Origin of the sequence: Arthrobacter subterraneus (assembly GCF_900099735.1) — a bacterium.
Lineage (GTDB): Bacteria > Actinomycetota > Actinomycetes > Actinomycetales > Micrococcaceae > Arthrobacter_D > Arthrobacter_D subterraneus.
On sequence record NZ_FNDT01000006.1, the window covers coordinates 1 to 190,606 of the forward strand.

General features: G+C 64.1%; 173 protein-coding genes, 1 tRNA gene, 1 other RNA gene, 2 pseudogenes and 2 riboswitches. Of the genes and pseudogenes, 79 read left to right on the forward strand and 98 right to left on the reverse strand.

What is annotated here, in order from left to right; all coding sequences use genetic code 11:
- Positions 1-29: 29 nt before the first annotated feature.
- The 3 genes from BLS52_RS08410 to BLS52_RS08420 all read right to left on the reverse strand — a co-directional run bounded on the left by BLS52_RS08410 (position 30) and on the right by BLS52_RS08420 (position 3,588).
- A protein-coding gene (locus BLS52_RS08410; RefSeq protein WP_090585897.1) for an IS3 family transposase occupies positions 30-1,177 on the reverse strand; the annotation gives its coding sequence in 2 pieces (ribosomal slippage) (positions 30-904 and positions 904-1,177; 1,149 coding nt in all).
- Positions 1,178-1,355: 178 nt separating this feature from the next.
- A complete protein-coding gene (locus BLS52_RS08415) occupies positions 1,356-1,739 on the reverse strand; it encodes a hypothetical protein (RefSeq protein ID WP_090585900.1) in 384 nt (127 codons plus the stop codon).
- 1,351 nt (positions 1,740-3,090) lie between these two features.
- Positions 3,091-3,588, reverse strand: a complete 498-nt coding sequence (locus BLS52_RS08420) for a MarR family winged helix-turn-helix transcriptional regulator (RefSeq protein WP_090585903.1) — start codon at positions 3,586-3,588, stop codon at positions 3,091-3,093.
- 311 nt (positions 3,589-3,899) lie between these two features.
- On the opposite strand from BLS52_RS08420, the gene BLS52_RS08425 reads away from it, so the two are divergent.
- Complete coding sequence (locus tag BLS52_RS08425; protein WP_090585906.1) at positions 3,900-4,373, forward strand: GNAT family N-acetyltransferase; 474 nt, start codon at positions 3,900-3,902, stop codon at positions 4,371-4,373.
- Positions 4,374-4,646: 273 nt separating this feature from the next.
- Here BLS52_RS08425 and BLS52_RS08430 read toward each other — a convergent pair whose 3' ends face one another.
- Complete coding sequence (locus BLS52_RS08430; RefSeq protein ID WP_245702763.1) at positions 4,647-5,909, reverse strand: acyl-CoA dehydrogenase family protein; 1,263 nt, start codon at positions 5,907-5,909, stop codon at positions 4,647-4,649.
- Between the two features lie 104 nt (positions 5,910-6,013).
- Between BLS52_RS08430 and BLS52_RS08435 the strand changes: the two genes are divergently transcribed.
- The 7 genes from BLS52_RS08435 (at position 6,014) to BLS52_RS08465 (ending at position 12,470) form a co-directional block, all read left to right on the forward strand.
- Complete coding sequence (locus tag BLS52_RS08435) at positions 6,014-6,586, forward strand: MaoC family dehydratase (RefSeq protein ID WP_245702764.1); 573 nt, start codon at positions 6,014-6,016, stop codon at positions 6,584-6,586.
- On the forward strand, positions 6,583-7,416 hold the full coding sequence (locus tag BLS52_RS08440; protein WP_090585909.1) for an HpcH/HpaI aldolase/citrate lyase family protein: 834 nt from the start codon (positions 6,583-6,585) through the stop codon (positions 7,414-7,416). Before BLS52_RS08435 ends, BLS52_RS08440 begins: the two co-directional genes overlap by 4 nt.
- Positions 7,413-8,582: a CaiB/BaiF CoA transferase family protein gene (locus BLS52_RS08445; RefSeq protein WP_281241696.1), complete on the forward strand. Its 1,170-nt coding sequence runs from the start codon at positions 7,413-7,415 to the stop codon at positions 8,580-8,582. Before BLS52_RS08440 ends, BLS52_RS08445 begins: the two co-directional genes overlap by 4 nt.
- The gene (locus tag BLS52_RS08450) at positions 8,572-9,291 is read left to right on the forward strand and encodes a GntR family transcriptional regulator (protein WP_245702766.1); all 720 of its coding nucleotides are present in this window, start codon (positions 8,572-8,574) and stop codon (positions 9,289-9,291) included. The genes BLS52_RS08445 and BLS52_RS08450 overlap by 11 nt, the downstream gene beginning before the upstream one ends.
- A gap of 211 nt (positions 9,292-9,502) precedes the next feature.
- The gene (locus BLS52_RS08455) at positions 9,503-10,552 is read left to right on the forward strand and encodes a DctP family TRAP transporter solute-binding subunit (protein ID WP_090585912.1); all 1,050 of its coding nucleotides are present in this window, start codon (positions 9,503-9,505) and stop codon (positions 10,550-10,552) included.
- An 83-nt stretch (positions 10,553-10,635) separates the two neighbouring features.
- Positions 10,636-11,187: a TRAP transporter small permease gene (locus BLS52_RS08460; RefSeq protein ID WP_175460121.1), complete on the forward strand. Its 552-nt coding sequence runs from the start codon at positions 10,636-10,638 to the stop codon at positions 11,185-11,187.
- Positions 11,184-12,470: a TRAP transporter large permease gene (locus BLS52_RS08465; protein WP_090585917.1), complete on the forward strand. Its 1,287-nt coding sequence runs from the start codon at positions 11,184-11,186 to the stop codon at positions 12,468-12,470. The genes BLS52_RS08460 and BLS52_RS08465 overlap by 4 nt, the downstream gene beginning before the upstream one ends.
- A 49-nt stretch (positions 12,471-12,519) precedes the next feature.
- On the opposite strand, the gene BLS52_RS08470 is transcribed toward BLS52_RS08465, so the two are convergent.
- Complete coding sequence (locus BLS52_RS08470; protein ID WP_139186244.1) at positions 12,520-13,242, reverse strand: GntR family transcriptional regulator; 723 nt, start codon at positions 13,240-13,242, stop codon at positions 12,520-12,522.
- Positions 13,243-13,332: 90 nt separating this feature from the next.
- On the opposite strand from BLS52_RS08470, the gene BLS52_RS08475 reads away from it, so the two are divergent.
- Genes BLS52_RS08475 through BLS52_RS08485 form a run of 3 tightly spaced genes read left to right on the forward strand, consistent with a single transcriptional unit; the run spans position 13,333 to position 17,585 of the window.
- On the forward strand, positions 13,333-14,520 hold the full coding sequence (locus BLS52_RS08475) for a CaiB/BaiF CoA transferase family protein (protein WP_217636731.1): 1,188 nt from the start codon (positions 13,333-13,335) through the stop codon (positions 14,518-14,520).
- A 1-nt stretch (position 14,521) separates the two neighbouring features.
- The gene (locus BLS52_RS08480; RefSeq protein ID WP_090585924.1) at positions 14,522-16,195 is read left to right on the forward strand and encodes a FumA C-terminus/TtdB family hydratase beta subunit; all 1,674 of its coding nucleotides are present in this window, start codon (positions 14,522-14,524) and stop codon (positions 16,193-16,195) included.
- 10 nt (positions 16,196-16,205) lie between these two features.
- Positions 16,206-17,585: an MmgE/PrpD family protein gene (locus tag BLS52_RS08485; RefSeq protein WP_175460122.1), complete on the forward strand. Its 1,380-nt coding sequence runs from the start codon at positions 16,206-16,208 to the stop codon at positions 17,583-17,585.
- A 504-nt stretch (positions 17,586-18,089) separates the two neighbouring features.
- Here the strand turns inward: BLS52_RS08485 and BLS52_RS08490 are convergent.
- The 9 genes from BLS52_RS08490 to BLS52_RS08525 form a co-directional block, all read right to left on the reverse strand.
- Positions 18,090-18,383, reverse strand: a complete 294-nt coding sequence (locus BLS52_RS08490; protein ID WP_090585927.1) for a type II toxin-antitoxin system RelE family toxin — start codon at positions 18,381-18,383, stop codon at positions 18,090-18,092.
- On the reverse strand, positions 18,380-18,655 hold the full coding sequence (locus BLS52_RS08495) for a type II toxin-antitoxin system Phd/YefM family antitoxin (RefSeq protein ID WP_090585930.1): 276 nt from the start codon (positions 18,653-18,655) through the stop codon (positions 18,380-18,382). Before BLS52_RS08495 ends, BLS52_RS08490 begins: the two co-directional genes overlap by 4 nt.
- A gap of 322 nt (positions 18,656-18,977) precedes the next feature.
- Positions 18,978-19,565: a hypothetical protein gene (locus tag BLS52_RS08500; protein ID WP_139186246.1), complete on the reverse strand. Its 588-nt coding sequence runs from the start codon at positions 19,563-19,565 to the stop codon at positions 18,978-18,980.
- A 678-nt stretch (positions 19,566-20,243) separates the two neighbouring features.
- Complete coding sequence (locus BLS52_RS08505; protein ID WP_342707438.1) at positions 20,244-21,041, reverse strand: PDDEXK nuclease domain-containing protein; 798 nt, start codon at positions 21,039-21,041, stop codon at positions 20,244-20,246.
- Positions 21,011-21,259, reverse strand: a complete 249-nt coding sequence (locus BLS52_RS19050) for a DUF1016 N-terminal domain-containing protein (RefSeq protein WP_342707439.1) — start codon at positions 21,257-21,259, stop codon at positions 21,011-21,013. Before BLS52_RS19050 ends, BLS52_RS08505 begins: the two co-directional genes overlap by 31 nt.
- Before the next feature lie 237 nt (positions 21,260-21,496).
- Positions 21,497-21,889 (reverse strand): hypothetical protein, encoded by a 393-nt coding sequence (locus BLS52_RS08510; protein WP_090585934.1) that lies wholly within the window; start codon positions 21,887-21,889, stop codon positions 21,497-21,499.
- A gap of 451 nt (positions 21,890-22,340) precedes the next feature.
- The gene (locus BLS52_RS08515; RefSeq protein ID WP_090585936.1) at positions 22,341-23,123 is read right to left on the reverse strand and encodes a PDDEXK nuclease domain-containing protein; all 783 of its coding nucleotides are present in this window, start codon (positions 23,121-23,123) and stop codon (positions 22,341-22,343) included.
- A gap of 116 nt (positions 23,124-23,239) precedes the next feature.
- Positions 23,240-23,602 (reverse strand): GntR family transcriptional regulator, encoded by a 363-nt coding sequence (locus tag BLS52_RS08520; protein WP_090585938.1) that lies wholly within the window; start codon positions 23,600-23,602, stop codon positions 23,240-23,242.
- A complete protein-coding gene (locus BLS52_RS08525) occupies positions 23,599-24,285 on the reverse strand; it encodes a hypothetical protein (protein ID WP_139186247.1) in 687 nt (228 codons plus the stop codon). Before BLS52_RS08525 ends, BLS52_RS08520 begins: the two co-directional genes overlap by 4 nt.
- 524 nt (positions 24,286-24,809) lie before the next feature.
- On the opposite strand from BLS52_RS08525, the gene BLS52_RS08530 reads away from it, so the two are divergent.
- Positions 24,810-25,184 carry a VOC family protein gene (locus BLS52_RS08530; RefSeq protein WP_217636732.1) on the forward strand — a complete coding sequence of 125 codons (375 nt, stop codon included), beginning with the start codon at positions 24,810-24,812 and terminating at the stop codon, positions 25,182-25,184.
- A 155-nt stretch (positions 25,185-25,339) separates the two neighbouring features.
- Positions 25,340-26,887: an LTA synthase family protein gene (locus tag BLS52_RS08535; RefSeq protein ID WP_090585942.1), complete on the forward strand. Its 1,548-nt coding sequence runs from the start codon at positions 25,340-25,342 to the stop codon at positions 26,885-26,887.
- A 155-nt stretch (positions 26,888-27,042) separates the two neighbouring features.
- Here BLS52_RS08535 and BLS52_RS08540 read toward each other — a convergent pair whose 3' ends face one another.
- The 4 genes from BLS52_RS08540 to BLS52_RS08555 form a co-directional block, all read right to left on the reverse strand.
- A complete protein-coding gene (locus BLS52_RS08540; RefSeq protein WP_090585943.1) occupies positions 27,043-27,747 on the reverse strand; it encodes a class I SAM-dependent methyltransferase in 705 nt (234 codons plus the stop codon).
- A gap of 46 nt (positions 27,748-27,793) precedes the next feature.
- On the reverse strand, positions 27,794-28,522 hold the full coding sequence (locus BLS52_RS08545) for a DinB family protein (protein WP_090585945.1): 729 nt from the start codon (positions 28,520-28,522) through the stop codon (positions 27,794-27,796).
- A gap of 94 nt (positions 28,523-28,616) precedes the next feature.
- Entirely contained in the window at positions 28,617-31,202 is a 2,586-nt protein-coding gene (locus tag BLS52_RS08550; RefSeq protein WP_175460123.1) for an excinuclease ABC subunit UvrA, read from the reverse strand.
- 54 nt (positions 31,203-31,256) lie between these two features.
- Complete coding sequence (locus tag BLS52_RS08555) at positions 31,257-31,949, reverse strand: LmeA family phospholipid-binding protein (protein WP_090585948.1); 693 nt, start codon at positions 31,947-31,949, stop codon at positions 31,257-31,259.
- A gap of 443 nt (positions 31,950-32,392) precedes the next feature.
- Here BLS52_RS08555 and BLS52_RS08560 point away from each other — a divergent pair, with 443 nt between their 5' ends.
- Together BLS52_RS08560 and BLS52_RS08565 are read left to right on the forward strand one after the other, a co-directional pair.
- Positions 32,393-32,644, forward strand: a complete 252-nt coding sequence (locus tag BLS52_RS08560; protein WP_090585950.1) for a hypothetical protein — start codon at positions 32,393-32,395, stop codon at positions 32,642-32,644.
- A gap of 34 nt (positions 32,645-32,678) precedes the next feature.
- Complete coding sequence (locus BLS52_RS08565; RefSeq protein ID WP_090585951.1) at positions 32,679-33,473, forward strand: tryptophan-rich sensory protein; 795 nt, start codon at positions 32,679-32,681, stop codon at positions 33,471-33,473.
- A gap of 46 nt (positions 33,474-33,519) precedes the next feature.
- Here BLS52_RS08565 and BLS52_RS08570 read toward each other — a convergent pair whose 3' ends face one another.
- On the reverse strand, positions 33,520-34,110 hold the full coding sequence (locus BLS52_RS08570; RefSeq protein WP_090585953.1) for a YdeI/OmpD-associated family protein: 591 nt from the start codon (positions 34,108-34,110) through the stop codon (positions 33,520-33,522).
- Between the two features lie 49 nt (positions 34,111-34,159).
- Here BLS52_RS08570 and BLS52_RS08575 point away from each other — a divergent pair, with 49 nt between their 5' ends.
- From BLS52_RS08575 to thiC, 7 genes are all read left to right on the forward strand, one after another.
- A complete protein-coding gene (locus tag BLS52_RS08575; RefSeq protein ID WP_026545059.1) occupies positions 34,160-34,303 on the forward strand; it encodes a ribbon-helix-helix domain-containing protein in 144 nt (47 codons plus the stop codon).
- Positions 34,303-34,995, forward strand: coding sequence for a hypothetical protein (locus tag BLS52_RS08580; protein ID WP_090585956.1), 693 nt, complete (start codon positions 34,303-34,305; stop codon positions 34,993-34,995). The genes BLS52_RS08575 and BLS52_RS08580 overlap by 1 nt, the downstream gene beginning before the upstream one ends.
- 81 nt (positions 34,996-35,076) lie before the next feature.
- Positions 35,077-35,616, forward strand: a complete 540-nt coding sequence (locus BLS52_RS08585) for an NUDIX hydrolase family protein (RefSeq protein WP_026545058.1) — start codon at positions 35,077-35,079, stop codon at positions 35,614-35,616.
- Between the two features lie 75 nt (positions 35,617-35,691).
- Positions 35,692-36,552 carry a DUF6707 family protein gene (locus tag BLS52_RS08590; RefSeq protein WP_090585957.1) on the forward strand — a complete coding sequence of 287 codons (861 nt, stop codon included), beginning with the start codon at positions 35,692-35,694 and terminating at the stop codon, positions 36,550-36,552.
- 29 nt (positions 36,553-36,581) lie between these two features.
- Positions 36,582-37,364: an SRPBCC family protein gene (locus BLS52_RS08595; RefSeq protein ID WP_245702767.1), complete on the forward strand. Its 783-nt coding sequence runs from the start codon at positions 36,582-36,584 to the stop codon at positions 37,362-37,364.
- A gap of 42 nt (positions 37,365-37,406) precedes the next feature.
- The gene (tgt, locus tag BLS52_RS08600) at positions 37,407-38,657 is read left to right on the forward strand and encodes a tRNA guanosine(34) transglycosylase Tgt (RefSeq protein ID WP_090585959.1); all 1,251 of its coding nucleotides are present in this window, start codon (positions 37,407-37,409) and stop codon (positions 38,655-38,657) included.
- A 324-nt stretch (positions 38,658-38,981) separates the two neighbouring features.
- Positions 38,982-39,091, forward strand: a riboswitch (TPP riboswitch).
- Positions 39,088-40,818, forward strand: coding sequence for a phosphomethylpyrimidine synthase ThiC (gene thiC, locus BLS52_RS08605; RefSeq protein ID WP_090585961.1), 1,731 nt, complete (start codon positions 39,088-39,090; stop codon positions 40,816-40,818). It overlaps the preceding riboswitch by 4 nt.
- 131 nt (positions 40,819-40,949) lie before the next feature.
- Here the strand turns inward: thiC and BLS52_RS18295 are convergent.
- A pseudogene (locus tag BLS52_RS18295) lies at positions 40,950-41,093 on the reverse strand (IS110 family transposase); the annotation flags it as partial.
- Positions 41,094-41,387: 294 nt separating this feature from the next.
- Here BLS52_RS18295 and BLS52_RS08610 point away from each other — a divergent pair.
- Complete coding sequence (locus BLS52_RS08610; RefSeq protein WP_175460124.1) at positions 41,388-45,470, forward strand: S8 family serine peptidase; 4,083 nt, start codon at positions 41,388-41,390, stop codon at positions 45,468-45,470.
- A 103-nt stretch (positions 45,471-45,573) separates the two neighbouring features.
- On the opposite strand, the gene BLS52_RS08615 is transcribed toward BLS52_RS08610, so the two are convergent.
- Together BLS52_RS08615 and BLS52_RS08620 are read right to left on the reverse strand one after the other, a co-directional pair.
- Positions 45,574-46,122 (reverse strand): CGNR zinc finger domain-containing protein, encoded by a 549-nt coding sequence (locus BLS52_RS08615; protein ID WP_090585963.1) that lies wholly within the window; start codon positions 46,120-46,122, stop codon positions 45,574-45,576.
- A 26-nt stretch (positions 46,123-46,148) separates the two neighbouring features.
- The gene (locus tag BLS52_RS08620; RefSeq protein ID WP_026545054.1) at positions 46,149-47,630 is read right to left on the reverse strand and encodes a helix-turn-helix domain-containing protein; all 1,482 of its coding nucleotides are present in this window, start codon (positions 47,628-47,630) and stop codon (positions 46,149-46,151) included.
- A 133-nt stretch (positions 47,631-47,763) separates the two neighbouring features.
- On the opposite strand from BLS52_RS08620, the gene aceA reads away from it, so the two are divergent.
- The 3 genes from aceA to BLS52_RS08635 all read left to right on the forward strand — a co-directional run bounded on the left by aceA (position 47,764) and on the right by BLS52_RS08635 (position 51,694).
- Complete coding sequence (aceA, locus tag BLS52_RS08625) at positions 47,764-49,074, forward strand: isocitrate lyase (RefSeq protein ID WP_090585965.1); 1,311 nt, start codon at positions 47,764-47,766, stop codon at positions 49,072-49,074.
- A gap of 103 nt (positions 49,075-49,177) precedes the next feature.
- Positions 49,178-50,800, forward strand: coding sequence for a malate synthase A (aceB, locus tag BLS52_RS08630; RefSeq protein ID WP_090585967.1), 1,623 nt, complete (start codon positions 49,178-49,180; stop codon positions 50,798-50,800).
- Between the two features lie 198 nt (positions 50,801-50,998).
- Positions 50,999-51,694: a DsbA family oxidoreductase gene (locus tag BLS52_RS08635; RefSeq protein ID WP_026545051.1), complete on the forward strand. Its 696-nt coding sequence runs from the start codon at positions 50,999-51,001 to the stop codon at positions 51,692-51,694.
- A gap of 89 nt (positions 51,695-51,783) precedes the next feature.
- Here BLS52_RS08635 and BLS52_RS08640 read toward each other — a convergent pair whose 3' ends face one another.
- The 3 genes from BLS52_RS08640 to BLS52_RS08650 form a co-directional block, all read right to left on the reverse strand.
- The gene (locus tag BLS52_RS08640) at positions 51,784-52,461 is read right to left on the reverse strand and encodes a LytR C-terminal domain-containing protein (protein ID WP_175460125.1); all 678 of its coding nucleotides are present in this window, start codon (positions 52,459-52,461) and stop codon (positions 51,784-51,786) included.
- The gene (locus BLS52_RS08645) at positions 52,454-52,753 is read right to left on the reverse strand and encodes a type II toxin-antitoxin system VapB family antitoxin (RefSeq protein WP_026545050.1); all 300 of its coding nucleotides are present in this window, start codon (positions 52,751-52,753) and stop codon (positions 52,454-52,456) included. Before BLS52_RS08645 ends, BLS52_RS08640 begins: the two co-directional genes overlap by 8 nt.
- A gap of 170 nt (positions 52,754-52,923) precedes the next feature.
- The gene (locus BLS52_RS08650; protein WP_245702768.1) at positions 52,924-54,000 is read right to left on the reverse strand and encodes a multicopper oxidase domain-containing protein; all 1,077 of its coding nucleotides are present in this window, start codon (positions 53,998-54,000) and stop codon (positions 52,924-52,926) included.
- Positions 54,001-54,073: 73 nt separating this feature from the next.
- Between BLS52_RS08650 and BLS52_RS18490 the strand changes: the two genes are divergently transcribed.
- The gene (locus BLS52_RS18490; protein WP_175460126.1) at positions 54,074-54,388 is read left to right on the forward strand and encodes a hypothetical protein; all 315 of its coding nucleotides are present in this window, start codon (positions 54,074-54,076) and stop codon (positions 54,386-54,388) included.
- A 70-nt stretch (positions 54,389-54,458) separates the two neighbouring features.
- On the opposite strand, the gene BLS52_RS08655 is transcribed toward BLS52_RS18490, so the two are convergent.
- Together BLS52_RS08655 and BLS52_RS08660 are read right to left on the reverse strand one after the other, a co-directional pair.
- Entirely contained in the window at positions 54,459-55,847 is a 1,389-nt protein-coding gene (locus BLS52_RS08655) for a multicopper oxidase domain-containing protein (protein WP_090585972.1), read from the reverse strand.
- The gene (locus BLS52_RS08660; protein ID WP_245702769.1) at positions 55,840-56,460 is read right to left on the reverse strand and encodes a DUF4352 domain-containing protein; all 621 of its coding nucleotides are present in this window, start codon (positions 56,458-56,460) and stop codon (positions 55,840-55,842) included. The genes BLS52_RS08655 and BLS52_RS08660 overlap by 8 nt, the downstream gene beginning before the upstream one ends.
- Positions 56,461-56,579: 119 nt before the next feature.
- Between BLS52_RS08660 and BLS52_RS08665 the strand changes: the two genes are divergently transcribed.
- Positions 56,580-57,461 (forward strand): Cof-type HAD-IIB family hydrolase, encoded by an 882-nt coding sequence (locus BLS52_RS08665; protein WP_090585974.1) that lies wholly within the window; start codon positions 56,580-56,582, stop codon positions 57,459-57,461.
- A gap of 61 nt (positions 57,462-57,522) precedes the next feature.
- Here the strand turns inward: BLS52_RS08665 and BLS52_RS08670 are convergent, their stop codons facing one another.
- Positions 57,523-57,981: a glutathione peroxidase gene (locus BLS52_RS08670; protein ID WP_175460134.1), complete on the reverse strand. Its 459-nt coding sequence runs from the start codon at positions 57,979-57,981 to the stop codon at positions 57,523-57,525.
- 127 nt (positions 57,982-58,108) lie between these two features.
- Between BLS52_RS08670 and BLS52_RS08675 the strand changes: the two genes are divergently transcribed.
- Positions 58,109-59,008 carry an oxygenase MpaB family protein gene (locus tag BLS52_RS08675; RefSeq protein WP_090585977.1) on the forward strand — a complete coding sequence of 300 codons (900 nt, stop codon included), beginning with the start codon at positions 58,109-58,111 and terminating at the stop codon, positions 59,006-59,008.
- Positions 59,009-59,101: 93 nt separating this feature from the next.
- Here BLS52_RS08675 and BLS52_RS08680 read toward each other — a convergent pair whose 3' ends face one another.
- Both BLS52_RS08680 and BLS52_RS08685 read right to left on the reverse strand, forming a co-directional pair.
- Positions 59,102-60,286: a fatty acid desaturase family protein gene (locus BLS52_RS08680; protein ID WP_090585979.1), complete on the reverse strand. Its 1,185-nt coding sequence runs from the start codon at positions 60,284-60,286 to the stop codon at positions 59,102-59,104.
- 24 nt (positions 60,287-60,310) lie between these two features.
- Complete coding sequence (locus tag BLS52_RS08685) at positions 60,311-61,372, reverse strand: ferredoxin reductase (protein ID WP_090585981.1); 1,062 nt, start codon at positions 61,370-61,372, stop codon at positions 60,311-60,313.
- A 199-nt stretch (positions 61,373-61,571) separates the two neighbouring features.
- On the opposite strand from BLS52_RS08685, the gene BLS52_RS08690 reads away from it, so the two are divergent.
- Positions 61,572-62,471: a diacylglycerol/lipid kinase family protein gene (locus BLS52_RS08690; protein WP_090585982.1), complete on the forward strand. Its 900-nt coding sequence runs from the start codon at positions 61,572-61,574 to the stop codon at positions 62,469-62,471.
- A 64-nt stretch (positions 62,472-62,535) separates the two neighbouring features.
- Here BLS52_RS08690 and BLS52_RS08695 read toward each other — a convergent pair.
- Positions 62,536-62,620: transfer RNA gene (locus BLS52_RS08695), tRNA-Ser, on the reverse strand.
- 101 nt (positions 62,621-62,721) lie between these two features.
- On the opposite strand from BLS52_RS08695, the gene ffs reads away from it, so the two are divergent.
- The 4 genes from ffs to recR all read left to right on the forward strand — a co-directional run bounded on the left by ffs (position 62,722) and on the right by recR (position 67,572).
- Positions 62,722-62,818: signal recognition particle sRNA small type (ffs, locus tag BLS52_RS08700), an RNA gene on the forward strand.
- Between the two features lie 28 nt (positions 62,819-62,846).
- Positions 62,847-63,767: a tRNA glutamyl-Q(34) synthetase GluQRS gene (gene gluQRS, locus BLS52_RS08705; protein WP_090585985.1), complete on the forward strand. Its 921-nt coding sequence runs from the start codon at positions 62,847-62,849 to the stop codon at positions 63,765-63,767.
- 9 nt (positions 63,768-63,776) lie between these two features.
- Complete coding sequence (locus tag BLS52_RS08710; RefSeq protein ID WP_090585988.1) at positions 63,777-66,863, forward strand: DNA polymerase III subunit gamma and tau; 3,087 nt, start codon at positions 63,777-63,779, stop codon at positions 66,861-66,863.
- A gap of 112 nt (positions 66,864-66,975) precedes the next feature.
- The gene (gene recR / locus BLS52_RS08715; protein ID WP_026545040.1) at positions 66,976-67,572 is read left to right on the forward strand and encodes a recombination mediator RecR; all 597 of its coding nucleotides are present in this window, start codon (positions 66,976-66,978) and stop codon (positions 67,570-67,572) included.
- A gap of 99 nt (positions 67,573-67,671) precedes the next feature.
- On the opposite strand, the gene BLS52_RS08720 is transcribed toward recR, so the two are convergent.
- Together BLS52_RS08720 and BLS52_RS08725 are read right to left on the reverse strand one after the other, a co-directional pair.
- Entirely contained in the window at positions 67,672-68,793 is a 1,122-nt protein-coding gene (locus tag BLS52_RS08720; RefSeq protein ID WP_090585989.1) for an ABC transporter permease, read from the reverse strand.
- Positions 68,790-69,722: an ABC transporter ATP-binding protein gene (locus BLS52_RS08725; protein ID WP_090585991.1), complete on the reverse strand. Its 933-nt coding sequence runs from the start codon at positions 69,720-69,722 to the stop codon at positions 68,790-68,792. Before BLS52_RS08725 ends, BLS52_RS08720 begins: the two co-directional genes overlap by 4 nt.
- Positions 69,723-69,925: 203 nt before the next feature.
- Between BLS52_RS08725 and BLS52_RS08730 the strand changes: the two genes are divergently transcribed.
- Positions 69,926-71,212, forward strand: a complete 1,287-nt coding sequence (locus BLS52_RS08730; RefSeq protein ID WP_026545038.1) for an aspartate kinase — start codon at positions 69,926-69,928, stop codon at positions 71,210-71,212.
- A gap of 81 nt (positions 71,213-71,293) precedes the next feature.
- Here BLS52_RS08730 and BLS52_RS08735 read toward each other — a convergent pair whose 3' ends face one another.
- Together BLS52_RS08735 and BLS52_RS08740 are read right to left on the reverse strand one after the other, a co-directional pair.
- Entirely contained in the window at positions 71,294-71,572 is a 279-nt protein-coding gene (locus BLS52_RS08735) for a hypothetical protein (RefSeq protein WP_035778914.1), read from the reverse strand.
- Positions 71,573-71,700: 128 nt separating this feature from the next.
- On the reverse strand, positions 71,701-74,760 hold the full coding sequence (locus tag BLS52_RS08740; protein ID WP_090586164.1) for a S8 family peptidase: 3,060 nt from the start codon (positions 74,758-74,760) through the stop codon (positions 71,701-71,703).
- Positions 74,761-75,106: 346 nt separating this feature from the next.
- On the opposite strand from BLS52_RS08740, the gene BLS52_RS08745 reads away from it, so the two are divergent.
- The 6 genes from BLS52_RS08745 to BLS52_RS08770 all read left to right on the forward strand — a co-directional run bounded on the left by BLS52_RS08745 (position 75,107) and on the right by BLS52_RS08770 (position 80,686).
- Positions 75,107-76,027, forward strand: a complete 921-nt coding sequence (locus BLS52_RS08745) for a 3-methyladenine DNA glycosylase (RefSeq protein ID WP_090585992.1) — start codon at positions 75,107-75,109, stop codon at positions 76,025-76,027.
- Between the two features lie 90 nt (positions 76,028-76,117).
- Positions 76,118-76,699: an SSI family serine proteinase inhibitor gene (locus tag BLS52_RS08750; RefSeq protein ID WP_090585994.1), complete on the forward strand. Its 582-nt coding sequence runs from the start codon at positions 76,118-76,120 to the stop codon at positions 76,697-76,699.
- Positions 76,700-76,864: 165 nt separating this feature from the next.
- Positions 76,865-77,122 carry a phosphoribosylformylglycinamidine synthase subunit PurS gene (gene purS / locus BLS52_RS08755; RefSeq protein ID WP_026545382.1) on the forward strand — a complete coding sequence of 86 codons (258 nt, stop codon included), beginning with the start codon at positions 76,865-76,867 and terminating at the stop codon, positions 77,120-77,122.
- On the forward strand, positions 77,119-77,895 hold the full coding sequence (gene purQ / locus BLS52_RS08760; protein WP_090585995.1) for a phosphoribosylformylglycinamidine synthase subunit PurQ: 777 nt from the start codon (positions 77,119-77,121) through the stop codon (positions 77,893-77,895). The genes purS and purQ overlap by 4 nt, the downstream gene beginning before the upstream one ends.
- On the forward strand, positions 77,892-80,189 hold the full coding sequence (purL, locus tag BLS52_RS08765; protein ID WP_090585997.1) for a phosphoribosylformylglycinamidine synthase subunit PurL: 2,298 nt from the start codon (positions 77,892-77,894) through the stop codon (positions 80,187-80,189). Before purQ ends, purL begins: the two co-directional genes overlap by 4 nt.
- A 113-nt stretch (positions 80,190-80,302) precedes the next feature.
- Positions 80,303-80,686, forward strand: coding sequence for a DUF1304 domain-containing protein (locus BLS52_RS08770; protein ID WP_090585999.1), 384 nt, complete (start codon positions 80,303-80,305; stop codon positions 80,684-80,686).
- A gap of 22 nt (positions 80,687-80,708) precedes the next feature.
- Here the strand turns inward: BLS52_RS08770 and BLS52_RS08775 are convergent, their stop codons facing one another.
- Together BLS52_RS08775 and BLS52_RS08780 are read right to left on the reverse strand one after the other, a co-directional pair.
- Positions 80,709-81,242 (reverse strand): DUF1990 domain-containing protein, encoded by a 534-nt coding sequence (locus tag BLS52_RS08775; protein WP_090586001.1) that lies wholly within the window; start codon positions 81,240-81,242, stop codon positions 80,709-80,711.
- Entirely contained in the window at positions 81,235-81,630 is a 396-nt protein-coding gene (locus BLS52_RS08780; RefSeq protein ID WP_026544893.1) for an MmcQ/YjbR family DNA-binding protein, read from the reverse strand. The genes BLS52_RS08775 and BLS52_RS08780 overlap by 8 nt, the downstream gene beginning before the upstream one ends.
- 58 nt (positions 81,631-81,688) lie before the next feature.
- Here BLS52_RS08780 and BLS52_RS08785 point away from each other — a divergent pair, with 58 nt between their 5' ends.
- Positions 81,689-82,513 (forward strand): DUF1206 domain-containing protein, encoded by an 825-nt coding sequence (locus BLS52_RS08785; RefSeq protein WP_090586003.1) that lies wholly within the window; start codon positions 81,689-81,691, stop codon positions 82,511-82,513.
- 167 nt (positions 82,514-82,680) lie between these two features.
- On the opposite strand, the gene BLS52_RS08790 is transcribed toward BLS52_RS08785, so the two are convergent.
- The 3 genes from BLS52_RS08790 to BLS52_RS08800 all read right to left on the reverse strand — a co-directional run bounded on the left by BLS52_RS08790 (position 82,681) and on the right by BLS52_RS08800 (position 86,095).
- The gene (locus BLS52_RS08790) at positions 82,681-83,097 is read right to left on the reverse strand and encodes a CoA-binding protein (protein ID WP_090586005.1); all 417 of its coding nucleotides are present in this window, start codon (positions 83,095-83,097) and stop codon (positions 82,681-82,683) included.
- Between the two features lie 236 nt (positions 83,098-83,333).
- A complete protein-coding gene (locus tag BLS52_RS08795; RefSeq protein ID WP_090586007.1) occupies positions 83,334-84,113 on the reverse strand; it encodes an alpha/beta fold hydrolase in 780 nt (259 codons plus the stop codon).
- A gap of 197 nt (positions 84,114-84,310) precedes the next feature.
- Positions 84,311-86,095: a DUF222 domain-containing protein gene (locus BLS52_RS08800; protein ID WP_245702770.1), complete on the reverse strand. Its 1,785-nt coding sequence runs from the start codon at positions 86,093-86,095 to the stop codon at positions 84,311-84,313.
- A gap of 128 nt (positions 86,096-86,223) precedes the next feature.
- Between BLS52_RS08800 and BLS52_RS08805 the strand changes: the two genes are divergently transcribed.
- On the forward strand, positions 86,224-87,270 hold the full coding sequence (locus tag BLS52_RS08805) for a D-2-hydroxyacid dehydrogenase (protein WP_026544889.1): 1,047 nt from the start codon (positions 86,224-86,226) through the stop codon (positions 87,268-87,270).
- Positions 87,271-87,274: 4 nt separating this feature from the next.
- On the opposite strand, the gene BLS52_RS08810 is transcribed toward BLS52_RS08805, so the two are convergent.
- The 5 genes from BLS52_RS08810 to BLS52_RS08830 form a co-directional block, all read right to left on the reverse strand.
- Positions 87,275-88,291, reverse strand: a complete 1,017-nt coding sequence (locus BLS52_RS08810; RefSeq protein WP_090586010.1) for a magnesium and cobalt transport protein CorA — start codon at positions 88,289-88,291, stop codon at positions 87,275-87,277.
- A gap of 73 nt (positions 88,292-88,364) precedes the next feature.
- Positions 88,365-89,120: an ANTAR domain-containing protein gene (locus BLS52_RS08815; protein WP_139186248.1), complete on the reverse strand. Its 756-nt coding sequence runs from the start codon at positions 89,118-89,120 to the stop codon at positions 88,365-88,367.
- Positions 89,121-89,136: 16 nt separating this feature from the next.
- A complete protein-coding gene (locus BLS52_RS08820; RefSeq protein ID WP_026544886.1) occupies positions 89,137-89,379 on the reverse strand; it encodes a helix-turn-helix domain-containing protein in 243 nt (80 codons plus the stop codon).
- Positions 89,379-89,870, reverse strand: coding sequence for a DUF2975 domain-containing protein (locus tag BLS52_RS08825; RefSeq protein WP_090586012.1), 492 nt, complete (start codon positions 89,868-89,870; stop codon positions 89,379-89,381). Before BLS52_RS08825 ends, BLS52_RS08820 begins: the two co-directional genes overlap by 1 nt.
- A 55-nt stretch (positions 89,871-89,925) precedes the next feature.
- Positions 89,926-90,570 carry a nucleoside/nucleotide kinase family protein gene (locus BLS52_RS08830; RefSeq protein WP_090586014.1) on the reverse strand — a complete coding sequence of 215 codons (645 nt, stop codon included), beginning with the start codon at positions 90,568-90,570 and terminating at the stop codon, positions 89,926-89,928.
- Positions 90,571-90,746: 176 nt separating this feature from the next.
- Positions 90,747-90,844: riboswitch (SAM riboswitch) on the forward strand.
- Positions 90,845-90,849: 5 nt separating this feature from the next.
- Between BLS52_RS08830 and BLS52_RS08835 the strand changes: the two genes are divergently transcribed.
- The 6 genes from BLS52_RS08835 to BLS52_RS08860 all read left to right on the forward strand — a co-directional run bounded on the left by BLS52_RS08835 (position 90,850) and on the right by BLS52_RS08860 (position 97,519).
- Positions 90,850-91,686 (forward strand): ABC transporter ATP-binding protein, encoded by an 837-nt coding sequence (locus BLS52_RS08835; RefSeq protein ID WP_026544883.1) that lies wholly within the window; start codon positions 90,850-90,852, stop codon positions 91,684-91,686.
- Positions 91,687-91,755: 69 nt separating this feature from the next.
- Positions 91,756-92,799 carry an aliphatic sulfonate ABC transporter substrate-binding protein gene (locus tag BLS52_RS08840; protein WP_090586016.1) on the forward strand — a complete coding sequence of 348 codons (1,044 nt, stop codon included), beginning with the start codon at positions 91,756-91,758 and terminating at the stop codon, positions 92,797-92,799.
- Positions 92,796-93,671, forward strand: a complete 876-nt coding sequence (locus tag BLS52_RS08845; RefSeq protein WP_090586020.1) for an ABC transporter permease — start codon at positions 92,796-92,798, stop codon at positions 93,669-93,671. The genes BLS52_RS08840 and BLS52_RS08845 overlap by 4 nt, the downstream gene beginning before the upstream one ends.
- Positions 93,662-95,692: an acetate--CoA ligase gene (acs, locus tag BLS52_RS08850; protein WP_090586168.1), complete on the forward strand. Its 2,031-nt coding sequence runs from the start codon at positions 93,662-93,664 to the stop codon at positions 95,690-95,692. Before BLS52_RS08845 ends, acs begins: the two co-directional genes overlap by 10 nt.
- Positions 95,685-97,028, forward strand: a complete 1,344-nt coding sequence (locus tag BLS52_RS08855; protein ID WP_090586021.1) for an O-acetylhomoserine aminocarboxypropyltransferase/cysteine synthase family protein — start codon at positions 95,685-95,687, stop codon at positions 97,026-97,028. The genes acs and BLS52_RS08855 overlap by 8 nt, the downstream gene beginning before the upstream one ends.
- Positions 97,025-97,519, forward strand: a complete 495-nt coding sequence (locus BLS52_RS08860; RefSeq protein ID WP_090586024.1) for a CoA-binding protein — start codon at positions 97,025-97,027, stop codon at positions 97,517-97,519. Before BLS52_RS08855 ends, BLS52_RS08860 begins: the two co-directional genes overlap by 4 nt.
- Positions 97,520-97,610: 91 nt before the next feature.
- Here the strand turns inward: BLS52_RS08860 and BLS52_RS08865 are convergent, their stop codons facing one another.
- From BLS52_RS08865 to BLS52_RS18675, 3 genes are all read right to left on the reverse strand, one after another.
- A complete protein-coding gene (locus tag BLS52_RS08865; protein WP_090586026.1) occupies positions 97,611-98,357 on the reverse strand; it encodes a hypothetical protein in 747 nt (248 codons plus the stop codon).
- Complete coding sequence (locus BLS52_RS08870) at positions 98,347-98,907, reverse strand: RNA polymerase sigma factor (protein ID WP_090586027.1); 561 nt, start codon at positions 98,905-98,907, stop codon at positions 98,347-98,349. Before BLS52_RS08870 ends, BLS52_RS08865 begins: the two co-directional genes overlap by 11 nt.
- A gap of 75 nt (positions 98,908-98,982) precedes the next feature.
- Positions 98,983-99,528, reverse strand: a complete 546-nt coding sequence (locus BLS52_RS18675) for a hypothetical protein (RefSeq protein WP_090586029.1) — start codon at positions 99,526-99,528, stop codon at positions 98,983-98,985.
- Between the two features lie 281 nt (positions 99,529-99,809).
- Here BLS52_RS18675 and BLS52_RS08880 point away from each other — a divergent pair, with 281 nt between their 5' ends.
- Complete coding sequence (locus BLS52_RS08880) at positions 99,810-100,535, forward strand: ATP-binding cassette domain-containing protein (protein WP_090586031.1); 726 nt, start codon at positions 99,810-99,812, stop codon at positions 100,533-100,535.
- 583 nt (positions 100,536-101,118) lie between these two features.
- Complete coding sequence (locus BLS52_RS08885) at positions 101,119-101,427, forward strand: hypothetical protein (protein WP_090586033.1); 309 nt, start codon at positions 101,119-101,121, stop codon at positions 101,425-101,427.
- On the opposite strand, the gene BLS52_RS08890 is transcribed toward BLS52_RS08885, so the two are convergent.
- From BLS52_RS08890 to BLS52_RS08920, 7 genes are all read right to left on the reverse strand, one after another.
- Positions 101,414-102,673: an FAD-binding protein gene (locus tag BLS52_RS08890; RefSeq protein WP_090586035.1), complete on the reverse strand. Its 1,260-nt coding sequence runs from the start codon at positions 102,671-102,673 to the stop codon at positions 101,414-101,416. The two genes, BLS52_RS08885 and BLS52_RS08890, sit on opposite strands and share 14 nt — an antisense overlap.
- An 84-nt stretch (positions 102,674-102,757) precedes the next feature.
- Positions 102,758-103,996: an IS110 family RNA-guided transposase gene (locus BLS52_RS08895; protein WP_090586169.1), complete on the reverse strand. Its 1,239-nt coding sequence runs from the start codon at positions 103,994-103,996 to the stop codon at positions 102,758-102,760.
- Between the two features lie 316 nt (positions 103,997-104,312).
- On the reverse strand, positions 104,313-105,548 hold the full coding sequence (mmsB, locus tag BLS52_RS08900; protein WP_090586037.1) for a multiple monosaccharide ABC transporter permease: 1,236 nt from the start codon (positions 105,546-105,548) through the stop codon (positions 104,313-104,315).
- A 4-nt stretch (positions 105,549-105,552) separates the two neighbouring features.
- On the reverse strand, positions 105,553-107,082 hold the full coding sequence (mmsA, locus tag BLS52_RS08905) for a multiple monosaccharide ABC transporter ATP-binding protein (RefSeq protein WP_090586039.1): 1,530 nt from the start codon (positions 107,080-107,082) through the stop codon (positions 105,553-105,555).
- 79 nt (positions 107,083-107,161) lie between these two features.
- Positions 107,162-108,280 carry a multiple monosaccharide ABC transporter substrate-binding protein gene (gene chvE / locus BLS52_RS08910; protein WP_090586041.1) on the reverse strand — a complete coding sequence of 373 codons (1,119 nt, stop codon included), beginning with the start codon at positions 108,278-108,280 and terminating at the stop codon, positions 107,162-107,164.
- 157 nt (positions 108,281-108,437) lie between these two features.
- On the reverse strand, positions 108,438-109,952 hold the full coding sequence (gene araA / locus BLS52_RS08915; protein WP_090586043.1) for an L-arabinose isomerase: 1,515 nt from the start codon (positions 109,950-109,952) through the stop codon (positions 108,438-108,440).
- The gene (locus BLS52_RS08920; protein ID WP_026544870.1) at positions 109,949-110,680 is read right to left on the reverse strand and encodes an L-ribulose-5-phosphate 4-epimerase; all 732 of its coding nucleotides are present in this window, start codon (positions 110,678-110,680) and stop codon (positions 109,949-109,951) included. Before BLS52_RS08920 ends, araA begins: the two co-directional genes overlap by 4 nt.
- A gap of 248 nt (positions 110,681-110,928) precedes the next feature.
- Between BLS52_RS08920 and BLS52_RS08925 the strand changes: the two genes are divergently transcribed.
- Positions 110,929-112,554 carry a xylulokinase gene (locus BLS52_RS08925; RefSeq protein WP_090586171.1) on the forward strand — a complete coding sequence of 542 codons (1,626 nt, stop codon included), beginning with the start codon at positions 110,929-110,931 and terminating at the stop codon, positions 112,552-112,554.
- Between the two features lie 38 nt (positions 112,555-112,592).
- On the opposite strand, the gene BLS52_RS08930 is transcribed toward BLS52_RS08925, so the two are convergent.
- Together BLS52_RS08930 and BLS52_RS08935 are read right to left on the reverse strand one after the other, a co-directional pair.
- Entirely contained in the window at positions 112,593-113,642 is a 1,050-nt protein-coding gene (locus tag BLS52_RS08930; protein WP_281241699.1) for a LacI family DNA-binding transcriptional regulator, read from the reverse strand.
- 45 nt (positions 113,643-113,687) lie between these two features.
- Complete coding sequence (locus BLS52_RS08935) at positions 113,688-114,347, reverse strand: cyclodeaminase/cyclohydrolase family protein (RefSeq protein ID WP_090586045.1); 660 nt, start codon at positions 114,345-114,347, stop codon at positions 113,688-113,690.
- 97 nt (positions 114,348-114,444) lie between these two features.
- Here BLS52_RS08935 and BLS52_RS08940 point away from each other — a divergent pair, with 97 nt between their 5' ends.
- The 3 genes from BLS52_RS08940 (at position 114,445) to BLS52_RS08950 (ending at position 118,081) form a co-directional block, all read left to right on the forward strand.
- Positions 114,445-115,926, forward strand: coding sequence for a sensor histidine kinase (locus BLS52_RS08940; protein WP_175460128.1), 1,482 nt, complete (start codon positions 114,445-114,447; stop codon positions 115,924-115,926).
- A complete protein-coding gene (locus tag BLS52_RS08945) occupies positions 115,923-116,597 on the forward strand; it encodes a response regulator (RefSeq protein WP_090586050.1) in 675 nt (224 codons plus the stop codon). Before BLS52_RS08940 ends, BLS52_RS08945 begins: the two co-directional genes overlap by 4 nt.
- Positions 116,598-116,722: 125 nt before the next feature.
- On the forward strand, positions 116,723-118,081 hold the full coding sequence (locus tag BLS52_RS08950) for a TrkH family potassium uptake protein (RefSeq protein WP_245702771.1): 1,359 nt from the start codon (positions 116,723-116,725) through the stop codon (positions 118,079-118,081).
- Between the two features lie 11 nt (positions 118,082-118,092).
- Here the strand turns inward: BLS52_RS08950 and BLS52_RS08955 are convergent, their stop codons facing one another.
- From BLS52_RS08955 to BLS52_RS08995, 9 genes are all read right to left on the reverse strand, one after another.
- Positions 118,093-119,052 carry an AEC family transporter gene (locus BLS52_RS08955; protein WP_090586053.1) on the reverse strand — a complete coding sequence of 320 codons (960 nt, stop codon included), beginning with the start codon at positions 119,050-119,052 and terminating at the stop codon, positions 118,093-118,095.
- A 41-nt stretch (positions 119,053-119,093) separates the two neighbouring features.
- A complete protein-coding gene (locus BLS52_RS08960) occupies positions 119,094-120,422 on the reverse strand; it encodes an enolase C-terminal domain-like protein (RefSeq protein WP_090586054.1) in 1,329 nt (442 codons plus the stop codon).
- The gene (locus tag BLS52_RS08965) at positions 120,419-122,026 is read right to left on the reverse strand and encodes an aldehyde dehydrogenase (NADP(+)) (RefSeq protein WP_090586056.1); all 1,608 of its coding nucleotides are present in this window, start codon (positions 122,024-122,026) and stop codon (positions 120,419-120,421) included. The genes BLS52_RS08960 and BLS52_RS08965 overlap by 4 nt, the downstream gene beginning before the upstream one ends.
- Before the next feature lie 46 nt (positions 122,027-122,072).
- Entirely contained in the window at positions 122,073-123,023 is a 951-nt protein-coding gene (gene kdgD / locus BLS52_RS08970; protein ID WP_026544861.1) for a 5-dehydro-4-deoxyglucarate dehydratase, read from the reverse strand.
- Positions 123,024-123,163: 140 nt separating this feature from the next.
- A complete protein-coding gene (locus BLS52_RS08975; protein ID WP_026544860.1) occupies positions 123,164-124,048 on the reverse strand; it encodes a LysR family transcriptional regulator in 885 nt (294 codons plus the stop codon).
- 100 nt (positions 124,049-124,148) lie between these two features.
- Positions 124,149-124,415 (reverse strand): glutaredoxin domain-containing protein, encoded by a 267-nt coding sequence (locus tag BLS52_RS08980; RefSeq protein WP_090586058.1) that lies wholly within the window; start codon positions 124,413-124,415, stop codon positions 124,149-124,151.
- A 9-nt stretch (positions 124,416-124,424) separates the two neighbouring features.
- Positions 124,425-125,123 (reverse strand): FadR/GntR family transcriptional regulator, encoded by a 699-nt coding sequence (locus BLS52_RS08985; RefSeq protein ID WP_090586176.1) that lies wholly within the window; start codon positions 125,121-125,123, stop codon positions 124,425-124,427.
- Between the two features lie 28 nt (positions 125,124-125,151).
- Positions 125,152-126,285, reverse strand: coding sequence for an L-talarate/galactarate dehydratase (locus BLS52_RS08990; RefSeq protein ID WP_090586059.1), 1,134 nt, complete (start codon positions 126,283-126,285; stop codon positions 125,152-125,154).
- Between the two features lie 65 nt (positions 126,286-126,350).
- Complete coding sequence (locus BLS52_RS08995; protein WP_090586061.1) at positions 126,351-127,157, reverse strand: carbon-nitrogen hydrolase family protein; 807 nt, start codon at positions 127,155-127,157, stop codon at positions 126,351-126,353.
- Positions 127,158-127,219: 62 nt separating this feature from the next.
- Here BLS52_RS08995 and BLS52_RS09000 point away from each other — a divergent pair, with 62 nt between their 5' ends.
- Complete coding sequence (locus BLS52_RS09000) at positions 127,220-127,723, forward strand: DUF427 domain-containing protein (protein ID WP_090586064.1); 504 nt, start codon at positions 127,220-127,222, stop codon at positions 127,721-127,723.
- A 5-nt stretch (positions 127,724-127,728) separates the two neighbouring features.
- Here BLS52_RS09000 and BLS52_RS09005 read toward each other — a convergent pair whose 3' ends face one another.
- A complete protein-coding gene (locus BLS52_RS09005; protein WP_175460129.1) occupies positions 127,729-128,841 on the reverse strand; it encodes an alanine racemase in 1,113 nt (370 codons plus the stop codon).
- A gap of 101 nt (positions 128,842-128,942) precedes the next feature.
- Here BLS52_RS09005 and BLS52_RS09010 point away from each other — a divergent pair, with 101 nt between their 5' ends.
- Positions 128,943-129,680, forward strand: coding sequence for a SurA N-terminal domain-containing protein (locus tag BLS52_RS09010; protein ID WP_090586068.1), 738 nt, complete (start codon positions 128,943-128,945; stop codon positions 129,678-129,680).
- A 95-nt stretch (positions 129,681-129,775) separates the two neighbouring features.
- Here the strand turns inward: BLS52_RS09010 and BLS52_RS09015 are convergent, their stop codons facing one another.
- Together BLS52_RS09015 and BLS52_RS09020 are read right to left on the reverse strand one after the other, a co-directional pair.
- Positions 129,776-131,065 (reverse strand): adenylosuccinate synthase, encoded by a 1,290-nt coding sequence (locus BLS52_RS09015; protein WP_090586070.1) that lies wholly within the window; start codon positions 131,063-131,065, stop codon positions 129,776-129,778.
- 202 nt (positions 131,066-131,267) lie between these two features.
- Positions 131,268-131,837 (reverse strand): hypothetical protein, encoded by a 570-nt coding sequence (locus tag BLS52_RS09020; RefSeq protein WP_090586073.1) that lies wholly within the window; start codon positions 131,835-131,837, stop codon positions 131,268-131,270.
- Positions 131,838-132,042: 205 nt separating this feature from the next.
- On the opposite strand from BLS52_RS09020, the gene BLS52_RS09025 reads away from it, so the two are divergent.
- Positions 132,043-132,909 carry a DUF72 domain-containing protein gene (locus tag BLS52_RS09025; RefSeq protein ID WP_090586074.1) on the forward strand — a complete coding sequence of 289 codons (867 nt, stop codon included), beginning with the start codon at positions 132,043-132,045 and terminating at the stop codon, positions 132,907-132,909.
- A gap of 7 nt (positions 132,910-132,916) precedes the next feature.
- A pseudogene (locus tag BLS52_RS09030) lies at positions 132,917-133,794 on the forward strand (rhodanese-like domain-containing protein); the annotation flags it as partial.
- A gap of 152 nt (positions 133,795-133,946) precedes the next feature.
- Here BLS52_RS09030 and BLS52_RS09040 read toward each other — a convergent pair.
- Entirely contained in the window at positions 133,947-135,029 is a 1,083-nt protein-coding gene (locus BLS52_RS09040; protein WP_090586178.1) for a TerC family protein, read from the reverse strand.
- Between the two features lie 363 nt (positions 135,030-135,392).
- Here BLS52_RS09040 and BLS52_RS09045 point away from each other — a divergent pair, with 363 nt between their 5' ends.
- From BLS52_RS09045 to BLS52_RS09055, 3 genes are all read left to right on the forward strand, one after another.
- Positions 135,393-136,844, forward strand: coding sequence for an MGDG synthase family glycosyltransferase (locus BLS52_RS09045; protein WP_090586076.1), 1,452 nt, complete (start codon positions 135,393-135,395; stop codon positions 136,842-136,844).
- 113 nt (positions 136,845-136,957) lie between these two features.
- Positions 136,958-137,680 (forward strand): VIT1/CCC1 transporter family protein, encoded by a 723-nt coding sequence (locus BLS52_RS09050; protein WP_090586078.1) that lies wholly within the window; start codon positions 136,958-136,960, stop codon positions 137,678-137,680.
- Positions 137,681-137,878: 198 nt separating this feature from the next.
- Positions 137,879-138,535, forward strand: coding sequence for a response regulator (locus BLS52_RS09055; protein ID WP_090586081.1), 657 nt, complete (start codon positions 137,879-137,881; stop codon positions 138,533-138,535).
- Here the strand turns inward: BLS52_RS09055 and BLS52_RS09060 are convergent.
- The 3 genes from BLS52_RS09060 to BLS52_RS09070 all read right to left on the reverse strand — a co-directional run bounded on the left by BLS52_RS09060 (position 138,532) and on the right by BLS52_RS09070 (position 142,258).
- Positions 138,532-140,166 (reverse strand): GAF domain-containing sensor histidine kinase, encoded by a 1,635-nt coding sequence (locus BLS52_RS09060; protein WP_090586083.1) that lies wholly within the window; start codon positions 140,164-140,166, stop codon positions 138,532-138,534. The two genes, BLS52_RS09055 and BLS52_RS09060, sit on opposite strands and share 4 nt — an antisense overlap.
- Before the next feature lie 122 nt (positions 140,167-140,288).
- On the reverse strand, positions 140,289-141,179 hold the full coding sequence (locus tag BLS52_RS09065) for a universal stress protein (RefSeq protein ID WP_090586084.1): 891 nt from the start codon (positions 141,177-141,179) through the stop codon (positions 140,289-140,291).
- On the reverse strand, positions 141,176-142,258 hold the full coding sequence (locus BLS52_RS09070) for an NAD(P)-dependent alcohol dehydrogenase (RefSeq protein ID WP_090586086.1): 1,083 nt from the start codon (positions 142,256-142,258) through the stop codon (positions 141,176-141,178). The genes BLS52_RS09065 and BLS52_RS09070 overlap by 4 nt, the downstream gene beginning before the upstream one ends.
- A 290-nt stretch (positions 142,259-142,548) precedes the next feature.
- Between BLS52_RS09070 and BLS52_RS09075 the strand changes: the two genes are divergently transcribed.
- Entirely contained in the window at positions 142,549-142,806 is a 258-nt protein-coding gene (locus BLS52_RS09075) for an SHOCT domain-containing protein (RefSeq protein ID WP_026544839.1), read from the forward strand.
- 27 nt (positions 142,807-142,833) lie between these two features.
- Here the strand turns inward: BLS52_RS09075 and BLS52_RS09080 are convergent, their stop codons facing one another.
- A complete protein-coding gene (locus BLS52_RS09080; RefSeq protein ID WP_175460130.1) occupies positions 142,834-143,787 on the reverse strand; it encodes a 1-phosphofructokinase family hexose kinase in 954 nt (317 codons plus the stop codon).
- Positions 143,788-143,962: 175 nt separating this feature from the next.
- Between BLS52_RS09080 and BLS52_RS18505 the strand changes: the two genes are divergently transcribed.
- Together BLS52_RS18505 and BLS52_RS09085 are read left to right on the forward strand one after the other, a co-directional pair.
- Positions 143,963-144,109, forward strand: a complete 147-nt coding sequence (locus BLS52_RS18505) for a hypothetical protein (protein WP_164468357.1) — start codon at positions 143,963-143,965, stop codon at positions 144,107-144,109.
- Positions 144,106-145,266: a N(5)-(carboxyethyl)ornithine synthase gene (locus tag BLS52_RS09085; RefSeq protein ID WP_090586088.1), complete on the forward strand. Its 1,161-nt coding sequence runs from the start codon at positions 144,106-144,108 to the stop codon at positions 145,264-145,266. The genes BLS52_RS18505 and BLS52_RS09085 overlap by 4 nt, the downstream gene beginning before the upstream one ends.
- Before the next feature lie 76 nt (positions 145,267-145,342).
- On the opposite strand, the gene BLS52_RS09090 is transcribed toward BLS52_RS09085, so the two are convergent.
- The 3 genes from BLS52_RS09090 to BLS52_RS09100 are packed head-to-tail and all read right to left on the reverse strand — an operon-like array spanning position 145,343 to position 149,362.
- On the reverse strand, positions 145,343-146,500 hold the full coding sequence (locus BLS52_RS09090) for a mannitol-1-phosphate 5-dehydrogenase (protein WP_090586089.1): 1,158 nt from the start codon (positions 146,498-146,500) through the stop codon (positions 145,343-145,345).
- Complete coding sequence (locus tag BLS52_RS09095) at positions 146,500-148,590, reverse strand: PTS mannitol transporter subunit IICBA (RefSeq protein WP_090586091.1); 2,091 nt, start codon at positions 148,588-148,590, stop codon at positions 146,500-146,502. The genes BLS52_RS09090 and BLS52_RS09095 overlap by 1 nt, the downstream gene beginning before the upstream one ends.
- 58 nt (positions 148,591-148,648) lie before the next feature.
- A complete protein-coding gene (locus tag BLS52_RS09100; RefSeq protein ID WP_090586093.1) occupies positions 148,649-149,362 on the reverse strand; it encodes a TetR/AcrR family transcriptional regulator in 714 nt (237 codons plus the stop codon).
- A 102-nt stretch (positions 149,363-149,464) separates the two neighbouring features.
- On the opposite strand from BLS52_RS09100, the gene ptsP reads away from it, so the two are divergent.
- The 3 genes from ptsP to BLS52_RS09115 all read left to right on the forward strand — a co-directional run bounded on the left by ptsP (position 149,465) and on the right by BLS52_RS09115 (position 152,287).
- Positions 149,465-151,150 carry a phosphoenolpyruvate--protein phosphotransferase gene (gene ptsP / locus BLS52_RS09105; RefSeq protein WP_090586094.1) on the forward strand — a complete coding sequence of 562 codons (1,686 nt, stop codon included), beginning with the start codon at positions 149,465-149,467 and terminating at the stop codon, positions 151,148-151,150.
- A gap of 91 nt (positions 151,151-151,241) precedes the next feature.
- Entirely contained in the window at positions 151,242-151,460 is a 219-nt protein-coding gene (locus tag BLS52_RS09110) for a hypothetical protein (protein WP_217636733.1), read from the forward strand.
- Between the two features lie 35 nt (positions 151,461-151,495).
- Positions 151,496-152,287, forward strand: a complete 792-nt coding sequence (locus tag BLS52_RS09115; protein WP_026544833.1) for an IclR family transcriptional regulator — start codon at positions 151,496-151,498, stop codon at positions 152,285-152,287.
- Positions 152,288-152,299: 12 nt separating this feature from the next.
- Here BLS52_RS09115 and BLS52_RS09120 read toward each other — a convergent pair whose 3' ends face one another.
- The 10 genes from BLS52_RS09120 to BLS52_RS09165 all read right to left on the reverse strand — a co-directional run bounded on the left by BLS52_RS09120 (position 152,300) and on the right by BLS52_RS09165 (position 167,114).
- Positions 152,300-153,217, reverse strand: a complete 918-nt coding sequence (locus BLS52_RS09120; protein WP_090586097.1) for a beta/alpha barrel domain-containing protein — start codon at positions 153,215-153,217, stop codon at positions 152,300-152,302.
- The gene (locus BLS52_RS09125; protein WP_090586098.1) at positions 153,214-154,467 is read right to left on the reverse strand and encodes a CaiB/BaiF CoA transferase family protein; all 1,254 of its coding nucleotides are present in this window, start codon (positions 154,465-154,467) and stop codon (positions 153,214-153,216) included. The genes BLS52_RS09120 and BLS52_RS09125 overlap by 4 nt, the downstream gene beginning before the upstream one ends.
- A 125-nt stretch (positions 154,468-154,592) precedes the next feature.
- Positions 154,593-157,217 carry a multicopper oxidase domain-containing protein gene (locus tag BLS52_RS09130; RefSeq protein ID WP_090586101.1) on the reverse strand — a complete coding sequence of 875 codons (2,625 nt, stop codon included), beginning with the start codon at positions 157,215-157,217 and terminating at the stop codon, positions 154,593-154,595.
- Between the two features lie 21 nt (positions 157,218-157,238).
- A complete protein-coding gene (locus BLS52_RS09135) occupies positions 157,239-158,408 on the reverse strand; it encodes a globin domain-containing protein (protein ID WP_026544829.1) in 1,170 nt (389 codons plus the stop codon).
- A gap of 107 nt (positions 158,409-158,515) precedes the next feature.
- Positions 158,516-158,965 carry an RrF2 family transcriptional regulator gene (locus BLS52_RS09140; RefSeq protein ID WP_026544828.1) on the reverse strand — a complete coding sequence of 150 codons (450 nt, stop codon included), beginning with the start codon at positions 158,963-158,965 and terminating at the stop codon, positions 158,516-158,518.
- A gap of 70 nt (positions 158,966-159,035) precedes the next feature.
- Positions 159,036-160,277, reverse strand: a complete 1,242-nt coding sequence (locus BLS52_RS09145) for an MFS transporter (RefSeq protein WP_090586102.1) — start codon at positions 160,275-160,277, stop codon at positions 159,036-159,038.
- A gap of 24 nt (positions 160,278-160,301) precedes the next feature.
- Positions 160,302-161,054 (reverse strand): respiratory nitrate reductase subunit gamma, encoded by a 753-nt coding sequence (gene narI / locus BLS52_RS09150; RefSeq protein WP_026544827.1) that lies wholly within the window; start codon positions 161,052-161,054, stop codon positions 160,302-160,304.
- A 2-nt stretch (positions 161,055-161,056) separates the two neighbouring features.
- On the reverse strand, positions 161,057-161,731 hold the full coding sequence (narJ, locus tag BLS52_RS09155; RefSeq protein WP_084033561.1) for a nitrate reductase molybdenum cofactor assembly chaperone: 675 nt from the start codon (positions 161,729-161,731) through the stop codon (positions 161,057-161,059).
- Positions 161,728-163,398: a nitrate reductase subunit beta gene (narH, locus tag BLS52_RS09160; RefSeq protein ID WP_090586105.1), complete on the reverse strand. Its 1,671-nt coding sequence runs from the start codon at positions 163,396-163,398 to the stop codon at positions 161,728-161,730. The genes narJ and narH overlap by 4 nt, the downstream gene beginning before the upstream one ends.
- A complete protein-coding gene (locus BLS52_RS09165) occupies positions 163,398-167,114 on the reverse strand; it encodes a nitrate reductase subunit alpha (protein WP_090586107.1) in 3,717 nt (1,238 codons plus the stop codon). Before BLS52_RS09165 ends, narH begins: the two co-directional genes overlap by 1 nt.
- Positions 167,115-167,242: 128 nt before the next feature.
- Here BLS52_RS09165 and BLS52_RS09170 point away from each other — a divergent pair, with 128 nt between their 5' ends.
- Complete coding sequence (locus BLS52_RS09170) at positions 167,243-167,890, forward strand: hypothetical protein (protein ID WP_051470598.1); 648 nt, start codon at positions 167,243-167,245, stop codon at positions 167,888-167,890.
- A 173-nt stretch (positions 167,891-168,063) separates the two neighbouring features.
- Here the strand turns inward: BLS52_RS09170 and BLS52_RS09175 are convergent, their stop codons facing one another.
- From BLS52_RS09175 to BLS52_RS09190, 4 genes are all read right to left on the reverse strand, one after another.
- Positions 168,064-171,168 carry a glycoside hydrolase family 2 TIM barrel-domain containing protein gene (locus tag BLS52_RS09175; RefSeq protein ID WP_090586110.1) on the reverse strand — a complete coding sequence of 1,035 codons (3,105 nt, stop codon included), beginning with the start codon at positions 171,166-171,168 and terminating at the stop codon, positions 168,064-168,066.
- 156 nt (positions 171,169-171,324) lie between these two features.
- Entirely contained in the window at positions 171,325-172,656 is a 1,332-nt protein-coding gene (locus BLS52_RS09180; protein ID WP_090586113.1) for an ABC transporter substrate-binding protein, read from the reverse strand.
- Between the two features lie 66 nt (positions 172,657-172,722).
- Positions 172,723-173,556 carry a carbohydrate ABC transporter permease gene (locus BLS52_RS09185; protein ID WP_090586185.1) on the reverse strand — a complete coding sequence of 278 codons (834 nt, stop codon included), beginning with the start codon at positions 173,554-173,556 and terminating at the stop codon, positions 172,723-172,725.
- A 65-nt stretch (positions 173,557-173,621) separates the two neighbouring features.
- Positions 173,622-174,554, reverse strand: a complete 933-nt coding sequence (locus tag BLS52_RS09190) for a carbohydrate ABC transporter permease (RefSeq protein ID WP_090586114.1) — start codon at positions 174,552-174,554, stop codon at positions 173,622-173,624.
- Between the two features lie 256 nt (positions 174,555-174,810).
- On the opposite strand from BLS52_RS09190, the gene BLS52_RS09195 reads away from it, so the two are divergent.
- Complete coding sequence (locus BLS52_RS09195; RefSeq protein ID WP_090586117.1) at positions 174,811-175,425, forward strand: TetR/AcrR family transcriptional regulator; 615 nt, start codon at positions 174,811-174,813, stop codon at positions 175,423-175,425.
- A gap of 106 nt (positions 175,426-175,531) precedes the next feature.
- Here BLS52_RS09195 and BLS52_RS09200 read toward each other — a convergent pair whose 3' ends face one another.
- From BLS52_RS09200 to sigK, 3 genes are all read right to left on the reverse strand, one after another.
- Complete coding sequence (locus tag BLS52_RS09200) at positions 175,532-175,954, reverse strand: DUF3151 domain-containing protein (RefSeq protein ID WP_026544740.1); 423 nt, start codon at positions 175,952-175,954, stop codon at positions 175,532-175,534.
- Positions 175,954-176,973: a class II fructose-bisphosphate aldolase gene (gene fbaA / locus BLS52_RS09205; protein ID WP_026544741.1), complete on the reverse strand. Its 1,020-nt coding sequence runs from the start codon at positions 176,971-176,973 to the stop codon at positions 175,954-175,956. The genes BLS52_RS09200 and fbaA overlap by 1 nt, the downstream gene beginning before the upstream one ends.
- A gap of 98 nt (positions 176,974-177,071) precedes the next feature.
- On the reverse strand, positions 177,072-177,644 hold the full coding sequence (gene sigK, locus BLS52_RS09210; protein ID WP_217636735.1) for an ECF RNA polymerase sigma factor SigK: 573 nt from the start codon (positions 177,642-177,644) through the stop codon (positions 177,072-177,074).
- Between the two features lie 199 nt (positions 177,645-177,843).
- Here sigK and BLS52_RS09215 point away from each other — a divergent pair, with 199 nt between their 5' ends.
- Complete coding sequence (locus tag BLS52_RS09215) at positions 177,844-178,338, forward strand: MarR family winged helix-turn-helix transcriptional regulator (RefSeq protein WP_090586121.1); 495 nt, start codon at positions 177,844-177,846, stop codon at positions 178,336-178,338.
- A 5-nt stretch (positions 178,339-178,343) separates the two neighbouring features.
- On the opposite strand, the gene BLS52_RS09220 is transcribed toward BLS52_RS09215, so the two are convergent.
- Positions 178,344-178,994 carry a TrmH family RNA methyltransferase gene (locus BLS52_RS09220; protein WP_090586125.1) on the reverse strand — a complete coding sequence of 217 codons (651 nt, stop codon included), beginning with the start codon at positions 178,992-178,994 and terminating at the stop codon, positions 178,344-178,346.
- A gap of 70 nt (positions 178,995-179,064) precedes the next feature.
- On the opposite strand from BLS52_RS09220, the gene BLS52_RS09225 reads away from it, so the two are divergent.
- Positions 179,065-179,844 carry an HAD-IIA family hydrolase gene (locus BLS52_RS09225; protein WP_090586128.1) on the forward strand — a complete coding sequence of 260 codons (780 nt, stop codon included), beginning with the start codon at positions 179,065-179,067 and terminating at the stop codon, positions 179,842-179,844.
- 12 nt (positions 179,845-179,856) lie between these two features.
- Here the strand turns inward: BLS52_RS09225 and BLS52_RS09230 are convergent, their stop codons facing one another.
- The 3 genes from BLS52_RS09230 to BLS52_RS09240 all read right to left on the reverse strand — a co-directional run bounded on the left by BLS52_RS09230 (position 179,857) and on the right by BLS52_RS09240 (position 182,912).
- Complete coding sequence (locus BLS52_RS09230) at positions 179,857-180,852, reverse strand: thioesterase domain-containing protein (RefSeq protein ID WP_090586131.1); 996 nt, start codon at positions 180,850-180,852, stop codon at positions 179,857-179,859.
- A complete protein-coding gene (gene pyrE, locus BLS52_RS09235; protein ID WP_090586133.1) occupies positions 180,852-181,415 on the reverse strand; it encodes an orotate phosphoribosyltransferase in 564 nt (187 codons plus the stop codon). Before pyrE ends, BLS52_RS09230 begins: the two co-directional genes overlap by 1 nt.
- 300 nt (positions 181,416-181,715) lie before the next feature.
- On the reverse strand, positions 181,716-182,912 hold the full coding sequence (locus tag BLS52_RS09240) for an ROK family transcriptional regulator (RefSeq protein WP_090586136.1): 1,197 nt from the start codon (positions 182,910-182,912) through the stop codon (positions 181,716-181,718).
- Positions 182,913-183,116: 204 nt separating this feature from the next.
- Between BLS52_RS09240 and BLS52_RS09245 the strand changes: the two genes are divergently transcribed.
- From BLS52_RS09245 to BLS52_RS09275, 7 genes are all read left to right on the forward strand, one after another.
- Positions 183,117-184,271: a Gfo/Idh/MocA family protein gene (locus BLS52_RS09245; RefSeq protein ID WP_217636736.1), complete on the forward strand. Its 1,155-nt coding sequence runs from the start codon at positions 183,117-183,119 to the stop codon at positions 184,269-184,271.
- A gap of 42 nt (positions 184,272-184,313) precedes the next feature.
- The gene (locus tag BLS52_RS09250) at positions 184,314-185,750 is read left to right on the forward strand and encodes an ABC transporter substrate-binding protein (protein WP_090586139.1); all 1,437 of its coding nucleotides are present in this window, start codon (positions 184,314-184,316) and stop codon (positions 185,748-185,750) included.
- 151 nt (positions 185,751-185,901) lie between these two features.
- Positions 185,902-186,735 carry a carbohydrate ABC transporter permease gene (locus BLS52_RS09255; RefSeq protein ID WP_217636737.1) on the forward strand — a complete coding sequence of 278 codons (834 nt, stop codon included), beginning with the start codon at positions 185,902-185,904 and terminating at the stop codon, positions 186,733-186,735.
- Between the two features lie 2 nt (positions 186,736-186,737).
- A complete protein-coding gene (locus BLS52_RS09260; protein WP_090586142.1) occupies positions 186,738-187,595 on the forward strand; it encodes a carbohydrate ABC transporter permease in 858 nt (285 codons plus the stop codon).
- A 59-nt stretch (positions 187,596-187,654) separates the two neighbouring features.
- Positions 187,655-188,686, forward strand: coding sequence for a zinc-binding dehydrogenase (locus tag BLS52_RS09265; RefSeq protein WP_175460132.1), 1,032 nt, complete (start codon positions 187,655-187,657; stop codon positions 188,684-188,686).
- A 26-nt stretch (positions 188,687-188,712) separates the two neighbouring features.
- The gene (locus tag BLS52_RS09270) at positions 188,713-189,201 is read left to right on the forward strand and encodes a sugar phosphate isomerase/epimerase family protein (RefSeq protein ID WP_175460133.1); all 489 of its coding nucleotides are present in this window, start codon (positions 188,713-188,715) and stop codon (positions 189,199-189,201) included.
- Between the two features lie 59 nt (positions 189,202-189,260).
- Positions 189,261-190,580, forward strand: coding sequence for an ISL3 family transposase (locus BLS52_RS09275; protein WP_231729493.1), 1,320 nt, complete (start codon positions 189,261-189,263; stop codon positions 190,578-190,580).
- The last annotated feature ends 26 nt before the right edge of the window (positions 190,581-190,606 follow it).

Below are 190,606 nucleotides of genomic sequence, written 5' to 3' on the forward strand. Positions count from 1 at the left end.
TGATTGGGTCCCGGTTAGCAGTCCAGTGGCTATGCGATAGCTAGTTGATTTTTCTGCGTCCAGATGTCCCAGTACTGTTTCGGCGTCATGCCGTCGAGGGACCCGTGGGGCCGTTCATGATTGTAGATGTTCTTCCATTCCTCGGCCAAGTACTTCGCTTCGGCCATGGTGTCGATGATTTCCCCAGTGAGTTGTTCCCTTCTGAATTGGGCGTTGAATGACTCGGCGAACCCGTTCTGCCAAGGCGATCCCGGGTCAATGAACGCAGTATCTACCCCGGCAGTGGCGCACCAGTTGACCAGCGCTGCGGCGGTGAATTCCGGTCCGTTATCGGAGCGCACATAGGTTGGGGTGACGCCGGTTTCGGCGATGATGTCCTCCAGCACCGCGACTACATCGGTGGCGGTGAAGGACCTGCGCGGAACGATGGCCAGGGCGGTCCGGGTGTACTCGTCAATGACGTTGAAGAACCGGACATGCCTCCCGCAGGAGGTCACATCGGATTGGAAGTCGAAGCTGATCACGTGCATCGGGTATTCGGCCTTCAGCCGCTTCTGCTCCCCGGCGCCGGGCCCGGTGCGGCGACGCTTACGCGCCTTCGGCTTGCACGTCAGTCCCTCGGCCCGCCAGAGCCGGCGCACCCGCTTAGCGTTGAGCACCACGCCAGCCCACTCCGGCTGGGCCAGCAGATGCCAACGAGCCTTCCGCCACCCCCACGCCGGATGCTTCGCGGCCACCGCCCGCAACGCCGCACGCAGCCGAGCTTCCTCGAAACTAACCACCGGCCGTGCCTTACGCAAAGCGGAACGATTCTGCCCCAGCACCTTGCACGCGAATCTCTCGGACGCCCCGAATTTCTCCACCGCCATGCGCACTGCACGCCGGCGAGGTTCGGGGCTCAGAATTTTCCCTTAGCCACCTCATTCAGTATGTCGATGGCCAGTTCTTTCTCCGCCAGCAACCGCTTCAGCCGGGCGTTTTCCTTCTCCAAGTCCTTGACCGCTTTGGTTTGGGCTGCGTTCTGCTCGGAGCCGTACTGCTGCAGCCACCGGTACCAGGTTGCCTCGGTGACCTGCAGCTCCTTGATGACCTCGATCATCGGCTTGCCGTCATTGAGCATTTTCTGCCCCTGCCGGACCTTCGCGACGACCTGATCCGGGGTATGCCTACGTGCCATAATCTGTGAATTTCCTCCTGCACCCATTATCGGATGCGAAACTCACACAGTCACCGGACTCCTACCCAGGGACCCAACCAGCCTCGCTTTCGCTGGCGATCGCGGGGCCAGCAGGTCACGTACATCGCCTACTGGGACTAGCTTTCTGTGCCCGCTGAGGGATCAGCTTACGATGCCGCTAGATACGGTTGCCCTTCAACTTCGCTGATCTGATCAACCACCCTGTCCCGACTGCAGCAGTGATACACATCGGAAGTGCGGCCATGGTGGTGAAAGCGTAGTTGGGGTAAAAAGTCTGCACTTCGGTGCCGTCGATCATGGAGAAGGTGCATTCCAGCCCGAGGATCGGAAAGAAGCGGTACTCTCCGCGTGGCAGATGTGGCGAGCCCTCGGGGTTATGGATGGTGCCTTCTGGTAGGTGCTCGGAATGGCACTCCATAGAAAGGCCGGCATCCCGCACCATCTCTCCTCTGTCGGCCCAGCCGACAGCAATGAACCAAAACACGGAGAACGCGATGGCGGCAAGAAGAAGCCCTAGCTTGCGTTGTGATTTGAACGCCATACGTCCCCCATAGCGATGTCTCTTCAGTCACTATCGCATGAAGTGTCCGCCGGAGACTTAGACGGATAGGATCCAGAAATGTCGAGCGAGGAACCCTGGTCAAGCTATGACAAGGACAAACTGTCCAAAGGATGGTCCTACCCTCTGAGCAGGGATGAGGTCTTTGCAGCTCTTGTATCCGCGGGAGCTGTTGTGGGAAGCCTTTCATTTAGCCGGACGGAAGCGAATTTCGAAGGGCGGATGGTCTTACACTCCTGCTGGCCGTCGGACGCTCGTTCCCAGTACCTGGACGCGCGACCACATGGCCGGAGCCCTCTGTTGATGTGGGTTAGCGCGGTACCCTCGGAGCTGCGTCAGCGTATGAGTCAGGAGCTTAGAGAAAACTGGCTTGATCAAGCTGCTGAATGGGCAGCGAAAGCGCCCATGAGAGGCAATGCATGGACGGCCACTGACCATTACTGGATTCTGCGATATACGGAAGCCGCGGGCCTGATTCTCGAAGAATCCTAGCTGACCTCTCAAGCGATCTGTCTCAGTGGATCCCTGACCGCGAAAGGGCACGGTCAGGGATCCACTTCCACCAAGCTAGACCTGAACCAACACGGCGCTTGTCATCAGTGTTGAGTTAGCGTCGTTAGTGGAGCAGGAGATGCATGAGCGCGGCGAAATTGTGCGCTAGTGATGGAGTCTGCATGAATTCCAACCGGCAGCCAGCGAACGTTTCCTCGGTTGGTTGCCTCTTCCAGGGTTAGGCGTGGCACCTCGCGATAGAGAACACACAACCCTTTGCGGCTCCGCTTTCGTGAAACTAGGACGTCATAGATCCCTGCGGTACTCGGGCGAGCTGCGATGTAACGGCCGATCTCAGGGCCTTGAACTATGACACCAACACGGTGCTCGACCCATGGTTCATCCGGCAGAGCATCTAATTTGGCGAGGCTTTTGGCTTTCCTCCATGGCACGCTCAGCCTGCTGGCCCTACTGGATGAGGAGGATTGAAAGTCGAGCGGAAGAACGGTCTGCGACTCGGGGCTACCTACTAAAGCGACAAAACTGATCAGGGCGTCGTAAGCATCAAGAATCCTGGCAAGGCCGCGTAGGACACGGAAACGACTCTCGACGCGACGGCGGCCGCCATTTCGTCGATGTCGTGAGCGCTTGTCAGTCACCTTACCCATCGCCACCATCATTCCTTCTCCAGGGACAAGCAAGAAGAGCTTCCCGCAAACACTGCTTGAGAAACCGCCCGGTGAGGGATGGTGCGTAGACGTCCCCGCATCCGACGCTGTTTCAGACTCCCTAGATCTAACGACTGCAGCTGCTATAGGCAAGCTGACATGTATATGTAGGTTCAGTCGCGGGGCACTGGAGCAGTCCAGCTCCCTTCGCTGCGGATGGCGTGGGTGATGCGGTGTGTGATTTCTCGTAGCTGCCGGGTTTGCGGTTTGGTGAGGCGATCGAGGACCAGCTCGCGGACCGTTTGCACGTGACCGGGTGTCGCATACTCGATCTTTTGACGGCCGATGTCGGTGAGAATTGCCAGGGTGTATCGGCCGTCGGTGGGGTCGGGTGTTCGCCGCATCCACCCCTTGGACTCGAGTCGGGTGGCCGCGCGTGACAGGCGCGATAGTGAGCTGTTTGCGTAGCCGGACAGGACGCTCATTCGGAGCGTGGAATTGGGTGCGTGGGCTAGCGCGTACAGCACACCGTATTCGAAATGTGTGAGCTGCGCGTCTCGTTGCAGCTGACTATCCAGGGCTGCCGGTAGCCATTCAAGAACGGTTGCGAGCCCAGCCCAGGTCTCGAGCTCCTCACTCGTGAGAGTTGCCGAAGTGTCGGAGTCTTTCATTCCCCCAGAATAGCCGACGGCAGGCGGTGATCTGACTTGCTCAGGAAACTCATAGCGCTCTAGGGTTTGCTTGACTAGAAAAGTAACGCCGGCCGGCGAGCGGCATTATGAGCTCTTACTCACGACGTGACCGACTACTGGAAAGAGCGAGGCCGTGATCTCCGAAACCCGGAGCTGGAGGATCCTGAACAATTGCGCCACAGGATGTGGCGCAATTGTGGCCAAGCAGATTGGTGCCGGGAACGACGCACGGGCGAGGTAAGGACTCGCCAACTCTCGTCTGTATATCGGAAATCCGGCAGTCTAGGGGAATGGATTTTCCACTTGTTGTGCGTCAGTGCACGGACCAAGATCTGCTCGCACTCACGGAGGAGGAACCGGAAGGTGCCGGTATTGCCCGAACCATGCTGCAACGCCAACGCGACGGACGACTGTATTTCGCTGCAGCATGGCAAGGATCAGTACCGCTCGGGACTGTGGTCTTGGACCTGCAAGCGACTTATCCGCCGGAAATGAAGAATCTCTTTGTGAAGGCCTCCCGAAGAGGTCAAGGCGTAGGAACCGCCCTCTGTGATTGGCTTGAGGCACAGGCGCGAACCGCTGGCTTTGATCACATCTACCTTGGCGTAGGCACCGACAACGACCGAGCCCGCGACCTGTATGTCCGCTTGGGATACCGGCCGATGGGAGAATCAACGTCCATCACCTACGACTACATCGACGATGACGGCTCGACCAAGACGGCGACCGAAATATCCGACTACTACACGAAACCGCTGCTCTGAAGACTAAACAACCCGCAGCGGCCAGGTTTGCATGTGTTCGGTGAGGCTCGGCCCGAGCACGCTGAGGGATCCATTTGCGGTTCGTTGAGCGCGGGCTTGCGATCGGGGCAATTTGCTCGGCCGGATCCGAGTGCCGGCAAGATCGGGTCACCGCGGAATGGACGCTGAAGTGCGCTCAGGAGGGTGTTCAAATCTGTCTTCTTACGCAGTGCTGACTACCCTCCGCCTTCGATCGACAGTGTCCACGGCAACCGCCTCAAAGGACCCGCTCATCTAGTAGGAGCGAGGCAGCCCGAGAACCTTCGTCGAGATGAAGGCTTTGATGAGGTTATTGTTGACCGGCGCAACCTGGAACATCCGGGTTTCGCGGAACTTGCGTTCGACGTCATACTCATCCACAAATCCGTACCCTCCGTGAGTGTCGAGGCAGGCGTTGGCCGCCGCCCAGCTAGCTTCGGACGAGAGGTGCTTAGCCATGTTCGCTTCCGCGCCGCACGGCTGACCTGAGTCGAACAGCCGGGCAGCCTCGTAGCGCATTAGATCTGCGGCCCTCACGCGCATGTACGCGTCAGCGATCGGGAACTGCACGCCCTGGTTCGCCCCGATCGGGCGCCCGAACACCTCCCGCTTGTTGGCATACTCAGTGGCTCGGTTGGAGAACCAGTAACCGTCTCCAACGGCCTCTGACGCCAGCAGGATCCGCTCGGCATTCCACCCGTCAATGACATACCGGAAACCTTTTCCGACTTCACCGATCACGGCCGAGGCTGGCACACGCAATCCGTGGAAGAAAATCTGGTTTGTAGCGTAGTTGAACATAGTGCGCACCTTGACTACTTCCAGCGATTCCGGCTGCTCGGAGCGGACCTGGCGCAGATCCACCAAAAAGAGAGTCAGCCCCGCGGTTTTGTCTTCTCCTTTAGCAGCGGTGCGGGCCAGGACGAGTGCGAGGTCGGACTGTTCGATCCGGCTGGTCCAGCTCTTGTGCCCCGTGAGGATGAAACCGTCATCGGCAGGGTCGGCACGGGTCTGGATGCTGGTCGTATCGGAGCCGGCGGCGTCTTCCGTAATCGAAAATGCCTGCAGCCGCAGGGTTCCCGCCGCGATGGCCGGAAGGTAGGCCTGCTTTTGCTCGACGCTTCCGTGTCGGAGGAGTGCGCCCATGGTGTACATCTGAGCGTGACAGGCCGCCGAATGCCCCCCTGACTTGTTGATTTCTTCCATGATCACGCTGGCTTCGGTCAGCCCCAGCCCCAGGCCGCCGTATTCTGTGGGGATCAGCGCGGAGAGCAGGCGTGCCTCGGTCAGCGTGTCAACGAATTCCTGCGGGTAGCGCCTATTCCGGTCCGTTTCGCGCCAGTACTCGTCCGGGAAACGCGCGCAAAGCTCTCGCGTGCGTTGCCGGAGTTCGTCCAAATCAGCCTGATCCAGTGTCATGGGTGCTCCCTGCATGCTGCGGATGCTGACCCAGTGCCAGCTCCTTGCATAATATATTGACATTCGATGCGAAAACACAACCTCACGATAATTGACCAAGATCCCCTGAAAAATATGGCCGTTAGTGGACCAAAGGGCTGGTTTTCCAATATATTGGCTTGGTTAGATCTTATTGCTAGCTACGATTGAGGGAGAGTTTGTCCGTGGATGCACAGAACGACCCGATGCCAGGACGGAACAGCGATAGCCGGGAGGTGGAAGGCTGGTCAGGCCGTCTCTTCGAGGACTTCTCCCTCGGGGACGTCTACTATCACCCGTTCGGAAAGACGGTCACCGCGGCTGATAACCAGTGGTTCACCCTGGTGACCCAGAATGTCGCCAAGACCCATGTGGACAGCAACTTTGCCAAAGGCACCGAATTCAAGTTGCCGCTGGTCAATTCCACCTTTACTCTCGCCCTGGCCACCGGGCAGTCGACGATCGACCTGTCCATGAACGTTTTCGCGAACATGGGGTGGGACGAGGTGCGCATGCCCCATCCTGTTTATGAGGGCGACACGATCTATTCACGTTCCAAAGTACTGGCGACGCGGGCCTCTGCTTCGCGCCCGAACCTCGGATTGGTTACGGTCGCGACGGAAGGATACAACCAGGATGGCACCATCGTGATCAGCTACAGGCGGACCTTCATGATTTACCGGAAGGGTCATCTGCCAACCGTCACCTCATCCCGCCCGGACGAGTCCTCACTTCCAGCAGTCGGAGACCATGCATGACCGAGCCTACGGTGGCTGGCGCAGTGACGGCGTTATTTGTTCCGGGGGACCGTCCGGACAGGTTCGCGAAAGCGGCTTCATCAGGCGCCGATGTCGTCATCATGGACCTGGAGGACGCTGTCGCTCCCGAGATGAAGCAAGCAGCCTTGGCTGCTGTGATTGAAGCCCTGTCCGGGCCGGACGGACTGAGGGCACTCGTGCGTGTCAACGCCGTCGGAACGGCAACCTACGAGGATGAAATCACCGCACTGCTCGCATTGGCGAACCACGCCGGTCATGGGCTTGCGGGAATCGTCATACCGAAAGCCGAAGATCCGGTTGCGGTTCAGCACGTCGGCGAAGCACTGCCCCCCGGCCTGGACCTGGTGCCGCTCATCGAATCTGCCGCCGGATTGGTTCGCGCGTTCGAGCTTGCAGCAGTGCCGGCTGTGACGCGGCTGGCGTTCGGTGCGATCGACTTTGTTCTGGATATTGACGCCGAGGCAATCGATGGCGTGCTTGACTATGTGCGCGCTCAGCTTGTCATTGCGTCCCGCGCAGCTGGCGTTGCCGCCCCGCTCGACTCGCCATCTGTGGATATTCGGGATCTGGAAAGGGTACGCGCCGCAGCCCGCGCTGCGCGTTCGTTCGGTTTTGGGGGCAAGCTATGCATTCACCCTGCCCAGCTCGGCGAGGTAGCCGCAGCCTTCGCCCCGACGGCGGAAGACATAGCCTGGGCGCAGCGCGTGATCGGGGCTTCAGGAGGAGCGGTCCAGCTGGACGGGCAGATGATAGACAGACCCGTCACAGACAGAGCGAACCGGATCCTGGTGAGGGCAGGCCTGCGGTGACAGAGCGGACACTGCCATTGGCAGGGATCACTGTCGTGTCACTCGAGCAGGCAGTAGCAGCGCCGTTCGCGACGCGACAATTGGCTGACCTGGGCGCCCGGGTGATCAAAATCGAGCGTGACAGCGGCGATTTCGCCCGCGGTTACGACACTAAGGTCAACGGAATGGCCAGTTACTTCGTCTGGCTGAACCGCAGCAAGGAAAGCGTCGTCCTTGACCTCAAATCGGATCACGGACTGGCCGTGCTGCGCGCGCTGACGTCCACCGCCGACGTTCTGGTGCAGAACCTTGCTCCCGGAGCGGTGGAGAGGCTGGGGCTCGGTCCGGATGAGGCTCTCGCCCTCAATCCGCGGCTGATTCACACCTCTATTTCCGGGTATGGGCGGGGAGGACCGTACGAACAGAAGAAGGCGTACGATCTGCTGGTCCAGTGTGAGGCCGGCATGCTCAGCGTCACCGGGACACCGGAGGCCCCTGCGAAGGTGGGGGTGTCGATTGCGGACATTTGTGCAGGAAGCTATGCGTATTCGGGAATACTTGCAGCTTTGATCCAACGTTCGGTCAGTGGGCGCGGTGACGTGCTGGAAATTTCCATGCTCGAAGCGTTGGGGGAATGGATGGCGCAACCCTATTTCTACGCGGAATACGGGGGAGAGCCGCCGCGGCGCAGCGGCGCCGAGCATGCTTCGATAGCACCGTACGGGCCGTTTGCAACAGCGGACGGAACGGTTTTCTTCGGTATCCAGAACGAACGCGAATGGACTGTCTTCTGTACGGATGTGCTCCAGCACCCCGATGTGTCCACCAATCCACGCTTCGCTGGGAACGCATTGCGGGTGGAAAATCGGCCGGAGCTGCATAGACGGATCAATGAGGTGTTGGAATCCTTACCTGCAAGTGAAGTACTCCGGCGGTTGGATGCTGCCGGGATAGCAAACGCGAAACTGCGCGATATGAAGGATTTTTCTCAGCACCCGCAGCTGGAAGAGCGCAACCGCTGGCGGATGGTCGACTCTCCGGCCGGGCCGCTTCGTAGCCTAATCCCGCCTGTGACCTCCCGGGAGTACGGCTTCCAGCTGGGCCCCGTTCCGGGAATCGGGCAGCACACGGAACGTGTCCTGGCGCAATTGGGAATGACGGAACCCAGGGTGCAGCTTGACGGATAACGGATCCGGCAGCGCGAGCGCCCGCCGCCAACTCAGCGACAAAGCCTCCAGCTATGTCCGCGGGCTGGTCATGTCCGGAGAGCTGCGCCCAGGCAGCCTGGTGCGCCCGGAGACGATTGGTGCGGCCCTGGGGATCTCGACTACCCCTTCGCGGGAGGCTCTGCAGGCACTTCGCGTCGAAGGGTTTCTGGAACTGGTTCCCCGCCGGGGATTCATCGTGGCGCCGTTGACGGGCCAGGACATCCGCGACCTGTTCACCGTCCAGTCCCTCATCGGCGGTGAGCTTGCTGCACGCGCCGCTCGCAACGCCGCGAGCGAATCGCTCGCGGAACTGGAAGCGTTGCACCATGAACTTATTGCAGCCGCGGCCAGGAACAATCTTGCTTTGCTCGAGGAGAAAAACCATGCCTTCCACCGACAGATCAACCGGATGGCTGCATCCCGAAAAATGAGTTGGGCGCTGGGCCTCGTGGCCCGTTATGTGCCACGCCGTTTCTACTCTGCCATCGAGGGTTGGCCACAGGCTACGGTGGCTGATCACGAGGCATTGCTTGAGGGTATTCGCCATAGGGACCCGGAGGCTGCACGTCTGGCCATGGAAAATCATATTGTGCATGCAGGTGAGCTCCTCGCCACCCATTTCGACGGCCGCATCGGGCGCTCCCCCCACTCTGCCGGGGACGCTGGCGCCGATCAGCTGGCACGTTGAGTATTACTTCTGGGGCAGCCAAATGGCGCCACAGGACCGTCCGCCCGCGAAAAGACACATCTTACCGATGCATAAACTTTAAAAAGTATGCATGATCTGCATCGCAATGCCTGATGCGGTATCCTCATCCAGAGGGTCGTGCCCCGTTGCAGTTCCAGCGTGGCTCGCTCTACCGGCTAGCAGTTATCAACGACGATAAGGAACCAGCTCCATGAAAAAAGTTTCCCCACGCTCACGCGCCCTGGCCGGTATCGGTCTGGCGCTCTCCGCCGCACTCGTGCTCAGCGGCTGTGGCGGTGCGCGCAGTGGCGACGCCGCTGGCGACGAGTCATTCACCATCAAGTTCTCCCATGTCACCACCGCGAACACTCCCAAGGGCAAGGCTGCTGAAAAGTTCAAGGAGATCCTCGAGGATTCCTCCGACGGTCGAATCACGGTCGAGATTTATCCGAACTCCGAGCTTTACGGTGACAAAGACGAACTGCAGGCGTTGCAATCCAACAGCGTGCAGATGATCGCTCCGTCCAGTTCCAAGTTCACGACGATCGCGCCGCAGCTCCAGCTGCTGGACCTTCCTTTCCTGTTTGACACCAGTGAGGACATCCCCACGCTCGCTTCACGAGACTCGGTCATAGGCGATGTCATCTACGAGAATGAAGACCTTAAATCGAAGAACGTCCAGGTACTCGGGTTGTGGGACAACGGGCTCAAGCAGCTCTCGGCCAACACGGAACTGCGTACTCCTGAGGACACCAAGGGACTCAGCTTCCGCATCCAGCCTGCCGATGTCTTGGCGAGCCAGTTCGAAGCGTGGGGTGGCGCGACGTCCACCATGGCCTTCGCTGAGGTCTACAACGGTCTGCAGCAGGGGGTCATTGACGGGCAGGAGAACACCTACTCGAATATCGAAACCCAGAAGATGCACACCGTGCAGAAGTTCCTCACCGAATCGGATCACGGCTACATCGGTTACGTGACCGCGATCAACAGCGAGTTCTTCGATTCCCTTCCCGAGGACCTGCAGCAGCTGGTCATCGACGCCATGGATGAGGCAAGTGCCTATAACCGCGAGGTTGCCACTGAAGTGAACGAGGAGGCCAAGCAGGCCATCATCGAAGAGGGTTCCACCGAGATCGTTACCCTTACCGAGGAGGAGCGCCAGGCCTGGAAGGACGCCGTCGTCCCCTCGGTCTGGGAGGAGCACAAAGACGTTTTGGGCCCGGAGATCATTGATGGGCTGCTCGCGGAGCGCGACAAGTAGACATTCCTGAACCGTTGTAGCGGCAGCGACCCCCAGCTTGGGGTTTGTTGCCGCTACAGCCCTTCTGTAGAACTGAGGCTTCATTGCAACGCTTCGACCGTATTTTGACCCGCGTCGAAAATTTCCTGGCGTGCACCGCTCTTGGGCTGGCTACCGTTGTAGCAATTACCCAGGTCCTGCTCCGGGCAATCTTCAACGTCCATCTACCCTGGTCCGAGGAGACAATCGTCTACCTCGTGATCTACGCAACATTCCTCGGGGCCGTGATCACACTGCGACACAACGAACATATCGCGGTGAACATCTTCGAACCGTTCATCGGGCCGGTCGGCAAGCGGCGTATGCAAATACTCGGCACATCCGTGATGATCGTCTTCCTGATCCTGGTTGGGACCTACGCCTGGCTGCTCATTTTCGAGCCTTTCTCCATTGCCACTGTCACGCCCACGCTGAAGCTCCCACTATGGGTCGTCGAACTAGCGGTCCCGATCGGGATGAGCCTGATGCTGCTCCGTTCGATTGAGATGCTCGTGCGGCTTCTCAAGGGCCAGACTGCCTTTGCCGAAGGAGAAAAGACAGAATATCAACGCGCCGAGGAAGCCTTGGGGATGGATAACGGGGAGGAGAAGCGATGACTGAATCCATGATTGCGCTGATCGTCATATTATTTGCGCTGCTTTTCACCTCAACGCCGATCGCCGTGGCGCTCGGGCTGACCTCCTTCATCTATTTTTTCTACTTCACCACCATCCCGTTGACACAGGTACCGGAACGTCTATTCAACTCACTTAATTCGTTCCCGCTGATGGCGATCCCGTTCTTTGTCCTTGCAGCGAACCTGATGAGCCGCGGCGGGATCAGCAAACGCCTGATCGACGCCTCCAACTCGCTTGTCGGCCAGTTCCGTGGAGGACTGGCGATGACTGCAGTCCTTTCCTGCATGTTTTTCGCGGCAATCTCCGGTTCCAGTCCGGCGACCGTTGTTGCAGTCGGCACCCTGATCATTCCCGCCATGATCCGCCACGGGTACGGGAAGGATTTCTCTATTGGACTGGTCACCACCTCCGGTTCCCTGGGCATCCTGATTCCGCCATCCATCCCACTGATCATCTATGGAATCGCCACTGAACAGTCCATCGGCGACCTCTTCATCGCCGGTATCGGACCGGGCATCATGGCTGGTGTCATGCTGCTCATTCTCGCCATCGTGATTTCACGTCGACGAGGCTACGGCAGCGGCGAAAATTCGATCGTACTCACGCGCACGCAGAAGATTAAGTCATTGCGCGACGCGACGCTGAGTCTGGCCCTCCCGGGATTTGTACTGGGCGGGATCTACACGGGGTTCTTCACTCCAACCGAGGCCGCAGCCATGGCAGTGTTCTATGCCTTGATTGTGTCCCTGTTCGTGTACCGGGAAATCGGAGCCAAGGACCTCTGGTCCATACTGCTCTCCTCCGCGCGGACCTCCGCGATGGTCATGTTTGTTGTTGCCTCCGGAATCCTGTTTTCCTTCGTCCTCTCATCGGAACGAATTCCCACCAAGGTCAGCGCAGCCCTCCTGGAATCCAACCTGTCACCACTGATGTTCCTCATCATGATCAACGTACTGCTGCTGATCGTGGGGATGTTCATGGAAACCTCCAGTGCCATCCTAATTCTGGCTCCGGTACTGCTTCCGGTTGGCCTCGCGCTGGGCATCGACCCGATCCACCTCGGAATCATCATGGTCCTGAACCTGGAGATCGGCATGATGACGCCTCCTTTGGGCCTGAACCTGTTTGTGGCCAGTGGCCTCACGGGCAAGAACATCATCGACGTAGCGAAAGCGGCGGCGCCAAGCGTGGGGGTGTTGCTGATCGCACTGATCTTGGTGACGTTCATTCCACAGATCGCTTTGTTTCCGCTGGGAAGATGACCGTGGCTCCTGCCGACGTGCCCTTGGTGGCTACCGACAGGAGCCACGCTCAAAGCCCGTGGATCTCGAACGGATCGCTGTTATCAGTACCAGTAATCCGCCCCGCAAGAGCGAGAAAACTGCGTGCAAGATGCGCCCCCATCGCATCGGCCGCTGCTTCAGGATCGCTGCGCCGGACGGCATCGAGAATCAATTCGTGCTCTGTATCGGAAATGTCGGCCGGCTCCGGGGCATCCAGCAGCAGATCCCACGGAAAGACCCTCCAGAGACCCTCAATTTCCTGGACCAGCCCGGGAAGCCCACAGCGCTGGTAGAAGTAAAAATGAAAATCGCGGTTCAGCGACCTCATCGCCGTCACGTCCCGGCGTGCAGTGCTTTCCTTCAGGCGCGCAAGCAGCGATTCCGCCTGCAGAAGCTCGTGCGGCGACAGGCGGATCGCCGCCCGGCGCATCGCGAAACTCTCAGCGAGCCGGCGCAGGACGTACGTTGCCTGAACACGCTCAAAGTCGACCCCCGCCACGCGGACTCCCCGATGGGGTTCCGCAACCACCAGGGCGTCGGCTTCCAGTGCACGCAAGGCCTCCCGTACCGGAGTGATGCTGCTGTTGAACCGTTTGGCAAGCTCATCCTGGGGCAACCGCGAGCCGCGCGGCATTTCTCCGCTGACAATCATTCGACGCAACTCGTCGACAATCTGATCCCGTTTTGTAAGGGCCGCACCCGACATCGAAACCTTCCTTTCCGGTTGTGTCAGCACATCAACTCTCTGCAATTATGCATCATCTCGAAAACTATGCATAATAGGTTTGGTGCAAGACTGCCGTGGTATGCAGTCCTACTTTTCAATGAGGAGATACAGGGCGTGACGGATGAACTCCCCCTTAGCGGTATAACTGTGGTCAGCTGCGAGCAGGCCGTCGCAGCACCGCTCGCCAGTAGACAACTCGCCGATCTGGGCGCTCGCGTGATCAAGATCGAACGTCCGGGCACGGGCGACTTCGCACGGAGCTACGACACCACGGTCAGGGGCCAATCGAGTCATTTCGTCTGGCTCAACCGGACCAAGGAAAGCATCACGCTGGACCTGAAGCGCCCTGAAGCTCGTACCATCATGCATCAACTGCTTGGCGAAGCTGACGTCTTCATCCAGAACCTCGCACCGTCCGCGGCGTCCCGTCTCGGACTTGGAGCGCCCGAACTGCGTACACTCTACCCGCGCCTGATTACATGTTCGATCAGCGGGTACGGCAGCGACGGTCCCTACAGGGACGCCAAGGCATATGATTTGCTCATCCAGTCCGAGGCGGGCCTGGTCTCTGTCACCGGCAGCCCCGACCATCCGGCCAAGAGCGGCATTCCAGCAGCGGACATTGGCGCCGGAATGTATGCGTTTTCTGGCATTCTCTCGGCGCTGTATGAACGGGAGAGGACCGGTCATGGATCGGAACTGGAAGTAAGCCTCTTCGACTCCCTCATCGAGTGGATGGGCTACCCCCTCTATTACACCGAGTACGGCGGAGCAGCTCCGGCACGAACCGGTACCAGCCATGCCGCAATCGCGCCGTATGGGACTTACCGTTCGGGCGATGGAGCGGACATCGTGCTCTCCGTCCAGAATGAACGGGAATGGAGATCCTTCTGCACTATCGTGCTGGAAACTCCGACCCTCTACTCCGATGAACGCTTCGCGAGCAGCACTGCCCGCGTAGTAAACCGTGAAGCGCTCGACTCAACTGTGAACTCGGTCTTTGGCGCGATGACGGCAGAAGACCTCGCCGGGAGATTGGACCGGGCGCAGGTGGCCCACGCCCGCCAGCGAGAGGTCGCTGATGTCCTGAATCACCCACAGCTGGCCGCACGGAACCGCTGGACCAAGGTCGACACCCCGGCAGGGCCGGTACGGGCGGTGCAGCCGGCTATCACCGTGCCTGGACGCGCTGCCCGCATGGGACCGGTGCCGCAGACGGGTGAACACTCCCGCGCGATCCTTGCCTCGCTCGGGTACGACGCAGCGGCGGTGGAGGAACTCATTCAGGAAGGTATTTGCTGACATGGCGGACGCTCGTTTCAACTACACCGACCTGCTGCCGCGCCGGCGCGGCGAGCAGCCGATGCGGTTACTCTCCACAGCGGGGGTAAGCATCCAGGGCACAGGCGCGGACGCCGTGTTAAACATCGATCCGGAGGCGCTGGAACACTTGGCCTCTGAGGCTTTCCGGGATGTCTCCCACTTCCTGCGCACTGACCACCTCGAGCAGTTACGTGCCATCCTCGAGGATCCCGAATCCTCAGCCAATGACCGCTACGTGGCGCTGGACCTCTTGCGTAACGCGAACGTTGCCGCCGGCGGTGTGCTGCCAATGTGCCAGGACACGGGAACTGCGATCGTGTCCGCGTACCGTGGCCACCGGATCCGCACAGACGGGGACGACGCGCGTCACCTTTCGCGCGGCATCCACCGCACTTTCCAGGAGTTGAACCTGCGCTACTCGCAGATGGCCCCGCTGACCATGTGGGAAGAGGCGAACACCGGAACCAATCTGCCGGCCCAGATCGAAATTTCCCTTGGGAAGGGGATGGAATACGAATTCCTCTTCCTTGCCAAGGGCGGTGGCAGCGCCAACAAGTCGTTCCTCTTCCAGGAGACAAAAGCAGTCCTTGATGAGGACCGGATGCTCGAATTCCTGCGGGAAAAGATCGAAAGCATCGGCACGGCGGCTTGCCCGCCTTACCATCTCGCCGTCGTAGTCGGCGGTACCTCGGGGGAATTTGCGCTCAAGACCGCGAAGTTGGCCTCTGCCCATTACCTCGACACTCTTCCAGACCATGGTGGCCCCGAAGGGCATGGATATCGGGACCATGCGTTTGAAGCGAAGGTGTTCGAGCTCACCACCCAGATTGGTTTCGGCGCCCAGTTCGGTGGAAAGTACTTCTGCCACGATGTCCGGGTGGTGCGGCTGCCCCGACACGGAGGCTCGCTGCCTGTGGCTATCGCCGTCTCCTGCTCGGCGGATCGCCAGATTATCGGAAGAATTACTGCGGAGGGCGTTTTCCTGGAGGAGCTCGAACGCGACCCAGCGCAGTTTCTGCCTGACACTGCTCCGGATGCAGACGAGGACGATTCGGCGGTCACCCCCATCGACCTCAACGCACCGATGGCCGCCATCACGAAGCAGCTCGCCGCCTGCCCGGTAGGAAGCAGGGTTTCGCTCAGCGGAACCATGGTGGTCGCCCGTGATATAGCTCATGCGCAAATCCGGGCCAGGATCGAGCGCGGGGAGGGCATTCCACAGTACCTGCTGGACCACCCGGTCTATTACGCAGGACCTGCGAAGACCCCCGAAGGGTGGGCCTCGGGGTCCTTCGGGCCCACCACGGCCGGCCGGATGGATGCCTATGTGGAGCAGTTCCAATCCTTGGGAGGGTCGCTGGTGATGCTCGCCAAAGGAAATCGCTCACCTGCCGTAGCCGACGCCTGCGCGCGTTACGGCGGATATTATCTTGGGTCAGTCGGCGGCCCGGCGGCGCGCCTGGCACAGGATTGCATCCGGTCAGTGGAAGTCATCGATTATGCGGAGCTTGGTATGGAAGCGGTTTTCCGGATCGAGGTCGAGGACTTTCCCGCATTCGTGCTCGTGGACGCGCAAGGGAATGACTTTTTTGCCAAAGCAGACCGGACGGTGGTGGGCCTTGGGCCGACAAGGCTCGCCGGACACAGCAATTGAAGGAAATACGATGACACAGACAACGTTCACCCGCCAGCTGGCGCACCACATTACGAGCAGCCCGCGCATGACGCCGGAAGTATCATCCTGGATGAGGCTGCTGCTCCTGGACTATTTCGCGGTTACGGCCGGCGGAGCCGACCGCGATTCGGCCCAGGCTGTCCGCTCAGCGTTCACCCTCAGCCTGGAACGGACCCAGCATTTCCCGGCCGCACTTCATGGGGCAGCAGGCTTCGCGGCAGTGGAGGATGCAGCCCTGATCAATGGTGTCACAGCGCACGGGCTCGAACTCGACGATACGTTTGAGGAGTCCTCCCTCCACCCCGGCGTCGTCGTCTTCCCTGCCGTGTTGGCGATCGCCGACCGCGACGGGCAGTCTGTCGACGCCGTGTTGACCGCAGCGGCGATTGGATACGACGTCATGTGTTCTGTCGGTGTCCTGCTGGGCGCGCGCGCGAGTTACGCGCGCGGCTTCCACCCAACCGGCATCGCCGGCGCGCTGGGAGCTGCCGCCGCGGCAGCGGCTCTGCTCGACCTCAGCGAGGACCAGGCTGCGCACGCCCTGGGCCTCGCCGCGAACATGGCTGCGGGATCCCTCGAATTTCTTTCCGACGGTTCCTGGACCAAGCGCCTCAACGCCGGCCATGCCGCGGCGACCGGGATGCGCGCGGCGAAACTGGCTGCAGCCGATTTCAACGCCCCAGCGACAGCGTTGGAAGGACGCGACGGCTTCCTGCGGCAATACGGGGAAGGGCTTCCGGAGGGGCGGGAACTGTGTTTGGAGTTCGGTCGCGGCGCACTGGACACGTCCATCAAGTTCTACCCCTGCTGCCGGTACATGCACGGAAATATCGACTTACTGCGGGATATCCATGACGAAAATCCGGGGATCGGGCTCGGGGATGTTGCCGAAATCCGCGTCGGCGTCATCAAGGCCGGGGCGTCGCTAGTCTCCGAGCCGGCCGAGCGGAAGCTCACGGTGGGAACGCCGGTGGACGCCCAGTTCAACATGCCGTTCGGCGCCGCCATAGCCCTGGCAACGGGACGCGCGACGGTCGACCAGTTCGACGACGCACCGCAGGTTGCACGGGATCTCAGGGAGTGGATGGAGAAGGTCACCTGCTACACCAGTGATGCACTGGAATCAGCCTTCCCCGCGCGATGGGAAGCCGAGGTCAGCGTTCGGCTCACCAACGGAAATCTGATCGAGAAGTCGGCGGCGGCTTTCCGCGGCGCACCTCAGGACCGGGCCAGTTGGGCGGATATCGTGGCGAAGGCAGAAGGGCTCATTGGCGCCGCTGCGGCAGGGAGCCTCGCAGCATCGATCGAGCTGATGGAGGCGCAGGGGCCGATGACCGGCTCGGTGCACCTCGTGGTGGAGCCTGTCTAGGGAAAAGTCACGGTCGAACCACGGACGCACTCGCCAACCTTCTCCTCGGCGCCGGCGCACCGGCCCGGACGAGCAGGTCATCACCGTTCATCGCGGTCCTATGGTCCGGCGAAAGTGTCCGGCGCGGTGCATCCGTTCGGGTAGCCGGCTATGCTCGATGAGCATTTCCCCGGGGACCAAGAGCTGGGAGCGGATCGCATCCAGATAGTTCTGAACAGCAGCAAGCTCCTCAACCACGAGCCGAATCACCGACCCGCACGCTGGGGATCGGCAGGCGACCAAAATGGCAGAAAACCCCTTCTGACTAGGTGTTTTGTTTTGCCGATATGCGTGATTACGTCAAGTAAGCCACGGGAGGGGTCTATTCGCTCTTCCAAGTCAGGCCGAGCAGCCCAAAGGCATGATTGATGGCGTCACTTTGTGGTGGAGTTCCTCCATCTTGATGTCCCGTAGCTGCGGACTGAGGACACCGTCGCCTGGACTTTCAAAGACCTCAGGCTGGGGTCAGCGAGGCTTGTAGATGCTGGATCGATGTTCGATGCGATGAACGTACAAGATGTGCTCTTCAACATCGAGCGTGAACAGCACGCGGTAGTCGCCCCGGCGTGCTGTGCGCAGTCCCAAGAGTTCATTCGTCAGCGGCTTGCTGAGCCGGTGAGGATTGTCGGCCAGAGCTCCAGTGACGAATTCGACGATCGCGGTGGCAGCTTTCTCGGGCAGCTGGCGGAAGCCCTTCAGCGCGGGACTGGTGACTTCGACTTTCCATAGACCTCGGTCGTTAGATGGTGTCTCACTCACCTGGGAGGTAGCCCAAACTCACGGCGCAGGTCTTCGCCGCTGACCGTGTTGTTTTCCGCGATGTCGCGTTTGGCCTGCTCCAGGTCTTCTCTGATGCTCGGCTGCGAGAGCCAATGGATCGTTTCCTGAAGTGACTCCAGATCGTCAGCGGACATCAGAACCGCCGACGGATGCCCGTGACGGGTGATCTGGATGATTTCATGGGTCTTATCGGCTTCATCCACCAAGGACGAGAGCTTGTCTTTCGCTTCACTCAGGGGAACTGTCTTCATAGTGGAACTTTAGCTCGACTTCTGGCTATGGCATAGCCCGATTTTTAGCCGATAGTTACCGTTGTGTCAGCTAAACCCTTGATTATTGCATCCGATACACGGTCACCAGTAGTAGTCTGCGTATCTCATCAGATGGATCACCAGTGCCCTCTTGCGCAGCGTTTTGGGCTCCACCAGCGACTTGCCGATACCGGGTTGATCTGCAGGTGCTCCGGTATCCATATCCAGGTGGAATATGTCTCCTTGTGGGTGTTGTCGGATTTCACCACGTTGTTCATCGGAGTCGGATCATTTGCCGGAAGGGCGAAGGCCGAGCGCGTACCTACTTGCTAGATGGGAAGGCCGTGATCAGCTGCCGGGAGCTACCGCGGCTGATAGAGACGTTGCAATACTTGGTGGAAATAATTTTCCAGGTGCGCTTGTCGCGGATCTGTATCGGAGCCTTGAACTCGTAGGTGTTCCTTGTCCCGTTGTTTGCGACGGAGGAGGGCCACTTGAGGCACTGGTTGATTGACCAGTCTGCGAAGTCCCGCCAGTTCGATCCGACGAGCCCGCCCAAGCTGCCCCAGTCGTTACTGTGCCTGAGTTTGATGTGCCGGTAACCGTAGTTGTTGTTTCCGCACTTCAGGGGAGAATTTCCTGCTGCAAGATTCAAGTAGCTGACGTAGTTGCGGGAGAATGTCCTGACGGTCTTTGATTCTTTATCAAAGGTTCCACAAGCCGCCCAGATCGTCGTGGTCGTGGACATTGTCGAGTGAGTTTCTGTGCTGCTGGTGGTGGTGCCACCACGTAAGGGAACTGGCTCGTAAACCCCCGGGATATTCCCAACCGGGGGTGTGTAGACCTCTCCGTTGATCAGTGCCTCATATGTGAAACCCGAGGGGACATCAAGCAAATCGAACTCCGCCAAGTAATCATTGCCATTAGGGCAGCACCTCCTCCTCTGGCACAGGTGCGACTTCCGTCGCAGCACTGGGCGCGACCCCTGAGGACATGAGTAAAACCGTGGTGACGATTGCGGAGAGGAACCCAGAGCGCTTCATGAGCAGACCAATCTTCAGGATTGGGCCTTGCCTTTGTGCAGGTGTGATTCACGGAACATATCCGGAGAGCAAGCAAATCCATTCACGAACCGGTATAACATCCCTGTAACGATCGATTTCGCTATTCACCCATCGGCACCAGGAGCCGGAAATGGCAATTCCAACACCTACCGAGCGGCGGGTCGTTCGTCTGTTCCTCGGCCATGCAGAATCTCCGCTGTGGGCGGCCGGAGGGCCAATTAGTTATGAGGATAGCCACCTGAGCTCGCAGCTGATTGAGGATCTTCGATCTTGGGAAGCGTCTTTCTACGGCGGAGGCGCCCGTGGTTCGGATGTTGTTGCTTCCGGCCAAGAGCTGGGGCGACGCCTTGCCTCAGAATTGGGCCACAGGTTCGTTGTGTCTGTCGATCGCATGGAGGGCGTCCCCGAAATGATTCGAGTAAAAAACTGCTTCGGTTCCAGAGGCGGAGAAGGCATTTGCCGCGAGGTTCGAGTCGGAACAAGTCTTACTTGACATAATCACACGCATATCGCAAGCCACGTCGCTAGCCGGAAGGGGAGTCGTGGCCCGGGAATCTCTCCCCAGAATTGGGCGCGTAAAACTCCCGCTCTCCGCCAAGAAGCCGCTCGGCCTTCCCCTGGTTGTCCGACCGTTCCCTGTTCAAGGGCTGCGGTGATGGCTGCTGGAGAAGGGAGGGCGGCGCGTTCTCTGCTGGAAGGGTGTCGTAGGTGTACGAGGTGACAGCGATGGGTTGGGAGGAGCCGTCGAGCGCATAGCGGACGGTTGGGTCGTGCTTTGAGCCACAGATGAGGATCCCTACGGTCGGCGCCATGCCGGGGAACTTGACCATGTCATTGACAGCGGCCACGTAGAAGTTAAGCTGTCCCAGATGTTCGGGTTTGAACTTCCCCGATTTGAGTTCGACAACGACGAACCTGTTGGTCGGGACGTGAACGAGCAGTAGGTCGATGTAGAAGTCGTCGCCTTCGACGTCGAGGTGGTACCGGCGGCCGTAAAAGGCAAAGCCCGGCCCGAACTCAGCCAGCGTTTGGGACATGCGCTGTGTCATGGCCTCCTCGATGGCTATTTCTTCCGCCTCTGCGGTCAGTCCGAGGAAATCCAGGACCAAGGGTTCCTTGGCGACGTTGCGGGCAAGTTCGGCGCCGTCGGATGGAAGGCGTGCCTCCAGGTTGTTGGGAGCAGCTCCGATGCGTCGGTGGAGTCCGGTGGCGATCTGATGCTGCAGAATCTCGAGCTTCCAGTTATGTTCGACCGCGCGTTCTCCGTACCAGTCGCGGATTGCGGGGTCTTTTAGCTTGAGCAGTTCGATGATGTGCCCCACGGCAGGGCACCAACACGACCACGGACGGCGGGATCCGAGAAGTCCCAGGCCGCTGCGAAAGACCTCATATAGAACAGGTTGGAGCGGGAAAAACCGCGCATATGCGGAAAGCTCGCCTTGAGATCTGCCGCGAGGCGCTGCAGCACCTTGCTCCCCCACGGTTCTTGTGCCTGACGCTGCAGTAGGGTTGCGCCGATTCCCCAGTACATTTCGATCATCGCGCGCGGAGGTGACCAGTTCCTTCAGAGAATCAAGGGTGCCGGCATAGCCGGCGGGCAGGTCTGGCTCGATTATGGACACATCCCACCCTGATCGCCTAGTACCGCGGGCTCCTGGTCCATAGGCCTCACCGATTGTACAAAGTTCTTTGGACAATTGGTGCTGGTAGTGCTGTTCGTCTTCGGTTAGTCCAAAGAACTTTGGACTAACCGGTCGAGGTCTTCTGAATCCACCCGTTAGCCTGCTGCAGTGAAGGCCCGGGCTGCTGTCAGCACCGACTGTGCCGCATCCTCGAGCTGGCCTTCGCGCAGCATTCGCGCCGGCGGGACATCGTCCAGCTGCGGGTTCATGCCCTGGAACCACGCCTGGACCACGGAGCGGGAATCACGCTCGGCCAGCAGGGCAGCCACATGGTACGCATGCCGCAACCGGGTCATCACTTCGGCTGAAGGCTTCCGCTCACCGTCAGCCCACTGGCGGACCGCCCGGGTTTCCTTCACCGAGCCGATGTAGGCCACCAGCTTCACACCCAGGATGTCGCGTAGGCCGCGCACCAATTCGCCATCCGGAAGCCGGACGGAATCCTGGTGTGCCTTCAGCCCTCCACGTATGCCTGCAACCTCCGTCATGGTTCCATGCTCCCATGCAGGCCCCTCGCATTAAAAGTAGAATCACAGGCTAAATCACATGCTACGAAACGCGATAATTTCGGTCTTACCTAGGACACCACCTCTGCGGCCAAGAAAACGTGGACTGGCAGGATCCCTCACCGCACGTGGCTACTCGGCTGTGTTTCCTTGAGCGGCGGGCAACTGCTGGCTGCATTTCGCTTGGGCTTGAACTATCCCATCACGCACAGCGGCCCGCACTACGCCATACAGCACGTAGAAGAAGATGCCTGCACAGACAAGGCCTAAGACAATTGTGTTGAGCGGTCCAGCGTCCACCCCATGACCATATCCTGCGCTCCGCCCGTAACTGCAAGGACAATCTGGATTCAACGCGTGCACTTCGCCGCAAGACTCAGAAGGAGCGGGTGGTCTCGGATGGAAAGGTGCGTGCGATTTACCGGCTTGTCTCTCAGGAAAATGGGAGTCTAATTCTCTTCAGCTCGATGACCACGTACCGGAGTTGTTCGATGTGGAAGAACAACAAGGCCACGTAGTAGTCATCACCATCGACGTCGAAGTGCACCTGGCGGCCGACGAACGAAAAGCCCGGGCCCAACTCCCGGAGCGTCTCGGTGATGCGGCTCGTCAGGGCATTTTCTAGGTCGCGTTCGGCGACCTCACCGGACAGACCGAGGAACTCGAAATTATAGGGGTCCTTAGCCATCTGCTGGGCAAGTTCAGAGTCCGGAGCTGCGAGCTGACGAGTGAAATTCGATGGCGCCGTACCGGTGCGTTCCATCGACTGATTCATCATCATGTTCAGCAGCACGTTCCGGGACCAACCGTGTTGGACGGCTGCAGCCGCATACCAGTCCCGTTCCTCGCCGGTGGCGGCCTTGTCCAAAATCATGCGGATATGGCCCCACCGCAAATGTGCCACAACCTGTGGCACATTCTCAGCCGCACCCCAAGCCCGAACCATCGCAGTCATGTACTGCAGGTTCCGGTATGACAGACCCTTCATATCGGGAAAAGAAACGGCAAGATCGGCTGCCAGCCGTCTGATGACTCCTGTCCCCCAGCCCTGACTCGTCTGGCGGGCGAGAATGTCCTTACCCAGCGACCAGTAAAGCTCGATCACCAAGGTGTTGACAGTTCGCTGCGCCTGGATGCGCGCACCAGTGATCCGCGCCCTCAGGGCTTCCAGCAAGTCAACATAATCCGCAGGAAGGTCGATTTCTGAAGAGACCATTCCTCAACCCTGTCTACCGCAGATGTGCCACAGGATGTGGCACATCTGCAGCCGACAAACGAGGACGATCCTTCACCGCACCCGTGGGCAGTGTTTATGGGGCTCGATTGTGGTGTCTAGCTTGGTTGGATTGTTTTCCACGTGTGGGCGAGGAGCCCTTGGGCTTCGGTGAGTGTGAGCCCTTGCCTGTTAGCCCTTTCGGCCAGTGTTTGGGCTGCCTTGATGAGCGGTTCGGTGGTGGCGTGCCCAGGATTGACCCGGGTTCCTGCCGCGCGTGCGGTACGGATGAGTCCTGCACTTTCGAGCTCTTTGTAGGCTTTGCCCACTGTGCCGGGTGCTACTCGGAGGTCAGCGGCGAGTTGCCTGACCGGCGGGAGCTTCGTGTCGGGCGTGAGTTGCCCGGCCTGTATCTGCGCTGCCAGTTGGGAGCGGATCTGTTCGACGGGTGAGATTGTTGATGAGGGGTCGACGTTTATCATCGTGCTGGTTCGTGGTTCGGGTTACTGATGGTGCGGGCGAGGGACTGCAGGTTCGTACTGATGGTGACGGCTTTGACGAGCAAGACTACGGCGGTGATGCCCACGAGAATCGAAACAAGAATCAGGGTCAGTGCGAGCGAGTGTCCGGGTTCAACGGCGATCGTGCCAGGAGGCAGCGATGAGTCGATGGTGGGAACAGGATCAGTGTGGGATGAGCGCAGGACTATTCCTGTAATAATGCCGAGGCCCGCGATCTGGAATGCAAGGGCTGAGCTGGACGCGGCCATGACGAATGTTGTCGCTAGCGATCGAAGGGACCGATCTAGGTCGAAGAGGTCTGCCGACGGTGGGCGCGGCGCGGCCGCTATACGGTGTAGAGACCAGTACACGACGCAGATCATCAGCGCCGTCCCGATGATCATCGGCACGCCGTAGTACCAGCCGGGGAACGGCCCCGACGAAGAGATGTTGTATTGGACGTCGGATACCTGCCCATTCTCCACCGCCCAGCCAGAGAGGCTTCGGCGTTGAAATACCCGGTGCAGACCATGCTCATCCGTCGCCGAGTAGACACCGGCCAAGAGCAACCCGAGCACCAGCATGATCGCCGCCGTCAGGGGCAGAACGAATACACGCTCACGGGCAAATGTGGTGACTCCACGCGGTTCGAGCTCTGCGACCACTGGCGTTCCTACCTCTGCCGTCCACGCCGGACGAGGCCAAAGCGAATATGCCAGCAACCCTACGACCGTTCCGGCGCCACCGGCGAGAGCGAACGGCAGGCCGTAACCTTGTCCCCACCATGAGGAGATAAGCGACATGAGCGACGCGACGCTGCAACCGATCAGAAGAGCAGCGCCGGTTGCGCGAGCCTCCGAACGATACTTGGACGCGGCCGGCCCCCTGTTCTGAGATGCCGTACCGCTTCTGATCGAGACGTCGCTAGTCATGCCGTTCAGCCGGCGTAGGAGGAAGATCAAGCCCCCGGCCACGACTGTTGTGATGACCACGACGACTGCCATTGGTAGAAATCCCACGGGTCCCCCTCAAACGGTTTGTATCAGTGATGCAATACAAGCCGTCTCGCATGCTTGTGTCAAGAGCGGAGTACAAATAAGGCTACGTGTCACTGCGCTCGCTGCCATGGTCGACGCGAGGTAGTGGATGCTCCTGGCGTGCAACGGAGCACAGGATTTGCAACCGTTGAGTGAGATTCCTCCAAGCGCGTACCATCGCGGCCATGGTGGATCTCTTCGCTGGATTTGCGGTCTCCGACTATGACCGGGCGCTGCAGTGGTATCGGCTCCTACTGGGCCGGGACCCTAGCTTTCATCCGAATGACCGGGAGGCAGTGTGGGAGGTCGGTGAACATTGCTATGTCTATTTCGAGGTGCTTCCCGACCGTGCCGGCGGGGCACTGAGCATGGTCATGGTCGAGGACGTCGACGGCACGGTCTCGGAGATCTCCGGTCGTGGCATCGAGCCCCTCCGGTCGGAGCATTACGAGGGTGGCATGCGCAAGGTCGTCTATCAGGATCCTGATGGGAATGAACTGTCTTTCGGCGGTATCAGTCCGAAGTAAGTGCCGGTCGCTCACCCAATCCATCAGAACAGGAACGGGTGAACCATCGTTGAACGAGTAACATGGCGGGACTAGGCTTCTACGGCCAGAGATCGAATTGGAACCCAAAGGGGCCTTCGACTGGCGTTTGGGCGTCTGGAACGCGAGGTGATGCCATGTCCGGTCGGACTCTTCACGTGGCCCGGCGGGCTGGCGCCGTCCTGGGGCGCACCTGTGTCTACGTCCTGATCTGGGCGGGACTCACTCTGCTCATAGCCGCTGTCGGCATTCGCTTCTACTGGGGCAAGATCTCCGTGGGTCAGATGCTCCTGAACCTCGTCGCCATCGAAACCGACGGCGGCGCCGGAGCAATCGTCTGGGTCGGCATCTTAGTGATCGGCGTAGTCCCTCTGCTCATCACCGCCGGGATCGCCTTATGGCCGTACTTCCGACGCCGCGGGCGCCGGAAGTACGGCGCCATCCCGCGGCGACAGCAGCGGATCACGCACATCGCCTTCACCGCTCTGGTAGCCGCGCTGGTTATTGCCGGCACCACTTCCTTCGCCAGCACAGTCAGCATGTGGGACTACATCAAGGCGCTGAATTCGTCCTATGACATCGGCAACTACTATGTGGAGCCGACCATCACCAGCGATGCGCACAAACGAAATCTGGTGTTGATCTATCTCGAGTCAGGTGAAGGCACCATCGCGGATGACCAGCTCTTTGAAAAAGACGCGTTTGCTTCACTCAAGGAGGCCACCCTGGCTGCAGAGGGTTGGCAAACCATCGAAAGCCTGCGCGAATACAAGGGTGGCGGCTGGACAATGGCCGGGCTCGTTTCGACACAATGCGGCATCCCGTTGAAAGGCACAAGTTCCGCTATGGGAAGCGACGCGCTCAACAACCTGGGCGGTGAAGTCGATACCTATCTGGGTGGGGTTATCTGCCTGGGTGACGTTCTGGACGAACACGGTTACACCAACGTCTTCCTGGGCGGTGCGAATGCCTCCTTCGCAGCGAAGGACGTCTTCCTGAGCGGTCACGGCTACTCCGAGATAAAAGACCTCTCCGCCTGGCGCGCAGCCGGCGAACCGGAGAATAACTTCCGCGACTGGGGCCTGAGCGATGAACGCCTGATGGCCCACGCCAAGGAAGAAATCGACGTGCTGCACACCGAGGCAGAAAAGTCCGGTCAGCCGTTCAACCTCACGTTGCTGACGCTGGACACACACGCGCCGCTGCACATTTTCGACTACTGCGACGTGGATACGGAGAACGCGACCACCTCGGTGTTCTCCTGTTCCATGACCCAGGTGGCCGGATTTGTGAACCATATGAAGGAAAAGGGCTACCTTGACGACACCGCGGTGGTCATCATGGGCGATCACCTCAAGCAGTTGAGCACCGGCGACCCCTTCGAAGAACAGTTAAGCGGCAACCACAACCGCACCATCTTCAACCGGATCTGGATTCCGGGCGCGGACAGCAGCAGCACCTTGCGCGCTGACGTGGACCAGCTGAACATGTTCCCGTCCATTTTGGAGGCAGCCGGTCTGACCCTCCAGGACCAGGAGGCAGGCCTGGGTGTGTCCGCATTCGCCTCATCAGTTCCCACTGATTCAGCGCAGGCCATGACCCCTGATTCCTATGCTGAGCTGCTGGACTCGGCTTCGCCTCGGTTCTATGAGGACGCCTGGGCCGGCGAGCGAGCCATCGAGTAGAGCTGCCCATCCCTCCCCCACGGCACAACCAGGATGTCCTTCATCTGTGATAAGCGCCAATATCACCGTTTTCAAGCATGACCACGGTCCAGCGACAATCTGATGGACAGCGGCGCTTCCGACCGATGGCCGCCTCCCCGTCCGGCGTCGAGCACTTAATCGGTCCCAAGAACGAAGAAGATGAAGGATAAGAAGGCGGTCTTCTCTCCGTTCAGGATGCGGGGTGGAAGGAGTTCCTGCGGAGTATCTGGAGATGGTCCCGGTTCGCTCACGGTGACTAAGCGGAACCCCGCCGATATGAAGGCGTTGATCATCGCGTGGAGTGGTCGATGCCAGAAGGTAAGAACCGCGGGCTCGCCATCGAATTCGTAGTCCTCCGAGTATTGCCGGATGGCGAAGTAGTCCTCGTCTGGTTGGGTGATCACGCTGACCGTGGGGTGGTTGACCGACAGGATCAGGCGACCCCCTGGCTTAAGTACACGCCTCAGCTCAGCAAGAGGTGATAACCAGTCTTCCAAATAGTGAAGGACCAGGGACGAGACAACGTCGTCGAAGGAGTGGTCCGCGAAAGGAAGCGGCTTACTGAGATCGGCCAGCCACAGGTCCGCGCTATCCCCTAAACGCTGTCGCGCGAGATCGAGCATCGCGGCACTGGAATCGAAGCCGGTGACGATGGCGCCTTTCGCGATCAGCGCCGCGGACAGAGGCCCTGATCCGCACCCCGCATCAAGGATCCGATGGCCCTCAACGTCGCCGGCGAGGGCGATCATCGCCGGCCGCTCGTAGTAGGCGTTGAGAAGACTGGAGTCATTCTCTGCCGCGTAGCTCTCAGCAAAACTGTCATAGAGATCAGCCTTCATGGATCCTCGTTCTCTGCACGACGACGGTGAGTAGGTCAGCTCGATATCAGCCCAATAGAGCGAGGTCCCGCCGGATGTAGCGCAGATGCGCCCACTCCTCCTCCAGGATCACCCGGATGCAGTCACCTACGCTGGGACGCCAGTCACCGCCGCCCCACGGGTTCTCGCGTTCCTCCTCCATCTGCTCTTCGGTGGCGGTGGCCAGGAAATCGGTCACCATCTTCTGCCGCTCGGCCCGCACCGCCAGGATCTCCTCGTAGGCGGGCGGGTCCGTGCGGAAGATTGACATGTCGAAGCCCATTTCGCCTGCGCCGGTGAAGATCTGCCCGATCTCGTGGAACGGCTGCTGGACCTGCAGGATTGCCCCGCGGAGCCAGGCATCGGTCGCCAGGATGAGATGGCGCAGGGTCTGGGCCAGGGACCACTCACCCTCCACGTGTGCGTCCACAAGGTTCGGCGGCGTGCCCGCAACCGTGGCCTGCCATGCGGACTGCACCGCGACCCACCCCTCGCGCAGGCCGCCGGGAGTCTGCGCCTTCTGCAGCTCGCGGCCCGGGAACTGCCGGTTGAGCTCGGCATCCACCAGCGGCACCACGTCCACCCCGTTGACGAGGAGACTGCCGAAGAACAGGTCATGGCTGTCGATATCGAGGCCGTCCACGTCGACGCCGCGCATCGTCACACCGCTCACATCGGAGAATCGCAGGGTTGCGCCCTTGAAGCTCGCCTTGACGAAGGTGGCGCCTTCGAACTCCCTGCCGGAAAAGGTCGTCATCGCCCAATCATCGCTTCCGGGACGGCGCTGCGGAAGATGCTGGCGCGTCGTGTGACTCAGAGTTGACCGGTTCGGAGCCCCCGCCCCCGGTTCCTCAGCTGGCTGGCTTGGTGTCCCACCGGCACGCTGCCGCAAGGTACGGCGCCGTCCGGCTCTTTTTCGACCGCGCGACGGCGGCGGGGGTGCCGACCGCCATCACCTCGCCGCCTCCGTCTCCACCGGCCGGTCCCAGATCGATCACCCAGTCCGCGGATGCCACCACATCCATCTTGTGTTCCACCACGATCACAGTATTGCCGGCGTCGACCAGGCGGTGCAGTTGCGCCATCAGAAGTTCGACGTCGGCCGGGTGCAGTCCGGTGGTCGGCTCATCCAGCAGATACAGGGTGTGCCCACGCTGGGCACGCTGCATTTCGGTGGCCAGCTTGATGCGCTGCGCTTCCCCGCCGGACAGCTCGGTGGCGGGCTGTCCGAGCCGGAGGTAGCCCAGCCCCACCTCCAGCAACGTCTGGAGGCTGCGTGCTGCTGAGGGAACGTCGGAGAGGAACTCTGCGGCAGAACTGACTGTCATCCGCAGCACGTCGGCCACGTTCCGGCCGCGGTAGAGGACCTCCAGCGTTTCCGGGTTGAACCGCGAGCCCCCGCACTCCGGGCACGGCCCGTAACTGCCGGGCAGGAACAAGAGCTCCACGGCGACGAAACCTTCTCCCTGACAGGTTTCGCACCGGCCGCCGGCCACATTGAAGGAGAACCGTCCGGCACCGTAACCCCGGGCGCGGGCCTCGTCCGTCGCGGCGAACTCCTTGCGGACCGCATCGAACAGCCCGGTGTAGGTCGCCAGGTTGGAGCGGGGAGTCCGGCCGATCGGCTTCTGGTCGACCGTGACCAGGCGGTCCAACTGGTTCCGCCCCGGGAAGGATCCCACGTTCAGCGAGCCGACCGGGGAGTCCGCCGTCGTCGCGCCTTCCGGTGCGGCATCCCGCGGATGCAGCCGTTCACCGACCACCTCGGCGAGAACCTGGCTGACCAGCGTGGACTTGCCGGAGCCGGACACCCCGGTGACCGCCGTCAACACACCAAGCGGAAAGTCCACGTCAAGGCTGCGCAGGTTGTGCCGGCTGATGCCACTCAGTTCGAGCCAGCCGGCGGCCTCCCTGCAGGAACCGTTGCGGGAATTTCTGCCACTTCCAGGCTCGGAGGAGTCGCCGTCGTCGTCGGTTCCGTCCGCCTGCTCAGGGAAGAGGAAGGGCCGAGTCACCGACCCGGGAACGTCGCGTAGGCCGGCCACGGGGCCGCTGTAGAGGATCTCGCCGCCGCCTTCGCCGGCGCGCGGCCCCACGTCCACCACCCAGTCCGCGCGGTGCACCACGTCCATGTTGTGCTCCACGACAAACACCGAGTTGCCGGAGACCCTGAGCTGGTCCAGAACCGTCAGAAGCGGCTCGGCGTCGGCGGGGTGCAGCCCGGCCGAGGGCTCATCGAGGACGTAGATGACCCCGAAGAGGCCGGACCGGAGCTGGGTGGCGATGCGCAACCGCTGCATCTCCCCCGGCGAGAGGGTGGGCGTGGAGCGGCCAAGTGCGAGATAGCCCAGCCCCAATTCCAGAAGTACCGTGATCCGCTGGAGCAGGTCCCGCGTGAGTGCGACGGCCACCTCGTCACCTTCGCCTGAGGCCCGCCTGCGCGACGCTGTCCCGGCTGACGTCAGTTCCGCGGTGGGCCGGATGATGTCGGCCAGTTCCGTCAACGGAACGGCGTTGAGCTCCGCGATGGTCCTCCCGGCGAACGTCACGGCGAGAGCGTCGGCTCTCAGGCCGCTGCCGCCGCACCGCTCGCACGGTCCGGTATGCATGAACTGCAGCACGCGCTCCCGCATGGAGGCGCTTTTCGAATCGGCCAGGGTGTGGAGAACGTAGCTCCGGGCGCTCCAGAACCTGCCCTTGTACGGCTTGGCAACGCGGTCGCGCTCAGGAGTCACTTCCACCACGGGCTGCTCTTCGGTGAAAAGGATCCAGTCCCGGTCCTTTTTCGGCAGCTCCCGCCAGGGAGTTTCGACGTCGTAGCCGAGATGGGTGACGATGTCGCGGAGGTTCTTCCCCTGCCAGGCGCCAGGCCAGGCGGCGATGGCTCCGTCGCGGATACTGAGCGATGGATCCGGCACCAGGGACGCCTCGCTGACCGTGTGCGCTACGCCCAGGCCATGGCACTCCGGGCAGGCGCCCGCAGCGGTGTTGGGAGAGAAGGCATCCGAGTCAAGCTGCCGGGCGCCCTCCGGGTAGCTGCCCGCCCGGGAAAAGAGCATCCGCGCGGAGTTTGACAGCGTGGTCACTGTTCCGACAGAGGAGCGGCTGCTCTGGGCGCCGCGGCGCTGTTGAAGCGCGACGGCGGGAGGCAGGCCCGTAATCTGCTCCACCTTGGGATTGTGCCCCTGCTGGATGAGCCGGCGGGCGTACGGCGCCACCGACTCGAAATACCGCCGCTGCGCTTCGGCATAGATGGTGCCGAAGGCCAGCGAGGACTTGCCCGAACCGGACACTCCTGTGAACGCCACAATCGAGTCGCGGGGGACATCCACATCCACGTTGCGGAGATTGTTTTCCCGGGCTCCTCGGACCCTGACGAAGCCATCGGTGAGCGGGTTCGCCTGCGGGATTTCGGGAGCGTGCGTTTCGGGTTGCATTGCTTCGACCCTATCGCCGGACCGCTGTCCGGCCACCATCCCACTCTCCGGGTGCTAGGAAGCCAGGTTCACGTCTTCGCCGCTGAGGTTGGCGCGGAAGCCGTCGTCCTGGACGGTGACGTCCTGCAGGACGAGCCCCTCGGGCAGCCCCTCGATGGTGTGTTCGATGGTCACGAACGTGCGCACGACGGCGGCGACGGCGGCGGAAAGGAAGTCCGGTCCGCCGAAGTCGATCGAGCGCGGCTCCATCACGAGCCGGCCGGCGTCGACCTCCACCGTGCCGGTGGCGACAACCTGCAGCTCTCGGCCCAGTGCCTCGACGGTGCGGACCACTGTTGCCTGGCCGTCGTCGGCGGGCCGGACCACGGTCCCCTCACCGAGCTCAGCGGCGACAACCTCGAACGGCACGGTAGCGTCCACGGTGAGCCGTCCGGCGATGAGGCCTCCCGGCCCGGTCACCACATCCTGCCCGACGGCACGGACGTCACGGAGGGTCGAACCCGCAGTCACCACTGTCCCGGCGTCCAGGGCGAGGTCGGCAAGCCAGGTTTCGTCCTCGCCCAGGTCCCCCGGAGGTGCCGCATCGGGTGTCGGTTCGGACTCCGCTCCGGGCGACGGCGCAGGCCCGGGCTCCGCGCTGCCGGCGGGCGCGCTCACCGCCAACCAGAGGATCGCTACCGCGGCTACCAGGACCAGAACCATCCCGGTAGCACCGATCAACCAGTCCTTTACACGCGCCCGTTCCATGGGGACCAGTCTGGTTGCTTCCGGTCCGGGGCGCGAACCCGGTCCCCATGATCACGGTTTGTGCTGTAGCGTGAGGACGGAGGGGAGTCGAGTCACCCCTTTTGCAAATCGCTCGCACCACCGCCGTCTGACCGCATGGCACAGCTCCACCGGACACTCCGGCGAATCTTCAGCAAGCAGGATCCGCCGCCACGCGCACCCCACCTGAACGGTGGCGGCCCGCCCAACCTCGTCCCTTCCTCCGGCTGTCCAAACAGCCGGCATCATCCACGCCACTCCCGGCGTGAACCGTCATCGGCACCCCTATTGGCGAACCGATGAGAGAAGTCCGAAGTCACCGACCGCAGTTCCGGGTGACTTCGCGGACCCGGAGGCCTTCCTCCTCGAGGATCACAACCTCGCAGCAAAGGAGCAGGGCACCGGGCCAACAGACAAGGAAAGTCATGAGCTACAACAGCAAGATAGATCCCACAGAGCCATTCCCCGAAGACCTGAGCACACTCGACGATTGCGCACTGCACGTGCTCAATAGCAAAGTGCATCGCGAGCTGGACGCCGAGTACCTGCACGGCGGCGCTGAGATGGAAACCGAGTTCAGACGAGATGAACTCACCGAGGAGCTGAACCGACGCGTAGCCAATGAGCACCGGCGCGGACTGTCAGGCACGGTCTCCTACCTGGAGCACGCCATCTGAGCATCGCCGACGGAACCCCGCAGGGTCCGGGAAGATGGTGGGCATGACTTCGGATGCGGTTCGGCAGGCCGGCGTGACGGCCGCGTTCATCCTGTGTGTGGTCGGTTCCGCAATCGGCTCCGGCGCATTCGGCGGCACTCCCATCGACCAGGCTGCAGGCGGGGCCCTGAGCGCCGATGCCACGCTCCTCGCACCGGCCGGCCCGGCGTTCGGGATCTGGAGCGTCATCTACGCGGGGCTCGGCGCCTACACCGTCTACCAGTGGTTCCCCTCCCAGCGTGCCTCGCACCGTCAGCGACGGCTCGGCTGGTGGGTCGCCGCGTCGATGCTGCTGAACGCGGCGTGGATCCTGTCCGTCCAGGCCGGGCTGCTCGCCGTCAGCGTGCTGATCATCCTTGCGCTGCTCGCAGTGCTCTCGGCCGCTTTTGTCATCTACACGTCCCAGGCACCCGTCACCGCCGCCGACGGCGTCGTCACCGACGGCACCCTGGGCCTCTACCTGGGGTGGGTGTGCGTTGCGGTCTGCGCGAACATCACCGCAGCCCTGGTCGCGGCAGGTTTCGCCGGCTTCGGAGTGGCTCCGGAACTGTGGGCAGCGGCCATCCTGGCCGTGGTCGCCGTCGTCGCTGTTTTCCTCGCCCTGCGCGGGAACGGCCGGCTCGCGGTGGCGGCGGCCATCTGCTGGGGGCTGGCCTGGATAGTGGTTGGCCGCGCCGCTGGCGCCCCGGAATCAACGACGACGGCGGTGACCGCCGGCCTCGCCGCCGCCGCCATCGTGCTCGCTACGGTCGCGGTCAGGCTGAGGAGACGGTCCCACCCGGGAGCGTGAACCGGAACCGCGGCTCGCTGGGGCCCCGAACCTCGTTTCTGGCCCTTCAAGGCTTCCGCTTCTGCGGATATGGGGCCTCGTGCCGGGCAAGCATGTCGACGAAGGCGCCGATTCGCTTTGCCCTCCCCGCTTCCGTCTTGAGTTGACCGAGGCGGAAGATCAGCGCGTAGCGGTTTTGTGCGGAGAGCACCTCGAACATCGCCTGCGCATCGGGGTTCGCCGCGATTGCGGCGGCCAGATCATCCGGCACGACGGCGCTCGCCGACCCGGCATAGGCACGATCCCACCGCCCGTCCGCCTTCGCCCGCTCAACGGCGGCGCGACCGGCATCGCGCATTGCGCCTTCGGCCTCCAGCCGCTCGACGTGGCCGACGTTCCGCAGCGACCAGATACTCCGCGGGCCGCGGGGCGTGAAGCGCTGGAAGCTGCTCTCGCCGTCGCGCCTCCTGGTCTGTCCGTCGATCCAACCGAAACACAGTGCCTCGTCCAGTGCAGCAGCGTAGGTCAGTGCCGTCACCGTGCCGCCCTTCTTGTGAAGGACAAGCCAGACGCCCGACGACGACGCGTGGTTTTCTTCCAGCCACGCCCGCCATTCGCGGGCGTCGGGGAGAAGGAGTTCGGGCAGTTCGGCGGCCATGCGTTCAGGGTACTGGACCGTCCGTGACTAGATTGCTAGCATTGTAGCCATGCCACCGGAAGCCAAAGTGCAGTTCAACGTCTACCTGCCGGCGGACCTCGTCCGTGCAGTCAAGCACAGAAGCATCGACGAAGGGCAGAGCCTTTCGGCACTCGTCGAGCGCGTTCTTCGAACCTACGTAGAGGACAAATAATGCTCAGGGTACGGCCGATCGTTTTCACCCCGAACCTCGACGCCTTCACCGACACCTTCACAGCACTCGGATTGCGCCAGGTTGAGGATGCACCGGGCTGGCGGGTCTTCGCCGCGGACAGCGGACACGTTGCCCTGCATACTGCGGAGCAGCCGTCACTGAGCTTCAGCTTTGAGGTCGGGTCGGTCACGAAGTTCGCCCGACGCACAGCAGAAGCGGGGACCGCCGCCGTCGTCGTCGATACGGCAGATGGGCCGGCCGCGCAGGTGACCGCACCGGACGGGCGGACGTTCCTCGCGTACGAGGCGCAGCTCGCCGATGCAGCGCCGGTGAAGGAAGGGTTGGCGGTGATGCCCATCTGGTACACCACTGACCCGGCGGCCGGTGCGAAAGTGTTCAGCGACATCGGTGCCCGTCAGAGGATCAGCTCCCGCACGGGATCCTGGATCGGCTTCGTGGCGAAGAACGGCGGTCTCGTCGCTGTCCATGAAGCGGAAACGGACGGAACACAGCTCGCCTTCGAGTTCACCGGGGACATCACCGTCCTCCAGCAGCGCACCCCCGCCGCCACGATCCTGATCGACGAGAACTACGGGCGATCGCTGCGAGTACCCAACCCGGACGGCGGCAGGATCTGGATCAACGAGTGGCAGGAGGACCTCTACGGTTACACCCGGGACACCGGGTCCTGAGAGCGTCCGCCGATTCAGCCAATGGCCGAAGTACAGCGAGTCCGGGTCACCCCGCAGCGGGTCTGCTATAAAACTGAAGGTATGAACCTGCGCACACCAGATCCCAATCCCGGGTGGCTCAACGAGGACGATCTCTACGAGGCACGCCGCCGGCTCCCCATGGTCTACGTGGAGGCCATCCCCGTCCGGTGTGATGCGCTGGGATACGTCACCGAGGTGGGGCTGCTGCTGCAGGCCAACGAGCAGGGTGAGATGGTGCGGACCTTCGTGTCCGGCCGCGTGATGTACCGGGAAACCATCCGCGCGGCGCTGCTGCGGCACCTGGAGAAGGACCTCGGTCCCTTCGCCCTCCCCCAGCTGCCCCCGTGCCCGACGCCGTTCACAGTCGCCGAATACTTCCCCTCCCCCTCGGAAACCGGGCTCACTGATGACCGGCAGCACGCCGTCGCACTGGCATACCTCATCCCCGTGACCGGGGAATGCAACCCCCGCCAGGACGCGCTCGAGCTGACCTGGCTCACACCGGAGGAGGCGCTGAGCTCTGAAGTGAGCTCCGAGTTCTCCGGCGGCCGCGACAGCCTGCTGCGCCAGGCGCTCGCCTACGCCGGATGGGGCCGCTGAGGCGTTACCGTTTCTTTATAGACCGGACTCGTTCGTGGACCGGGGGCAACAGGTGCAGTGAGGCAGGACATTCCAATGATCGACAGCGACGTGGACGCGCGCGTACAACCGCTTGCAGCGGAGGCAGTGAGCGCCGGACGCAGGCTCCTCCTTCCGGGAGGCGAGCGCACCAGCGAAGTGGTGGACACCGCCGTCGAGCATGATGACTTCGGTGTTCCGGCGGTTGTAGTGGCCACGCTGGAATCAGGTGAAACAGTGCGGATCGCCACAGGTTCAACGGTTCAGGCCGAGGCACTCGAGGAACTTTCGCAGATTGTCACCGATGAGGGATCGCCGGAGGCGCTGATTGCCCACGTGGCTGCCGTGCACCCCGAGAACCCGCGGGTCCACGAGCTTTCCGAGCGGCTCACCCGCGGCGTGAACTTCAAGTCCGGCAGCAACCTGCAGGACATCCGCGACCTCGCCATGACCCTCTACGTGGACCTCTCCGATGCCGTCAGCGCGCTCAAGGTCTGCGACCTGCTGACCGACCAGCCGTTCGACGGCAACTTTGGCCGCTGGAACCTCATCGAGGGGTGCCTTGCGCTCGCCGCCCACCTCACCCAGAACGACGGCGACCCCTCCCGTACCGCCGGTTATTCCGCTGCCCTGCGAACGGCCGACGACGCCGAGACGGACCCGCTGAAGGCGAAACTGGCCGCGGCGGTGCGGCAGCGCCAGCTCAACGAGCCCAACCTGTACGACCGGGAAATCGCGCGGTCCACCACTGACCCGGCGGCCGAAAAGGACTGGCGCGGACTACGCCTGACCGTGCTGCTGTACCTGCGGGCGCACGGCGGCTCGGAAACCCTCAGTGCCGAGGCGCTGGACCGGCGCATCGGGCACGAGCTGCTCGCCATCCGTGCCCTGGGCGCGAAAACCGCAGCCTCTGGTTAACCCGCAGATGCGGGAGTAGAGTGGCGCGCATGAGTGAGCCGGCCGATTCCCTCAGACAGTCCAGCACCGAGCAGCATCCCGCCCGGGATGAGCCCGTTGCACCCGCAAACCCCCTCAGCGTCCACATCAACGCGGATGCACGGCAGGTATGGCTCATGCTCCGCGAACCCCGGCTGGTCCGCCAGTGGCACGGCTGGGACTCGGACACCCTGGACACGGAGATCCGTTCCATTTACTTCGCGCCGTCCGTGGTTGAGGGTCCTGACCACACCTTCGTGACGGTCGACGGCGGTGACACCTTCCAGATCGAACCGGTCCGCGACGGCTGCGTGGTCACCATCGAACGCGTCGAAGCCGAAGCGGACGAGGTCACCGAGGGTTGGATCACGTTCCTCCAGCAGCTGCGGTTTGCACTCGAGCGGCATCCTTCGAATACCCGGCGCACCGCGTTCTTCTCTGGTACGCCCGCTGACGGCGGATCGATCATCGAGAAGCTGAATGCCGAGCAGCTGCAGCAGCCCGGAGACTCCTACTCACTCAGCCTCCCGAACGGGCACGAGCTGACCGGCACGGTCTGGTTCCGCACGGAGAACCAGCTCGGCCTCACCGTGGCGGAGTACGCGGACCATGGCGAGGGGTTGGTCATCGTGGCCGACCAGCCGTCCCTCGACGGACCCGCGTCCAGCCTTGCCGTCATCTCCACCTACGGGTTGGGCGCGCACGCACTGCGCTCGGCCTGGGACAGCTGGGACAGCTTCCGCAAGGAGCACTACCCCTCCTCCGACCCGCTGGAGACGTCCAGGGTCGACTGACCGTCGTGGGGACCATCCGCTGATTGCTGAGAAGATGGGCGGGTGCCACAATCTGACTTCTTGTTTTCCATCGGTAAACGCCTGAGTGAAACCACCGCGGCAGGCGAGGGCCTGCACGGCCGTACCGGGACCATCACCACACCACACGGTGAGATCCAGACGCCGGCGTTCATCGCCGTCGGAACCAAGGCCACCGTGAAGGCGGTGCTGCCGGAATCCATGAAGGAGGCCGGCGCGCAGGCCCTGCTCGCCAACGCCTACCACCTCTACCTGCAGCCGGGGGCTGACGTCCTGGACGAGGCCGGCGGGCTGGGGAAGTTCATGAACTGGGACGGGCCCACCTTCACCGACTCCGGCGGGTTCCAGGTAATGAGCCTCGGCTCCGGGTTCAAGAAGGTCATCACCATGGACGCCGCCGCCGCTTCCGAGCACGCCGGTGCGGACGACCGGGTGGCGGTCGGCAAGGAGCGCCTGGCCCACATTGACGACGACGGCGTGTGGTTCGTCTCGCATCTCAACGGCGATCGGCACCGGTTCACCCCGGAGATTTCGATGCAGGTGCAGCACCAACTCGGGGCCGACGTCATGTTCGCATTCGACGAGCTGACCACGCTGATGAACTCCCGCGGATACCAGGAGGAGTCCCTGGAACGGACCCGACTGTGGGCGGAACGCTGCATCGCCGAGCATGAGCGGCTGACTACCGAGCGGGCTGACAAACCGTACCAGGCGCTGTTCGGAGTGATCCAGGGCGCGCAGTATGAGGACCTCCGGCGCAAGGCGTCACGGGACCTCGGGGCGATGAACTTCGACGGGTTCGGCGTGGGCGGGGCCCTGGAGAAGGAGAACCTGGGAACCATCCTCGGGTGGTGTGCGGACGAACTGCCCGAGGCGAAGCCACGCCACCTCCTGGGCATTTCCGAGCCCGATGACCTGTTCACTGGGATCGAAAACGGCGCTGACACCTTCGACTGCGTCTCCCCCACCCGGGTTGCCCGAAACTCCGCCTTCTATGTGCCCGACGGCCGGTGGAACCTGTCCAACGCCCGGTTCAAGCGGGACTTCACCCCGCTGATGGAGGGCTGCGACTGCTACACCTGCACCCACTACACCCGGGCCTACATCCACCACCTGTTCAAGGCGAAGGAGATGGTCTCGGCGACGCTGATCTCGATCCACAACGAGCGCTTCGTGATCCGGATGGTCGACGACGCCCGCGCCGCGATCGAGGACGGCACCTATTTCGACCTGAAGGCCGAGGTCCTGGGAAGGTACTACGCCGGCGCCCGTTGACATGTGACCCTTTCCACATGAAGCTGTAACCGTGAAGCCCGACAGGGCTTCACAATGCTGCTGGCACCCATCGCTCTACAGGGAATTTTCACTCACACCGGTCTCAGGCCGAGCCAGCAGAGCTGCAGGGGGCTAGGAATGGACTCAAGCGGTATCGCCTTGACTCTTCCTTCGAGGAATTTCAATGATGTTGTCAACGGACTATCTGCTTGGCTGGCGGTAATCCCCTCGCTCCCCCATGAATCAAGCCAGTCGCCCACGTCAGCTCCCCACCATGCCCGCAGAAGCCTGGTCGTGACTGCTGTCACCCGGGTGTTATGGTCGATACGTCCACACGGGAGCCCTGATGCAGGGGCTGAGATCGGGCTGATGCAGCCTGCGACCGTCGAACCTGTCCGGGTAATGCCGGCGAAGGAAGAGGAATCCCATTATGAGCGCATCTGCTCAGCACGCCCTGGCCTACGTCCACAATCAGGAACACGACCTCCACGTCCCCGTCACGGAGATTTCGCTGGAGGACAGTCCCGGCGGCACCCCAAATAACCCGCTGCAGGTCTACCGTACGGCTGGACCTGGCAGTGACCCGGTTGTCGGACTGCCCCCGCTACGCGCCTCCTGGGTCAAGGGACGCGGTGATGTCGAAACCTACACTGGCCGTGAGAGGAACTTGCTCGACGACGGCCGCTCCGCTATCCGGCGTGGTGCAGCATCCCAGGAATGGAAAGGCTCCCAGCCGGTGCCGCTGCGTTCCATGGAAGGCCGCACCGTTACCCAGATGCACTACGCCCGAGCGGGGATCATTACCGAGGAGATGCGGTTCGTGGCGCTCCGGGAGAACTGCGACGTCGAACTGGTCCGCTCCGAGCTCGCGGCGGGTCGGGCCATCATCCCCTCCAACATCAACCACCCCGAGTCTGAGCCGATGATCATCGGCAAGGCTTTTCTGGTGAAGATCAATGCCAATATCGGCAACTCCGCGGTGACCAGCTCCATTGCCGAAGAAGTCGACAAAATGCAGTGGGCAACCCGGTGGGGTGCGGACACCGTCATGGACCTGTCCACCGGCGATGACATTCACACCACCCGGGAATGGATCATCCGCAACTCCCCCGTTCCCATCGGCACAGTGCCCATCTACCAGGCCCTGGAGAAGGTCAACGGCGAGGCCAACGCCCTCACTTGGGAAATTTTCCGCGACACCGTCATCGAGCAGTGCGAACAGGGCGTGGACTACATGACCATCCACGCTGGAGTACTACTGCGCTACGTGCCTCTGACGGCCGAGCGAGTCACCGGCATCGTCTCCCGCGGAGGATCGATCATGGCCGGCTGGTGCCTAGCCCACCACAAGGAGAACTTCCTCTACACCCACTTCGACGAACTCTGCGAGATCTTCGCCCGCTACGACGTCGCTTTCTCCCTCGGCGACGGGTTGCGCCCAGGATCGATCGCCGATGCCAACGACGCGGCCCAGTTCGCAGAGCTGGACACCCTGGCAGAGCTCACCGCACGCGCCTGGGAGTACGACGTGCAAGTCATGGTCGAAGGCCCCGGGCACATCCCGCTGCACCTCGTCCGGGAGAACGTGGAGCGGCAGCAGGAGCTATGCAACGGAGCCCCGTTCTACACGCTGGGGCCACTGGTGACCGACATCGCGCCAGGCTACGACCACATCACCTCAGCCATCGGAGCCACCGAGATCGCCCGCTACGGCACAGCCATGCTCTGCTACGTCACTCCGAAGGAGCACCTCGGGCTGCCGAACAAGGACGACGTGAAGACCGGCGTCATCACCTACAAGATCGCAGCCCACGCCGCCGACCTCGCCAAGGGCCACCCCGGTGCCTTCGAACGCGACAATGCCCTCTCCAAGGCCAGGTTCGAGTTCCGCTGGCGGGACCAGTTCGCCCTGTCCCTGGACCCGGAAACCGCCGAAGCCTTCCACGACGAGACACTGCCAGCCGAGCCGGCCAAAACCGCTCACTTCTGCTCAATGTGCGGGCCGAAGTTTTGCTCCATGCGCATCTCCCAAGACATTCGCGACCAGTTCGGCGGCACCGCCCAACAGGAGGCCATCGTTGGGATGGAGGAGAAATCCGCCCAGTTCAGGGCCTCCGGTGGCAAGGTCTACGTAGAGATGCCGGCAGTGCCTGCCAGCTGAGAGCCCGGTTTTCCGCTGGTGGGGCGGGCTCGACGGCGGGCGTTACACAACCGTGGACGCAGTGTTTCCAGGAAGGCAACGCCCGCCGGATAGCCCCGTGCCTTATGCTGGGCATTTTTCCTCCAAACGCATCACACGGTCCGAACAGCTGATGCCGGCTGGACCTCATAGGCGGTTCGGTTGCGAAGCATGGTCCACATTACGTTGAGTCGTCGTCGGGCCAGAGAGAGTACTGATTGAGTGTGGGTTTTTCCTTCAGCGCGTTTGCGGGGGTAGCCAAGACAGTACAACTGCCCTGCGAACTACCTGCTCAACAACATAACAACGGCACCTATTTCGACCTGAAGGCCGAGGTTCTGGGAAGGTACTACGCCGGTGCCCGTTGACATGTGACCCTTTCCACATGAAGCTGTAACCGTGAAGCCCGACAGGGCTTCACAATGCTGCTGGCACCCACCGCTCTACAGGGAATTTCACTCACACCGGTCTCAGGCCGAGCCAGCAGAGCTGCAGGGGGCTAGGAATGGACTCAAGCGGTATGGCCTTGACTCTTCCTTCGAAGGAGCAGCATGAGCAAGTCATACCGCCGGAGATCGGGAAAGGCTGTGCTGGCTTCGCTGACCGGCCTCGTCCTTGCCTCCAGCATGTGGGCACCGGCGTCGGCAGTGGAAGCACCGGATTCCGGCAGCCCTACAGCTGAAGGGGTCGCGCTGCAACCGGCTTTCGATGCCAAGGTCAGCCGCGAACTCGCTGAAAAAACGGGTCCGACGGCGGCATACGTCCAGTTCGCCGGCAAGGGAGCCTTCGAACAGACACAGCCCGCGGAAGTCCGCCGCAACGGATTCACCGCCCCGGTTCCCCGGAGGGACCGCGTTCTGGAGATCCGGGCCGGCATTCAGGCGAAGGCCGCCGAGGTGGCAGCCCAGGCGGGTGCTTCGGAGCTGTACACCACCACCAACACTCTTCCCGGCGTCGCAATCCAGGGTGATGCTGAGGCGATCAAGGCCCTCGCTGCCCGCCCGGACGTCGTGAAGATCACCGGGCTCGTGCCGAAGACCGTCGAGAACAAGGGCGCTGACATCGACACGCGCGCCCTTGAAGCATGGACCGCGCGGGACAACACCGGTGAGGGCATCACCATAGCCGTACTGGACACGGGCCTTGACTACACTCACGCCGGGTTCGGCGGTCCAGGCACCATCGAGGCGTTCGAACAGGCCAGGGCGGATGCCGAGCCTGATCCGGCGCTCTACGATCCGGCGAAGTTCCTTGGCGGTTATGACCTGGTGGGTGACGCCTACGACGCGTCGGATCCGGTTCGCTCCGTGCCCCAGCCCGACCTCAACCCGCTCGACTGCCAGAGCCACGGCTCCCACGTGTCCGGCACCGCCGCCGGCTACGGAGTGAACGACGACGGCACCACCTTCGAGGGCGACTACAGCACCCTTACTGCCGAGGCCGTCAATGCCATGCGCATCGGGCCGGGCTCCGCTCCCGAAGCCGGCCTGGTGGCCCTCCGCGTCTTCGGTTGTGAGGGCTCCAGCCTGGTTGTAGGCCAGGCCCTGGACTTTGTCCTGGACCCCAACCGGGACGGCAACTTCGATGACCGCGCCCAGGTAGTCAACATGTCGCTGGGCTCCTCCTTCCCAGCCTATGACGATCCGGAAAACGACATCGTCAACGCGCTGACCGCGCAGGGCGTCCTCTCTGTGGTGTCCTCCGGGAACGACGGCGATGTCTACGACATCGGCGGCTCCCCCGGCAGCGCCGAATCCGCGCTCACCGTCGCGGCGAGCGTAGGCTCCCAGGTCACCCTCGACCGTATCGACGTTCTGGCGCCCCAGCCCGGAACCGCCTCGGGACAGTACAGCGTGAACTTCAACTATGTCGAGGCCACCGAGGCACAGCTCACCGGTACCGTGGTCAAGCCGCCGGCCGGTCTGGACCGCTTCGGCTGCCAGGCGTTTCCCGCGGGAACGTTCAACGGTGAATGGGTGTGGCTGGACTGGGAAGACCTCGGCACCCCCTTCCCCTGCGGCTCAGCGACACGCTTCGACAATGTTGAGGCAGCCGGCGGTGCGGGCGTGGTCCTGAGTTCCCCCCGCGACGTGTTCGATGCAGGAATCGGCGGTAACGCCACCATTCCGGGCGTACAGTTCAACCGCGCTTCTTCCGAGGCGCATGAGCCCGCTGCTGCGGCCGGCACGCTCCAGATCCGGCTCGATCCCACCTTCCAGGCAACGGCCACCGGTCCCTCCAATGCGCAGGACACCCTTGCGGCCTTCTCCTCTCGCGGTGTTCACGGTTCCAACGGCGTGGTGAAGCCCGATGTCACCGCTCCCGGGGTTTCCATCGGATCCGTCCAGGTGGGCACCGGCAACGGCGCTTCCGTGAAGAGCGGCACCTCCATGGCCGCGCCGCACACAGCGGGCATCGCCGCACTGCTCCTGTCCGCGCATGAGTACAACCCGTACCAGGCCAAGAGCGTCATCATGAACACCGCGACGCATGACCTGCTGACCGCCGACGGCGTCAAGTACGCACCGAACCGGGTAGGGTCGGGCCGCGTTGATGCCATCCAGGCCCTGGATACCCCGGTCCTGGCGTACGCCACGGACCAACCGGCGCTCACCTCGGTGAACTTCGGGGTCCTTGAGCTCGGGACGGAGGCGCTGACGGTGACCAAGCAGGTCACCGTGCAGAACCGTTCAAACGTTCCGGTGACGTACAACGCCGGCTATCTTGCGGCGTCGACCATGCCCGGTGTGTCCATCTCGGTGTCTCCGGCGATCATCACGGTTCCGGCGAACAATCCGGCAACGCTGAACGTCACGCTGACGGTTGCGGATCCGGCCGCCCTCGCCAAGACCATCGATCCTGCGGCGGAGGAAATCCAGGCGGGCATTCCTCGCCAGTACCTTGCGGATGCGTCCGGACGGGTTCAGCTGCTGGGCGTCGACGGCCAGGAACTCCGCGTTCCTGTCTACTCGGCTCCGAAGCCGACGTCGGACATTTCGGCCGGGCCGGAAGTCGTCTATGACGACGCCGCGGACCTGGAGAGCAGCATTGCGCTCTCCGGCCGCGGGCTGGCGCAGGGTGTGCCGGGCGAGTCCGCCTATCAGTCCATCGTGTCGCCGCTGGTTCTCGGTGCCGAGAGCCCGAAGGCGCCGACGCGGCCGCTGGAATCCCTGTATTCGTTTGACCTGCGGGCAGTCGGCGCGGCGTCAACGGTTCCGGCCCTGGTCGATGCCGCCGGGGACCGCACCGCGGGCGTGCTGAACTTCGGGATCAGCACCTGGCAGAACTGGTCGCAGCTCGGGGGCAACAACGGCGTATCGATCGACATCGACACCGACGGCGACAGCACAGTGGATTACGTGGTGCAGACGCTCCGGCTCGGCGACCTCGGACCTGCCGCTCCGACACTGGACATGATCCTGTTCGAGGTTGTCACGATCGACGATGCGGGAGCACCCATCTTCGACACCGACCTCTACTTCGCCAACGGCGTGGACGGCAGTGTGGACACCAACACGTTCGACACCAACGTCATCACCCTGCCCGTACCGGTGACGGAACTCGGAATGGATGCGGCGGCGCTCAGCGCCTCGGCTCCCATCCAGTACCGCGTCTCAACCTCCAGCGCGTTCAACGTTGATGAGAACGGCAATTCGGCCGGCCCGGTGGACACCACCGACTGGATCGCTTTCAACGTCACCCAACCCGCCCTGTGGTTCGAGGGCGGCGAGCCCGCCGCGGCGTCCTTCATCTCGGCCGATGGCGTCACCCTGAACGTCAACCGCCAGGAAAACGTGACGGACGCGAAGGCCCTCTTCCTGCATCACCACAATGCGACGGATCAGAAGGACGAGATTGTCCCGATCTCCGTAGCCGGTGCACCGGCCGTCAACAAGGACCTCGACGGCGACGGTCTTCCCGACGTCGTTGTCCGCAACTCTGCGGGGCAGCTCCTGCTGTACCCGGGGAACGGGTCGGGCGGGTTCCTGACCAGCCGCGTGATTGGTACGGGCTGGAACTCGATGACCGCCATCCACATTCCGGGTGACTGGAACGGGGACGGCAATGTTGACGTTGTGGCGCGGGACTCCGCCGGCAGGCTGTGGCTCTATGCAGGCACCGGAAGCGGAACGCTCACCCGCGGCGTCCCCATCGGAAGCGGCTGGAACGGACTGGCGATCGTCACCCCCGGTGATTTCAACGGTGACGGCAACGTGGACCTGATTGCCCGCCTCGGTGACGGCACCCTTCGGCTCTACCCGGGCAACGGCACCGGCGGGTTCGGTACCCGCACGCCTATCGGCTCGGGCTGGACCGGCTACACGATCGTTGGCCCCGGCGACTTCTCCGGGGACGGCAACGCGGACCTGCTGGCCCGCGACACCACCGGGAAGCTCTTCCTCTACCCGGGGAACGGCGCCGGTGGATTCGGTACCCGCACGCAGGCGGGACAGGGCTGGAACGGTTTCACCCTGGTTGGCCCGGGCGACTTCTCCGGGGACGGCAACGCGGACCTGCTGGCCCGCGACTCCACCGGCCGCCTCTTCCTGTACTCAGGGAACGGCGAGGGCGGCTTCTCCGGCAAGGTCCAGAACGGAAAGGGCTGGGGCGGCTTCACCTGGATGGTCCCGTAGTCCCCTAACCCGCCCCCTCCTCTGCGTTGAGTTGGCAGCGTCCGGTCGGCGCTGCCAACTCAATGCGGCGTGCGGACGGGCCAACTCAACGCGGGGGATGACTCTACGCGGAGGCCTCGGCCCGTTCGGCGAGCCGGGCCCGGTACGCCGCGACGGCCGCCCGGTTCCCGCACCCCGACTCACAGAACCGCCGCGAGCGGTTCTTGGATAGATCCACGAGCACGTTGGTGCAGTCCTCCGCCGCACAGGTCCGCAGGCGGCCCAGTTCCTTGCTGCGGATGAGGTCCACGAAGGCCATCGCCGCCTCCACCGCCATGCGCGCGGACAGCGGCGCCTCCAACGGTGTCGCGTGGATGTGGTAATCCCAGGAGTCGTGCCGGACCAGCTGCGGCAGGGCATTGAACTCGCGCAGGAGCGCGTTCACCGTGTCCACGACCGCGTCCTCGTCGCCGCTCCAGAGGGAGCGCAGGCGCGGGCGGAGGTTCCGGACGGCGTCGAGCTCTGCCTCATCAAGGGCGAGGTTGCCGCTCCAGTTCCAATCCCGGGCAAAGCGTTCGAGGGCATCGGCGTCGGGCAGCTGTTCACCGTCCTCGGTGTTCACCAGCGCGGCGGCACTGCGCAGTCCCTCTTCGGTGTCATTGGCAAAAAGCATGGGGCTCCTGTTCGGGTGGCTCCACCTTAGCCCGAGTGGGTCTGCAGGAATGAGTAGACCTCTGTCTCATCCACTCCCGGGAAGGCGCCCGGCGGCATGGCCGCCAACAGGTGCGAATGCGCCCGCGCGCTGGGCCACGCGAAGCCGGACCATTCCTGAGCCAACGACGACGGCGGCAACTTGCAGCACGACTCCTCCGGACAGCGGGACTCACCACGGATGGGAGTATCCCGCCCCCGGAACCACTTCACGTGGGCGTACGGCACACCGACGCTGAGCGAGAACTCCCCCGCCGCAGCACGCTCGGTCCGTGCGGTACACCAGTAGGTGCCGCTGGGTGTATCGGTGTACTGGCTGTAGGCCGAGAACCGGTCCGGGACATCGAACACCACCCGTGAGGTCCACTTCTTGCAGGAGGGCTGGCCTTCAATAGCGCCGGTGTGGTCCTGGGGGAAGGTCACGCCGTCGTTCTCGTAGGCCTTGTAGATGATCCCGCTCTGGTGGGTCTTCTGGAAATGGGTGGGGATTCCGAGGTGCTCGGTGGCGAGGTTGGTGAACCGGTGCGCGGCGGTCTCGTAGGAGACTGCGAAGGAGTCCCGGATGTCCTCGACCGCGATCTCCTTGGCCGCTTTCGCAGCCTGGAGGAACTCGACCGTGGCCTTCTCGGGCAGCAGCAGCGCCGCAGCGAAATAGTTGGTGGCCACCCGCTGCCGCAGGAACTCCCGGTAGTTTTCAGGAGTCTTGTGCTGCAGGACGTAGTGCCCCAGGGCCTGCAGCAGTACGGACCGGGGGTCATGATCCGTCCGCTGCGACTGCGTGAGGTAGATGCGCCGGTTCTTCAGGTCCGTCACGGAGCGGGTTGAGTGCGGCAGGTCCCCCACGTGATGGAGCGTGAACCCGAGGTGCGCGGCGATGTCCGCGATCAGGTGCTGCGACAGGGGCCCACGGGTATGCCCCACGGACGCCAGGACCTTCTGCGCCTCCGCCTCGATGTCGGGGAAATAGTTGTTCTGCCTGCGCATGATGCCGCGGAGCTCGGCGTTGGCACGGCGGGCTTCCTCCGGGGTGGCCACCTGCTCGTTCAGCCGGCGTTCAAGCTCGGCCTGCAGGCCGACGAGGGCCTCGAGCGCCTCCATCGGCAACCGCGCTGACGTGCGTACCTTCGGCAGGCCCAGCGATTCATACAACGGTCCCCGCTGGGCACGCTCCAGGGCAATTTCCAGGGCTGCGCGCCGGCTTGGCGGCTCAGCCCCGAGCAGCTGGTCGACGCTCACCTCAAGCGCCTTGGCGAGCGACTGCAGCATCCCGAGCCGCGGTTCGCGCTTACCGTTTTCCATCAGTGAGAGCTGGGAGGGCGCAGTACCGACGACGGCGCCAAGCTCCTCCAGCGTCATGCGCCGGCTCTTGCGGAGGTGCCTCAGGCGGCGCCCGAGGCTGATGGCATCTTCGCCTTCCGGCACCGTTTCCGTTTCGGGCTGCCGGGTTCGATTCCAGCTCGAAGTCGTCATTTCTTGACGATACGCGAAGAAATGCGTTTCTTTCCAGAGCTTTGCCCTACTTGACGCTTGCAGGATGCGCGATTGTTGATTTCACCAGGAGTTACCGCAGAGGCATAGACGCCTCCCGGAAGGAGAAAACACAATGACGCAGGAAGCCGTAAACAACGCACACACCCAGGCAGTCCGTGAACTCGAGCTTGAGTGGGCAGCCGATCAGCGCTGGGACGGGATCCAGCGTGATTACTCGGCGGCCGACGTCGTACGCCTTCGCGGCAGTGTTCAGGAGGAACACACGCTCGCCCGGCGTGGTGCCGAGAAGCTGTGGCAACAGCTCACCAGCCAGGCACAGACCGGCGGATACACCAACGCCCTCGGCGCACTGACCGGCAACCAGGCCGTGCAGCAGGTCAAGGCCGGGCTGAAGGCCATCTACCTGTCCGGCTGGCAGGTTGCCGCGGACGCCAACCTGTCCGGACAGACCTACCCGGACCAGTCGCTCTACCCGGCGAACTCGGTTCCGCAGGTGGTCCGGCGGATCAACAACGCGCTGCAGCGGGCTGACCAGATCGAGTGGGCCGAGGGCACGCAGTCGGTAGAGGACTGGTTTGTACCGATCGTCGCCGACGCCGAGGCCGGCTTCGGCGGACCGCTGAACGCGTACGAGCTGATGAAGTCGATGATCGCGGCCGGCGCTTCGGGTGTGCACTGGGAGGACCAGCTCGCCTCCGAGAAGAAGTGCGGCCACCTCGGCGGGAAGGTCCTCATCCCCACCCAGCAGCACATCCGCACCCTCAACGCAGCCCGCCTCGCCGCGGACGTCGCCGGGACCCCGAGCGTCATCATCGCCCGGACCGATGCCGAAGCCGCCACGCTGATCACCTCCGACGTGGACGAACGCGACCAGGAATTCATCACCGGCGAACGCACCGCCGAGGGCTTCTACAAGGTCCGCAACGGCATCGAACCCTGCATCGCCCGCGCCAAGGCGTACGCCCCCTACTCGGACCTGATCTGGATGGAAACCGGCACCCCGGACCTGGAACTGGCCCGCCGGTTCGCCGAAGCCGTGAAGTCAGAGTTCCCCGACCAGATGCTCTCCTACAACTGCTCGCCGTCATTCAACTGGAAGAAGCACCTCGACGACGCCACCATCGCGAAGTTCCAGCGCGAACTCGGCGCCATGGGCTTCACGTTCCAGTTCATCACCCTCGCCGGGTTCCACGCCCTCAACTACTCGATGTTCGATCTCGCCCACGGCTATGCCCGCGAAGGCATGAGCGCCTACGTCGAACTCCAGGAAAAGGAATTCGCTTCTGAATCCCGCGGCTACACCGCAACCCGCCACCAGCGGGAGGTCGGCACCGGCTACTTCGACCAGGTAGCGAGCGCCCTCAACCCGACCGGCAGCACCCTTGCCCTTGCCGGCTCCACCGAGACGCAGCAGTTCCACTAACCCCTCCCCCTCTCCCTCCCCGTGAGTTGGCAGGACACACCCCTTATGGACGCCCGTTAGCGGCGTGTCCTGCCAACTCAACGCAGCTTTCAAGGAGTTACCCATGAACATCAACGGCATTTCGCTGACCGCACCGCCCATCCCACGCCAGAATGAAATCCTGACCCCCGAGGCACTGGACTTCCTCCGCGAACTCCACGCCGTCGCCGAACCGCGCCGCCAGGAACTCCTCCAGCGCCGGCGCGATGCCCGCAACCGGATTGCCCGCGGCGAGGACCCGCGATTCCTGCCCGAGACCGCGCACATCAGGAACGACGACGGCTGGCAGGTTGCGCCGCCGGCACCCGGCTTGGAGGACCGCCGGGTCGAGATCACCGGACCCGTGGACCGCAAAATGACGGTCAACGCCCTGAACTCCGGGGCGAACGTCTGGCTGGCGGACCTCGAGGACTCGCTGACCCCCACCTGGGCCAATGTCATCAACGGCCAGCTGAACCTGCAGGACGCGCTCAACCGCCGCATCGACTTCACCACCGATGAGGGCAGGGAGTACCGGCTCGGCGAGAAGCTGCCCACCGTCGTCGTACGTCCGCGCGGCTGGCACCTGCCGGAACAGCACCTGCTGATCGACGGGGAACCCATCTCCGGCGGGATCGTGGACTTCGGGTTGTATTTCTTCCATAACGCACGCACGTTGATTGAACAGGGCCGCGGCCCCTACTTCTACCTGCCGAAGCTCGAGAACCACCTTGAGGCCAGGCTGTGGAATGACATCTTCCTCCGCGCCCAGGAACTGCTCGGCATCCCCTGCGGAACCATCCGCGCCACCGTGCTCATCGAGACGATCACCGCGGCGTTCGAGATGGAGGAGATCCTCTACGAGCTGCGCGAACACTCCTCGGGCCTGAACGCCGGCCGCTGGGACTACATTTTCTCGCTGATCAAGAACTTCCGGCTCCGCGGCCCGCGGTTCGTCCTGCCCGACCGCACCATGGTCACCATGACCGCGCCCTTCATGCGGGCTTACACCGAACAGCTGGTGCGGGCCTGCCACCGCCGCGGTGCGCATGCCATCGGCGGCATGTCCGCATTCATCCCCAACCGTCGGGATGAGGTGGTGAACGCCGTCGCACTCGAGAAGGTGCATACAGACAAGATGCGCGAGGCCTCGGACGGCTTCGACGGCTCCTGGGTGGCCCACCCGGACCTGGTTCCGGTTGCGCGGGCGGTGTTCGACGTCGTGCTCGGCGAACAGCCCAACCAGCTCCGCCGGCAGCGCACCGACGTCGTTCCGGATGACCGCGCGCTCATCGACCTCACCGGTACGCAGGGGCTCATCACGGAGGCCGGCATCCGCACCAACCTCGAGGTGGGGGTCCGCTACCTGGAGGCGTGGCTGCGCGGGAACGGCGCGGTGACGCTGAAGAACCTGATGGAGGACGCCGCCACCGCGGAGATCTCCCGCTCGCAGATCTGGCAGTGGATCCACGTCCACGCGGTTACCGACGACGGCGAGATCGTCACCCGCGAGTGGGTATCGGAGCTGCTGGAGGACGAGTTCGAGCGGCTGCCCCGCTTCGATGATGACCGGTTCGACGACGCCCGTCAGCTCTTCGAGGAGGTTGCCCTCGGCGAGGACTTCCCTGAGTTCCTCACCCTCCCCGCATACACCCGGCACCTCTGCGCCGGGCAGCGGCCGGCTCCGGCTCGGGCTCTGCAGCGGTAGCCCCCGCCCGTTGAGTTGGCAGCGTCCGGGCGGTGCTGCCGCTCCGTGGGGTTCGAGAATCTATTCACGTATCAGGACACACCCCTTATGGAGCGACATAACCGGTGTGTCCTGCCAACTCAACGCGGGGTTTCGGGAGAGGACGACGACGGCGGTGCCCCGGGAATAGGGCACCGCCGTCCTTCCGTTGCCAACAGTATGCACATTGAAATCTGGTCAGACGTCAAATGCCCCTGGTGCTTTGTAGGCAAGCGCCGCTTCGAGAAGGCCCTCGCAGACTTCCCGCATCGTGAGAGCGTCGAGGTGACCTGGAAGAGCTTCCAGCTGGACCCCAACCTCCCCGAGCATTACGACGGCACCGAGCAGCAGTACCTCGCCGAACGCAAGGGGATCGCCCCGGAGCAGGTCCGCCAGATGTGGAATCAGCTCACCACCTCAGCGGCCGACGTCGGTGTGAACTTCGACTTCGATTCCGTGGTGGTCGGCAACAGCTTCACCGCTCACCGGTTCCTGCACCTGGCGAAGTCGCTCGGCAAGGGCAACGAGGCGAAGGAAGCCATCCTGTCCGCGCACTTCGAGCAGGGTCTGGACACGTCCGACGTCGAGGTCCTCGTCACCCTCGGCACGGACCTCGGCATTGATGAGCAGTCGGTCCGCGACACCATCGCCGGGGACCGTTTTGCCGACGACGTCCGCCGGGACATCAATGAGGCCCAGACACTCGGCGTGAGCGGGGTCCCGTTTTTCGTGATCGACCGGAAGTACGGCATCTCGGGAGCGCAGCCAGTTGAACTGTTCCGGCAGGCGCTGGACCAGGCGTGGCAGGAAGCCCACCCTCTCGTGCCCGTCTCGGCAACACCGGACGGCGAGGCCTGCGGCCCGGACGGCTGCTAGTCAGCCGCCCGCCGTCGTCGTTCCCTGCCTCCCGTGAGGCGGCAGTTCCCGTCAGAGAGGCGCTTCCCCTCCGGGAGCGGTATTTCCTATCAGGGAGCGACCGACGGCGACGGCGTGGCGCTCGCCGTTGGCGGCAGTTCACACGTGAGCGCCCCGGGTTCCGCGTTGACTTCCTCGGCGGGAATCAGCGCCTCGTATTCGGAGCCCAGCACCACGTCCACCGTGGCGTCGGGCCGCTCGTCTTCCACGTAGACCGTTTCCGGTATGGTCCGCTGCAGGGTGAGGGCCTGAGCGTACCCGGCTGGGCCCGAGACCACGATGGCAGTCATGTTGGTCCGGCCGACCGTCCGGTTGCCCAGCGCGCCCACGGTGAAGCCCCGTTCCTCGAGGGCTGTGGCGGCGTTCCCTGCGAGACCCTCGATGCTGGTGCTGTTGAGGACATTGACGGTGACCGCTGCCGGGTCCACCAGGTCGAACGGACCGGCCGGGCACGCACTCGTCGGGATGGGCGACGGTTCACTGACGGGCAGCTTGATGTCTCCCCGGGCCAGTGCGAGCGCAAAAATCACGGCCGCCGCGAGCAGCGCCACCAGCAGCACCAGAACCACGCCATGGCGGAGCCTGCGCATGTAGATGTGGGGACGTTCCACATTGCCGTCATCGGCAAATACCGTTTCGAGATCGTTCTCGGTGACAATCCGGTGTCCGTGCCACTCGATCGGGTTCTTCTTCGACCGGATGGGTTTGCGATGTGGGGTCCTAGGCATCGATGACCAGGACGCGGGCATGCAGGATGGTGCGCTGATGGAGGGCTGTGCGAACGGCCCGGTGCAGCCCGTCCTCGAGGTAGAGCGTGTCATTCCACTGCACTACGTGGGGGAACAGGTCGCCGAAGAACGTGGAGTCCTCCGCGAGCAGAGCCTCCAGGTCGAGGGTGGTTTTGGTGGTGACGAGCTCGTCCAGCCGGACCTGCCGTGGCGCCACGCCTGCCCAGTCCTTGGGCGTCACGTGTCCATGGTCGGGATAGGGGCGTCCGTCACTCACTGCTTTGAAGATCACCAATACAGCCTAGGCAAGATAACGCCGCAATGGAATGTGGCGCTCTGGCGGCGCGCCCGGAGTGGCCAAATGGTTACCATAAAACTTTTTGTCGCCGTTCTGCTGCTATGACCCGCTTTTGACAGCAGAACGGCGACAAAAGCTCCCGTAGGTGGGGTGGAATGCGGGGGTCAGGTGGCGTCGATCGGGATGATGCGTGTTCCCACCACTGCTCCGGTGATCCAGTCCTCCCAGTCGACTCGCAGGAAGTAGCGGCCCGGTGCCGGCGGATGCAGCAGCATGTCGTAACGCTCGGCTGCGCCGTACGCGAGCCTGCTGGTGGTCAGCGGGTAGCCGGAGTCACGGCAGCTCAATGCCGGCGCACCCGGAACCGACGTGTCCCGGAACGGACGTCCGTCGTGGGAGATCAACTCGGCCATCGGCACTTCCACCCCTGCGGCGTCGGTGAAGGTCACTATGTTCGGTAGGTAGTTGGCATTGACAGTCCTCAGGAGCGTCGGCTTCCGCGCCCCTCCCGCCACGTTGGCGCGCAGCACCGACAGGCTCCACACACGTTCCCGGCCGGCGGGACGACGCGCCAGCTCCCCGCCCAAGAGGTAAAAGTGGCGGGGTTCAAACCGGTTGAGCCCGGCGTCCTCCCCGGACAATCCGTCCGCATGGTTCATTTCATGCCAGCGCGGGTCCACACAGTAGGGAGCGAACAGCGCCTCGGTGTCGATGTCATACTCCGGTCCATCCACAAAGGCGCGCCGCGCTCCGGGAGTCACCGGGTAGTCCGGATGCACCACCGGGTCGATCACGAGCGGCCCGAACATCCCCATCTGCACATGCAGCGGGGTGTTCACGTGGCAGTGGTAGAAGTACGTCCCGGCCGCCCCGTAGTTGGGATCACCGGGCCGGCCGGCTTCGGGCTGCATCTGGTAGGTGTACTGCCCGTCCACCTCGAAGGATGTGTGCCCCACACCATCGTTCCGGGGGTCCGGTTCCATGCCGTGCCAGTGAATGGTGTGCGGACCCTTGCTCGGGTGCACGGTGGCGTGGAAGACCTTCCCCTCCTGCACCCGCAGGGTTGGGCCAGGGAAGCCGCGCTCGTACTGCTCGTCCTCGAAGCTCCACATCTCGAACTCGGCGCCGTCGTCAAGCACCAGGTCGCGGCTGTGGAATTCGAAATCGACTGCGAATGCCGGCACCTGCGGGAACTCCGTCACCGGGTTCTCGACCTCAAGCTGCTCGGAGCTGAAATCCACCTGGCTCTGGAACCTGTGGTGCAGCGTCGGTTCCGGGACGGGGGCAGGGACCGGCTGTTCGGTCGGTTCCGCCGTGGCGGACGGGGAAGCGGATGCGCTTGCGCTCGCTGAGGCGGTGGCGGTCGCGGTCGCTGAGGCGGTCGCGGAGGCGCTTGCTGAAGCGGAGGCGGACGACGACGCGCTCGGCTTGGCAGAAGCACTCGGCTTCGCAGAAGCACTGGGCTTCGCAGTGGCACTCGGCTTCGCAGACGCACCGGGCTTCGCGGAAGCGCTGGGTTTGGACCGCGCCCGTTGGCGCTCTACCCGTCGTCGTTCCGCTTCGGCGCGCCTGCGCGCATCCGCCTGGCGCTTCCGCTCAGCCGCAGCGCGCCGTCGTTCTTCTTCCTGACGACGCCGCTGCGCCCGTTCCTGCGCGCGCTCGATCGCCCGGATGGACCGCCGGTCACGGCTGAAAATACTCACGGTGCAGCTCCTGGGACAGGGCCCTTCAGGGTCCAGTGGGCAACGAGGCCGCCGGGATACATTCCGCCGGCAGCGGTCTGGGACGGCTCGGCGTGGCAGTGCATGGGGTACACCCAGTCGGTGGTTCGCGCGAACCAGACGGGATCAATCGCGTCCGGCGGCCGCTTGATGGGGATGATGATGTCCTTGCGGTCCATCGGTTCCAGTTCGACGACGTCCTCCCACTGCTGGAGGACAACGTGGCCGTCATCGCCGACGAATCCTTCCCGTCGCGGCCAATCCACATTGTTGCGGCGAACCGTCCAGATGTGGTTTCCGTGAAAATGCATTTGATGTAGAACAATTCCGGCGTTGACAAGCCGTACCAACTGACCGCCGCGCAGGGTCCCAAGCTCGGTCCCCTCGCCGAATTGCCGTACGTCGAGCTGCCGTGGGTAACCCGAGATCAGGGTTTCCTCCTCGGTAGCGAGGTTGATGCCGTCGTCGAACGTGACGCCGAGCGACTCGAATCCGCTGCGCCCATTGAGGGTGAAGTACCGCGGCACCGCGCGGGTTTGCAAAGGATCCACTGTCTGGCCTGCGGCTTCCATAGACGCCCATCGGGGTTCCACGGTATGGCAGATCCACACCCACTGCCGCTCGAAGGATGCCCGGTCCTTGGCGATATCCCACTGGCACTCCGGGTCCATGACCACGAGCACCCCGAACAGGCCCAGCACCCGTTCAACGGGCGCGTTCGTCGGATCAGTGAAGATGTAGGTCCCCGGCTTCGGGCAGTCGAACTCCAGGAGGGCCACGGAATCCGGAGCAATGGACCCGGTGGTGAGGTCACCGCCGTCGGCGCCTGCCCCATGCACGGTAAGTGTGTGGGGCTTGCCCAGCCGATTCTGTACGCGCAGGCGGACAGTACTCCCCAGTTCGGCGACGATCGTCCGCTGCGGGAAATAGCTCGCCCAGTAGTTGCGGTGGATGACGTACTGCCCGGGGTTGGCGGAGTCCGCTCGCAGCGGCGTAGGCGTCCCGCGGGGAGGCAAGGGAGCCCCGAGCGGGTAGCTGCGGCCGGGAACTACATCACCTGCAACGGTGATGACTGTCGGGTCGAGACGCAGGCTCGGAGTCGGGTCGTCGATGTCGGTGGGCCTGCTGCCGAAGCCGCGGTGGTACACGAGGGTGTCGTCCACCATCTTCAGGTAGCCTTCGTTGATGTAGAGGTCCAGCACGCCGGGCAGCGGCGCCAGTGCCAACGGGATCGGCATGCGCGCCACGCGGGAACGCGGTGCGGAGGGCTGCACCAGCGGCAGCGCCGCGAAGCCCAGCCCCGCCGCTGCGCCAAGCTTGAGGAGGTCACTGCGGGCCAGGATTTCGGGAGGCAACTGCTCAGCCATGATTCTCCTCCAGGGAGCCGGGTCGAAGAGAGATGCGCGGAAGGGCCAGCACCAGCGGAGCAGGGCCGCCCCACGGGTCAGTGAACCGGGCTGAGAGACCGGATGCCCCGCTCGGGACCAGGAAACTGATCCACAGGCTGCGGTGTGAGCCGGGCGTCAACAGGATCTTGGCGACGTCGGCCGCCCGGTTGGTCACCGTCGTCGTGTTCGCGACGAGAAGGCGGAGCTGCCCCGGCGCAAACAGGACATTCCGCTCCGATGTGTTGCGGACCTCCAGCTTCACCGCCACGTGTTCACCCCAGGTGTGGTTGAACGGCTGGGCGGTCCCCGTCACCGCATGCGATCCGGCTGTGTGCCCGCCGGCGCTGAGTACCCCAGCCATGCGGGCCTGCCGCTCTGCGGCTGAGATCCGGACGGAACCGAACGACGTCGGTACCTCCTCGGTGCCGCCGGCTGCGGAAAGGACTCCCCATCCCGCTGCGGTGGCCAGCGCACCGCTGCCTATCAGAATGCCAAAAACTCTGCGCGTGAGTCCGTTGGGACGGTCGGCTGCCTCCCCAGGCATCAGGTCAGCCGCATCCTGCTCGGCCAGCGCGATTTCCTCAATCGCCATTACTCGCCTCTATGTCATGCGTGGATGCTGCAGGAAACCAGTGTTATATCGAGACCTTGGAGAAACCCTTGACCGTCACGAATTACCCGTCGTTGACCGGTTCGCCGGATACTTGAACCATGACTTCCCCTGAGCCCATCGGCCTCCTGCTCGATGTCGACGGACCCGTTGCCAGCCCGGTGTCACGTACTGTGCGTCCCGAGATCATTGACGCGCTGATCGCCCTGGCCGGTGCCGGTTGGCCGGTCATTTTCAACACCGGCCGCTCCGATGAATTCATCCGCGAGGAGGTCATGAACCCCATGCTGGCGGCGGGGATTCCCGAGGGCATCACCTTCCACGCCATCTGCGAGAAGGGTGCAACCTGGTTCAGTTTCGACGCCGGCGGCGCAACCGCGGTGGAGGTTGATGACGCGCTGGCGCTTCCGGCGGCATTCGGGAGTGAGGTGCGGCGCCTCGTTGAAGACCAGTTCGCCGACCATATGTTCTTCGACGAGACCAAACGCGCCATGGTGTCGATCGAGCAGCGTCTCGATGTGGGAAACGCGGACTACCTCGACCGGCAGGGACCGTTCGACGCCGCCGTCCTCGAGATCATGCAGCACTTCGACATGGGGGTCTGCCGTCTGGCCCACCACCTTCCGGACAGCGACGACAGCGTCGACTACCGCGTGGACCCCACCATCATCTCCACCGACATCGAGTCGGTGAGGGTGGGCAAGGACCTGGGCGCCGAGCGGGCGCTGCGCCTCATCGAGGGCGAGGTCCCGCACACCTGGCGGACCGTCGGTGACTCCCGGACCGATTACGCCATGGCGGACTACCTTCACGAGCACGGCTACAGCGTTGCCCACGTGGATGTCCGCCCTGCCGATGGTGTTCCGGAGAAGCCCTACCCGGTGCTGACGGAGGGTGAACTGACCAACGACGACGCCGGTGCCGCCTTCCTGCTCCGCTGCGCCGAAACTGCGGTGTTACCGGTGGTGGAACCGCTTCGCTGAGGAGGCGGATAACCGCCTTTTGGCCCGCGGATTCCTGCGCTCAACGCCGATGGTGTCCGCGTCAGGACTGCAGCGCCTTCTCGATCTCGGCCACGACTTCCGGTGCGTCCGGTTCCACCGTGGGTGGGAACCGCGCGACCACGGAGCCGGCGTCGTTCACCAGGAACTTCTCGAAGTTCCATTTCACGAAGCCCGGCAGGAGACCGGTGCGGAACCGGGTGAGCTCAGCGTAGAGGGGATGCTGGTTCCGGCCCCGGACATCGGTCTTGGTGGTCAGCGGGAAGGTCACGCCGAAGTTCATGGAGCAGAATGCCTGGATGTCCTCTTCCGTACCCGGTTCCTGTGCCATGAACTGGTTGCTCGGTACGCCCAGCACCACCAGGCCCTGATCTGCGTAGGTTCGGTAGAGGCTCTCCAGCGCCGCGTACTGCGGAGTGAATCCGCACTGGGATGCGACATTCACCACCAGAACGGTTTTGCCCTCGAAATCGCCGAAGGTCCGCTCGGTGCCGTCGATCATGGTCAGCGGGATGTCGTGAAGGTTCTGCTGGGGCACTGCTGCTCCTTGTCGGTCACGGGTACTCATGAACACTTCGTTGGCGGCGCCCGCGCGGATGGCTCCCAACGAAGACCTGCATACTGGACCCATGGCGTCACCCTTCTCCCGGCTCCGCGTTGAACTCAAGAACACCTTCACCGGCACCGGTGCCGAGCCGCCGGCCTGGACCGAAGAACTGGCCGAGGGCGACGACGCCGGTTGCTTCCCTCCCGGTTCCGCCGTCTGGGAGGTGCACAGCTCCATGACGCCGACTGTGGGGGGCATCCGAGCGCTGCTGCTGCAGGCGCTCCACCCGGGCGCGATGGCAGGCGTGTATGCGCACTCGAATTTCCGGGAAGACCCGTTGGGGCGGCTGGCCAACACCATCCGCTGGATTTTCACCGTCACGTACGGCTCCACCGAAGCGGCGCGCAGCGCGTCAGGGTGGGTGCGCCGCCTGCACGAGAAGGTGAGCGGCACCTACGTGGATGCGAACGGCGTCGAACATTCCTACAGCGCCAACGATCCGCACCTGGCCTGCTGGGTGCACCTCGCCTTCACCGACTCGTTCCTCAGCGCACACCAGCGGTACGGGCTGCGATTCCCGGGCGGTGCGGACGACTACGTGGCCCAGTGGGCCGTGGCCGGCGAACTGATGGGCGTGACGGACCCGCCGCGCAGCGTCGCCGAGTTACGTTCACAGCTGGCCGCGTACGACGGCGAACTGACCTCCAGCCGCCAGGTCCAGGACGCGCTGGCCTACATCATGCGCCCACCGCTCCCCCGATCGCAGCGGCTGGGCTACCGGGTGCTCTTCACCGGTGCGGTGGCGACGCTGACCCCGCGGCAGCGGGAGATGCTTGGGCTGGCGCTGCCGCACCTCGGGCCGGTTCCGATCCCCGTCAAACCGGCCGTGATGCTGGTGCTCGGCGTGCTGAAACTGGGCCTGGGCAGGCAGGGACCCAGCGAAGCGGCAGCGCTTCGCCGGATCCGTCGCGTCACGGGCTGAGCCGGGGGCGCGCGTCGCGGCCTGAACCATATTCGGAGCCGCGCCGCAGCCTGAGCCGGGACGCGACACCGGCTCAGCCGCCGCGCTTCAGCTTTACGTGGCCGGCTTCGTCCGGTCAGGCAGGGCCAGGCGGAAGACCTTCGCCCACGCCGAACCGACCTGCTTGAGCAGCGGGCCTGTGGTGTACGGCAGCCCGTAGCGGTCGCAGATCTCCCGAACCTTCGGAGCGATCTCGTGGTAGCGGTTCGAAGGCAGGTCCGGGAACAGGTGGTGCTCGATCTGGTGGGAAAGGTTGCCCGTCATCAGATGCATGAACTTCGAGCCGGAGATGTTGGCCGACCCGATCATCTGCCGCACATACCAGTCACCGCGGGTTTCGCCGTCGACCATTTCCTCCGTGAAGGTGTCGGTACCGGCGGGGAAATGTCCGCAGAAGATCACTGCGTGTGCCCACACGTTGCGTACGGCGTTGGCGGTGAGGGTACCGATCAGCGCCTGACGGCCGGACCCGCTGAGCATGGCCACCAGGGGCGTTGCGAGGTAGTCCTTGCTGAACTGCTTGGCTGCCTTGCGTCCGAGTGCCTGGAGGTCCCGGGTCATGGCCTCCTTGGACTTCAAGCCTTCCTTGTACTCCGGGATCTCCAGATCGTAGAGCGCGATGCCCCACTCGAAGAGCGGCGCAAGAACCGCGTTGTACACCGGGTTGCCCAGGTTGAAGGGCTTCCACGGCTGGTCGTCGTCCATGCGCAGGAGGTTGTAGCCGACGTCGCGGTCCTTGCCCACCACGTTGGTCCAGCGGTGGTGGAGGTCATTGTGCGTGTGCTGCCAGGACCGCGTGGGGGTGACGAAGTCCCAGTCCCACGTGGTGGAGTGGATGTCCGGATCCCGCATCCAGTCCCACTGTCCGTGGAGGATGTTGTGGCCGAGCTCCATGTTCTCGAGGATCTTCGCGAAGCTCAGCATGGTGGTGCCGGCCACCCAGGCGACCTTGTTCCGCCCGAACAGCAGCGCTGCACGTCCTCCGAACTCCAGTGCGCGCTGGGCCTTGATCACCCTCCGGATGTAGTCGGCGTCGTGCTGGCCGCGGCGCCCGAGCACCTCGTCCCGGATGGCGTCCAGCTCACGGCTCAGCTCCGCCACCTGCTCGTCCGAAAGGTGGGCGGCTGCGGGCGGGCGCACCACTGGGTGTCCGGTTTCCGCGAGCGCTCCCGCACGTCGGCGCGGAGCGGCTTTCTCCACTGCAGTGTCTTCCGACACGTGTTCTGCAACGTTCGTCATACCCTCACTCCTTTGGATATCGAGTTAGATGTCGAGGTTCACGGGTCCGGCGGCCGCCGAAACGCACGTCTGGATGAGCTGGCCGGGCTCGCCATGTACTTCATTGGTGCGAAGATCCCTCACCTGCCCCTCACGCAATGGAAGCAGACAGCTGTGACAGATTCCCATCCGGCAACCGCTGGGCATGAGCACTCCGGCGTCCTCGCCGACCTCAAGCAGCGGGGTGTTGCCGTCGGCCTCCACCTCGCGGTCCGAGGCCTCAAAGGTGACCAAACCGCCGTCGTTCCCTGCTCCGTCAGCGAGGACGGTACTGAACCGTTCAATCTTCAGGCTACCCGCAGGTAGCGCCGCCTGCTTTTCCCAGAGCGATTCGGCGCTCTCCAGGAACTCTTCCGGCCCGCAGGCGTAGGCGGCCCGCTCGCGCCAGTCTCCACAGAGCCGGTCCAGCGCGGCTGTGGAGCTGAAGTCGATGCGCCCGTGCTCGGAGGTGAACCAGAGCTTGACCCGAAACTGGCGGAACTGGTCAGCGAGCTCGCGCAGCTCTTCGACGAAGAGGCTCTTGAGGGGGGTCCGGGCGGAGTGGATCAGGACGACGTCGGCATCCGGCCGACGGGGAACCAGTGTGCGGATCATGGACATCACCGGGGTGATGCCGCTGCCGGCCGTCAGCATCAGGAGTGGGCGGGGCCGCTCCGGAAGCACAAAAGTGCCCTGCGGCGGAGCGAGGAAGAGCACGTCTCCCGGCTTGGTATCGCGCACCAGGACCCGGGAAATCTCACCCATGTCCGTCACTGTGATGGCCGGATCATGTCCCGCCGCCGCACTGAGCGAGTAGGAGCGCCAGTGGCGGACGCCGTTCACCTCCACTCCGATGCGCGCCCACTGTCCAGCGCGGTGCGCTTTCCAGCCGCGGCCGGGGTGGAAGTAGATGGTGACCGAGTCAGCAGTTTCGGGCACAACTTTGGTCACCACGCCGCGCAGCTGGCGGGCGGAGAACACCGGGTTGAACAGAGCCAGAAAATCTTCCGGCGCCAACGGCGTTGTCAACGCGGAAACAGCATGTCTCAGCTTAGGTCGCCGCGTCATCCTTGCAGGTCCAATCGAAACTCCTCACAGGATGGGCACTTGCCGAAGATATCAGGCGATCACGGCTGGTGTTGTATCCAGTGTGGACTCCATGTGTCATGCTTCGGAAGGCTCACCGACGAATACTTTGATCAGTAGGCTTATCATTCTCGCATAGTCTGCCGTGAAGGCGACATCGAAAGAACGCCGGAGGCAGACCATGAACGCACGCCAGACCTTTGACAGCATCTCGATCATTTTCAACCCGAACAGCACCGGAGATGCTCCGAAGCTGGCGAAGGAACTGGAGGAGAAGCTCCGGGAGTCCCTGCCCTATCCGGCCGAAGTTGAACTGCGGCCCACCGATCATGCAGGTCACGCCGTCGAACTCGCCCGTACTGCTGCCGACCGCGGCGGCAAGGTGCTCGTCATCTCCGTCAGCGGCGACGGCGGCTACAACGAAGTGGTCAACGGAGTCATGGCCAGTTCCAACACCGACGCAGTGTGTGCGGTGCTCGCGGCCGGCAACGCCAACGATCATCACCGCGTGATCAGCCGGCAGCCTCTGGCGGAAGCCATCGCCGAGGGTGAAGTGCGCCGGATCGACCTGCTGCAAATCACAGTCGAGGCAGGTACTGACACCGAGTCCGTCTACGCCCACTCCTACATCGGGTTCGGGCTGACGCCCATCGTTGCCATCGACCTCGAAAAGGGCAGCAAGGGCGCATTCAAGGAGATGTTCACCGTGGTGCGCACCTTCGCGAAGTTCCGTCCGTTCGAGATCCGCCAGAAGGACGGCAAGCGACGCCGGTTCGACAGCCTGGTGTTCGCGAACATCTCACAGATGGCGAAGTACGCCACGCTCAGCGAAGCGGACGACGACGCCTCGGACGGCAAGTTCGAGGTAATCACCTTCGCCCACCAGGCAAAGTGGCGGATCCTGCTCAGGGCGCTGCGGGCAACAACCAAGGGCCTGGGAGACCAGCCCAGCACCGACTACTACGAGTTCACCACGCTCAAACCCATTCCCTACCAGCTCGATGGAGAGGTACGGTCGGCGCCGGCCAATGTCCTCGTGAAGGTGCGGAGTGTGCCGCGCGTGCTGGCGGTGGTGGGGTAGGCCTTCGCCACCGCTTACACAACACAGCACCCCGGCCGAGTGGACCGGGGTGCTGTGGATAAAGCGGAGGATGGGGGATTTGAACCCCCGAGGGCGTGAACCCAACACGCGTTCCAGGCGTGCGCCATAGGCCGCTAGGCGAATCCTCCTTGTTTGGAGCAGGTTCCAGAATACCCGGACATGCCTGATGTGCCGAATCGGGCGGTGATCCGGCAGGAGGAACCGCCCCAACGGTTTGTGTAGACTATTACGCGGCCCCTCATGTGGTGTCATCCTGTTGAACTCCCCCAGGACCGGAAGGTAGCAAGGGTAGGCGGGCTCTGGCAGGTGCATGAGGGGTCTTCACGTTCCCTGAAAGCCGTGTCTGGAGGAGCAGTGACTGCGGGCCGCTTTGCGCCGAGTCCCACCGGCGAACTGCATGTGGGAAACCTCCGGACCGCGATCCTGGCCTGGCTGTTTGCCCGTTCGACCGGCCGCCGCTTCCTGTTGCGGGTGGAGGACCTTGACCGGGTCCGTGCCGGCATGGAGGCCGTCCAGCTCGGTGAGCTCACCGCCGTCGGGCTCTCCTGGGACGGCGGGATCACGCGTCAGAGTGAGCGGCAGTCCCATTACGACGACGCCGTCAGCCGCCTGCGCGCCGACGGCCGCCTTTTCGAGTGCTACTGCACCCGCCGCGACATTGCCGAGGCGGCATCCGCTCCGCATGTCCTTCCCGGCCACTACCCCGGCTCCTGCCGCGACCTGACATCGGTTGAACGGGCGGCCGCCCGCCGGGAGCGGCCGGCCGCGCTGAGGCTGCGTGCCGACGTCGGGCTTTATGAGGTTCACGACCTGCTTCACGAGCCCTACACGGGTGCCGTTGACGACTTTGTGGTGGTCCGCAATGACGGAGTGCCCGCCTACAACCTCGCCGTTGTTGTGGACGATGCCGAGCAGGGCGTCGACCAGGTTGTCCGCGGCGATGACCTGTTGAGCTCGGCACCGCGGCAGGCCTACCTCGGATCGCTCCTCGGTCTGCCGCCTGTGGAGTACGGACATATTCCGCTGGCGCTGAACCCGGAACGACGCCGGCTGGCCAAGCGGGACGGTGCAGTCACCCTCGAGGCGCTCACTGCTGCGGGCTGGCAGGTGGCGGACATCCGTGCGGTGATCCTGCGTTCACTCGACCTGCCGGGTGATTCGCTGGACGCTGCGCTCGCTGCATTTGATCCTTCCCGGCTGCCTCGTGAACCATGGATCGTGGACCCTGCGGACCTGTCCTCCACCGATGCCGCCCCTGTTCCACCCACCGGATAGAGTTCTTCTGTGAGTACAGCCCTTTACCGCCGGTACCGTCCGGAGACCTTCTCCGACGTCATTGGTCAGGAGCACGTCACCGAGCCCCTGATGACGGCGATCTCGAAGAACCGGGTCAATCACGCCTATCTTTTTTCCGGTCCGCGCGGCTGCGGCAAGACCACTTCTGCACGCATCCTTGCCCGCTGCCTCAACTGTGCGCAGGGCCCCACGCCTGTCCCCTGCGGCACCTGTGACAGCTGTGTGGAGCTTGCCCGTAACGGGTCAGGCAGCCTGGATGTCATTGAGATCGACGCCGCCTCACACGGCGGTGTCGATGACGCACGTGACCTGCGTGAGCGCGCCACCTTCGCTCCGGTCCGGGACCGGTACAAGATCTTCATCATCGATGAGGCCCACATGGTCACCAGCGCGGGTTTCAACGCGCTGCTGAAGATCGTCGAAGAGCCGCCGGAACACATCAAGTTCATCTTCGCCACCACGGAGCCGGACAAGGTGATCGGGACCATCCGTTCCCGTACGCACCATTACCCTTTCCGGCTGGTTCCGCCGGAGCCGCTGATGGCCTACCTGGAACTGCTGTGCAACCAGGAGGACATTCCGGTGGCGCCGGGTGTGCTCTCCCTCGTGGTCCGTGCCGGCGGAGGATCGGTTCGAGACTCCCTGTCGGTCCTGGATCAGCTGATGGCCGGTGCCGGAGCCTCCGGTCTGGACTACGAGCTTGCGGTGTCGCTGCTCGGTTACACCCACGCCTCACTGCTGGACGACGTGGTGGACGCGGTTGCCGCTGACGATTCCGCCACTGTCTTCGGTGCCATCGACCGTGTCATCCAGACCGGCCATGATCCCCGCCGGTTCGTGGAGGACCTGCTGGAGCGGTTCCGCGACCTGATCATTGTGAATGCCGTTCCTGACGCCGCTGCGGCCATCCTCCGCGGGATTCCGGATGACCAGCTGAACCGCATGCGCACCCAGGCGCAGCAGCTTGGGCGTGCGGAGCTGTCGCGGGCCGCAGACATCACCAATACGGCGCTGACCGAGATGACCGGCGCCACCTCACCGCGGTTGCACCTTGAACTGCTGTGTGCGCGCATCCTGCTGCCCGCTGCGGACCAGTCGGAGCAGGGCATGCTGGCCCGGGTGGACCGCATTGAACGCCGGCTCAGCTACGCCAGTGGTCTTCCTGACGCTGGGAGCGGGAGCGCTGCGGCGCCGTCCGGGTCCGGGCGTGCCTCCACTGGTGCGGCCTCCTCGGGTGCGGTACCGGCTGCGGTTGCACCGGCGGCGCGGGATTGGGCTTCGGAGCCGGATGTACCGGCTGTACCAGCGTCCGCGGTGCCAGCGCCCGCGGCACCAGTGTCTGCGGTACCAGCGCACGCGGCTCAGCCGGATGTGCCTGCTCCGGCCGAGAAACTCGAGCGGGCAACAGAACCTGCACCCCAGCCCGGAGCTGCTGACTGGGGCGGCGGTTGGGGTGTGCCGCCGGAACCATCGACGCCGGAACAGGCGGAGCGGGAACAGCCGGAGCGGGAACAGCCGGAGCGGGACGCAGCTTCTCCCGACGTAGGGGAACGGAAGTCCCGGGCGGCAACGCCTTCCGCACCCGCGCAGCGTTCCGGGACGCAGCCGGCCCAGCAGGGTGACCCCGCGTCCTCGCAGCCGCAGACCGGCGCGTCCTGGCAGCCCCAGACCGGTGCGTTATCGCGTCCGGAAGCACAAGAACCAGCGCCGGCAGGGTCCCTGCCTGCCCAACGAGATCAGCCACCGTCAGCCGGACCCGTGCCTTCCCAGCCGCAGGCTCCAGCTCCGGCGTCGGCCTCATCCGTGCCGTCCCAGCCTGCCCAACCGCAGGGGTCAGCACCGGCGTCGGGACAGATCGAAATGATCCGCAGGGCGTGGCCCGAGATTATGGACGAGCTCGCCCGCATCAAGCGCAGCACCTGGCTGAATGTCAACGCCGATGCGAAGCCGCGTTCGTTCAGTGACAACCAGCTCACGCTGGCGTTCGCGTCGCAGGGCAACGCGCTGGGATTCCAGCGCGGGCAGCACACGGACAATCTGAAGCAGGCCATCAGCAAGGTGCTCGGGCTGAACTGCTCCATCGAAGCCATCCATGACGGTGCCGCGACAGCGGGTGAACCCGACCCAAAAGTACCTACTAGCCGGACCCACCCGGCAAAGGGGCAGGAGCAGCCGCGTGCCGGCCAGTCCCCTTCGTCCGGCACCGATAGCCCGTCCTCTTCGGCTCGCGACGACGGATGGGGTCTACCCTCAAGCACAGCACCGCAGGGCGTGCCCACCAGCACAACTCCGGATGATGGATGGGGCCTGCCCACCAGCGGAGCGCCGCAACCGCAACCGCAAGCGACGGCAGCGCCAGGAGCACCGGAACCAGCGCCCCGCTCTCGGGTAGCGGCAACACCGGTGCCACAGGTGGGCCCGGCGCCGGATCCGGCCCCGCAAGCGGACAAAGTACAAGCCCCAGCTACACAGGCAGGCCACGGAGCACAAGCCCCGCAGGCGGGCGCATCACCTGGACAAGCACCTCGCGTTCCAGGACCGTCATCGCCCGCGCCGCGGGCGGGTCTTGCTTCAAATCCCACCATGCAGGCAGGGCAAGAACCATCACCGGAGGCGGGCCAGGCACCGCCGACCGCAACACCGGCAGGCCCAACACCTGCCAACCGAACACCCGCCAACCCTGCAACCCCGGCGCCAGCACCCTCGGCGCCAGCACCCTCGGCGCCAGCACCCTCGGCGCCTGCAACGGCGACGCCAGCCACGGCGGACGACGACTGGCTGAACGCCGAACCTCCGCGCGACCCGGAGGACCCCGGACCTGAGGAACCGTCCTTCGAGGAGGAGGCCCCGGTACGGCCAAGCCGCTACCGGCAGCTCCTCGATGAAGCCGCGCGTGCCGAGGCGTCCCGTCCGCAGCCGCCGGGACGTCCGACCGGCGCCGTAGACTTGAAATACGTGGAAGACATTCCCAGCGCGGATGATGAAACCATCGAGCAATCCGGACTGGTCGGTCGTCAGGCCATCGAGCGGATTCTCAACGGCAGGCTGATCGAGGAACGCAGCCTCGATCAGTAACCGGACAGCCCGCATCCGGCGGGCAGCCGGTTCCGACCGGCACGACGGTGCCGACCGGCACCACCCGGCACGCCCGGTACCACCCGCCACCATCTACAGCTAAGGCAAACCCGTGTACGAAGGCGCAGTTCAGGAGCTCATCGACGAGCTGGGACGCCTGCCCGGCGTGGGCCCCAAATCAGCGCAGCGCATTGCGTTCCACATCCTCGAATCCGACAACGAGGACATGAAGCGTCTCGCAAACGCCATCGTCACCGTCAAGGAGAGGGTGAAGTTCTGCACCATCTGCGGAAACGTCGCTGAACAGGAGACCTGCAGCATCTGCCGTGACCCACGGCGCGATCCGTCCGCGATCTGCGTGGTCGAAGAGTCCAAGGACGTCATCGCCGTTGAACGCACCCGTTCCTTCCGTGGGAAGTACCACGTGCTGGGCGGCTCCATCAATCCCATCGCCGGGATCGGCCCGGAGCAACTCCGCATCAGGGAACTGTTGAGCCGGCTTTCCGACGACCAGGTCCAGGAAATCATCATCGCCACCGACCCCAACCTCGAGGGCGAGGCGACAGCCACTTATCTGGTCCGCATGCTGAAGACCATCGGCATCAAGGTCACACGCCTGGCATCCGGCCTGCCGGTGGGCGGCGACCTCGAGTACGCAGATGAGATCACCCTCGGCCGTGCCTTCGAGGGCCGGCGCACCGTCTCCTGATGTGCACCTGCCCGTAGCCCGGTTCACGCGATGCGCGTTCAGGCGATACGCGTTCACGCGATGCGGGTCCACGCGCTGCCGGGTCCACGCGATCCGCGTTCACGCGATACGGGTTCCGCGTGCCAGACGCCGGACCGGAGTCACCAACCTGCGGCGGCCTGCCCACAGCACAGCGGCTGCCAGGCCGCCCTGCAGCACAAGGCCCAGCGGCCAGATCGGCAGCGGCTCCTTCTCGATGTCGCGGGAACCGGGACCGAAGAATTGCGCTTCCTCACAGGTGACCTCGTAATCCGGGCCTGCCTGGGCCAGACGAACCTGTGCGCTGATGCTTTCCATCACGCCGGGCGTCCGATACGTGTTTCCAAGACTGTCGGGCTCGCTCTGGAGACTGTCGCGGTCGTACGGCACGGCATCCGCCACAATCACGAAAGGGTTGGCCGCGAGCAGCCATGCCGTGCGCTCGGTATGCCAGACGGGCATGATCACCTGGTTGGTCAGGCACTCGAGGTCCTCCTCCGTGAGCATCCGTCCGCTTTCGATTGCTTCACGCGGGTAGTCGTAGAAGGACTGCGTAACCTGCACGTCCTCCTCCATCACCAGCGACATGCTCAGACCGAAGGCGATCAGCGTCCCGAGCCCCAGCAGGGCGACCATCATGTAGGTGGTGACAATGGAGAACAGCGGTCGGCCGGCGAGCGCAGAAATCCCGACGCCCAGCGCACACACCAGCCCGAGTTCCAGAGCGAGCACAGCCAGCGACACGATCGCCTCCAGCGGGTTCACCCCGCCGAGCGCGAGCGCCCAGAAGATGAAGGGCGAGCTGAGTGCCAGGAAACCCAGGGACGCAACCCAGGAGGCCAGCCATTTGCCCCACAGAATCTGTCCCGGCCGCAGCAGCGTGACCTGAAGGATGGCAAGCGTGCCGCCCGTCCGGTCCCCGTTGATGGCATTCGCGGACAGGCCCGGCGCCACCAGCAACCCGAAGAACAGCACAAAGCCGACCACCAGGTCGAACAGGAACGGGCCGGCGCTGTCCATTGCCGCCGTCGTCAGCGTAGCCAGCAGGAACACCAGACCGATTACGAGGAACCAGACAGCCATCATGATGTACCAAGCGCGGCCGCGCAACCGCTGCTTCATCTCCAGACCGAAGACGGTGCGCACTCCCGCCACGTAACCGAGGGAGTGCGTGCGGCTTCCTTCTACCGTGTCAGTGCTCATTGCCGCTCCGTATCCAGGCTCATGTAGGTCTCTTCGAGGGCGCCGCCGGCGGGCGCAAAAGCGGTCACGACGACGTCGGCCAGGATGAGCGTGCGCAGCAGCCACGCTGCCTGCTCGGTGCTGCTGAGCAGCACCTGGTACTCAACCCGCCGTGAATCGCCCCGCTCCTCGAAGACGACGCCGTGGCTCGCAAGTGCATCGGCGAGCGCACCCATCGGTTCGGCCTGGATGCAGTAGCGGCGCAGCTGCGTCCCCGCCTCATCCAGGGTCTGACTTTTGACGGACTCACCCCGGTTGACGAACACGGCACGGTCGGCAATCTCGTCCAGCTCGGACAGGACGTGGCTGGAAACGACGATGGTCTTGCCCTCCCCCGCGAGGCGCCGGAGCATGGTGCGGAGCGCTACGCGCGAACCCGGGTCGAGACCGGAGGCCGGTTCATCCAGCAGGAGCACGTCGGGGTCGTGGATGAGCGCCCTGGCGAGGCTGAGCCGCTGCTGCTGGCCCCGGGAAAGGACTCCGGCAGGCGAGTCCGCGTATTCACTCAGGCTCACTTCGGCGAGCAGTTCCGCCGCACGGTGGGAGACCGCCGTCGAACTTAATCCGTACAGTGCACCGACGGTGGTAAGAATTTCGCGGGCCTTGAGGGATTCCCAGACCCCCAGGGTGTCCGGCATCCAGCCGACCTTGCGGCGGACGGCGGCGGCATTGGTCGCGGGATCAAATCCGCCAACGGACAGTGTGCCGGCGTCGGGCGCCAACAGTGAGGCGAGAATCAGCAGCAGGGTGGTCTTGCCGGATCCGTTGGGTCCGATCAGCGCTGTCACTTCGCCGGGCGGCGCCTCGAAATCGATGTTGCGGACGGCAGGCACCGAACCGAAACTTCGTCGAATACCGCTGGCAATGATTCCCCCATACCCATTGGTCATGAGGTGACAGTAGCCCTTCACCGGTCAGAACGGCACAATTCGACGCACGATTGGGCCAGCTGAACCCGAACAGTTAAGATTGTGTGCGGTATCCGGCGGTCAGCCGTTGGCTCCAGCGTAATAGCAGTCCCTATCGAAGTGACCTGTTTCGGGCGCCGACGACGCCGCCAGGCATCACATCCCAAGATTCAGCGAGCGTGCGCATGGCCTTGATTGTTCAGAAGTTCGGTGGCTCGTCCGTGGCCGACGCGGAGGGGATCAAGCGCGTCGCCACGCGGGTTGTGGAGACGCAGGCGGCAGGGAACCAGGTCGTCGTCGTTGTTTCCGCAATGGGTGACAGCACCGATGAGCTGCTTGATCTCGCGGCGCAGGTCAGCACCGCCTCCAACCCCCGCGAGATGGACATGCTGCTCAGTGCCGGCGAGCGCATCTCCATGGCGCTGCTCGCCATGGCACTTCATGAGGCCGGCACCAGCGCGCAGTCCTTCACCGGCAGCCAGGCGGGCATGATCACCGACGCGATTCACGGCAAGGCCCGGATCATCGCCGTCTCCCCGCACCGGATCAAGGCCTCCATCGACAAGGGCGACATTGCGATTGTCGCTGGGTTCCAGGGCATGAGCCGGGACAGCAATGACATCACCACCCTTGGCCGCGGCGGTTCCGACACGACGGCGGTGGCCCTGGCTGCAGCCCTGAAGGCCGATGTCTGCGAAATCTACACCGACGTCGACGGCGTCTACACCGCTGATCCCCGGGTGGTGCCTGCTGCCCGGAAGCTTGCCACGATCTCCAGCGAGGAAATGCTCGAGATGGCAGCCTCGGGTGCCAAAATCCTGCACCTCCGCTGTGTGGAATACGCCCGCCGCTTTGGCGTACCGCTGCACGTCCGCTCGTCCTTCAGCCAGCTCGAGGGAACCTGGGTGCTGCCCAATCCCGATGACACCATCAAGATTCAAGAGGGAGAACCCTTGGAACAGCCCATCATCTCCGGTGTTGCCCATGACCGTTCAGAAGCGAAGGTCACGGTGGTCGGTGTGCCCGACATCCCGGGCAAGGCCGCTGAAATCTTCGGGATCGTAGCCGGCGCACATTCCAACATCGACATGATTGTGCAGAACGTATCCACACACGGCTCCGGGCACACGGACATCTCCTTCACCCTGCCGATTGTCGAGGGCGCGGAGGCGCTCACCGCGCTCAAGGCGGCACAGGAAACCGTGGGCTACGAAGGTATCGAGTATGACGAGCAGATCGGCAAGCTGTCGCTGATCGGCGCCGGCATGCGGTCCAACCCAGGCGTGTCCTACAAGTTCTTCAAGGCGTTGTCCGACGCCGGGGTGAACATCGACATGATTTCCACCTCGGAGATCCGCATCTCGGTGGTCACCAGCGCGCACCTGCTCGACACCGCCGTGCGAGCAGTGCACGCCGCATTCGACCTCGACGGCGACGCCGTGGCAACCGTGTACGCGGGCACCGGGCGCTAACCCGGCCCCACCTCCCGTTGATTTGGCAGGACACGCCGTTTATCGGGCGCCAAACGGGGTGTGTCCTGCCAACTCACGGGGCTATTCCTCCGTGTGAAGCACCGGCTTGGTGAAATAGTCCGGGTACTTCATGACGGGTTCGGTGCGACGCACTGTCGGGTGATCCGGGTGCTTCCGCACCGCGTAGTGATGGCCCTCGGAATCCACCTCAACAATGAGTTCCGCGAGCTCTGCTTCCGAAGCGCTTTCGAAATCATCGTGCCGGTGCACCACCGGCTCATCGAGGGCGTCCCTCTCGGCCGGTCCAAGGAAAATCGTGGCGGGGTTCTTGATCCAGCGGCGCCGGGTTCTCTCAGCCATGGGTATCGCCTTCTTTCTGCGGCTGTTCGAGTACCCACATCTTAAGTCCGTCCGGCTGAAAAAGATCCTGACAGGACGCAGAAATCCCCCGCACCGTACTGCCTGGTGCGGGGGATTTCCGTGTGTTGTTACTGCCCGTTCGTCGGGGTACTGTCCCCATCCGCAGACGGGAGCTTGTTCGCCCCGCCGGTGGGTGACACTGCAGTCGGCGCAGCGACGCCGGCTCCGTCCACGACAACCGAAACGAAGGTGACAGCGGTGGATCCCGCGTAGGTCACCCGGCCGACGTAGGAGCCGGGCTCAAGGCCCGCCCAGTTCAGCGTGACCTCACCGGACTCGCCGTTGGCGAGCTCCAGCGGGTTGGGCGCGATCGAGGCGTTGCCTTCATCGGCGCCGAGGATTGCGGCGTCGAAGGTTGCAGCCGTTGCCTGGCCGTTGGGGCTCGCATAGAGGTTGACAATCGCCTTATAGACGCCCGGAACCGGGTTCTGCAGGTTCAGTGTCTCGCTCGCCGAGGCGGTGGCCACCTGGTAGAGGCGCCCGTTGGGATCGAACACGAAGAGGTCGAAGTCAGCGCCCGGATCGGCCGAAAGCACCGACAGACTCGCAAACGGCGTGTCCTTCGGAACGGTCACTTCAGTCACGTAGTTCGACGCGTTGTTTTCCACAACCACCGGTCCCGGCACCAGTGACAGCGGCGAGCTGTTGGCCTTGGAAAGGCCCTGCAGCGTCATGCTGACCGGAGCGTTGGTACCCGAGGTGACGGGGATCGTTCCGCTTCCATCCGGACCCTCCGAGGTGAACGCCACCTGGGACGGAGCGACGACGGACTGCGGACGGACCGCGACCGGTGACGCAACAACCTTGCCCTGACCTTCCCAGACCAGCGAACCCTTGGCGAATTTGCCGAGCTGTGCTTCGGCGTTCTCGAAGGTCACTTCGAAGGTCTGCTTCTCGCCGGCCTTCGTGAAGTTCAGTACCGAAGGGGTCACCTTCACGTTGACACCCGGCACGTTTGCCGTTGCGGTGTAGGTGCCCGGGGTAAGGGCAGTCACCGTACGGGTGACGGTCGTCTTGCCGGTCAGGTTACCGACGGCGAAGGACGGCACGTTCATGTTCTTCGCGTCGATGCCTTCGACACCCTTGACGTCCGCGTATCCGGTGCCTTCAACGAACTGCAGGTACTCGATCCTGCCGGCGTCGTAGACGAGCCCGGGGTTCAGGACGCTGATGGGATCCACCTGGCCGGCGCCGGTTGCGAAGACGTCGCCGTCCACGCCGCCCTGGGCATTCTTGACCGGATCCGCGGTGGTCATCATGGCGGACTTGACCGCAGCCGGTGACCAGGCGGGGTTCTTGGCGAGGATGAGTGCGCCCACTCCGGCAACGTGCGGAGCGGCCATCGAGGTTCCGGAGAGGAACCCGAACTCATCACCGCCGGTACCGATCGGTGACACACCTGCGAGAACGGCAACACCGGGTGCTGCAACGTCCGGCTTCAGCAGATCGGAGCCGGTGGCGAGCAGCGGACCGCGTGAGGAGAAGCCTGCGATCTGCGGGACGGGAGGCAGCGGCTCACCGGTGGTGTCTTCATCTACAAGAGCAACCAGCATGTCCGGATTGGCTGCAACCTTCTCTTTGAGCTCAAGGCTCGCCGGAGTGTTGACGTGGATGGTCGGGACCGAGTGCTTGTCCGTGTCCATCGAGGAGTCGGTGAGGTTGACCAGGATCATGCCCACTCCACCGGTACGTGCAACCTCGGCGGACTTGGCCACGCGGTCGTACACGCCGCGGTCGCAGACAACAATCTTGCCTGCCACGCGCGTTGGGTCCAGCGAGTTCGGTGCGCAGAGGTCGCCGTCCTTGGCACCGGCCGCGGCAGCGTTTGCGGACAGGACCACCGGGCTGGCGGGAACTCCTGCGCTCATGATACTGGCTCCGCGGAACTTGGTGCCGTCGGCGAACTCGGCGGTTCCCTGCAGCGCGTGGCTGAAGGTGCTTGCCGCGACAGTGGTCACCCAGGGAGCTCCGTGGTTGACGGTGCTGGCCGTCGGGCCCGAGTTGCCTGCTGAGGCCGACACGAACACACCTGCGGATGCCGCACCCAGGAAGGCCAGGGAAACCGGATCAGTGGTGGTGGTCGCGCTGCCCGAGATGGAGTAGTTCAGGACATCGACGCCGTCGAGCACCGCCTGGTTGATCGCTGCGATAGAGGCGGAGGAGTAGCAGCCGCCGGTATTCGGATCATTGTCCGCCCAGCAGACCTTGTAGACGGAGAGCTTGGCTGCCGGAGCGACGCCGGAAGACTTGCCGAAGTCACGGCCGGCGACGGTCTGGGTGACGTTGCTGTTGCCCACCGCCGTGCTGGCCGTATGGGTTCCGTGGCTGTCCACATCAATCGGCGACAGCACCTCTTCGGGGGCGCGGTTCGCCTTGGGTACGTACTCTTCGAAATCCTCGGAGAAGTACTGGGCTGCGAGGACCTTCGAGTTGCATTCGGTGCCGGAGAAGCGCACACCGACCTCACACTCACCGAGGAAGGTGGTGCCGTCGGACTTCAGCATCGCGATGCCGCCCTTGGCCCGGTACGGCTGGCCGACCTGGGGCTGCTCACCCTTCTTGAGCTTGACGACCTCCGTGCCCTGGAAGAAGGGACTGCTCGGCGTGTATCCGGTGTCGATGACTCCGACCACCGTTCCGGCACCGGCGTTTGCTTCGCCGCCGAACTGGGTGTTCCAGGCGCCGCCCTCGCCGCGCAGGTTGAGGATGTCGAGGCTGGAGTAGTCGTCGGGAGCATTCTCCACGTCCGGAGCAACCATCCGCACGCCCGGATCCTTGGCGAGCTCAACAGCCTGGTCCGAGGTCAGCTTCGCACTGAAACCGTTGAGGGCTGCGGTGTAGGACCGCTTGATCGCCACACCCTTTTCGCCCGCAACAGCCTGCTGCTTCTGTTCGAGGTGACTCTTGTACTTCTGGAAGTCCTTCTTCTCGGAAAGCTTCTCACCCTTCTCAGGCTTGGTCGCCTCAATTCCGGGGACACCGCCGTCGTACATGGCAGCAGGCTCTTCATTGAGCACCACAATGTAGCGGCCATCCGGGTAGTTGCCGGGATCCACTTTCTTGACCGGCTGGATCTGCTGGGTAGCAGTAGGGCCAGCGGGTACGGCAGCGGCGGGCACCGCTGACATGGAACCGAGAATCAGGGGGAGGCCAACCACGAGAGCTGTAGCTCTGCGCAGACCACCTGCCCGACGGTTCCTGTGTTGGGGGTCTTTCACGCGAGGGTACCTTTCATCGAAAAAGCGACCGGTCTACGCCGGACTGAAAGAAGCTGGTGTGAGGGCTGTGCCCTGAGTCACAACCAAGCCATCCATAGGTTACCCCCGGGTACGGTGCCTGATGGCTGTTCCTGAGCAGATCCTGACGGTAAACAGGGCATTGCGCCAAGAATGAATTTTCATAACGGACGTTAATTCAATTTCAGCGGCAGGAGTGGTAAAGCGGTTGCTTCAGGCCATCAGGGATAATGGGCGGGTGGCGCTGACCGTTCTGACCCCGCAAGAGTGGGAACCGCGCGCCCTCGCCCATACCCAGCGGGCCCGAGCGTTCACCGAGCCCTACCTTCGGCGGCGGGCTGAACAGAAAAGACATCCTGTCGAGGACTTCCTGTTCACCTATTACACCCAGAAGCCTGCGCAGCTGCTGCGCTGGCACCCGGGCGCGCATACCGTTCTGACCGGCCCGGGCGCCGTCGAACGCGCCGGCTGGAAGTTCTACCGTCCGCTCACGTCAGCCGAGCGGCAACAGCTCGGACTGAACGACGACGACGGCGCAGCCATGGTCGATCTTCCCGCCTTCCTTGCCGCACGGCGGGAGGCAGTGGATTTTGCGCACATCATCCTGTCCGGCACGGCCGCCCGTCCGGCGCAGTTCGGCTGTTTCGGCCTGCATGAGTGGGCCATGGCCTACAAGTCGGATGAGAATTCGATCCGGCATGAATACCTGGGCCTCCGGCTGGGGCCGTCCGGAACGGATGAGGTGGTCGAGGCCAACCGGATCAGGTGCACCCATTTCGATGCGTTCCGGTTTTACGCTCCCCAGGCGAGCGCCCTGAATGAACTTCAGCCCACACGGGAGGCGCAGCGGGACCTCGAGCAGCCTGGCTGCCTGCACGCCAACATGGACCTCTACAAATGGGCCTACAAATTGACCCCCGTTCTTCCGAGCGAGCTGGTCATGGACTGCTTTGAGCTCGCCTGGCGCATCCGCACGATGGATATGCAGGCTTCCCCCTATGATCTTGCCGAGTGGGGCTACCCGCCGATTGCCATCGAAACCCCGGCCGGCCGGGCCGATTATGTGCGGGCACAGCGGGGGTTCTCGGCTGAATCCCAGCTAAAGCGTGCACAGTTGAAGAAGTGCATCGACCAACTGCACGTGGATGCCGGGCTCTGAGCCGGGCCGCAGCCGTTCAGGGCGGCAGCGATTCGGAGCGGCAGCGGGGCACCGGGTGAGACCACCAGCGAGGGCGACAAGGAGGTTACCGTGGAAACGGCACGCAGTGTTGCCGTCAGGGGCGTCTGCCTCCTGACCGGCTCCGTGCTGGCGGTTCTGCTGGCCGGCTGCGGCGCCACCGGTAACCCCGGAACGGAGCTGACCGCCGCCCCGCCCAGTTCACCGTCGTCCCAACCAGCAGTACCGTCCCCAACGCCCACCGCCTCGGAGAGCAGTATGTCGACCGATTCACCGAAGCCCGCACCCAGCCTCCCGTCCGATCCTGCCGCCGTCGGGAGTTCAATGCTGACCATCAGCATCAGGCAGAATCCCGAAGCCGAGCCGGTCGAGTACTTCCTCGAATGCACTCCGGACGGCATCGGGGAAACCACCACCCTGCCGAATCCCGCAGCGGCCTGTGAAGCAGTCAAGCGCCTGGGCGCGGCGTTCTTCAATGCGGAGCCGGACCCCAACCAGATGTGCACCCAGCAGTACGGTGGACCGCAGACCGCCACAATCAAGGGCACCGTGGACGGGCATCGCGTCTATGCCTCCTTCTCCGCGACAGACGGTTGCGAGATTGCACGGTGGAACGCCGTCGAATCCATCCTCGGGCCGGCCGGCGCCAACTGAGCCGGACTGCCGCTTCACGGGTCACGGACCGTTGGGTTGGGCCGGTAGAATGGAACGGCAAGCTCGCGGAGCGCTGGATCAGGCTGTAGGAAATCCGAGCGTGAGACGGCACCCGTCGGGCAACCGCATTTAAACGCGCTGTTCTTACTTCACAGGAGTTGCCGGATGCCCCGGATCGTTGTTGACGTCATGCCCAAACCTGAAATCCTCGATCCGCAGGGCAAGGCCATCGCCGGCGCCCTCCCCCGCCTCGGGTTCACCGGATTCGCCGAAGTCCGTCAGGGCAAACGGTTTGAGCTCACCGTTGAGGGGGACGTCACCGAAGAAGTGCTGGAGCATGCTCGCAGCGCCGCCGCCACCCTGCTGTCCAACCCGGTGATCGAGGACGTGACCCGGGTCGAGGTCATCGAGGACGCACAGTGACTGTCGAGACTCCCCTGATCGGCCATTCGGCAGCCGAGGTTGTCGACGAGCACCTGTCCGGCGTCCGCGTCGGTGTGGTCACCTTTCCGGGAACGCTCGATGACCGGGACGCTCTGCGTGCCGTCCGCATTGCGGGCGGAACCGGTGTTCCGCTGTGGCACGGCGACCATGACCTCAAGGAGGTGGACGCCGTCATCATCCCCGGCGGCTTCTCCTACGGTGACTATCTGCGTGCCGGAGCCATTTCCCGTTTCGCGCCGCTGATGGAACAGATCACCGCGGCCGCTTCCGGCGGCTCCCTGCCGGTGCTCGGCATCTGCAACGGCTTCCAGGTCCTCACCGAGGCGCACCTGCTGCCCGGTTCGATGATCAAGAACAACCACCTGCACTTCCTGTGCAAGGACCAGCGGCTCACAGTCGAGAATACGATGACGGCGTGGACCTCCTCGTATGAACAGGGCACCGAAATTGTGGTTCCGCTGAAGAACCAGGACGGGCAGTTCGTTGCTGACGAGCGCACCCTTGACGAGCTCGAAGGCGAAGGCCGTGTGGTGTTCCGCTATGCCGGCGGCAACCCCAACGGCTCCCGCCGGGACATTGCCGGCATCACCAATGAGCACGGCAACGTGGTGGGCCTCATGCCCCACCCCGAACATGCCGTCGAGGCCGGTTTCGGTCCCGACTCCTCAGCGTTCGGTGAAGTCGAGGTCCGCGGCGGCGTGGACGGACTCGGCATCTTCACCTCGGTACTGCAGAAACTGGTTAACAAGTGACTACAGAGACAACCTCAAAGAAGTTCAACATCGACACGGTCGAACACGCCGAGCAGACCCCGGAGCAGCAGCTGCCCTGGGCCGAACTGGGTCTGAAGGAAAACGAGTACCAGCGCGTCGTCGAGATCCTCGGACGTCGGCCCACCGCTGCGGAGCTGGCCATGTACTCAGTGATGTGGAGCGAGCACTGCTCCTACAAGTCCTCGAAGGTGCACCTGCGGCAGTTCGGTGACAAGGTCACCGACGCCATGAAGGAACACCTCCTGGTGGGGATCGGTGAGAATGCCGGCGTCGTCGATATCGGTGACGGCTGGGCGGTGACCTTCAAGGTCGAATCCCACAATCACCCCTCCTTCGTTGAGCCCTACCAGGGTGCGGCGACCGGCGTCGGCGGCATTGTCCGCGACATCATTTCGATGGGCGCTCGTCCCGTGGCCGTCATGGATCCGCTGCGATTCGGCGCGATCGACCATCCGGACACCGCCCGTCTGGTCCACGGCATCGTGGCCGGCATCGGCGGGTACGGAAACTCCCTGGGCCTGCCGAACATCGGTGGTGAAGTGGTCTTCGACTCCGTCTACCAGGGCAATCCGCTGGTCAACGCACTGGCCGTCGGCGTCCTCCGGCACGAGGACATCCGACTGGCCAACGCCTCCGGAGTCGGCAACCGTGTGGTGCTCTTCGGTGCGCGTACCGGCGGCGACGGCATCGGCGGTGCGTCGGTGCTCGCCTCCGAATCATTCGACGACGCGAAGCCGTCCAAGCGACCGGCCGTGCAGGTCGGTGACCCGTTCGCCGAGAAGGTCCTCATCGAGTGCTGCCTCGAGCTGTTCAAGAACGGCATCGTGGAGGGCATTCAGGATCTCGGTGCCGCCGGCATCTCCTGTGCAACGTCTGAGCTGGCCTCGAACGGTGAGGGCGGCATGCACGTCGAACTCACCGACGTGCTGCTGCGTGATCCGTCACTGACTCCGGGGGAAATCCTGATGTCGGAGTCGCAGGAACGCATGATGGCTGTGGTGACCCCCGAGAACGCGGGCGCGTTCGAGGCGATCATGGACAAATGGAGCGTCGAGTACTCCTGGCTGGGTGAGGTCACCGATACCGGCCGGCTGATCATCGAGTGGGACGGCGAGAAGATTGTCGACGTCGATCCCCGGACTGTTGCCCATGACGGGCCGGTGTACGAGCGCCCCTATTCCCGGCCCGAGTGGCTGGACGGTGTGCAGGCTGACTCCTTCGCCGGAGACCGGCCGTCCGGCGGTGAGCAGCTGAAGTCTGCCGTGCTGGAGCTGATGTCCTCACCGAACATGTGCTCGAAGGACTGGATCACCAACCAGTACGACCGCTTTGTCCAGGGCAACACCGCCCTGGCCATGCCGGACGACGCCGGTGTGGTCCGTGTCGATGAAGAGACCGGCCTCGGCATCGCGCTCTCAACCGACGCCAACGGCCGCTACTCCTATCTGAACCCGTACGACGGCGCCCGGCTGGCTCTTGCCGAGGCGTACCGCAACGTCGCCACCACCGGTGCCCAGCCGATGGCCGTCACCGACTGCCTCAACTTCGGTTCACCCGAGGACCCTGAAGTGATGTGGCAGTTCGCCGAGTCCGTCCGCGGCCTCGCCGACGCGTGCCAGGACCTGGGCGTTCCGGTTACCGGCGGCAACGTCTCCCTCTACAACCAGACCGGTGGGGTGGCCATCCACCCCACGCCGGTGGTGGGCGTGCTGGGCGTGTTCGACGACGTCGCACGCCGCACCCCGTCAGGCTGGCGCGAGGATGGCCAGGCGATCTACCTGCTCGGCACCACCCGCAATGAGCTGGACGGATCCGAGTGGGCCAATCTGCGCGGCCACCTCGGCGGGCAGCCGCCGGTGCTGGACCTGCAGGCGGAGAAGACGCTCGCTGCGATCCTCGTGAATTCGTCGCGCGACGGCATGATCGATGCGGCCCACGACCTGTCCGAGGGTGGTCTGGCTGCGGCGCTCTCCGAGGCTGCACTGCGTTTCGGTGTGGGCGCCCGGATCGGGATCGACGAACTGTGTGAGCGTGACGGAATTGATCCGTTCACCGCACTCTTCTCCGAATCCCAGGGACGCGCCGTCGTCGCCGTCCCCCGTTCTGAAGAGGTCCGGTTCAACGACATGTGCACTGCGCGGAACTTCCCGCGTCTGCGCATCGGGGTGGTGGACGCAGAGAACCAGGCGCTGGACGTTCAGGGGCACTTCACGCTTCCACTGGCCGAGCTGAAGGAAGCCCACGAAGCCACGCTTCCGAAGCATTTCGCGTAACGGTTTCATCACTCGTTCATATGGCAGGGCACCGGTGTTTCGGCACCGGTGCTCTGCCATATCGTTACGTGCACAACCCCAGGGGAGAGCAGCCCAACCGATAGGGTTGATGCATGACATTTCCGCTATTGAGTGCGCTTTTCGCCATGATTGCGGGGCTGTTGCACGTGTACATCTTTGTCCTCGAGAGCGTCCGCTGGCGCCACCCGTCCGCCTGGCGGAAGTTCGGGATCACCTCGCAGGAACATGCGGACATCATCCGCCCTATGGCGTTCAACCAGGGCTTCTACAATCTCTTTCTGGCTGCCGGCGTGATTGTGGGGCTGGCACTGTCCGGAACGCTGGTGGGGTACGGGATGATCGTCCTCGCATTGGCAATCATGGTGCTTGCCGCCGTCGTTCTGGTAGTGACTAACCGGACGCTCTGGATCGCCGCCCTGGTGCAGGGACTTCCCCCGCTGCTGGCTCTGGTGACCATGCTGATGGCTGAGCCCTGACCTGTCCGCTGCGCTGCCCTGCTCACGCAGTTCCCGCGGCCAGACGGCGCGCTGCCGCAAGGTAGCGGCGGGTCACCAGCTCCTGGCAGAACCGTGCAACGGGTGCGCCGAGCCGGTAGAACCAGTTCCCATGCCTGCTGTATGCGTGCAGTTCGAAGAACACCGTGCCGTCGGCGTCCAGCACCGCAGTGAAGCTTTCTTCGCCGCTTTCAGGGTGACCCGGCAGGGTGGCGTAGCCGAAGCCGGCTCGGTGCGTGCCGTCGTCGTTCCTTCCTGAATCGGTTTCCTCAACCCATACCACGGCGCACGGAGCCTTCAACCGGACCTTCCCGACGCCGAAACCCACGACGACGGTGCCGCCGACTGCAGCCCGTGGCGCCGCATCGACCCGGAGTTGGGCGCCGCGGTGCAGTTCGAAGGTCAGGATGCCCTCTGCCAGACGCCGGAAATCCGCTTCGCCGGTGCCGACCCGGATGCGGTGACGCATCGACCGGAAACCTGTGGGCCACGCGCCCGTGCGTGTCCAGCCGATTGCGGAGTGGGTGAAATCAGGCATCGCTGCCCTGGGAGAGCTGAGTCCAGCCAAGCGAATCACGGTCCTTCTTCGGGAGGGTTGCCACTACGAGGTCATAGGAATCCTCGATCATGTCGCGGATCATCTCATCGGGCAGGGAGCCGGTGCAGTCCACGCCATTCCAGTGGGTCTTGTTCAGGTGCCAGGCTCCGGTGATTCCGGGGTGTGCGGCGCGCAACTGTTCGGCAAGATCCGGCTCGCACTTGAGGCTGATGGCCAGGGCTGGCGATCCGAGGTTTGAGAGCGCGAACATCTTTGCGGCTCCACCGGGTGCACGCACCTTGAAGACCGACGCTTCCGGGCCAAACGGGAAGTCCTCAAATGTGCCCGGAAACGAGAGACAAGCGCGGCGAAGCTGTGCTGCATCCACATGGTGAGCCTACAGCGAAGCGGTGACACACTATAGGAACCACAATCGAGGAGTGCATATGGGAGAGCTCGGCCGACAGGCCCGGAAAGTCGCAGACGGAGCAGAAGAGGCGACGGATTCCAAGCCATTCATCCTCGCAGCACGGGCCGGCTATGTCGCTGCGGGCCTCCTGCATATCCTCATCGGAATCATTGCCGTCCGGGTGGCTGCGGGTGGATCCGGCAGTGCGGATCAGAACGGCGCCATGGCATCCCTTGCCGGCACCCCGGGCGGCGGCATCCTGTTGTGGGCGTGCTTCATCGGCTGTTCGGCACTGGCCCTGTTCCTGCTCAGCGAGGTGATCTTCCCTCCCAAACGGATCAGCGGCAAGGACAAACTCAAGTTCCGGCTGAAGGACGGCGGGAAGGCCGTTGTCTACGCCGCAATCGGTATTGCCTTTGCGCGGTATGCGATGGGTGGGTCAGGCAGCAGCTCGTCCACCCAGTCCACCAGCGCCGCACTGATGGCTAACCCTGCCGGTGTGGCGCTGCTGCTTGCGGTCGGAGCCGGCATTTTTGTTGTGGCCGGATACTTCATCTACCGCGGCGCAACCGGAAAGTTCGAGGACAACCTGAACGGCAAACCTTCCGGTTCCGCGGGACGCGCAGTCACGATGCTGGGCACTGTCGGCTACGTCGCCAAGGGGATCGCACTGGGTGTGCTCGGGCTGCTGCTGATCATTGCGACGGTGAAAAACAACCCCGAGGAATCCACCGGACTGGACGGTGCCCTGAAGTCGCTGCAGGAACAGCCGTTTGGCATCTGGATTCTCGGCGCTGTGGCGTTGGGGCTGATCGCCTACGGCCTCTACATGATTGTGCGTGCGCGGTACCAGCGGATGTGATGCTGGAGCGGCCGCGGTGTCGTTGCAAGCGTGGTCGATGCGACGCATGACCGTTGCGGGCCGACGTTCAAACTCAGCGCTACAGGCCCGACCGGTCCTGCGCTGCAGGCCTGACCGGTCCAGTGCTCCCAAGCCCGATCTATCAGCCCAGCACTACAGTTCGAGGTTCACAGCCCCAGCCGCGGCGCTTCGATTGCCGGGCACGTGTTCATGACAACGTCGAGGCCGGCGTCTGCTGCTCGCTGGGCGGCTGCCTCATCAATCACGCCCACCTGCAGCCAGACCGCTTTGGCGCCAACGGCGATTGCGTCATCCACGACGGCGCCGACCCGCTGACTGTTCACGAAGCAGTCGACGACGTCGATCTCCCCCGGCACGTCGGCGAGCCTCTTGTATCCGGTGCGGCCGTAGACGTCATCACCTTTCAGGCTCACCGGAATAACGTCCATTCCCAGCCTGTCTATGAGGAAGCGTGACACCCCCATTGCCGCTCGGCGCGGATTGTTGGACAGTCCGACGACCGCCCAGCGAGCCGGCGTGGTCAGGAGCCGTTTGATGGTGGCCGGATCATTCTGGTGGGACATGGCGTGTTCCTCCTCTGTCGGGCTGGACATTGGTGGTGCGCCGGTTCCGGAGGGCCCCGCCGACTCTCTGCCGACTCTCTGCGGCGTTTCCCCAGTGTTTCAGGTTTCCAGCGGGATGGGTGAGATACGTTTCCAGCGGGATGAGGGAGATACGTTTCCAGCGGGATGAGGGAGATACGTTTCCAGCGGGATGAGGGAGATACGTTTCCACCAGGATGGGTGGGCTGCAGGGAACGTTAGAGGCCAGACGCCTTACGGTGGATGAACCGGCGGATCCAGTCGAGCGTTTCCGGGTGATCTAGATGCAGGCCATGCCGTGCACCTGCCACCTTGACCAGTGTGGAGCGTGGGACGTTCTCATGTAGCACCAGTGCGTTGTCCAGCGGTGTAAGCGGGTCTTCGGTTCCGTGGAGGATGAGAGTCGGCGCCGTAATGGTGTCCAGGAGGTTCCGCGCGTCGTGCTCCTTGCTGGCCCGGAAGTGCCGGCGTTTGGCTTGCTGTGAGGCTCTCGAGGTGAAGAAGGTCCTGACGGCTTCGCTGTGGGCAGCTGCCCAGTCCGCGTCGAAAAACAGCGGTTCGAGCCGCGCCGGGTCGCCGCTGGTCAGGGCCCTGGTGGCTTCCGGATCCCGGTTCCTGCCGAGGAATCCGCCCGCCGCTGTCGCAGCAAGGATGAGAGCACCCAGACGATCCGCATGATCGATCGCCAGCCACTGGGCAACGCGTCCGCCCATGGAATGGCCATAAATGTGGGCCTGCTCTGCGCCGGCGGCGTCGAGTACGGCGAGCGCATCTGCGGCAAATCCACGCGTGCTGAGGTGTTCGGTTTGGCCCTCCTCGCTGTTGCCGATCCCCCGGTGGTCGAACCGGACCACCCGGAACGTCCGGGCGAGATCCGCCACGATAGGCTCCCACCCCGTCATCCCGGTGGCCTGGCCGGCAATCAGCAACAGAGGCGGGCCGTTTCCTTCGGAACGCCAGGCGAGACGCGTTCCGTCATTGGCAGTGGCGAAGTCCATGGGCCTTCCGCAGTCGGTCGGAGCTATTCAATGGCGGGGTGCCGAAGGCGTCCAGATCCTGCCAGGACGACGGCGGCGCGAGGTCGGGCCCCAGCATTCCACGGCCCGCGCCACATCATTCACTATGGCGGGTCCGGCGTGGAACTGCGAGTTGTTTCGGCCCTGGTTCTCACGACAATGGTTCCCGGGGACACGCACTATGGCGGGTCCGGCGTGGACGTGCGAATTGTTCCGGCCCTGGTTCTCACGACAACGGTTCCGGGGGACGGCTGGCTGTATCCGAAGATCCCTTCGGACTTGTACATGTGGTGCTTGGCACAGAAACACGCGAGATTACAGTGGCTCGTTGTTCCGCCTCTCGCCCATGGAACCGTATGGTCAATCTCGCAGCCGAAGGCCGCCCTGTTGCAGCCGGGATGCCTGCAGGTTCGATCGCGCGCACGTATCCAGTCCTGCAGGTGCTTCGGTGGCCGATAAGTCTCCCGCCCAACGTCCAGCACCGATCCGGTCACCGGGTGAGTAAGAATCCGTGTGAATGAGGGGGCATGCGCTGCCAGCCGGGCCGCTGTTTCTGCATCGATGGGGCCGTACCCTTCCAGCTCCGCGAACTGGTTCAGGCCGCGTGCGTCCGGCACTTGTTCAGCCCCGTCGACAGTGTTGTTCCCGCCCGGCCCGTTGCTCTCGCCTTCTTTGAGGACATCGAGGAGCATGAGGACCGGCACAGTGACGTTCACACGGGCCGTGATGCCCTGCCAGGCTGGATGCCCATCCGCTGCCGACTCGCTGGTGAGCAGGTCGGTGAATACGTCAGCGCGAAGTTGTCCAAGGGTACGTGGTTCATCGGGCAATTTGAGTTTTCGGGCGGTTGCCGTGAGCCGCTCATAGATGCCGCAGGCTTGTTCCGCCGGGAGGTACGCGTGCAGCCAGGCCATGCCGTCATCGTCCGGCCGTAACTCTATGTGCCGCTCGCTCACGGCTTTGGCCTTGCGGACAGGGAGGGTCTCCGGATGATGGGCCTCCCGGAGACGGCGTGCCCTACGAGCGAGCTTGGGAACGGTCAACCCCCGTGCGTGGTCAAGCAGATCGCGCTCGAAGTTGATGGCAGCTTCACCCTGCATTCCGAGCGACTCCTCCGCGATCAGCACCGCATGCCGACGAGAAATTGCTCCCGATTCCAGTGCTCCCAGAGTGGCCGGGTGCTTCTCGTTCAGCCGCACGGACTCGTCGACCAGACGGGCCGCCGCGCCTTCTGGAACTTTCAGAACAAGTGCCACTTCGGACGCCGCAACAGAGCGGGCCATATCTTCCCTGTCGCTACCGGCGGGGAACCGCGGCGGGAGTACATCCCGGGTGAGATCCAGAAGCCGTGAGGCGATAAGGGCTTCCATTGCATCGGCCCAGGAACGAAGACCGGCAAGCTCGTTCAGGGCCTCGGACGTTCCTTCGAGGGTGAGAGTCTCGAGCCCGGCCAGGACCACCCTGCCCGCAAGGCCGGCATCACCCGAAAGCCGACTGTCACCGCGTGCGCCGTCGCAGTCATCCGGGCTCACCGATTCCCGTGCTGCCGGCTCCCACACCCGCCGCGAAAGCGGCGCTGTGCCCTGCTGCCACGAGTCCCCTGGTTTTTCCCGACCCGATTGCCGCTCCTCTGACTCTGGTGAACGGCCATGACGCGTCGGACCTTCAGCGCGCGGCGGACCTTCAGCGCGCGGCGGACCTTCAGCCTCCGGCGGACCTTCAGCGCGCGGCGGACCCTCACCCTCCGGCGGACATTCAGCATCCGGCGCGAACTCAGCGTCCGGCGGACATTCAAAACCCATTGCAGCCTGATGGGGATATGGACCCAGAGTTCCGGCCGAACGGGCCTCGCAGTCGAAGGCCCACAGGTCTTCGGGCCGGAAATCACGTTCGGTGAGGAAGTCATGCCAGGTGTAGTCATCGACCGCCGCCGATGAGTGTTCCCGCTCCGCTTCCAACGTCATGGAAACAGTCAAACATCCACCTACGACATTCCTGCGAGACACCGTCACCGCTGTGGATAAGAGCAATCCCTGACTGTCAGTGGGGTCGCATAAGCTTCGATGAGAATGCCCAACCGACCAGGAGAACCGTGGCAGAACTTCGCGTCTTTGTACCCACTCCGCTCCCCGAACCCCTCTGTGAGCTGATCGAGCGTTTGGAGCCGCGCCTTGAGCTGGTTCGGGACCAGTCGCTTCTGCCGCCACAGCTCTACGCCGGTGACCACCAGGGCGACGCAGCGTTCACCCGTACACCGGAACAGCAATCAGAATATGAGCGCCTCATCGACAGCGCCGATGCACTGTACGGGGTGCCGGGCCAATCAGGAACGGAGTTGCGCCGGGCTGTCCGCGCCAACCCTCGGCTGCGGTGGGTTCACACCACCCCGGCAGGCGGAGGGAGCCAGGTCAGGGCGGCACAGCTCGCCCCCGGTGAGCTGGAGAGCATCACCTTCACCACGTCAGGCGGCGTTCATGCAGAACCGTTGGCAGAATTCGCCGTATTCGGAGTGCTCGCCGGAGCCCAGGGCCTGCCGCAGCTGCTTGAAGACCAGCGCGGGCAGAAATGGGGCGCACGGCGGCCCGTGCCGCTGGTGGCACAGCAGCGCGTCGCCGTCGTCGGGCTGGGCGGAATCGGCCGTGCGGTGACGCGAAAGCTGAGCGCTTTGGGCGCAGAAGTGGTCGGCGTACACCGCCGTGACGTCGAAGCCGATGGAGTATCCGGCATCGTTGGACCCGAACGTCTGGGCGAACTCCTTCCCAACGTCGATGCCGTGGTGCTGTGCCTGCCCGAGACCGAGTCAACCCGGCACATGCTCAGCCGCGAGCTGCTCACGCAGGTGAAGGGCGGCATCACTGTGGTCAATGTGGGCCGCGGGACCACCGTGGATGAGAAGGCGCTGATCGAAGCCCTCCAGGACGGTCGCGTGGGATTCGCGGCGCTCGACGTGTTTGAACAGGAGCCGCTGCCGTCAGACAGCCCGCTGTGGAAGCTGCCCAACGTCGTCGTCAGCCCCCATAACGCAGGAACCTATGAGGATGAGGAACGGAAAATCGCCGAACTCTTCGCGGAAAATGCCCGCCGGCTGCTCGACGGTGAGCCGCTGATCAACGTGGTGGACACGGTCGAGTTCTACTAGAGCCCTACATCCATTTCTTGTGCTTGAACGTGAGGTAGAGGCCAACGCCCATCAGAAGCATGAGGACCAGCGCAAAGGGGTAGCCGAGCGTCCAGTCCAGTTCCGGCATGAACTCGAAGTTCATGCCGTAGACGGTTCCCACCAGTGTGGGAGCGAAGAGAATGGCCGCCCAGGAAGAGATTTTCTTGACCTCCTCGCTCTGTGCAAGGCTCGCCTCGGAAAGGTGGCGCATCTCCTCGTTCTGCCGCTGCGTCACGAGGGTTGCATGCACGGAGAGAGCGTTCTGCAGCAGGATGCGGAAGGAATCGACCCGCTCAATGACCCGGATCACGTGATCCTGCACATCGCGCAACCTGGCCTGCAGTTCCGAATCCATACCGTACTTCTCGGCTCCGACCAGGAGGGCATCGAGCATGGGCCGCAGCGGATGCGTAGCGCGCTGGAAGTTGATGACCTCACGGGACAGCTCATAGATGCGGCGTGCAACATCCGGCGCTGAGCTGAAAAGTTCGTCCTCGATCTCATCGATGTCATTCTCAAGGCCCGCAACCACGGGTGCGTACTGGTCCACCACCTCGTCGAGGATTGCGTAAAGGACTGCCTGGGGGCCAAGGGCCAGCAGTTCAGGCACAGCTTCCAGCCGCCGTCGTACTTTTGCAAGGTTGGGCGACTCCGCCTGCCGGATGGTGACAATGAAGTCCGGACCGATGAAGACGTGAAGCTCACCGAACTCCACCATTTCCTCATCGTCCAGGTACCGGGCCGGACGGAGCACTGCGAAAAGGGTTTCACCGTAACGCTCCAGCTTGGACCGCTGATGGCCGTGCATCGCATCTTCGACAGCGAGTTCATGAAGCGCGAACTCATCGGCGACCCGCTGGATCTCCACATCATCGGGCCGGTACAGGCCGATCCAGGCCATGCCGCCGTGATCCCGCTTGAGTTCAAACGTCTCGTCGAGGTTCTCCGGGTTGGCGGTTCGGTGGCCGTTTGCATACACGCCGTTGTCTACGATCGCCACCGCGCCGTCCTTCCCGCAAGTCGATAGGTTTACGCGAGTCTCTCACGAGTGGCGTCCTCTGGAGGGAGGCCGGTCAGTTTGCCGTCTGGAGCTGGTAAATCAACGCCGCTGCAACATCAGCCAGGCGCACATTGGTGTCCTGGGATAGTCCACGCAGCAGTTCAAAGGCCTCGTCCGCCGAACAACGCCGGGTGACCATCAGCATGCCCTTGGCCTGCTCGATGGTGGCCCTGGACGCGAGCGCCTCCCGAAGCTGGGCAACCTCTGCCTCCAGGTCCCTGTACTGGGTGATGCCGTCGGTAAAGGCGTTCACAATCGCCTGATGGTTTTCCATCTGCTCATTCGTCACCGAGCGGCCGTTCATCACGTCCCGGTAGTGCTCCATCACCCTCAGCGCATCTGCCCTGAGCACAGTGGCGTCTTTGACCTGCTGGCGAATGCCGATGAGCCGCCCCTCGTGGAACACGGGCGAATTGATCGGAACCCAGTGCCGCTGAACAAACTCCCCGGACCGCAGGTCAGCAATGTCATAACGCTGAATGATCATGTTGTCCGCGATGCCGGTGGTGAAAACCCGCTCGAAGGACGCTCTCATCCGCGCCACGCCGTCCGCCTCCGGATTGTCCGGATTGTCCGGAAACGCTTCGAACGCATCCAGGGAGATCAGGGTGTCAGCAGAGCGGCCGGTCATTCTCGTGAACGCCGGGTTAGCGGCCCGGACAACACAATCAAGGTCGAATAGCGCCGTAGCCACCGGGCTGGCCCTGAACGCCTCATCTCCGGTGAGGATCTTCGTCGTCGTGCTGTTTTTCGGTCCAAACCCACTCACTCGGTGATTTTATCCTCTAGCCGACGGCACCGCCGTCGTTGTCTGCGAGGTCCGGAGAAGGCTCCCACCGCAGCACGTCACCGGGTTGGCAGTCCAGAACCTCACAGATGGCTTCCAGGGTGGTGAACCGGACCGCTTTCGCACGGCCGTTCTTCAGCACTGCCAGATTGGCCGGCGTGATTCCGATTTTCTCGGCCAGCACGCCCACCGGCATCTTGCGCCGGGCCAGCATGACGTCGATGTCCACGATGATGGGCATCAGATCACCTCGTCCAGCTCATCGCGCAGGTGTTTCGCTTCGGCGTCGCGGGTGACCGCCTGGGCCAGCAGTGTTCTCAGCACAAGCACGATCAGGGCCACCCCACCGATCAGGAGCGATGCACCACAGATCAGGAGGATGATCCCCGGAGCAATCTCCCCGGGAGCAAGGAGGACCGCCAGTGCAAACACCAGGACTGATGCGGCGGCAATGGCACCGAAGATGATGTCGACATACCGGAACGCGCCGTGGGAGAACACCGTTCCACTGCGAACCATGGTGAGCAGCTTCCAGACGCAGACAGCGCTGATCTGCACGGTAAGGATGCCGAACACCACGATGGCGTTGAACGTAATTCGCAGCCCGGTGGGCACCCCGGACTCCTTGAGATCGGTCGAGATCAGCGGCACCATCCAGAGCTGGATGAACAGCGAGCCGGCAAGAACCATGGCGATCACGATCTGCAGCGCGAGGACGGTGAGCTTTCCCATCGGAACCCTTTCGATTGAATTACAGGGCTAATCTATCGAAAAACAATAGGTTCCGTCAATCGAATGCAGGAATGATCAAGTCAGCCCGCCCGCGTGTAGCTTCAATCAGCCTCGCATTCGGCTCGTCCACCCGTTCAACCCACTCCCGGGCCTCGGCCGGCGTCTTCCCGAACGCACTATGCCGCTCAATCAGCCGTCTGATCCGCAGGCCCTCCTCCTGCTCGCAGTACCAGACCTCCGTGCACTGCGCTCGGACATCCCGCCAGCCCGGCTGGTCGAGCAGCAGATAGTTTCCCTCCGTCAGGACAGTCCGCACCGAGGAGTACACAGGAACGACGCCGGCAATCGGCTGCTCGATGGTCCGCTCGAACCCGGGGGCATAGACCACCGGACCGCGCGCTTCGCGTAAGCGCCGAAGCAGCGCGGCGTAACCGTGCGCATCGAAAGTCTCCGGCGCACCCTTGCGCTCCAGAAGACCCAACCGGGTGAGCTCCTGATCCGAAAGGTGGAAGCCGTCCATCGGAACGTGTGCGTACTGCTGGCGCTCCGGGGCGCGTTCGCCTTCATTCAGCAGCGAAATGAGCTGCTCGGCGAGGGTGGTCTTGCCGGCGCCCGGCGCGCCCACAATTCCGACGACGACGACGCCCGGCTCACGCGCTGACAGCCGGACGATTCGGTCAACCAGTGCGGCAAAGGTCACCCGGCTATCCTGACACGTTGCGCAGATGGGGTGCTTCAGGTAGAGCGAACCCACCGGGTCCCCCACTTCACTGGGCAGACACAACGTGTGCCCAGCGAGCACCTCAGCCCAGTGGGCGCGTCCAATTGTTACGACACATATTGCAACGCAGGGCCATAAAGGCGTTTAGTGGAATTCCACCATCCCGAGCGGCCGAGAGACCTGGATCGTTGACGCCGCAGCAACCCTTACCTGCATGCAGGAGAACGGGTGCTACTGCCAGGAGCGATGGAGTTATACATGAGCACCGTTCTCAGCGCCCAGCAACAGGCCGCAGGCAAGGCACAGCCCACCACTGCTGACAAGCTTGCCCTCCCCGTAACGTTTTCAGCCCTCACCCGGTCCTTCGGCTCCGGAACCAGCGAACACGTGGTCCTCCGCGACATCAACCTGGAGGTCCGCGCCGGTGAGGTCCTCGCCATCGTCGGTGCCAGCGGCTGCGGAAAGTCAACCCTCCTCCGCGCCGCAGCGGGCCTCGACGCTCCCACCACCGGTGCCGTCCTCATCGACGGGACCCCGGTCAACGGGATCGATGACCGCTGCGCCGTCGCCTTCCAGGAACCGCGCCTCCTCCCCTGGCTGTCCCTCCGCGCCAACGTGGCAATCGGGCTCCCGCGGGGAACCGGCGCGGCCGCAGGCAAGGCGAAGGTCACCGAACTGCTCGGCCTCGTGGAACTCGCCGACTTCGCCGAACACCGTCCCCGCGAGGTCTCCGGCGGCATGGCACAGCGCGCATCCCTGGCCCGGGCACTGGCCCGCAATCCCGGCGTGCTGCTCCTCGACGAACCCTTCGGAGCCCTGGACGCCCTCACCCGGCTCAAGATGCAGGATCTCCTCCTCGACATCCACCGCGCCCAGCCCACCACAGTGCTGCTCGTGACCCACGACGTCGACGAAGCCCTCCAGCTTGCCGACCGCATCATTGTGCTCGGCAAGTCCACCGATCCCGCCCGCCCAGGTGCCTCCGTCACCGAGGTCCTCACCGTGCCGGGCCGGCGCCCGCGTGACCGCAACTCCGCCGACCTGGGCCGAATGCGCAGCTCCCTGCTCGCCACTCTCGGCGTCAAAGGCCACTAACCCACTCACCGCTTGTTTCGCCGTCGTGCCCGTCCGCACGGCTGCTGCCGCTCCACGCAAAGGAAAACCATGAACAGCACCCGCTCGCCCTTCGCCCGCCGCACCATTGCCTCGCTGGCACTAGCTGCCACCGGCACTCTCGCCCTGACCGGCTGCCTCGCCGGTGAGAATGCTGCATCCACCGAAGAGGGCTCCACCGCCACCGAGCTCAACATCGACTTCGCCACCTACAACCCGCTCAGCCTGGTCATCAAGGACCAGGGCTGGCTCGAAGCGGACCTGGAGGATGAGGGCGTCACCGTCAACTGGATCCAGTCCGCCGGGTCCAACAAGGCGAATGAGGCGCTGCGCGCCGGAGCGGTCGACGTCGGATCCACCGCCGGCTCGGCAGCCCTCCTCGCGCGCTCCAACGGTTCACCGATCAAGACGATCGACATCTACTCCCAGCCCGAGTGGTCCGCCATGGTGACGGTGGACGGTACGGGCATCGAAAACCTCGAGGACCTGCGCGGCAAGTCGATCGCCGCAACCAAGGGAACCGACCCGTACTTCTTCCTTATCCAGTCCCTCGAATCAGCCGGAATCGACCCGTCCGAGGTCACCGTGCAGAACCTCCAGCACGCTGACGGGTGGGCAGCCCTGAACAATGGATCGGTGGACGCCTGGGCAGGCCTGGACCCCATCATGGCCTCGGCCGAGCAGGACGGCGCCAACCTGTTCTTCCGCAACATCGACTTCAACACCTACGGCTTCCTCAACGCCAACGAGGCGTTCCTCGAAGAGAGCCCGGAGCTCGCCCAGACGGTGGTCAACGCCTATGAAAAGGCACGCCAGTGGGCCAAGGAGAACCCCGAGGAGACGGCGCAGATCCTCGCGGACGTTGCGGGCATCGACGTCGAGCTCGCCAACGCCGTCATCATCGAACGCACCAACCTCGACGTTGACCCTGCCCCGGGTGAGGCGCAGCGCGCCGTGCTTGAGAAGGTCGGCCCGATCTTCGTCGAAACCGGTGACGTCTCCTCCCAGGAGCAGATCGACGAGGCGCTCGACACCCTCTTCGACGATTCCTTCGTCACCGACGCCGACCCTGACGCCATCCAGGCCTCCTCATGACCCAGGAAAATGCCTACCCTGTCAGTAAGGAGGGCCTGGCGGCCAACGGGCACACCCTGACAACAGTGGACGACGACGGCCCCGCCACCCAGCCGAACGAACCTGCCCCGGGGCTGCTGAGCAGACGGCCGGTCCGGCTGCTGCTCGGCCTGGTGGTGCCGGCGCTAATTCTGGTCCTGTGGCAGCTGAACTCGGTGGTCGGTGTGTTCAGTGCGGTGCAGTTGCCGCCGCCGTCCGCGGTGGGAACTGCCGCCGTCGAGCTCATCGAGCGCGGCGAACTGTGGATCCATATCGCCATCTCCACCCAGCGCGTGCTCATCGGCTTCGCGCTGGGCGCCACCCTCGGCCTGGCCCTGGGCGCGCTCCTCGGCCTGTCACGGCTGGCCGACGCGCTGCTGTCACCGACCATCGGTGCGCTGCGCGCTGTCCCGTCACTGGCGTGGGTTCCGCTGCTCATCCTGTGGATGAAGATCGGCGAGGACTCGAAAGTCACGCTGATCCTCATCGGCGCCTTCTTCCCCGTGTTCACCACCCTGTTCCTGGCCCTGCGCCACGTGGACCGGAACCTCGTGGAAGCCGCCCGCGCCTTCGGGCTCAAGGGGATCCGGCTGCTGACCACGGTGCAGCTGCCCGCCGTCGTACCCGCAGTGTTCTCCGGACTGCGACTGGCGCTGGCGCAGGCGTGGCTCTTCCTGGTGGCCGCCGAACTCATCGCCTCCTCCCTGGGGCTCGGGTTCCTCCTCACCGATTCGACGAACAACGGACGCACCGACCGGATCTTCCTGGCCATCATCCTGCTCGCCGTCATCGGGAAAACCACCGACGCGCTGCTCGGCATCGCCGAGAGGTGGGCGGTGCGGCGTTGGACCTGAGCACCGTGGAGCATCCCGCCGAGCCGGATCTGGCGGCAGAAGAAGACCGGATCGCCTTCTGGGAAAACCAGGCCCGGCGGCTGCACTGGTCCGAGGAGTGGCACACCGCCCACACCTTCGAGCCCGCACGTCCGGATGAAAACGGCGAACTCTCCGTCCCCCGCATCGAATGGTTCACCGGCGGCACCCTGAACGCCGCCTACAACTGCGTGGACCGGCACGTCGAGGCCGGGCTGGGGAACAAGCCAGCCCTGTTCTTCGAGGGCGAGCCCGGAGACCGCCGCACGGTGACCTACGCCGAGCTCCAGGAGGAGGTCAGCCGGGCGGCGAACGCGCTGACCGCGCTGGGGATCGGCAAGGGTGACCGGGTGGTCATCTACCTTCCGGTGCTCGTTGAGACCGTCGTCGTGACGCTGGCCTGCGCCCGGATCGGCGCGGTCCACTCCCTCGTCTTCGGCGGCTTCTCCGCCGAAGCGCTCCGCTTCCGCGTCGAGGACACCGGCGCAAAACTCCTGGTGACCACGGACGGGCAGTACCGGCGCGGCACCGCGGTGCCGGTGAAGGCCAACGCAGACGCCGCCGTCGCCGGCGACAACGCGATCGAGCACGTGCTGGTGATCCGGCGGACCGGCAGCGACGTCGACTGGACCGAGGGCCGCGACATCTGGTGGCATGATGCCGTCAGCGCCGCCTCCCCCGTCCACGAGGCACCTGCCTTCGACGCCGAGACGCCGCTGTTCATCATGTACACCTCCGGCACCACCGGGAAGCCCAAGGGCCTGGTCCACACCACCGGCGGCTACCTCACGCAGGCGTCCTGGAGCTTCGAATACCTGTTCAGCGACCCCGACCCGGCCAAGCGCGCCGACGACGTCCACTGGTGCACCGCCGACCTCGCCTGGGTCACCGCCCACACCTACGAGATCTACGGTCCGCTCTCCAACGGCGCGTCCCAGGTGATCTTCGAGGGCACCCCCAACACCCCGAATCCGGGCAGGCACTTCGAGATCATCGAGCGGTACGGCGTCACCAGCTACTACACGGCGCCCACCCTGATCCGCTCCCTGATGGGCTGGTTCCCCGACGGCGTCCCGGAGTCCTACGACCGGTCCTCCATCAAGGTCCTCGGCACGGTCGGCGAAGCCACCAACCCCGAAGCGTGGCGTTGGTTCCGCGAAAACATCGGCTCCGGAACCGCACCCATGGTGGATACCTGGTGGCAGTCGGAAACCGGCGCAACCGTCCTCAGCCCGCGGCCCACCGACGCATCCTTCAAACCCGGCTGCGCTTCCCGCGCCCTTCCCGGCGTGAGCACGCGCATTGTGACCGACGACGGCGCACCGGCTGCTCCCGGCGAGCAGGGCCTGATTGTGGTGGACCGCCACGGCCCCGCGATGGCCCGCACAGTGTGGGGCAACCCGCAGCGCTACCTGGACTCCTACTGGCGGAAGTTCGCTGACCAGGGCTGGTTCCTCGCCGGAGACGGCGCCCGGTACGACGACGACGGCGACACCTGGATCCTCGGACGCGTGGACGACGTCATCAACGTCTCGGGCCACCGCCTCTCCACTATCGAGATCGAGTCCGCTCTGGTCTCGCACCCGCGGGTGGTCGAGGCCGGAGCCTGCCCGGTGGCTGATCCGGTGACGGGGCACGCCATCGCTGCGTTCGTCGTCGTGCACGGTGAGGTGAACGATCAGGAAGACCTGCAGGCGGAGCTGAAGCGCCACGTCGCGAAGGCGATCGGGCCGATTGCCCGGCCGTCCGCCGTCGTCGTTGTTGAGGATGTGCCCAAGACCCGGTCCGGAAAGATCATGCGGCGGCTGCTGACCCAGCTGTATGAAGGCACCACGCTCGGCGACACCACGAGCCTGCAGAACGAGGCATGTGTCGCGGGGATCGCCGAAGTACTCTCAGCACGGAATGCACCGGAAGTTTCGAGCACGTATGGTGGGTTCAGAGGCCCACACGTCACCGAAGGTGCACAAAAGTTGGATCAATTTGGAGGAACTCATGGCTGACCGCACTTTCGGTTTCCGGACCCGCGCGCTGCATGCCGGCGGCACCCCGGACGCCACGCACGGCGCCCGGGCTGTCCCGATCTACCAGACCACCTCGTTTGTGTTCAAGGACACCAACGACGCCGCCAACCTGTTTGCACTGCAGAAGTACGGCAACATCTACTCGCGCATCGGCAACCCCACCGTCGCGGCCTTCGAGGAGCGCATCGCCTCGCTGGAGGGCGGCATCGGAGCGGTGGCAACAGCGTCGGGCATGAGCGCCGAATTCCTCACCTTCGCCGCGCTCTGCCAGGCCGGCGACCACATTGTCGCGGCCGCCCAGCTCTACGGCGGCACGGTCACCCAGCTGGACGTGACGCTGCGCCGGTTCGGGATTGAGACCACCTTTGTTCCCGGCACTGACCCGGCGGACTACGCCGCCGCGATCCAGGAGAACACCAAGGCCGTCTTCACCGAGATCATCGCCAACCCGAGCGGCGAAATTGCGGACCTGAAGGGGCTGGCAAAAATAGCGCACGACGCCGGTGTCCCCCTGATCGTCGATTCCACCCTGAGCACGCCGTACCTGATCCGTCCCCTGGAGCACGGCGCGGACATCGTCATTCACTCGGCCACCAAGTTCATCGGCGGGCACGGCACCACGCTGGGCGGCGTGGTCGTCGAGAGCGGGCGTTTCAACTGGGGCAACGGCAAATTCCCCACCATGACCGAGCCTGTCCCCTCCTACGGCAACATCCAGTGGTGGGCTAACTTCGGCGAGTACGGCTTCCTCACCAAGCTGCGCACCGAACAGCTGCGGGATATTGGTCCGTCACTGTCGCCGTCGTCGGCCTTCCAGCTGCTGCAGGGGGTCGAGACGCTGGCGCAGCGGGTGGACGAGCACGTCGCCAACGCACAGGCCGTGGCGGAGTGGCTGGAGAAGGATCCGCGAGTCGAGTACGTCAACTACGCGGGGCTGCCGTCCCATGTCCACCACGAGCGGGCGAAAGAGTACCTGCCGCAGGGTCCGGGCTCGGTTTTCAGCTTCGGTGTCAAGGGCGGCCGCGAGGCAGGCCAGAAGTTCATTGAGGCGCTGCAGCTGGCGTCCCACCTCGCGAACGTCGGTGACGCCCGGACGCTCGTGATCCACCCGGGCTCCACCACGCATCAGCAGCTCTCCGCCGAACAGCTCGCAGCCGCCGGCATTCCCGAGGACCTCATCCGCATCTCGGTGGGGCTGGAGGACCTGGAGGACATCCTGTGGGATCTCGACCAGGCACTGGAGATCGCTGTGACGGGTACGCCCGCCCATCTGGAAGAAGCACTCGAATTCACCGGCGAGGGAGTGAAGGCATGAGCACCGAGGAACGCACCTGGGAGGGCCCGTCCGCACCGGAGCGGCTCAACATCCTCCGGAATGCAAAGTCGATTGCCATAGTGGGGGCGTCAGACAAGCCCTCACGTGCATCGTATTTCGTGGCTACGTACCTGCAGTCCTCAGCGCCGTACCGGCTGTACTTCATCAACCCGACGGCCACCGAGATCCTGGGCCAGCCGGTCTACAAGTCGCTGGCGGACCTGCCGGAGCAGCCGGACATTGTGGACGTCTTCCGCAAGCATGACGACCTTCCGTCCGTGCTGGAGGAGGCCAAGGCAGTCGGAGCCAAGACCCTGTGGCTTCAGCTCGGTTCCTGGCATGAGCAGGTGGCCAGGGACGCTGAAGCAGCGGGGATGAACGTGGTGATGGACCGGTGCGTCAAGATTGAGCACGCACGCTTCCACGGCGGCCTGAACCTGGCGGGCTTCAACACGGGAGTGATCTCCTCGAAGCGCCAGGTCACGGCTTAGGCAACGGCACGGCTCAGGGAGCCGACGGGCTCAGGAACCCGCTCCTAGCGGCCCCTGTCCTAGCGGGATCTGGTCCTAGCGGGATCCGGTCCTAGCGGGACGGCCGCTCGCTTGGAGCGAGTGTCTGCGTGGGACCCGGCACGGGAAGCTCCGGCGGATCCACCGGGAGTACCGAGCGCGGGGTCGTCACCGGATCGGGGATCGGCACGGGCAGGTCGGGTACTTCCATGGGCGGGACAACCCGGCGCTGGGGTTCTTCGGCATTGTCCGGCCGGCCTTCCCGGGTGGCGGGAGCTTTCGGCTCAGGTGCAGGGGCGGGCAACTCCGACGGCCCGGGATGTTCCGGCGCGGCCTGCGAGGGCGCCGGAACCGGCACCTCGGTAAGCTGCGGGGTTTCGGGGACCATAAGCTGTCCGCGGCCGGGTTGCACGGGAACGGGCTGCTCGTCGGAGACCGGCTCGGTGCGCTCTGCCGGAGCCACCCAGCGGATGACGGATTCGAAGGCCGCCTCGACTGCGTTTCCCGGACCGAACGCGGCTACTCCGCCCATGCCCGCGGCCATTGCCAGTACGACGGCGCCGCCCACTGCCGCACCCCGGCGCCCTCTCTTCCCGAAGCGGGAGGTCTTCCCGAACGGAAGCGGAACCACGTTGTGCTCGTCCTTCCCGGCGGCTGCCTGGCGCATCGCCTCTGCGAGAGCCGGCGAGACCGGTGGCGCCGGCCGCTCGCCGAGGCTCTTCAGTTCCCCGAGGGCAGCGGTCAGTTTGTCGGAGGGAACGACGTCGGACTCGGCAAGCAGGTCCTGCGCCGCTACCCGTGAGGTGGGGTCATACACCATGGTGGCTCGAATCCTTTTCGACAAGAAGTTCTTTGAGTTTCTGAAGGCCCCGGCGCTGGAGCTGTTTGACTGCACCGGTCGATTTGCCCAGGACGCGGGCGACGTCGTCGAGCGGTAGATCGGCGATGATCCGCAGGGCGAGCACATCGCTCTGGTCGTCGTTCAGCCGGCGGAGGTGGCTCAGCGCCCGCTCTGCTGCGAGGTTGTCCAGTGCTGACGCCTCTGCGGACAGCGTTGTCCGCTCATCAGCCGACGGATCATAGGAATAGAGGGCCGGCCGGCGGGAGCGCTTCCGGATCTCGTCGACGTGGCGGGCGTGCGCAACGGAGAAGGCGAAGGTTCGAAGGCCCTGCTCGCCGCCCGTGATAGTCGCTAACCGGCTGAACAGGCTGAGGAACACGTCCTGGGTGAGGGCCTCCGGATCCTCTGCACCCCGGGCGGTCAGGTAGCCGAGAATTTTCGGCGACAGTTCGATGTAGATACGGTTCAACGCCTCGGTGTCCCCGGCCTGGGCAGCGCCCAGCAGGTCATCCGTCAGCGTGGAACTCACATTTCCCTTTCGATCCCGGGGTGGGTGCGGCACCAGGTGCCGCACCCCAAACCCCGCAATCCTAGCGGCGCACTCTTAGCGGCGCGAACCCTGAACCTTGGCTTCGGCGCTGACCTCAACGCCGGCTCCGACTGCAACCTCGGGGAGGGTGACCTCGGCCGGAACGGCAGGAACAGCAGGGGTAGCCGGCTCGCCGTCGACACCCGGGACAGCGGGAACGGCAGGCACGGCCGGAACAGCTACGCCGGAACCACGAACTTCGGCGTCTGCGGCGGCGTCAGCCTGTGCGTCAGCCTCAACCTCCTCAGCCTCTGCCTCAGCGGCAGCCTCAGCGTTGGCTGCGGGTGACGCGGGGACGGCAGGAACCGCGGGTGTAGCGGGAACGGCAGGCAGGTCATCCTCGCCGGGAACGGCGGGCACGGCAGGAACGGCAGGCAGCGCAGGGACGGCGGGCACAGCGGCGTCGGCGGGTGCGACCACTGCGTTCACGTCGGCAGCACCGTCAGCAGCGCCTTCAACGGAGGGGGCAGCAACTGCTACCCCGGCACCGGCAACGGCGATGACAGCCGCAAGGGCAGCACCCTTGACGGGCAGGCTGAGGGCGTTGAAGCGATCGTGCATGTTCAATGAAACTCCTTGGTAGGTCTTCTTCGAAGGGGCTGCACCGCTCAAATGGGGGGCGGAGCGGCGCAGCCTCACATGGATGTAATCGACGGAGGCACGCAAAGGGTTACGCACCTGCTGAAAAAACTTTTCGGCACCCGCCCCGTCGGCGGAAGCTGCGCAACATTACGTCAAACTGTCGCGTGCTGACGGGATCTGACGTGGTTCCGGCTAGGTTTAGGGATGATCACTGGCGGGCACCCGTGTGCCCGGACACCTGGATACCTACGGAGTAGCCGATGAGTCCCAGCCCGGTTCCACCCCACCACACGGTGGTTAAGCGCGCGTCGACCCCGCTGCCCGTTTCCTTCATCAATCTGCACGCCGAGGGTGTGCGGGATGTCAGCCTGGATATCCGCGCCGGTGAGGTCCTCGCCTTTGTAGGCCAGGAGAACGACGGCGCCTCCCACCTTCTGCGTACCGCTGCCGGTCTCGATCATCCACGGTCGGGGTCCGTTCTGGTCGGCGGCGAACCGGTCCGCCGCACGGACGACCGCTGTTCCTGGACGCCCCGGGACGCCGACCTCCAGCCGGCCCACTCCCTGCAGGCGAACCTGGCCCTGGGCCTGAACAAAGGTTCCAGCGCCAGCGAGGGCAAGGCGAAGATCGCCGAGCTCCTCGACCTGGCTGGCCTGCACCGGTTCGCGAAGCTGCTGCCCACCGATGTCACGGCCGAAATTGTCAGGCGGGCGGCGCTGGCCCGCGCCCTTGCGGGCGGACCGGGCGTCCTGCTCCTCGACCACCCGTTCGCAGCGGTGGAGGGTGCCGCCCGGACTGTGCTGCATAACGTACTCCAGACTCTTCACCGCGCGCTCCCGACCACCGTCCTCCTCGCGACCAACAGCATGGAAGAAGCCGTCCGCCTCGCCGACCGCGTGGTGGTGCTGGGCCGGACTGCGGCGGAAGATGTCACCGGCGCGCTCTCCATCCGCGAGATCCGGGACGGGCAGCGGAAGCAGCGCTGATTCCGGGCCGGAGAAACCAGACTTCACACCCGATACAGAAGTCCATCGACTGTGTAAACTGGTAAGCGCACTTACCAGTCGGGCGGTTCGCATCCGGCGGAACCGACGCACTGGCACAGTGCAGCTGTTCAGCGCCAGTCGCCTCCGCAGCGGTTTGGAGATTCCAGTGCAGAGCACTTCTTTCTGGTACAGGTTCGCTGTCGGCGCTGCTGTGGTCGCCGGAGCAACGTTCGCCTCTATACCCGCGGCCAGCGCCGACCACAACTCGGGACGGGGCTCGGATCCCGCTCCGTCAGCGCCTGCCACGGCTCCTGACGAGCCGCCGACAGACCCCGGGACTCCGCCGCAGCCCGAGCCCGTCGATCCCCCAGCGACTGACCCTGTCACGCCGACGCAACCGGCGCCGCCCGAAGTCGTGCCCGTGCCGGAACCCGAGCCGGAGCCCGAGCCTGCGCCGGCCCCGGCTGTATCCCCAAGCAAGTCTCCGCCCCCGCCCCCGCCGCCGGCGCCTGAACCGGCTGCTCCGGCGCCAGAAGCTGAACCGGCTCCCGCACCGGTGATCCTTCCACCGCCACCTGCCCCCTTGCTGCCGCTCCCGGCAGAGTTCATCCCGCCCGAGCAGCCCACGCCTGAAGAGACGGAGTCTGCGGAACCTGAACTCGCACCGTTCGCGCTGCCGCCGTATGCCTGGGCTCCGATGTATCAGGCCCCGGAATCCACTGAGTCCGACGCTCCCGCAGCGCCTGCCGCCGGAAGCCAGTCACCAGCGGCCGCCGCAGCCGGCTTCCCGTTGCTGCCCGGTCTCGCCGCCGTGCTGTTCGCCCTGCTGGCCGCCGGCATGGTGGCGGTCGGGATCCGGTCCCGCGGGCCACGAGGCATCAGCGCCCCATAAGTCCGTCCGTGAACGGGTTGGCGAAGACCCCGTCCGGATCGAGGCGCTTGGCCAACAACCGGAAGTCCTCCAGCCGCGGATACAGCCGATCAAGATCCTGCGCACCGGAAGTGAATAGCTTGCCCCAGTGAGGCCTGGCGGAAAACGGCTCCAGTGCCGCCTCGAGTTTCGGCAGAAGCTTCTGGACTGCCGGCTGATCCTGCACCCAGGTGAAGTGCAGACCCACAGCATCCGTGCCGTAGCTTGAACTCAGCCACAGCTCATCGGCCGCAACGGTGCGGATCTCGTTGACCTGAAGCAGCGGCACGATCTCGGCGCTCAGCTCCCGCACCGCGCGGATGGCATCGACAGCGTGCACCCGGGGCACGAGGTACTCCGACTGCAGTTCCACACCGTTGCTGGGCGTGAAGTCGAGCTTGAAGTGGGGCAGCCTGTTGTACCAGGGGCCGGCCGCACCGAGCTGAGGGGTGCAGCCGATGGCCGGTAGCCCGGGCAGCGGGTGGCGCTCGTCGTCCGCCGCGACAGCACCGAACAGGGTTCCTTCCAGAGGTGCATCGCGGTCCGGCCTGCGCTTCACCCACACGGCATCGGCGACGTCGGGATCCCGCCAGGTGGTGAAAACGCTGACGCTGTATGCGGCACCGGTGACGCCGTCGAAATCCCGAAGCAGGTTCTCCAGCGGAAGCTTTTCGAAGACGGTCTGCTCCACCTCAAATGCCGGTTCCACCTCAAGCTCCAGCCTCGTGACGATCCCCAGCGCCCCGAGGTTGACCACTGCTCCGTCAAAGTCCGGATCGCCCGCGGAAAACCTCACCAGCTCACCGCTGGCGGTGACCAGCTCCAGCCCGACGACGGCGGCCGCCAGGGACCGGTTCCTGATGCCGGAACCGTGGGTGCCCGTGGCCACGGCCCCGCCCACCGAGATGTGCGGCAACGAGGCGAGGTTGGCGAGCGCCAGGCCTTCCCGCTCCAGCTCCCGCGCCAACTCGCCGTAGCGGATGCCGGCGCCCACCGATACGGTGGAGCGTTCCCGGTCGACGGTCACCGGACCGGTCAGCGCCGCCGTCGACAGCAGCTCTGCTGTTCCGTCGGCAATGTCGTTGAACGAGTGGCGGGACCCGAGCGCACGGATGGATGATGATGCTGCAACAATGCGGCGGACCTCATCCACCGACGTCGGCTTGTGAAGGGTCAAGGCACTGTAGGCGAGATTGCCCGCCCAGTTGGTTCCGACGTCGTTCGTCATGAGTCTTCTCCTACCCGTGAGTTGGCAGGACACGCCCCTAATCCGTGAGGATAAGCGGCGTGTCCTGATACGTAAATAAGGTGATTAGGCTGCGCTGGTAGGTGCGAGGGTGACATCGTAGCCGAGTTGGCGTAGTTGCTTGACGGCTCGGTTGGTGGTCTTGACTTGATTCATTCGGACGTACCGGTCTTCGTCCGGTTCTTTGTAGCACTCGCCGTTGGCGAGCATGTGCCAGATAGCGGTCAGGATCGAGTGCTCGATGGCGACGAGGGCTCTTTGAGCGCCGCGTCTTGTCTTGATCCGCCGATACCTGGCGCCGAGGTAACTGTTCTGGTCCCGCACGGCGACCATGGCCGCAGTTCCCAATGCTGCTTTGAGATACTTGTTGCCGGGCGGGATCTTCGTGGACTTGACCTTCCCTGCGGATTCGTTGTTGCCCGGGCAGATCCCGGTCCACGAGGCCAGATGCGCTGCGTCGGGAAACACGCTCATATCGGCTCCGGTCTCAGCGATGATCACATCAGCGGTCAGCTCAGCGATTCCCGGGATGGTCATCAACGCTTCCCGGGCGCAACGAAAGGGACGCATCGACGCCTCGATCCGTTCGGTAAGCGCGTCGATCATCCTGGTGTGCGCGTCGATCTGCTCCAGATGCAGCCCGACCATGAACGCATGATGGTCCTTGAAACGTCCCTTCAGGGCGTCGGTGAGCTCCGGGATCTTGTTGCGCAGTTTGCCCTTGGCCATGCAGGCCAGGACCTCCGGATCCCGTTCCCCGGTAATGAGGGCATCGAGCATCGCGCGACCGGAAGCACCGGTGAGGTTCGAGGCAACACTGGAGAGCTTGATCCCGGAGCTCTCCAGAAATTTCTCCAACCGCTGGATCTCCCGGGTCCGGTCCCGGACCGCAATAGCCCGTGACCGGGTCAGATCCCGCAGCTCCCGTATCGGTTCGGGAGGGACGAAGGAGGCCCGCAACAATCCATGCGCGGCGAGCCTGGCAAGCCACACGGCGTCAGCGACATCGGTCTTGCGGCGCGGGATGTTCCGCGCAGCTTTCGCGTTGACCAGCATCACCGGCAGGTCTTCCTCCAGCAGGTAATAGAACGGCTTCCAGTAATCACTGGTCGCCTCCATCATCACCACCGTGACCTTCTGCCCGACCAAGAATTCCCGCAGTTCCAGAATCCGGTCCGTGGTCGCCTCCCACGACGTCACCGTCGAGGTGAACCCTTGCTCGCTGCCTCCAGGCTTGCGCACACACACCGTCGCGCCGCGTTTGGCGATATCGATGCCCGCGGCCCTTTCATGCAAAATGTCCATATCCATGACATTGCCTCCCTTGAACGTCCTTCCCGCCGGCCACTATGAAGGCCCGTCACGGGAAGGACAGGGAAACACATCAGGAATCTGACACTCGTGCTCAACGGCAACAATCCACGGTTCCCGGCATGTCCTTCGCACCACGCTGCCAAGCAGGCTCACACTCATGCACCAATGACACAACGGCGTCACCCGCAACGGACACCACCATCATCCGCCTAAGAACCCCGCCCCGACCAGAACCACCGCCACCGCACACATTTACGAACCCCACGGAGCGGCAGCGCCGCCCGGACGCTGCCAAATGAACACCGGACTATTTCAGGGCGTTTGAGGCTTTGCGCTTGTTGAAGACGTCAAAGGCGACGGCGAGCAGCAGAACCATACCCTTGATGAACTGCTGGAAGTCGGTACCCACCCCCATGAGCGACATCCCATTGTTCAGCACGCCCATGATCAGGCCGCCGGTGATCGCTCCGATGACTGTGCCCACGCCACCGGTTACTGCAGCGCCGCCGATGAAGGCGGCAGCAATGGCGTCGAGTTCGAACAGGTTGCCTGCACCCGGTCCCGCTGAATTGAGGCGGCCCGTGAAAACGAGGCCTGCAAGGGCTGCCAGCACGCCCATGTTGACGAAGAGCATGAAGTCGATGCGCTTGGTATTCACGCCGGAGAGCTGGGCGGCCTGGAGGTTGCCACCGCGGGCGTAGATATGGCGACCGAACACGCTGTTGTTCATGACCGCGCTGTAGACAACCACCAGGATGCCGAGGAGGACAAGGACGATCGGTGTTCCGCTTCGCGAGCTGGCCAACAGGTAGGTCAACCCGAGAATGACGACAATGCCGAAGGCGAGCTTGGTGATGAACCAGGGTGCCGGCTCAGTCTCAAGGTTGAGGCGTGCCCGGGTCCGTCGGCCCCGAAGCTGACTGATAACCAGGAGCACCGCCGCGATCACGCCCAGACCCACCGTGGTCCAGTCAAGGATGTTGGTATCAGCCGGGAACAGACCCGGGAAGAGAAAGCCTCCACCCAGCTGGCGGTACTCGGTCGGGAACCCGCTGATGCGCTGGTTCTCCAGAGTGATCTGGGTCAGGCCGCGGAACAGGAGCATGCCGGCGAGGGTAACGATGAAGGCCGGTATGCCGACATAGGCCACCCAGAATCCCTGCCAGGCGCCGACGATGCCTCCGATCACCAGGGAAGCGAGGATCGCGAGCCACCAGGGGAAGCCCCAATCCTGGATCATGACTCCCGACATCGCACCCACAAACGCGGCAACTGACCCGACAGACAGGTCGATGTGCCCGGCGATGATGATCATGACCATGCCGATGGCGAGCAACAGGATGTAGCTGTTCTGGACGATGATGTTGGAAACATTGTCCGGCTGCAGCAGGGCGCCGCGGGTCAGGATCTGGAAGAGTCCGACGATTACCAGCAGAGCGACAAAGATTCCGATCTGGCGGAGTCTGCTGGTCAGGAAGGCTAGTCCATGTTTGACGGTAGGACGCGGCGGCGTTGTTTCGGCTTCCTTGACGGTTGTTGCCATGGAGTTAGTCCTTTTCCTTGGTCATGTGTTGCATGAGGTATTCCGGGGTGGCATCGGCGATCGGAACCTCTGCGGTAATGACGCCCTCGGCCAGTGTGTAGATGCGGTCGCAGATGCCGAGGAGTTCCGGCAGTTCGGAGGAGATGACGATGATCGCCTTACCCTGGGCGGCGAGACCGTTGATGATGGTGTAGATCTCGTACTTGGCGCCGACATCGATGCCGCGGGTGGGCTCGTCCAGAATGAGTACATCGGGATCGGCGTACATCCACTTGGACAGCACGACCTTCTGCTGGTTTCCGCCGGAGAGCTTGCCGGTGACGGCTGCGACAGAGGGAGCCTTGATGTTCATGGACTTGCGGTAGTCGTTCGCGACAATCGTTTCCTGCGAGCCGTCCACCCAGCCGCGCGTGGCCAGCTTGTTCAGCGCCGCACCCGAGATGTTCCGCTTGATGTCATCGAGCAGGTTGAGCCCGTACCGCTTCCGGTCCTCAGTGGCATAGGCGATGCCGTGACGGATTGCGTCCCCCACGTTTTTGGCCTGGATCTGCTGACCGTTCTTGTACAGGGACCCGGAGATGTTGGAGCCGTAACTGCGGCCGAAGATGCTCATGGCAAGTTCGGTGCGTCCGGCGCCCATCAGCCCCGCAATGCCGACAATTTCTCCGGCCCGGACCGAAAGATGCGCACGGTCGATGATCACGCGGGAATGTTCCTGGGGATGGTGCACCGTCCAGTCCTCGACCCGGAAAACCTCATCGCCGATCGAGGGCGTCCGTTCCGGGTAGCGGTGTGCCATATCGCGGCCGACCATGCCCTTGATGATCCGTTCCTCGGTGACGGAGCCGTCATGCAGGCTCAGCGTCTCGATGGTGCGGCCATCGCGGATGATGGTGACGGAGTCTGCGATTGCGCGAATCTCGTTGAGCTTGTGGCTGATGATGATGCAGGAGATGCCTTCAGCCCGCAGGTCGCTCACGAGGCCCAGCAGGTGAGCTGAGTCCTCGTCGTTCAAAGCCGCCGTCGGCTCATCGAGGATGAGCAGCTTGACGTCCTTTGAGAGGGCCTTGGCGATTTCGACGAGTTGCTGCTTGCCGACGCCGATTTCCCCGGCCCGCACCGTGGGGCTGAGTTTGAGGCCCACCCGCCGAAGCAGATCGGTTGCCATCGTGTTGGTTTCATTCCAGTTCACAAAGCCTTTGCGCGCCCTCTCATTGCCGAGGAAAATGTTTTCGGCGACTGAGAGAAACGGGGAAAGCGCCAGCTCCTGGTGAATGATCACCACTCCGTGGTGTTCGCTGTCCTTGATGTCCTTGAACTGGACGGTCTCGCCCTCAAGGATGATGTCGCCGTCGTAGGTGCCGTGGGGGTAGACGCCGGAGAGCACCTTCATGAGGGTTGATTTGCCCGCACCGTTCTCTCCGCAGATGGCGTGCACTTCTCCACGGGCCACTTCAAGGGTGACGTCCTGGAGCGCCTTCACGCCCGGGAACGTCTTGGTGATGCCGCGCATCTGAAGGATGTTTTCTGCCATGATGCTTCCTTACATCGTGCCTGGTACCGCTTGTGGCCGGCGGCAGGGACCGCCGGCCACAAGCAGAGACTGGAAGGTCCTACTGAACCTCGTCAGCGGTGTAGTAGCCGCTGTCGATGAGGACTTCCTCGTAGTTGTCCACAGTCACGATCTGCGACTCGAGCAGGTAGGACGGCACAACCTTCTCGCCGTTGTCGTAGGTCTCCGTGTCGTTGACCTCGGGCTCTTCGCCCTTCATCAGCGCATCGACCATCAGCACAGCGCGCTCGCCAAGCTCACGGACGTCCTTGAAGATCGTCGAGTACTGCTCGCCGGCAACGATCGACTGGACGGACCCAACCTCGGCATCCTGCCCGGTGACCACGGGCAGTTCATCCTTGGAGTAGCCACCGGAGGTCAGCGCCGAGATGATGCCGATCGAAAGGCCGTCATACGGAGACAGGACACCCTCAAGGGTCTCGCCGCCGCCGACGGTGAGAAGGTCTTCCATGCGGTCCTGCGCCGTGTCGGGGAGCCAGCGCAGGATGGCAGCCTGTTCGAAGTCCGTCTGGCCGCTCGGCACGCGCAGGACGCCGCTGTCGAGGTATGGCTGGAGGGTTTCCATTGCGCCGTCCCAGAAGAAGGTGGCGTTGTTGTCATCGGGGCTGCCCGCAAAGAGCTCGACGTCGAACGGACCTTCCTCGCCCGTCTCCTCGCCGTTCTCGTCAAGCACACCAAGTCCGATCAACAGCGAGGTGGCCTGCTGCACTCCGACCTCGAAGTTGTCGAAGGTGGTGTAGTAGTCCACGGTTTCTGAGCCATTGATCAGCCGGTCATAGGCGATGACCGGGATGTCCTGGCTCTCGGCGGTGTCCAGCACGCTGGTCAGCGTGGTTCCGTCGATTGAAGCAATGACCAGGGCTTTCGCCCCGCCGTTGATCATGTTCTCGATCTGCGACACCTGTGTGGGGATGTCATCATTGGCGAACTGCAGGTCGACTTCGTAGCCGAGCTCCTCCAGCTTGGTCTTGATGTTCTCACCGTCGGCGATCCAACGCTCGGACTGCTGCGTCGGCATGGCGACGCCGATGCGGGCGCCCTCATTGGAGCCTTCGCCGGCAGCTTCGCCCCCGCCGCCACCGCGGCTTCCGCCGCAGGCCGTCAGTGACAGTGCCAGCGCACTTGCGGCAGCAACGCCGACAAGCATGTTTTTCTTCATGGGTTTCCTTTCCTTGCCGGGCAACAACGCCCGGAAGTTCCTATGCAACCGGCGGGAACGGACGGCCGCCGCCGTAAATAAACGCCAGATGTGATCGGTCACACTAGCGCTACCTTAAGCCCCCGGGCCCCCTGAGGGAAGGGGTGAGCGATAAACGTCAGAGCTTTTGCGCCAGCCGGTAATACGCGGCATTCCACCGCAGCTCGCGCTGGAACTCACGCAGCGTCGTCGTGCTGTCGATGCGGAGCAGTTCCGTACCGGCGATGTCCGCGAAGTCCTCGAACACATCCAGCCCGACGGCGGTACTCATCACCGTGTGGTGCGCAGCTCCCGCACTGAGCCACGCGGCGGCGGACGTCGCGAGATCCGGCTGCGGCTTCCAGACGGCGCGGGCCACCGGCAGGTTGGGCAGCGGCGCGTCCGGCGGAACCACCTCGACGGCGTTGGCCGTGAGGCGAAAGCGGTCGCGCATGTCGGACATGGCGACGACGACGGCGTCCCCGGAGTCCGTGTCGAACACCAGCCGGACGGGGTCCTCCTTGCCGCCGATCCCCAGCGGATGCACCTCAAGGGTGGGCTTTGACGTGGTGAGCGTCGGGCAGATCTCGAGCATGTGCGCGCCCAGGATCTTCTCCTCCCCGGGCACCAGGTGGTAGGTGTAGTCCTCCATCAGCGACGCGCCGCCGGGCAGCCCGGCACCCATCACCTTGGCAGCCCGGACCAGGACGGCGGTCTTCCAGTCACCCTCCGCGCCGAACCCGTAGCCCGCCGCCATCAGGCGCTGGACCGCGAGCCCGGGAAGCTGGCGCAGCCCACCAAGGTCCTCGAACGTCGTCGTGAAGGCGCCGAAGGAGCCACCCTCCAGGAAGGACAGCAGCGCGAGTTCCTGCCGCGCACCGTAGCGGAGGGACTCGTGACGGTCACCTCCGCGCCGGAGTTCGGGAACGACGTCGTACGTTGCCTCGTACTCTTCGACGAGCGCGTCGATGTCCGCCTCGGACTGCGCCTCGACCACCTCGACGAGTTCGTTGACGCCCCAGGTGTTGATGGAGACCCCGAAGCGCAGCTCCGCTTCCGTCTTGTCACCCTCGGTGACGGCGACGTTGCGCATGTTGTCACCGAAGCGGGCCACCTTGAGCTCGTGCACAGCCGCCCAGCCGGCGGCGGCGCGGGACCAGGTGGCGATCTGCGCGGTGACAGCGGGGTTGGAAACATGCCCGACGACGGTCTTCCGTGCCACCGAGAGCCGGGTCTGGATGTACCCGAACTCGCGGTCGCCGTGGGCAGCCTGGTTGAGGTTCATGAAGTCGAAATCGATGTCCGCCCACGGCAGTTCCACGTTGATCTGCGTGTGCAGGTGCAGCAGCGGCTTGCGCAGGGTGTCCAGGCCGGCGATCCACATCTTGGCGGGACTGAAGGTGTGCATCCAGGCGATGACCCCGATAGTCCTGTCGCTGGCGTTTGCCTCCAGTGCCATGCGGCGGATGGAAGCGGAGTCCTTCAGGGTTGGCTTCCAGACCACCTTGACCGGCACATCGGAGGAGTCGATCAGCTTGACGATCTGCTGGGACTGTTCGGCCACCTGGCGGAGGGTTTCCTCGCCGTAGAGGTCCTGGCTTCCGGTGAGGAACCAGATCTCGTATTCGTCGAGGGAGGTGTTGAGGGCGGTCACTGTGCGGCTCCGGTTCTGACGGGCGTCGGCTGCCCGTACACGTTCTGATAGCGGTCAAAGAGTGATTCGATGTGGCGCTGCTCAATAGGCAGCGGGTCACCGAGCTGGCGGGAGATGTGGATGGTGCGGGCCACGTCCTCGAGCATGACGGCGGCCTTGACGGCGTCGCGCGCGTCCTTGCCGATGGTGAACGGCCCGTGGTTCTGCATGAGGACCGCCCGCGAACGGTGGCCGGTGAGGGTCTCGACGATGCCGCGGCCGATCGAGTCATCACCGATGATCGCGAACGGGCCCACCGGGATTTCCCCGCCGAACTCATCCGCCATGGCAGTGATCACACAGGGAATGGATTCACCGCGGGCGGCCCACGCCGTCGCGTAGGTGGAGTGCGTGTGGACTACTCCCCCGACGCGCGGCATGTTTCGGTAGACATAGGCGTGCGCGGCGGTGTCACTCGAGGGCGAGCGCTCCGAACCGGGCGTACCTTCGAGAACGTTCCCGTCCAGGTCGCAGAGGATCTGGTTTTCGGGCGTCAGCTCGTCATAGTCCACGCCGCTGGGTTTGATCACGAACAGGTCCTGGCCCGGCACGCGCCCCGAGACGTTCCCGCCGGTCCACACCACCAGGTTGTAGCGGACCAACTCGGCATGCAGCGCGGCCACATCACGGCGTACGGCATTGATGCCGTCCAGTTCACGGTCTGAAAAGGACCGGGTGGTGCTAGTCATGGGTTTGACCCGCTTTCTCGTTGGCGGCCGCCGAATTCGTGAAATGCCGCATCCTGGCTTCCCGTGTGCCGCAGCGGAAGCTGACGTTGGTTGCAAATTGGCACTGGAACCTACCGGATGTGACCGTTCACACTATATGCTGGAGGTCACGTTTGATGTCAAGCACTCCAGGACCGGGAGACCTCAAATAGATGGAATCGGTCAGGAAATACAGCCGCCGTGACCCCCAAGCCAAGGAGATTCTCTTCATGACCGACGCCAGAGACGTTATTGCCGAAGGCCGCGCCAGCCTCGGAATCGAACTCGGGTCCACCCGCATCAAGGCGTGCCTGATCGGTGAGGATCCCTCGACGGTGCTGGCCGTAGGCAGCCATGACTGGGAGAACCGCCTCGTCGACCGCGTGTGGACCTACTCTCTGGAAGACGTCTGGACGGGTATTCAGGCCGCCTACGCGGACCTGGGCGCCGACGTCGAACGCCGGTACGGCACGCGGCTGGAGAGCCTCGGTGCGATAGGCGTCTCAGCCATGATGCATGGTTACCTCGCCTTCGACGACGCCGGCGAACTGCTCGTTCCCTTCCGCACCTGGCGCAATACCAACACCGGACCGGCTGCGGCGGAACTCACCGAACTCTTCGGAGTCAACATCCCCCTGCGCTGGTCAATTGCACATCTGCACCAGGCCGTGCGGGACGGTGAACCGCACGTAGCGCAGGTTCGCTCCATCACAACCCTCGCCGGCTACGTGCACCGGGAATTGACCGGGCGCAAGGTCCTTGGCGTGGGCGATGCGTCAGGGATGTTCCCTATCGACTCCCGCACCGGGACCTACGACGCCGATCTGCTCGCCCGCTATGACAGCCTGGCAGCCGGGACCGCCCCGGGCCTGAAGCTTTCCGGACTGCTGCCCGACGTGCTGACGGCAGGGCAGCCGGCAGGCGAACTGACCCCCGCGGGAGCCGCCCTCCTTGACCCCACGGGCAGCCTGCGGCCCGGCGCCCTGCTGTGCCCTCCGGAGGGTGATGCCGGTACCGGGATGGTGGCAACCTGCTCTGTTGCCCCCCGCACCGGCAACGTGAGTGCCGGCACGAGCATCTTCGCGATGGTGGTGCTCGAGCGGCCCCTCGAGCGGGTGCACCACGAACTGGATCTGGTCACAACTCCTTCCGGTGACCCTGTCGCCATGGTGCACTGCAACAACGGGGCCAGCGAACTCGCTGCGTGGGTGGGGCTCTTCTCCCGCTTCGCGGCCGCGTCCGGAGCCGTGTCAGCATCCGGTGCCCTCCTGAATTCGGATGATGTCTTCACCACGCTCTTCAGTGAAGCGCTCGACGGCGCCCCCAACGCCGGCGGGCTGCTCGCCTACAACCACCTCGCCGGTGAGCCGATCGCCGAAATCACCGAGGGCCGGCCGCTGTTCCTTCGGACTCCGGACAGCGAATTCACGCTGGCCAACTTCATGCGCGCCCAACTGTATGGAGTATTCGGCACCCTGGCACTGGGTATGCGTGTACTCAGCGGGGAGGGTGTTGAGCTGGACCGGATGTTTGCGCACGGAGGCATGCTCCGCACCGCAGGGGTGGCGCAGCGCTTCCTCTCCGGGGCTCTCGCCGCACCGGTCTCCGTCGCGGCGACAGCCTCCGAAGGCGGCCCCTGGGGCATGGCAGTGCTGGCTTCCTACGCCTCGGCCAACGCCGCCGGCAACGAACTCGACCTAGACGCCTACCTGCGTAAGCAGGTATTCGCCGGAACGGAATTCGAAACAACGGAACCTGACGCGGCCGACGTCGCGGGCTTCGCAGACTACCTCGACCGTTACCACAAGGGCCTTCAGGTGGAACGCGCCGCGATCAGAGCCCTGCCCGTGGAGTGATTCCGGACAATCCGCACCGTGCGGAGTGGAGCGGCGCCCTACCTGGGCGCCGCGGTGGACTGCCGGACGATGAGCTCGGGCACCACCGTGCGGGGGGCGTCCCGGACCGGCACATCCAGCTGGGCGAGCAGGTGAGCCACGCACCGCCGACCGAGTTCCGTGAAATCCTGCCGCACTGTGGTGAGCGGCGGCGCGAAGTGGGCGGCATCGGGGATGTCATCGAATCCGACGAGGCTGACGTCCTCGGGAATGCGCAGGCCACGTTCGCGGCAGGCGTGCATCAGCCCCAGCGCCATCTGGTCGTTGGCGGAGAACACCGCGGTGGGAGCGTTCGCGGCGAACAATTCCTCCCCGATGCGGAAGCCGCTGTCCGAGGTCCAGTCACCGGCGGCAATGCGGAAGGCATCCACGCCCCAGGCCGCCAGCTCGGTGCGGAAGCCGCGGACCCGCTCCTTGGATTCCACCCACCCGTCCGGGCCGGCCACGTGGGCTATGTTCCGGTGTCCAAGGTCCAGCAGGTGCCGCGTAGCGAGCCGGGCACCGGCAACCTGGTCCACGGAAAGGCCGTGATCGTCCGCCGCTGAGGTGGAGTGGACCGTCACCATGGGGAGCTGGACCGAGAGATGCCGCAGCTGCCGGAGGGTGGTTTCCTGCGGTGCGAGGATGATCAGGCCCTCGACCGCGTGATCGATCAGCCGCTCCAGGGCCTCCTTGAATGCGGCCTCGTCGAGGGAGGTCAGCGTAGCGGTATCCACGAGGTACCCGGCGGCGGCGGCGGCGGATTCGATGGCGGCCCGGGTGGAGGCCGGCCCAAAGTAGGTGCCGTCAGTCACCAGCACGCCGATCATGTGGGAGCGGCTGGTCACCAGGGAACGGGCTGCGCGGTTGGGCCGGAACTGCAGTGCCTCCATGGCGTCCAGCACCCGCTGGCGCGTGCCCTCACGCAGGCTTGGGTGTCCGTTGATGACGCGGGAGACCGTCTGGTGCGAAACACCGGCCATCTTCGCGACGTCACGGATGTTGGCGGAACGGACGCGCGGGGCAGGTTGCGGGGCGGACTGCGGCGTCGGCTCGCTGTTAACGGTCACATGTCAAACCGTACTGGATGCAGGGACGGACGGACTGCGTGCCGTTCAGAGGGCGTCGGTGGGCGCCGCCCGGTGGTCGACGGCAGCAACCTCCGCGTCAATGCGCTCAATTCCCGCGTCCAGCCGTTCGACGGTGGCCCACAGGGCGGGCTGCTGCTCCCGGATTTCCTCCAGGGTGAGCCCGGCGGACCGCAGGGTGGCCAGATCGAAGCTGACGTTCGTCCGGGCACCCGTTACGGCTGCCCGCAGCGCACCGAAGGCGACCACGACGTCGGCGATCAAGGCGCGGTTCCCGTTTTCAGCGAGCCAGCGCAGGTCCTCAATCGCGTCGATTGCCCGGTCGCCAAGAGTGGCAGAGGACCGTGCAGCACCCAGCGAAGCCTCGCGTATCGCAGCGTCCCGCTTGCTGCCGGCTTCCAGTCGGAACGCCGCCCCGAACGCGCGGGACGCCGAGGCGTCATCATCGGCTAACTGCAGCGCGCTTTTCCGGAGGTCCTGTGCACGGGTGAGCAGCTCCTGGAGGTGGTCCTGCTGATCACCGTCGGCTTCCGTGTAACCGGCCACCATCGAGGTCAGCGAGGCCGCAATCGCGAGCATCACGCCGGCTCCTGCGCCGCCGCCGGGCGAGCCGACGGACTCTGCGAGGGCGCGGGTCCACTCCTCCACAGTGGAGTGCCGGGTGGTGATCTCTTCAGAATGTGCCATGGCACCAGTCTGTCCCACATCGGCTCCCTGTGGCAGGAAGACCGGGCCTGGCCGTGCGAATGCGTGTGGAGCCCCCGCAACCTGCGACAATTCCCGCATGGCACGATTAGCGGCACCCGAGCTCGGCCGTGCGCGTACCTTCGTGGGCTTTGCCCTGGCGCTCGCCCTTCCGCCCCTTCTGGAGTGGGGCATGTTCCTTGCGGGGAGCGACTTCCTCGCTGCCGACGTCCTCCTCCAGCTCGCCGGTGTGGTGGCGGTAGCTCTCGTCGGTGGGCTGTGGCCGGCCCTACTCGGTGCTCTCTGGAGCAGCCTCATCCTCAACTACTACTCCACCGAACCGTTCGGCTCACTGGAGATCGCCGACGCCGAGGACATCCTCACCCTCGTGATCTTCGTGGCAGTCGCTGTATCGGTCTCCCTCGTGGTTGGCCTCGCCGCCCGTCGGTCCAGGGAAGCCGCCAATGCTTCAGCGGACGCCGCCACCCTGGGTGAGCTCGCCCGAGGGGTGCTCGCGGCCGAAGACACGCTCCATGGCTTCCTCCACCATGTACGCAACCACTTCGGAATGCGCGGAGCAGCTTTGTTTGCCCGCCCTGACATGGACGACGACGGCGCCCGGCCGGCAGCGGACGAGCCCTGGCGGCTGCTCGCGCTGGACGGCGAACAGACGGGTTCGTCTGAAGGCGCGCCTTCACCGGAGGGCCGCGGCCCGGGCGAGGGTGACGCCGGCACCGATGTGCCCGGCGGCCTGCGGCTGGTGCTGTACGGCCGCTCCCTGTCTGCCCGGGAACAGCGGCTGCTGGGTGCGTTCGGATCGCAGCTGGCGGCGCTGAGACAGCGTGAGCAGCTGATCGCGAGCACGGAGGAGAACCGTCGGCTGGCGGAGGGGAACGTCATGCGAACCGCCATCCTGCGGGCGGTTTCCCACGACCTGCGCACCCCGCTCGCCGCCATCAAGCTCGCCGTCACGAGCCTGCGACAGCAGGGCATCGAATTCACTGAGGAGGAGGAGGCCGAACTGCTCGGCACCATCGAAACCTCGTCCGACCGGCTCGCCTCACTGATCGATAACCTCCTGGACATGTCCAGGCTGACCGGCGATGCGGTCACTCCGCACCTCGGCCCGGTGCATTGGGCCGATGTAGTGGCCGCCGCCCTCCAGAACTCCCACGCCGACCGCGTGCGGATCCTGCTGGCCCCCAATTCCCCCGCCGTACAGGCTGACTTCGGCATGCTTGAACGTGTGATCGCGAATGTCGCCGAGAACGCCCAGAAATACGCCGGAGAGGCCGACGTCGTTATTTCAGCCGCCGTCTCCGGCACTGTCGGCGACTTCCCAGCGAGCGAGCTGCGCGTCCGCGACCATGGCAGCGGCGTCGACAGGCAAGGTATTGTGCGCATGTTCCAGCCGTTCCAGCGGCTCGGCGACGCGGACACCGCCACCGGTGTGGGGTTGGGGCTTGCCGTTGCCCGCGGTTTCACCGAGGTGATGGGCGGTGAACTGCTGGCGGAACCCACGCCCGGAGGCGGGCTGACCCTCGTGATCCGGCTGCCGCTCTCCACCGGTGTGAGCCAGTGATTACGGTCCTGATTGTCGACGACGAACCCCAGTTGCTGCGTGCCCTCCAGATCAACCTGCGCACCCACGGTTACCGGCCGGTGACGACCACGGACGGTGCGTCCGCGCTCGCCGCAGCCTACGAACACCGGCCCGACCTGGTGGTCCTTGACCTGGGACTTCCGGACATGGACGGGGTTCAGGTCATCGCCGGCCTGCGCACCTGGAGCCAGGTTCCGATCATCGTGCTCTCCGCCCGGCATGGCCCGGAAGACAAGGTCGAAGCGCTCGACGCCGGTGCCGATGACTACGTGACCAAGCCGTTCGGTCTCGAAGAGCTCCTTGCCCGGCTTCGGGCGGCTGAACGGCGTGCAATCCCGGCGCCGGAAACGCCGGTGGTCACTACGGAGCACTTCCGCCTCGACATCGCGGTCCGCAAGGCGGAGGTCCGCGGCGAGTTGGTACGGCTGACCCCCACCGAGTGGAAGATCGTGGAATTGCTGGTGCGGAACCCGGGCCGGCTCGTGGGCCAGCAAAAGCTGCTGCTGGAGGTATGGGGGCCCGCCTATGCCAAGGAAGTCCAGTATCTGCGCGTCTACCTCAACCAGTTGCGGCGCAAGCTTGAGCCGGACCCCACCAGGCCGCGCTTCTTCATTACGGAGAGCGGAATGGGATACCGGTTTGAGCCCTGAAGTGCTCCAAACCGGGCCGTAAAGAATGCGTTAAGACCGGCCTTCGAGCAGCCACGCGGGCCATAGCGTGAGTCCCAGGAAGCCGTGGTGATCACGGGTGGTCGGGAGTGATGGGGTCTGCAGCCGTGGCTGCTATCAAGCTCAGGAAGCGGATAAAGCTCGAGGAGATCAGCCCCGTGCGGCTGGTACCGCTGGCTTTCCTGGCGGCGATCCTGGTGGGCGCCGGCCTGCTCATGCTCCCACTATCGCGTACCCCGGGCAGCCACGAGGTAGTGATGCCCGCGCTGTTTACCGCCGTGTCAGCCGTATGTGTCACCGGCCTGATCACCGTGGATACAGCAACGTTCTGGACGCCGTTCGGCCAGACGGTGATCCTGGCGCTGATCCAGGTCGGCGGCTTCGGCATCATGACCCTCGCAACCCTCCTGGCACTGCTGGTTCGCAAGAGTCTTGGACTGCGCTCACAACTCATCGCCCAATCCGAGAGCCATACCCTGAACCTGGGGGACGTACGGGGTGTCCTGCTCCGGGTGGCCAGGATCATGCTGGCCTGTGAAGCGGCGACCGCAATCCTGCTGACGGCGCGGTTCTGGATCGCTTACGACGACGGTCTGGCCACGGCCGCCTGGCACGGCATCTTCCATGCCATTTCCGCGTTCAACAATGCAGGCTTCTCACTCTTCAGCGACAACCTGATTCCCTTCGTCGATGACCCCTGGATCATCCTCCCCATCTGCGCAGCCGTCATCGCTGGCGGCATCGGATTCCCGGTGATCATCGAACTGCTGCGCGGCCGCACCGTGCACAAGGGCTGGACCGTGCACGTCCGCCTCACCGTCTACGGAACCCTCATCCTCCTCGCTCTCGGAACCGGACTCTTTGCCTGGTTCGAATGGGACCGGGCGGAAACACTTGGTCCGCTATCCACCGGAGGGAGGCTCCTCGCCGCCATTGCGGGCGGCGTCTTCCCGCGTACCGCCGGATTCAACAGCATTAACTACGGTGACGCTGCGCCGGAGACACTGCTCATCACCAACATTCTCATGTTCATCGGAGGCGGCAGCGCCGGAACGGCTGGCGGTATCAAGATCACCACCTTCCTCGTCCTTGCCTTCGCTATCTGGAATGAAGTCCGCGGGCGTGAGCAGGTCACCATCGGGCACCGCTCGGTCAGTTCTCCGGTGCAGCGCCAGGCGCTGTCCGTCGCACTGTTGGGAATCGCAGCGGTGATGATCGGAACGGTCCTCCTGCTGGTCTTCACCGACTACGGGCTGGAGCAGGCGCTCTTCGAGGCAGTCTCAGCCTTCGGGACGGTAGGGCTCAGCACGGGCATCACCTACGAGCTGCCGGCGAACGCCGAGCTCGTCCTCATGGCGCTGATGTTCATCGGCAGGATCGGCACCATTACTGTTGCATCCGCACTGGCGCTGATCTCCCGGCCGATTCTCTACAGACTCCCGGAAGAGCGTCCCATCATCGGGTGACCTGACAACCCTCACCCGAGCAGCAGCGCCACCAGCAGCGACGCCGGCAGCGCCAGCAGCGAACTCACCAGGATGATGTCGCGGACCAGCGTCACCCGCAGCCCGAACTGCGCGGAGAACAGAAACACGTTCTGCGCGGTGGGCAGCGCAGCCATGGCCACCACGCCCAGCAGCGCCGTCCCCTCAACGCGGAAAAGATAGTACGCGACGGCCCAGGCGATGACCGGCATCAGCGCCAGCTTCACCACGCTTCCCAGCACGACGTCGGCGCGCAGGCTCCGCTGCGCCAGCGGCTTCTGCCCGCGAAGGCTTATACCGAACATCACCAGCAGGAGCGGAATCGAAGCCTGGCCCAGCATCTCCAGCGGCGTCCAGAGAATCGCCGGCAGCGTCAGCGAAGTCGCGGCAAACAGGGCTCCGGCCGCAGTTCCGGTGGTGACGGGATTGGCGACGGACCGCAGCACCGTCCGTGCCAGCGTCGGTGGAGCGCCGGCGGAAGGTGCGGCCGCCGTCGTCGTCGCTCTCCTGCCGTACCAGGCAAAAATGGTGAGGAAGACCGGCGCAATGACCAGCAGTTGGGCCAGGAGCACCGAGACCACCGGCGCGGAACTTCCCACGGCGTACAGGGCGATCGGGATGCCGATGTTGCCGGCATTGACGTAGCAGGAGGCCATTGCGCCCACCGCCGTCTGCGCGCCCGGCCGCCTGAGCGCAAAGCGGCTGAGCAACGCGTAGACCGCGCTGGTTGCGGCGGCGGCAACCAGCGCGATCGGCGTGTAGACGCCCAGGACTTCAGCGAGTTCGGTCTCCGCGAGCAGGATGAACATGAGGGCCGGGTTGGTGATGTAGTAGATCACCGGCGTGAGGCCCTCCTGCATGGCCCCCGTCCGGGTAGGGAGGAGGATCGAGGCGAGAACGCCCACGCCCACCAGCACCAGCACCACGCCGAACCCGAGGAGAACCCCCTCCACGAAGCCTCCTGATCATCTCTCGAGTTCCTACAGGCTGCGGGTTACCTGACCAGGCAGGGCCGCTTCGGGTCGAAGGACCACTCCGGAATCAGGTACTGCATGGACGTGGCATCGTCCCGCGCGCCCAGCCCGTGCTCCAGATAGAGGGCGTGCGCTTCCTCCAGCCGGGTGCGGTCCAGTTCGATCCCCAGGCCCGGCGCATCCGGAACCCGAATCTCTCCGCCCCTGATCTGCAGCGGGTCGACGGTGAGCCCCTGGCCGTCCTGCCAGATCCAGTGCGTGTCCAGTGCCGTGATCTCCCCCGGAGCCGCAGCACCTACATGCGTGAACATGGCCAGGGAGATGTCGAAATGGTTGTTCGAGTGCGATCCCCAGGTCAGCCCGAACTCGTTGCACAGCTGTGCCACGCGCACCGAACCCGCCATGGTCCAGAAGTGCGGATCGGCCAGCGGAATGTCCACGGCGTTCACGCGGATGGCGTGGGCCATCTCGCGCCAGTCCGTCGCGATCATGTTCGTTGCCGTCCTCAGCCCTGTGGCCCGGCGGAACTCCGCCATGACCTCACGGCCGGAGAACCGTCCCTCGGCGCCGCACGGATCCTCCGCGTACGCCACCACGTCCTGCATGCGCTTCCCCAGCCGGATGGCGTCCGCAAGCAGCCAGCCGCCGTTGGGGTCGAGGGTGATGCGCGCGTCCGGGAAGCGCTCCTTGAGCGCGACGACGGCGTCCACCTCATCATCACCGGCATGGACTCCGCCCTTGAGCTTGAAGTCCGCAAAGCCGTAACGTGCCTGTGCCGCTTCGGCAAGGCGGACGACGGCGGCGGGCGTCATGGCTTCCTCCCGCCGGACACGGTCCCACTCGTCCGCGGAACCCTGCTCGCGCAGGTAGGGCAGGTCGGTGGAGTCCGGATTGCCCACATAGAACAGGTAGCCCAGCATCGGCACGGCGTCCCGCTGCTGCCCGTCGCCGAGCAACTCGGCAACCGGAATGCCGAGGAACTGGCCGTGCAGGTCCAGCAGGGCAGACTCGACGGCGGTCACGGCGTGGACCGTGGTCCGGAGGTCGAAGGTCTGGAGCCCCCGCCCACCCGCATCGCGGTCCGCGAAAGTAGCAGCGACGGACCGCAGGAGGCTGCGGAACTGTGCCACCGGCTTGCCGCTCAGGATCCGACCGGCTTCCTCGATGGTGGAGCGGATCGCTTCACCGCCCGGGACCTCGCCGAGTCCGGTCCGGCCGTCGGAGTCCGTGATGATCGCGATATTGCGGGTGAAGAACGGCCCGTGCGCTCCGGAAAGGTTGAGGAGCATCGAGTCGTGTCCGGCAACGGGAACAACCTCTACCCCGGCAACGGTGGGCTGCGTGGTCACTGGTTCTCCCCGGCGGGTACCACTGTGCCGTCGATCCGGCGGTTGAGCTTCCACGGGTTCGCGTCCTGGATGGCTGCAGGCCGCAGCGCTTCCGGAATGTTCTGGTAGGCGACGGGCCGCAGGAACCGCTCGATCGCAAGGGTGCCCACGGAGGTGGTCCTGGTGTTCGAGGTGGCAGGGAACGGTCCGCCGTGGACCATGGCGTGGCCCACTTCGACGCCGGTCGGCCAGCCGTTCGCGAGAATGCGGCCGACCTTGCGCTCCAGGACGGGCAGAACCCCGGCCGCTGTTCCGTAGTCGGACTCGGTGAGGTGCAGGGTGGCCGTCAGCTGGCCTTCGAGACGCTGCGCGGCCGCGACCAGTTCCTCCGTGGAGGAGTAGCGGACCACAAGGGAGGCTGCTCCGAAGATTTCCTCGTGCAGGACGGGGTTGTTCAGGAAGGTGGCCGCCTCGGTGCCGAAGACGGCAGGTGCGGGAGCGTTCTCGGTGGGTCCGTCGGACCCCCGGGCTACGAGCTCCACCCCGTCCTGGGAGCCGAGGGCTTCAACGCCCGCGTTCCAGGAGTCGGCGATTCCGCGGGTGAGCATGGTCTGCCCGGCGGAGGGTGCGAGCGCACGGCTCACGGCGGCAAGGAAGTTGTCACCGGCCTCGCCTGTCGGCACGAAGACCAGACCGGGTGAGGTGCACAGCTGGCCGCTGGACCCGGTCACGGAGGTGATGTACGCCGCGGCGAGCCCGTCGAGGTCACCCTGCAGCGCACCTTCGAAGAAGATGACCGGGTTGATCGAGCTCATTTCCGCGTATACCGGAATGGGCTGCGGCCGCGCCGCCGCGGTGGTCATGAGCGCCGTGCCGGCGGAGCGGGAGCCGGTGAAGCCCACCGCCTGGATGGCGGGATCGGACACGAGGGCCTGGCCGATACTGGCACCGGGTCCGTAGATGAGGGAGAAGACGCCCGGGTGGAGGCCGGCGTCGTTCACTGCCTCCGTGATGGCACGGCCCACCAGCTCACTGGTGCCGGGGTGCGCGTTGTGCGCCTTGAAGACCACCGGGCAGCCGGCAGCCAAAGCGGAGGCGGTATCGCCGCCCGCAGTGGAGAAAGCGAGGGGGAAGTTGCTCGCCCCGAAGACCGCGACGGGGCCCAGGGGCACCTTGCGCTGGCGAATGTCCGCACGGGGCAGAGGCGTGCGCTCGGGCTGCGCCGGGTCGATGCGGACACCCCGGTGATCGCCCTGGCGGACCACTGCTGAGAAGAGCCGCAGCTGGCCGGTGGTGCGGGCCAGCTCTCCGCGGAGGCGCGCTTCAGGCAGGCCGGTCTCAAGCATGGCGCGGGCAACGACCTCGTCTCCGGCGGCTTCGATCCGGTCGGCGATTCCGTCGAGGAACGCTGCGTGGGTCTGCGGATCGAGGGTGCTGAAGGATTCGAAGGCCTCTTCAGCCGCGGCGGTGGCCTGCCGGAGCTGGGACTCGTCGATCAGCGAATAGGTGGGCTCCAGCGTTTCATTGGTGGACGGGTCAAAGCCGTTGACGGTCCTGCCGTTTCCGGGCGTGGCCTGGCCGGCGATGAGCGAGTGGCCCTGAAGGGTTGCGTTCTGGGTAGGCATTGAATGCTCCTTACGGGTGGTGTCCTGGTGGGTGTTCAGGGATTGTTTAGCGGGCGCTTGCCAGAGTGGCGGGAGCGGGGCGGATACCGGCGGCGTCAATCAGCGCGCCGAGGTCCGCGAGGTCCGCGTCGGTCAGGTTCTGCAGCGGAGGGCGCACACCCCCGACGTCGCGGCCGACAACCTTCAGCCCTCCCTTGACGATCGAGACGCCGTAACCGCGCACCCGGTCCCGGATGTCGAGGTAGGGCAGCACAAATCGCTGGAGCTTTTCGGTGACCGCCGCATGGTCCTGTTTCCGGACGTCGCGGTAGAACTCGAGCGCGAACTCCGGGACAAAGTTGTAGAGCGCCGAGGAGTAGGTGCTCATTCCCAGCTGGAGCAGCGGAAGGGCGAAGGTCTCCGCGGTGGGCAGGCCGCCCAGGTAGAACAACCGGTCGCCGTTCTTCGCGTAGACCCTGGTGAGGTGCTCGATGTCGCCGATGGCGTCCTTGAAGCCGATGAAGTTCGGATGGCGCTCCGCGAGGCGGGCAACGGTGTCGGCCGAGTAGATGGCATTGGCGCGGTTGTACACGATCACGCCGATAGTGGTCGCGGCGCAGACGGCGCTGACGTGGGCGAGGAGTCCCTCCTGGTCGCACTCCGTCAGGTACGGAGGCAGGAGCAGGAGACCCTCGGCGCCGGCAGCTTCCGCATCCTGCGCGTTCTGGACGGCCTGGGCGGTGGAACCTCCTGCGGACGCAAGTACCGGAACGGTGCCGCCCACTTCCTCGACCGCGGTGCGGATGACCCGGGCTGCCTCCGCCGGTGTCAGGCTGAACCCCTCGCCGGTGCCGCCGGCAGCGAAGAGCCCGGCGACATCGAAGCTCGCCTGCCAGGAGAGGTGCTGCCGGTAGGCGTCCTCATCGAAGGCGAGCTCCGGCGTGAAGGCAGTCACGGGGAAGGACAACAGACCGTCCTTGAGCTTCTGAGCGAGTTCCTGAGGCGCGTAGTTGGCCACGATGCATCTTCCTTAGGGCAGTTCGCCGCGCAGGCGGCGAGGGTGGAGCTTCCTTGATGGGTTGTTTCCACACTAGGAAGATATGTGATGCCTGTCTAAGCCCACTTTTGTATGGATTGATGCTCTCCGGGTATCGCTGGTCACAGATCCTTGGTCCGGATGACCTCCAGAAGCCGCCCCAGCGCGGGGTTGCGCATTTCCCTGCTCCAGATGGCATAAAGCTCGACGGCGTCCGGCTCGATTTCAGCCAGCCTCAGGTAGGAAACACCCTCCACACCGAGCATGCTCGCCGATTCCGGAACAAACGCCACCCCCCTACCGGACGCCACGAGCGCCACCATGGTGAGGATTTGGCTCACGGTATGCACCACATTGCCGTGCTCTACGGGGATGTTCCGGACCACCAGATCGTAGAAGTACCGCGCCTTGGTGGGCGAATGCATGATCAGCGGCACCCCTTTGAGGTCCGCAACCGTCAGGGACCGGTTCAGCTGGTCAAGCTCATGTCCGGCTGGAACGGCGAGCATCAGGTCCTCGGTGAACATGAGGTGGGATTCAAAGAGGTCCGCATCGAAGGCGGGACGCGCCAGGCCCAGGTCCAGGTCCCCGTCGGCAATCGCCTCGATCTGCTCTCCGGTCACAAGCTCCTGGAGTTCCACATCGACGTCGGGCAGTTCCGTTGCTATCTCCGACAGCAGCGGACCAAGGAGGCTGAAGCCGGAGGCGGCAGTGAAACCGACGCGCAGCTGGCCGGACCTGCCGGCCGCGATGCGCCGCGCGGTGTGGGGTGCGCGCTCGGCGGCGATGACGAGCTTCCGCGCCTCCACCAGGAAGGCGCTGCCCGCGGCGGTGAGGGAGACCTTCCGGTTGTCGCGCTCCAGTAGTTCGACGCCGACGCTGCGCTCGAGTTTCTGGATCTGCCGGCTTAGCGGAGGCTGTGTCATATTGAGCCGATCGGCCGCCCGCCCGAAATGGAGTTCCTCTGCGACGACCACGAAGCTGCGTGCCTGATCGAGTGTAAACATGATGCCTTCCGGGTATCACTTCATGCTTATCCTGGCTTATACACGGATCCTGGCTGCCGTCCAAGATGACCCCAGCGTGAATGAGTCGGACTAGCCGTCTTCAGCCCTGGAGCAGGTTCAGTTCCCTGAGCTTCGCCTCGACCTCGGGGTTGCTCGGCTCAACCTGGTGTGCCCCGTCCGGGTACACGACCACCGGGATATTGGTCCGGCCGGAGATGCTCTTCGCTTCTTCAGCAGCCTCCGGGGTTTCCACCAGGTTGATGTACTCATAGCCGATGCCGAGCTCGTCCAGCTGCCGCTTGGTGCGGATGCAGTCCCGGCACCAGTCAGCGCCGTACATGCGGATTGTTTCGGGATTCGCCGTCATGCCTTCATCCTACGGCTGGGCGACGGTTTGCAGACGCGACCGTGAGTTGGCCAGGTGCATCCGCATGGCGGCGGATGCCGTCAGCGCGTCCCCCGCGGCGATCGCGTCCCGCACGGCCCGGTGCTCAGCGGCGACGCGCTGCACGCGGGGCGAGCGGCCGTCGTCGTCGGCGGGTTCCAGCCGCTCAGGCGGCATCGCGATCATCGCCGGCCCCAGCATCATCAGCGCGTCCACGAAGTAGAAGTTGCCGCTGGCCTCGGCGACGGTGCGGTGGAAGGCGAAGTCGCAGGAGACCGCCGTGGCCGCGTGGTTGCCGGCGGCGTCGAACGCCGCGAGGGCGGAATCCAGCGCGGCGATCAGGCCAGGCGTGGCGTTCGACGCGGCGAGCGCAGCGGCCTCACTCTCCAGGCCGGCCCGGAACGCCAGCAATGCGCCCCGTTCCTCGAGGGTCCGGGGCCGGCGAAGGCCTCCGGCCGTTTCCTCGGCGGCGGACGGCGGGGTGAGCGCAAAGCTGCCGCTCCCCCGCCGCGTGTAGACGAGGCCCTCGGCCTGCAGCCGGGAGATCGCCTCCCGGACCACCGTGCGGCTGACCCCGAACTCCGCCAGAAGCGCGCTCTCGCTGGGCAGCTTCTCACCGGACGGGATGGTTCCGTCGACAATACGACGGCGGAGGCTGTCGACCAGCGAAACGGCCAGGTTCTGTTTCATGCTCCCCATGCTGGCACGGTGCGCGTGCTCAGCGCGTTCCGAACTCGACGCTGTCCGTGGTCCAGGCCCGGGCCTGGTCGCTGAAGGTCACTCCGAGACCCGGGCGGTCGGGCACCACCATGCGGCCGTCGCGGGTTTCGAGCCGCTCGTTGAACAGCGGGTCCAGCCAGTCGAAGTGTTCAACCCACGGCTCCCGCGGGTAGGCCGCGGCCAGGTGCAGGTGGATCTCCATGGCGAAGTGCGGTGCGAGGTCCAGACCCGCCTGGTCGGCCAGCGTCGCAAGGCGGAGGAACTGGGTGATGCCGCCGACGCGCGGGGCGTCCGGCTGGATGATGTCGCAGGCGCGGGTGGCGATGAGCCGCTCATGCTCGGCGACGGACGCGAGCATCTCGCCCGTGGCGATGGGGGTATCAAGTGCCAGCGCCAGCGCAGCGTGCCCCTCGGCGTCGTACGCGTCCAGGGGCTCCTCGATCCAGACCAGATCGAACTGCTCCAGCTTGCGGCCCATGCGCAGCGCAGTGGCGCGGTCCCACTGCTGATTGGCGTCCACCATCAGGGGAACGTCGTGGCCGATATGTTCGCGGACGGCGGCGACACGGCGCAGGTCCTCCGCCGAATCCGGCAGGCCGACCTTGATCTTGATGCCGCCGATGCCCTCGGCGAGGGACTGCGTGGCCCGCTCCTTCACCTCGTCGATCGAGGCGTTGAGGAAGCCGCCGGAGGTGTTGTAGGTCCGCACCGAGTCCCGGTAGGCGCCAAGCAGCTTCGCCAGCGGAAGCCCCGCGCGCTTGGCCTTCAGGTCATACAGGGCGATGTCCAGTGCAGCGAGCGCCTGGGTAGCCACGCCGGAGCGGCCCACGGACGCGCCGGCCCACAGCAACTTGTTATACAGCTTGGCAATGTCATTGGGGTCTTCGCCGATCATCGACCCGGCAACTTCCCGGGCATGCGCGTACTGGGCCGGGCCCCCTGCCCGCTTGGAGTAGGAGAATCCGAGGCCGCAGACACCCTGCTCGGTCAGGATCTCCGCGAAGAGGAAAACCACCTCGGTCATGGGCTTCTGCCGGCCCGTGAACACCTTGGCGTCGGAGATCGGCGTGGCCAACGGCAACGTGGCGGTGGACAGCTTCACATGGCGGATTGCATCGGGCGTATAAGTCATCGCGGGACCTTCGGGAGAGCGGATCTGGATAACTTATCGTACAACTAGCCGACTTGTCCTACAAGTTAGTGCGCTTCGACGATCTCCTCGTTGCGCGCGAACCGCCGGTTCCGCAGTACCGGGAGGAACTGTCGCACTTCCTCGATGCGTTTGCGGCTCACCTCGGCGGTCACCACGCCCTGCTCCTCCTCGTTGAGGAAGACCTGCGGCACACCCATGGGGTCCAGGATGGCCGAGTGCCCGATCGTGTGCGACGACGACGTCCCGGCCGCCGCGATCCAGACGGTGTTCTCGATGGCCCGGGCGCGCAGCAGCGTCTCCCAATGCTCGATCTTGTGGTCCCCCTTGAACCAGGCGGCCGGAACCAGTACGACGTCGGCACCACGGTCGGCGAGCGCCCTCGCCTGTTCCGGGAAGCGGAGGTCGTAGCAGGTCATCAGCCCGACGTTCAGCTCCCCCACCGGCACCACGGTGATACCGCCGTCGCCGGGTTTGATGCGCTCGGACTCGGAGTAGCTGAAGGCGTCATACAGGTGAAGTTTGCGGTAGGTATCAACGATCCTGCCCGTGGCGTCGATGAGCACCAGGGTGTTGTACGGCCGTTCCTCACCGCTGGACTCATACCCGCCGGCGACGACGGCGATGTTCAGTTCCGCCGCCAGGAACGAGAGCTGCTGGACGAACACGGACCAGCCCGCGCCGACGGCCTCGGCCAGGGGGCCCTCGACCTTGCCGATCGAGAACATCGATTCCTCCGGGAACACGATGAGTTCCGATCCCTCTCCTGCGGCTTCCTCCGCCAGCTCGCGCATCATTGCGACGTTGGCGGTGACGTCCCCGCCGGGCCTGAATTGTCCAACACTGATCTTCATCGCGGGCCCTTTCGGGTAGGAACTGGGGCTGTACCAAGGGTACCGAAGAGTAGCGTGGCGCTATGCGGAAAAATCAGCGACAGCGGGACACACCGGGGCCGGGCCAGGAATCGGTGTGGGATTACCCGCGACCGCCGCGGGTGGAGAACTATCCGGGCGTCGTCGTCATCGAGTTCGGCGGGAAGGAGATCGCGCGGACCGGCAGCGCGGTGCGGGTCCTGGAGACAAGCCACCCGCCGGTGTTCTACATCCCGCACGCGGACTTCGTCCAGGGCTCCCTGCAGCCGGTGGACGGCACCACGTGGTGCGAGTTCAAGGGAGAGGCTGCCTATTACGACGTCGCCGCCGGCTCCGCCCGCGCCGAACGCGCGGCCTGGACCTATCCCTCCCCCACCGCCGGGTTCGAGGTGCTGGCCGGAGCAGTGGCTGTCTACCCCGGCCGCATGGACCGCTGCCTGGTCGACGGCGAAGAGGTCCAGGCCCAGCCCGGAGCCTTCTACGGCGGCTGGATCACGTCCCGCGTGGTGGGTCCGTTCAAGGGCCCGCCGGGAACCTGGGGCTGGTAGCCCGGCTAGAACTGGGGGTGCCACAGCTCCGTGGTGTTGCCCTGCACCGCGAGCGCCGTCCGCCACCGGTCAAACACGGAGCACGGGTGGGAGATGCCCAGGTCAACGGTGTCGCCCACCCGGAGTGCCCCGGCGTTGTCCACAATCGCATGGTGATCGAAGAGCCGCACCACCACGCCGTCTGGCTCTTCCAGCGTGGCACCGTCCCGGTGATGCGCCACCAGGGCGGGCAGGCCGGCGTCGTACGCCAGCTCCCGCTTCCCCGCGCCGAGGATGGCCCGCCCCTCCTCCGGGACAGAAACGACGACGGCGCGTACCACCGCGGCGGCGCGCAGGCCCGGCAGCGGGGAGACTTCCGCGTACGTCCCGTGGTCGTGGATGACGTAACAGCCGGAGCGCAGGATGTTCAGGGAACCGTCGGGAAGGAACCGGGCGGCGTGGTCCTGGAACGCTGAGCCACCCACCGAGAAGAGGGGCTGGTCAACTTCGAACCGGTCGCGCAACAGGTCGAAGACCTCGACAGCTGCCCGGCAGTGGGCGTCGATGGAGGCAAGGTTTTCCGGCGTGCGGACGTTCGGTGCAATACCCTCGTAGGCGCTGACGCCGGCGAGGCGCAGTCCGGGGGCGGCCCGGACTGCATCGGCGAGCGCCGGTGCTTCCGCGACATCCCGGATGCCGGTGCGCCCGCCGGGAACACCGACGTCGAGCAGAACGGAAAGCGTATGGTCGGCGTCGGGAAATCCGTGCGCCAATGCCGACACGGCGGCGCTGGAATCGGCGAGGCAATGGAGCTCCACGGCGGGGTGGGCGTGGAGCAGCCGGCGCAGTTCGGCCACCAGCGGCGGGTACACCACCTCGTTGGCAATGAGGATCCGCCGGGCTCCCCAGGACACGGCGTGCGCGGCCTGCGCCGGCGTCGCGACCGTCACTCCCCAGGAGCCGGGGAGCTGGCGCTGGACGATCTCCCGGGTCATCGTCGTCTTGATGTGGGGCGCGAGGACCATCGAGTGCTCCGCGGCCCACTGCTCCTTGAGTGAGATGTTCGCGTCGATCGCGTCGACGTCGAGCAGCAGCTGCGGGAGGCTGGAAAGATGCAGGTCAGCGCTCAAGTTCACCATTCTCGGCATCCTACCGTTCAGGTTCCACCCAGCAGACGCCTAGGCTCCGTCCATCAGGCGCTGCTAGAGTCTCAGGTCGGTAATCAACAGTAGGAGTGTCTGTGAAGAAGAAGTGGTTCATCAGCGCCGTCGTAGCGGGTTCACTCGCCTTCGCGACGGGCTGTGCAGGGAACACCGAGGCGGAACCAGCGCCGAGCGAGAGCGCCGCCAGCGCACCGGCGGAAGCCCCAACGCCCGATCTCGAGGGGATTCCCGACGTCGTCGCAACGGTCAACGGGCTGGACATCACCAAGGAAGAGTTCACCACGGCGTATGAGGGTTCCTTCCAGCAGATGGCGATGCAGTCCCAGGTGACCGGGCAGGAAGTCGACCAGGAGCAGCTGAAGACGCAGACGCTCGACAACATCATCGGCAACAAGCTGCTGATCCAGGAGGCTGACAACCGCGGGATCGAGGCCAGCGAGGAAGCGATCGCCGCCACGACGGATGAGCTGATGAAGACCAACCAGTTTGCGTCCGAGGATGAGCTCTTCGCTGCCCTTGAGGAGCAGGGCATTTCGAAGGAAGACGCCACCGAGCAGATCGAGCAGCAGGTCCGGCTGGACGCGCTGCTCGCCGAGGAGGTCGGGGACGCCGCGCCGACAGAAGAGGAACTGAAGGCTGCCTATGAGGAGGCCAAGGCTTCCGGGGCCGCGCAGGGCGGCGGGGAGGTTCCGCCGTATGAGGAGCTCAAGCCGCAGCTTGAGCAGCAGGCCAAGGACCAGAAGAAGTCGGAGGCGGCCCTCGCACTGGTCACGGAGCTTCGCGAGAGCGGCGACGTGGTCAGCAACCTCGAGTAGCACCCAAGATCGAGTAACCCCCGGCGTCGACCGGGCGGCTATCGCAGAAATGGCCAGGTTCCATCGGGAACCTGGCCATTCTGCTACGCCGGCGGCTAACCGCCGATGAGGTCGTTGATCACGATCGTCTGGTCGCGGTCCGGACCCACGCCGATGGCCGAGAACCGGGTACCGGACATTTTCTCGAGCGCCCGCACGTAGGTCTGCGCGTTTTCCGGCAGGTCCTCGATGGTGCGTGCACCGGTGATGTCCTCGGTCCAGCCGTCGAAGTACTCGAAGATCGGCCTGGCGTGGTGAAACTCGGTCTGCGTCATGGGCATTTCATCGTGCCGGACGCCGTCGACGTCGTAGGCCACGCACACGGGAATCTGCTCGATCCCGGTCAGCACGTCCAGCTTGGTCACGAAGTAGTCGGTGAACCCGTTGACGCGGGCTGCGTGGCGGGCCAGCACGGCGTCATACCAGCCGCAGCGGCGCGGCCGCCCGGTGTTGACGCCGAACTCGCCGCCGGTCTTCTGCAGGTAGACGCCCATCTCGTCGAACAGTTCGGTGGGGAACGGGCCGGCGCCGACGCGCGTGGTGTAGGCCTTGATGATGCCCACGGCGCGGTTGATGCGCGTGGGCCCGATTCCGGATCCGACGGATGCTCCGCCGGCCGTGGGATTCGACGACGTCACGAAGGGGTAGGTGCCGTGGTCCACGTCGAGGAAGGTGGCCTGGCCGCCCTCCATGAGGACCACCTTGCCGGCGTCGAGCGCTTCATTGAGTACGTAGGTCGAGTCGATGACCAGCGGGCGGAGGCGGTCGGCGAAGGACAGGAAGTACTCCACGATCTCGTTGACCTCCACGTTGCGCCGGTTGTAGACCTTGACCAGCAGCTCGTTCTTCTGCTTCAGCGAGCCCTCAACCTTCTGGCGGAGGATCGACTCATCAAAGACGTCCTGCACGCGGATACCCAGGCGTGCCACCTTGTCCATATAGGCGGGGCCAATGCCGCGGCCGGTGGTTCCGATGGCACGCTTGCCGAGGAAGCGCTCGGTGACCTTGTCGAGGACCTGGTGGTACGGCGCCACGAGGTGCGCGTTCGCTGACACCCGCAGCTTGGACGTGTCCGCGCCGCGTGCCTCGAGCCCGTCGATCTCCTGGAACAGCGCCTCCAGGTTGATGACGCAGCCGTTGCCGATGATCGGGACGGCGTTGGGACTGAGAATTCCGGCGGGAAGGAGCTTCAGCTCGTACTTCTCACCACCCACGACGACGGTGTGCCCGGCGTTGTTGCCGCCGTTCGGCTTCACGACGTAGTCCACGCGACCGCCGAGCAGGTCAGTGGCCTTGCCTTTGCCTTCATCGCCCCACTGGGCTCCGACAATCACAATTGCTGGCATGGGATCCTCCCCCATTGTTTGGCGGCAGAAGTGCGCGCCGCGTGCCGCGCGAAATGTGTGCCGCCGTGCATGAGAACGCCCCAAGACCTGTAAGGAGTCCGGGGCTCTTACCACCCAAGTTTAGCGGACAGGAGTCACCGGCCGGGGAAGGCTGTTCACAGAACGCCTCCCGCCACCACGGGGCAGCAGGTACCGCGGACAGCTAGAAGAGATCGGTGCTGTTGATGAATCCCACCACCATCGCTGTCCACCAGCAGGTCTGGGAGATGGCCAGGCAGATGAGCAGGTGCACCCGCATACCCGGCGGAACGTCACTGAATCTTGTTCCCGCCGGCATGGAGTTCAGCCGGCGCATGCACGGGATCAGCAGGATGCCGTTGAGCATGAGTACCAGGACTGCGCACATCTTGATGATGGTCAGCGGGTTTTCCATCACCGGATTGATGAGGGCACCGGTGACCAGCAGTCCCGCCAGTCCACCCCAGATGATCGGCATGGCGGCGGATTCAATCCGGCTGGTCTCAACGAGTTTGCGTCTGGAGATCAACCAGAGAAAGCCCACCCAGTCCACCAGGAGAACGGCGCCGAAGGCTGCCACCAGCGAGATGGTGTGCACTATGAGGGAAATTTTCGCGACTCCCGGGTCGACGCGCAGAACCGCGCCGAGGCTGACAGACAGGATCCAGGCGGCAGTGACGCCCACCGCCATCAGTGCGATGCGCGGAGGTGAATAGGTGGTACGCAGGGAAACACGGGGTAGGGCGGAATCCATGATCTTCAGCTTCTCTTGGGGGGGGCGACGCCGGTCGCGGTGGAGTAGAGGAACGCGTGTTTCAGGCTCCTTCCCTGTTGTCTCCCAACAGTGAACTGAGAACTGAATTTTACGCCCGAGCGGTCACCGTCAACAAGGAAGATTGCCTGCGCCAACTAGGCAGGGAGGCTGGTGCCCGGAGCACGCCGCGCGGTACCGTTCGGCCATGTCGGATTTCCAGCCCCGCGCCCGTATCGGCATCTCGGGGTGGCGGTACGCGCCGTGGCGGAAGTCCTTCTATCCTCCCGGCCTTCCGCAGCGGTTGGAGCTCGAGTACGCTGCCTCGCAGCTCGCCACCATCGAGATCAACGGGACATTCTATTCGCTGCAGCACCGGGACAGCTTTGTCCGCTGGCGTGACACCGTGCCGGAGGACTTCCGGTTCTCCGTCAAGGGTCCGCGCTACATCACGCACATGCTCGGCCTGCGGAACGCCGAAACGGCGCTGGCCAACTTCTTCGCCTCCGGGGTCCTTGCGCTCGGCGACAAACTGGGTCCGGTCCTGTGGCAGCTGCCCGCAACCCGCCGGTTCGATCCAGACCTCGTGGACGCGTTTTTCTCGCAGTTGCCGCGAACGACGACGGCAGCCGCCTCCCTCGCCCGCGGCCACGATGAGCGGCTCAAGGACCGGGACTGGGTCACCACCGATGCCGACCGCCCGATCCACCATGTACTCGAACCGCGCCACGAAAGTTTCGGCAGCGAAGAATGCCGCGAGGTTCTCCGGCGCCACAACGTGGGGCTGGTGGTTGCGGATTCGGCAGAGAAGTGGCCGCAGTTCCGCGAGGTGACGGGCGACGTCGTCTACGTCCGCCTGCATGGCAGCACCGAGCTCTATACCAGCGGCTATACGGATGCGGAGCTGGATGACTGGGCGGCCCTGTGCCGGGGCTGGCTGACCGGTGAGACGTGCCCGGACGGGCGCGGCCGGAACGTCTACGCGTATTTCGACAATGACGTGAAGGTCCACGCCCCGTTCAACGCGATGGGTCTCGCGGAACGGTTGAGCCACGACTACCGTGGGGAGCACTGACAGCGGAATTCAGGGAGGAAATCGCGTGGACTTTGACCGCACGCCGGTCTCCGACGGGCAGGCCGTGCAGATCGGGAAGATGACCCTGCGGGCGGTCGCAACCCCCGGGCACACCCACCACCGCCTCTCCTACGTGGTCACACAGGAGAGCCGGCAGGCTGTTTTCTCCGGTGGGAGTCTGCTGTACGGGTCCGTGGGCAGGACCGACCTCGTCAGCGACGATGACACGGTCCCGCTGACCCACGCCCAGTAGGCATCGGTGCGCCGCCTGGTGGAGGAAGCCACGCCGGACGCCGGCCTTTACCCCACCCACGGTTTCGGATCCTTCTGTTCCGCGGGACCGGCCAGCGGGGCTGACTCCTCGACCGTCGGTGAACAGATCCGGAGCAACCATGCCCTCACGGACCAGGACGAGGACCATTTCGTCCAGGAACTGATCGACAACCTCAGCGCCTACCCGTCCTACTACGCGCACATGGGACCGGCGAACACCGCAGGCCCCGGACCGGCGCACCTTGACGTTCCTCAACCCCTGGATGCTGAAGAGCTCACCGCCAGGCTCGCGCACGGTGAATGGGTGGTCGATCTGCGGAACAGGATCGCCTTCGCGCGGGATCACCTCCACGGCAGCGCCAGCTTCGAATACAGTGACGGCTCCAGCTTCACCACCTTCCTCGGCTGGGTGCTGCCCTGGGACCGGCAGCTCACCCTGGTCGGCGAACGCGACGACGTCGAAAACGCGATCCGAGGCTCTGGGTCCATTGCGGATCCGGCTACCGGGCGTCCGTCGCTGCGAGTCTGCTTCAGCGCGGCGGCAAGGACGTCGTCCACATCGACGGCCTTTTCGACGACGCCGAAAAGGCCGGCCTGCCCATGAACGGGTAACAGCCACTCATTGAGACCATCGACCCCCAAACCATGGTCCAGGTCAGCGATTCAGATGCCATCCGGGACGTTGCCAACGATGCCGACGAACGGCTGAAGCGGGTCCTCAGCGCCATCGAGGGATAACCCGCCACAGCAATTCGCAGGGTGGGCTACCTGGATTGGTCTGCAGTGGACTTGGTTTGCTCGTCTACTCGGGACTCCTCGTCACCGTCCTGCGAGCCGGCGGCGATCACCGGTTCGCCGCCGGCGAGTTCGCGGTCGTCCTTCTGTGCGTCGCCGCGGGTCTTCAGCAGGCTCGCGATGGTCGCTACGACGATGGTGGCGGCGATGAAGAGCAGCGAGAACCAGATGGGTATCTCGGGCGCCCACAGCATCGGTTCCCCGCCGTTGATGAAACGGAGTTCGTTGACGTGCATGGCGTGGAAGACCAGTTTCACGCCGATGAAGCCGAGGATGACGGCCAGTCCCTGCGCGAGATAGACCAGACGCTCGAGCAGTCCTCCGATGAGGAAGAACAACTGACGCAGACCCATCAACGCGAACGCGTTGGCGGTGAACACGATGTAGGCCTCGTTGGTCAGGCCGTAGATCGCAGGGATGGAATCGACGGCGAAAATGAGGTCCACGAAACCGATAGCGATGATGGTGAGCAGCATCGGCGTGACGAAACGCTTCCCGCCCTGCATCACGGTGAGTTTGTCCTCGTGGTACTCGTCAGTGACGGGCAGGACCCGGCGCACAAGGGTCATGAACCTGCCGTCAGCCGGGTTGGACTCGTGGCTGCTGAACGCCTGGCGGTAGGCCAGAACGAGGAGCAGTGCACCGAAGATGTAGAAGACCCAGGAGAAGTTTTCGATCAGGGCCGCTCCGATGGCGATGAAGCCGCCGCGCAGGATCAGGGCGATGATGATCCCGATCATCAGTACCTTCTGCTGGTACTTCTTGGGTACGGCGAATCCGGCCATCACGATGAGGAAGACGAACAGGTTGTCGATCGACAGTGCCTTCTCGGTGAGAGACCCGGCGAAATACTCTCCGCCGAACCTCCATCCCGACACCATGCCGATCCCGACGCCGAACAGCAGAGCGAGTCCGATGTAGAACGCGGACCAGCGGGCAGATTCGCCGATGGAAGGCTCATGGGGTTTGCGCACGTGCGCGAAGAACTCGTAGACGAAGAAGAGGATCGTCACGGCAATGGTGATCAACCAGATCAGGGGTGTGACCTGCATGAGGTACTCCAAGGGGTAGGCGTTGAACAGATACGCCAAGGTCTCCTCCGCCCCGGACAACACCGGAACCGTCGGCCCGAGATGCTTCAGTGCATCCGTAATGACGGGCCGATCACAGACGGGAGTACTCCCCTTGATACGAGAATTCTAACCTACTTGCGACCGTCCCCGTGCAATCTTCTCCACCAGGAACAGGCCGAAAGTTCACGCAGCTCGCAGGAGACCAATGGATGCCCAATGTCCAGGCAGGTGCCTGCATGTTTATATTGCTGGATGGACAGCAACTGGAAATCTGACCTTCTGGCCTGGCCAGCCCGGCCAAGCCTTCACCCTCAGGCTGTTCCGACCCGCTAGCCGTCCGTCATGGCGAGGACGCCGGCACGAGACACCGATACCGCTGGAGGGGAGCGCCTACTGATCCTCTCCGCAGGGGTGGGATCGGGGCACAACAGTGCCGCGGCCGCGGTGCAGCAGGCGTGCGGCGCACGCTCTGACATCGCCGAGGTACAGGTACTGGACGTGCTCAAGGTGAGTAGCGTGCTTTACCGCGCATTGCTGGCAAAGGGTTACTTTGTGCTGGCCAAGGACTTGCCCTGGCTGGTCGACTGGGCTTACGACGCCAGCGACCCACCGTTCCGGCGCCGCGGCCCAATCGACCCCTGGACGCGGGCGAACGCCGTTCCGGTCATCGACGCGATCAGGCAATTCCGGCCGACCGCTATCGTGTGCACGCACTTCCTGCCTGCCCAACTGTTGGCATCGTTGCTCCTTCGCGGCGTTACTGACGCGAGGACCGCTGTCGTGACAACGGATTACGACTTTCAGGGGCTGTGGCTTCCGGGCGCATTCCACGCGCTCTTCGTCGCCAGGGAGGAGGGGAGAATGGAGCTACTGGCGCACGGCCTTCCCCTTGACCGCGTCGCTGCCACAGGAATCCCAATCGCCCAACAGTTCAATCCCGCGCCGCTGCGCGATGCCGGCGAGCCGCCGATGCTTCTGATTTCGGCAGGCGCGACCGGCGGTGATTATGCGGTTTCGGTGGTGCGTCAGACGATGCATATGCAATCACCGTTCACGGCCACGGTCGTGTGCGGACGCAATGATGCGCTGCGGCAGCGCATCGAGCGCCTGGTCGCGCCCGCAGGCGACCGCTACCGCGTGCTCGGTTTCACGTCGGAGATGCCGCAGCTAATGCGCCGCGCGGACCTGTTTGTGGGTAAGCCGGGCGGGCTGTCGGCATCGGAGTGCATGGCCGCAGGGCTGCCTATGGTGCTGGTGAACCCCATCCCCGGGCAGGAGGTCCGCAACGGCGACTACCTGCTGGAGCAGGGGGCGGCTGTGCGCTGCAACAGCAGCTCGACGATCGGTTGGAAGATCGACGAAGTGCTGCGCGAGCCGGGTCGCCTGGAGCGTATGCAGGCGGCCGCGCGGGGAACCGGCCGCCCTGACGCCGCGTCCGACGTGTTAACCGGTCTGCTGGACGGGCCGACACGCCCGCTGGTCGTGACGCGCGCTGCGCAAAGGACAATACTTGCCGCGAGCGAGCAGCGCGTCGTTGCGGCCGACCTGACGGGGCCATCCTCTCTGGTCCGGCTGATCGATTCGATTGAGGACAGCACGGTAGCGCTGCTACAAGCCGAGGAGTTGGGGGATCTCCAGAAGCGGTACGCAGCCTCGAACGGGGGACTGGTGCTCCGGCGCGGAAGAGCGCCCGTGTCGCTCCACTGGGAGGCTCGGCGGTTGCTCCGCGCCATACTCCGGGGCGACGAAGCGCTCCCTGTCCGGGCCGAGGGGCTCGGCGCACCTCCCGCGTGACCGGCGGGGGCTTCAGCGGTTCGGGCTCCGCGCAGTCCTCGGAGGATCCGGGGGCCGCCATTTTTGTAATCCTGCGCGTGGTACGGCCGACCTGCTTGTGTTTTACTTACCCCATGTCTGAGTTGCCGAAGCAGCACCCAAATGAGCCGCACGACGAGAGTAGTGCCGCACGACTGAACTGGCTACGGGCCGGGGTCCTGGGTGCAAATGATGGCATTGTCTCCGTCGCTGCAACCGTGGTTGGTGTTGCCGGCGTGACCAACGACGTGACGCCCATTTTGGTGGCCGGTGCTGCGGCAGTCGTAGGGGGTGCAGTTTCCATGGCGCTGGGCGAGTATGTCTCAGTCAGCAGCCAGAGTGACAGCCAGCGCGCCTTGATCGAAAAGGAACGTCGGGAACTTCGGGACGATCCCGACGTCGAGCTTGAAGAGCTGGCCGGTATCTACCAGGCTAAAGGGCTCTCGGCAGAGACTGCGCGGACCGTTGCCCGCGAACTCACCGACCATAATGCTCTAGGCGCGCATCTGGAAGCTGAACTGAAAATCGACGAAGGAGAAGTGGCCAGCGCCTGGCACGCAGCGCTTGCTTCCGCGATCGCGTTCTCCGTCGGTGCGGTGCTGCCTCTGCTGGCGATCGTTCTTCCGCCGGCAGAGGTTCGGATTCCGCTGACGTTCGTGGCCGTGGTGATCGCTTTGGCCATCACGGGGTCGGTCAGCGCGAATATCGGCGGCAGCTCCAAGCGGAAAGCGACCCTGCGGCTGGTTATCGGTGGAGCTCTTGCCATGGCCTTCACCTACGGCGTTGGCCTGCTGCTGGGCACCACCGGAATCGCCTGACGTCACGCCAGCCGGCACTGAAACGCTGCCGACAGCGCCTGATGCAAAGCCGACTCTGCCGGCACGCCAGATGGCCCCGGACAAAACTTATGGGCCGTTGGACCCTGCCGCAGGCGGCCCATGACGGTGATGATGGTTCTGATAGCTGCTGAGCTCGAGCAGTTCGGGCCGTAAATCCCGCAGAATCAGGAGGAAGAGATGGATAGCACCGCGGACGGCGATCAGTCCCAGCAGATCACGTTGTTCCTTCTCGATGACCACGAGTTGGTTCGGCGTGGCCTGCGGGAACTGCTGGAGGGCGAGGGTTTCATAGTGATCGGAGAATCGGGATCTGCCGTAGAAGCAGCCCGCAGGATTCCGGCGCTCTCGCCGGACGTTTCTATTCTTGACGCGAGGCTGCCGGACGGCACAGGGATTGAGGTGTGCCGGGATGTGCGCTCTGTTGATCCGTCGCTGTCCTGTGTCATCCTCACGAGTTACGACGATGACCAGGCATTGCGTGGTGCGGTCCTTGCAGGCGCCGCCGGTTACATCCTGAAGGAGATTCTGGGGTCCGACCTGATAGACCGGGTGCGCCGCGCAGCTTCCGGCGAATCACTGTTCGAGGCAGGGGTGAGGGAACGGATCATCACCGGGCTTGGCGAGACCGCCGTCGAGGACCCGCGCCTGGCAGGCCTGACGAGCCAGGAAAAGAAGGTGCTAGCCCTCATTGGGGAAGGGTTGACCAACAGGGAGATCGGTAGTCAACTGTTCCTGGCCGAGAAGACGGTAAAGAACTACGTTTCATCCCTGCTGTCGAAGCTGGGCTTCCAACGCCGCACCCAGGCAGCGGTGTACATCTCGCGGCCGAGCTAACTGTCCTGCCAGCTTGCCAAGGGGATACTAAGGCAAATTTCGGTGCCTTCACCGAGATCACTGGTGATGGCGACTGTGCCGGCACACAGTTCGGCCCGGCGCTTCATGTTTGCCAGGCCGCTGCTGCGGCCGGACTGCTCGAACCCGCGGCCGTCATCAGCGACTTTGAGCTCCAGACGCTTCCTGACTACGCGTAGCGTGACCGTGATGGCGTGAGCTCCGGCATGCCGAAGTGCGTTGGACAGCGCCTCAAAAAGAACTGCCCGCACGTGGTCCGCCCGCTCCCCGTCGACCGAATCCAGTGGACCGGACAGCTGGAGAATAGGCTCGAGGTCAGAACCATCAAAAGCCTCGGCCACCATCGAGAAGATGGAGGAAGTGAAGGTCGGTGTGTTCTGCGGGACCGATCGAAGTGAGTAGATGGTGTCGCGCAACTCCCTGATGGTCGCATCCAATTCTGCGGTCACTGCGGAAATTCGTTCCAAGGCTTCAGGGTGTGACGTGTGTTTGCGCAGACTCTGGATGCTCAGTCCGGCTGCGAACAACCGCTGGATGACCAGGTCATGCAGATCACGGGCGATCCGGTCACGGTCTCCGAACACCGCTTCCTGTTCCCGCTGACGGTGTACGCGCAGCAGTTCCAAGGCCAGAGACACGTGGGATGCGAAGGCCCGCATCATCTCGTGATCGACGTCGGAGAAGGGCGTTGCAGCCGGCGCGCGGGCAACGAGAAGGAAACGCGTGTCACCTTCCCCTGGAAGTTTGCTGCACAACGCAGATCCAACTGTGCCCCTCGAGACTCCGGGAAGCACCTCCACGACCTCGTCACCGCTCAGCAGCACTGGTGAGAGAGCAGCTGGGAGATTTTCCAGTATGGATTCATCGTGAATCTGCCGCCCGAGGAGCGTATCCACCTCGATACCGTCCGCTGCTTCACAGATAAGCCCTCGACGTTGGCCGAAGTCCCGCAGAACCACCGCCAGCATGCTCTGGGAAGCGCCGAGTGCATGGGCGGCAAGGAGTTCGAGGTCATCGGAGGCGCCGTCGTGCTGGCCGAGCAGTTCCCTCGCTGCGTTCAGTCCGCCTTCCAACCACCGGGTCCTCCGGTTTGCTTCATCAAAGAGACGCGAGTTCTCGATCGCAACTCCTGCTGCGGATGCCAGCGCGATAACGAGTTGTTCATCCGTGTCCGAGAAGTCCTCTCCCCCGTTCTTCTCCGTCAGGTAGAGGTTGCCGAACACCCTGTCATGTATACGGATCGGCACCCCCAGAAAGGACATCATCTGCGGATGATGGGCCGGAAAACCGTACGCGAGAGGGTGTTCGCGAAGATCCGAGAGGCGTAGCGGGCGTGGTTCATCGATCAGGAGTCCCAGGACCCCATGTCCCGTCGGCAGCGGGCCGATCCGGCGGATTTCCTCGTTCTCGAGCCCGACGGTGATGAAATGACTCAGCATGCGGTCGGCCCCTATGACCCCCAGCGCACCGAACCTGGCGTCCACGAGTTGGCAAGCTGCCGCAATGACCCGTTCCAGGACCGCTTCCAGACCGAGATCCTCAGCAATCCCAGCGAAAGCACTCAGAAGATTTTCCACGCCGGCCAGTGTCAGGGGCTGCTCTGCTGTTGCCATTATTGGCTTCCCCTCAGGATCCGTAACCACGTCGCGCTGCCTCCTGCCGACGTGAGAGTCCGAAAATTCACGGTTCGACAAGCCTAACGTTCAGAAGCGTTCCTGTTCAGCCATAGCAGGCATCAAGACCCGTCCGGCAGTCCAGGCTGGCGGCGAGTAACGATCAGCGTTGGACACGGAGGGTCCAACAATAATGTTCGAGTCACCCGCCCGAGGGACATTCCCGATCGCGCGCCGGTCCCATGGCGACCGATCACCACCAGATCCGAGCCACGCCCATAGGCGTTGAGCAGCTGGACCGGTGAGTGGGCGTCGTCCACAATCCAACTCACCCGCATGTGCGGGTAGCGAACCCGCACATCCTGCAACATCGTCGACGCAGTGACCTCCATCCGCTCGGTCAGCGGGCCGGAAGCGACCACCACGGTAAGGTGCAAAGCTGCCGAATGAGCTTCTTCTGCCCCTCTGATCAGGGCGACCTGGGACATGCCTGATCCATCGATGCCCACCACCGCTCCCCCTTTGTCCTGGTTTGCCGGCCCATAGGTGTAAGCGGGTGGCACAACGACCACGGGCGCGCTTGAATTCAGCGCTACCTGCAGCGCCACGGAATCCTTGAACTCGCCGGTGCGAAGGTCCCTTCGATCCGCGCCGACAACGATCATGGGGGCAGCGGCGGATAGTCCTAGCAGAGCCTCGACGACGTCACCGCAATAAAGGTAAGTGGCCAACCGGAGACCGGGATGCTCGAGGGTAACCCGCGCAGCTTCGCGGTTCAGAAGCTCCCGACCAGCGCTGACCACTTCCTCATAGGCGGTTCCGGGAGGCATCAGTGAAGGGTCCGGAACAGCATGGAGGAGTGTCAGCGGGACCGCCCGCGACTCCGCCCTCCTGGCAGCCCAATCCACGGCGGAACGATCCGCCACAGATTCACGCACCGCGACGAGCATCGGCCCCTCCGGTGGAGCGAGATGCTGCCCCGCTGGTGTCAGATCAGACAGCACCGTGGTCATGGCGCATCATTCTCCTGTTGCTCCGCGTTCGGGACGATGACGGCGCGCCCCCTGATGGTGCCGGCACGAAGCCGCTCATAGGCACGAGGCGCTTCGTCGAGCGTGAAGCGTTCAACCTCGACACTGATCCTGCCCGAGCGGGCCAGCTCCAGAACCTCTACCAGTTCTGGGCGCGAGCCCCAGTATGTGGCCCTTGCTGATGATTCCCACGGCGTGGAGAAGAGGCCCACATTCACTGTTCCCGGACCGACACCTACGATTGTGATCTGCCCGCCGACAGCGACGAGACGTGCTGCAAGGTCCGTTGTGGACTGCAGTCCCACGAAATCGAAAACGGCAGTAGCGCCCCGCCCGCCGGAGAGGGCGCGAACCTCCTGGTCGACGGCGGTCATTTCATCGGCGTTCCCAGTGGAGACGATCCCATGATGGGCTCCGACAGCCAGGGCCAGTTCGACCTTGTCTTCGGATATGTCGACGGCGATCACGAGGCTAGGCGTAATCGCGCGGAGGATCTGCACAGCAACATGTCCGAGCCCACCGGCTCCGATGACCACAGCGACTGATCCCGGAATCAGAACCGGGAGGCTCTTCTTGATCGCATGGTAAGGAGTCAGACCGGCATCTGTGAGCGGGACACTCGTCACAGGATCAAGATCAGTCAATGGAATGAGGTGGCGGGCATCATCGACCAGGAGGTATTCCGCCATGGCACCAGGGGCGCCGAGCCCTGGCGGGCGGATCCCCTGGGCTGCGGCGGTTTCGCAGTAGTTCTCCTCACCGCGTGAACAGGGATAACACCGCCCGCAACCCCACGGCCCGTACACCAGGACGGAATCCCCTACGCTCATTCCCGTCACGCCCTCTCCCAGGGCAGCAACAGTGCCGGCGCCTTCGTGCCCGAGGGTCAGCGGCAGTCCGTACACATATTGGTCTTCAGGAAGACCCATGATGAACTCATCGGAATGGCAGACTCCTGCGGCCGTCACACGCAGCAGCACCTGCCCAGGCCCTGCGACGGGCCTTGGAATCTCGACGAGCTCCGGAACTGAGCCGATGGTCCGGTACTGGAGAGCTTTCATATCAGTTTCTTCCTCAGCGCGATCACGGCGGCGCGCACCTGTTGTTCCGTCAGTCGTCCACCTCTCCACCATCACAGAATCATGGGTGGCTGGTCAGGGCCTTTAGCCCCTGATCTGGAACCAGAACTGCAGGCATTTCGAGAGCCGGTTCCGCAATCTGAACGTCCTCGCCCGTTAGAGGTATGACGTCAGGGACCAAAGGCCCTGACGCCGCCGCATCCGCGCAGGGATAGTTGGCTACAGCGGATCTTTCCGGGGCACAGTGTCCTGGAGGAAGAAAGGAAACGGCCATGATGTATTGGGATGGCAGCATGGGCGGCTGGGGATACGTCCTGATGGTGCTGAGCTTTGTCCTGTTCTGGGGCACCGTCATCACGGCAATCATTCTCGTTGCCCGTTCCCTGGGCGCCGGTAAAGAGCGGCAGGAGACCGGATCCGGTATGGGTGTCGCGGATAACCTGCTCGCGGAAAGGTTTGCCCGTGGTGAAATCGACGAGACCGAATACACAGCGCGTCTGACCGCGCTCCGCCGAGCTCGCGGAGCCTGACCGTCCGCCGCTGAGTCCGTCAGGTCCTCAACCACGAACCGCCGACGCGAGTTCGATCTCCAGGCGTTCGACGTCGGCCCGGTGGCACAATTCCGTTGCCGGGGTCATCGCGGTCGCGCTGCCAGCCGCAACGCCTGCCCGGAAAGCCGCCTCAATCGGCTGGCCCTGAGCAAGTCGGAGTACAAAAGCGCCAAGAAAACTATCACCGGCCCCGACGGTACTGACCACCTGCACAAGTGGGACCGGCAGGCGGATAATGCCGGTTTTCGTGGCAAGCATTGCTCCTGCTTCACCGAGGGTCAGGGCTACGTACTCGGCGGATCCGTCGGCGACCAGCGCAGAAGCCGCTTCGATCTGGCTTTGCTGGCTATCAAGTTCCACGCTGAAGTGCTCCCCCAGCTCACGCCGGCTGGGTTTAACGAGGAAGACCCCCTCGGCGAGGGCCTGGCTAAGGGCCTCGCCCGATGCATCGACAATGCAGCGCGCACTGCCCTCCCGTGCAAGGCGCGCCACCCGCGCATAAAAATCGTCCGGCGTCCCCGGGGGGAGACTACCGCTGGCGACCACGTATCCATTGACCGGGACTGACTCGGCAACAACAGACAGGCAGGCCTTCCATTCCCCTTCACTGACCTCCGGACCCTGCAGTACAAAACGGAACTGTTTTCCGGTTGCAGTCTCATCGACTGTGAAGTTCTGGCGGGTACTCCCCTGGACCGGTACCACAACGCTGGGAATGCGCTCGGCTTCGATGAGCCTGCGGTACGCCTCTCCAGTGGGGCCTCCGGCCGTGTACACCGCCAAGGTACGCCCTCCGAGCCGCCGGATCACCCTGGACACGTTCACCCCGCCACCCCCGGGATCGAGACGGCTGGCGCCACACCGAAGTTTGTGGATGCTGATGACCCGCTCGGTTGAGGTGCTGATATCCAGAGCTGGGTTCACCGTGAGGGTGAGAATGGACTTCACGCCGACTTCCATACGCCCAGCTTAGAAGACGCACCGTTCAGCGATCAGGGTCAGCCCCCACGGATGAGCAGGCCGTATGGGTGCACCGGAACGTCACCGGTACGGAAGGCTCTCTCCGGCCGCATTAGGCAGCTACCTGTACCGTTCAAAGTAAGGAACCCCCTTCGGTTCCGCTACAGGAGCGTTCATGGCTGACAAGTCCCCCCGTCAAGCAGCATCCAAGAAATCCGCCAAATCCATCAAGGAAAAGCGCGCCGACAAACGAGCCGCGGCAGCACCCCCCAGTTCCCTGGACAAGGCCACCGCCAAGACACCGAGCCCCAAAAAGAAGTGACCGGCACAGCGAATCACCTCACCCTCGGCGTCCTCTCGGGCACCCGAAAACCTGACGAGCGCCGCCTGCCGATACACCCCCTGCATCTGCAGCGCATTGCCCCCGACATCCGGCAGCATCTGATCCTGGAGGAAGGATACGGCGAGCGGCTGGGCGTCCCCGACTCCCAGCTGACCTCGCTTGGGGCGCGCATCGCCCCACGAGCGGAGCTGCTGGCGGAGGCCGACGTCGTTCTCCTGCCCAAACCGCAGCCCGACGATCTCGCCGAGCTCCGCGACGGGCAGGTCCTCTGGGGATGGCCGCACTGCGTCCAGGACCCGGCCATCACCCAGCTGGCAATCGACAAGAAACTCACGCTGATTGCTTTCGAGGCCATGAACCACTGGGCCGGCGACGGCGGCTTCGGCCTGCATGTGTTCCACAAGAACAACGAACTGGCCGGCTACTGCTCGGTACTGCACTCCCTGGCACTGACCGGCTCCACCGGCGATTACGGCCGTAGGCTGAGCGCCGTGGTCATCGGCTTCGGCGCCACCGCACGCGGGGCCGTCACCGCCCTCAACGCCCACGGCATCCATGACGTGCAGGTCCTGACCAACCGGGGCGTGGCCGCGGTAAGCTCACCGATCCATTCGGTACGCATTGCGCAGTTCGATCACAACAGCGAGGCCCCTTTCCTCAGCGAAGTCATCACCGAGCGCGGGCGGGTGCCGCTGGCGCCGTTCCTGGCCGAGAGCGACATCGTGGTCAACTGCACGCTGCAGGACCCCAACGCACCGCTGACCTACCTGCGCACCGAAGACCTGGACGCTTTCCGCCCCGGCAGTCTGATCGTGGACGTTTCCTGCGATGAGGGAATGGGGTTCAGCTGGGCGAAACCCACCACCTTCGCCGAACCGATGTTCACCGTGGGCGACCACATTGACTACTACGCGGTGGACCACAGCCCCTCCTATCTCTGGAATTCCGCCAGTTGGGAAATCAGCGAGGCCCTGCTGCCCTTCCTCGAAACCGTAATCGCCGGTCCCACGGCGTGGGCGGAGAACGAAACGATCAGCCGCGCCATCGAAATCCGCGACGGCGTGATCCTGAACCAGGACGTGCTGCAGTTCCAGCAACGGAAGCCGGAATATCCGCACCTCCCGCTGCCCGCCTAGGAGGCAGCCCGCCTGAACGACGACGGCGCCGCACCCCTGGGAGGGTGCGGCGCCGTTCCGCGTGGAACCGGGCCGGTCAGACGGCTGCGATCTTTGCCTGGCGCTCCTCCACCAGTTTCCGGACCGCGTCGAACAACGGGTGTTCCGGACTCAGCCCGGTGATCCGGCCGGTAGCCTCACCGGCGTCGGAGGAGGCCAGAAGCTCCCCCAGTTCCACCGCTTCGGCGTCGGTGGGATCATCGAACCGCAGCGCCGCACCGATTGCCTTCAGCAGCGCCTCCGGCGTGGTTCCCCGTTCGGCGAGCTCCGCTGCCGGTCCGATGAACCGCTCGTGCCGGCTGAGCTTCCGCAGGGGTGCCCTGCCCACCCGGTTCACCGTGTCCGGCAGGTGCGGATTGGTGAAGCGCCCGAGAATCTTCCGGACATAGGCTTCCTGCTCACCGGCGTCGAACCCGTGCTTGTCCACGAGGAGTTGCCTGGTCTCATCAAGCACCGCACGCACGTGCGAGGCGACGGACGGGTCCGCCATGGCCTCCGAGATTTTCTCCAGCCCCGCCTCGTGCCCGAAGTAGGCCGCGGAGGCGTGACCGGTGTTCACGGTGAACAGTTTGCGCTCAATGTACGGGGCGAGACGGTCCACGAACGTCGCTCCCGGGATGACCGGCGCGTTGGCCCCGAACGGTGTCCGGTCGATCACCCACTCGTAAAACGTCTCCACCGTCACGTCCAGGCCCTGGCCGGTTTCCTGGTTGGGGACAATCCGGTCTACCGCGGTGTTTGCGAAGACCGCGCGGTCATCCAGTGCCCCGATCGCCTCATCCCAGGAAGCATCGATGGACTCCCTGAGCAGGTCCGTCGCGTTGATCGCGTTCTCGCACGCCATGACCTGCAGCGGCACAGCATCCTCGGCTCGGGCCGCTATTCCCCGGGTAATCACCGGTGCCACGAACTTGAGGATGTGAGGCCCCACCGCAGTGGTCACCAGGTCCGCAGTGGCAATCTCCTGGACCAGCCGGTCCTCCTGGGAATTTGAATTCACCGCCCGGAAATTGCTGACCGTGTGCACCGCCGGCTGCTCGCCCACCTCATGGACGCGGTAGCTGCCCGCATCCGCAAGCTGGCTGATCAGGGCGTCCGCGACATCCGCGAACACCACCTCATAACCGGCCTGGTGGAGGAGCAGCCCAACAAAGCCGCGCCCGATGTTCCCTGCTCCAAAGTGGACTGCCTTCACTATGCGTTGACCTTCCGGAAGATTTCGAGGATTTCCTCCGCCGACGTTGCGGCTTCCAGCTGGGCAACCTGCGCCTTGTCGGTGAAGACCTTGGCGATCGAGGACAGGATGTGCAGGTGCTCGTTGTTCACGCCGGCGACCCCCACCACGAACTTGACCTCCTTGCCGTTCCAGTCCAGACCCTCGGGGTACCGGACAAAGGAGACCGCTGACTTGCGGATGTGGTCCTTGGCGGCGTTGGTGCCGTGCGGGATCGCCAGGAAGCTTCCCATGTACGTCGACACCGACTCCTCGCGCTCGTGCATGGCCTGGAGGTAACCCTCGTCCACGGCATCACGGGCCAGCAGCAGCTGCCCCGCCTCGTCAATCGCCGCGTCACGGGAGGTGGCAGAGCCGCTGAGAATAACGCTGTCAGCGACCAGAATGTCCGACGCCGGCTGCTCACCGTCCGCTGCCGATCCGGCAGCGTGTGCGCCGGAAGAAGCCCTCGTGGCCTCCGGTTCCGCTACAGCACCCGCCGCGTGGGCTGCGGAGGCGTGCGCACCCCCGAAGGAGCCGGCGTCAGAGTCGGGACCGGCCGAAGCATCGGTGCCCGCTTCCGTCTTCTCGCTGCGACTCTCCCGAACCAGTTCCACGATCTCCTCATACCGCGGGCTGTTCATGAAGTTGTCCACGGAGACGTGCACGGCGCTGGCCGTGGAGTGCTTTGCCCGCTCCGTCAGGTCCTGGTGGGTGACCACAACGTCGTAATCGTCACGAAGGTTCGCGATCGAGGCGTTGGTGACCTTGACGTCCGGGTAACCCGCCGCCTTGATCTTGTTCCGCAGCACCGACGCCCCCATGGCGCTGGACCCCATGCCGGCGTCGCACGCGAAGACGATGTTCTGGATGGGCCCTGCCATCACCGCAACGTCGCCGCTGCCGGTCAGGTGGGAAGACACCGAACTCTTCTTGCCCTTCATGGCTTCCATGCGGGAGGTTGCGGCGCTGAGGTCGTCGTCGTCGCCGTCCTTCCGCTTGGCGGTCTTCAGGATCACCGACGCCACCAGGAAGGAAACGGCCGCGGCGAGAACCACGGCAAGGATCACTCCGAAGTAACTGTCACGCGCGGTCTGCACGAGGACGGCGAAGATGGATCCCGGCGCAGCCGGTGCCACAAGGCCCGCGTTGGTGACGGCAAGGGTGGCCACGCCGGTCATGCCGCCGGCGATCGCCGCGAGGATCAGCAGCGGGCGCATCAGGACGTAGGGGAAGTAGATTTCGTGGATACCACCGAGGAAGTGGATGATCACCGCTCCGGGAGCCGAGGCCTTGGCCGCGCCACGGCCGAAGAACATGTACGCGAGGAGAATGCCCAGGCCCGGACCGGGGTTCGCCTCGAGGAGGAACAGGACTGACTTGCCCTGCTCCAGCGACTGCTGGACGCCCAGCGGCGTCAGGACGCCGTGGTTGATGGCGTTGTTCAGGAAGAGCACCTTGGCGGGCTCAATGAAGATGCTGGTCAGCGGCAGGAGCCCGTTATTCACGAGAAACTGGACCACGTTCCCGGCGGCCGTACTGAAAGCCTCCACGAGAGGCGAAATCCCGTAGAACCCGATCATCGCGAGCAGCGCGCCCCAGATACCGGCGGAGAAGTTGTTCACCAGCATCTCGAAGCCGGGGCGGATTTTCCCGTCCCAGATCCTGTCGATCTTCTTCATGGTCCAGCCGCCCAGCGGGCCCATGATCATGGCGCCGATGAACATCGGGATACCCGCCCCGACAATGACACCCATGGTGCCGATGGCGCCCACAACACCACCGCGGACGTCATAGACCATCCGGCCGCCGGTGTAGGCGATGAGGAGCGGCAGGAGGTAGGTGATCATCGGGCCCACCAGACCGGTGTGCGGGTTGCCTTCCGCATCCGTACCGAAACCACCGAGTTCAGGAACCGGCAGCCAGCCAGCTTCGATGAACAGCGCGGTGATGAGGCCCCACGCAATGAACGCACCGATATTGGGCATGATCATGCCGGACAGGAACGTCCCGAATTTCTGGACGCCAACCCTCATCCCGCTCCGGGGCTTTGCAGCTGTCTCTGTTGCCATGTGATTTCCTAACCGTGATTCCTGCACCTGCGCAGGATGGTCCGATGGATGTGGAGGACTACGTGGTGGAGATCCGGTGGAGCCACTCAAGGAAGAGCTTGAGTTCGGAACTGGATAACTGATCCGAATGCGAGGCCTGCAGGGCAGCATTCAGCGCAATCGCGGCCACCACGACCGACGATTTTCCGGAGGCTTCTGCCTGCTCCGCCTGGTCCGAGGCCACCGCAAAGATCATGGCGTCCCGGGTCATGGTGGAGAGGTCGAGGTTCCGTTCAGCCACGGGTTCCGCGATCAGCATGAGCGTTACTCCCACGTTCGCCGCCAGGATGCTCCTGGCCGCCTCCCGCGGTTGCACGCTCAGCTGTCCGGCAGCAGCGGCCTTGTTCAGCATTTCCTCCATGAGGGCCTCGGCATCAGCGACGATGGCGGGGCGGCTTTCCGGACGGATGTTACCGAACATCACCAGGTAGAGCTCCGGCTGGTTGAGCCCGAAATGCACGTGGTTGTCCCACATCCGCCGGATGTCTTCCAGCGGCTGCCCGGACGGAGCGAAATCCCGCTCGCCCGCCACATACTCCTCGAAGCCCGCTGAAACAACCGCGTCATACAGGCCCTCCTTGTCACCGAAGTGGTGGTACAGGGTGGGCGCGCTCACCCCAGCCAGTTGGGTGATCTGGCGGGTGGAGACGGGAGCTCCAGCGGAGTTGGCCAGCAGTTCTGCGGCTGCCTGCAGCAGTCTCATCTTCGCCGGTGGCTGGCCTTCGAAACTCATGGGCGCTAGCCTAGCACCTATAGCAACGCTATATGAACTGCGTCACACATAATAGTGAGCACGTGCGTAGACCTTCGAACCGGCAGAGAATGAGGACCTTCAGTGCAGAACTTCCCAGGAGTAGGCGTCAGCCCAGGCCGAGTGATCGGGGCTGTCCGCCAGATGCCCAAACCCGTCAGCGAACCGCCCGCCGGTGAACAGCTTCCCGAGGGCGTGAGCGCGGAGGATGCAACCGCTGAACTGAAACAGGCAGCGACGGCGGTCCATGACGAGCTCAGGGCGCGTTCCGAGCGCGCCACCGGAGACGGCAAGGCGGTCCTGGAAGCAACGGCGCTGATGGCCAAGGACACCATGCTCCTGAAAGGCGCCGCGAAGCTGATCGCAAAGGGAACCTCCAACCAGCGGGCGGTCTGGGAGTCCGCCGCGTCCGTTTCCGAGATGCTCCACAACCTCGGTGGCTATATGGCCGAGCGCGCCACCGACGTGCTGGACGTCCGCGCTCGCATCGTCGCCGAACTCCGCGGCCAGGCGGCGCCGGGCATTCCGGCATCCGACACCCCCTTTGTCCTCGTCGCCGAGGACCTCGCGCCCGCAGACACCGCAACGCTTGACCCCGAGACGGTCCTTGCCCTCGTCACCTCGGGCGGTGGGCCTCAGTCCCACACCGCCATCATCGCGCGGTCGCTCGGCCTTCCCGCCGTGGTGGCCGCGACCGGCGTCGAGGATTTACCGGACGGCGCTGAGGTCTTCGTGGACGGCGCCGCCGGCACGGTGGTCGCCGAACCGGGTGACGCCGAGCGTGACGCCGCGGTCGCCTGGCGCGAAACGGCGTCCCTGCTGGCTGCCTTCGAAGGACAGGGCACGACGGCGGACGGCCACCTGGTGCCGCTCCTCGCCAATGTGGGCGGCGCGAAAGATGCGGCAGCGGCCGCTGAACTGGGAGCCGAGGGCGTCGGCCTTTTCCGGACCGAGTTCTGCTTCCTTGAACGGGACAGCGAGCCCACGGTCGACGAGCAGGCCGCCGCCTACCAGGGAGTCTTCGACGCCTTCCCCGGCAAGAAGGTGGTCCTCCGCACCCTCGACGCCGGAGCGGACAAGCCGCTCCCCTTCCTCACCGATGCGACCGAACCCAACCCGGCGCTCGGCGTGCGCGGCTACCGCACGGACCTGACCTCCCCGGGCGTTCTGCAGCGCCAACTTGAGGCGATTGCACGGGCCGCAGGGCAGTCCGAGGCGGACGTCTGGGTGATGGCGCCGATGATCTCGACGGCGGACGAGGCCGCGACCTTCGCCTCCATGTGCGCCGAGGCCGGGCTGCAGACACCTGGGGTCATGGTGGAAGTGCCTTCCGCTGTGCTGACCGCGGATGCGATCCTGCGCGAGGTGTCCTTCGCCAGCCTGGGAACCAATGACCTCACCCAGTACGCCATGGCCGCCGACCGCCAGCTCGGCCCGCTGGCTGCCCTCAACACCCCCTGGCAGCCGGCGGTACTGCGACTCGTCAAACTTTCCGTCGAAGGGGCAGCCGTGGAAGGCGCCGGCAAACCGGTGGGAGTCTGCGGCGAGGCGGCAGCGGACCCGGCCCTCGCCGTCGTACTGGTTGGCCTGGGCGTCAGCACGCTGTCCATGACGGCGCGCTCGCTCGCGGCGGTGGCCGCCGTCCTCAAGACCGTCACGCTGGAGCAGGCGCGGGAACTGGCGGAGCTGGCGCTGTCCGCCCGCACCGCCGAGGACGGCAGGAACGCCGTGCGTGAAAAGCTTCCGGTACTCGCCGAACTGGGGCTCTGACGGCCTGTATCCCCGGATGGACGGCTTGACGCCGGCCATCCCGGGCACGTAGGACTCAGGTACCAGCCAGCAGACAATCTGAGGAGACACCATGAGCGAAAGCACGTCGGACGAGCCGCAGGAAATTCGGGAGAACCTGCCGGGCAAGCCGCCGGTGGAGCCAGATGTCCAGTCCGATCCCGCCAGTGACGCCAGCAACCAGGGCGACTGGTCCGGCGAGGGCGGGGCAACGCCGGCGGGCGCGGCCACGGACGCCGCGGATGACGACCGCCCGGTCAACGAAGAGGACGCGCAGCGCGGCGGGAGCTGACAATACGCGCGGGAACCGGTTCTAGGATGGGAGGTATGCCTGCCGCCCAAGAATCGGGACCCGCGCCGCTGCTGGTCCTCAACAAGATCGCGAGCATCCTCGATGCGTTCTCCCTCAGCAGGCCTGAACTCACGCTGGCGGATATCCGGAAGGCCACGGACCTCCCCACGTCAACGGTGCAGCGTCTGGTGGGCAATCTGGTGGCGCACGGTTTCCTCGACAAGACCCAGGACGGCTACCGCGTCGGCGTGAAGCTGTCCTACTGGGCGGCCCCCGCCACGCACGGCGTCGAAATCCTGGAGACGCTCAAACCGGTCATGCGGGAGTTGCGGGATTCGCTGGGTGAGACGGTGTGCTTCTACCAGTCGTCGCTGGACTACCGCGTGTGTGTGGCAATGGCCGAAACCCACCACATGCTCCGCCGGGCCATGCACGTCGGTGCCATCCTGCCGCTCCATGCCGGGTCCGCCGGGCGTGTGCTGCTCGCCTGGGACGAGCAGCTTGCCGCTCGGATTCTCGCCAGGGACCTCGATCCGCTGACTGAGGAGACCATCACCGACCGCCAGCGGCTGCGCGAGGCAATCCGGCGCACCCGCACGGACGGCTACGCCATCACTATCGGCGAGCGCGAGTCCGGGTCCAGCGGTCTCTCCGCGCCCGTGTTCAACGCGCAGGCGGACGTGGTGGGCGCGCTGACCATCATGGGCCCGTCGCTGCGCATGCCCCCCGAACTGTGCGAGGCGTGGGTGGAAAACCTGCTGGAGGCCACCGAACGGATCACCCGGATGATCGGCGGCCGTGTGCCCGGCGGCAGCCCACTGCGCTGACCGGCGCCGGGGTCAGATCACCCAGTCGAACGCGCCGGCCTTCGAGCGCGCGCCCTGCGCAGCTTTGGACCGGTTGCTCTCACCCAGTTCCGCGATGATTCCCTCTCCCAGGGTGACCAGTTCAGCGAACGACGACGGCGTGAGCCACTGCGGCCGGGTTGCGAACAGGATGTCCTCACTTGCCGTGTTGCCCGAGGCGCCCGGTGCGAAGGGGCAGCCGCCCAGGCCGGCGAGGGCTCCGTCCACCATGTAGGCCCCGGCGTCAATGGCGGCCAGGGCGTTGGCGACGCCCATTCCCCAGGTGTCATGGCCGTGGAAGACTACTCCCCGTTCCGGGGTCAGCGCCGCCGTCCGGCTGATCAGGCTGGACACCTCGGCGGGGACTGCGTGGCCCAGGGTGTCGCAGATGACCACGTCGCTGGTTCCCCGGCCGCGCTCGTCAGCCACGAGTTCGAGCACTTTGTCGGGGTCCACCGGCCCGTCGAACGGGCAGGTGAAGGAGGTGGCGAGGCACAGCTGGAGGGAGGCGCCGGCGTCGTGCGCGTAGTCCATTGCTTCCGGCAATGCCGCCATGCTGGCTTCGGTGGTGCGCCCGATGTTGGCCTGATTGTGAGCGTCGGAGACGCTGAGGCAGTACTGCAGGTTGCGGGCGCCGGCGGCCGTGGCTTTTTGGACGTGCCGGGGGGTGGCGACCCAGATCCAGCACTTCGCCAATTCCTCCTCGGTGAGGGCGCCGATGACCTCGAGGGTGTTCGCCATCGGAGGGACGAGGTCCGGCCGGGCCATGGACCCGATTTCCAGTGCCGGCACTCCGGCGTCGAGCAGGGACCGGATGATGGCGACCTTGCGGTCGGTGGCGAGGAGCCCTCCGGTCAATTGCAGCCCGTCCCGGAGCGTGACGTCGCGGAGGACAGCGGCGGTGCGGTTCATCGGATCTCCTGTTCGAGGGCTGCGCCCATGTCTTCCAGAATGCGCTGGGTTTCTTCGGCGGAGCGGCCGAGCAGTTCCTGGAGGATGCCCGCCGTATCCTCGCCGAGGTCCGGGCCGAGGTTGCGGATGGGGAGCGATTCGCCGCCGATCACGGGAACGATTCCCGGGAACGCGACGTCGTCGAGCATGTCCTCTCCGGTGGAAACGCTGAAGCGCTGAATCATGTTCCGGGCCGCGTACTGCCCGTCCTCCACGATGTCAGCAGCCGTGTAGATGGGGCCGGCGGGCACTCCGGCCCCGTCCAGGATGGCGAGCGCCCCGGCAGCGGTGTGCCGCGCACTCCACTCGCCAATGGCTGCGTCGAGTTCCTCCCGGCGTTCCCAGCGTGCGGCGTTGGACTGCAGTGCGGGATCGTTGCCGAGATCCGGTCTGCCGATGGCCTCCATGTACCGCTTGAAGATGCCGTCGCCGTTGCCGGCCACCACAATGCTGGCGCCGCCCTTGCAGACATAGGCGTTCGACGGCGCGATGCCCTCCATCCGCCCCCCGGTGCGCTGGCGTCTGATGCCGTAGGCGGTGTAATCCGGCACCAGGGATTCCATGACGGAGAGCATTGCCTCGTTGAGGGCGACGTCAATGATGCGGTGCTCGAGCGGTATCGGCTTTCTGCCGCGCCGGGTCTCGCGTTCAAAGAGCGCCATCACTGAGCCGAACGCGGCGTAGATGCCGGCGATCGAATCCCCGATGGAGACGCCCACGCGGACCGGAGGCCGGTCCGGGTCACCCACGAGTTCGCGGAAGCCGCCGAAGGCTTCGGCCACGGCGGCGAAGCCCGGGCGGGCAGAAAGCGGGCCGGTCTGCCCAAAGGCCGAGATACGGGTCAGGATGAGATCGGGGTTGACCTCATTGAGGCGCCCCGGGCCGATGCCCCACTTCTCCAGGGTGCCGGGGCGGAAATTTTCCAGGACGATGTCGGACTTGGCGGCCAGTTCGAGGACCAGGGCGCGGCCCTCCTCGCTGCGCAGATCCAGCACCATGGATTTCTTGTTCCGGTTGACCGTCCGGTACAGCATTGACGTGTTTCCGGCGTAGAGGCGCCAGTTGCGCAGTTCATCCCCGGTCCGCGGCCGCTCGATCTTGATCACCTCAGCCCCGAAGTCAGCAAGCATCCGGCCGGCGGTGGGGGCGGCAATGTAGTTGCCGAGTTCCAGCACCCGGACGCCCTTCAGCGGAGCGATCGTGTCTTCCACGCGGTTCCTTTCACCGGGACGGCAGCGGCACTGCCATGCTCGATGAGTGATGCAGGCCACAGCTGATAACTACAATGTGAGCACAGGCCCACAATGTGAGTCAAGCTCGGCGTGAGAAAGCTCAATTACCCCGTAACCCTCAGCACGCCCTGCGCACCCCGTTCCGCGTCGACCAGTGAGTGGTTGAGGAACATGTAGTTCCCGGCTTCGCCGAACTCGAGTTCCACGAATCCGCCCTGGGCTGCGGCAAGGTCCAGCGACTGGGCGCCTCCCGTTTCGGCGCCGCCGGGCGGCAGCAGGTAGGCGCCTTCCTTGTACGCGGTGTCGAACTGACCGCCCACCACATGGAAATTGGTTCCTCGTGAAGGCCCGGCGGCCAGTACCCAGAGCCGGACCCGCTCGCCGGTTGCAGCCTCCAGCGGGCGGAACATGTACTGGTTCGCATGCCCGTTCCACATCACGGCGTCAGGCTGTTCCGCAGCAATCCTGCCGACAGCCACCCTGCCGGCAGCCTCGTCAAGGTAGGCCTCGGACTGGATGAGCAGATACTCACGGTGCACCGCGGGCAGGTCCGGTGGATCGATAATCACAGCGCCGAACATCCCGGAGGCGATATGAGCGGAAACCGGCGGCGTGGCGCAGTGGTAGAGCCAGATGCCGGAATGTTCCGCGCGAAACCGGTAGATCAGCGATTCTCCGGGAGGGATCGTCCGCATCACCTGATCGGGCGCCACGGCACCGGCGTGAAAGTCGACTGAGTGGCCCATGGAAGCGTTGTTCACCAGGTTGATCTCGAACGTGTCCCCGACCTTCCCGCGCAGCGTGGGCCCGTTCACCTGGCCGTTGTACGTCCACGCTTCCTGCTTGACCCCGGGGGCAATCTCGCGTTGGGCCTGCTCAATGGTGAAGGTATACCGGTGGGTAGTCCCGGCAGCGGCCGGTTCCAGCGCAGCCTCCCGCGCCTTGAAGTCCGGCGCCGGCTTCCGTGACAGGTCGACCGGTTCGGCGACATCGTCAATCGCGCCTGCGTGGGCACCATGCCCGGAATCCGCTTCTTCGCCGGCAATCGCCCCCAGGGCGTTGATGCCGAAAACCATTCCCATGCTTCGGTGCCCGACGACGGTACACCAGCCCTCCATATCCTCGGAAACCACACCGACGTCGAGGATGGTCGATTCTCCGGGATGCAGCCGGACCGACTTCACCCCGCCCTGGAAACCGAGGTCGTGGACGGTCGTCGGATCGTCGTTGGTCAGTTCGATGACCAGCCTGTCTCCGGCGGGCACCACCACGGACGCCGGAAAGAACTGCATGTCGCGCGCAGAGACCTTTACCGTCGTGGTCTGCCCGGTCGCTGTCACCGCCGTGCGCTCGCCCAGATTCAGTCCGACGGCGGCGGGGTCAACGACGATCCCCGCCCCGATTCCTGCCAGCACCACGGCAACACCCGCGGCTGCCCACGCCAGGTGCCGCTGCGGGGGCGGCGGCTGCTCAATGCGCACCCGAACGGGCGCCCCGGGCTCGCTGAGTGCCGCCTTTCGCCCGGCAACGGAAGCCCTCACTGCGCGGACCATCAGCGGAAGGAACGCGGCATAGGCGCACAGCACGAGGGCCGAGGTGATCACACGTACCCAGCTCGCCTCGCTCAGCAGGAAGACCAGCAGGCCGAGGTTGATGACCACGATGCGCAGCATGGCAAAACGGCTGAGTTCCGCCAGCGCACCGCGAACCGCCGCCGGACCGCCGCCCATCACCGTCGGCATGAGGAAGCTCATGGCACCCAGGAGCACCTGGGCCATAAAACCGGCAACAAAGGGAACGGTGAGCGCCTGCAGCCGGTCAGGCTCCAGGGGTCCGGTCACGATGATGACAAGGAGTGCGGCCAGTGAACCGGCCAGCCACAGCAGGGAGGCGGCAACCGAGAACGTCGAATAGTCATCCGGGCGCTTCTGCCGTGCGCAACGGAACAGGTACAGCCCAATGAAGCCCACGCCGTCGAGATAGACGAGAACACCGAGCGCCCCGACAACCGGCCAGCCGCCCAGCGCGCCTGCAGCCGTGAGGGCAGTTCCGCCGAGCAGCGCGGCCAGGCCCCAGCGCCCTGCCCGCGCGAGCCCGTCAACCATGCGGGTGCGCAGCATGGTCGGCCACAGCGTGATCAGCGTGCCCATCACTGTGAGCCCCACGAAGCCCAATATATTGACTGCCTGGTGGGCCAGCAGGAATCGCCCATGCGCCTGCCCGTCCAGCCCGTAGGCCAGAACGGCGCCGAAGGCTGCACCGACCGGCAGCAACAGCGCCGCAGCAATGTAGTAGCGGATCGTCGCGCCATAGCGGGACGGCAGCGCCCTGCGCATCTGCTGCATCAGGGAGACCGCATGCCAGGTGACCATCGCACCGACGACGACGGCACCCGCCAGTGTCAGCGCCCAGACCCCGGCGAGCACTCCAGCGATCGTGACAACAATGCCGAGGTTCAGGAGACGGATACGCCCCACCTGGGTGCGCCTGGCCTCCTCGCCCAGCCGGTTCTTCAGGAGCGCCTCGGCGAAGTGCTGGCTCCAGATCAGGATGGAGTTGGTGACCATGCCCAGCACGAACATGTGGACAAGCAGCCAACGGGCCTCGGGCACCCACCGGTGGACCATGGCCAGAACGATCAGCAGCACAAACCAGACCAGCACGGGCCTGCTGGCCTTGCGATGCCAGGAAGCCCGAGCCGTCGTCGGCCGCTGTGGTTTGGTGGCCATGGTTACCGGTTGCCCTTTGGACTAGTTTGCGGAGCCGATCCAGAGGTCCGGGCCGAACACCTCGTAGTGGATGCGTTCGGCCGGAACTCCGGCAGCGAGAGCTTCAGCGCGGATGTTCTTCATGAACGGAAGCGGGCCGCACAGGTAGACCGACGCGCCCTCCGGAAGATCGAGTCCCTTCAATGACATGAACCCGGGGTGTGCGCCGCCAGTGGGATTCTCCAGCCAGAGTTTCAGCTCCGCGCCGGCGAGTGCTTCGATGTCGGCGTTCATCTGGTCCTTCAGCGCCCACTGCTCCATGTTCCGCTCCGCGTGAAGCACGAGGACTTCGCGGTCCGAGCGCTGTTCCACGAGGGAACGGAGGATGGATGCGGCGGGAGTGCAGCCGATACCCGCGGTTGCGAGCACCAGCGGGGTCTCGCCGTCAGCCAGGGTGACGTCACCGTAGGGGTTGGATACCTCGATGGTGTCCCCCACCGCGATTGTGCTGTGCAGGACCGGTGATACTTCACCGTTGTCGTCGAGTTTGGTAGTGAAAACGCGACGGTGTGAGCTCGTCTCTGCCGAAAGGGTGTACTGGCGCACCTGACGGATTCCATCAGATAACTGCACGCGTACACTCACAAACTGGCCGGGCTGGGCAATGGTTACCGGAGTATCGTCCGCCGGTTCCAGGGTGAACGTCATGGCTGCGGTTCCGGCCGGCTGCTTGTCGACGACGGCCCAGGGGCTCCATGGCCTGTCATTGGCCTGGGCGGCATACAGGCCCTTCTCGATCTTGATCAGCGCGTGGGCCATCAGCCAGTAGACCTCACTCCAGGCGTCGGCGATCTCGCTGGTGATCACGTCACTGAGCTCATCCGCGATTGCCTCGAACAGGTACTTGTAGACGACGTCGTACTGCTCAGGCGCGATCCCCAGGGAGGCGTGCTTGTGGGCAATCCGGGAGAGCATCACCTCGGGGTATGTGTCCGGGTTCTTCACCAGATGGGCCGCGAATCCGGCAACGCTGCCGGCGAGCGCCTGCTGCTGCGATCCGTTCTTCTGGTTTGAGCGGCTGAACAGCCCGTCAAGCAGCTCGGGATGGGCGGCGAAAAGACGGCCATAGAAGTTCTTCGCGATGCCCGGCATGCGTTCGCCCACGAGGGGAAGGGTGGCCTCGACAATGGGAAGGGACTGGTCCGAAAGCATCGTTTCTCCTGCGTTGGAAGGGACTTATAAGAGAAAACTAGCATTGAAAATGCTAGTTTTTGGACACTTTTCTACAGTGTGTAGAAAAGTTACTTGAATTGGCGCGGTCAGGCAGATTGACGGGTGTGCAACGTCACAAAAACAGGCCCCATCTGCTGCGGTTTCGGCAGTTCTGCGATGACGAGGTCGTCGAGCTCGGAGTAGAAAGCCTCACGCGCCCGGCGGAGGGCGGCACGCAGCGAGCACCGGTGGTTGAGGGGACACCCGCCCGTGGCGCTTTCGCAGTCCACGACGTCGGTGCGGTCATCAAGCTGGCGGAGCACCCAGCCGACTGTCGCACGGCGTCCGGCAGCGCTGAGAAGCACTCCACCGCTTCGTCCACGCGTAATATCCACCAGCCCCAGGTCACGCAGCCTCGCGATGGCCTTGCTGACATGGTTGTACGGCGTACCGATGGCGTCCGCGATGTCCCGCGAGGTCAGGAGTTCACCCGGCGGGGCTGAGGCCAGCAGCATGACGGCGCGCAGGCACACGTCAGCAAACGCATTGATCCTCATGTTTCAAGGATAGATGCACCGGAAAGTTGTTGCTCAGCGCGCCGAACCCGATAGCGCACAGGGGCAGGGTTCAGCCTGGTTGTGCGCGGACCTGCCTGGGCCGGCTCTTGACCGCGAAGATGGTGAAGAGCAGGGCGACCAAGGCGGTCACGCTGAGGAGCATGAGCCCGATGAAGTAGCTGTTGTCTTCGGCATTGTAGGTAGCTCCCATCACCAGCGGCGGAAAGTAGCCTCCCAGGCCTCCGGCAGCGCTGACAATTCCGGCTACCGCTCCAACCTTCTCCGGTGGAGACAACACGCCCACCCAGGCGAACACCCCGCCCGCGCCAAGCCCCAGCGCCGCAGCCATTGCGAGGAAAGTCAGGCCCGCCGGCACTTCACCGGCGGGTTTGAGGTTGACCACCCAGGCAAGGACTGCCACCGCGGCGAGGGAGGTGATGACTACCGGTTTGGCTCCGAGTTTGTCCGCGAGGATTCCGCCGACCGGGCGGGCCAGGACTGCGGCCAGAGCGAAGCCCGCCGTGCGGGTGCCCGCAGCAGTGAGGTCGAATTCGTAGATGTCCCGCAGATACGTGGGCAGGTAGGTGGAGAAGGAGACAAAGCCGCCAAAGACCACCGCATACAGGAAGCACAACCGCCAGGTGACACCGAGCTTCGCGGCTCCCACTAGCTTCGCCCGGACTCCCGTGGAAGGTGCCGCGGCCCGGGCGGGAGACTCCTGCATGAACAACCACACAACCCCCGCAGTTGCCACCAGAAGCACTGCGATCAGGAGGTGTGTCGCCAGATACCCGATCAGGTCAACGAGCCTGGGGATGGAAAACGCGGACAGTGCGGTGCCGCCCATCCCGGCGCCAAAGACGCCGGTGGCGAACCCGCGTCTTTCCGGTTCATACCAGGCGGAGACAAAGGGTATCCCGACTGCGAAGACAGTTCCCGCGATGCCCAACAGAAAACCGGCGGCAATAAGCACCGGATAGGAGCCGATGGTGCCGCCCAGGGCAACCAGCAGGATCGGCGGCACGGAGACCAACAGCACCGCCGTGAACATGATCCGACCGCCGTACCGGTCCGTCAGCACTCCGACCACAATCCGCCCGATCGATCCCACCAGGACGGGCATCGCCACCAGTGCCGCTGTTGCGGAGGGCGCCAGCTCCAGCTGCGCTGTATAGGTACCGCTGAGCGGCGCGACCACCGTCCAGGCGAGGAAGCCCACTACGGAGGCCAGCGTTGCCAGCACCAGGTTCCGGGTTCTCGCTGAACTGGAGATGGCTTCCGGCGGTGCGCCCGTCGGCGTTTCAGCGCTCATTTCTCCTCCCTTTCCTGATCCGTCCTAGCGCGTCCGGTTGTCACGGTCGCGCGTACCAACGGGGGCCCAGCCGCGGCGCGTCGGGGAACTGGAGGAACCCCGGCGGTCCCGGGAGCGGTACACGATGTAGGGCCTGAAGAGGTAGTGGAGCGGGGCGGTGAACGCATGCACAAGGCGCGTGAAGGGCCAGATGACAAAGAGCAGCATGCCCACCAGCGTGTGGAGGTGGAAGGAAAACGGAGCGGCCGCCATGGACGCGATGTCGGGCTGGAGGATGAAGAGGGAGCGGAACCACGGGGCGACGGTCTCCCGGTAGTTGTGGCCGTGCCCACCAAGGAACACGCTCGCCAGCGTGGTCCAGAGGCCGAAGACGATAGCGGCGGCGAGGACTACATACATCATCTTGTCGTTGCGGGTTGTCGCCATGAACACCGGCCCGATTTTGCGGCGACGGTAGATCAGGATCGCCATTCCGCCGAGTGTGCCGATTCCGGCGACACCCCCGACAAAGAGCGCGTTGAAATGATAGAAGTCCTGGCTCATCCCGACCGCTTCAGTCCAGGACATCGGTATGACCAGGCCGAAGAAGTGCCCGGCCACCACCGCGAGTATCCCGAAGTGGAATAGCGGCGATCCGATGCGCAGCAGCCTGGATTCGTACAGCTGGGAGGAGCGGGTCGTCCAGCCGAACTGGTCGTAGCGGTAGCGCCAGATGAGTCCGCCGATGAGCACCGCCATCGCGACATACGGGGCAATCCCCCAGAGCAGGACGTCCATGGTCAGCCTTTCGATGAACTGAGCGGCAGGAGCCGCGGATCGTACGGGTCCAGGCCCACGGATTCGGTGGGCGGCCCTTGCCCCGCCAGGCGCATGACGGCGTTCCGGTCCTCCGGGGACGGGCCGGGGAGGGTGTCGCAGACGGCCCGGACAATACCCGCGTGGGCCAGCCTGTCGTCCTGTAGCGCCAGCCGGAGCAGCTCGATGCTCGGCCGGAACTTCAGCAGCAGCTCCCGGCCTGCGCCGGGGTTCACGGTGGCCGAGAATTCCAGGACCATCGGCAGGTAATCGGGGAGCTCACCACCCGTGTCCACCAGCACGTCACTTTTCCGGTACACCTGCTTGAACTCCGTGAGCACCTCTCCCCTCCTCCGGGTGTCGCCGTCGGTCCAGTAGGACAGGTGAAGGGCATGCCTCCGGCTCAGGTCAAACTCCTGCACGTAGGTGGCCTGAATTTCGGGCAGGGTGCCCATTTCGAGTTGCTGAAGGACAGGCTCAAAAGGGGCCAGTGCGCCGTCGTGCTCGGCGAGCGCCGCGCGGATGACCGGGACCTTCGCGAGCAGGTCCTCATCCGGATAGGAAAGACACCAGGCCGCCGAGAGGTAGGTGACAGCAATCCTTGTGGCCGCCCCGTTGTTCTCCTTCTTCGATGTCCGGGCACCGAACAGGCCGCTCATCGCGGCTCCTCCCCGTCCTGCCTGTCAGGGAACATGCCCTCCGGCACACCGTTCCCGTCCCAATTCAGCAGGTTCACCCGGCCGCGCAGGGTCTCCCGTCCGCCCGGTGCGTCCGAGGTCTGCCGCTGCTGCAACGCGTGGAAGGTTTCCACTGCTACGGGCGTGGGCACGCCGCTGGCCTCTCCGAAGGGTGAGTCCTGCATGCCGGGTCCGCCGTCGTAATCCAGGGAACAACCCATCTCCTCGAGGTCGTGTGCCTGCTCGACGTGTGCTTTCGGGATGACGTAGCGCTCCTCGTACTTGGCGATGGCCATGAGCCGGTACATTTCGTACATGGTCTCGCCCTCCATCCCTACCGCTTCCGGGATCGAGTCGTCAGGGTCGTTCCCCAGGCTGATGCCGCGCATGTAGGAGCGCATGGCCGCGAGTTTTTTCAGGACTCCCGTAACCATGTCGGTGTCGCCGGCCGTGAAAAGTTCCGCGAGGTACTCAACCGGGATTCGCAGCTCATCGATCGCGCCGAACAGGTTGCCGTGATCTTCGGCGTCGTGCCCCTGGTCGCGCAGCAGGTCCACGATCGGAGAGAGCGGCGGCACGTACCAGACCATGGGCATGGTCCGGTATTCCGGGTGCAGCGGAAGGGCGATCCTGTACACCTTCGCGAGTGCGTAGACCGGCGACCGCTGGGCCGCGTCGATCCAGTCGTCAGGGATCTCCTGCTCGCGCGCAGCCGCCACAACGGCGGGATCGTTTGGATCAAGCAGGACGTCAAGCTGAGCCTGGTAGAGATCCCTGTCCTCCGGAACGGAGGCCGCTTCGGTGACCTTGTCGGCGTCGTACAGGAAAAGCCCCAGGTACCTCAGCCTGCCCACGCAGGTTTCGGAACATACCGTAGGCAACCCCACCTCCACCCTGGGGTAGCAGAACGTGCACTTTTCCGCCTTGCCCGTCTTGTGGTTGAAGTAGATCTTCTTGTACGGGCACCCTGTGACGCACTGGCGCCAGCCGCGACACTTGTCCTGATCCACCAGGACAATCCCGTCTTCCACCCGCTTGTAGATGGCACCCGAAGGGCAGGATGCCATGCAGGAGGGATTGAGGCAGTGTTCGCAGATCCGGGGCAGGTAGAACATGAAGGTCTGCTCGAACTCGAACTTGATCTTGTCCGCGGACTCCCTGCGAACCTTCTCCACCAAGGGGTCCAGGTGGCCCATTTCCGAGGTGCCGGCAAGGTTGTCGTCCCAGTTGGCGGACCAGGTGACTTTGGTGTCTTCTCCGGTAATCAGTGACTTGGGCCGGGCAACCGGGAAGTCGTCGCCGAGCGGTGCGTCCACGAGGTTCTTGTAGTCGTAGGTCCAGGGTTCGTAGTAGTCCTTCAGCTCGGGCTGTACGGGGCTCGCAAAGAGTCCCAGCATCTTGCGGAGCCGTCCGCCTCCCTTCAGTTTGAGCCGGCCGCGCTTGTTCAGGGTCCAGCCGCCGCGCCACTTCTCCTGATCCTCGTAGCGCCGTGGATACCCCTGCCCCGGCCGCGTCTCGACGTTGTTGAACCAGACATATTCCGTGCCCGCCCGGTTGGTCCACGCCTGCTTGCAGGTCACCGAGCAGGTGTGGCACCCGATGCACTTGTCGAGATTCATCACCATGCCCATTTGAGCCATGACACGCATCAGTACTGCACCTCCTGGGAACGACGACGGACGCGCGTCACCATGTCACGCTGGTTTCCCGTCGGGCCGAGATAGTTGAAGGCATAGGCCAGTTGGGCGTACCCGCCGATCATGTGCGTGGGTTTGACCAGCAGGCGGGTCACCGAGTTATGGATCCCGCCGCGCCGGCCGGTCGCCTCGGATTTCGGCACATCAATGGTCCGTTCCTGTGCGTGATACACAAAGACCACGCCGGCCGGCATCCGGTGGCTGACAATGGCCCTGCCGACAAGCACACCGTTGGTGTTGACGCACTCAACCCAGTCGTTGTCCCTGACCTCGATGGACTCGGCGTCACCCGGGCTCATCCAGACGGTCGGGCCGCCGCGGGAGAGGGAGAGCATCAGCAGATTGTCCTGGTACTCGGAGTGGATGGACCACTTGGAGTGCGGCGTCAGGTACCTGACGGTGATTTCCCGGGTGCCGTCCGGGCCGAGCTTCGGTTCACCGAACAGACGGTTCATATCCAGCGGCGGACGGTAAATGGGAAGTGCCTCGCCGACGTCACGCATCCAGTCATGGTCCAGGAAGAAGTGCATGCGGCCGGTGAGGGTATGCCATGGTTTGAGCCGCTCGACATTGACGGTGAACGGCGCATACCGGCGGCCTCCCGTTTCCGAGCCGGACCATTCCGGGGAGGTGATCACCGGCACCGGCGCGGCCTGCGTCTGCGCGAAGGTGATGCGCTTTTCCTCGGATCCCTCGGCCAGATCGGCGAGCTTGACGCCGGTGCGCTTCTCGAGATCCTTGAACCCCTGCACCGCGAGCTCACCATTGGTGGTACCGGAGAAGGCGAGGATGGCCTCTGCAAGTTTGGCGTCAGTGTCGATTGCCGGACGGCCGTTGCCTGCTCCGCCCCGCATCACGCCGTTCGAGTGGCCCAGGCGGTCAACCTCGCGGCTCACACGGTAGGTGATGTTCTTCACCGTGAACCCCAGGGTGTCCGCCAACGGTCCAACGGTAGCCAGCTTGTCAGCGATGGCCGTGTAGTCCCGCTCCACCACCTGGAAGTTCGGCATGTTCTGTCCAGGCACGGCCGGGATATCTTCCCTCCGCCAGTCACGCACCACGCCGCCGGGCTGGGCCACCTGGCCGGGAGTATCATGCTGCAGCGGCACACTGACAAGGTCCTTGCGGACCCCCAGGTGGGTCCGTGCCTGGCGGGAGAACTCCTTTGCCAGGAGGTGAAAAGTCTCGAAGTCGGACTTCGACTGCCACGGCGGGTCGATGGCCGGTGTGAAGGCATGGACAAAGGGGTGCATGTCCGTGGAGGAGAGGTCGTGCTTCTCATACCAGGTGGCTGCAGGGAAGACGATGTCGGAGAGCAGGGTGCTCGACGTCATCCGGAAGTCAGCGGTGACCAGCAGGTCGAGCTTTCCCTGCGGTGCTTCCTCATGCCATTTCACGTCCCTGGGAAGCTGGCCGCTTGAGTGGTCTTCACCCATCACGTTGTTGTGGGTCCCAAGCAGGTTGCGGAGGAAGTACTCATTGCCCTTTGCGGAGGAGCCGAACAGGTTGGACCGCCAGAGCATCAGGGTGCGGGGCCAGTTCTTGGGCGAGTCGACATCCTCAATGGCCGGGTGGAGTTGCCTGCTCTTCAGCTGCGCGGCGATGTACGACGGCGTATCGGTCGCCTGCCCGTTGTCCACGGCGTTTTGAGCTTCCTCCGCCAGATCCAGCGGGTTCCTGTCGAACTGCGGATAGAACGGCATCCACCCGAGGCGGTTGGACTGGGCGAGCGCGTCCGCCGTGTGCATCCCGTCAAGGTTCCCGGTGGACAACGGTGACTTGAGGGCGTCAGCGGAATAGCCGTCCTGGCGCCACTGGTCGGTGTGCATGTACCAGTAGCCGGTGCCGATCATGGTGCGCGGCGGCCTCGACCAGTCCAGTGCGTTCGCCAGCGAAATCCAACCGGTGATCGGCCTGCACTTTTCCTGGCCCACGTAATGCGCCCAGCCGCCCCCGTTGCGGCCCATGCAGCCTGTGAGCATGAGCAGGGAGAGCACCGCCCGGTAGGTAGCGTCACCGTGGAACCACTGGCAGATTCCGGCGCCCATGATGATCATCGACCGGCCGTTGGACTGTTCTGCGTTGCGCGCGAACTCACGTGCCACACGGATGCAGGCCTGGGCCGGGACGCTGGTGATTTCCTCCTGCCAGGCGGGCGTGTAGGGCGTTGACGCGTCGTCATACCCGCTGGCCCATTCCCCTGGCAGACCGTCCCGCCCTACACCGTATTGAGCGAGCATCAGGTCAAAGACGGTGGTGACCAGGTGCCCTTCCACTTCCCGCACCGGAACCCCGCGGCGCTGGACGCCCGCCTCACCGGACGGGTCATCGAATCGCGGCATCAGGATCTCCGCGGTGCCGGCGTCGGCTGTCTCCAGCATGGACAGGGCCGGGTCGGTGTCCCCGAGGTCCAGATTCCACTTGCCCATGCCGCCGTCGTTATAGCGGTGACCCATGGTGCCGTTCGGGACCACTGCCTGCCCGGTTTTCCGGTCGAACAGGACGGTCTTGAAGGCATCATCCTCGCCGGGTGCCTGTGAGGCGAGGTCCGCGGCGGTGAGAAATTTGGTCGGGACCAGGCCGCCGCCGTCGTGCTCTTCCAGCCGGACCAGGAACGGAAGGTCCGTGAACCGGCGTACATAGTCCCGGAAGAAGGGCACCTCGCGGTCCACGAAGAACTCCTTGAGCATTACATGCCCCATGCCCATCGCCAGCGCAGCATCGGTGCCGGCCTGCGCGGGCAGCCACTCATCGGCGAACTTGGTGTTGTCCGCGTAATCCGGGCTGACCGAGACAACCTTGGTGCCGCGATACCGCACCTCGGTCATCCAGTGGGCATCGGGCGTCCGGGTGACCGGGACGTTGGACCCCCACATCATGAGGTAGGTGGAGTCCCACCAGTCACCTGACTCCGGCACATCTGTCTGGTCCCCGAAGACCTGGGGGCTGGCCACCGGAAGGTCTGCGTACCAGTCGTAGAAGGAGGTCATCACCCCACCGATGAGCTGGATGAACCGTGTGCCTGCCGCATGAGACACCATGGACATCGCCGGGATCGGCGAGAACCCGGCCACGCGGTCCGGGCCGTGTGCCTTGATCGTGTGGACGTGGGCCGCGGCAGCGATTTCGACGGCTTCCTGCCAGGAAATCCGGACCAGGCCGCCTTTGCCGCGTGCCTGCTGGTAGCGCCGGCGCCGTTCGGGATCATTCACGATGTCTGCCCAGGCGAGCACCGGGTCCTTCAACCGGGTTTTGGCCTCCCGGTACATGTCAATGAGCACTCCGCGGCCGTACGGATAGCGGACCCGCGTCGGAGAGTAGGTGTACCAGGAGAATGCCGCTCCCCGCGGGCAGCCGCGCGGCTCGTATTCCGGGCTGTTGGGGCCGACGGATGGGTAATCGGTCTGCTGCGACTCCCACGTGATGATGCCGTCCTTGACATACACCTTCCACGAGCACGACCCGGTGCAGTTCACCCCGTGGGTGGAGCGGACCACCTTGTCATGGCTCCAGCGGTCACGGTAGAAGATGTCACCGCTTCTTCCACCCTCCCTGAAGACTGCCCGTCCATCATCCGTTTCATCCCATTTGGAGAAGAAGCGGCCGAATTTCAGAAGCGCGTCAGAGGCCGGACCATCAACCCCCGCGCGAACAGGTCCCTGTGCCATAAAAGCAACCTAGGCCAGGCGAGTTTTACTGGCTAGGGCATTTCGGCCGAATCCGGATAAGTCAACGAAAATGTGCGGTAATCAAGTTCGACGGCGCACCGAACTCCGGACCGTACATAATGGAAATCATGAGCGCCGAGACTGAGCAGTTTGTAGGACACATCGCGAGCCTGGGCACCACCTCGGGCGTCCGCATCGTCATCGGCATGTGGGCGGAGTCCCCGCTGGGGGCATTCACCGACGTCATGGTCCAGAGCAGGGAAGGCACGCGCACCCTCTTGGCGCCGACGTCGGAGGTGGCCGATTACGTTGCCGGTACCTATTCCTTCGACATCGTCCGCACCGTCCCGCTGACGGTCAGCCTGGGCGAAGACTCGCTTTCCCTGGACGCCGGGCCACTTGTTGTCCGGGCGGAACTGGGCGGGAGCACCGCCGTCGGACGCCTGCTGGGTCTCGTCCCACGGGCCGTCGGCACCCATCCCCGCTGGCTCAGCGCCATCAATCCCGTCGCAAAGATCCTCATGCCCGGCGTGCGCACCGCAGGCGCCACGAAGGACGGACGCCGGCAGTTCTACGGCGTCACCGGCGCCCGCACCATCACCTCGGCGACGGCGTCCTGGGCGGGCGACTCACTCGGCGTACTGACCAGCGTCCGCCCCCGTGTCCGCTTCGGCTTCAGCTCGGTGCCGAAGAAGCCGCAGGTGGTGGACGTCACGACGACGGTGCTGCCGCCGGCTGCCTCACCCGCCCGGGAGAGCGCCGAAGAGAGCTACTAGGGCGCTTCCTAGTCCCCGGGAGCGCCCTTCTTCCTCCCGTGAAGGCCTCGTCCGCGCAGGGAGACTCCGGCCGTTTCCGGTACGCCGAGCACACAGTTCCCTGGTCTCTTGGGAAAAACACGGACCTCCTCCACCTGCAGCAGGCAATAAGTTCGCCCCCCCCCCCCCGCGCGCTATTCCGCCACCGATATGAGGAGGTTAATACTGCGCGCTTCCGGGGCGAGTGCCTCTGTTGGCCATACATCCGGTCCGCATGAGCGGGTGCCGAGTCCATGCTGGGCCGCGTCGAGATACAGCCATGCGCGTTCCGAGGCTGGGAGCTCGTGGGGGTGCGCTGCGGTTGCGAGTTCCTGGGCTGTGTGCCGGGATAGCGTGAAACCGGGAAGTCGGCCCTGCGAATCGGCGAACGAGTCGATCCGGAGCCACGGGTGCGCTCCAGTCCGGAGGTTGAGGGAGCGCAAGCCGCTGCGGTGTCCTGTCTCCTGCGGTCGCCCGTATTTGACGGGGAGCTCTTCAATTCCCGATTGGTACCGCCCCACAAGCGCCGCCTGGAGGCTATCCGGATAGGATTCGTGCGGGCCCAGGCCGAACCAGGAGACGCCATCCACGGTGTCAGGTAGGCCGAAACGGACTCCTGCGCGCGGCCATACGCCGTTCCAGCCGCTGCTGGGGAGCAGGTCGACCCGCAGCCATAGGTTCTGTCCGTCGAGCTGCCATGTCTCATCGACGGTGACGTGACGGGCGTGGTCCGCGGCTGCGTAGCGTGTGCGGACGCGCACGGCGTCCCGCTTGGTTTCTACTGATTGGACCCTGCCGTGCATGCGGTTCAGCCCGGCCGAGTTCCAGCGTTCTGCTGATGACGCGCCCGGTCGGCCATTACCCGGGACACCGTGGATATCAGGCGCCCAGGGGTCCGAGTCGATGTAGCTGCCGACGAATCGGCCGCGGTCATTGTCGGTGGGGGCACGGAACAGTTCCAGACGCGGTCCGTCTACGGCGAGGCCTGCCAGCGCTACGAGCCAGCCGTCGTCGAATACGGCCGGCCCGAGTTCGAGCGTGCCGGTGGCAGTGGCGGGTGTCAGCGGACCCTGGACTGGCCGTGGTCTGGCTGGCGCGGGTCGTTCAGCGAGTTGCAGCTGCGCGGCGGTGATCTCGTGTCCTTCTTCCGCCCACGCTGTGCTGTGAGCGAGCACCGCTTCGACGGTTAGCCAGGCCTCTCCTTGGCAGCCCTCGCCCGTCGTCGGTAGCCCGAGCACTGCTTCCTCACCGGCTTCAAGCGGCCCGCCGTGTAGGCCGAGGATGGAGAGCTCACCGGATGCGACCTTCTCGCCGTTATCTTCAAGCCGCCAACGGAAGGTGAAATCCGCAGTGCTGGCGGTGTGGCGCAGATTCCGCACGCGCAGGAGAGGTTTGCTTCCGGCACGCTCTCCTTCAGGGGACTCAAAGGATATCCGTACGGGGGCGACGACGGACTTGAACTCGTAGAGGCCGGGGGTCGGTGTGGAGTCGGAGAGGACGAGACCGTCGAGGACGAAGTTTCCGTCATGGATTTCCTCACCGAAGTCGCCGCCGTATGCGAAGTACTCTGTCCCGTCCGGCGTTCGGGTACGTAGTCCATGGTCGCGCCATTCCCATACAAACCCGCCGTGCAGCCGTGGGTAGCGATCGACAAGCCGCTCGTAGAGTGAGAGGTTGCCCGGACCGTTACCCATGGCGTGGGCGTACTCGCACAGGATGAACGGCTTGGTACGCTGCCGGGCCGACTCCGCGGGTGAGCAGCCGAGCAGGGGACTGGTATCGCCGTCGCGGCCGATCGTCTCCGTTTCAGGCACCGTCGAATACATCCGCGAGTACACGTCTGTGTACGCGCCTGCGTAGTCGCTCTCGTAGTGGACCGGTCTGCCGGCGTCTCTGGCGTGCACCCATGCGGACATGGCAGCGAGGTTCCCACCCGTGCCCGATTCATTACCAAGAGACCACATGATGATGGACGGGTGGTTTTTATCTCTCTCCACCGTCCGCTCGATCCGGTCGAGGTAGGCCTCGTGCCAGGCAGGGTCATCGCTCGGGTTTCCGACCCAGTCGTGCCGCTCGAATCCGTGCGTCTCAATGTCGCATTCAAGGATGACCCAGAAGCCAAGCTCGTCCGCCAAGTCGAGCAGGCGTGGGTGGGGCGGATAGTGGCTTGTTCGGATAGCATTCACATTGAACCGCTTCATGAGTAGAAGATCTTCACGTGCGAAGTCTTCGTCGAATACCCGTCCTTGTTCCGGATGGGTCTCGTGCCGGTTTACGCCGTGGAAGGTCACTGTGCGGCCGTTGACCAGGAACCGGTCGCCAACAATCTCGACGGTTCGGAACCCGATCCTCAGCTCGACTGCCTCCGTGGTGCTGGCGACGGTCGCATCGTAAAGTTGCGGTATTTCGGCGGACCAGGCTTGTACGCTGCCCACCTCAAGCGGCGCGACATCCGCAGGTTTGGTCCACTCGACGTCTATCCCGAGCTCCGGAATGGTGAGGCGGATAGGGAACGACGACGCCGGTGCACTCACCTCTGGATCGAGCGTCCCGATTCCATCGTGGTATCCAGTGCGGAGCCAGACGTCCTCAATTCCACCAGCGGGGCGTGCCTGAAGCGTCACGGAGCGGAAGATGCCCGGGAGCCACCACTGGTCCTGATCCTCGATGTAACTTGAAGCGGACCACTGATGGACGCGAACGGCGATCGTGTTGCTTCCAGTCCGAATAGCTGAAGTGACGTCAAATTCCTGGGCCAGGCGGCTGCCTGCCCCCCAGCCGATTTCCTCGCCGTTAACCCATACCTTGTAACGGGATTCGACGCCCTCAAAGCGCAACACGATGCGTTCAGCCTTCATCCACTCCTCCGGAATCTCGAAGGTGCGACGGTAGTCACCCGTCGGGTTCTCGTCAGGGACAAACGGCGGGTCGCACGGGAAGGGGAACTGGACATTCGTGTAAATCGGACGGCCGTACGCTCCGTCGCCTTCAAGCACCCAGTGAGCTGGAACCGGCAGCGTGTCCCACGCGGCGTCGTCGTATTCTTCGGTGACCATACTTTCGGGCGCCTCGCTTTGGGGGAGGAAACCTCGGCCGCCGGGTGTGCCGGGCACGCCGCGGAGGCGGCGGAAGCGCCACTCACCGTCGAGCGTCAGTGACGGAGCGTCGCTGCGCAGCCAAGACCGTGCTGGGAGGCGGCTTCCACCTCCGGGGGCGGTGTCGGTGACGTAGGCGGCAACTTCAGAACGGCTGGGGATCACTTTGACAGCTCCTTCAATGAGACCTCCAGGCTGCGAGGATGGAGGAAGATTATGGTTACGACGGTTTGACTGGCCGAGAGGAACGCCCGCCGGGAAAGGGGCCCACTCAATCCACCGTGTCAGGCCGATCGAGTGGGCACTGGTTCCTGGGACGCGTTACTCGACTACAGGGATGGACTGCGCTTTCAGCGACTCAATGGTTTGCTGTTCACCGCGCCGGAGGGCCTCCATGAGGGTGGACTCGCCTGCGATGGCTTGGCCGAACCCGTCGGAAACATCTGTATAGGTTTGGGTCATTGTTGGTCCCCAGGTGAATTCGGGGTCCACGTTCTGGGTAGCCTCAGCGAAGACGTCGTAGACAGCCTGTCCCCCGAAGAATTCGGACTTACCGCTGAATGCTGCGAGGTCCGCGCCGCTGGTAGCAGCCGGGTAGAGCCCGCCGAGTTCGTTCGCGAGAGCCAGCGCTTCGGGGTCGGTATTCAGCCAGAGGGCAAACTGTGAGGCCTCGTAGGGGTGGTCGGACCCCTTCAGGACCGCTGTGGTGGAGCCTCCCCAGTTGCTGGCAGCGCTCTGGTCTTCAGACCATTGCGGCATCGGGGCAACGGCCCACTTGCCGGCGCTGTCCGGGGCAGCGCTCTGCAGGTGCCTGGTGCCCCAGACCGCTGATACCCACGTCCACTGGTCGCCCTCGCTGATCGAGGCATTCCACTCGTCGGAGAAGGAGGGCAGCGTGGAGACAAGGTCATCCTCGAGCAGTCCCTGCCAGTACTCAGCCACCTGCATGGACTCTTCACCGGTCAGGTTGACCGACCAGCCGTCTTCCTCATTGCTGAACCACTGGCCACCTGCCTGCCAGACGAGGCCGGCGAACCAGTTCACATCCGCGCGTTGGAAGTTGTGGATGTAACCGCCTTCCTCACGGATCTGCCCGGCGGCGGTGGCGTACTCTTCCCAGGTGGTGGGGACCTCGATGCCGGCCTGTTCGAACAGGTCCGCGCGGTAGAACAGCGCCATCGGACCGCTGTCCTGCGGGATCGCGTAGACGGCGTCCTCTTCACCGAACGTCACCTGGTTCCAGGTCCAGTCGATGAACTGGTCACTCGCCTCGGCGATGCCTTCACAGGCGGCAATGTTCTCGAGCCCGTCCTGGACCCGGAAGTTGGGCAGCGCGTCGTATTCGATCTGGCCGAGGTCCGGGGCGTTGCCTGCCTGAAGCTGGTTGAAGAAGTTCCGGTACGTGCCGGCATTTCCGTTGGGGCCGGACTGCACGGTCACCTGGATGTCCGGGTTCTCCTCGTTCCACAGCTCCACAACCTTGTCCATGCCCGGAACCCATGCGGTGTAGGTGAGCTCTACAGGCTCGGTGGAGGGCTCGCACGCCGCAGCTCCTGGTGCTCCGGCGGTGTTGGACCCGCCGGAGCAGCCCGCGAGGGCCAGGGCAGAGACCATGACGACGGCGGCGGTGGTCTTTCCATGATGCTTGCGCATTGTATTTTTCCTTTGTGTATGAGGCCGGAAGGCGGGCGCCTTCCGGTGATTTTCATGCGGTCGGGTTTATTTGACGCTTCCCGCGCCGAGGCCGCTGCTCCAGAAGCGCTGCAGGCCGAGGAACGCGATGATGAGCGGGACGATCGAGACCAGCGCCCCGATGATGACGTAGGTGCGCAGTTCGGGGATCTGGCTGATCTGGCTGTTCCAGGCGTAGAGGCCTAGGGTGACCGGGAAGAGCGCCTGGTCGCGGAGCATGATCAGCGGGAGGAAGAAGTTGTTCCAGATGGCCACGAACTGGAACAGGAAGATCGTCACCAGCGCCGGCGCCATCAGGCGGGTGGAGACGGTGAAGAAGGTCCGCACCTCACCGGAGCCGTCCAGCCGGGCCGCTTCGAGGAGCTCACCGGGCACGCTGGCCGCGGCGTAGATCCGCGCCAGATACACCCCGAACGGGCTGACCAGACTGGGGAGGAACACCGCCCAGTAGGTGTTGGTGAGGTTCACTTCGCTGAAGATCAGGAACAGCGGCAGGGCCAGCGCCGTGGCCGGGACCAGCACACCGCTGAGGACCACGTTGAAGATCGCCTCGCGGCCCTTGAACTCGTACTTGGCCAGCGCGTAGCCGCACATGGCCGCAATGATGGTGCCGAGCAGTGCTCCCGCACCGGCATAGAGCGCACTGTTTACGAGCCACTTGACGAACAAACCGTCCTGGTACTGGAACAGTCCGGTGAGGTTGGTGAAGAAGGTGGAGATGGAATTCGGGGTGAACCACAGCGCGGCGGAGCCGGTGATCTCGCTGCCGGTCTTCGTCGAGGTGACCAGCAGCCACCAGATCGGGGTCAGGAAATAGAGGGTGAAGACGCCCATCACCAGCATCGCGGCTGCACGGGACATCACGTTCTGACGTGGGCCCCGCGAGTGCGCCTTCTCGGCGGCGGTCAGGGGAGCGGCTGCCGTGGTCATTGGGATACCTTCCGCTGGGTGGCCTTCAGGAACACGAAGGAGAGGATGAACGTGGCGAGCGCCAGCACAACGGAGAACGCAGCTGCCAGGTTGTAGTTGGGAATCGACGCCGTGGTGTAGACGGCGAGGTTGGGCGTGTAGGTGCTGCTGATCGCGGAGCTGAAACTGCGCAGCGTCTGCGGTTCAGCCAGCAGCTGCAGGGTGCCGATGATCGAGAACACCGCCGTCAGGATGATGGCCGGGGTGACCAGCGGGATCTTGATGCGCCAGGCAATCTGCGTGTTGGAGGCACCGTCAAGCCGGGCCGCCTCGTAGATCTCCGTGGGGATGGCCAGCAGCGAGGCGTAGATGATGAGCATGTTGTAGCCCACGTACACCCAGGTCACAATGTTGGCGATCGCCCAGAGAACCAGGGACCCGTCAAGGAAGTTGATCTCCGAGGTCACGGCACCGAACGGGGACAGCGACGGCGAGTACAGGAACCCCCACATGATGGCGGCGATCACGCCCGGCACGGCGTAGGGGGCGAAGAACGCGAGCCGGAAGAACCGCTTGCCCTTCAGCAGCGGCGAGTCCAGCAGCAGCGCGAACAGCAGCGCCATGCCGAGCATCACCGGAACCTGCACCACGCCGAACAGGAGAACCCGGCCCACAGAGGCCCAGAACGCGGAGTCCTGGAACACCAGCGCGTACTGGGTGAACCCTCCGAAGACCTGCTGCGGTGCACCGAACGTGCCCTCACGCTCGACCATCAGCAGCGACTGGATCACCGCGTAGATGATCGGCGCCGCGTAGAACAGAAGAAACAGCACGGCGAACGGCGCAACGAACACCACCACCGCCCTGCGGGTGCTGCGCCCCGTATGCGCCGTACGCGGCGATCGCCCTGCCCTGAGCGACGGGGTATGGGCCTGATTGAGGGTAGCCATCAGGAGGGCCTCCTTGCCTATTAGATCGGTGCCTATAGCGCCGACGGTGCCAGTGGGAATGGCGACGACGTCGGCAACTTCAATCTGAGCACCAGCTTCCACGCGGGGTGCCGAGTGATAGGTGGTACGCGTTCTCGCCTCATCGCTTCTTGGTTCACCCGCGAAAGGCGGTGTCGAGCATTCAGAAGGTCGATATGACGAGAATAACACGAAACCCGAGTGTTTACTCTAGATTAGCCCAAACTAAACTGACTCCATGAGCACAAAGACCACCGCAAGCCGAGGCACACGTGGACCCTACGCCAAATCAGCCGCGCGCCGACGTGAAATCCTTGAGGCGGCGGTATCCATTTTTGGCTCCAAAGGCTATAGCGGCGGGAGCATTCAGGAGGTGGCGGACCGGGCCGGAATTGCCCAAACAACACTCCTTCATCACTTTCCGACGAAGGAGCAGCTCCTCGTAGCAGTTCTTGAGTATCGAGACGAAATTAGCCCCAACACACCAGGCACCCGGGAACATTTTGCCGAGGTGGTAGCCGAACAAGCAGAAAACAACGAAGGCGTCCCCCACCTAATCGAGCTCTACTCCGTATTGTGCGGTGAGGCGACCACGCGGGACCATCCCGCACGGGAGTACTTCGTTAAGCGTTTCCAACGGCTTCGAGCCGAATACAGCAATGAGCTACGCTATCTGGCCAGCATTGGACGATTGCGGCCCGGCGTCGACCCGGCCATCGCAGGACCCACAATCGTCGCCCTATGGGATGGAATTCAGACTCAGTGGCTTTTGAGTCCGGAACAAGTCGACATGCCAGGGACACTTAAGGCCTATCTGGATCTGATTCTCATCAACCCTGATTCCTTGGTTTGATGAATCGGTAGCGACTGCGCGGCGGTTGCCCGCCAACTTCCACAGTGCCCGGTCATGACGAAGGGCCGCCCTCCCTGTGGGAGTGCGGCCCTTCTTCACCGGGAAGTCAGGATCCGGAAAGCTTTTCGCTTGCCTCCGGGTCAGACTCCCGCAGGAACTTGGCGATGCGCTCCGCCTCATCGATCTCGCCGATGGAGGCGGCCGCGCGGCCCAGTGCATTCAATGCCCGCAGGAACCCGCGGTTGGGTTCATGCGAGTACGGCACCGGCCCGGCTCCACGCCACCCGTTACGCCGCAACGAGTCCAGTCCGCGGTGGTAGCCGGTCCGTGCGTAGGCATAGGACTCGATGGTCCGGCCCTCGCGGTACGCCTCGTCGGCCAGAATGGCCCACACCAACGACGACGTCGGGTGCCTGGCTGCCAGATCGACAGCCTCCTCCCCTGCCGCCAACCGCGCCACGACGTCGGGCTCTTCGGGAAGAAGGGTGGGCTCCGGTCCCAGCAGGTTCTTGCGGAACTCGTCCGACATCAGAGCTTCTTGCCGGCTGAACCGAGCGACTTTGCTGCCTCGACAACACGGGCCGCCAGCCCTGCTTCCGCAGATGCGCCCCACACACGTGGGTCATAGGTCTTCTTGTTGCCGACCTCACCGTCAACCTTCAGAACGCCGTCGTAGTTCTTGAACATGTGATCGGCAACCGGGCGGGTGAACGCATACTGGGTGTCGGTGTCGATGTTCATCTTGATGACGCCATAGGACACGGCGTCGGCGATTTCCTGGTCGCTGGAACCGGATCCGCCGTGGAACACCAGGTCGAACGGCTTGTCCTTGCCGATCTTGGCGCCCACCTGCTCCTGGATGTCCTTCAGGATCTCCGGGCGCAGCTTCACGCCGCCCGGCTTGTACACACCGTGCACGTTGCCGAAGGTGAGCGCGGTGATGTAGCGGCCGTTCTCGCCGGATCCCAGCGCGTCAACGGTGGCCAGTGCGTCATCGACCGTGGTGTAGAGCTTGTCGTTGATGGCGTTCTCCACGCCGTCTTCCTCGCCGCCCACGGTACCGATTTCCACCTCGAGGATGATCTTCGCCGCAGCAGCCCTGGGCAGGATCTCCCGCGCAATCCGCAGGTTCTCCTCGAGAGTTTCGGCGGAACCGTCCCACATGTGGGACTGGAACAGCGGATCCTCGCCGCGCTTGACGGCTTCCTCGGAGGCCGCCAGCAGCGGCATCACGAACTCGTCCAGCTTGTCCTTGGGGCAGTGGTCGGTGTGGAGTGCGATGTTCACGTCATAGCTCTTGGCCACCTCACGGGCGAAGGCCGCGAAGCCGAGCGAACCGGTAACCATGTTCTTCACGGATGCGCCGGACCAGTAGGCCGCGCCGCCGGTGGAGACCTGGATGATGCCGTCGGATCCGGCGTCAGCGAAGCCGCGGATGGCCGCGTTCAGGGTCTGGGAGGACGTCACGTTCACCGCGGGGTAGGCAAAGCCGCCTGCCTTCGCGCGGTCGATCATCTCGGCGTAACTGTCCGGTGTGGCGATGGGCATGGCAACTCCTCGTATGGGTTCTGGGCGACCTAGGGTTCATGGGACATGAAGCCCCATTCCCGTCCCATCCTAACGAGGCCGCTAATTGCGCGGAAACCTTACGACGCAAGCGATGAATCGGGGTCGAGCGCGCTTCTGAGACGGCCGAGGCCATCCCGGATCCTTGCTTTCACCGTTCCGAGGGGAGCCTCCAGCGCCTCGGCAACCTGGGCATAGGTGAGCCCCCGGTAATAGGCCATCTCGATGGCCTGCCTCTGCTTGTCGGTCAGGGCACTGAACGCAGCCCTCACCGCAAGGGACTCGTCCCGGGCCATGACCGACTCGGTCACCTCATCGAAGGGAGTGCCGGTTTCCGTCTCCGACCAGCGGTTGAGCCTGTCCCGGTGTGCCTGCTCCGAGCGGATCCTGTCCACTGCGCGGCGGTGCGCAAGTGTCATGAGCCAGGCCATCGGCGACCCGAGGTGCGGGGAAAATTCGCCGGCCTTGTTCCAGACCTGAAGGAAGACCTCCTGTGTCACCTCTTCGGAAATCGCCGGGTCAACCACGATCCTTCGCACCAGCCCGAAGACCCGCGCACTGGTGGAACGGTACAGCTCGGTGAATGATGCCTCATCCCCATTGCCTGTCTGCTGCAGCAGGCGGGCGAGGTCGGGTTCTGCGGTAGGCGCCATGGTCGGGGCATCCCCGGTGCAGGTCATCGCTGTGGCATCTGGGGGCCTGACTGCCCCAGGGTGACGGTGAGCGGCATTGCCGTACTTCCAATCTCAATTACTAGGTTACCTAGTAGTTTATCTTTCGTTTCACTAGGAAACCTACCTAGTAGCCGAACATCCTGCAAGCCTGCCTAGTGAAAATGCTAGGATGGCCGCTATGAGCACCATTCCGGATGTACCCACCCGATCCACGGGCTACTGGTATGGGCGGGCCGCTGCGGACCTCGACGTGCTCAACGCTCTTCGCGACTACCGGGCCGCGGAAACGGCCATGCGGCGCCGGACACGCTCGTCCATGGGAATGAACGAGACGGACCTGTTGGCCCTCCGGTACCTTCTGGAAGCCCAGTATGCCGGCCGGGAAGTCAGCCCCAAGGAGCTCACGGCGAAGCTTGGGATATCCTCCGCGGCCACCACCACCCTGATTGACCGGCTGGCGCGGAGCGGTCATGTGCGTCGAAAGCCCCACCCCCGGGACCGCCGTGCTCTGGTGCTCGAGGCGAGCGCCGAGTCGGGCGCCGAGGTGCGCCAGACCATGGGAACCATGCATACGCGAATGGTGGAGGTGGCCCGGTCCCTCCCACCGGAGGATGCCGCCGTCGTCGTTGATTTCCTGACGCGCATGCGGGAAGCAGTCGACCAGATCGACTGAGGACATCAGGACAGCTGGGAGCCCACCCGCTGGTTGAACACGTGGCGGCGCACCCAGCCGTGCATGGCAATTGCTGCCGCCGCCGAGGCGTTGATTGACCGGGTGGACCCGAACTGGGCGATGGACAGCGTAGCGTCCGCCGCCGCATGGACCTCGGCTGTGAGCCCCGGCCCTTCCTGGCCGAAGACGAGGACGCAGTCGCGCGGCAGGTCGTACGTTTCCAGCGGCACGGAGTCGGGGAAGTTGTCGATCCCGATGACCCTCAGGCCCGCCGACTGCGCCCACGCAACGAATTCCTCCACCGTGGGATGGTGGCGGACATGCTGGTAGCGGTCGGTGACCATGGCGCCGCGCCGGTTCCACCGGCGTCGTCCGATGATGTGGACTTCACGCGCAAGGAAAGCATTGGCGGTGCGCACCACCGAACCGATGTTGAGATCGTGCTGCCAGTTCTCAATGGCGACGTGGAAGTTGTGCCGCCGGGAATCGAGATCCGCGACGATCGCCTCGTGCTTCCAGTAGCGGTATTCGTCAACAACGTTGCGGGTGTCGCCGTGCGCAAGCAGTTCTGCATCCCATTGCGGACCGGAGGGCCAGACGCCCTCCCACGGCCCGACGCCCACTGTTCCCGGAGGGTTTTCCACGGTTTCTTCCACCCCCCAAGACTAAGGTGAAAGACTGATCCCGGGTTCATGCCCAAATCCAACGTCGTCACGGAAGAAGCGAATGCGCGAAAACGAACACATTGAGTGCTGGCTGACCGATATGGATGGCGTCCTGGTCCATGAGAACCAGGCGATTCCCGGAGCCGCGGAACTGATCGACCGCTGGGTGGCAACCTCCCGCCGGTTCCTGGTCCTCACCAACAACTCGATCTACACCCCGCGTGACCTCGCCGCCCGGTTGAAGGCGTCAGGGCTTGAGGTGCCGGAGGAAAACCTGTGGACCTCGGCCCTCGCCACCGCACAGTTCCTGCAGGACCAGCTGCCCGGCGGGCGTGCCTATGTGATCGGTGAGGCCGGACTGACGACGGCGCTGCATGAGGCAGGCTTTGTGCTCACCGACCAGAACCCGGACTACGTGGTGCTCGGCGAAACCCGCACCTACTCGTTCGAGGCGATCACCAAGGCCATCCGGCTGATCCTCGACGGGGCACGGTTCATCGCCACCAACCCTGACACCACCGGGCCTTCGAAGGAGGGTCCGTTGCCGGCCACCGGCGCAATAGCGGCGCTGATCACGGCGGCCACCAACCGTGAGCCCTACATTGTGGGCAAGCCGAACCCGATGATGTTCCGCTCCGCCATGAACCAGATCGACGCGCATTCGGAGACAACCGCGATGATCGGTGACCGCATGGACACCGACATCATCGCCGGTATGGAGGCCGGGCTGCACACCGTGCTGGTGCTCACGGGTATCACGCAGCGCGCGGATATCGATGCCTATCCGTTCCGACCGGCGCAGATTGTGGATTCAGTCCAGGACCTGATCGAGCAGGTGTAAGAGCGGGGGTACTCAGTAGATGCTCTTTGTCGCTCCGCCGGTGGGAATGGGCAGGAACTCCTGCTGCAGCTTCCGCGCTACCGCCTGGTAAATGAGCGGGTTCCACTGCGGGCTCGCGTGCGCGGGCAGAGCGCCTTCGGTGACCAGGTCCGCGGACACCATATTCTCCGGGAAGGCCGCCGCCCAGCCCGGCCGCGCCGTCGCATAGTCCACCGTCCCGTCATTCGGGTTGCCGACGAACGCCAGCCCAGTATCGCCGAGGGTGAACCGGGCAACGTTGTAGTGGAAGATGTAGGACGCCTGGGACTGAATCAGCACGCTCGAGGGAGCAAAGGGCGAGAGCTGTTCCAGTGTCTGGTCAACGATCTGCGCCCAGGTGCGCTCGTTCTTGTGCACAATGCGTTCGGCCAGCTCGTACCCGCCGCGCAGCACCGTGGGAACACGGTAGCCGGCCTCGTAAAGGTAGACCACGCCGTCGAACATGGTCTGGTCAATGACATCGAAACGGGAGTGAGGGCTCGAATCGAGCATGATGAAGCGCACGTCGACCCCCACCTCCCGGAGACGGGAGGCCACCTCGACCGCCACCATTCCGCCGAAGCTGTGGCCGTAGAAATAGAGCGTGTCGATCTGCTGGGTGCGGATATAGCGCCGCAGCGAACCCACAATCGTCGAGACGTCGAGGCCGCGGTTGGAGTAACCCATCACGGCGAGCCGGGCGCGCCTGCTCAGCACCGGACGGAGGGAGTTCATGATCCAGACCCCCTCTTCCCAGCTGGTCTTGTAGCCGGGGAAGAGGATCCAGCGGGCGTTGGGGAACGCGGCGTCGGCGTAGTCGTCCGCCACGGGGATGATGGCGAGTTCCTCGCGGGCTTCCTGGATTTGCCGCGTGACAAAGAGGTCGGTGGCCAGTGCCAGACCGAGGGCTGAGCCGGTGAGGAATCTCCTGCGCGACATGCCCTTCAGGCCATGTGCGTACTCCAGGAGCCGCTGGGGATCGTTGGTCATTACTCCAGACCGAGTTCATCCTTGCTGTAGGCGAAGAGGTAGGGAACTCCAGCCTCCGCCTCGATCCGCTCCTTCGACCCGGTGTCGCGGTCCACGATGACGGCGACCGCCTTGACGTTGCCGCCGGCCTTGCGCACCCCCTCCACGGCAGTCAGTGCCGACCCGCCGGTGGTGGAGGTGTCTTCAAGAACGACGACGTCGCGCCCGGCGACATCCGGGCCCTCCACCTGGCGTCCCATCCCGTACGTCTTCTGCACCTTGCGGACAACAAACGCATCGATGGCGCGCTCTTCACGCGCGGCTACGTGCATCAGGGCGGTTCCCACCGGATCCGCTCCCATGGTCAGGCCACCCGCACTCTGGAAAGTGATGCCCGCGTTGTCCAGCAGTTCGAGCATGACCTGGCCGACCAGCGCTGATGCTTCATGGTGGAGGGTGACGCGGCGCAGATCGATGTAGTAGTCCGCTTCCTTGCCGCTGGAGAGCGTCACCTTCCCCCTCACCACCGCCAGTTCCAGGATGAGATCGCGGAGTCGGTCACGGGCGGTGGGGATATCGGTCATGGCAATCAGTTTAGTAGGAGGGCTCGCGGGGCCCGGTTTCTGTGTCGCGGCGTGGAACACCGTGGTCCGATTCCTGACCCGTGGGCGTCGCGGCCCGAACGCCCCCGTCGCTTCACTAGGCCACTAAAGAACCACTCGTCGAGGGCAAGCTTCAGGGGCTGCTAGTCGGCACACGCCGCGCTTTGTGCAACTGCGGGATCCGGCCTATTGGCCCGGGAACAGAGCGGAAGTGCGGGTCATGAAACGCTCCTCGACAAATCACTGCGAGAAGTAGCTTGGTTGGGATACGAATGAGGCCCCTTATGAGCTAGGGGCACCGATGCCTCTTCCTTCGAGCTGCTGTGGGGCAAGTGCATGATTGATGGCCATAATGCCGGCGCCGACCACGCCCGCTTGCGCTCCCATTTGGGACAAAACGATGGACAGGTTCTTGGTCGCCAGTGGCATTGAACGAGAGTAGACGGCTTCACGGATCCCAGCCATGACATGTTCACCCGCGGCCGAAAGTGAGCCGCCGATGACGATGACGGAAGGATTCACTACCGCCACGCACATGTTCAGCATGCCCCCGATATCGCGTCCAGCCTGCCGAACAGCCAGGAGTGCAGCTGGGTTGCCCTCACGCACTAATTTGATGATGTCATCACCCTTGGCTACTTCGAGTCCTTCCGCCGCAAGGTCTCGAACTAGTGCCGGGACTGCGGCGATTGCTTCAAGGCATCCATAGTTGCCGCAACGACATAGCGTGCTTTTAGCCCTGTCGGCGAATATGTGGCCGATATCCCCCGCCGAACCATCCGAGCCGTGTTGCAATCTACCACCGCTGATAATGCCGGCTCCGATACCGGTTGCCACTTTCACAAAAATCATGTGCTGCACATCGGGCCAGCACATCGCCTGCTCACCCAACGCCATGATGTTGACATCATTGTCGACGAGCACAGGTACGTTCCAAGTTCTGCGGACATAAACAGGTACCTCGAACCCATCCCAGCCAGGCATGATCGGCGGATTCGTGGGCGTACCAGTTGAGTATTCAACCGGGCCCGGAAGCCCTATACCGATACCGATAAGGTCAGACGGCTGCCGGGCGAGATCGCCGAGCAAAATTCCGATAGTTTCCACCAGCCAATCCAGCACCGCGGTTGGGCCAAGAGAGATCGCGCGACTTTCCCGCACTTCCGTCAGGACGCTGCCGCTGAGGTCCGTGATCGCGACCGTTGCATGGGTAGCGCCCAAATCTGCCGCAGCTACTACCCGTGCCTGCGGATTGAATGCTACCCGTGATGACGGGCGCCCACCGGTGGAAGCAGCATCTGCCACGGTAGCTATGAAACCAACTTCGATAAGTTCATCTATCCGGGATGAAACTGTTGCTCGCGCGTAACCAGTGAGCGAAGCCAATTCAGCTCTGGTCCGGGGTTTCCCGTCCCTCAGCAGTTGAAAAAGCTCGCTGGCTCCGACACCGACTGCCGTTCCTTCCGCATGGCGTCCCAATGACGCATTTCTAGGAGCTTCGCTTCGGGTAACTGTCACACCGGTTCCTCTTCTTTCTACTGCCTCGCGCCTCAGCTACAGTGCCTCGCCTTTGCGCGCCATACATCTCTCGCTCTCAAGAATACGGGGTACTTATGCTGCGCGATAGTTGAGTTTTGCTTTCCTCTTGACATAAGTAGGGTGATACATGTCAAACTAATGAGCATGGTCACACATATCGCATTGGATGAACACGCCGCCCCCGTGGTTGGTCTCGTCGGCGGAGGGTTCATGGGAGAAGTTCATACCCGAGCTGCCCGGGCCGCAGGGGCCGCTATTGCTGGGGTTTCGTCTTCGACCCATTCCAGTGCGGTGAAGGCAGCCACCCGCCTACACATTCCTGTTGCGTACGAAAGCGTCGCAGAAATGCTTGAAGACCCAGACATTGACGTGGTGCACATTTGTAGCCCAAATTCATCGCACGCTGCCATCGCAACGGCCGTACTCGAAGCCGGCAAGCATGTCATCTGTGAAAAACCCCTCGCCACTGCCCCGGAACAGACGGAAAACCTGCTTCAGTTGGCTGCTGTCACGGGCAAGGTCGCCGCGGTACCTTTCGTCTACCGCTTCCATCCCATGGTGCGCGAAGCCCGCAGCTACATCCAGAATGGCGATGTCGGACCGGTCATCACGGTGCAGGGTTCTTATTTTCAAGACTGGTTGGTGAGCACGGCCGCCGATAATTGGCGAGTGAATGATGAGCTGGGTGGGCCTTCCAGGGCGTTCGCTGATATAGGTTCCCACCTGTGTGATCTGGTCGAGTTTGTCACCGATGAGAGAATTACCGAGCTTTGCGCGCAAACCCGGACGGTCTTTGACAGTCGAGCACTCAACACCGCAATCACGACCGAAGATGTAGCAGCTGTAATGTTCCGCACCGCCAGTGGCGTGCTGGGCACATTGATGGTCAGTCAGGTCGCCCCAGGCAGGAAAAACAAGCTTTCCTTCGAAATCCACGGTACTACTCGAAGCATCTTCTTCGACCAGGAACAACCCGAAAGTCTGTGGGTGGGCGAAAAGACCGCGTCCAAGGTCGTAGTCCGGTCCCCGAGCGACAATTGTCCGGATGCCGCGCGGCTTTCACGTGTACCGGCTGGCCATCCTCAGGGCTATCAGGACGCTTTCAATAGCTTCGTGGCCGATACCTACGCCGCTATCACCGGATCGACACCAGAAGGCTTGCCCACGTTCGCCGACGGTGTGCGCTCTGCATACATCACAGCGGCAGTTCTGGAATCGGCCCGCCGCAGGTCATGGGTATCGGTCCCTGATTCCCCTATTTCGTTCGCAAGTCAATCATCCAAAGCACTCGTCCGCTAACACCGGCTAGAACCGGTTTCGATACAAGGGAGTATTACCGTCATGAAAAAACCATTCCGTACTTCAAGCCGAGCCATTACGGCCGCTGGAGCGATTCTTGCTGTGGCGCTTACTGCAACAGCTTGTTCGTCATCGTCTCCCAGCGAATCAAACGAGAAACCCCAATCGCTGCGTGTGCTCTACACCACTGCGGAAGCCAACGCCGCCGCACTTCAGGCCCAGGTGCCAGCCTTCAAAGAAGAGTTCGGAATCGACCTGGCCATCGACACGCAACCATACGATGCCCTGCAACAGAAAGTTTTTTCGGAGTTTGCTTCCTCGAGCGATTACTACGACATTGTCGTAGTTGACACGCCCTGGGCGCCAGCCCTGGTGGGTAACCTCGAGCCCCTCAGCGAATATCTGGTTAATGATGAACTAAACGAGGAGCCCCAGAGCGGCATCTCCGACTTCATTCCAAAGGTCTTCTTCGATACGGCCGTCTATGATGCATCGGACAGCCTCCGACAGTTTCCCAACCCCGAGGATCCTGCCGACATTGAGAGTATTACCGGCGAGAATTTCGACGTTTATGGCCTTCCCATCCAGTCGAACGTCTCGATCATGGGCTACCGCAAAGACCTCTTCGACAACCCAGATCAGAAGTCAGCTTTCCAGGCGGAATACGATCGCGAACTGACTGTTCCTGAAACCTGGGACGAATACGCGGAAGTAGCGAAATTCTTCACACAACCGGATAAGAACCTCTACGGAACCACGGTCATGGCAGGAGTCGGCGAATGGGCTACCACCGACTTCAAAACCCTCCTCGCCAGTATGGGCGGCGACGGACATTTGATCGGTGATGACCTCAGCATGGCCTTCGACTCCCCGGAAGGCGTTGAGGCCCTGGAAACCTACCGGGAATTAATCGAGAGCGGATCCGTACCTCCCGGAAGCACCACCGCCTCGTGGGAAGAAACAGCAACCTCCTTCGATAACGGGCTGACAGCGATGACCACGAACTTCCACGCTCTCAAACTGGCAGACAGCGTCGAAGGCGGAGAAATCGCCTACGCGCCGGTCCCGACCGCTGAGGACGCAGGGCCGCACTTCGGCTCATGGATGCTTAGTATCAACAAGAACTCCAACAACAAGGACTGGGCTTATCGAGCTATCTCCTGGCTCACCTCCTCAGAGACACAAACCGCCATGACTGAGCAGCAGCTACACCCCAGCCGCGCTTCCGTCTATGAAGCCGTCGGATCAGATACCTCTGACCCGGCCGAAGCAGCTTTCTACGACACCCTGCAGGCATCACTGGAAGTTGGCGTGGGACGTCCCCGCGTCACCAACTACACCGAAATCAGCCGGGAAATCGCCGTCGCAGTGAACCGTGTCGCCTCTGGTGACGCGGACCCCGAAACCGCCCTCTCGGACGCCGCTGAGCGGGTTACCTCCCTGCTGAAACAAGCAGGCTACGAAGTGGCCGGCTCCTAGCCAAGCCTCCATGGAGAAACCCATGTCACTGACAGAAGCCCGTCCCAAAGAGAGTCTAAGGGGTGCCTCGCGCAAGAGTGCTGCGAGGCACCACGGCCCCGGACCCCGCCAGGGGACCCGGCGCATCCCGTGGCTTTACCTCGCACCTGCAATGATCGTCCTGCTGATCATGACGATCGCGCCAGCGATCTACATCTTCTACACGAGCTTCAGGAACGCAAGCATCCTTGGTGGTGCAGGCCGGTTTGTCGGTTTCACTAACTACGAAACCGCGTTGACCGACCCCGCGACCCAACAATCATTCCTGGCGACCCTGCTATTCGTCGCGGGAGTTGTCATCCTTGAGATGATTCTTGGTCTGGCGCTGGCGATACCACTGGCACAACAGACCTGGTCCAACAAACTAGCCTCCGCGCTAATGCTCCTCCCGTTCGCTGTAACACCAGCCGTGGCAGCGATGGTCTTCAAACAGCTGCTCAACCCGAATTACGGCTGGTTCAGCTACTACATGAACCAGCTCGGTTTCCCGCCGAACCTAGATCTGCTGGGAAACCCTGCCGGAGCTTGGGCCGTGCTGATCGTTCTTGATATGTGGCAGTGGACCCCTTTCGTTGCCCTTATCCTGATGGCCGGACTTCAGTCCCAACCCCTTGAACCACGGGAAGCCGCGATGGTTGACGGGGCAAATAAATGGCAAATTTTCAGAAACATCACCCTCCCAGGAATGGTGCCCTTCATTGCGATCGCCCTTGTCCTTCGAACCATCCAAGCTTTTAAGACCTTCGACTCCTTCAAAATTGTTACCAACGGCGGTCCCGGAAACTCAACCGAGATCATCAACCTAGGCATCCACCGCATTGGCCTGCAGAGCTTCAACATCGGATTGGCTTGCGCATCGGCAGTCTTACTGCTGGTCGTGTTGCTCCTCCTGGTGCCCGCTATGCAACGGGTCATCGGCCGCCGCGCTGATCCAGAGGAGCAGTAACCATGGCCACTACGTACTCCAACGCAAACCGTCCCGGACTTGGAACGAAGATCGGCAAAGGATTCATGTGGGTCTGGCTTATCCTCGGTCTTGTTCCCCTGGTCTTCATGTTCATTACTTCCATCAAACCCGAAGGAATAGCGAACGCCACTCCACCACGCTGGTTCTTCACCCCCACCTTCGACAACTTCGCGAACGTCCTTGCAGGTGGTCAAGGCACTTCCCAGGGGTTCGGGCGCTTGCTGCTCAACAGCGCTGTTGTGAGCCTCGGTGCTACAGCACTGACCATCCTCCTTGCCGTGCCCGCCGCCTATGCCCTTTCAATGCGTAGCTTCGCAGCACGACAAAAAATTTCGGGATGGATCCTCTCCACTTACATGTTCCCACCGATCGTCGCGGTCATCCCGATCTTCGTCTTTGCCGGGCAACTGGAGCTGATGGATACCTTCGCGGTGCTGATCATCCCCTACGCCGCCTTCAACCTGCCGGTGGCAATCTGGATCCTTCGAAGCACCATCGTTCAAATACCCTTTGAAATCCAGGAAGCCGCGATGGTCGACGGAGCAAATCATTGGGGCACTCTGCGTCAGGTGATTTGGCCCCTACTGGTTCCGTCGGTTGCGACCGTCTCAGTGCTGACGATCGTCCTGACCTGGAATGAATTCCTGTTCGCACTTTCCCTCACACGGAGCGGTGCCAAAACGGCACCTGTTGGGCTACAGGAATTTACGGGAATGTTCGGAACGGATTGGGGAAGCATCACCGCCGCCGCGACTCTGGTCGTCGTCCCGATTCTCATCCTGACCATCGTTCTCCGCCAAAAAATGGTATCGGGCCTCACCTTTGGTGCCGTGAAATAGCTATCCGGCACACTCGAATCGCCCACACCCCCCACTGAACTCATCGATTGGAGCCACCAATGCGCGCAGCAGTCCTGCCTGGCGACAAAAAGGTCATTGTCGCCGACCGTGAAAAACCCCAACCCGCCTCCCACGAGGTTCTCGTTCAAACGAAAGCCTCAGCCATTTGCCGCAGCGACATGAGCCTCTACTATGGCAATCCCATCGTCGGTGGCGGAACGGCTGAAAAAGGAGACGTTATTCCCGGGCACGAGGCCGCAGGAGTAGTTGTTCAAGTCGGTAGTGCGGTAACTGGAATTGCCGTCGGAGACAGGGTCGCTGCCCACCTAGCGGTCGGGTGTGGCAGCTGTGAGTACTGTGCTCAGGGCTACACAATGCTCTGCCCCGGCTGGCAGTGCTTCGGGTTTGATTTTCCCGGCGGCGATGCCGATTACTTCACCATCGCAGCACGAAACGCGTTGCCTCTACCCGAGCATATGAGCTTCAAGGCCGGCGCTGTCCTGACAGACATGATCGGCAGCCAGTACACCGTCCAGAAACGCCTCGGAGTCTGCGGAAACAAGACAGTAGCCGTCTTCGGTCTCGGACCCATGGGTTCAGCAGCTGTCCTGGTCGCCAAAGCATTCGGTGCCCGGGTGATCGCAGTCGATGTTCTGAACGCACGTCTGGATCAGGCACTCCAGCTTGGAGCCCACGAATCAGTCAACAGCTCCGAAACTGACCCGGTGGAAGCCATCCGCAAGATGACTAATGGGCGAGGTGTTGAAGTAGCAATCGACTGTTCAGGAAATCCCGCCGGACAAAACGCTGCTCTCGACGCCGCAGCGAAGCTCGGTGCCGTGGCGTTCGTCGGAGAGTCCCGCTCCACTGAAATAAAGCCGAGCGAGCAGGTCATCCGCAAGCTTCTCACGGTCGTTGGGGGCTGGTACTTCCCGTTAGGGGACTGGCAGGAAATCCTTCGCTTCGTAGATGAGAAAAACATCAACGTCGAAGCCCTCATCAGTCATGAGTTCTCCATAGAAGACGCCGCAGAAGCATTCAGGGCGTTCGACCAACGCGAAACGGAAAAAGCCGTTTTCGTATGGTCGTAAGCCATACCAGACCCAGAAAGGCAACAATGTTCCGTTACACCGCAGAAATTCTCCCATACCACGACATGCCCTTCGAGGACGCCGTACGTGACCTTGCCGATATCGGCTTCAAGGAAGTGAACCTCTGGTCCTCAGCAGCTCCCCTTGGGCACCACGTCAACCCAGGGGATGACCCGAGCAAGATTCTTTCCACTCTGAACAAGTACGGAATGAAGCCCTGCGGTCTTACCGTCTACGGAAAAACACAAGATGAAATTCTGGAGAGGGTGCAGTTCGCCTCGGATCTGGGCATCGACACCGTCATCTTTGATTGTGAAGCTAATTATTCGGACTTTGTCGGAAAATTTCTGCCGCCCATCGTCGAAGCCGGGGCGAAAGCCGGAGTGCGGATTGCCGTCGAGAACCATCTCACGGTTCCCTTCTCCGCGGACTTCGAAGCCGGCGGCAACGAGGACAAACGGGCTCTTCGGACATGCGGTGGGGGTGAGGCTCGCCGGGTGATGGTCGGCGGGTAGGGGTCGAGGTCCCCGAGGATCAGTAGCGCCAACTGCTGATCCATCACGAGGACCTCGACGTGCTTCACCCTACTTCGGGGTGCGCTGACGCGCGCTCTGCCGCTGATCCGTGTTACCGCTGCGATCTGCTGGTCGGTCTCGACGGCGTCCATGTCGAGCACGTTGACCGCCGCGACGGGCTGCTGATCGTCACCGTTTCGACACCGGCGGCGCCGACCGGGTGCCCGTTGTGCGGGGTCGTGGCGATCGGTCGAGGGCGCCGCCGTCGAGTGTTGCATGACGTGCCGGGCGTGACGCGGGTGCGGATCGTCTGGCGGCAACGGGTCTGGCGATGCGGCGACGTGGGCTGTGCCAAGAAGACGTTCGTGGAGCAGCTTCCCTCGCTGGTCGCTCGGCGCGGGTCGCTCACAAGGCGAGCCGTCGACTGGGCGATCGGGCAGCTGCGCCGCGAGCACGCCACGATCGAAGGACTACGTCGTCAGCTCGGGACATCGTGGAAGACGGTGTGGCGGGCTGTTGAGCCTGAACTGGTGCGGTTGGCAGCCGACGAGTCCCGGTTCGAGAACGTGACCACGCTCGGCGTCGACGAGCACATCTGGCATCACGTCGACCACCGCAAGCGGGGCCCGAAGGAACTGACCGGCATGGTCGACCTCAGCCGCGACAGCACCGGGAAGACGCGGGCCAGGCTGCTCGACCTCGTGCCGGGCAGATCGGGGAAGGCATACGCGTCCTGGCTCAGCGAGCGGGGCGAAGCGTTCCGAAAGAACGTGAAGGTGGCGGCGCTGGACCCGTTCGCGGGCTACAAGACTGCGATCGATGACACGCTCGAAGACGCGGTCGCTGTGCTGGACGCGTTCCATGTCGTCAAGCTCGGCACCGCCGCCGTCGACGAGGTCCGCCGCCGCGTCCAGCAAGACACCCTCGGGCATCGCGGTCGGAAGGGCGACCCGCTCTACGGGATTCAGACCATCCTCCGTGCCGGGGCCGAGAACCTCACCGACAAGCAGCGGATCCGGCTGACCGCGGCAATCGAGGCCGATCCTGCGCACGACGAGGTGTTCGTCGCGTGGCAGTGCGCACAGCAGCTGCGCTCTGCCTACCACGCGAAGGACCTGACCGAGGGGCGGCGGATCGCCGAGAGGGTGGTCGACACGTTCCACACCTGCCCGATCCCCGAGATCGCCCGCCTCGGCCGCACCCTCCGCCGCTGGCGTTCAGCGTTCCTGGCGTACTTCACCACGAGCCGCGCGAACAACGGCGGCACCGAGGCGATCAACGGGATCATCGAGCTCCACCGCCGCCTCGCCCGCGGCTATCGCAACCGCGAGAACTACCGCCTCCGCATGCTCCTCACCGCCGGCGGACTCACCCCATGACCCCCCCACCGGATGTCCGAAGAGCC

What these genes read in the sequence shown, in the direction of transcription:
- BLS52_RS09115 (WP_026544833.1), top strand. Translation starts at nt 151,496, where the DNA reads ATGCCTGCCGCCCAAGAATCGGGACCCGCGCCGCTGCTGGTCCTCAAC.
- BLS52_RS08455 (WP_090585912.1), top strand. Translation starts at nt 9,503, where the DNA reads ATGAAAAAAGTTTCCCCACGCTCACGCGCCCTGGCCGGTATCGGTCTG.
- BLS52_RS08790 (WP_090586005.1), bottom strand. Translation starts at nt 83,097, where the DNA reads ATGTCCCACCAGAATGATCCGGCCACCATCAAACGGCTCCTGACCACG.
- BLS52_RS08720 (WP_090585989.1), bottom strand. Translation starts at nt 68,793, where the DNA reads ATGAGCACTGACACGGTAGAAGGAAGCCGCACGCACTCCCTCGGTTAC.
- BLS52_RS09180 (WP_090586113.1), bottom strand. Translation starts at nt 172,656, where the DNA reads ATGCGCAAGCATCATGGAAAGACCACCGCCGCCGTCGTCATGGTCTCT.
- BLS52_RS08420 (WP_090585903.1), bottom strand. Translation starts at nt 3,588, where the DNA reads ATGAAAGACTCCGACACTTCGGCAACTCTCACGAGTGAGGAGCTCGAG.
- BLS52_RS08990 (WP_090586059.1), bottom strand. Translation starts at nt 126,285, where the DNA reads ATGACTTATACGCCCGATGCAATCCGCCATGTGAAGCTGTCCACCGCC.
- BLS52_RS09075 (WP_026544839.1), top strand. Translation starts at nt 142,549, where the DNA reads ATGATGTATTGGGATGGCAGCATGGGCGGCTGGGGATACGTCCTGATG.
- BLS52_RS08480 (WP_090585924.1), top strand. Translation starts at nt 14,522, where the DNA reads ATGGCGGACGCTCGTTTCAACTACACCGACCTGCTGCCGCGCCGGCGC.
- BLS52_RS09130 (WP_090586101.1), bottom strand. Translation starts at nt 157,217, where the DNA reads ATGGCCACCAAACCACAGCGGCCGACGACGGCTCGGGCTTCCTGGCAT.
- BLS52_RS08685 (WP_090585981.1), bottom strand. Translation starts at nt 61,372, where the DNA reads ATGACGCGGCGACCTAAGCTGAGACATGCTGTTTCCGCGTTGACAACG.
- BLS52_RS09270 (WP_175460133.1), top strand. Translation starts at nt 188,713, where the DNA reads ATGTTCCGTTACACCGCAGAAATTCTCCCATACCACGACATGCCCTTC.
- BLS52_RS08920 (WP_026544870.1), bottom strand. Translation starts at nt 110,680, where the DNA reads ATGACTAGCACCACCCGGTCCTTTTCAGACCGTGAACTGGACGGCATC.
- BLS52_RS08980 (WP_090586058.1), bottom strand. Translation starts at nt 124,415, where the DNA reads ATGACGGCGAATCCCGAAACAATCCGCATGTACGGCGCTGACTGGTGC.
- BLS52_RS08925 (WP_090586171.1), top strand. Translation starts at nt 110,929, where the DNA reads ATGACCGACGCCAGAGACGTTATTGCCGAAGGCCGCGCCAGCCTCGGA.
- BLS52_RS08860 (WP_090586024.1), top strand. Translation starts at nt 97,025, where the DNA reads ATGAGCACCGAGGAACGCACCTGGGAGGGCCCGTCCGCACCGGAGCGG.
- BLS52_RS09165 (WP_090586107.1), bottom strand. Translation starts at nt 167,114, where the DNA reads ATGGCACAGGGACCTGTTCGCGCGGGGGTTGATGGTCCGGCCTCTGAC.
- BLS52_RS08545 (WP_090585945.1), bottom strand. Translation starts at nt 28,522, where the DNA reads ATGACGACCTTTTCCGGCAGGGAGTTCGAAGGCGCCACCTTCGTCAAG.
- BLS52_RS08495 (WP_090585930.1), bottom strand. Translation starts at nt 18,655, where the DNA reads ATGAAGACAGTTCCCCTGAGTGAAGCGAAAGACAAGCTCTCGTCCTTG.
- BLS52_RS08845 (WP_090586020.1), top strand. Translation starts at nt 92,796, where the DNA reads ATGACCCAGGAAAATGCCTACCCTGTCAGTAAGGAGGGCCTGGCGGCC.
- BLS52_RS08880 (WP_090586031.1), top strand. Translation starts at nt 99,810, where the DNA reads ATGAGTCCCAGCCCGGTTCCACCCCACCACACGGTGGTTAAGCGCGCG.
- BLS52_RS08620 (WP_026545054.1), bottom strand. Translation starts at nt 47,630, where the DNA reads ATGACGACTTCGAGCTGGAATCGAACCCGGCAGCCCGAAACGGAAACG.
- BLS52_RS08415 (WP_090585900.1), bottom strand. Translation starts at nt 1,739, where the DNA reads ATGGCGTTCAAATCACAACGCAAGCTAGGGCTTCTTCTTGCCGCCATC.
- aceB (WP_090585967.1), top strand. Translation starts at nt 49,178, where the DNA reads ATGAACATCAACGGCATTTCGCTGACCGCACCGCCCATCCCACGCCAG.
- BLS52_RS09080 (WP_175460130.1), bottom strand. Translation starts at nt 143,787, where the DNA reads ATGGAAGTCGGCGTGAAGTCCATTCTCACCCTCACGGTGAACCCAGCT.
- BLS52_RS09025 (WP_090586074.1), top strand. Translation starts at nt 132,043, where the DNA reads ATGTCGGATTTCCAGCCCCGCGCCCGTATCGGCATCTCGGGGTGGCGG.
- BLS52_RS19050 (WP_342707439.1), bottom strand. Translation starts at nt 21,259, where the DNA reads ATGATCGAAATGTACTGGGGAATCGGCGCAACCCTACTGCAGCGTCAG.
- BLS52_RS09015 (WP_090586070.1), bottom strand. Translation starts at nt 131,065, where the DNA reads ATGCCAGCAATTGTGATTGTCGGAGCCCAGTGGGGCGATGAAGGCAAA.
- BLS52_RS09140 (WP_026544828.1), bottom strand. Translation starts at nt 158,965, where the DNA reads ATGAGGATCAATGCGTTTGCTGACGTGTGCCTGCGCGCCGTCATGCTG.
- BLS52_RS08740 (WP_090586164.1), bottom strand. Translation starts at nt 74,760, where the DNA reads ATGTCAGCGGTGCCCGCCGCTGCCGTACCCGCTGGCCCTACTGCTACC.
- BLS52_RS08795 (WP_090586007.1), bottom strand. Translation starts at nt 84,113, where the DNA reads ATGGACTTCGCCACTGCCAATGACGGAACGCGTCTCGCCTGGCGTTCC.
- BLS52_RS08590 (WP_090585957.1), top strand. Translation starts at nt 35,692, where the DNA reads ATGATCGACAGCGACGTGGACGCGCGCGTACAACCGCTTGCAGCGGAG.
- BLS52_RS09020 (WP_090586073.1), bottom strand. Translation starts at nt 131,837, where the DNA reads ATGGATTCCGCCCTACCCCGTGTTTCCCTGCGTACCACCTATTCACCT.
- BLS52_RS08775 (WP_090586001.1), bottom strand. Translation starts at nt 81,242, where the DNA reads ATGCCTGATTTCACCCACTCCGCAATCGGCTGGACACGCACGGGCGCG.
- BLS52_RS08655 (WP_090585972.1), bottom strand. Translation starts at nt 55,847, where the DNA reads ATGGCTGAGCAGTTGCCTCCCGAAATCCTGGCCCGCAGTGACCTCCTC.
- BLS52_RS09190 (WP_090586114.1), bottom strand. Translation starts at nt 174,554, where the DNA reads ATGGCTACCCTCAATCAGGCCCATACCCCGTCGCTCAGGGCAGGGCGA.
- aceA (WP_090585965.1), top strand. Translation starts at nt 47,764, where the DNA reads ATGACGCAGGAAGCCGTAAACAACGCACACACCCAGGCAGTCCGTGAA.
- narJ (WP_084033561.1), bottom strand. Translation starts at nt 161,731, where the DNA reads ATGAGCGGCCTGTTCGGTGCCCGGACATCGAAGAAGGAGAACAACGGG.
- BLS52_RS08425 (WP_090585906.1), top strand. Translation starts at nt 3,900, where the DNA reads ATGGATTTTCCACTTGTTGTGCGTCAGTGCACGGACCAAGATCTGCTC.
- BLS52_RS09005 (WP_175460129.1), bottom strand. Translation starts at nt 128,841, where the DNA reads ATGGTGAACTTGAGCGCTGACCTGCATCTTTCCAGCCTCCCGCAGCTG.
- BLS52_RS09215 (WP_090586121.1), top strand. Translation starts at nt 177,844, where the DNA reads ATGAGCACCATTCCGGATGTACCCACCCGATCCACGGGCTACTGGTAT.
- BLS52_RS08485 (WP_175460122.1), top strand. Translation starts at nt 16,206, where the DNA reads ATGACACAGACAACGTTCACCCGCCAGCTGGCGCACCACATTACGAGC.
- BLS52_RS08675 (WP_090585977.1), top strand. Translation starts at nt 58,109, where the DNA reads ATGGCGTCACCCTTCTCCCGGCTCCGCGTTGAACTCAAGAACACCTTC.
- narH (WP_090586105.1), bottom strand. Translation starts at nt 163,398, where the DNA reads ATGCGTGTCATGGCTCAAATGGGCATGGTGATGAATCTCGACAAGTGC.
- BLS52_RS08585 (WP_026545058.1), top strand. Translation starts at nt 35,077, where the DNA reads ATGAACCTGCGCACACCAGATCCCAATCCCGGGTGGCTCAACGAGGAC.
- BLS52_RS08985 (WP_090586176.1), bottom strand. Translation starts at nt 125,123, where the DNA reads ATGAAACAGAACCTGGCCGTTTCGCTGGTCGACAGCCTCCGCCGTCGT.
- BLS52_RS08975 (WP_026544860.1), bottom strand. Translation starts at nt 124,048, where the DNA reads ATGTTTACACTCGATCAGGCACGCAGCTTCGTGGTCGTCGCAGAGGAA.
- BLS52_RS08515 (WP_090585936.1), bottom strand. Translation starts at nt 23,123, where the DNA reads ATGGTCTCTTCAGAAATCGACCTTCCTGCGGATTATGTTGACTTGCTG.
- BLS52_RS18505 (WP_164468357.1), top strand. Translation starts at nt 143,963, where the DNA reads ATGGCTGACAAGTCCCCCCGTCAAGCAGCATCCAAGAAATCCGCCAAA.
- BLS52_RS08595 (WP_245702767.1), top strand. Translation starts at nt 36,582, where the DNA reads ATGAGTGAGCCGGCCGATTCCCTCAGACAGTCCAGCACCGAGCAGCAT.
- mmsA (WP_090586039.1), bottom strand. Translation starts at nt 107,082, where the DNA reads ATGGCAGAAAACATCCTTCAGATGCGCGGCATCACCAAGACGTTCCCG.
- BLS52_RS09050 (WP_090586078.1), top strand. Translation starts at nt 136,958, where the DNA reads ATGTCTGAGTTGCCGAAGCAGCACCCAAATGAGCCGCACGACGAGAGT.
- BLS52_RS09000 (WP_090586064.1), top strand. Translation starts at nt 127,220, where the DNA reads ATGCGGAAAAATCAGCGACAGCGGGACACACCGGGGCCGGGCCAGGAA.
- BLS52_RS08520 (WP_090585938.1), bottom strand. Translation starts at nt 23,602, where the DNA reads ATGATAAACGTCGACCCCTCATCAACAATCTCACCCGTCGAACAGATC.
- BLS52_RS08840 (WP_090586016.1), top strand. Translation starts at nt 91,756, where the DNA reads ATGAACAGCACCCGCTCGCCCTTCGCCCGCCGCACCATTGCCTCGCTG.
- BLS52_RS08825 (WP_090586012.1), bottom strand. Translation starts at nt 89,870, where the DNA reads ATGGGAAAGCTCACCGTCCTCGCGCTGCAGATCGTGATCGCCATGGTT.
- BLS52_RS09045 (WP_090586076.1), top strand. Translation starts at nt 135,393, where the DNA reads ATGGCGAGGACGCCGGCACGAGACACCGATACCGCTGGAGGGGAGCGC.
- BLS52_RS09200 (WP_026544740.1), bottom strand. Translation starts at nt 175,954, where the DNA reads ATGTCGGACGAGTTCCGCAAGAACCTGCTGGGACCGGAGCCCACCCTT.
- BLS52_RS08965 (WP_090586056.1), bottom strand. Translation starts at nt 122,026, where the DNA reads ATGCCTACCCAGAACGCAACCCTTCAGGGCCACTCGCTCATCGCCGGC.
- BLS52_RS09060 (WP_090586083.1), bottom strand. Translation starts at nt 140,166, where the DNA reads ATGGCAACAGCAGAGCAGCCCCTGACACTGGCCGGCGTGGAAAATCTT.
- BLS52_RS08635 (WP_026545051.1), top strand. Translation starts at nt 50,999, where the DNA reads ATGCACATTGAAATCTGGTCAGACGTCAAATGCCCCTGGTGCTTTGTA.
- BLS52_RS08820 (WP_026544886.1), bottom strand. Translation starts at nt 89,379, where the DNA reads ATGCCCATCATCGTGGACATCGACGTCATGCTGGCCCGGCGCAAGATG.
- BLS52_RS09185 (WP_090586185.1), bottom strand. Translation starts at nt 173,556, where the DNA reads ATGTCCCGTGCAGCCGCGATGCTGGTGATGGGCGTCTTCACCCTCTAT.
- BLS52_RS08690 (WP_090585982.1), top strand. Translation starts at nt 61,572, where the DNA reads ATGAACGCACGCCAGACCTTTGACAGCATCTCGATCATTTTCAACCCG.
- narI (WP_026544827.1), bottom strand. Translation starts at nt 161,054, where the DNA reads ATGGACGTCCTGCTCTGGGGGATTGCCCCGTATGTCGCGATGGCGGTG.
- BLS52_RS08665 (WP_090585974.1), top strand. Translation starts at nt 56,580, where the DNA reads ATGACTTCCCCTGAGCCCATCGGCCTCCTGCTCGATGTCGACGGACCC.
- BLS52_RS09195 (WP_090586117.1), top strand. Translation starts at nt 174,811, where the DNA reads ATGAGCACAAAGACCACCGCAAGCCGAGGCACACGTGGACCCTACGCC.
- BLS52_RS08555 (WP_090585948.1), bottom strand. Translation starts at nt 31,949, where the DNA reads ATGGAACGGGCGCGTGTAAAGGACTGGTTGATCGGTGCTACCGGGATG.
- BLS52_RS08680 (WP_090585979.1), bottom strand. Translation starts at nt 60,286, where the DNA reads ATGACGAACGTTGCAGAACACGTGTCGGAAGACACTGCAGTGGAGAAA.
- BLS52_RS08640 (WP_175460125.1), bottom strand. Translation starts at nt 52,461, where the DNA reads ATGCCTAGGACCCCACATCGCAAACCCATCCGGTCGAAGAAGAACCCG.
- BLS52_RS08535 (WP_090585942.1), top strand. Translation starts at nt 25,340, where the DNA reads ATGTCCGGTCGGACTCTTCACGTGGCCCGGCGGGCTGGCGCCGTCCTG.
- BLS52_RS08855 (WP_090586021.1), top strand. Translation starts at nt 95,685, where the DNA reads ATGGCTGACCGCACTTTCGGTTTCCGGACCCGCGCGCTGCATGCCGGC.
- BLS52_RS08890 (WP_090586035.1), bottom strand. Translation starts at nt 102,673, where the DNA reads ATGACGAACGACGTCGGAACCAACTGGGCGGGCAATCTCGCCTACAGT.
- BLS52_RS08935 (WP_090586045.1), bottom strand. Translation starts at nt 114,347, where the DNA reads ATGGCACATTCTGAAGAGATCACCACCCGGCACTCCACTGTGGAGGAG.
- BLS52_RS09110 (WP_217636733.1), top strand. Translation starts at nt 151,242, where the DNA reads ATGAGCGAAAGCACGTCGGACGAGCCGCAGGAAATTCGGGAGAACCTG.
- BLS52_RS09225 (WP_090586128.1), top strand. Translation starts at nt 179,065, where the DNA reads ATGCGCGAAAACGAACACATTGAGTGCTGGCTGACCGATATGGATGGC.
- BLS52_RS08580 (WP_090585956.1), top strand. Translation starts at nt 34,303, where the DNA reads ATGCTCAGGGTACGGCCGATCGTTTTCACCCCGAACCTCGACGCCTTC.
- BLS52_RS09145 (WP_090586102.1), bottom strand. Translation starts at nt 160,277, where the DNA reads ATGAGCGCTGAAACGCCGACGGGCGCACCGCCGGAAGCCATCTCCAGT.
- BLS52_RS09135 (WP_026544829.1), bottom strand. Translation starts at nt 158,408, where the DNA reads ATGCTTTCGGACCAGTCCCTTCCCATTGTCGAGGCCACCCTTCCCCTC.
- mmsB (WP_090586037.1), bottom strand. Translation starts at nt 105,548, where the DNA reads ATGGCAACAACCGTCAAGGAAGCCGAAACAACGCCGCCGCGTCCTACC.
- pyrE (WP_090586133.1), bottom strand. Translation starts at nt 181,415, where the DNA reads ATGACCGATATCCCCACCGCCCGTGACCGACTCCGCGATCTCATCCTG.
- BLS52_RS09230 (WP_090586131.1), bottom strand. Translation starts at nt 180,852, where the DNA reads ATGACCAACGATCCCCAGCGGCTCCTGGAGTACGCACATGGCCTGAAG.
- BLS52_RS08560 (WP_090585950.1), top strand. Translation starts at nt 32,393, where the DNA reads ATGAGCTACAACAGCAAGATAGATCCCACAGAGCCATTCCCCGAAGAC.
- BLS52_RS08440 (WP_090585909.1), top strand. Translation starts at nt 6,583, where the DNA reads ATGACCGAGCCTACGGTGGCTGGCGCAGTGACGGCGTTATTTGTTCCG.
- sigK (WP_217636735.1), bottom strand. Translation starts at nt 177,644, where the DNA reads ATGGCGCCTACCGCAGAACCCGACCTCGCCCGCCTGCTGCAGCAGACA.
- BLS52_RS08865 (WP_090586026.1), bottom strand. Translation starts at nt 98,357, where the DNA reads ATGGTGTATGACCCCACCTCACGGGTAGCGGCGCAGGACCTGCTTGCC.
- BLS52_RS08570 (WP_090585953.1), bottom strand. Translation starts at nt 34,110, where the DNA reads ATGGCCGCCGAACTGCCCGAACTCCTTCTCCCCGACGCCCGCGAATGG.
- BLS52_RS08725 (WP_090585991.1), bottom strand. Translation starts at nt 69,722, where the DNA reads ATGACCAATGGGTATGGGGGAATCATTGCCAGCGGTATTCGACGAAGT.
- BLS52_RS08940 (WP_175460128.1), top strand. Translation starts at nt 114,445, where the DNA reads ATGGCACGATTAGCGGCACCCGAGCTCGGCCGTGCGCGTACCTTCGTG.
- BLS52_RS08670 (WP_175460134.1), bottom strand. Translation starts at nt 57,981, where the DNA reads ATGATCGACGGCACCGAGCGGACCTTCGGCGATTTCGAGGGCAAAACC.
- BLS52_RS08575 (WP_026545059.1), top strand. Translation starts at nt 34,160, where the DNA reads ATGCCACCGGAAGCCAAAGTGCAGTTCAACGTCTACCTGCCGGCGGAC.
- BLS52_RS08735 (WP_035778914.1), bottom strand. Translation starts at nt 71,572, where the DNA reads ATGGCTGAGAGAACCCGGCGCCGCTGGATCAAGAACCCCGCCACGATT.
- BLS52_RS08800 (WP_245702770.1), bottom strand. Translation starts at nt 86,095, where the DNA reads ATGACGTTGGAAGCGGAGCGGGAACACTCATCGGCGGCGGTCGATGAC.
- BLS52_RS08565 (WP_090585951.1), top strand. Translation starts at nt 32,679, where the DNA reads ATGGTGGGCATGACTTCGGATGCGGTTCGGCAGGCCGGCGTGACGGCC.
- BLS52_RS09255 (WP_217636737.1), top strand. Translation starts at nt 185,902, where the DNA reads ATGATCGTCCTGCTGATCATGACGATCGCGCCAGCGATCTACATCTTC.
- BLS52_RS08615 (WP_090585963.1), bottom strand. Translation starts at nt 46,122, where the DNA reads ATGCTTTTTGCCAATGACACCGAAGAGGGACTGCGCAGTGCCGCCGCG.
- BLS52_RS09245 (WP_217636736.1), top strand. Translation starts at nt 183,117, where the DNA reads ATGGTCACACATATCGCATTGGATGAACACGCCGCCCCCGTGGTTGGT.
- BLS52_RS09170 (WP_051470598.1), top strand. Translation starts at nt 167,243, where the DNA reads ATGAGCGCCGAGACTGAGCAGTTTGTAGGACACATCGCGAGCCTGGGC.
- BLS52_RS08770 (WP_090585999.1), top strand. Translation starts at nt 80,303, where the DNA reads ATGACATTTCCGCTATTGAGTGCGCTTTTCGCCATGATTGCGGGGCTG.
- chvE (WP_090586041.1), bottom strand. Translation starts at nt 108,280, where the DNA reads ATGAAGAAAAACATGCTTGTCGGCGTTGCTGCCGCAAGTGCGCTGGCA.
- BLS52_RS08785 (WP_090586003.1), top strand. Translation starts at nt 81,689, where the DNA reads ATGGGAGAGCTCGGCCGACAGGCCCGGAAAGTCGCAGACGGAGCAGAA.
- BLS52_RS09250 (WP_090586139.1), top strand. Translation starts at nt 184,314, where the DNA reads ATGAAAAAACCATTCCGTACTTCAAGCCGAGCCATTACGGCCGCTGGA.
- BLS52_RS09040 (WP_090586178.1), bottom strand. Translation starts at nt 135,029, where the DNA reads ATGCAGGTCACACCCCTGATCTGGTTGATCACCATTGCCGTGACGATC.
- BLS52_RS18675 (WP_090586029.1), bottom strand. Translation starts at nt 99,528, where the DNA reads ATGCACGATCGCTTCAACGCCCTCAGCCTGCCCGTCAAGGGTGCTGCC.
- BLS52_RS08510 (WP_090585934.1), bottom strand. Translation starts at nt 21,889, where the DNA reads ATGACGGAGGTTGCAGGCATACGTGGAGGGCTGAAGGCACACCAGGAT.
- BLS52_RS09120 (WP_090586097.1), bottom strand. Translation starts at nt 153,217, where the DNA reads ATGAACCGCACCGCCGCTGTCCTCCGCGACGTCACGCTCCGGGACGGG.
- BLS52_RS08610 (WP_175460124.1), top strand. Translation starts at nt 41,388, where the DNA reads ATGAGCAAGTCATACCGCCGGAGATCGGGAAAGGCTGTGCTGGCTTCG.
- BLS52_RS09260 (WP_090586142.1), top strand. Translation starts at nt 186,738, where the DNA reads ATGGCCACTACGTACTCCAACGCAAACCGTCCCGGACTTGGAACGAAG.
- BLS52_RS08550 (WP_175460123.1), bottom strand. Translation starts at nt 31,202, where the DNA reads ATGCAACCCGAAACGCACGCTCCCGAAATCCCGCAGGCGAACCCGCTC.
- BLS52_RS09070 (WP_090586086.1), bottom strand. Translation starts at nt 142,258, where the DNA reads ATGAAAGCTCTCCAGTACCGGACCATCGGCTCAGTTCCGGAGCTCGTC.
- BLS52_RS08660 (WP_245702769.1), bottom strand. Translation starts at nt 56,460, where the DNA reads ATGGCGATTGAGGAAATCGCGCTGGCCGAGCAGGATGCGGCTGACCTG.
- BLS52_RS09265 (WP_175460132.1), top strand. Translation starts at nt 187,655, where the DNA reads ATGCGCGCAGCAGTCCTGCCTGGCGACAAAAAGGTCATTGTCGCCGAC.
- BLS52_RS09065 (WP_090586084.1), bottom strand. Translation starts at nt 141,179, where the DNA reads ATGACCACGGTGCTGTCTGATCTGACACCAGCGGGGCAGCATCTCGCT.
- BLS52_RS08465 (WP_090585917.1), top strand. Translation starts at nt 11,184, where the DNA reads ATGACTGAATCCATGATTGCGCTGATCGTCATATTATTTGCGCTGCTT.
- fbaA (WP_026544741.1), bottom strand. Translation starts at nt 176,973, where the DNA reads ATGCCCATCGCCACACCGGACAGTTACGCCGAGATGATCGACCGCGCG.
- BLS52_RS08835 (WP_026544883.1), top strand. Translation starts at nt 90,850, where the DNA reads ATGAGCACCGTTCTCAGCGCCCAGCAACAGGCCGCAGGCAAGGCACAG.
- thiC (WP_090585961.1), top strand. Translation starts at nt 39,088, where the DNA reads ATGAGCGCATCTGCTCAGCACGCCCTGGCCTACGTCCACAATCAGGAA.
- BLS52_RS09055 (WP_090586081.1), top strand. Translation starts at nt 137,879, where the DNA reads ATGGATAGCACCGCGGACGGCGATCAGTCCCAGCAGATCACGTTGTTC.
- BLS52_RS08895 (WP_090586169.1), bottom strand. Translation starts at nt 103,996, where the DNA reads ATGGACATTTTGCATGAAAGGGCCGCGGGCATCGATATCGCCAAACGC.
- BLS52_RS08730 (WP_026545038.1), top strand. Translation starts at nt 69,926, where the DNA reads ATGGCCTTGATTGTTCAGAAGTTCGGTGGCTCGTCCGTGGCCGACGCG.
- BLS52_RS09095 (WP_090586091.1), bottom strand. Translation starts at nt 148,590, where the DNA reads ATGGCAACAGAGACAGCTGCAAAGCCCCGGAGCGGGATGAGGGTTGGC.
- BLS52_RS08540 (WP_090585943.1), bottom strand. Translation starts at nt 27,747, where the DNA reads ATGAAGGCTGATCTCTATGACAGTTTTGCTGAGAGCTACGCGGCAGAG.
- purS (WP_026545382.1), top strand. Translation starts at nt 76,865, where the DNA reads ATGCCCCGGATCGTTGTTGACGTCATGCCCAAACCTGAAATCCTCGAT.
- BLS52_RS09100 (WP_090586093.1), bottom strand. Translation starts at nt 149,362, where the DNA reads ATGAGTTTCGAAGGCCAGCCACCGGCGAAGATGAGACTGCTGCAGGCA.
- BLS52_RS08995 (WP_090586061.1), bottom strand. Translation starts at nt 127,157, where the DNA reads ATGAAGATCAGTGTTGGACAATTCAGGCCCGGCGGGGACGTCACCGCC.